The organism is Streptomyces desertarenae, assembly GCF_042681365.1.
GTDB lineage: Bacteria > Actinomycetota > Actinomycetes > Streptomycetales > Streptomycetaceae > Streptomyces > Streptomyces desertarenae.
On record NZ_JBHUFU010000001.1, the window covers coordinates 469,911 to 693,408 of the forward strand.

The window sequence follows — 223,498 nt, forward strand, 5'->3', positions numbered from 1 at the left end:
CCCTCCGGGGAGCCCGGCATCCCCCGCGCGCCGCTCCGCGCGCACCCACCGATCCGCCCCACCACCCGCGCCGGGGCGCCCGAAGGGATCCAGCGTTGACCGAGAAGACCGAACCCGCCCGCGGCACCGGCCCGCGCCGCCGGCACACCCGCTCCCGGCGACTGCGCCGCCTGGCACTGCCCCTGCTGCTCTCCGCCGGGATGTGCCTGGGCACCCTGACCCTGGCGGAGCCCGCCCGGGCCGGACAGGAGGCCGGACGGGGGGCCGGGTGGGGCGGGGCCACCGCCGCCGTCGTCGACTCCACCCGGCACGGCGGCCGCACCCTCGCCCTCACCTTCGACGACGGCCCCGACCCCACCGACACCCCGCGCCTGCTGGCGGTGCTGCGCAAGCACCGCGTCAAGGCGGTCTTCTGCCTGTGGGGCGAGCACGTGAGGCAGCACCCCGAACTGGTGCGCGCCATCGTCCGGGGCGGCCACACCCTGTGCAACCACACCATGCGCCACGACGACATGAGCACCTGGTCGCCCGAGGACGTCCGCGCCGACCTGGAGGCGACCAACGCCGAGATCCGCAAGGCCGCCCCCGGCGCGCCGGTCCGCTACTTCCGCGCCCCCTACGGCAGCTGGGGCGGCACCCCCGAGGTGGCGGCGGAACTGGGCATGCAACCGCTGGGCTGGCGGCTGGCCGTCGGCGACTGGGAGCCGCCGGGCACCGGCGAGCTGGTCCGCCGCGTCGTCGAGGGCGTCACGCCCGGCGCCGTCGTCCTGATGCACGACGGCGGCGGCGACCGCAGCCAGACCGTCGAGGCCGTCGACCGGATCGTCCCGCTGCTGCGCGCCGAGGGCTGGCGCTTCGACCGCCCCGCCCGCCGCGCCTGACCCGTCCCCGCACCACCGGCACCCCGGGAGAAACCGCATGACCGACGACCGCGCGCGGCGCGGATACCGCACCGGGAGCGCGACGAGCTGCGTCGTGGCCCTGGTCACCGGCGCCCTGCTCCTGCTCACCGCCCCGTCCACGCCCGCCGCGCCCGGAGCCGGGGGCGATCCGGCCGCGGCGCGGCACACCGCCGACCGGGGCGGACGGACCTGGGTGGGCACCTGGTCGACCACGCCCACGGCCGTACCGGCCTCGGACGGCACCGTCTTCGAGGACCAGACCGTCCGGCAGACCGTCCACACCAGCGTCGGCGGGGACCGGGTCCGCATCCGGCTCTCCAACGAGTTCGGCGACCGCCCCCTGGTCGTCGGCGAGGCCCGCATCGCCCGCCGGGCCGGCGGCGGCTCCACCACCCGCATCGACCCGCGCACCGACCGGCCCCTCACCTTCGGCGGGCGCGCCTCCACCACCGTCCCTGCCGGCGCCCCCGCCCTCAGCGACCCCGTCGACCTGGCGGTGCCCGCCGGCTCCGACCTGGTGGTCAGCATCCACCTGCCCGAGCGCACCCCCGGCTCGACGGTCCACGCCTTCGCCTTCCAGCACAACCACGCCGCCCCCGGCAACGTGACCGGCGCGGCGGACATCGAGCCCACCGCCACCTTCGACCGCTGGTACTTCCTGACCGGCGTGAGCGTGAGCGCCCGCCGCGGGGCCGGGGACTCGGCCGTCGTCGCGTTCGGCGACTCCATCACCGACGGCTCCGACACCGGCGTGAACGCCAACCACCGCTGGCCCGACTTCCTCGCCCAGCGGCTGCGCTCCGCCCGCGGCCCCCACGCCCGCGGCGTGCTCAACCAGGGCGTCAGCGGCAACCGGCTGCTGCACGACCCCAACCCGCCGGCCGGCTCCGGCGCCGAGGGCTACGCGGCCTACTTCGGGCAGAGCGCCCTGCGCCGCTTCGACCGCGACGTGGCCGCCCAGCCCGGCGCCGAGCACGTCGTCGTCCTGCTCGGCGTCAACGACCTCGGGCACCCGGGCACCACCGCCCCCGCCTCCGAGGAGGTCACCGCCGAGGACATCATCGGCGCCCACCGCCAGATCATCGCCCGCGCCCACGAGCGGGGGCTGAAGGCGTACGGCGGTACGATCCTGCCGTTCAAGGGCGACACCTTCGGCTTCTACAGCGCCGAGAACGAGGCCGCCCGCCAGGCCGTCAACCGCTGGATCCGCACCGGCGGCGAGTACGACGGGGTGATCGACTTCGACGCGGCCCTGCGCGACCCGTCCGACCCGCGGCGGCTCGACCCCCGCTACGACAGCGGCGACCACCTGCACCCCAACGACGCAGGGGCGGAGGCGATGGCCGCCGCCGTCCCCCTCCACCTGCTGCGCTGACCGGCCTGCGGCCCGCGGCCCGTGCGGCGGGTCCGTCCCCGCCCGGCGCCCCGCCGGGCGGGGACGCGGCGCTCCCCGCCGGGCGGGCCCGCCCCGCCGGGCGGGGACGCGGCGCTCCCCGCCGGGCGGGCCCGCCCCGCCGAGTTCGCCGGCCGCGGCGCGGGGAAGAAGCACTCCGTCCGAGCGTCGACGACAGACGGCGAGGAGAACCCGATGGGCATCACCTTCCGCAAGAGCATCCGGATCCTGCCCGGGGTCCGACTGAACATCAACCGCCGCTCCTGGTCGGTCACCCTGGGCGGCGGCGCGGGGCCGCGGCACACGTACAACTCCCGGGGGCGCCGCACCACCTCCATGGACCTGCCCGGCCCGTTCGGCTACCGCAGGACGACCGCCCGCCGGAGCCGCTGACCCCCGCCGCGCTCCGCGCCGGTCCGCCGACCCCGCCCGCCCGCGGCGGCCGGTCCCGCAGCGGAACCGCGGACTCACATCCCGGGCAGGGCCTCCTGCTCGACCTCCCACCCCCCGCGCACCGGCGCCGACCGCATCGCGAGCTTCTCGCGGCACTCGTCCCCGAGCCCCCACAGCCGCGCCCGCCGGCCGCGCAGGGGGCGTCCGCACATCCGGCACAGCACGCGCCGGCGCGCCTCCTGCCCGGACGGCCCAGGGCTGCCGGGGAGGGGGAGGGGGGAGGGTTCGGGCTCGGCGGTCACCCCACCGGTCTACCAGTCCCCGCGCCGCCGCGCGAGGGCGGTGCGCAACGGCCGCCGGCCGCGTCCTTCCGGGAGGCGGAGGGACGCGGCCGGCGGACCGCGGACGGCTCCGGCGAGCGGAGGTCCGCTCCGGCCCGGGGCGGCCTCAGAGGTCGAAGTACATCTCGAACTCGTGCGGGTGCGGGCGGAGCTGGATCGGGGCGATTTCGTTGGTGCGCTTGTAGTCGATCCAGGTCTCGATCAGGTCCGCAGTGAAGACGCCGCCCACCTGCAGGTACTCGTTGTCCTCCTCCAGGGCGTCCAGCACGGCGCCCAGGTCGGTCGGGACCTGCGGGACGCCCGCGTGCTCCTCCGGAGCCAGCTCGTAGAGGTCCTTGTCGATCGGCTCGGCCGGCTCGATCTTGTTCTTGACGCCGTCCAGACCGGCCAGCAGCAGGGCCGAGAAGGCCAGGTACGGGTTGGAGGACGGGTCCGGGGCGCGGAACTCCACGCGCTTGGCCTTCGGGTTCGAGCCGGTGATCGGGATGCGCATCGCGGCGGAGCGGTTGCGCTGCGAGTACACCAGGTTCACCGGGGCCTCGAAGCCCGGCACCAGGCGGTGGTAGGAGTTCACCGTCGGGTTGGTGAAGGCCAGCAGCGACGGGGCGTGCTTGAGGATGCCGCCGATGTAGTAGCGGGCGGTGTCCGACAGGCCGGCGTAGCCCTGCTCGTCGTAGAAGAGCGGCTCGCCGCCGGACCACAGCGACTGGTGGACGTGCATGCCCGAGCCGTTGTCGCCGAAGATCGGCTTCGGCATGAAGGTCGCGGTCTTGCCGTTGCGCCAGGCGACGTTCTTGATGATGTACTTGAACAGCATCAGGTCGTCGGCGGCGGCCAGCAGCGTGTTGAACCTGTAGTTGATCTCGGCCTGGCCGGCGGTGCCCACCTCGTGGTGCTGGCGCTCGACCTGGAGCCCGGCCTTGGCCAGCTCCAGGGACATCTCAGCGCGCAGGTCGGCGAAGTGGTCGACCGGCGGGGCCGGGAAGTAGCCGCCCTTGTAGCGCACCTTGTAGCCGCGGTTGTCCTCCAGGGCGCCGGTGTTCCAGGCGCCGGCCTCGGAGTCGATGTGGTAGAAGGACTCGTTGGCGCTGGTCTGGAAGCGGACGCTGTCGAAGACGTAGAACTCGGCCTCCGGACCGAAGTAGGCGGTGTCGGCGATGCCGGAGGAGGCGAGGTACGCCTCGGCCTTCTTCGCCACGTTCCGCGGGTCGCGGCTGTACTGCTCCCCGGTGATCGGGTCGTGGATGAAGAAGTTGATGTTGAGCGTGGCGTCCTTGCGGAACGGGTCGAGGCGTGCGGTGGACAGATCGGGGACGAGCGCCATGTCGGACTCGTGGATGGCCTGGAAGCCGCGGATCGACGAACCGTCGAACATCAGCTGCTCCGCCGGGTCGAAGACCTCGGCGGGGATGCTGAAGTGCTGCATGACGCCGGGCAGGTCGCAGAACCTGACGTCGACGAACTTGACGTCGTTGTCCGAGATGTACTTCTTTGCCTCGTCGGCGTTCTGGAACATCCAAGTCCTCCTAGTCCCGCCGCGAGGGGACGGGGTGGCAGCTCGAGTGGCAGTCCAGTGCGGTGTCCTGCTGCGCCCGACCCTAGGTTTGCGGGATTTCTCGGGCATGACCCGTTCGTTTCGGCGATGTTAACCGGGCGGACGGGTGGAGGGGCTCCCGCGACGCTCCCCGCGCGGCCGTGTGCGTTCCGTGTCCGGCCCGCTCGGGTACCCCCGATCCCCGCGCGTTACCGTTGAGGCGTGGACAACAGGCAAGCAATCGGATCGTGGCTCTCGGGCCCGCGTGCGGCGGCCGAGCAGATGGGCGTGGACTTCGGCTACCGGGGCGAGCGGCTGGGTCTGCCCCAGGACGGGCCGGGCTCGATCGCGCCGGTCGGACGGCGGGTCGCGGCGATCTCCGTCGACTGGGGCCTGTGCCTGCTGATCGCATACGGTCTGCTCACGGGCGGCGACTTCCGGGCCGCGGGCAACTGGGCGCTGCTGGTCCTCGCCGTGCTCTCCGTGCTCACCGTCGGCACGGTCGGCTCCACCCCGGGCAAGCGGCTGATGGGGCTGCGGGTGGTCTCGGCGGACGGCGGACGCCTCTCGCTGCCCCGCACGGTGCTGCGCACGGTCCTGCTGGTGCTCGCCGTCCCGGCGCTGGTCTGGGACCGCGACTCGCGCGGCCTGCACGACCGCCTCTCCGGCGCCGTCCAGGTGCGGATCTGAGCCGCCCGGCCCGGCGGACGGATGCGGCGGAGGCCCGGAGCAGCTGCTCCGGGCCTCCGCCGCATCCGTCCGCCGGGCTCCCGCGCGGGCCCTCGGCTCAGCGGGGCCCCCGGGGCATCCGCATGCCCCGGGGCATCGGGCCCTTGGGCAGCGGCAGGTTGTTCATCAGGTCGCCCATCGCCCGCAGCCGGTCGTTGACCTCGGTGACCTGGGGGCCCTGGAGGACCCGGGGGAGCTTGAGCAGCTTGGTGCGGAGCTTCTTCAGCTCCGTCTGGCCCTCGCCGGTGCCCACCACCACGTCGTGGACGGGGACCTCGCCGACGATGCGCGCCATGCGCTTCCTCTCGGAGGCGAGCAGGTTCCGCACCCGGTTGGGGTTGCCCTCGCCGACCAGGACGATGCCGGCCTTGCCGACCGCGCGGTGGACCACGTCCTGCTGGCGGTTGACCGCCACCGCCGGGGTGACCGTCCAGCCCCGGCCGATGTTGTCCAGCACCGCGGCCGCCGCGCCCGGCTGGCCCTCCATCTGGCTGAAGGCGGCCCGCTCGGCCCGCCGGCCGAAGACGATCGCCATCGCCAGGAAGGCCAGCAGGAAGCCGAGGATGCCCAGGTAGACCGGGTGACCGAGCCAGAAGCCGATCGCGAGGAGAACACCGAAGGTGACGACACCTACGCCCGCGATGACGAAGCCGATCCACCTGTCGACGCGCCGCGTCATCTTGTACGTCAGGGCGATCTGCTTGAGCCGCCCCGGATTCTCGGATGTTTCCTTCCTCGCCATACGGCGAAGTCTACGTCGTCCCCACCGGCCGCCTCGGGCGGGTCGCCGCGGCCTCCGGCGCCGCCGCGGCCTCACGGCGCGCCCGCGCCCGGCCGCGGTCGCGCAGGGCCGACGTCCGGGCGTTGCGGAGCGCGGTCAGCCGGCCGCCGGGCGGCAGCAGCCCTTCCAGGACCCGCAGCGCGGTGTGCACCGGGAGCCCCTTCCGCCGGACGCGCCCGTGGGGCGGCGGGACGCGCGCGGCCCGCGGCCCCGTCGGCGCCCCCCCGCCCCCGGTGCCGCCGGCAGGCGACCGGGCGGTCACAGGGGACGGAAGGAGCCCTGCGGACGGATCCGCCGCCCGGCGGTGCCGGGCGGCGGGCCCGCGTCAGGCGGCCGTGGCGCCCCGGCGCTCGATCGCCTGCCGGTACAGCCGGCCGGCGCGGTAGGAGGAGCGGACCAGCGGGCCGGACAGGACACCGGCGAAGCCGATCTCCTCCGCCTCCGCCTGCAGCTCCACGAACTCCTGCGGCTTCACCCAGCGCTCCACGGGGTGGTGCCGCGGGGAGGGCCGCAGGTACTGGGTGATGGTGATCAGCTCGCAGCCCGCCTCGTGCAGGTCGCGCAGGGCCTGGGAAACCTCCTCGCGGGTCTCGCCCATGCCCAGGATCAGGTTGGACTTGGTGACCAGCCCCTCCGCGCGGGCCCGGGTGATGACCTCCAGCGACCGCTCGTAGCGGAAGGCGGGGCGGATGCGCTTGAAGATCCGCGGCACCGTCTCCACGTTGTGCGCCAGCACCTCCGGGCGGGAGGAGAAGACCTCGGCGAGCTGCTCGGGGACGGCGTTGAAGTCCGGGATCAGCAGCTCGACGCCGGTGTCCGGCATCAGCGCGTGGATCTGGCGGACCGTCTCGGCGTACAGCCAGGCGCCGCCGTCGGGCAGGTCGTCGCGCGCGACACCGGTGACCGTGGCGTACCGCAGCTCCATCTGCCGCACGGACTCCGCCACGCGGCGCGGCTCGTCCCGGTCGAACGCGGCGGGCTTGCCGGTGTCGATCTGGCAGAAGTCGCAGCGCCGGGTGCACTGCTCGCCGCCGATGAGGAAGGTGGCCTCCCGGTCCTCCCAGCACTCGAAGATGTTGGGGCAGCCCGCCTCCTGGCACACCGTGTGCAGCCCCTCGCGCTTGACCAAGGACTGCAGTGCGTTGTACTCGGGGCCCATCTTCGCCCGGGTCTTGATCCACTCGGGCTTGCGCTCGATGGGGGTCTGGCTGTTCCGGACCTCCAGGCGCAGCAGCTTCCTACCGTCGGGTGCGACAGCGGACACGTCCGGCTCCCTGTGACTTCGATTCTTCGGCACGCACAAGCGTACGCCTCGGCTTGTTCGGGTCAGACGGCGCGGGGGAGGGGCGCCTCCTCCTCCAGCACCGCCCGCAGGTGCTTCTCCGCCACCGGCAGCACCTCGGCGACGGACACCCTCCTGCCCAGCTCCTGCGAGAGGGAGGTGACGCCCGCGTCCCGGATGCCGCACGGCACGATGCGGTCGAACCAGGTGTTGTCCGGGTCGCAGTTCAGGGAGAAGCCGTGCATGGTGACGTCCTTGGCGACGCGGACGCCGATCGCGCCGAGCTTGCGGTCCTCACCGCGCTGGCCGGCGTTGGAGGGCGCGTACTCCGGGCCCCGCAGCCGCGGGTCGTACTCCCCGTCCTCGTCCCCCGCCGGCGAGGAGGCGCCCGCCCCGGGGGCGAGGTCCAGCTCCAGCCCGCCCGGCCCGGGCCTGCGCGCCGGGTCGCCCAGCACCCACACCCCGCTGCGGCCCTCGACCCGGGTGGTCTCCAGGCCGAACTCGGCGCAGGTGCGGATCAGGGCCTCCTCCAGCCGCCGCACGTGGGCGATCACGTCCACCGGGCGGGGGAGCCTGAGGATCGGGTAGCCCACCAGCTGGCCGGGGCCGTGCCAGGTGATCTTGCCGCCGCGGTCCACGTCCACCACGGGGGTGCCGTCCAGGGGGCGCTCGCTGTCCTCGGTGCGGCGCCCGGCGGTGTAGACCGGCTGGTGCTCCAGGAGCAGGCAGGTGTCGGGGACCTCGTCGGCGAGGCGCGCCGCGTGGACCTCGCGCTGCCGCTGCCACGCCTCCCGATACTCCACGGCCTCCTCGCCGAAACCCAGGTGGACAAAGCGCAGCTCGCTCACGGCGGGATCCTCCTCGCGGTCCTCGGGCCGCGGTCCGGGCCTTCCCGGGACCTGGCGCGCCCCGGCTGCCACTGTACGGCGCCGCGGGGGAGCGCCGCCGGAAGGGTCCGGGGCGGCCGCCGGGCCCGCGGGGCGGCCTCCCCTCACACGTATGGATGAAAGCCGGCCGCATCCCCCCGACACGCCGCGCGGGACCGCTACATTCGCGCCGTTCCAGCAGGGCGCCCCGGCGTCTGTCGTACCCAAGCCGTGAGGCAGGAGACCGCAAAGCCGATGACGACGGAACGACCTGGGAAGTCTTCCCAGCGCACCCCCAACCGCCAGCTCGCCGCACTCATCGCCGAGGCCGGGTTCTCCAACGCCGGGCTCGCCCGGCGGGTCGACCAACTCGGGTTGGAGCACGGGCTGGACCTCCGGTACGACAAGACCTCGGTGACGCGCTGGCTGCGCGGCCAGCAGCCGCGCGGCACGACGCCGGCCCTGATCGCCGAGGTCTTCACCCGCCGCCTGGGCCGCAGGCTGACCGCGCAGGACCTGGGCCTGGACGCCTGCGCGCCGGTCTACGCGGGCCTGGAGTTCGCGGCCACGCCCAGCGAGGCGGTGGACATCGTCGGCGGGCTGTGGCGCAAGGACACCGGCAGCCACGCCGAGCTGCGCAAGATCGCCTTCACCCCGGCCGGACTGGTGGTGCCCAGCCGGGACTGGCTGATCGGCCGCCCCGACGAGCGCGTCGCGCGCGGCGAGCCCGCCCCCGAGCCCCCGCGCGTGCCCCCGCAGGGCCGCGCGCCCGGGCACACGCCCGCCGCCGTGCCGGCGCCCCGGGCGGCCCAGGCCGCCCGCGTCGAGCGGGTCGAGCGCGGGCCGGGCCAGCGGGTCACCGCCGGGGACGTGGCGGCGCTCCGCTCGGTCGGCGAGCTGTTCCGCAGCCTCGACCACGCCTACGGCGGCGGCCACGCCCGGCAGGCGCTGGTGCGCTACCTCGAGCACGAGGCCGAGCCGATGCTGCGCGGCGCCTACGGGGAGCAGACCGGCCGCCGCCTGTTCGGCGCCGTGGCCGACCTGACCCGCCTGGCGGGGTGGACGGCGTACGACATCGCCGCCCACGGCCTGGCGCAGCGCTACTTCGTGCAGGCGCTGCGGCTGTCGCAGGCCGCCGGGGACCGGGCGTACGGCAGCTACGTCCTGGTGACGATGAGCCGGCAGGCCGTCTACCTCGGGCACGGCCGGGAGGCGGTGCAGCTGGCGCGGGTCGCCCAGCAGGGCGTGGGCTCCTCGGTGCCGCCGGTCGTCCAGTCGCTGCTGCACGCGGTGGAGGCGCGCGGGCACGGGGTGCTGGGCGAGGTGCGGGCCTGCACGGCGTCGATGGCCCGGGCCGAGCGGGCGCTGGAGCAGGCGCGTCCGGGCGACGAGACGCCGCACTGGGCGCGGTTCTTCGACGAGGCGCAGCTCGCCGACGAGTTCGGCCACTGCCACCGGGACCTCCAGCAGTACCGGGCGGCGGCACAGCACGCCGAGCGCTCCCTCCAGCTCAGGGGCGCCGGCTACGTCCGCAGCAGGCTGTTCTGCAAGGTGGTGCTGGCCACGGCCCGGCTGGGCCTGGGCGACGTGGAGCAGGCGTGCGCGCTGGCCGCCGAGGCGGCGCAGCAGGCGTCGGAGATGCGGTCGGTGCGGGCCCACGAGTACGTCAAGGACTTCGAGCGCCGCCTGGAGCCGTACCGGGACGCCACTCCGGTGCGCACCTACCGCGAGCGCGTCGCCGCCCTGGTCTGACGCGCCGGCCGCCGGAGCCCCGGGCGAGCGGGGCCCCGGAGGCGGCCGCGCCGCCGTGCGGCGGCGCGGCCGCACGTCTCACGCCGCGGTGGGCAGCGCCGGGTGCCGCGGGCGCGTCCCGACGCCGAAGTCGCGGCGGAGCGCCTCCGCGGCGCGGCGGGCCGAGCGCAGGGCGCCCTGGACGTCGGGGGAGTCGCGGTGGTCGCCGCAGACGTACAGCCCGTACAGCACCCGGACGGGGCGCCGCGGATCGTGCGGGGCGGGGGCGGCGGGGACGGCCCGCGGATCGTGGTGGGCGACCAGCAGCCGCCAGCGGCCGGTCGGGACGCCGTAGAGGCGGGCCAGCTGGGTGCGGGCGGCCCGCTCCAGCACGGCCGGGGGTTCCGCCGCGGCGGGTCCGAGCACCACCGAGGTGACCAGCGCCCGGCCCGGGCGGGCCCGGGAGGGGTCCACGGCGCTGGCCACGGAGGTGTACGCGACCGGCCCGCTCCGCCCGGCGTCGAGGACCAGCACCGGTCCGGCGGGGGGAGCGGCGTCCTCCGCGGCGTGGTGGAGCACCGTCACGGGGTGGAAGTCCGGCACCCGCAGCCCCGGCAGCAGCTCCGCGGCGTCCCGCGCCCCGGTGGCGATGAGCACCGCGCGGCAGCGCAGGGTGCCCAGCTCGCGCGTGACGACCGCGTCGACCGCCACGGAGAGCACCCGCACCCCGGTGCGGACGGAGCCGGGCGGCAGGCCGGCGGCCAGCGCCCGGGGCAGGGCCGCCGCGCCGCCGGCGGGCAGGCAGAGCCCGCCGCGGGCGAAACCGCGCAGCGCCAGGTCGCCGACGCGGCTGGAGGTCGTCAGCTCCGGGTCGCACAGCAGCGCGCCGAGCAGGGGCCGCAGCACGCCCTCGACCGTGCGGGGCGGCAGGCCGCGGACGGCCGGGAACCGGGCGGCGGGCAGCTCGGGGCGGGACCGCAGCCTCTCGTCGGGGGTCGCGGCGAGCCGGGCGAGCTGGGCGCGCAGCCGGGCGAGGTCCAGGGTGCCGCCCAGTGTCGTGCCCAGGGTGCCGCCCACGGCGGTGCCGCCCGCCGGGCGCCGGGCGCCGGCCAGGGCGCCCACCGCGGCGTACGCGCTCTCGGCCCCCCTGAGGGGCCGGACGGTGCGGGGCGGTGCGATGCGCAGGGCCCGGTCGCCGCTGCGGACCAGCACCCCCGCGGAGAAGGGGCGCAGGACCAGCTGCTCCAGGCCGGGGCAGCGCGCCAGCTCGGGCCAGTCGGACGACAGCGGGCGGCCGCCGCGGTCCAGCCGGTAGCCGTCGACCTCGTCGGTGGCCATCCGGCCGCCGACGTCCTGCGCGGCCTCCAGGACGGTGACCCGCAGTCCGGCCGCGGTCAGATGGCGGGCGGCGGCCAGGCCCGCCAGGCCCGCGCCGATGACGACGACGTCGGTGGTGTCCCGGCCGGTGCCGGGGTTCGGACGGGGCGCGCTGCCGAGCATGTGCCCTCCCGTGGTCGGCGCTGCGGCGCGAGGGGAGATGTCCGCGGGACCGTGTTCGCCCTCCGAAGAGGCGTTCGATCGACTCGCGCTCCCAACGACCCTAGAGAACCGCTCGAGCGGGGCCAGTGGCGCACGGACGGGAGCACGGCCGCACGGCGCTCGCGCACGGGTGTACGGAGGTCGCACACCGCCTCGGGGCCGGCCGCGCACCGCCTCGGGGCCGGCCGCGCACCGCCTCGGGGCCGGCCGCGCACCGCCTCGGGGCCGGGTCAGCGCAGCGCCGCCCGCACGGCGTCCTCGATCCCGGGGAAGGCGAACACGAACCCGGACTCCAGCAGCCGCCGGGGCAGCACCCGCTGGCTGCCCAGCACGTCCCCGGCGAACTCCCCGAGCACCAGGCGCAGCGCCGCCGCGGGCACGGGCAGCACGGCCGGCCGGCGCAGCACCCGCCCCATCGCGGCGGCCACCTCCCGCTGGGTGACCGGCTCGGGCGCGGTGAGGTTGACGGGCCCGGACAGCCCGCCCGTCTCCAGCAGGTGCCGCAGGGCGGCGATGTGGTCGTGCAGCGCGATGTGGCTCCAGTACTGGCGGCCGCCGCCCAGCGGGCCGCCCAGTCCCGCCCTGAAGACCGGGAACAGGCGCCCCCAGGCGCCGCCGTGCCGGGACACCACCAGGCCGGTGCGGGCGTACACCGTCCTGATGCCCGCCTCCTCGGCGGGCGCCGCGGCGGCCTCCCACGCCCGGCAGACGTCGGCGAGGAAGCCGGTGCCGGGCGGCGCGTCCTCGTCCACGGCCCGGTCGCCGGTGTCGCCGTAGTACCCGACGCCGGTGCCGACCACCAGGGTGCGCGGCGGGGCGTCGAGCGAGGCGACGGCCTCGGCGACGGCGGCCGTGCCCAGCACCCGGCTGTCGCGGATCTCGCGCTTGTACGCCTCCGTCCAGCGGTGGTCGCCCACGCCCGCACCCGCCAGGTGCACCACGGCGTCGCTGCCGGCGAGCCCGGCGGTGTCCACGTACCGCCGCCCGGGGTCCCACTCCACCTCGTCCCCGGCACGGGCGGGGCGCCGGACCAGGCGCAGCACCTCGTGGCCGTCCGCGCGCAGGGAGGAGACGAGGGCCCGGCCGATGAGTCCCGAGGAGCCGGTGACGGCGATACGCATGGCCCCATCCTGCTGGACGGGGCGGCCGGGGGCCAGGCAGAGTGACCGGCATGTCCACGCCTGCGCGCCCCGTGCGCCCCTCACGCCCCGTCATACGCCCTGCCGCCGACGAGGACGGCGGAGCGCTGGGGGAGCTGGACCGGCGCACCTGGTCGCCCGTGCACGCGGTCACCCCCCGCCCGCAGCCGCCCTACGACCCGTTCTTCGACGCGGTCCACCGCCCCTGGCAGTTCCTCGTCGCCGAACTGGACGGGGAGCTCGTCGGCTACGTCAAGGTGGCGCGGCCCACCCCGCTGGCCTGCAACGCCCACGTCCGCCAGATCCAGGGGCTGGCGGTGGACGGCCGGGCGCGCGGCCGGGGCGTGGGGCGGGCGCTGCTGCGGGCGGCGATGGACGAGGCGCGGCGGCAGGGCGCCTCCCGGATCACCCTGCGCGTGCTGGGCCACAACGCGCCGGCGCGGGCGCTGTACGAGTCCGAGGGCTTCACCGTGGAGGGCGTGCTGCCCGGGGAGTTCCTGCTGGAGACCGGTTACACGGACGACGTGCTGATGGGGCGTCCGCTGGCCCCCGCCGCGGCCCCCGGGCGCTCCGGGCAGGCCCCCCTCACGGCTCCTCCGGCTCCCTGAACCGCTCCCACAGGCGCGGGTAGCGGGCCGCCAGGGCGCGGTCGTCCTCGAAGGGCGGCGGGGAGCCCTCCGGCTCCGGGGGCGGCTCGGGCACCCCGGGGTCGGGCATCTGGGCGCCGGTGAGCCGCTCGTACGCCTCGTACGGCACGCAGCCCAGGTCCGCGCCCTCGCCGTCGCTCTCCGGGTCGAAGTCGTCCAGCAGTTCGGCGAGCGACTCCGGGTCGTGGAGCGCGCCCTCGAAGACCGCCCGGCCCCGCCCGATCAGCCAGCAGCGGAAGGAGTCGAAGGCGTCGTCGCTCGCCCCGTCCAGCAGCACCCAGGCCGCGCCCCACAGGTCCCAGCGCCAGGCCCGGTTCACCCGGGTCTCGAAGTGGTGGGCGAAGTCCACGACCGTCTCCGGGTCGAGCGCGGACAACCGCTCGGCCAGCAGGTCGGCGTGGTCCTCCGGATCGCCGCCGGAGACCTCGCGGGTGGTGTCGACCAGCTCCCAGAACTCCGCCTCGTGCATCGTCACGGCTCCAGCATCCGCCCGGCGCGCCCGGCCTGCACGCGCAACGCCGGAGCGGAACACACCGGCGGGAAAACCCGACAGGAGGTGTCGGGTATCGGTGCCAGTGTGCGTGTGGGGGCCGGGCGGCCCGCCGACGAGGCGGGCGCGCCGGACGCCCCCGGCCGTGTACCGGCGGTGCGCGCCGGACACCCCGGAAGCCGCAGACCACGGAAGGAGCGGGCACATGGACAGGGAGCACCCGGGCGCGGAGGCGGCGCGGGCGGGGGAGCCGGCCGGCGCGCTCGGCGGAAAGGTCGCCCTGGTGGCCGGAGCCACCCGGGGCGTCGGCCGGGCGACCGCCGTGGAGCTGGGGCGGGCCGGCGCCACGGTGTACGTCACCGGCCGCACCACCCGCGAGCGCGTCAGCGAGGTGGGCCGCCCCACCGAGACCATCGAGGAGACCGCCGACCTGGTCACGGCGGCGGGGGGCACCGGCATCGCGGTCCCCGTCGACCACCTCGAACCGGAGCGGGTGCGCGCCCTGGTGGAGCGGATCGACCGCGACCACGGGCGGCTGGACGTCCTGGTCAACGACGTCTGGGGCGGCGACCACCTGCTCGACTTCGACACGAAGGTGTGGGAGGTCGGACTGGACAAGGGCCTGCGCATGCTGCGCCTGGGCGTCGAGACCCACCTGGTCACCAGCCACTTCGCCCTGCCTCTGCTGATCCGGCGGCCGGGCGGGCTGGTGGTGGAGGTCACCGACGGCACGGCGGAGTACAACGGCCCCCGCTACCGCGGCAACCTCTTCTTCGACCTCGCCAAGAACGCCCCGATCCGGATGGCCTTCGGCCTCGCCGAGGAGCTGAAGGAGTACGGCTGCGCGGCGGTCTGCGTCTCCCCGGGCTTCCTGCGCTCGGAGGAGATGCTCGACAGCCTCGGGGTGACGGAGGAGAACTGGCGCGACGCCGTCGCCAAGGAACCGCACTTCGCGATCGCCGAGTCGCCCGCCTACCTCGGCCGGGGCATCGCGGCGCTGGCGTGCGACCCCGGGGCGGCGCGCTGGAGCGGCCGGTCGCTCTCCAGCGGGCAGCTCGCCCGCGAGTACGGCCTCACCGACACCGACGGCTCGCGCCCGGACGGCTGGCGGTACTTCATCGAGGTCGTCCACGGCGGCCGGGAGGCGGACGTGGAGGAGTACCGCTAGCCGCCCTGGGCGGGCGCCCCGCGGCGGGGCGCCCGCCGGTAGAGCGCGGCCGTGCGCTCGGCCGCCCGCGCCATGCGCTCGCGCAGCGCGGGCGGCTCCAGCACCTCGCACTCCGGACCCAGGGCGAGCAGCTGCGTGTAGGCCACGTCCTGGGACTCCACGGGCAGGGTGACGGTGGTCCGCCCCCGCCCGTCGGTCTCCGCCCGCTCCAGCGCCTCCTCGGCCGCCGCCCGGTCCACGGCGTACCGCAGCGCCCGTACGCCCGCGCCGGTCAGCCGCACCACGACGGTCTCGCGCAGGATCGAGCGGGCGAAGGAGGCGGCGCGCTCCTCCCAGAAGGCGGGCAGGTCGAACCCCTCGTCCCGCGCGAACCGCTCGGCCAGCGGCTCGGCGGAGACCAGGCGGTCCACCCGGTAGACGCGGTGCCCCCCGCCCGGACCGCGGCCGCCTTCGGCGCCGCCGGCGGCCCGCGCGACCAGGTACCAGACGCCGGCCTTGAGGACCAGGCCGTACGGCTCCAGCGTCCGCTCCACCTCCTCACCGCCCCGGCGCCGGTAGCGCACCGCCAGGCGCCGGTCGTCCCACACCGCCCCGGCGACCGCCGGCAGCCCGCCGGGCGTCTCGGGCGGCTGCCACCAGGCGGGGGCGTCCAGGTGGAACCGCTGCGCCGCGCTGCGCGGGGCGTCGGCCAGTTCGGGGGTGAGCGCCGCGGCCACCTTCAGCCGGGCCGCCGACGCCGCGTCCGCCAGCCCCATGTCCCGCAGCGCGCCGGGCACCCCGGACAGGAACAGTGCCTCCGCCTCGTCGCGCCCGAGCCCCGTCAGCCGGGTGCGGTAGCCGCCCACCAGCCGGTAGCCGCCCGCCCGGCCCCGGTCCGCGTAGACGGGGATGCCCGCCTCCGACAGGGCCAGCGCGTCGCGGGCGACGGTCCGCTCGGAGACCTCCAGGTACTCCGCCAGCTCGGCGGCGGTCATCGACCGCCGGGTCTGGAGCAGCAGCACCATCTTGATCAACCGGGCAGCGCGCATGGGGACATCATCCCGCCGGCGGCGCCCCGGGCCACCGGCCGGGGCGCGCTCCAAGACACCGCCGGAGCGCGCGGCGTTCCCTGCGCTGTTAGCGTGCTGTCACCTCACAAGGCTCGAACGCCAAGGAAAGTCGCACATGGCTACTGAATCCAGCGGCGCACCGTCCCGCGCGCAATGGGGGTCCCGCACGGGCTTCCTGATGGCGGCGATCGGCTCGGCCGTCGGACTGGGCAACATCTGGCGCTTCCCGTCGGAGGCGTACAGGAACGGCGGTGGCGCGTTCATGCTGCCCTACCTGATCGCCCTGCTGACGGCAGGCATCCCGATGCTGATCCTCGAATACACCGTCGGCCGCCGCTACCGGAAATCACCGCCGGCCGCGTTCCGCCGCATGGCCCGCCCGGCGCAGGTGATCGGCTGGTGGCAGGTGGCGATCTCGTTCGTCATCGCCGTCTACTACGCCGTCATCCTCGCCTGGGCCGTCCGCTACATCGGCTTCTCCCTCACCGAGAGCTGGGGGGACGACGCGGACGCCTTCTTCTTCGGCGAGTTCCTGCGCACCGCCGAGCAACCGGGCTGGATCTCCTCCTACGTCGGCGGGGTCCTCTGGCCGCTGCTCGCGGTCTGGGCCGTGGTGCTGGCCATCCTGGCCCTGGGCGTGCGGCGCGGCATCGAACGGGCGAACAGGATCTTCATCCCGCTGCTGGTGGTCTTCTTCGCCGTCCTGGTGGTCCGGGCGCTCACCCTGGACGGTGCCGCCACCGGTCTGGACGCGCTCTTCTCGCCCGACTGGGAGGCCCTGACCAAGGGCAGCGTCTGGGTGGCGGCCTACGGGCAGATCTTCTTCTCCCTCTCGGTCGGCTTCGGCATCATGGTCACCTACGCCTCCTACCTGCGGCGCCGCGCCGACCTGACGGGCTCGGCGCTGGTCGCCGGCTTCGCCAACAGCTCCTTCGAGGTCCTGGCGGGCATCGGCGTCTTCGCCACGCTCGGCTTCCTCTCCGTCTCCAGCGGCACACCGGTGGACGAGACCGTCACCAGCGGCATCGGGCTGGCCTTCGTCGCCTTCCCGACGATCATCTCCACCATGCCGCTGGGCGCCCTGTTCGGGTTCCTGTTCTTCGCCTCCCTGGTGATCGCCGGCCTGACCTCGCTGATCAGCATCGTGGAGGTGGTGGTCGCCGCGGTGCAGGACCGGACCGGCATCGGGCGCCTCCCGGCCGTCCTGGGCGTCGGCGGTGTGCTGGCCGCGATCTCCGTGCTGCTCTTCCCGACCGACAGCGGGCTGTACCTGCTGGACGCCGCCGACCACTTCATCAACCAGTACGGCATCGTCCTGGCGGCCCTGGTCGCCGTGGTCACCGTCGCCTGGGTGCTGCGCCGCCTGCCGGTGCTCCAGAGGGACGCGGACGCCACCTCGGCCGTCCGGCTGGGCGTGTGGTGGCGCATCGCCCTGGGTGTGGTGACCCCCCTGGTGCTGACCTGGATGATGATCGACAGCCTGCGGGCGGAGTTCGGGGAGCGCTACGGCGGCTACCCGGGGGACTTCCTGTTCTGGTCCGGCTGGGCGGTCGCCCTGGGGGCGCTGGCCGCCGCGGTCCTGGCGTCCCTGATCCCCTGGCGCGGCGAGCCCGCGGGCAGGGAACCGGACGACACGGCGGACGCCGGGCCGGACGGGCCCGGCCGTACGGAAGGGGACCGGTGATGTCGACGGGAGCCGTCGTGATGATGGCCGTCACCATGGTGGTGGTGTGGGGCGGGCTGCTGGCCGCCGTCCTCAAGCTGCGCAGCCACCCCGACGAGCAGCAGGAGCCGGAGCCCGGCGCGGAGGGCGGGAAGCCCTGACGGTACCGCGCAGGCCCCGGACCGCCGCACCGGCGGTCCGGGGCCTGCGGCACGTCAGGCCAGGCCGTAGCGCTCGGCGGCCTCGCGCACCGTCTGCCGCTTGACCTCGCCGCGCCGGGCCAGCCGGTCCAGGGCCGCCACCGCGATCGACTCGGCGTCCACCCCGAAGTGGCGGCGGGCCGCCTCGCGGGTGTCGGAGAGCCCGAAGCCGTCGGTGCCCAGCGAGGACCAGTCCTGCTCCACCCAGGGGGAGATCTGGTCCGGGACCGCCCGCATCCAGTCGCTGACGGCGAGGACCGGACCGGGTGCGCCCTGCAGGACGCGGGTGACGTACGGGGTCCGGTCCTCGCCCTTGAGCTGCGCCGCGTCGCAGGACAGGGCATCGCGGCGCAGCTCGCTCCAGGAGGTGGCGGACCACACGTCGGCGGTCACGCCCCAGTCGTCGGCGAGGAGGCGCTGGGCGTCCAGCGCCCAGTGGATCGCCGTGCCCGAGGCCAGCAGCTGGATCCGGGGCGCGTCGGGGGCGGCGGGAGTGCCCTCGCGGAAGCGGTACAGGCCCCGCAGGATGCCCTCCTCGACGCCCTCGGGCATCGGCGGCTGGACCGTGGGCTCGTTGTAGACGGTCAGGTAGTAGAAGACGTCCTCCGGCTCCGGCCCGTACATCCGGCGCAGGCCGTCGCGCACGATCACCGCGATCTCGTAGGCGAACGCCGGGTCGTAGTTGAGCGAGGCCGGGTTGGTGGCCGCGATCAGGTGCGAGTGCCCGTCGGCGTGCTGCAGGCCCTCGCCGGTGAGCGTGGTGCGGCCGGCGGTGGCGCCGACGACGAAGCCGCGGCCGAGCTGGTCGGCGAGCTGCCACATCTGGTCGCCGGTGCGCTGCCAGCCGAACATCGAGTAGAAGATGTAGAACGGGATCATCGGCTCGCCGTGCGTGGCGTACGAGGTGGCGGCGGCGATGAAGTCGGCCATGGCGCCGGCCTCGGTGATCCCCTCGTTGAGGATCTGGCCGTCCCTGGCCTCCTTGTAGTACATCAGCTGGTCGCGGTCGACCGGCTCGTACGTCTGGCCCTTGGGCGAGTAGATGCCGGCCGAGGGGAACAGCGACTCCATGCCGAAGGTGCGGGCCTCGTCGGGGACGATCGGCACCCAGCGCCTGCCGGTCTCCCGGTCCCGCATCAGCTCCTTGACCAGGCGCACGAACGCCATGGTCGTGGCCATCTCCTGCTTGCCCGACCCCTTCTGCAGGGCCTGGAAGGCGCGCTCGGAGGGCTCGGGCAGCGCCGGGACGGGGTGCGTGCGGCGGGCCGGGGCGGGACCGCCGAGGGCGGCGCGGCGCTCGGCGAGGTAGCGGACCTCGGGGGAGTCGGGGCCCGGGTGGCCGTAGGGCACCGTGCCGCCGTCGAAGGCGCTGTCCGGGATCGGCAGGCCGAGCCGGTCGCGCATGTCCCTGAACTCGTCGACCGACAGCTTCTTCATCTGGTGGTTGGCGTTCTTGGACTCGAAGCCCCTGCCGAGGGTGTGGCCCTTGACCGTCTGCGCCAGGATCACGGTCGGCGCGCCCTCGTGCGCCAGGGCGGCCCGGTAGGCCGCGTAGACCTTGCGGGGCTCGTGGCCGCCGCGCGAGGTGCCGAAGCACTCGTCGATCTTCGCGTCGGTCAGCAGCCGCGCCATCTCCGCCAGCGCCGGGTCGGCGCCGAAGAAGTGCTCGCGGACGTAGGAGGCGTCACGGGCGGCATACGTCTGGAACTGCGCGTCCGGGACCTGTCGCAGCCGCCTGACCAGCGCCCCCGTGGTGTCCAGGGCGAACAGCTCGTCCCAGGCCGAGCCCCACAGCGTCTTGATCACGTTCCAGCCCGCGGCGCGGAACTGGGCCTCCAGCTCCTGCACGACCTTGAAGTTGGCGCGGACCGGTCCGTCGAGGCGCTGGAGGTTGCAGTTGACGACGAAGGTCAGGTTGTCCAGCTCCTCGCGCGCGGCGAGGGCGAGCGCTGCGGTCGACTCCGGCTCGTCCATCTCGCCGTCGCCGAGGAAGGCCCAGACGTGGGAGCCGGAGGTGTCCTTGATGCCGCGGCCGGCCAGGTAGCGGTTGAACCGGGCCTGGTAGATCGCGGAGAGCGGGCCCAGCCCCATGGAGACGGTCGGGAACTCCCACAGCCAGGGCAGCCGGCGCGGGTGCGGGTAGGAGGGCAGGCCGTTCCCGCCGGCCTCCTGGCGGAAGTTGTCCAGCTGGGCCTCGGTCAGCCGGCCCTCCAGGAAGGCGCGGGCGTAGATGCCGGGGGAGGCGTGGCCCTGGAGGTAGAGCTGGTCGCCGGAGCCGGGTGCCTCGGCGGACTCCTTGCCCCGGAAGAAGTGCTGGAAGCCGACCTCGTAGAGCCAGGCCGCCGAGGCGTAGGTGGCGATGTGGCCGCCCACGCCCAGCCGGCTGGCGCGGGTGACCATGGCGGCGGCGTTCCAGCGGTTCCAGGCGGTGATCCGCCGCTCCATCTCCTCGTCGCCGGGGAAGTCGGGTTCGGCGGCGGTGGGGATGGTGTTGACGTACTCCGTCTCCACCAGCGGGGGGAGGGCGAGGCCGGTGCGTCCGGCGTGCTCCAGGGTGCGCCGCATCAGGTAGGCGGCCCGGTGCGGACCGGCCTCACGGGTGACGGCGTCGAGGGAGGCGGCCCACTCGGCGGTCTCCTCGGGATCGCGGTCGACGAGCTGGTCCAGCTCGCTGGGGATGCGTTCGGCGTCAGGCATGGTGGCCGCCTTCCGGACAACAGGACGGAACGGGGGTGGGGGGTGTCGCACCCATGTCCGGACTGTACGCCCACGATCGATGATCGATCAAAGGGCGGGAGGAGAAAAACCGCCTCCGCGCCGAAATTGGCATTCAGTGCCCCTGATCAGGCACGCGGTGCACATCCGAGGACGTGCTCCTTGACCAGCTCGCCGATGCGCGGATCGCGCCTGCGGAACGCCTCGACGACCGCCTCGTGCTCCTCGGCGTACGACTGCTGGCGGGTGCCCAGCCAGCGGATGGCGAGCGTGGTCCACACGCCGATGCCCAGCGACTCCCAGGTGTGCAGCAGCACGCTGTTGCCGGCCGCCCGCACCAGCTCCCGGTGGAAGGCGACGGTGTGCCGCACCTGGGCCTCGCCGTCCCCGGCCCGGTCGGCCCCGTACAGCAGCGCCACGTGCTCCTCCAGCGCCGAGACGTCCCGCGCCAGCCGGTCGGCCGCCAGCTCGGCGGCGATCTGCTCCAGCCCGGCGCGCACCGGGTAGATCTCCTCCAGGTCGGCCGCGGTCAGGTTCCGCACCCGCACGCCCTTGTTCGGCGCCGACTCGATCAGCCGCAGCGCCTCCAGCTCGCGCAGCGCCTCCCGCACCGGCGTCTGGCTGACCTCCAGCTCCGTGGCGATCCGCCGCTCCACGATGCGCTCACCCGGCTTCCAGCGCCCCTGGACGATGCCCTCCACGATGTGCTCGCGGATCTGCTCGCGCAGGGAGTGGACGACGGGAGGGGTCATGGGTGCTCCTTGCGGGGACGGGGACGGGGGGCGGGCCACCGACGATACGGCGGCCGGTAACGGCGGCGCCCCCGCCCGGGGATCCGGGCGGGGGCGCCGACGGCTGTCGCGGGCCGGTCAGGGCCGGGTCACAGACCCAGCTCGCCCTCGAACTCGCCGGCCTCCAGACGGGCCTTGACGTCCGTCAGGTAACGGGCGGCGTCCGCGCCGTCGACCAGCTGGTGGTCGTAGGACAGGGTCAGGTAGACCATGTCCCGGATGGCGATGGTCTCGCCCAGCTCCGGGTGGTCGACCACGACCGGGCGGCGCACGGTGGCGCCGATGCCCAGCTCGGCCACCTGCGGGTAGTTCACGATGATCGTGTCGAACAGCGCACCGCGCGAACCGGTGTTGCTGATCGTGAACGTACCGCCGGACATGTCGTCCGGGCTGAGCTTGCCGGTGCGGACCTTGCCCGCCAGCTCCGCGGTCTTCTTGGCGATGCCGGCGAGGCTCAGGTCGCCCGCACCCTTGATGACCGGGACCATCAGGCCCTTCTCGGAGTCCACCGCGATGCCGATGTTCTCGACGTCGTGGTAGGTCACCGTGCCGTCGTCGTTGATCTTGGCGTTGATCGACGGGTGGGCCTTCAGCGCCTCGGCGGCGGCCTTGACGAAGAACGGCATCGGGGAGAGCTTGACGCCCTCGCGGGCCAGGAAGTCCTCCTTGGCCCGGGCCCGCAGCCGCATGATCCGCGTGACGTCCACCTCGACCACGGAGGACAGCTGCGCCTGGCTGTGCAGCGCCTTCATCATGTTCTCGGCGATGACCTTGCGGATGCGGGTCATCGGCACCGTCTGGCCGCGCAGCGGCGACGGCTTGGCCGGCGCCGCGGTGCGGCCGGCCGACGGTGCGGCGGCCGGGGCCGGGGCGGCGGCCTGCGCCTTGGCGGCCTCGGCGGCGGCCACGACGTCCTGCTTGCGGATGCGGCCGCCGACGCCGGTGCCCTTGACGGTGGACAGGTCGACGCCGTTCTCGGCGGCGAGCTTGCGCACCAGCGGGGTCACGTAGGCGCCCTCGCCGCCCGCCGGGGCGGCTGCGGGGGCCGGGGCGGGCTGCGCCTGCTGGGCCGGGGCCGGGGCGGGCTGCTGCGCGGGGGCGGGCTCGGGCTGGGCCTGCCGCTGCGGCTCGGGCTGCTGCGCGGGGGCCGGCTCGGGCTGTGCCGGGGCCTGCTGGGCCGGGGCGGGCTCGGGCTGCGGCTCGGGCTGGGCCTGCTGCTGCGGCTCGGGCTGCTGCGCCGGGGCCGGGGCGGGGGCCTCGGCCTGCGGGGCCGGGGCGGCACCGGCGGCACCGATCACGGCCAGCTTGGCGCCGACCTCGGCGGTCTCGTCCTCGCCCACCACGATCTCCAGCAGGGTGCCGGAGGCGGGGGCGGGGATCTCGGTGTCGACCTTGTCGGTGGAGACCTCCAGCAGGGGCTCGTCCGCCTCGACCTCGTCGCCCACCGACTTCAGCCAGCGGGTGACGGTGCCCTCGGTGACGGACTCGCCCAGCGCCGGGAGCACCACGTCGGTGCCCTGCGCGCCGCCGGACGGGGCCTGCTGCTGCGCGGGGGCCGGCTCGGGCTGCGCCGGGGCCTGCTGGGCCGGGGCGGGCTCGGGCTGCGGCTCGGGCTGGGCCTGCTGCTGCGGTTCGGGCTGCGCCGGGGCCTGCTGCGCCGGGGCGGCGGACTCGGCCGGGGCGCCGCTGCCGTCGTCGATCACGGCCAGCTCGGCACCGACCTCGACCGTCTCGTCCTCGGCCACCTTGATGGAGGACAGGACGCCGGAGGCGGGGGCGGGGATCTCGGTGTCGACCTTGTCGGTCGACACCTCCAGCAGGGGCTCGTCGGCCTCGACGCGCTCACCCTCGGCCTTCAGCCAGCGGGTGACGGTGCCCTCGGTGACGCTCTCGCCGAGCGCCGGCAGGGTTACGGAAACCGCCATGGTTTCGGTTGCTCCTAACGAAATGTGCGAGTGTCGTGGTGCGGTCGCGCCCGGAGAGGTCAGTCGTGGGAGTGCAGCGGCTTGCCGGCCAGCGCCAGGTGGGCCTCGCCGAGGGCCTCGTTCTGCGTCGGGTGCGCGTGGATGAGCTGCGCGACCTCGGCGGGGAGGGCCTCCCAGTTGTAGATCAGCTGGGCCTCGCCCACCTGCTCGCCGATCCGGTCGCCGACCATGTGGACGCCGACCACGGCCCCGTCGCGGACCTGGACCAGCTTGATCTCGCCCTGCGTCTTGAGGATCTTGCTCCTGCCGTTGCCGCCGAGGTTGTACTTCAGCGTCACGACCTTGTCCGCGCCGTACTTCTCCTTGGCCTGGGCCTCGGTGAGGCCCACGGAGGCGACCTCCGGGTGGCTGTACGTCACGCGCGGGACGCCGGCGTAGTCGATCGGCACCACGTTCAGGCCGGCCAGCCGCTCGGCCACCAGGATGCCCTCGGCGAAGCCGACGTGCGCGAGCTGGAGGGTCGGGATGAGGTCGCCGACGGCGGAGACGGTCGGCACGTTGGTGCGGCAGTACTCGTCCACCAGGACGTAGCCGCGGTCCATGGCGATCCCGGCCTCCTCGTAGCCCAGGCCCTGCGAGACCGGACCGCGGCCGATGGCGACGAGCAGCAGCTCGGCCTCGTACTCCTTGCCGTTGGCCAGGGAGACCTTGACACCGTCCTGGGTGTACTCGGCCTTCTCGAAGAAGGAGCCGAGGGAGAACGTGATGCCGCGGCGGCGGAAGGCCCGCTCCAGCAGCTTGGAGCTGTTCTCGTCCTCGGCCGGGACCAGGTGCGGCAGGCCCTCGACGATGGTGACGTCGGTGCCGAAGGACTTCCACGCGGAGGCGAACTCGCAGCCGATGACGCCGCCGCCCAGGATGACGACCGACTTCGGCACGCGGTCCAGGGTCAGCGCGTGGTTGGAGTTGATGATCCGGTTGCCGTCGATCTCCAGGCCGGGGATCGACTTGGGCACCGAGCCGGTGGCCAGCAGGATGTGCCGGCCCTCGTAGCGCTGCCCGTTCACGTCCACCGAGGTGGGGGAGGACAGGCGGCCCTCGCCCTCCACGTAGGTGATCTTGCGGGAGGCGATCAGCCCCTGCAGGCCCTTGTAGAGGCCGGAGATCACACCGTCCTTGTACTTGTGGACGGCCGGCATGTCGATGCCCTCGAACGTGGCCTTGACACCGAACTCGGCGCTCTCGCGCGCGGAGTCCGCGACCTCGCCGGCGTGCAGCAGGGCCTTCGTCGGAATGCAGCCGTAGTGCAGACAGGTACCGCCGACCTTGTCCTTCTCGATCAGGGCGACGTCCAGACCCAGCTGCGAAGCGCGCAGGGCAGCGGCATAACCGCCGCTACCGCCACCGAGGATCACTAGGTCGAAAACGGTGCTGGCGTCGTTCGCCACGTCACGTCCTCCATGCATGGGTGCGCCGGAGCCGGTCCGCCGGGGACCGGGCGGCTGTCTTTCGGCCGCTTCTTGCTCGGCCCTGTGGGTTGAGCGGGCCCTGTCCTGCCGAGACAACATCTTTGCACTTGTCGGCGGGCGGCGGGACGCGGGGCCGGTGTCCGGACCGCGCGCGCCTCCGCGAACAGGCAGGTTCTCCGTGGCCACGCGTGTCTACCGGCAAGTAGAGGCCAGAGGATCGCTCAGAGCGAACACCGGGCCGGGCGGGGCGGGCCCGCCGGCGCGAGGAGGGGGAGGGGGAGGGAGGAGGACGAGCGGGCCGCCGGGCCGCCGCGCCGCGGAGGCCGCGGTGGCTCCGGGTCCCGCCCGGGGCCCGGAGCCACCGCGGGCGCGGGTGCGCCCGGAAGCCTCAGACCACGTCCCCGGAGGCCGTGCGCTCGGCGAGGCGGACCAGGGTGCGCACCGCGGAGCCGGTGCCGCCCTTGGGCGTGTAGCCGAAGGGGCCGGACTCGTTGAAGGCCGGACCGGCGATGTCCAGGTGCGCCCAGGGGGTGCCCTCGGTGACGAACTCCTTCAGGAACAGGCCGGCGACCAGGCCGCCGCCCATCCGCTCGCCCATGTTGGCGATGTCGGCCACGGACGAGTCCATGCCCTTGCGCAGGTGCGCGGGGAGCGGCATCGGCCAGGACTGCTCGCCCGCCTCCCCGGCCAGCTCGTGCACGGTGGTGCGGAAGGCGTCGTCGTTCGCCATGACGCCGAAGGTGCGGCTGCCCAGCGCCACCATCATCGCGCCGGTCAGGGTGGCCACGTCCACCACCGCGTCCGGCTTCTCCTCGCACGCCCTGGTGAGGGCGTCGGCCATCACCAGGCGGCCCTCGGCGTCGGTGTTGAGCACCTCGACCGTCTTGCCGCTGTACATGGTGAGCACGTCGCCCGGCCGGGTCGCGCTGCCCGACGGCATGTTCTCCGCCAGGGCCAGCCAGCCGGTGACGTTCACCCGCAGGCCGAGCCGGGCGGCGGCGACCACGGCGGCGAAGACGGCGGCGGCGCCGCTCATGTCGCACTTCATGGTCTCGTTGTGGCCGGCCGGCTTGAGCGAGATGCCGCCCGAGTCGTAGGTGATGCCCTTGCCGACCAGGGCCAGGGTCTTCTTCGCCTTGGCGTGCGTGTACGCCAGGCGCACCAGGCGCGGCGGGTTGGCCGAGCCCTGGCCGACGCCCAGGATGCCGCCGAAGCCGCCCTTGGCGAGGGCCTTCTCGTCCAGCACCTCCACCGCCAGGCCGTACTCCTTGGCGGCGGCCTGGACGATGGCGGCGAAGGACTTCGGGAACAGGCCGTTGGAGGGAGTGTTGACCAGGTCGCGGGCCCGGTTGACCTCGGCGGCCACCACCTGGGCGCGCTCGGCCGCGGCCTTGTGGGCCTTGTCGCGCGGCCTGGCGCCGAGCACGACGACCTCGGCGAGCGGCGCGCTGCGGTCGTCGTCCGCGCGCCTGCCCCTGGCCCTGCCCTTCCCGGACTTCGCGTCCCGGGCCTTGTCCTCGGTGCCGCGGTAGGCGGTGAAGGCGTACGCGCCCAGCAGCGCGCCCTCGGCGACGGCCGCCACCGACGCCTCGTCGCCGACCGGCAGGGCGAAGCCGGCCTTCTTCCGGCCGGCCAGGGCGCGGGCCGCGGCACCGGCGGCGCGGCGCAGCGCCTCCGGGTCGTGGGAGCCGTCCTTCGCCGGGGCGTCGCCGAGCCCGACCGCCAGCACCAGGTCCGCTTTCACACCCTCCGGTGCCGGCAGCTTGGTGACCTCGCCCTCGCCGCCGGAGGCGCCGAGGGTCTCCAGGACGGCGGCCAGGGAGCCGCCGAACGCCTGGTCCACGGTCTCGCCGCCCGGGGCGACCACGGGACCGTCCGGTCCCTTGGCGACGCCGACGACAACGGCGTCCGCGCGCAGCGAGGCGGCGGACGAGGAACTGAGAGTGAGAGCAGACACGGTGGTGGGAATCCCTCTTCCGGTTGGCAAGCCGTGAGGATGTGCACGGCTTCGGGCACGGGCCGAGCCTACGTCGCGGCCCGGACGGCCCTGGTGGCGGCTCCGGGCGGCACGGGCGGGGCCCGCCGGGGCGGAGCAGGAGCGGTGGGGGCGCGGGGCGTCCGCCGGGCCGCCCCCCCCGGAATTCTCCGAGGGGCGCTAACCCAGCGCAAGCACCAGCAGGGATGTGGTGAGGGCGGTTTCGGCCAGCGCGCCGAAGACGTCGCCGCTCACCCCGCCCAGCCGGCGGCGGCAGCGGGCCAGCAGCCACTCCGCCGCGCACAGCGCCAGCACCGCCGCCGCGGCGTACCGCAGCGCGGCGAGGACCCCCCACGCCGCGCCCGCGCCCGCGGCCGCGAGCACCGTCACCGCACCCGCCGCGGCCGCAGCCCGGACCGGTACCGCGCCCGCGACCGCGGCTCCCAGCCCCTCGGGCCGGGCCGCCGGCACGCCCTCGCGGGCGGCGAGCGTCAGGGCCGTGCGCGCGACCACGGCGGACGCGGCCGCCGCCGCGGCGCCGTGCGCCCAGCCGGCGGCGTACAGCTCCGCGACGGCCGCGACCTGCCCCAGCAGGGCCAGGAGCAGCACGACCACCCCGAACGGCCCGATGTCCGAGCGCTTCATCACCTCCAGCGCCCCCTCGGCGGGCCGGCCGCTGCCCAGCCCGTCGGCGACATCCGCGAGCCCGTCCAGGTGCAGGCAGCGCGTGAGGGCGGCGGGCACCGCGACGGTGACGACGGCGGCGAGCAGCGGGGAGGCGCCCAGCAGCAGCGCCAGGGCCCCGAGCGCCGCCGCGCAGGCCCCGACCACCAGCCCGGCCAGGGGCGCGCACACCATGCCGCGCCGGGCGGCGGCCCGGTCCCAGCGGGGCACCCGCACCGGCAGCACGGTGAGCGTCCCGAAGGCGAAGCGCACGCCGTCCGCCACCCGGGCGGGCGGCGGATGCCCGGGGGGCCGGGGGCCGTGCGGCGGCTGCGCGGTGGTCTCCATGGCGCCGCAGGCTACCCGCCGCGGCGTGCGGGGCGCCCCGCGCCGCGGTTCCGGCCGGTGGTCAGGTGGCGTCGAGCGTCCCGGCGGCGTCCGCGCGGCCCGCCCCCGGGCCGTCCTCCCCGGCGGGCCCCTCCTCCCGCACCGGCAGCTCGGCCGCCAGGGCCGCGGCGGCCTGGACCAGGGGCAGGGCGAGCAGCGCGCCGGTGCCCTCGCCCGCGGTGACGCCGTGGTCCAGCAGCGGGTCGAGCGCCATCCGGTCCAGCGCCTTGGCCTGCGCGGGCTCTCCGCTGGCCTGACCGGCCAGCCACCAGTCCGGCGCCCGGAACGCCACCCGCTGGGCGACCAGCGCGCACGCGGCGGAGACCACGCCGTCGAGGACCACCGGGGTGCGGCGCACGGCCGACTGGAGCAGGAAGCCGGTGATGGCGGTCAGGTCCGCCCCGGCCACCGCGCCCAGCAGCCTCAGCTGGTCGCCCAGGACCGGGCGGGCCCGGCGCAGCCCGTCGCGGACGGCCGCGCACTTGCGCATCCAGGCCAGGTCGTCGATGCGTCCGCCGCCGCGCCCGGTGACCACCGAGGCGTCGGTGCCGCACAGGGCGGCGACCAGCACCCCCGCGGCGGTGGTGCCGCCGACGGAGAGGTCGCCCAGAACCACCAGGTCCGTGCCGGAGTCGGCCTCCTCGTCGGCGACGGCCATCCCCGCGCGGAAGGCGCGCTCGGCCTCCTCGGGGGTCAGGCTGTCCTCGACGTCCAGCCGGCCGCTGGAGCGCCGCACCCGGTGGCGGGTGATCTCCTCCGGCAGCCCGTCCGGGTCGCAGTCCAGCGACATGTCGACGATCCGCAGCGGGACGCCCAGGCGCCGCGCCAGCACCGCCGCCGGGCTGGTGCCCTCCAGCGCGGCCCGCACCAGGGCGTGCGCGCCGCCCGCGGGCCGGGCCGAGACGCCGAGGGAGGCCACCCCGTGGTCCCCGGCGAACAGCACGGCCTTCGGCCGCGAGACGGGCGCGACGGGGACGCGGCCCTGCGCCGCGGCCAGCCACTCGCCCAGCTCGTCCAGCCGTCCCAGGGCCCCGGCCGGCAGTCCGGTCCGGGCCCGCCGTTCCTCGGCGTCCCGGCGGACGCCGCTGTCGGGACGCTCGATGAGGTCGCCGAAGTCGTCGAGGTTCAGGCTGCCGTCGCTCATGCGGCCGACACTACCGCCACGGCCGTCCCGCCCGTCCCGTGCCCGCCGGCCGCCGGGAGGCGCCCGGCGGCCCGCGCCCGGTCAGCCGCGCAGGGGGAGCGCGGTGCCCGCCGTGACCAGCAGCACGTGCTCGCACTCGGCGGCCACCGCCGCGTTCAGCCGCCCCAGCTCGTCGCGGAAGCGTCGGCCGGAGGCGGTGGCGGGGACGACGCCCGAGCCCACCTCGTTGCTGACCGCGACCACCGTGCGGGTGGCGGCCCGGAAGGCCGCGGCCAGCTCGTCGACCCGCCGGGCCAGGGCGCGCCGGGCCGCGCCGGACCGCCAGCGCTCGTCGTCCCAGGCGCCGACGGAGTCCATCGCGTAGGTCAGCCACAGGGCCAGGCAGTCGATCAGCACCGGCGGGGCGTCCGCCTCGGTGAGCAGCGGCACCAGGTCGCAGGTCTCGGCCGTGCGCCAGCCGGCCGGACGGCGCTCGCGGTGGGCCGCCACCCGCGAAGCCCACTCCGCGTCGCCGTCCCGGGTGCCCCCGGTGGCCACGTACAGCACGCCGGGGAAGGCGGCCAGCCGCCGCTCGGCCTCGGCGGACTTCCCCGACCGCGCGCCGCCCAGGACCAGCGTGCGCCGGGGCAGGTCGGGGACCGCCCGGTAGTCGCCCACCAGCAGCGTGGTGCCGTCCGGCACGGTGCGGGCCCCGGCGGCGGTCAGCCGGCGGTGCAGCTCGGGGCCGGGCGGCACGTCGTGGTCCACGTGGACGGCCAGCACGTCCGTGGTCGGGCCGACCGCCCCGGCCGCCCGCAGCCGGGCGAGCGCGTCGGGGCGGCCCAGGACGTCCAGCGCCACCAGGGCGTACGGCGCCGCGGCCGCCCGCCCCGGCGCGGCCTCGCGCGCCGGGGCGGCGGCCAGGCCCGCCAGGGCCGCGCCCGGCGGCAGGTAGAGCAGCCGCTCGCCGTCCGGGCCGGTGACCTCGTACCCGGTGCCGGGCGCGTCCAGGGCCACCGCGCGCACCCGGTGCCCGCCGAGCAGCGCCAGCTCCCGCCCGTCGGGGACCCGCGCCGGGGCGGGCAGCCCCGCGGGGACCTCCTGGACGGGGCCGTCGTGCGGGTGCGACAGCAGCACCTGCCGCACCCCGTGCACGGTCCGCCCGGCGCGGGCGGCGGCCAGGGCGGGCCCCGGGGTCAGATCGAGCAGCAGGACGCCGTCCACGAGCAGCGCGGTCGCGGCCCGCGCGTCCGCGCCGACCGCGGTCGCGCAGGCGGCGCAGGTGCAGCCGGGGCGGGGAAGGCCGGCGGGGGCGCCGGTACCGAGCAGGGTGAGTTCCACGCCACGATCGTCTCGTGCCCGGAAACCCGCCGCGCGGGGGGCACTACCCTGCGGCCCGGCTGGACAGGATCATGGACGTGCGGGCCGGAGGCGGCGCGCAGCGACACAGGCACACACACCCAGGGACAGGGGAGACGCACATGGCGTGGACGTGGCGGTTCGAGAAGGCCGACGGCACGGAGGCGGAGCCGGCCGTCCAGCCGGAGGAGTTCCCCACCCAGGGGGACGCCGAGAGCTGGATCGGCGAGACCTGGCGGGAGCTGCTGGAGGGCGGCGTCGAGCAGGTGACGCTCCTGGAGGACGGCACGAAGGTGTACGGGCCGATGAGCCTGAGCGCGGCCCAGGAGGGCTGACGGCCCCGCCCGCGCGCCCGCACCGCCCGGACCCGCCCGCACCGCCGGGTCCGGGCGGTGCGGGCGCGCGGGGGCGGACCGCGGGAGGGCTCAGCGCTCGCCCAGGGTGATCCGGGCGGTGCGCTCCCCGCCGCCGCGCCGGTAGACGACCTCCAGCCCGTCGCCGGGCTCGTGCGCGGCCAGCACCTGCGCCAGGGCGGAGGTGTCGGGGGTCTCCTCCCCGCCGAACCGGACGATCACGTCGCCGCCGCGCAGCCCGGCGTCGTCCGCCGCACCGCCCTCCTCGGCCTCCACCACGGCGACGCCGGCGGGCCGGAAGTCGCCGCCGAGCACGGTGCGCACCGTCGCCTCGATCGCCGCCTCGTCGGAGTCGACCACCTCGCCGTGCTCGATCATCTGGTCGGCCAGGTCGCGGACGGTGTCGGAGGGGATGGCGAAGCCCAGGCCCGGTGCCGCTCCCCCGTCCCCGCCGGGGGAGCGGGCGGCCAGGGTCGGGATGCCGATCACCCGGCCGGAGAGGTCGACCAGCGCGCCCCCGCTGTTGCCCGGGTTGATGGGGGCCGAGGTCTGGATCAGGTCGCCGATGGCGGTTCCCGGCCCCTCGGCGAGGGAGCGCCCGGTGGCCGAGACGATCCCCTCGGTGACGCTGGAGGACAACCCCAGCGGGTTGCCCATGGCCAGCACGATCTGCCCGACCTCCACCTCGCCGGAGTCGCCGAACGCCGCCGGGCGCAGCGTGCCGGGCGGATCGGTGAGCCGCACGACGGCCAGGTCCTCGTCCGGGTGGCGGGCGACCAGCTCCGCCGCCTGGTCGCGGCGGCCGGTGGCGAGGGTGACGCGGAGCCGCTCGGCGTCGCCCACCACGTGGGCGTTGGTGACGATGTGGCCCTCCTCGTCGTAGACCACGCCCGATCCCAGCCCCTCGGCGGTGGTGATCTGGACGACGGACGGCAGCACTTGGTCGACGACCCGCTGGAAGGACTCCTGGAGGTCGCCGGCGGACTCGGGTACGGCGACGGTGCCGCCGGGCGAGGCCCGCTCCTCGGAGCCGCCGGGGGAGTCGGAGCCGGTGCAGCCGGCGAACAGGGCGGCCGCCGCGCACAGGGCGGCGGCCCTGGCGCGGCGCGAGCCGCGTCCGGGAGAACGGGTCATGGCGGTGCGGCCCCCTTCGCCGGCCGGTGGCGGTCGGGCGGGCGTCCACGCCGGGACGTCACGCCTTCGAGGCGTCCGCGTTCCCCTGCGGGGCCGCCAGAAACTGCGTCGCCGCCAGCTCGCCGTAGAGCGGATCGGCGGCGACCAGCTCCCCGTGGGTGCCCACCGCCCGCACCCGTCCGGCCTCCAGCACCACGATCCGGTCCGCGAGCGTCACCGTGGACAGCCGGTGGGCGACGACCAGCACCGTCGTCGTCCGGGCGGCCTCCGCCACCGTGTCGCGCAGCGCCAGCTCGTTGACCGCGTCCAGCTGCGAGGTCGCCTCGTCCAGGAGCAGCAGCCGGGGGCGGCGCAGCAGTGCCCGCGCTATCGCCACCCGCTGCCGCTCCCCGCCCGACAGCCTGCCGCCCCGGTGCCCGACGACCGTCTCCAGCCCGTCGGGCAGCCGCTCCACCAGGTCGGTCAGCCGGGTGCGCGCCAGCACCTCCCGCACCTCCTCCTCGGTGGCGTGCGGGGCGGCGAACAGCAGGTTCTCGCGCAGCGTCCCGGCCAGCACGGGCGCGTCCTGCTCCACGTAGCCGATCGCCGCCCGCAGTTCGTGCAGCGGCCAGTCGCGCACGTCGCGCCCGTCGACCAGCACCCGGCCGCCGCCCGCCTCGTGGAAGCGCTCCAGCAGCGCGAAGACCGTGGACTTGCCCGCGCCCGACGGGCCGACGAACGCGGTCATCCCGCCGCCCGGCACCGAGAAGGAGACCCCGCGGTGGACGTCCGGCGCGTCCGGCCGGTAGCGGAAGACGACGCGGTCGAAGGCGACCGAGGCGGGCGGGCCCTGGGCCCGGGGCGGTCCGTCGTGCCCGGGCTCGGTCGCCAACTGCGACACCTCGGCGATCCGGGCCACGGCCGCGGCCCCCACCTGGTACTGCGCGGCGGCCTCGACCAGCCGGGAGACCGGGTCGATCAGGTAGAACAGCAGGAGCAGGAAGGCGACCAGCGTCGAGACGGAGACCGCCCCCGAGGCCACCCGCGCCCCGCCGACGCCCAGCACGGCCAGGAACGACACCTGGACGGCCAGGCCGACCGAGGACGAGGCCACCGCGTTCCACCGGGCGGCCCGCACCCCGTGGACCCAGGCCGTCCGCGCGGCCTCCTCCACGGCGCGCGCCTCACGGGCCTCCGCGCCCGCCGCCTTGACCGTGCGGAACGCCCCGAAGGCGCGCTCCAGCACCGAGGACATCTCCCCGACCGACTCCTGCGCCCGCTTCGCCGCCTTCGAGATGCGCGGCAGCACCAGGCCCATCGAGGCGCCGATCAGCACGATCACCCCGAGCGTGACGCCCAGCAGCACCGGGTCCATCCGGGCCATCAGCACGACGGTCGCCACCAGCGTGAGCGAACCGGTGGCGAGCGAGACCACGGAGGTGGTGGTGACCTGCCGCAGCAGCGTGGTGTCCGAGGTGACCCGCGCCATCAGGTCGCCGGGGCTGGTGCGCTCCACCTCGGGCATCCGCAGCCGCAGCAGCCGGGCGACGAGCTGCCGGCGCGCGGCCAGCACCACGGATTCGGCGGTGCGGTTGAGGAGGTACGCGCCGACCGCCTCGACCACCGTGCCCAGCACCACCAGGGCGGTCAGGACCAGCAGCACCGAGGCGATCGACCCGCCGTCGCCCAGCCGCTCCACCAGCTCCTTGGCGGCCAGCGGCTGCGCCAGCCCGGTGACGGCGCCGACCAGGGTCAGCAGGGCACCCAGCGCGACCGGCGCGCGGTGCGGGCGCACATGGGCGTACAGCGCGCGCCAGGTCTCCCGGGCGGGGAGCCGGCCGGAGGCGGCGGGGCGTGCCGGGGGCGCGGGGTGTGCCTGGGTGGCGGACACGGTGACCTTCCTGATCGCACGGCCTGTTCACGGGAGCGGCGGCCGCCGCTCCCCGGGTGGCAGGACGCGCGGGACTCCGCCGGTGCCTGAGCCTTCCGGTCAGCCGCGCACGGCGCACAGGTGCAGCAGCGCGGCCACCGAGCGGTAGGGATCGGTGCGCCCGGCCCGCTCCTCGGCCGACAGCAGCCGCTCCCCCTGCCCGTCGGCGGGCAGGGGGGCGTCGTCACCGGTGAAGACCCCCACCCCGTACCACTGCCGCACCGGGGTGCTCATCCCCTCCAGGGCGGCCGACAGCGCCTCGCGGCGCAGGGGGCGCTCCCCGGGATCGGGGGCGAGCCGCTCCAGGACGCCCTCCCAGTCGCCGGCCAGTCCCGGCCGCAGGGCCGCGGCCCCGGTGTTGGGCACCACCAGCGACAGCAGCCCGTCGGGGGCCAGCACCCGGCCCAGTCCGGCGAGCAGCGGCCCGGGCTCGTCGCCGGGGGCGAGCACGCCGTGGCAGAGCACCACGTCGAAGGAGCCGGGCTGGAAGTGGGCGCCGGTGCTGCGGCTGTCCCCGGGGACGATCCGGGTGCGCTCCCGGATGCCCTCGGGCTCCAGTTCCAGGGCGCGCCGCACCGCGCCGACCAGCTCCGGGTCGGTCTCCAGACCCGTGACCTCGTGGCCGGCGCGCGCCAGCGGCAGGGCCTGCCGGCCGTCGCGCAGCGCCACGTCCAGGACGCGCAGCCGCCGGCCCACCGGGAAGCGCGCGGTGATCTGCTCCTCGACCTGCCGGGCGATCAGCGCCCGGTGCACGGTGGCACCGCCCCGCGGCACCGCACCGGGGGGCGCGGCGGGGGACGGGATGCCCGCTGGGGGCGCGGCGGCTGGTGTGCCGCCCGCGTCGTTCACGTCGTCGTGTCGTACGGCGGTGTCCATCGATGGCCGTCCGTCGGGATCCGATCCGTCGGGGAGTGGTCTGTCGCCGGGCCGCGGCGGTCCGTGGACCGCCGCCGGCCGGTTCAGCGCCGCGGGGTCCCGCCCCGGGCGACCTGCGGCTTGGGCAGACGCATGCGGCGCATCTGGAGCGTCCGCATCAGCGCGTACGCCACGGCGCCCCGCCGCTGCTCGTCGGGGAAGTTCTCGGCCAGGGCCCTCTTGAGCCTGAGGCCGGTGACGAAGGAGTCCACGACGATCATCACGATGACGCCCAGCCACAGCAGCAGCGAGGCGTTCTTGACCTGGACCGACGGCACCATGCTCAGGATCAGGATGACCACGGCCACCGGCAGGAAGAACTCCGCCACGTGCCACTTGGCGTCCACGAAGTCGCGCGCGTAGCGCCGCACCGGGCCGCGGTCGCGCATCGGGAGGTAGCGCTCGTCTCCGCCGGCCAGGGCCTCGCGCTGCTTGGCCAGCTCGGCCCGGCGGGCCTCGCGGGCGCGCCGGGCGGCCTCCTTGCGGTCGGCGGGAGGCTTGACCACGGCGCGCCGCAGGGCCTCGGCCTCACTGCGCCTGGGCGTGGGGCGCCCCTTGGGGGCCTGCGGGTCGCGGCGCTTGGCCGGCGTCACGGTCTCCTGGGGAGCCGTGCTCTGCTCATCACGGGAACGGCTTCGGAACACACTGCCAAGAGTACGGGGCGCCCAGGTGTGGCCCCCACCCCCACGGGGAACGATCCGGCAACGGCGGAATACGGTCCGTCTACTCCCTGGGCCGGAGGAAGCCGTTCGCCGATCGTCCTGGAGGAGGAGCGCATCCGGGGCCGGACAGTGCGGTAATGGAGACGGGGCCCGTAGTGTGGGACCTGTCGGTGTGTTGCGAGGCTCAGTCCGTCATGAAGGGGGCGCGCGAGGCCCATGAGCGGTGTCATGAAGCGTATGGGGATGATCTTCCGCGCGAAGGCCAACAAGGCCCTGGACCGGGCCGAGGACCCGCGCGAGACGCTGGACTACTCCTACCAGAAGCAGCTCGAGCTGCTGCAGAAGGTGCGGCGCGGGGTCGCCGACGTGGCCACCTCCCGCAAGCGCCTGGAACTCCAGCTCAACCAGCTCCAGTCGCAGTCGGCCAAGCTGGAGGACCAGGGCCGCAAGGCGCTGGCCCTGGGCCGCGAGGACCTGGCGCGCGAGGCGCTGACCCGCCGCTCCGCCCTCCAGCAGCAGGTGGCGGACCTCCAGCAGCAGCACGAGACCCTGCAGGGCGAGGAGGAGAAGCTGACCCTCGCCGCCCAGCGCCTCCAGGCCAAGGTGGACGCCTTCCGCACCAAGAAGGAGACGATCAAGGCCACCTACACCGCCGCCCAGGCGCAGACCCGCATCGGCGAGGCGTTCTCCGGCATCTCCGAGGAGATGGGCGACGTCGGCCTGGCCATCCAGCGCGCGGAGGACAAGACCGCGCAGATGCAGGCCCGGGCCGGTGCGATCGACGAGCTGCTGGCCTCCGGCGCGCTCGACGACCCCAGCGGGCTGGCCAAGGACGACATCGCGGCCGAGCTGGACCGCATCTCCGGCGGTTCGGACGTGGAGCTGGAGCTCCAGCGCATGAAGGCCGAGCTGACGGGCGGCACCGGCGGCGACCGGCAGGCCATCGAGGGCGGCCAGGGCCAGGGCCAGGCCCAGCAGGAGCAGCAGGCCCGGCAGCAGCCCGAGGACGCGCCCCGCTTCGACAAGCAGTAGGCCGGCGGCGGGTCCGCCGCCGGACCCGGTCCCGCACCCGCCGCGGCGGGCCCGCCCGGAACACCCGGAAACGGCGCGCGGGGGCATCAGCCCCGGCGCGGCGGGAACCCGTCCCGACGGCCGCGCGGGTACGGGAAGGAGAGCGACGTGATCGTACGGATCATGGGGGAGGGGCAGGTCAGGCTGGACGACAGCCACCTGCCCGGCCTCAGCAGGCTGGACGACGAGCTGCTGGAGGAGATGGAGCACGGCGACGGGGTCGGTTTCCGTCGCACGCTGGCCGCCCTGCTGGACGCCGTGCGCTCCCTGGGCACGCCCCTGCCCGACGACTCCCTGGAACCCTCGGAGCTGATCCTGCCCGCGCCCGGGGCCACCCTGGAGGAGGTCCGCGAGCTGCTGGACGGGGACGGCTTCTTCCCGGCCGACGCCGCGGGTGAGTCCCCCGGCACCACCGACACCCCCGCCTGACGGGGCCGGCCTCTCCCGGAGCGGGGGAGGCCGGCCCCGTCAGGGGAACGCCTCGGAGGGGACGTACGGCGAGGGCGGCCGCATCCCGCGCAGGCACAGCCAGCCCGCGCAGGCCGCCTCCAGCCCGGCGGCCAGCCCCACGTCCACGGCCCACTGCTGCCCGGCCGTCAGGTGGGGGACCAGCACCCGCCTCCCCTCGCCGAAGGCGCCCAGGGCGGCGGTCAGCAGCCGGACGGCCAGCCGCCGGGAGGTGGCGGCCAGCAGCTCGACCCGGTCCCCGCGCAGGTAGCAGTAGCCGCTGCCGGTGAAGCCGTCGGTCACCAGCAGCCGGCAGTGGCGCAGCAGTTCCTCGTGGTCCGGGCCGTGGGCGCCGCCGCGCAGCCGGCGGTCCACCGAGTCCATCAGGTCCCGGTCCCGCGGGCCGCCCTCGGCCACCGCGCCGTCCGGGGCCGCGAGACGCGCCAGGGAGACCGTTCCGGCCAGGCGCATCGCCGGGTGGAGTTCGAACCCGGCCCGGCGGCAGACGCGGGCCACCGCCGGGTGGGGCGGGCCGCAGGCGATGCCGCGCAGGCAGCCCCGGCCGTACGCCGCGGCCCGCCGCAGCAGCTCGGTCCCCACCCCGCGCCCCTGCGCCTCGGGCAGGACGGCCAGCAGGGACAGCGCCCAGGTGCCCTCGCGGCGGGTGGAGAGCACCGCCCCGACGGGGCGGCCCGCGGCGTCCTCGGCCAGCAGGCAGCCGTGCGGGTCGGTGCGGGCCAGGTGGCGGGTGTGGAGGGGGCGCTCCGCGGCCGGGGCGGGCAGCGGGACGCGGGGGCCGAAGGGCCCGCGGCCCGGCGGAGGAGGGCCGGCGGCGGCCCCCACGGCGCACGTGCCGGGGGCGGCGAGGCCGGCGTAGGCGGCCCTGGCGACGAACCGCACGGCCTCGGCGTCCTCGTCGCGGTCGCGTACCGGGCGCAGCAGCATGCCGACCATCCTGGCCGACCGCCCCGCCCCCGGCCACGGGATCGCGGAAGCCGGGAGGGCGGCGGCACCCCCGGTGCCGCCGCCCTCCCCGGTGCCGGCCTGTCAGGGCAGGGCGAGCATCCGCTCCAGGGCCAGCTTGGCGAACTTCTCGGTCTCCGGGTCCACCTGGATGCGGTTGACGACCCTGCCGTCGGCCAGGGACTCCAGCGCCCAGACCAGGTGGGGCAGGTCGATCCGGTTCATGGTGGAGCAGAAGCAGACCGTCCGGTCGAGGAAGACGACCTCCTTGCCCTCGGGGGCGAAGCGGTCGGCCAGGCGGCGCACCAGGTTCAGCTCGGTGCCGATCGCCCACTTCGAGCCGGCCGGGGCGGCTTCGAGGGTCTTGATGATGTACTCGGTGGAGCCCACGTGGTCGGCCGCCGCGACGACCTCGTGGCGGCACTCGGGGTGCACCAGCACGTTGATGCCGGGGACGCGCTCGCGCACGTCGTTCACCGAGTCCAGCGAGAAGCGGCCGTGGACCGAGCAGTGGCCCCGCCACAGGATCATCTTCGCCGCGCGCAGCTCCTCGGCGGTCAGCCCGCCGTTCGGCTTGTGCGGGTTGTAGACGACGCAGTCCTCCAGCGACATCCCCATGTCGCGCACCGCGGTGTTGCGGCCCAGGTGCTGGTCGGGGAGGAAGAGGACCTTCTCGCCCTGCGAGAAGGCCCACTCCAGCGCCCGCCTGGCGTTGGAGGAGGTGCAGATGGTACCGCCGTGCCGGCCGGTGAAGGCCTTGATGTCGGCGGAGGAGTTCATGTAGGAGACCGGGACCGTCGTCCCGGCGACGCCCGCCTCGGTCAGCACGTCCCAGCACTCGGCGACCTGCTCGGCGGTGGCCATGTCCGCCATCGAGCAGCCGGCGGCCAGGTCCGGCAGGACGACCTGCTGGCGGTCGGAGGTGAGGATGTCGGCGGACTCGGCCATGAAGTGCACGCCGCAGAAGACGATGTACTCCGCCTCCGGGCGGGCCGCGGCGTCCCGGGCCAGCTTGAAGGAGTCGCCGGTGACGTCGGCGAACCGGATGACCTCGTCGCGCTGGTAGTGGTGGCCCAGGACGAAGACCTTCTCGCCCAGCCGCTCCTTCGCCGCGCGGGCGCGCTCGACCAGGTCGGGGTCCGAGGGGGCGGGCAAGTCGCCGGGGCACTCCACACCGCGCTCGCTCCTGGCGTCGGCCTCGCGGCCGAGGAGGAGCAGGGCCAGCGGGGTCGGCTGGACGTCCAGGGCGTCCCCGGGGGTGACCGGGGCGGCGGGCGGGGCGGTGTTCACGGCACGCACCCTTTCGTGGGGCTCAGGCGGTCTTTTCGTCGGATTGACGTTATCTATCATAACCGTGCCGGGCCGGTTTGACGACGGCCATCATGTCAATGTGACGCATTCCTGGAGCGGTGCTCGAGAGTGACCGCGGGGCGCCCGGTGTGCGAGCATGAAAGCCGCAACACGACGTGCCCGGCCTGGAATGAAACCGGGAGGCCGCCTGTTGAGCAGGCGGCAGAGCAGTCCGTACAAACCCGGGAGAGAAGCAGATGTCCGTATCGGACGAGACCGCTGTGACGACTGACGGAATCATCCTGTCCGACGCCGCCGCCGCGAAGGTCAAGAGCCTGCTCGAGCAGGAGGGCCGCGACGACCTGGCCCTGCGCGTCGCCGTTCAGCCCGGCGGCTGCTCCGGCCTGCGGTACCAGCTCTTCTTCGACGAGCGCTCCCTCGACGGCGACGTCGTCAAGGAGTTCGACGGCGTCCGCGTCGTCACCGACCGCATGAGCGCCCCGTACCTCAACGGCGCCTCCATCGACTTCGTCGACACCATCGAGAAGCAGGGCTTCACCATCGACAACCCGAACGCCACGGGCTCCTGCGCCTGCGGCGACTCCTTCAGCTGAGCCGCCCCGCGCCGGCGCGGCGCGGCCATCGCAGCACGCCGAAGGCGGCGGCCCCGCTCCGGGGCCGCCGCCTTCGGCGTGCGTGCGGGGGGCCTCGGCGTGCGCACGGCCCGCCGGGTCACTCGGCGCCGGCGCCCGGCCCTCCGTCCCTCCCGGCTCCGCCGGCCCCCTCCGCCGGCCGCCCCTCGGGCAGCGGCTCGCCCTCCTCGTCGAGGAGCCTCCGGTCGCCGACGGGCCGGTCCAGCTCCACCTCGGCGGTCATCTCCTCGGCGATCATGACGCAGACCCCGCCCGGGTCCCGGGGCTTCCCGGTGATCCGCACCGTCACCGACTCCCCGCTCTCCTCGGCGGTCGCGGTGTGGTCGCCGCACACCCCGCCCCAGAAGTGGACGGTGAGCGTGCGGTCCCCCTCGCCGTACTCGTCCACGTGCGTCGCGGTCCGCACCGGCCGTCCCGCGGACGGGCCGCCGGGCTCGGCCGGGGAGGATGTGGAAGCGTCGCCGCCGTCGCCGTCGCCGCCGCCGGGGGAGGACGGGGCCAGGTACTCCGGCTCCACCGCCGGATGGGCCACCGTGCGCTGCCGGCCGTCCGGCCCGGCCACCTCGAACAGCCAGGACGGCACCAGCAGGTCGCGCCCCTGCGAGCGGTAGGCCGACAGCCCGAACTCCGCCCCCGTCACCTCCAGGGTCCCGCGCCCGCCGCCCGGGCCGCAGGGCTCGGGGCTCCCCGCCCCGCCGGGCACACCCGGGTCGCCGTCCGCCGGCGGGACGGCGTCCGGCCCGTCCGCGCCAGGCCGGTCGGGACCCGGCCGCCCCGGACCGGGCTTCCCCTCCCCGGGCTCCGCGCACAGGACCTGCGGCCCCGTCCGGCCGCTGCGCCCGTTGAGCGCGGCCAGGGCCCGTGCGGCGTCCACCACCGGGTACTCGGCCTCCCCGTCCGTCCGCTCCAGCCCGGCCAGCCGCCCGCTGCCGCCGGCCAGGGCGCCCCCGTGGCCGACGCCGACCTCGGTCGTCCGGCCGTGGACGGGCAGGCCGTCCTGCCGCGGGTCGACACGGACGATCCGCAGTCCGTCCCGCTCCGTGCCGGCGTCCACCGCGGCGTCCTCCAGGCCCAGCGCCTCGACCACCGGCTCGGCGGCCCTCCTCGCCTCCTCCTCGGAGACGCCGCCGGCCCTCAGCGGGACCGCCGCGGTGAACGTCCAGGCGCCCGTGGCCGAGTCCACCCGCAGCGACCTGCCCTGCCCGCGGCCGCCGCCGCCGGCCGTCCACGCGCCGCCCTCCTCGCGGACCGTGCCGGGCACCTCCAGGGCCTCCGCCAGCGCGGCGACGGCCCTCCGGTCGACGTCGGCGACGGAGCGGTAGGCCGGGGCCGTTTCGGGCCCCTCCGGCAGCGGGCCGGAGGCCTTGTAGAGGGGGCCGCCGTCCGGAGCGGGCCCGCCGGGCGCGATCCCGCGCTCGGCCGGGGCCGCCGCCGGCGCGCCGTAGCCGTCCAGGACCAGCGGCGCCGGCCGGCGTGCGGACCCGTCCCGGGCCGCGTCCGACGACCCGCCGCCGGCGGCGCCGCCCGCGGCCCAGTACGCGCCGCCTCCGCCGGCCAGCAGGACGGCCAGGGCCACCGAGGCCGCCGTCAGTCCGCGCCGCCGCGGCCGGGCGGGTTCCGGGGTGTGGTCGGCACTCACCGCATCGCTCCTTCGCTAGCGTGCACCGCGCGTACCGCGTACCGGGCGCACCTGGTGCTCGTCTTCCAGCCGTGCGCCGGTGTGACGCGGCCGGGCCCCGGGCGGTTCCCCGGCCGCCTCCCGGCCGGCCCCCCGCCCGGCCCCCCGGTCACGGCCCTGTTGCGGCGGCGGGAGGGAAGGGGAAGTAGCGTGGTGGCGCCCGTCCTCCCACCGTCCCGCAGGAGCAGCCCGCCATGCGCATCGCCGTCACCGGTTCCATCGCCACCGACCACCTGATGACCTTCCCCGGCCGCTTCGCCGACCAGCTCGTCGGCGACCGGCTTCACACGGTCTCGCTGTCGTTCCTGGTGGACACCCTCAACGTCCGGCGCGGCGGGGTCGGCGCGAACATCAGCTTCGGCATGGGCCAGCTCGGCGTGCGCCCGGTCCTCGTCGGCGCGGCGGGCGCCGACTTCGAGGAGTACCGCGCCTGGCTGGAGCGGCACGGCGTGGACACCGCCTCGGTGCGCATCTCCGAGGTGCTGCACACCGCGCGCTTCGTGTGCACCACGGACGCCGACCACAACCAGATCGGCTCCTTCTACACCGGCGCGATGAGCGAGGCCCGGCTGATCGAGCTCAAGGCCGTCGCCGACCGGGTGGGCGGTCTGGACCTGGTGCACATCGGGGCGGACGACCCCGAGGCGATGATGCGCCACACCGAGGAGTGCCGCACCCGCGGCATCCCCTTCGCCGCCGACTACTCCCAGCAGCTCGCCCGGATGGAGGGCGCGGAGATCCGGGGCCTGACCGAGGGCGCCGCCTACCTGTTCACCAACGAGTACGAGGCGGGCCTGGTGGAGTCCAAGACCGGTTGGAGCGCCGAGGAGATCCTCCAGAAGGTCGGCACCCGCGTCACCACGCTGGGCTCCCGGGGCGTGCGCATCGAGCGCGCCGGGCAGGAGGCGATCACCGTGCCCTGCCCGCCGGAGGAGGAGAAGGTCGACCCCACCGGCGTCGGCGACGCCTTCCGGGCCGGCTTCCTCTCCGGCCTGGCCTGGAAACTGGGCCTGGAGCGGGCCGCCCAGCTCGGCTGCATGCTCGCCACCCTGGTGATCGAGACGCTGGGCACCCAGGAGTACGAGCTGCGGCGCAGCCACTTCCTGGAGCGCTTCACCAAGACCTACGGCGAGGACGCGGCGGCCGAGGTCCGCGCCTGCCTGGCCTGAGCCGGGACCGGGCCGGCCCCCGGCGGACCGCCGGGGGCCGCGGTCAGGCCAGGCGGCGCACCCGGTACTCGTGGCCGTCCGCGCCCAGGTACTCGTGGCCGCGCATCGCGCACCAGGCCGGGATGTCCAGACGGGCCGCCTCGTCGTCGGCGAGCAGCACGACGGTGCCGCCCACCGGCACCCGGTCGATCACCTTCGCCAGCTCGATGACCGGGATCGGACACCGCCTGCCCAGGGAGTCGACGGTGAGCGAGGGCGCCCCGGTGCCCTTCGGGCCTCCGGAGTCCTCGGCGCCCCCGCCGTCCCGCGGCCCCGGCCCGGTCCGCGGCGGCACGGCGGGGGCGCCGAGCCGGTCGCGCACCTGCCGCACCGCGTCCGGCAGCACCGCCAGGAAGGACTCCACGTCCTCCGCGGTGGTGCCCGGCGGCAGCGAGACGCGGACGTTGCCCTCGGAGAGCACCCCCATGGCGCGCAGGACGTGGCTGGGCGCCAGGGTGTCGGAGGTGCACGAGGAGCCCGAGGAGACCGAGAAGCCCGCCCGGTCCAGGGCGTGGAGCAGCGCCTCGCCGTCGACGTACAGGCAGGAGAACGTCACCACGTGCGGCAGCCGCCGCACCGGGTCGCCCACCACCTCCGCGTCCGGCACCAGCTCGGGCACCCGCGCCCGGATGCGGTCCACCAGGGCGCGCAGCCGCGCCCCCTCCGCCTCCGCCGCCGCGCGCACCGCCCGCAGCGAGGCCGCCGCCGCCACGATCTCCGGGAGGCCGGCGAACCCCGGGGCGCGTCCCGACTCCCGCTCGTCCAGCGGGGGCGGCGGGGCGAACCGCGTCCCCTTGCGCACCGCCAGCAGCCCGACCCCGCCCGGACCGCCCCACTTGTGCGCGCTGGCGGCCAGCAGCGACCAGCCCCCGGCCACCGGGCCCCACGGCAGCGACTGGGCGGCGTCCACCAGCAGCGGCACCCCGGCGGCCGCGCAGAGCTCCGCCGCCTCGGCCACCGGCTGCTCGGTGCCCACCTCGTGGTTGGCCGCCTGCAGGCAGGCCAGCGCCGTGCCGTCGTCCCCGCCGTCCCCCCGCAGCGCCGCGCCGAAGTCCGCGGGCGCCACCCGGCCCGTGCGGTCCACGGGCACCGTCACCACCGTTCCGCCACCCGCCTCGTGGGCCCCGGCCGCGTGCAGCACGGCGGAGTGCTCCACGGCCGAGACCACCAGGCGCCGCCCGGCCCGCCGCCGCCCGGCCAGCGCCCCGGCGATCCCGGTGTGCAGCGCGCGGGTGCCCGAGGAGGTGAAGGACAGCTCGTCCGGGCGGCACCCGACGGCCTCGGCGGCCGCCTCGCGCGCCGCGTCCAGCAGCAGCCGGGCCCGCCGGCCCTCCCGGTGCAGCCGGGTGGGGTCGGCCCACCCCTCGTCGAGCGAGGCGAGCAGCGCCTGACGTGCGACGGGGTGCAGCGGGAGGGAGGAGGCGGCGTCGAAGTAGGGCATACCGGCACGCTAGCGCGCCCGGGACGGCCCCGGCGCGCAGGAGCCCGGCACGACCCCGGAAGCACCCGTTCCACCCCATCGGAGGGAGGCGCGGCGCGTTGGGCACCCTCCCCGCGCGACCCCGAATGGCGTCCAGTAGGGTTTGGTCCGCATAAACATCCAAACCCCTGCCCGCGCCAGGGCCGCGCCCGACCGACAAGGCCGAGCCGTGCCGAGCGGGCGAGACTCTCGGGAAGGCGCTACGTGAGTCCCAACGGCTCCGACCGCTCGTCGCGGCGCCCGATGCGGCGGAAGCTGCCGCAGGCGCTTGCCGCGGGCCTGGTCCTGGCAACCGCCACCGGTTGCACATACAAGGACTTCCCCCGCCTCGGTATGCCCACCCCGGTCACGGAGGAGGCGCCGCGGATCCTCTCCCTGTGGCAGGGCTCGTGGGCGGCCGCGCTCGCGGTGGGCGTCCTGGTGTGGGGCCTGATCCTGTGGTGCGCCATCGTCTACCGGCGCACCAGGACCAAGGTCCAGGTACCCCCGCAGACCCGGTACAACATGCCCATCGAGGCGCTGTACACGGTGGTTCCGCTCATCATCGTCTCGGTGCTCTTCTACTTCACCGCCCGGGACGAGTCGAAGCTCCTGGAGATCTCCGACCGGCCCGACCACGTCATCAACGTCGTCGGCTACCAGTGGAGCTGGGGCTTCAACTACCTGGAGGACGTGGACGGCGACGCCTCCACCTCCAACAAGGACGCCGACGAGCTGGAGGGCATCCCCGCCTCCATGATGGAGGCCGTTCCCGAGGGCGCCGAGGGCGTCCACGTGGTGGGGACGCCCGGCGAGCGGAACCCGCAGAACGGCAACCCGGGCCCGACGCTGTGGCTGCCGAAGGGCGAGAAGGTCCGCTTCATCCTGACCTCCAGGGACGTCATCCACTCCTTCTGGGTCCTGCCGTTCCTGTTCAAGCAGGACGTGATCCCCGGCCACACCAACCAGTTCGAGGTGACTCCCACCGAGGAGGGCACCTTCCGGGGCAAGTGCGCCGAGCTGTGCGGTGTGGACCACGCCCGGATGCTGTTCAACGTCAAGGTCGTCTCCCCCGAGCGCTACCAGCAGTACCTGGAGGAACTGGCGGAGAAGGGCCAGACCGGCTACATCCCGGCGGGCGGAGCCCGCCAAGAACGAGAAGGCCAGTAACCCGTGAGCATCCTCAACGAATCCCAGGGTGCCGCCGCAACCGACCAGCCGGCGGCAACTCCCGCCCCCCTGCGCCGGAAAGAGCGCGGCAGCCGAGTGATCCAGTGGCTGACCACCACCGACCACAAGACGATCGGCACGCTCTACCTGGTCACCTCGTTCGCCTTCTTCTGCATCGGCGGCGTCCTGGCGCTCTTCATGCGCGCCGAGCTGGCCCGTCCGGGCCTGCAGGTCATGTCGAACGAGCAGTTCAACCAGGCGTTCACCATGCATGGCACGATCATGCTGCTGATGTTCGCCACCCCGCTGTTCGCCGGCTTCGCGAACTGGATCATGCCGCTGCAGATCGGCGCGCCCGACGTGGCGTTCCCGCGGCTGAACATGTTCGCCTACTGGCTCTACCTCCTCGGCTCGACGATCGCGGTCGGCGGCTTCCTCACCCCGGGCGGCGCGGCCAGCTTCGGCTGGTTCGCCTACACGCCGCTCAGTGACGCCGTCCACAGCCCGGGCGTCGGCGGCGACATGTGGATCATGGGCCTGGCCCTCTCGGGCTTCGGCACCATCCTGGGCGCGGTCAACTTCATCACCACGATCATCTGCATGCGCGCCCCGGGCATGACGATGTTCCGCATGCCGATCTTCACCTGGAACGTCCTGCTGACCGGTGTCCTGGTCCTGCTGGCCTTCCCGGTGCTGGCCGCCGCGCTCTTCGCGCTGGAGTCCGACCGCAAGTTCGGGTCGCACATCTTCGACGCGTCCAACGGCGGCGCGCTGCTGTGGCAGCACCTGTTCTGGTTCTTCGGCCACCCCGAGGTGTACATCATCGCGCTGCCGTTCTTCGGCATCGTCTCCGAGGTCATCCCGGTCTTCAGCCGCAAGCCGCTCTTCGGCTACATCGGCCTGGTGGCCGCGACGATCGCGATCGCGGGCCTGTCGGTCACCGTCTGGGCGCACCACATGTACGTCACCGGCGGTGTGCTGCTGCCCTTCTTCTCCTTCATGACGTTCCTCATCGCGGTGCCCACCGGTGTGAAGTTCTTCAACTGGATCGGCACGATGTGGAAGGGCTCGCTCTCCTTCGAGACGCCGATGCTCTGGTCGATCGGCTTCCTGATCACCTTCACCTTCGGCGGCCTGACCGGCGTCATCCTGGCCTCGCCGCCGCTGGACTTCCACGTCTCCGACTCCTACTTCGTGGTGGCGCACTTCCACTACGTGGTCTTCGGCACCGTGGTCTTCGCGATGTTCGCCGGCTTCCACTTCTGGTGGCCGAAGTTCACCGGCAAGATGCTCGACGAGCGCCTCGGCAAGATCACCTTCTGGACGCTGTTCGTCGGCTTCCACGGCACCTTCCTGGTCCAGCACTGGCTGGGCGCCGAGGGCATGCCGCGCCGGTACGCCGACTACCTGGCGGCCGACGGCTACACCGCGCTGAACACGTTCTCCACGATCTGCTCGTTCCTGCTCGGCATGTCGATCCTGCCGTTCTTCTACAACGTCTGGAAGACGGCGAAGTACGCGCCGAAGATCGAGGTCGACGACCCGTGGGGCTACGGCCGCTCGCTGGAGTGGGCGACCTCCTGCCCGCCGCCGCGGCACAACTTCGTCTCGCTGCCCCGGATCCGGTCCGAATCCCCGGCGTTCGACCTGCACCACCCGGAGATCGCCGAACTCGACCAGCTCGAGAACACCCAGGGTCCCGAGGGCCCGGTTCTCTCCGGTGCCAAGGAGGCCGGCAAGTGAAGATCCAGGGACGCATGTTCATCTGGCTGTCGGTCTTCATCCTGGCCGTCGCCATCGTCTACGGCGTGTGGTCCAAGGAGCCGGTCGGCACCACGGCCCTGTTCATGTCCTTCGGCCTGTCGATCATGGTCGGCTACTACCTGGCCTTCACGGCCCGCCGGGTGGACACCGGGGCCCAGGACAACAAGGACGCGGACGTCGCCGACGACGCCGGCGAGCTGGGCTTCTTCAGCCCGCACAGCTGGCAGCCGCTCGTCCTGGCGGCGGGCGCCGCGTTCGCCTTCCTGGGCGTGGCCCTCGGCTGGTGGCTGACCCTCATCTCCGCGCCGCTGCTGCTCGTCGGCCTCTTCGGCTGGGTCTTCGAGTACTACCACGGGGAGAACCAGAACCAGTAGCACTACCCCACTACGCACGGGTCATCTCCGGACACACTCCGGAGATGACCCGTTCGTACGTATCCGGGTCGTCCGTTCCGAGCAGCGTTCCTACCGTGGCAGCATGAGTCGAGGATCACGCAGGACAGCAATGATCTGCTTCCTGGTACTCGTGCCGCTCGCGGTGGGACCCGCCGCCTGCGACAGCATCGACAGCCTCCAGGACGCCACCCCCCACGACGCCACCGCGCACGTGGCGCTCAGCCTCGGCGAGGGCGGCCGCGCGGCCGACCCCGACGAACCCCTCGAGATCACCGCCCGCGACGGGAGCCGCATCACGGGCGTCCGCGCGGTCGACGCCCGGGGCCGCCGGCTGGCCGGCGAGCTCTCCGCCGACGGGGCCCGCTGGCGCAGCGCCACCCCGCCCGCCGGCGCCACCCGCTACACCGTCGTCGTCAGCACCGAACGGGACGACGGCGCCCCCGGCCGGCGCACGGCCGAGTTCACCACCCGCCCGGCCGAGGGCGACAGGAAGCTCACCGTCGACCTGGGTCCGCAGAGCGGCACCTACGGCGTCGGGCAGCCCATCACGGCCGAGCTGGACCACGCGGTCAGGAGCAGGGCGCAGCGCGCGATCGTGGAGCGCGCCCTGAAGGTGGAGGCCACTCCCGCGGTCGAGGGCTCCTGGCGCTGGATGGACGACAGGACGCTGCACTACCGCCCGCGCACCTACTGGCCCGCGCACGCCACCGTCACGGTGCGCGGCGAGCTGGAGGGCCTGTGGATCCGGGACGGGCTGCGCGGCGCCGAGGTGGAACCGGTGCGCCTGCGCACCGGGGACCGCGTCGAGGCCGTCGTCGACATGGGGAAGACGCTGATGACGGTCAGGCGGGACGGCGAGGTCGTGCGGACCGTCCCGGTCACCACCGGAAAACCCGGCTTCCGCACCCGCGAGGGCGTCAAGGTCGTCCTCGGCAAGCAGGCCGCGGTGCGGATGACCGGCACCAGCATCGGCATCCCCGAGGGGAGCCCGGAATCCTACGACCTGCCCGTCCAGTGGGCGACGCAGCTCACCGACAGCGGCGAGTTCGTCCACGCGGCACCCTGGTCGGCCGAGTACCACGGCCGGGAGAACGTCAGCCACGGCTGCACGGGCATGAGCACCGACAACGCCCGCTGGTTCTTCGAGACCGTCCGCCCCGGCGACATCGTCCGGTACGTGGGCGGGGACGGGGAGAGGATGCCGGTCTTCGGCAACGGCCTGGGCGACTGGAACCTCCCCTGGGCCGAGTGGCGCAAGGGCAGCGCCCTGAACGGGACCGGTGCCTGAGGGGCCGCGCCCGGGCCGGCGGGCCCCCCGGAGATCACCCGGAGGAGTGACACCGCAGAAGCGGCGGACGGCCGCCGCGAGCACCCCTCGGTGCCCGCGGCGGCGCGGGGCGCCGCCACCGCTTCCGCGCGCCTGCGGGGCCGCCGGGCGGCCCCGCAGGGCCTCAGGCGGGCCTGCGGGCGACCGCGAAGATCCGGCGGAACGGGAACCAGGTGCCGTGCGGGCCCTTCGGGTAGGCCTCGCGCAGCAGCCCGCGGTACTCGTCGAGGAAGGCGTCGCGGGCGGCCCGGTCGCCGCCGAGGGCGGTGAGCACCGGGCGCAGGACGGTGCCCGCGGTCCACTCCAGCACCGGGTCCTCGCCGGCGAGGAGGTGGACGTAGGTGGTCTCCCAGACGTCCGTCTCGCAGCCGAGGTCCGCCAGGGCCGCGGCGTACTCGGCCGGCTCGGCCACCGGGGTGGGGACGGCGCCGGCACCCAGGCGGCCGCGCCAGCGCGGGGAGGTCCGCAGCCGGGCGAGCAGGGTGTGGCTGGGGGCGCCGCCGTTGCCGGGGACCTGGAAGGCGAGGACGCCGCCGGGGCGGAGGGCGCCGACCCACCGCGGGAAGCACTCCCGGTGCCCCTCCACCCACTGGAGGGCCGCGTTGGACACGATCAGGTCGTAGGGCCCTTCCGGCTCCCAGGCGGCGATGTCGGCGCGGGCGAAGTCCAGGCGGCCGCCGCCCGCGGTGGGGCCGGCGTGGGCGCGGGCCTCGGCGAGCATGGCCTCGGAGAGGTCGTAGCCGGTGATCTCCGCGTCCGGCCGGCGTTCGGCGAGCAGGAGGGAGGACCCGCCGGGCCCGCAGCCCAGGTCGGCGATGCGCGGCCGGGGCGAGAGGAGCGGGGGGATGCGGGCCAGCAGGTCGTGCAGCGGGCGCAGACGGGGGCCGGCGTGCCGGCGGTACTGCTCCGGGTCCCAGTCGGGGGCACCGGTGCCGGACGGAGTGGTCATGGCGGACACGGTCCCCCATTCTTTATCTTGATGTCAAGAGACTTCATATCGACAGAACCACTACACTGGTCGCATGCAGGACGAGGTCGACCGACTGGTGGCAGCATGGCGCCGCGAGCGCCCCGATCTCGATGTGGGGCCCCTGGAGGTGCTCAGCCGCGTCAGCAGGCTCGCCCGCCATCTCGACCGGGCGCGCCGCATCGCGTTCGCCGAGCACGGGCTGGAGCCCTGGGAGTTCGACGTGCTGACCGCGCTGCGCCGGGCCGGCACCCCCTACCAGCTCTCCCCCGGCCAGCTGCTCACCCAGACCCTGGTCACCTCCGGGACGATGACCAACCGGATCGACAGGCTGGCGAAGAAGGGGCTCGTGGAGCGGCTGCCCGACCCCAGCGACCGGCGGGGCGTCCTGGTGCGGCTGACGGAGTCCGGCCGCGACCACGCCGACCGGGCCCTGGCCGGACTGCTGGAGCAGGAGAGGGCGATCCTCGCCCGCCTCTCCCCGGACCGGCGCGACGAACTGGCGGGGCTGCTGCGGCAGCTCACCGCCCCCTTCGACAACCTCTCCGGGCGGCAGGGCTAGGCGGCGGCGCGGGAAGCGGCCCGCCCACTGGAATGTCATGAACCTGCCATGCCGGACGCGGCGTCCCGCTGCGGACGCTACGTCGTCACGTGCTCCAGGTCCGCCGGGCAGACCCCCGCCCGCCGGGCCAGCGCGACCGCGGCCAGGGTGGAGTGCACCCCCAGCTTGCCCAGCACGTTCTGCATGTGGGTGCGGACGGTGTGCGGGGACAGGTACAGCCGCTCGGCGACGGCCTTGCGGCCCAGCCCGGCCACCATGCAGCGCAGCACCTCGTGCTCGCGCGGGGTCAGCGACTCCACCAGCCGCTCGCTCTCGGTGCGGTGCCGGCGGGCCGCCGTCAGCTCGCGCAGCACCTCGGTCAGCAGGGCGGGCGGCAGGTGCGTCTCGTCCCGCAGCACGCCCCGGACCACCTGGAGCAGCCGGGAGAGCGAGCAGTCCTTGGCCACCCAGCCCGACGCCCCGGCCTGGAGCGCCGCGGCCGCGCGGGCGGGATCGTCGCGTTCGGCGAGCACGACCGTGCGGATGCCGGGGTGGGCGGCGTGGACCCGTGCCACCAGCGGCATCCCGCCGGGCGCCGCCGGCTCCTCCGCACCCGGCGCACGGGGAAACCCCGGCCGGCGCACCGCGTCCGGCACCTCCGGCCCCATGCCGCCCAGCTCGGCGTCGGCCAGCAGCACGTCGAACCGGCGCCCCTCGGCGGCGGCCCGCTCCAGGGCGCGCAGGGCCGCGGGGAGGCTCCCCGCGGCGGCCACGTCCACGTCCTGCTCCACCGCGAGCGCCGCGGCCAGCGACTCGGCGAATATGCGGTGGTCGTCCACCACGAGAACCCGGATACGTTGCACGCACACCCCCTGCCGCCGGTGGAGGAGCCGCCCGTGCCGGCGCGACGCCCGGTGCGGGGACCGGCGCGGCCGCACGGCCGCCGCCGTGCACCACCGGTGCCCGCGCCGGACGTCGTCATCCGGCCGTCTCGCCCCCTGATGCGCACCGGCCCCCACCGGTGCTGCTCATCAGCGTACGGCGGGGGTCCGGTGCGGGAAGGGGGTTGGGGAAAACTGACCGGCTCGGCGCCCCGTTCGGACACCACTGGCGTGGTATGTGCTCCACCCCGCGGTGCCGAATGATCGTTTCCGACGGGAAGCGATCAGCCCTCCAGACGGCGCGCCCCCGTCGAGGGGACCGCCTCGAACAACCGCGGCGGACGGTGGCCCGCGGCGGCGAACGCCTCGGCGACCGCCGCGCCGACCGCCTCCGCGCCGGCCGCCTCCACCAGGACGACCGCCGAGCCGCCGAAGCCGCCGCCGGTCATCCGGGCGCCCAGCGCGCCCGCGGCGTTCGCCGACTCCACCACCAGGTCCAGCTCGGGGCAGGAGACGGCGAAGTCGTCGCGCAGCGAGGCGTGCCCCTCGGTCAGCACCGGCCCGACATCGCGGGTGTCGCCCGCGTCGAGCAGGTCGATGACCCGCCGCACGCGCCGGTTCTCGGTGATCACGTGCCGGGCCAGGGGCCGCAGGGCCGGGTCGGACAGCCGGGCCAGCGCCCGGTCCAGCTCCTCGTGGGGCACGTCGCGCAGGGCGCGCACGCCCAGGGCGGCGGCCGCCGCCTCGCAGCCGGCCCGGCGGCGGGCGTACTCGCCGTCGCCCAGCGCGTGCTTGACCCGGGTGTCCACCACCAGCAGCCGCAGCCCCTCGGCGGCCAGGTCGAGCGGCACCTGGCGGTGGCTCAGGTCGCGGGTGTCCAGGTACAGGGCGTGCCCGGCGGTGCAGCAGGCCGAGGCCATCTGGTCCATGATCCCGCAGGGGACGCCGGCGAAGTCGTTCTCGGCGCGGCGGCACAGCAGGGCGATCCGCTCCGGGGACAGCCCCAGGCCGTACAGGCCGTCGAGCGCCACGGCCGTGGCGACCTCCAGGGCGGCCGAGGAGGAGAGCCCGGCGCCGGTGGGCACGTCGCTGCGGACGTAGAGGTCGGCCCCCGCGCCGTCGGCGGGCAGCAGCCCCTCCTCCCGCATCGCCCACACCACGCCGGCCGGATACGCGGCCCAGCCGGCGGACCCCTCGCCGCCGCCCGGCGCGAGCTTGGCGGTGTCCAGCCGCACCATGCCGTCCGGGACGTCGGCCGAGTACAGGTTCAGCGCCCCGTCGTCGCGGCGGGCCGCGGCCACCCGGGCGGTGTGCGGCAGGGCCAGCGGCATCACGAAGCCGTCGTTGTAGTCGGTGTGCTCGCCGATCAGGTTGACCCGGCCCGGCGCGGCCCACACCCCGGCGGGTTCGCCGCCGTGGACCGCGCGGAACCCGTCGGCCGCCTCCGCCGTCTGAGCGGCCTCCGCCGCCTCCGCCGGATCGCTCACGAACCGCCTCCGGACTCGCTCCGCGCCGCCCGCTCCCGGGCGAAGGCCCAGGCGTCGGCGACGATGTCCTTCAGTTCGGCGCGGGACGGCCGCCAGCCCAGCCGCCGCTTGGCCCGCTCCGCCGAGGCGACCAGGAACGCCGGGTCCCCGCCGCGGCGCGGGGCGGCCGTCTCGGGGATCGGGTGGCCGGTGACCTCGCGGACCGTCCGGATCACCTCGCGGACGGAGAAGCCGCTGCCGTTGCCGAGGTTGCACACCAGGTGCTCGCCCGCCTCGGCCGCCCCCAGGGCCAGCAGGTGGGCCTCGGCCAGGTCGGCGACGTGGATGTAGTCGCGCACGCAGGTGCCGTCGGGCGTGGGGTAGTCGTCGCCGTAGACGGAGATCGCCTCCCGCTGCCCGAGGGCCACCTGGAGCACCAGGGGGATGAGGTGCGACTCGGGGTCGTGCCGCTCGCCCAGGACGGTGCCGTTCGCGCTGCGGTAGGCGCCGGCCACGTTGAAGTAGCGCAGCGAGACGGCGGCCAGCCCGTGGGCCGCGCACTCGTTCGCGATCATGTGGTCCACCGCGAGCTTGGTGGCGCCGTAGGGGTTGGTCGGCGCGGTGAGCGCGTCCTCCGGGATGGGCACCTCCTCGGGCTCGCCGTAGGTGGCGGCGGTGGAGGAGAACACCAGGGTGCGCACGCCCGCCTCGCGCATGGCGTCCAGCAGCGCCATCGTGCCGCCGACGTTGTTGTTCCAGTACTTCTCGGGACGGGTGACGGACTCGCCGACCTGGGAGCTGGCGGCGAAGTGCAGCACGGCGTCGTACGAACCGTCCAGCCAGCGCGCGGCGTCCTGGATGCGCCCCTCGATGAACTCTGCGCCCTCGGGCACGCCCTCCCGGAAGCCGGTGGACAGGTCGTCCAGGACCGTCACCCGGTGCCCCGCCTCCAGCAGGTGCGCCGCCACGACGCTCCCGACATAACCGGCACCGCCGGTCACCAGATACGTGCCGCTCACTGACTTGCCACCTCTCGTAGTCTCTCCGCGGCGGCCTCCGGGGGCACGTCGTTGATGAACACGCCCATGCCGGACTCCGAACCCGCCAGGTACTTCAGCTTGCCGGACGTGCGGCGGATAGTGAAAATCTGCAGGTGGAGAGCGAAGTCCGACCGTTCCGGCCGGCCCTTGCCCCCCTCCGTCCCCGAGGGCGCCTGGTGCCAGCCGGAGATGTACGGCGTCGGCGGTTCGTCCGGTCCGAAGATCCTGTCGAAGCGCCGCAGCAGCTCCAGGTAGACCCCGGGGAACTCCGCGCGGGCGCCGGCGTCCAGCTCCGTCAGGTCCGGCACCCGCCGCCGGGGGTACAGGTGCACCTCGTAGGGCCAGCGCGCGGCGTGCGGCACGAAGGCGGTCCAGTGCCCGGTCTCCAGCACCACCCGCCGCCCGTCGGCGCGCTCGGCGGCGACGAGGTCGTCGAAGAGGTTGCCGCCCGTGCGCTCGCGGTGGCCGGCGGCCGCGCGCAGCATCCGCTCGGTGCGCGGGGTGGTGAAGGGGTAGGCGTAGATCTGGCCGTGGGGGTGGCCGAGGGTGACGCCGATCTCCCGGCCCCGGTTCTCGAAGCAGTACACCTGCCGCACCCCGGGCAGCGCCGACAGCTCGGCGGTGCGGTCGGTCCAGGCGTCCAGCACCAGTCCGGCCCGCTCCTCGGTGAGGTCCGCGAAGGAGGCGTCGTGGTCGGAGGTGAAGCAGACCACCTCGCAGCGGCCGGCGCCGGGGGCGCGCAGGAAGAGGCCGCCGGGGTCCTCGGCGTCCGCCGGCCCCGGCGGGCCCGCCAGGGAGGGGAAGCGGTTCTCGAAGACGGCCACCTGGTAGTCCTCGGCGGGGATCTCCGTCATCCGGCCGTTCCGGGACGGGCAGAGGGGGCATTCATCCTGTGGCGGGTGGTACGTACGGGCCTGGCGGTGCGCGGTGACGGCGACCCACTCGTCGAGCAGCGGGTCGTGGCGGATCTCCGACGCCGTGGCGACGGCGTCCAGGGGGCGCCGGTCGGCGGCGTCGCGCCCCGCGGCGTCACCGAGGTCGTAGTACACGAGTTCACGGCCGTCGGCGAGGCGGGTCGAGGTCTTCTGCACCTGAGGTCTCCCTATACTGCGACCCAAACATAATCGAACATAAAAAACCATGAGTGAACATTGACGTCAAGGGGTTCCCCCACACGGCCCCGTCACGCCATGGAGGCGACGTGCTCATGCCCCAACAACTGGCCCAGGATCTCCGGCTCCCCACGAACGCACTCGACTACGCGATCCTCGCCATCTACTTCCTGGTCGTCCTGGGGGTCGGGTTCGCGGCCCGGCGCAGCGTCAAGACCAGCCTCGACTTCTTCCTCTCCGGCCGCGCCCTGCCCGCCTGGGTGACCGGTCTCGCCTTCGTCGCGGCCAACCTCGGCGCCCTGGAGATCCTGGGCATGGCCGCCAACGGCGCGCAGTACGGCGCCTACACCGTGCACTGGTACTGGGTGGGCGCCATCCCCGCCATGGTCTTCCTCGGCCTGGTGATGATGCCCTTCTACTACGGGTCGCGGGTGCGCTCGGTGCCCGAGTTCCTGCTGCACCGCTTCGGCCCGTCCTCGCACCTGCTCAGCGGCGTCCTCTTCTCGGCCGCCTCGGTGCTGATCGCGGGGGTGAACCTCTACGCGCTGGCCATCGTCCTGGAGGCGCTGCTGGGCTGGCCGCAGTGGGTCTCCATCGTCGTCGCCGGCCTGTTCGTGCTGCTCTACATCACCCTGGGCGGCCTCTCCTCGGCCATCTACAACGAGGTCGTGCAGTTCTTCGTGATCCTGGCCGGCCTGATCCCGCTGACGGTCGTGGGCCTGTCGCGGGTCGGCGGCTGGAGCGGGCTGTACGACTCCCTCACCGGGTCCAGGGGGGAGAACTTCATGTCCGCCTGGGGCGGTACCGGCATCGGCTCCGACAACCCGCTGGGCGCCAACTGGCTCACCATCGTCCTCGGCCTCGGCTTCGCCCTGAGCTTCGGCTACTGGACGACCAACTTCGCCGAGGTGCAGCGCGCCCTGTCAGCCAAGAACCTCTCGGCCGCGCAGCGCACCCCGCTGATCGCCGCCTTCCCGAAGATCTTCATCCCGGCCATCGTCGTCATCCCCGGACTGATCGCGCTGGTGGTGGCGCCGGACATCGGCAGGGGGGACGGCCTGGAGTACAACGACGCCATCCCGCTGCTGATGCGCGACCTGCTGCCCAACGGTGTGCTGGGCATCGCGGTGACCGGCCTGCTGGCCGCCTTCATGGCGGGCATGGCGGCCAACGTCTCGGCCTTCAACACCGTGTTCACCAACGACATCTGGCGCCCCTACCTGGTCAAGGGCCGCCCGGACGGGTACTACGTCGCCACCGCGCGGGTCGTCACCGCGGTCGGCGTGCTGCTGGGCATGGGGACGGCGTTCATCGCGGCGACGTTCAGCAACATCATGAACTACCTCCAGACGCTGTTCTCCTTCTTCAACGTGCCGCTGTTCACCGTCTTCATCATCGGCATGTTCTGGAAGCGGATGACGCCCGCCGCCGGCTTCTGGGGGCTGCTGGCGGGCACGGTCGCGGCGATGATCAACTACTTCGGGTTCTACCGGGCCGGCCTGATCGACATCCCCTCCGACCAGGGCGCCAACTTCGTCTCCGCCATCATCGCCTTCGTCGTCGGCGCCGTGGTCGTCGTCATCGTCACCCTCGTCACCCGGCCGAAGCCCGTCGAGCAGCTGGCCGGGCTGGTGTACGGCACCCGGGCCCCCGGCCTGGCGGAGCCGGCGGCGGCGGGCGACGAGGCGTGGTACCGCAGGCCCGCGCTGCTGGGCTGGGGCGCGCTCGTGCTCGCCGCCCTGTGCTACATCCCGTTCTCCTTCTGAGCGCCCGCACCGCACAGCGAAGGATGTGATCCCCGTGACGAACGGCAAGAACGACCCGACCGGGCCGCGCGACCCGCACGGCTCCCACGAGGCCGAAGCGCCCGGATCCCCGGGCGGGGACTGGCGGGCGGAGGAGATCGAACTGGAGGGGCGCTCGGTCAGCGCCGCCCGGCTGTTCGACATCCGCCGCGTCATCGGCGTGCTCTTCGTGGTCTACGGCGTCCTGGTCACCCTCGCCGGGGTCTTCGTCTCCGACGAGGACCTGAGGAAGGCCCAGGACATCAACATCAACCTCTGGACCGGGCTGTCGATGCTCGCGCTCGGCCTGCTGTTCCTGCTCTGGCTGCGGCTGAGCCCCACCGTTCCGCCGCCGCCGCGGCGGGAGCCGGGGGACGGCCCCGGGGCGGAGGCGCCCGGCGGCCCGTGAGCCGCCCGGCCCGCTCCGGTCCCGCGCCGGCCCTCCGCGGCCGGCGCGGGGCGCGGGCGCGCGGAGGCACCCGGCGGCCGGTTCCTCAGCCCCTGCCCGCGCCCGCTCCTTCCTCCGGTCCCCCGGTCCCCGACCGGGCGGCCCGGTCCAGCAGCCCGGTGCGGGCCGCGAGCGCCGCGGCCTCCAGGCGCGAGACCACCCCGAGCTTCTTCAGCACCCGCTGCACGTGCGTACGGGCCGTGCTGGGGGCTATCCCCATGCCGGCCGCGATCCGCCGCGTGTCCTCCCCCTCCGCCACCCGCACCAGTACCTCCACCTCCCGCGGGGTGAGCAGCCGCAGCAGCCGGACGCCCTCGTCGTCCGGTTCCGCCTTCGGGTCGAGCAGTTCCGCGAACGCGCCCTGGAGCAGCGGCGGCGCCACCGCCGTCTCCCCGGCGCGCGCCCTGACCATGCCGCGCTCGACGCCCTCGATCCGCTCGTCGTGCCGCACGTAGCCCGACGCGCCCGCCGCGAACGCCGCCGCGATGCCGCGCGGACTGGGCACCGGGCCCAGCACCACCACCGCGACCTGCGGCCTCTCCCGCTTGATCCGTGCCACCGGGTCGAACACGCCCGGTTCGGCGGGCGCCGCCGTCCCCCACAGGCACACCTCGGGCGCCCTGCCGATCACCAGCTCCGCCGCCCCCGCGGCCGGCGCGGCGGCGGCGAGCACCCGGTGCCCGCGCAACCTCAGCGCCGAGGCGAGCGCCTCGGCGTGCAGGCGGTGGTCGTCGACCACCATGAGCCGCACGGTCATCCGCACCCCTGTCGTCCGTTCCGCCGCGGACCGGACTCCGTGCCACCCCGCCCCGGCCCGGCCCCGCCATGCCCCCGGAAGCTACACGCTCCCCCGGCACGGCGCCTCCCCTCCGGCAAGAACTCCGCCATCCCCCGGGAGCGGCGCCGGGGACGTGAACGGCCCCGCGCTCCCGGAAGGAGCGCGGGGCCGTGGACCGCGCCGGCGACGGCGGCTCCCGGAACCCCGGAACGGGCCGGAGCCCGGCGGAGGGGTGCCCGGGGTGCCGCGGGTGCGTCGGCTCCGGTCAGCCGTAGACCACGATCGCCTTGTTGCTCAGGCCGGCGCGGGCGTAGAACTTGTGGTTCACCAGGAAGAGCCGGTTGCCCTTCCAGTACGGGACCACGTCCGTGCCGGTGGCCATGTCGTACTCGTCCTTCAGGCCGTCCCTGGGCATCTTCATCCGCGGGGAGGGCTTGCCCGTCTTCGGGTCGAGGACGACGACCTGGCCCGGCTCCTCGTAGTCGGGCAGCTCGTACGCGATCAGCGAGCCGTTCTCCACGGTGATCGGGGCGATCTGGCCCCCGTCGCTGGGCTCCCCCAGCCACTTCGGCTTCCCGGTGGCGAGGTCGAAGGCGATGATCTCGTTGGTGCGGCCGTACTCCGCGTCGCCCTGGTGGGGCTGCGAGGTCATGTACAGGGTGTTGCCGTCCACCACCGTGCCGGGGCAGTTGGCGAGCGAGATGCCGCGGCACCCCAGGTTGTGCCGCTCCTTGGTGATGGAGATCTTGCGCTGGAGCTTGCCGTCCTTGGAGAGGACCATCAGGTCGGTGATGTCGATGCTGGACTCACCGCCCGCGTTGACGCCGAGCACCACCGGGTCGGTGGAGAGCACCTTGCGGATGTCGATCCCCTTGGGCGCCTCCCACTCCCAGGTCTTCCTGCCGCCCTCGCCCACTCCCTGGACCTTCTGCAGACCGCCGAACCCGCACTCGATCTTGGCCACGATCTGCGCGCCGCCCGCGTAGCCGCGGTCGTCGCAGTCGGAGTTCTCCTCCTGCTGCCACAGCTCCTTGCCGGTGGTCAGGTCGTAGCCGACCGCGTTGCCGATCCAGGAGACGGCGGCCGTGTTGCCGCTGACGGCCATCTCCGTGAAGTCGAACTCCGTGGCGCTGTCGCGCCTGGCGGGCAGCTCCTTCTTCCACAGCTCCTTGCCGCCGGCGAGGTCGATGCCCATGATGAACTCGCACCGCCGGCCGTACTGCACCACCGTCTTGTCGCCCGACATCTCGTAGGGCGCCGTGCAGCTCTTGGGGCGGGGCATCTCGATGGACCACGCCTCCTTGCCGGTCTCCACGTCGTAGGCCGTGGTGGAGGTCGTCGTCGTCTTGACGACGGTGTTGCCGACGAACCAGGTGCCGGGCACCTCGGTGAGGATGTCGTCCTTGTCGACCTCGGGGGCCCCGACCTCCCAGGCGAGCTCGGCGTCGATGACCTCCCCCGTGCCGCCGGTGCCGCCGGACCCGCCGTCGCCGGAACCGCCGTTCGCCGAGCCGCTGCTGGCGCCGCCGTCCTTGGCCTGGTCCCCCTCACCGCCCTGGCTCGTCAGGAGCCATATGCCGCCCCCGGCCACCAGCAGGACCGCGACGACCGCCGCGATGACGATCATCAGCTTGTTCCCGCCGCCGCTGCCGCCGGCGGGCATGGGCTGCGTCGGGTACTGGCCGTACGGCGGCTGGTTGTACGGCGGCTGCCCGTACGGGGAGGGCCGGCCCGGCTGCTGCGGGTAGCCGTAAGGGGGCGGCTGCCCATACGCGGGAGGCTGACCCGCCGGCCCCGGAGGCTGCTGCGGGTAGCCGTAGGTCGGCGGCTGCCCGTACGCGGGAGGCTGACCCGCCGGCGCCGGAGGCTGCTGCGGGTAGCCGTAGGGGGGCGGCGGGTCCTGCGGGGCGCCGAAACCGCCTGCCGGCGGCTGGCCGGGCGGGGGCGGGGTCTTGCTCAGCGAGGGCTGGGTCGGCTGCTCCGCCTGGCTCCGCCGCTCCTGCTGTGCGGCCCCGTCGGGCCGGTCCTGCTGCTCCGGCCCACCGGACGCCGGCGGTTCCTGCGGGGCGCCGCCGTCCGACGGCGGCTGACTGGGAGGCGGTGGCGGCTGCGACATGGTGGGTTTCCTCATTCACGCGCGGACCGGTTGCCCAGCCCCTCAAACCCCCGTAGGGCAGAGCGAATCGGACATGGTCCGCCACTTCTCGACTGTTCTCGGCCTGTGGCACCGACGGTGGGAACGGCACTCTTTCTATCACCGGACACCGACGGGGCGTCCCGCGGTTCCGGACCGGTTCGCCAGGTGAGACCGGCCCGCGATCCCGCCGTTACCGCCGCCCGTCCGCCGCCGTCCGCCCCCGCGGCCGCGGTCCCGGCCGCGCCGCCGTCAGCCCTCCTCGGCCAGTTCCAGCCAGCGCGTCTCCAACTCGTCGCGCTCACCGGCCAGTTCGCGCAGCTCGGCGTCGAGACCGGCGACCTTCTCGAAGTCGGTGGCGTGCTCGGCCATCTCGGCGTGCAGCGCCGCCTCCCGCTCGCCGATGCGCTCCAGCCTGCGCTCGATGCGCTGGAGTTCCTTCTGCGCCGCCCGCGAGAGCGCCGCGGGCTTGGCCGCCGTCCCGGCGGAGCCCGCCGGCGCGCCGGAGCCTCCCGCCCCGGCCGCCTCCGCCGCGGCCCGGGGCGCCGGCGCGGCGGGAGCGCCGGCCTGCCGCATCCGCTCGCGGCGCTCCAGGTACTCGTCGACGCCGCGCGGCAGCATCCGCAGCGTGCCGTCGCCCAGCAGCGCGTACACCCGGTCCGTGGTCCGCTCGACGAAGTAGCGGTCGTGGGAGATGACGACCAGCGAACCGGGCCAGCCGTCGAGCAGGTCCTCGAGCTGGGTCAGGGTCTCGATGTCCAGGTCGTTGGTCGGCTCGTCCATGAACAGCACGTTGGGCTCGTCCATCAGCAGCCGCAGCAGCTGGAGCCTGCGCCGCTCGCCGCCCGACAGGTCGCCGACGGGCGTCCACTGCTTCTCCTTGCCGAAGCCGAAGCGCTCGCACAGCTGGGAGGCGCTCATCTCGCGCCCCTTGCCCAGGTCCACGCGGGAGCGCACCTGCTCGACGGCCTCCAGTACCCGCCAGGCGGGGTCGAGTTCGGCGACCTCCTGGGAGAGGTACGCCAGCCGCACCGTCCTGCCGACCCCGATCCGCCCGCCCGCGGGCTGCCGCTCGCCGCCGCTGTACACCGCGTCCGCCATGGCCCGCAGCAGGGAGGTCTTGCCGGCGCCGTTGACGCCGACCAGTGCGATGCGGTCGCCGGGGCCGAGCTGCCAGGTGAGGTGCTTGAGCAGCACCTTGGGGCCGGCCTGGACCGTCACGTCCTCCAGGTCCAGGACGGTCTTGCCCAGCCGCGAGTTCGCGAACCTCATCAACTCGGCGGCGTCGCGCGGCGGCGGCACGTCGGCGATCAGCGCGTTGGCGGTCTCGACCCGGAAGCGCGGCTTGCTGGTGCGGGCGGGGGCGCCGCGCCGCAGCCAGGCCAGCTCCTTGCGGACCAGGTTCTGCCGCTTGGCCTCCTCGGTGGCGGCGATGCGCTCGCGCTCGGCGCGGGCGAAGACGTAGTCGCTGTAGCCGCCCTCGTACTCGTGCACCGTGCCGCGCTGCACGTCCCACATGCGGGTGCACACCTGGTCCAGGAACCAGCGGTCGTGGGTGACGCAGACCAGCGCCGAGCGGCGCGCCCCCAGGTGCTCCGCCAGCCAGGCGATGCCCTCGACGTCGAGGTGGTTGGTGGGCTCGTCCAGCACGATCAGGTCCTGCTCGGCGATGAGCAGCTTGGCCAGCGCGATGCGCCGGCGCTCGCCGCCGGAGAGCGGCCCGATGACGGTGTCCAGGCCCTGCGGGAAACCGGGCAGGTCCAGGCCGCCGAAGAGGCCGGTGAGGATGTCGCGGACGCGGGCGTCCCCGGCCCACTCGTGGTCGGCCATGTCGCCGACGACCTCGTGGCGGACGGTGGCGGACGGGTCGAGCGAGTCGTGCTGGGTGAGCACGCCCAGCCGCAGCCCGCCCGCGTGGGTGACCCGTCCGGTGTCGGCGGGCTCCAGCTTCGCCAGGATGCGCACCAGGGTGGTCTTGCCGTCGCCGTTGCGCCCGACGACGCCGATCCGGTCCCCTTCGCCGACGCCGAGGGAGATGCCGTCGAGCAGCGTACGCGTGCCGTACACCTTGCCGACGGCTTCCAGATTGACGAGGTTCGTGGCCATGGGGCTCCCGCTGCCCGGCGCGCGCCGGGCTGGTGTGGTCTCGGGTGGGCTGGTCGGTTCACCAGCCTAGTCGCCGCCCGGGGACCGGTACTCATGCCCGTCCCCGGCACGGGCCGGCCGCACGGCCGCCGCGGGCGCGCCCCGGAGCGGCCCCGCCTCCCCGCCCGCCTCCGGCAGGGCCGCCGGCGGGCGGGTGCGGGCCGGCCCGCGCCGGTTCAGTACGACGGCCCCTGCCGTTCCGGGGCCGAGCGGGGGGTCGGCCGGTTGAGGCCGAACAGCGAGCCGGCGGCGCCCGCCAGCTGCGCGGCGCACTCCGCCGAGGTCCCGTCCGGGACGCCCATGCGGCGCAGGGCCCCGGCGAAGACGTCCTCCAGCAGGGCCAGCCGCCAGCTCAGCTCGGCGGGACCGACCTGGCCGCCGGGGCGGCTCGACAGGACGGTCAGCACGTCCTGGGCGCTGGCCTGGAGGTCGGACAGGGTCTGCCAGCCGTTGGGCACGCGGGCCGGCGGCCGGCCCGGCCGCTCGGCGCCCGGTGCCCCCAGGGTGAGGGGGAGGTCGGCGGGGACGGACGAGTACCAGTCGACCAGGGCGCCGCCCAGGTCGGCCCGCAGCCCGTCGAGGAAGCCCAGGAGCACGGCGGCACCGGTGTAGGGGTCGACGGGTTCGACGCGGGGCGGGGCGTCGCCGGCCGGCGGCCTCGCGGGGCCGTCCGACCCCAGGAAGGAGCGGATGACGACCGAGACCTCCTCCTGCTGCGGAGCGCTCCGCCGGGTGGGCACCAGATGCGCCCGTACGGGCGCGATGCCTCGGGCTGCCTGTTCGGCTGCCGCCTGGCACGCGTAGTCAGTGGGCACGGGACGGTCCCCCCTCCTTCCGAAGCCGCGTGGTCCGGCGGCGTCGGCCTTACGTATCGGGGCCGTACCGTATCGTTCCGCGACGGCTTCGGGGAGATGTTCGTCACACGGAGTCCGCGCACGCGATCACCGCGGCCCCGTCCCGCCGGCGCGGCCGCGGCGCGGCGGGCCGGTGCCACGGCACGCGGGCGAGGTCCGGGAGCGGCCGCCGGTCCGTGCGGACGTCCTCCGCCCCGGCCGCGGCCACGAGCGCGCGCGGGCGCGGACCGGGGCGCTCGGACGGAGGACGCCTACGCCTCCTCGCGCACGTCCACGACGGTGGCGTCCGCGTGGACGATCAGATCGCGCGGCGCGAGGGGGAAGACGGTGTGCGGGGTGCCGGCCGCCGCCCAGACCGTGTCGTGGGCGAGCAGTCCGCGGTCGGCCAGCACGCGCAGCTTCGTGGCGTGGCCGAAGGGCGGCACGCCGCCGATGGCGTAGCCGGTGGCGGCCCGCACGGTCGCGGCGTCGGCGCGCCCGACCTTCCGCGCGCCCAGCTCCTCCCTCACGCGCTCCACGTCGACCCGCGAGGCCCCGTCCATCAGGACCATCAGGGGCTCGCCGTCCGCCTCGAAGACCAGCGACTTGACGATCTCCGCGGGCCGGCAGCCGATCGCCTCGGCCGCCTGCGCGGCGGTGCGGGTGGCCTCGGGGAAGGCGCGGACCCCGGTGCCGTCCAGGCCCCGCTCGGCGAGGGCGGCGGCGAAGCGGGGATGGGCCGCGGTGCCGTGCGCGGGAGCGGGGTTCGGGCCGGTGCCGGATGCGGCGTGCTGCGTCATGGGCGGACGCTAACCCAACGGGCACGGCCCGCGCGATGGGGTTTCGCGCGGGCCGTGCGGGTGTCCGGGGCGGGGGCGGGCGTCAGCCGATGGAGTTGAGCACCTGGCGGACGACCGGTCCGGCGTTGGTGCCGCCGTGGCCGGAGGCCGGGACGACCGCCGCGGCGGCCATGTCGTTGCGGTAGGCGGTGAACCAGGCGTTGGGCTTCTCCTGCCCGTCGACCTCCGCGGACCCCGTCTTGGCGCCGATGTCGCCGGTGGTGCCGGCCATCGCCGCGGCGGCCGAGCCGCTGGTGGCCGTCAGCCGCATCAGGGAGCGCAGCTCCTGGGAGACGGCCGGGGAGAGGGTGCGGGGCGCCCGGGCGAGTGTGCGGCCGTCCACCTGCGGCGAGACGATGTAGGGCTGGTGGAAGACCCCGCTCTTCACCGTCGCCGACACCGAGGCCATGATCAGCGGGTTGGCCCGCACCCCGCCCTGCCCGATGAGCGAGGCGGCCATCTGCGCGTCGGACTGCACGGGCACCGAGCCGTCGAAGGTGGCCGTGCCGACCTGCCAGTTGAGCCCGATGCCGAAGACGTCGCGGGCCTGCTTGGTCAGGTCGTCGTCGGCCAGTTCGCCGGCCTGGCTGATGAAGGCGGTGTTGCAGGAGGCGGCGAAGGACTGGGCGAAGGTGCCGCCCTTGATCTCGAACTTGTCGAGGTTCTGGAACCGCCAGCCGCCGTGCGTGAAGTACTTCGGGCACGGGTGCTGCTTGGCGCTGGAGGCCAGGCCCTTCTCGATGAGCATCGAGGAGGTGACGATCTTCATCGTGGAGCCGGGGGCGAGAGAGCCCTGGAAGGCGGTGTTGAAGCCCTTCGCCGGGGTGTTGGCGACCGCCAGGACCTCGCCCGTGCTGGCCTTCAGCGCGACGACCGACGCCTTGGGCTTGCCCGCGATGGCCTTGACGGCGGCCGCCTGCACCTGGGCGTCGATGGTGGTCCGCAGCTCGCCGGGGGTTCCCTCGCTCAGCTTCTTGAGCGTCTTGACCTCCTTGCCGGAGGCGTCGACGATCCGGGTCTCGACACCGGGCTCGCCGCCGGTCTTGTCGCCGTAGCGCTTGCGCAGGTCGGCCAGGATCGCGGCCAGCTCGGGGTGGGCCTCGGCGGTCAGCTCGGTGCCGTTGCGGTCCAGCGCCCTGATGGGCGGGGCGCCGGCCTCGCCCGTCTCCAGCCGCTGGCCCTCCCGCAGTTCGGGGTGGAGGACGGACGGCTCCCAGTCCACGACGGGCTCGCCGGTCGCGGTGTCACGCACGACTGTCAGCTCCGACCGGTAGCTCCACTCGCCCGGCTGCCCCTGCTCGTCGTGGTGCACCCGGGCGGTGACGGTGAAGGGGACGTCGGCGCCGGCGGGGGTGCCCTGCTCCAGGCGCACTCCGGTGACGCGGGCGTCCTCGCGGAAGCCGGTGAGCGCCCGGGCGGCGGCGGCGCTGTCGTCGGTGAGGCCGGCGGCCTCGTCGGCCCTTCCGGCCTGCCAGGCGGCGAGGAACTCCCGGGCGGTGGCCCGCACCTCCTCCGACGTGGGCGGACCCGTCTCGACCGCCGCGTCGGCCTTGCCGTCCGCGACCGTCATGTCCTGCCTGTCCGCACCTCCCGGCGAACCGCTGTCGCCGATGAGGGTGTACGCCCCGAACCCGGCGGCTCCGACCACGGCGGTGAAGACCGCTCCGATCACCGCCACCTTCCGACCGTCACGCATGAGTCTCCCGAGTCTCCGCCCCTGCCCCGGCCCGACGCCACCGGGGCTCGTGTCCAGAACCTTAGAGCACATGAGCGACACGAGTCAGATCCAGGTCTCCGCGCACGGACCGGCGCCCCTTTGCGGGACGTGCCCCGCAAAGGGGCGCCGGTCCGTGCCTTTCACCGTCCGCCGCGGGGATGATTAGTATTCTTTTCCGAAGATGAACGAAGGGAAAGGCGCATCGTTTTCGGCTCCACTCGGCCGGGACGCGACCGGTTCACCCTTTCGGCAGCGCAACCTCACGTGATCTCCTCTCGTTGCCACGGCGGCGCAGAAGATCGATCCTCCTATCGGCAATTGCCGTTCGGGCCCGTACCGCCCCCAGCGGTGCGGGCCCGCGGCACGTGCGGAGAAGAAAGAAAAGGGCGGCACGCGGTAAGGCTTACCGCTTACCCGGCGAGCGAGCCCTAGCATTGCCAATCAGCAAGCCTGCAAAGGGGCTTCGTACATTGGAGGTACACCTATGAGGCTGAAGCAGACTGCCGCTGTCTCGCTCTCTGCCGTCGTCCTGACGATCGGTGGCGCCGGCACCACCCATGCCAACGAGGCGCCCAAGTTCCAGAACGACACCCAGATCCTGTCCTGTCTCAATCTCCGGGTCGGCGCCATCACCCTGCTGGGAGCCGACAACGACAACATCGACTGCTCGAGGAACCACGAGAAGAAGACCAAGGTCGAGTCCGTCGAGCACAGGAAGAACGACGCCTCCGAGAAGGACCACGACTTCGACGAGGACTGAGTTCGGCGCCCCCACGGCCGCCCTCCGCTTCCGAAAGGCCGCCCACCGGTGAACCGGTGGGCGGCCTTTCGTCCTTCGGACACGCCCGTGGGACGCGGCAACCGAACGACACCTGCCTGGAGTAACGGCAACGCCGAAACCGGGCTGTTCACAGGTGGAGCGGCACCGGAAAGCGGCTTTTTGCGAGACACGCAGAAACGCAAAGGCATGCAATCGCGGATTCGCTCCGTTAATGTCACCGACGTGGGGGTCACTCCCGCCCTTCCGGTGAACCGGCCACATGGTGACTGTACTCCGGAAACCGATTCTCCGACCGCTCGGCGGCGGTCGGAGGGCATCGGACCTTTCCTTCTCTCGTCAAGGAGACAAGACCGCATGAAGCTGAAGAAGACGCTCGTCGTTTCGTTCGCTGCCGCCATGGCCCTTGCGGGTGGGGCCGGCAGCGCCTACGCCGGCGAGGGTGCCATCAACAACCACACCCAGGTCCTGAGCTGCGACGTGATCGAGATCATCAACCCCGTGATCCTGGCGGCCGACAACAACAACATCGACTGCTCGAGGAACTACAAGGAGCAGACCGAGATCAAGAAGGTGACCAAGGTCGAGAAGGAGGCCAAGTTCACCTTCTCCCCTGAGCTGGAGCAGGCGCAGGGCCAGGGCCAGGGCCAGGGCCAGGGCCAGGAGACCGAGCAGGGCCAGAAGCAGGCCGGCGAGCAGGACCAGAAGGCCGACCAGAAGGCCGACCAGGAGGCTGGCCAGAAGGCCAAGCTCCAGGACTGACGTCCTCTCCTCCCCCCTCTGAAGGAACAGTTCACAGCGCCGCCCGCCGGTTTCCCGGCGGGCGGCGCCGCGTGTGCGGGCGGCCGGCGGCCTCACAGCACGCGCCGGTCCGCGGTCCCCGGACCGGCGCCGTGGCGGATCCGGCCGAGAACCACGGCGGCGAGCCGGTCGAACGGTACGGGCCCGGTATGGCGGGAGTCGTAACTGACCCCGTGGTTGTCACCGAGGACGTAAACATGCCGGTCCGGCACGACGTCCGTCGAGGAAGGTGATCCGGGCATCCGGTCTCCGGGAAGGGCGGCAACGCGTTTGATCATGGCGGTGGGCAGGGGATCCCCGGATGTGGCGTCCTCCCTGTCCGCACCACCCGCCGGTCGCATCCGGATCGCGACGACCGCCCCTCTGCGCACGAGGCGTGCCGGTACCTTGAGCGCCAGCAGCCGGTCCCCGTCACGGTAGGTGGGGGCCATGCTGGAGCCGCTGACAGCGAGCAGGGCGCAGCGACGCCGGAGCAGGAACGCCACCGCACACCCCAAGGCCGCCGGCCCGGCGACGCTCCCCACCGCCACGTACACGGAACGCCTCCTCACCGGCCGCCTCACGAACTCGGGCCGGGCAGCGAAAGGGGGTGGGTCGCGTACGCCTCCTCGTCCACGGGGTCGTCCGCCCGTTCGCGGTAGCCACGGGACTGCAGCGTGAACAGCCGGTGGTAGGTCCCTTCGCGGCTCATGAGGGCGGCGTGGTCGCCCAGTTCGGTGATCCGCCCGTCCTGAAGGACCGCGATGGTGTCGGCGTCCTTGACCGCGCCGAGCCGGTGCGAGATCAGAACGCTGGTGCGGTCGGAGCGGCGGGCCCGCAGCCGGGTGTGGATCTCGTACTCGGCTGCCGGGTCCAGACCGGAGCTGGGCTCGTCCAGGATCAGCAGGTCCGCGTCGGCACGCAGGAACGAGCGGGCAAGGCCCATCCGCTGCCACTGCCCTCCGGACAACTGCACGCCGGCCGCGTGGTCGTCCTCGCCCCGGAAAGTGCGGCTCAGAAGGGTGGAGTACCCGTGGGGCAGCCGCGCGACGTCCTCGTGCACACCCGCCGACCGGGCCGCCTCCTCGCACCGGCCAGGCACATCGAGGGCGCTCAGGTCGCCGACGGCGATGTTCTCCCGGACCGTGAGCTCGTAGCGCATCGGATCCTGGAAGGTGGCGGCGATGCGTCGCCGCAGTTCCACCGGGTCCATGTCGTGCAGGTCGACGCCGTCCCAGAGGATGCGGCCGCGGGTGGGGTCGTAGAACCGGCACATCAGCTTGACCAGCGTCGACTTCCCCGAGCCGTTGACCCCCACGAGTGCCAGTGCCTTCCCGGCCTCGATGCGCAGGTCGACGCCGCGCAGCACCCAGGGCGTGCCCTCGTCGTAGCGGAACCACACGTCCCGCAGTTCGACGGCGTCCCGCAGGGGCGGGACCGCAGTGGCGCACCGGGGGGTGGGAAGGTCGGGGCCGAGCCTCACCACGGTGACGTAGTGGTCGAACATCATCAGGGAGTGGTGCACCTGCCCGGTCTCGCCGGCCAGTCCCGCGATACCGCTCTGCACGGCGGGAATGGCGGCCAGCACCAGGGAGACGCCGCCGACCGTCATGGTTCCCCGTGCGGCGGACCCGACCGCCCACAGCAGTGCGGCCCCCGCCAGGACGGAGGCGGCCACCTGCAAGGAGGCCTGCACGCGCAGTTCCCTGCGGTCCATCAGCTCCCGAAGGCCGTCCGCCTTGCGTCGCTCGGCCAGCAGACGTTCCCGGAAGAAGCCTCCGGCGGCGTAGAGCCGGATCTCCTTGGCGGCCTCCACACTCGACAGCAGCGTCGCGTAGAAGAGCTCCCGGCGCTCGGTGGGGCTGATCTCCCAGAAGGTGGCGGCGCGCCGACGACTGAGCATGATCTCCGCCCAGAGCACGGGGACACCGGACAGCGACACGACGACGGCGAGCAGAGGATGCAGGACCGCGAGGGAACCGACGAAACCCACGAGGAGGACGCAGCTGCGGACGATGCCCGCCACCGCCTGCGTCACCTGGAAGGGGGCGAGCCCGCCGGCGTGCTGCGCCATCCTGAGCCGGTCCAGGAACTCCGGGTCCTCGAAGCGGCCCAGCCCCACGAAGCCGTCGACGGCGGTGTGCAGCCGTTCTTGGACGAGAAGACTGGTCGCACGGGTCATCCTGGCCTGGAGGTAGCCGGTGAGCTGAGGGGCGCCGGCCATCACCGCGCCGGCGGTGGCCAGCGCGACGGCGGGGCCGAAGGTCTCGTGGACGCCACTGCCTGCCGCGAGTCCGTCCAGGATGTCCTTGACCAGCCACGTGACCACCACGGGCGCCGCGGCGGACACAACGGTCACCGCCAGGAATCCGGCCATCACGACGGGAGTGGCACGCAGGCCGAGCCCGAGAGCCGACATCACGGCGCGGTGGAGCGGCACCGCGCGGGGTGGCGCGGTGGTACCCGGGGCGGGGCTCATACCCGCCCGGCCGGAACGGCGGTGAGGACCGAGTCCCCGACCGCGGCCACGGCGGGTGGCTCCCCGTCCGGTGCCGAGACGGCGAACTGGGAAGGGAAGGCATTGACTGCGAACGCGCTCGCGCAGGGCCCCTCCGGTGTCTCCCGTACGACCCGCGCCACGGGGGAGAGCTGCTCGGCCATCGCCTGAGCCTCGTCCTCGTATCGCCGCTCGCCGCTCCCCGCCACCACGACGGCGATCACCTGGCGCCGCCCCTGGAGTGCGCCGGCCTGCTCGACGAAGCGGGGCAGCTTGTCCCGGCACGGCTTGCAGCCCGGGGCGAAGAACGACACCACGGCACCGTCGGTGAGATCACGTTCCGTCAGTGGCATGCCCTCGATGCACCGGGTGCTGAAGGGTGCCACGGTCGCGCCCACGGGGATGCCGCCCTCCTCGGTGAGGACCGGGGCGGCGGAGGACTGCTTCCGGAGCCGGCGGAGAACCGCGAGCGTCAGCATGAGGTCCAGCGCGCAGAGCGCGCCGACGACCACCAGGGCTATGGCCAGGTAGACCATGGTCGGCCTCTTCTCGGTAGAGGGATCAGGTGCTCGTACGGGCCGGGGCGGCGGGTGCGGCCCGCAGCAGCGTCACCAGTTCGTCTCCGACCACCAGGACGAGAGCGGCCGTCGCCCCGCACAGCCAGGCGGCGAACCGGGCCTGCCAGGAGAGATGCCCGCTCTCCCACACGCCGGGGGCGGCCGTCACCGCGACCGCGAGGAGTACGGCATTGCGTACGAGTTGGGGTGGGCCGACAGGGTCGGCCGAGGTGCCGAAACATCGGCAGGCCACCTGCTTCCCGGCACGCAGGGCGCGGACGACGGCGCAGGTGAACGAGACCAGCAGACCGATCATCGTCAGAAGACCGATCGTCGCCGGAAGTCGGCCACCGTACGCCGCGGGCCAGGCCAGGAGCAGGGCGCCTGCCGCTTCCGCGAGGACGACGCCCGCCGCGAGGACAGGCGCCCGGGCGGCGGACACCCGCCCCAGCGTCTCCACGGAGTACGTGAAGGCGTGGAACGACTCCGCGTTCCTGGTCTTTCCGAGGACGGCCGCCGCGAAGACCAGGACGAGCGCGATCCGGCTCACGGCCGAGACGAATTCCACTGGGTCTCCCGGGGAGAGGTCAGTGGCCCGGCCCAGGTGCAGGCCGGGCCACGAGACGGGTTGCACGGTGCCCGAAGGGGGGCGGCCCCACGGCGGTGACGGGTCACGGCGCCGAAGGGAGGACTACTGCCCTACGCCCCGCGGAGGGTCGCGGAGCCGGACGGGCCGGGCCGGTTCAGCAGCCGCAGCTCATGAACTCGCGCCTGTTGAAGTCACAGGACCAGACGCGCTGCGTGTAGTTGCCGAAGCTGCCGCAGGGGCTGTTGATGCACCGGTAGATCCAGTAGCCGGTGCACGCGCTCGCCGTCTCCTGCGGCACCAGGCGCTCCAGCATGCGGTCGGCCAACCCGCGTACGGTCTTCATGCGATGTCCCTTCCGTCGGTTCTTCTGTGGTCTGGCGATTGCGTCGGGGCGCCGGGCCGCACGCGGCGGTCCTCCCCGTGGTACGGGATGCGCCCCGCCGGTCGATCGGTCGGGTGTCCCTGTCCGGTCGGCCGGGGCGTTGCAGAGTCTTCGCCGAGCCTCGGCCGGTGGCAACGACCGGAGGGCGTTCGGAACGGTTCGGAACAGCGCGCGAGAAGGGTGCGCCGGTGCCGGGGAGGAGAGCCCCCCGCATCGATCGGACCGCTCCGGGGCCTGCCCTCGAACGGATCCTGCCCACGGCGGGAACGATGTGGGTGTGACCGCCGCTCCGCAGGGGGTGGCGGTCCCGTCGTACGGGTGGCGATGCCGCGGAAGCCCTTGAGCCGGTTGGAGCGGCGTTCGACGGTACCGCGGCGGTGGTGGATCCCACGGCCGAAGCCCGGTGGCCGGCCGCCCCGGCTGCGGCGGTGCTTTCGCCGGCCGGCCTTGTCGGCGGTGACGTGGCCGGGGCGGCGGGTCACGCCGGGAGACACCGGTGTGGACCTTGTGGACCGTCGTGCCGCGGACCTGCCGGCCCTCCACGCGTGGCCGGCCCGTGGCGGCCCGCGGGATCACCGGAGCGGACAGCCCCCCTCGTGGCCGGTGAGTTCACGATGGCGCGCCACCCCGCCGTGATCGGCCACCCGATGGCCTTCGAAGACGGACCCTAGATCCAGGTGTCCAGCCACATGCGGTTCTGCCAGGCGTCCTTGGGGATCTCCAGACCGGTGTAGATCGGGTGGAAGTACACGAAGTTCCACACGATCAGCAGGACCAGCACGCCCGCGCCGACGGCACCCACCGCCCGCCGCCGCTCCGAGCTCCCGGGCGGCCCGAGGAGCGCGCCGATCGCCAGCGCCAGCGCCAGGCACAGGAACGGCACGAAGACGACGGCGTAGAAGTAGAAGATCGTGCGCTCCTCGTAGAGGAACCACGGCAGCCAGCCCGCCGCCACCCCGCACAGGACCGCGCCCGCCCGCCAGTCGCGCCGCAGCCCCCAGCGGTAGAGGCAGTACAGCAGCGCGAAGCAGGCGGCCCACCACAGCAGCGGGGTGCCCAGCGCCAGCACCTCGCGGGCGCAGCCGGAGTCGGCGGTGCAGCCGCCCTCGCCGCGTTCGGAGGACTCGTAGAAGTACGACACCGGGCGGGCGGCCACCGGCCAGCTCCAGGGGTGGGACTGGTAGGTGTGCTCGGACGTCAGCCCGACGTGGAAGCGGTAGACCTCGGCCTCGTAGTGCCACAGGCTGCGCAGCGGCGCGGGGACCCAGGTCATGTCGATCTGCGGCAGGGGCAGCTTCAGACCGGTGAAGGGCACGGGCAGCGACTCCGGCGACAGCCCGCGCCGGCCCTCCGCCCAGGTGCGGAAGTAGCCCTCCCTCCCGGCGAACCAGCCGGTCCAGCTGACCAGGTAGGTGACGGCCGCCACCGGCACCAGCGACGCGAACGCCGGCCCGGCGTCGCGGCGCAGCATCGACGGGTAGGGGTACCGCGCCCCGGCGGTGCGGCGGGACGCGGCGTCCCACAGCACGGTGAGGATCCCGAAGGCGGCCAGGACGTACAGGCCGCTCCACTTGGTGGCGCACGCCAGGCCCAGGCAGACCCCGGCCGCCAGCCGCCAGGGGCGCAGGCCCAGGGTCAGCCGGTCGCCGACGCCCGGGTCGGGCCGCCCGTCCGGGGGGAGGGCCGCGGCCAGCCGGGCGCGCGCCCGGTCCCGGTCCACCAGCAGGCAGCCGAAGGCCGCCAGCACGAAGAACATCAGCACCAGGTCCAGCAGCGCCGTGCGGCTCATGACCAGGTGCAGCCCGTCCACGGCGAGCAGGAGGCCCGCCAGGCAGCCCAGGGCCGTGGAGCGGAACAGGCGCCGGCCGATGCGGCAGACCATCAGGACCGACAGGGTGCCCAGCACCGCCACCATGAAGCGCCAGCCGAAGGGCGTCAGGCCGAACATCGCCTCGCCCAGGGCGATGACCCACTTCCCCGCGGGCGGGTGCACCACGTACGAGGCCGCCTCGCTCAGCGGCGCCGCGGCGGGGTTCTCCAGGATGGCCTCGTTGGCCTTGTCCGGCCAGGTCCCCTCGTAGCCGAGCCGGTACAGGGACCAGGCGTCCTTGGCGTAGTACGTCTCGTCGAAGATCACCGCGTGCGGCGAGCCGAGGTTCCAGAAACGCAGGATCCCGGCGAACAGGGCGACCAGCACCGGCCCGGCCCACTCCGCCCAGCGCCCCAGCCGCCGCGCGTCGGCCCCGTCCAGCCCGAGCGAGCCCCACAGCCGGCCGCCGCCGGGCTCCGGGTGGGGCGGCACGAGCCGCTCCCGGGCGCCGGAGCGGGCGGGCGCCGCGTATCCGTAGCGCCGCAGCCGTACCCGCCACTGCGGGGGGCGCTCCCCGACGGGCTCCCCGTGCCGGGCCTGAGTCGCGGTGTCACTGGTCACGCGGGCCATCGTAGGGAACGCCCCTGCCCGGCGGCGCGGTGCGGCGGGCAGGCGGACGGGAGGCGGCCGCCGGGGGGCGGCGGAACTGGGAGGATGGCGGGGTGAGCGGAACACTCGTACTGGCAGGCACTCCCATCGGCGACGTCTCCGACGCACCGCCGCGGCTCGCGGCGGAGCTGGCGCGGGCCGACGTCGTCGCCGCCGAGGACACGCGGCGGCTGCGGCGGCTCACCCAGGCGCTGGGGGTGGAGGTCGCCGGCCGGGTGGTGTCGTACTTCGAGGGCAACGAGGCCGCGCGCACCCCGGAGCTGGCCGACGCGCTGGCCGGCGGCGCCCGGGTGCTGCTGGTGACGGACGCGGGGATGCCGTCGGTCTCCGACCCCGGCTACCGGCTGGTGGCCGCCGCCGTGGAGCGCGGGATCAGGGTGACCGCCGTGCCGGGGCCCTCCGCCGTGCTGACGGCGCTGGCCGTCTCGGGGCTGCCGGTGGACCGCTTCTGCTTCGAGGGGTTCCTGCCCCGCAAGGCGGGCGAGCGGCTGTCGCGGCTGCGCGAGTGCGCCGGGGAACGGCGCACCCTGGTGTACTTCGAGGCGCCGCACCGGCTGGCCGCCGCCCTGGCCGCCATGGCGGAGGTCTTCGGCGCCGGACGGCGGGCGGCGGTGTGCCGGGAGCTGACCAAGACCTACGAGGAGGTCCGCCGCGGCACGCTGGAGGAGCTGGCCGCCTGGGCCGGGGAGGGTGCGCGGGGCGAGATCACGGTCGTCGTCGAGGGCGCCCCGGCGGCCGGACCGGGGGACGTGGACGCCGCCGAGCTGGTCCGCCGCGTCGCGGTGCGCGAGGCGGCCGGGGAGCGCCGCAAGGAGGCGATCGCCGCGGTGGCGCGCGAGGCCGGGCTGCCCAAGCGGGAGGTGTTCGACGCCGTGGTGGCCGCCAAGAACACGCGGGATCCGCAGGAGGGCTGAGCGGTCCGGCCGGACCGCCCGGACCGGGGAACGGAAAAATCCGGAGCACACCCGTGCATTTCGGACAGGAATGGGGTCTCCTGGTAGGAGAGCGGGAGGAGGTCCCCATGTCCGGTCCCCTGGACCCCGCGGCCGAGCCGCCCCCCACCCCGCGGCACGGCCGCGAGGAGTACTCCTTCGCCTGCATGCACTGCGGGTACGGGTGGGAGCAGGCGTACGAGATCCGGCACCACACCGACCTGGACGGGCGTCCGTTCGTCACCTGGCACGACCCCGCCGGCGGCCGGCGCGTGCCCTCGCCGCTGACGCGGCCGGTCTGCCCGAACTGCGAGTCGCACGTGGTGCGGATCATGCGGCCCGGGTGGGTGTACGCGGCCGAGCACGCCCTGCCCCGCGAGTGAGGCGCAGGCGCGCGGCGGACGGCGGTGCGCGCCCGGCGCCCGTCGGAGCGCGCGGGAGCGCGTCCTAGGATCGCGGGCATGGAGAAGTCCGCGAAGCCCGCGCAGCCCGCACCGCCGCCGCCCGCACCGCTGGGCGTGCCGGTCGCCGACTCGCACACCCACCTCGACATGCAGGACTCCACCGTCGAGGAGGCGGTGGAGGCCGCCGCCGCCGTGGGCGTCACGACCCTGCTCCAGGTCGGCTGCGACCTGGAGCGCTCGCGCTGGTCGGCCGAGGCCGCCGCCGCGCACGACGCCGTGTGGGCCGCCGTCGCCCTGCACCCCAACGAGGCGCCGCGCCTGGAGGCCGAGGGGGGCCGCGGGGCGCTGGACGAGGCGCTGGACGGCATCGCCGCCCTGGCCGCCCGCCCGGAGGTGCTGGGCGTGGGCGAGACCGGCCTGGACCACTACCGCACCGGCGAGGAGGGCCGGGCCGCCCAGGAGTACTCCTTCCGCCGCCACATCGAGCTGGCCAAGCGGCTGGACAAGACGCTGGTGATCCACGACCGGGACGCCCACGGGGACGTGCTGCGCGTCCTGGAGGAGGAGGGCGCGCCCGAGCGGACCGTCTTCCACTGCTTCTCCGGCGACGCGGAGATGGCCGGAGTGTGCGCGGCGAAGGGCTGGTTCATGTCCTTCGCCGGGAACGTCACCTTCAAAAGCGCCCGGCCGCTGCGCGACGCCCTGGCCGCCGCCCCGCCCGAGCTGCTGCTGGTCGAGACGGACGCGCCCTTCCTGACCCCGGCGCCGTACCGGGGGAGGCCGAACGCCCCCTACCTGATCCCGTACACGCTGCGCGCGATGGCGGAGGTCAAGGGCATGTCCGAGGACGCGCTCGCGGAGCACGTGGCGGCCAACGGAGCCCGCGCCTTCGGCTGGTGAGGCGGGACGGCGCGGGCACCCCGGCATGCACCCGGAGTGACGGCGGGGGCGGCGAATGACCGCTTTTCACAACTGTGAGTAGTCATACGACTTGGGGGAGGCGCGCGTCCTCCGCTAGGGTCCCGGCCCGCCACCCGGACTTGGGAGTACGTCGTGAGCCATCCGCAGGGGATCCAGCAGTACGCGTACGCGTACCCCGCCGCGCCTCCGCATCCGCACCGGCCCTGGCCGTCCCCCGAGGACGGTCCGGGGCAGGGGGACGGGTACGAGCGGGACCCGTACGACACCTACCGGCCCTCGTACGAGCCCGGCCCTCCGTACGGGGAGCCGTACGGGGAGCCGTACGGGCTCTGGGAGGCCCGCGAGCCGTACGGGGCCTGGGAGGTCCGCGAGCCGGACCACGCCCGGGGGGCCCGCGAGGCGTACGGGTTCCACGAGCCGTACGGCGGCTACGGCCCCCCGCCCCCGGGCGGCGGGTCCGGCGACCCCCGCGGCGTCCGCACCGGGGTGCGGGAGGACGCCCCGGAGCCGGTGCCCGGACCGGCCGCCCCCTCCGAGCCGGACACCCCCGAGCCGACCGTCCTGATCCCCCGCCAGGCGACCGGCGGGCGGGCCGCCGCCCGCCGCGCCGCGCGGGAGCGGAAGGCCGCCCGGCGCCCCGGGGACCTGCGCCGGCTGGTGCCGCAGGCGGTGGTCGTCGCCTTCCTGGCCGGCGGCACCTCGGCCTTCGTCGCCGACGACAAGGCCGTCGAGCTGACGGTCGAGGGGGAGCCCCGCACCCTGCACACCTTCGCCGACGACGTCTCCGAGCTGCTGGCCGACGAGGGCGTGCGGCTCGGCGAGCACGACGCCGTCTCCCCCGCCCCCGGCGAGCCGCTCTCGCACGGCGACCGCGTCACCGTCCGCCACGCCCGCCCCCTGGTCCTCACCCTGGACGGCCGGCCGCGGCGGGTGTGGACCACCGCCCGCACCGTGGCCGAGGCCCTGCGCGGCATCGGGGTGCGTCCGGAGGGGGCGTACCTGTCGGTGCCCGGCGGCCGGGCCATCGGGCGCGGCGGGCTGACGCTGGCGGTGCGCACCGAACGGGCCGTGACCGTCCTGGCCGACGGGCGCGAGCGCACCGTCCGCACCAACGCCGCGACCGTCCGCGAGGCGCTGGAGGAGGCGGGCGTCGAGCTGCGTGGCGAGGACACCGTCTCCGTCCCCCTGGACTCCTTCCCCCGCGAGGGCCAGACCGTCTCCGTCCTGCGCGTCACCGACACCGAGCAGGTGCACGACGAACCCATCCCGTTCCCCACCGAGCGGCGCGCGGACCCGACCCTGACGCGGGGCACGGAGGTGGTGGCCCAGGAGGGATCGCCGGGGCTGCGGCGGACGACGTACCGGGTGCGCACCGTCAACGGGGTGCGGCAGGAGCCGCGGCACACCGGCACCGAGGTGGTGCGCGCGCCCACGCCGCGGATCGTGCGCGTGGGCACCAAGGCGCCGCCCTCCTCCGTGGCCGGCGCCGACCACCTGGACTGGGACGCCCTGGCCCGCTGCGAGTCCGGCGGGCGCCCGGACGCGGTGGACCCCTCCGGCACCCACGGCGGGCTGTACCAGTTCGACACCCCCACCTGGCGGAGCCTGGGCGGGAAGGGCCGCCCCCAGGACGCGCCGCCGGCCGAGCAGACCCACCGGGCCAAGAAGCTGTACGTGCAGAAGGGCGCGAGTCCGTGGCCGGTGTGCGGCCGTAAACTGCACCGGTGAGCTCAGCCCTCTCCCCCTCCCCCGACGCCGATCCCCTCCTCGGCCCCGCCGACGTCCGCGAGCTGGCCGCCGCCCTGGGGGTGCGCCCCACCAAGCAGCGCGGCCAGAACTTCGTCATCGACGCCAACACCGTCCGCCGGATCGTGCGGACCGCGCGGGTGTCGCCCGAGGACGCGGTGGTCGAGGTCGGGCCGGGCCTGGGGTCGCTGACGCTGGCGCTGCTCCAGGAGGCGGCGTGGGTGACGGCGGTGGAGATCGACGACGTCCTCGCGGCGGCGCTGCCCGCGACGGTCGCCGCCCGCCTGCCCGGCCGCGCCGACCGCTTCGCGCTCGTCCACCACGACGCGATGCGCGTCACCGACCTGCCGGGGCCGGAGCCCACCGCGCTGGTCGCCAACCTGCCCTACAACGTCGCCGTGCCCGTCCTGCTGCACATGCTGGCGACGTTCCCGAGCATCGAGCACGGCCTGGTGATGGTCCAGTCGGAGGTCGCCGACCGGCTCGCGGCCGAGCCCGGCTCGAAGGTGTACGGGGTGCCGTCGGTGAAGGCCGCCTGGTACGCGGAGGTGAGGCGGGCCGGGGCGATCGGGCGGAACGTGTTCTGGCCCGCGCCCAACGTGGACTCCGGGCTGGTCTCGCTGGTGCGGCGGGAGCCGCCGCGCACGAGCGCCTCCCGGCAGGAGGTCTTCGCCGTGGTGGACGCCGCCTTCGCCCAGCGCCGCAAGACGCTGCGGGCGGCGCTGGCGGGCTGGGCCGGTTCGGCCGCGGCGGCCGAGGAGGCGCTGCGGGCGGCGGGGATCGATCCCCGGGCCCGGGGCGAGTCGTTGACGATCGAGGACTTCGCGGCCGTCGCGGAGCGGAAGGGCACCACCGCATGAGCACCACTCCCGGCCGGAGCGCCGCCGCGCCGGCGCCGGTCACCGTACGCGTCCCCGCCAAGGTCAACGTGCAGCTCGCGGTGGGCGGGCTGCGGCCGGACGGCTTCCACGACCTGGCCAACGTCTTCCTCGCCGTCGACCTGTACGACGAGGTCACGGCCTTCCCCGCGGAGCCGGGCGAGGGGCCGTCCGTGACCTGTCTGGGCCCGGACGCCGACCGGGTGCCGCTGGACCGCACCAATCTGGCCGTGCGCGCCGCCGACGCGCTCGCCCTGCGGCACGGCCGCTCGCCGGACGTCCGGCTCCGCATCCGCAAGGAGATCCCCGTCGCGGGGGGCATGGCGGGCGGCAGCGCGGACGCGGCGGGCGCGCTGCTGGCGTGCGACCGGCTGTGGGGCACCCGCACCCCGCGCGAGGAGTTGCTGGCCATCTGCGCCGAGCTGGGCTCGGACGTGCCGTTCTCCCTGGTCGGCGGGGCGGCCCTGGGGCGGGGCCGGGGCGAGCTGCTGACGCCGCTCGACGTCGGCGGCTCCTTCCACTGGGTGTTCGCCGTCGCCGAGGGCGGGCTGTCCACCCCGGCCGTCTACCGCGAGTGCGACCGGCTGCGCGAGGAGCGCGGCCCCGGCGCGGGCGCCGACGCCGTCCCCGCGCCCGAGGCCTCGCCCGTCCTGCTGGCCGCGCTGCGCTGCGGGGACGCCAAACTGCTGGCCGCCAACCTCTCCAACGACCTCCAGCCCGCGGCGGTCTCGCTGCTGCCCGCGCTGGACGACACCCTGGCGGTGGGGACGCGGGCGGGCGCGCTGGCCGCGCTGGTCTCCGGCTCCGGGCCGACCTGCGCGTTCCTGGCCGAGGACGCCGCCTCGGCGACGGAGGTCGCCCGGGTGCTGCGCGCCGAGGGCGTCTGCCGGGCCGCCCGCACCGCCACGGGCCCGGCCCCGGGCGCGACGGTGCTGTCCCCGGCACAGTGAGCGGGGGCCGGGCGCGGACCGGGCCCGCACCGCACGCGCCCTGCCGCCCCGTCCCGGCCGCCGTCCCGGCCGCCGGCCCCGCGCTCAGTCCCCGGCCCCGCCGTCCAGGACGCGGCGCAGCCCCAGGTTGGAGACCAGCAGTCCGCCGTCCACGGGAAGGGTGGCCCCGGTGATCCAGGAGGCGTCGGAGGAGGCGAGGAAGGCGACGGCCGCGGCGACGTCCTCGGGGCGGCCCACCCGGCCCAGCGGGTACTCGCGGGCCGCGCGCTCCAGCACCCCGTCCCTGCCCTCCCACGCCGGCGTGGCGATGGTGCCCGGCGCGACCAGGTTGACCCGTACGCCCCGGGGCGCCGCGTGCCCGGCCAGGGTGCGGGTGAGGGAGGCCAGGCCCGCCTTGGCGGCACTGTAGGCGTGTCCCCCGAAGTCCTGCTCGCCGTTGACCGATCCGATGCTGACGATCGCCCCGCGCCGGTCCGGGGCGGCGGCCAGGTGGGGCAGGGCGGCGCGGGCGCAGCGGAACGCGCCGGTGAGGGTGAGGTCCAGGTCCCGCCGCCACTCCTCCTCCGCGAGGTCCTCGAAGAGCGGGGGGTCGGGATGGATCCCGTAGGCGTTGTTGACCAGGACGTCCAGACCGCCGAAGCACTCCACCGCCCGGCCGACGGCCGCCCGCACCGAGTCGCCGTCGCCCACGTCGCAGACGGCGTGCCGGGCCCGGCCGCCCGCCTCGACCACCTCGCGGGCCGTGCGCTCGGCCCGCTCGCCGTCCACGTCGGTGGCCAGCACCCGGGCGCCTTCGGCGGCCAGCCGCCGGCAGACCGCCGCACCGATGCCCTGTCCGGCGCCGGTGACCAGCGCCGCGTATCCCGTCAGACGTCCCTCGACTCGCCGCACCGGGCCAGCGTAGGACCCGGTCAGCGATCTGTCGCCACCTTGCGCAGGGCCCTGACGAGGGCCTGGGCCCGCGGGTCCGACGTGACCGAGCGCTGCAGGGAGTTGGTCACGTAGGCGAAGGCCAGCCCGCTCTCGGGGTCGGCGAAGGCCAGCGAGCCGCCCCGGCCGGGGTGGCCGAAGGAGCCGGGGCCGAGCATCGGGGAGGACGGGCCGTGGAGCATGTACCCCAGCCCGAAGCGGGTGGCGACCAGCAGGACGCGGTCGGGGCCCGCCGACTCCTCGGTGCGGGCCTGGGTGAGGGTGGCCGGGGCGTACAGCCGCCGGGTGCCGTCCGCCAGGTCGCCGATGAGCGCGGCGTAGAAGCGGGCCAGGGAGCGGGCGGTGGCCACGCCCGAGGAGGCGGCGAGCTCGGCGGCCCGGTAGGCGGGGGCGTTCTCGTCGGGGAGGGGGTCGATGGCGCCGAAGGCGCGGCGGGTGAGGGAGCCCGGGTCCTCCCACGCCGCGGCCACCTCGCGCTTGGGGCGGACCCTCAGGCCGGCGGAGGCGGGGGCGGGAGGCGCCTCCACCTCGGCGATCCGGCCGACCCGGTGGGCCTGGTCCCCGGGGAGCCCGATCCACAGGTCCAGGCCGAGCGGCGCGGCTATCTCGTCGGCGAACCAGCGGCCCAGCGTGCGGCCGGTGACCCGTCTGACCAGCTCGCCCAGCAGCCAGCTGTAGGTCTGGGCGTGGTAACCGTGCGCGGCGCCCGGTTCCCAGGCGGGTGCCTGGGCGGCGACGGCGGCCGGCCCGGAGGTCCCGTCCAGGGCCTGCTCCGGGGTGAGGGGGGTGTCCAGGGCGGGCAGCCCCGCGCGGTGGGTGAGCAGGTGGCGGACCGGCACGCGCTCCTTGCCCGCCGCCTTGAACTCGGGCCAGTAGGTGCCCACCGGGGCGTCCAGGTCCAGCCGTCCGCGCTGGTGGAGCAGGTGGAGGACGGCCGCGGCCGGGCCCTTGGTGACGGACCGGACGACCTGGGCGGTCCCCTCCGTCCAGGGGGTTCGGCCGTGGGGGTCGGCCAGACCGCCCCACAGGTCGACGACCTTGTGCCCGTCCCGGTAGACGGCCACGGCCGCGCCGCGGTCGCCGCGTTCGGTCAGGTTGGCGCGGAAGGCCTCGCGGACCGGCTCGTAGCCGTCCGCGACCGTGCCCTGGACGTCCGCCACTGTGGTTGTGCTCCCGCCGGTCGAGAAGGTGGTGTGTGCACCGTCCATGGTGCTATGCGGCGGAAGGCGCCCCGGACCGGGGGTCGGCTCGCGCGGCGGGCCGGAACGGGCGGCCGGGGGCGCGGGCGCGGGAGGCGGTTTCGTACGCCACCGGATTCACACGCTGCGACCGGGGAAGGTGGAGAAATACCCGACCTTCACGGAACTCTCACAGGACCCGCCCGGATTACCTGCGCCAGGGCGTCATGAAAACGCCCTGACGGGGTCGAAGGAAAGCAGGCCCCCCGGAAGGAGCACCCGATGCCCGCAGTCGTCGACCACAGCGTCCAGGCACGTCTGATCACCGTCCCGTCGGTCACCCGCGAGGTCACCGTCGGGCTGCGCTACGACCGGCACGATCCGTTCGCCGTGCAGCTCGTCTTCCCCTCCGAGGTCTCGCTCGACGGCCAGGAGGTCGCCTGGGTGTTCTCCCGCGAGCTGCTGGAGGACGGGATGCGCGCCAGGGTGGGACCGGGGGACGTGAGCGTCAGGCCGTCGGGAGCGGAGCGGACCGTCATCGAGCTGCGCGCCCCGGAGGGAGTGGCGGTGGTCGAGTTCGACACCGGCAGCCTGCTGCGCTTCCTGCACGGCACCTACCAGCTGGTGCCGCCCGGCACCGAGCCCCTGGAGCTGGACCTCGACCGCGGGCTGACGTCCCTGCTCGGCTGAGCCCTCCGGCCCGCAGGGACGGGCGCCCGGGCCTCCCGCCCGCCCCGTCTGCGCACGCTCCCGCTCCGCCCCGACCGGCCTCCTTTCCGCCCGCTCTTCTCCGCCCGCCCTCCCGCGCCCGCCTGCCGTCCGGTGCCGCGGCGACCGGCCGGGCACCGGACGGCAGGCGGGCCGGAAACCGCCGCCCCGCGAGGGCGGGCGGCACCGGCCCGGTGGACGGGCCGCTGCCCCGGCGCTCCGCGCCGGCCCCCGCTCAGGTGCGGCTCGGCTCCCGCTCCGCCTCCGTCCCCCGCTCCTTCCCGGGCCCGTGCGGCACGGAGGAGCCCGCCGCGGCGAGGTGCCCGCGGAGCCCCTCGCCCTCCACGTCCACGTTCGGCAGGATCCGGTCCAGTCGGCGGGGCAGCCACCAGGCCCGCTCGCCCAGCAGCGCCAGGACCGCCGGGACGACGGCCATGCGCACCACGAAGGCGTCGAAGAGGATCGCGACGGCCAGGCCGAAGCCCATCATCTTGATCATCGGGTCGGACGCCCCGATGAACCCGGCGAAGACGCTGATCATGATGACCGCCGCCGCGGTGACCACGCGGGCGCCCAGCTCGAAGCCGGTGACGATCGCCTGCCCGGGCCGCTCCCCCTGGACGTGCGCCTCGCGCATCCGGGTGACGAGGAAGACCTCGTAGTCCATGGCCAGGCCGAAGACGACGCCGATCATGAAGATCGGCATCATGCTCATGATCGGCCCGGTCTGCTCCACGCCGATCAGCCCGGCCAGCCAGCCCCACTGGAAGACCGCGACGACCGCGCCCAGCGCCGCCAGCACCGACAGCAGGAAGCCGAGCGCCGCCTTGAGCGGGACGAGCACCGAGCGGAAGACCGTCAGCAGCAGGACGAAGGCCAGTCCGACGACCAGCGCCAGGTAGGGCACCAGCGCCTCGTCCATCACCCGCGAGAAGTCGATGTTGATGGCGGTGGCGCCGGAGACGTGGACGGCCGCGCCGGTGCTCTCGCGCAGTCCGTCCGCCCGGTCGCGGATCTCCTCCACCAGCGCCTCGGTCCTGGCGCTGCTGGGCCGGGAGTCCGGTACGACCGTGATGGTGGCGGTGGAGCGGGCCTCGTTGAAGGCCGCCGGGGCGACCGTCACCACGCCGTCGAGCCCGGCGACGGCCTTGCCGACGGCCTGGGCGGCCGCCTCCGGGTCCCGGCTGTCGCGGGTGTCCAGGACGAGCAGGAGCGGGCCGTTGAAGCCGGGGCCGAAGCCCTCGGCCATCAGGTCGTAGGCGCGGCGCTGGGTGGTGCTGGTGGGCTGGTTGCCCTCGTCGGGGAGGCCGAGGTTCATGCTCGCCACCGGCAGGGCGGCCGCGCCCAGGCCCAGCACGGCCGTCAGCAGCACCGCCAGCGGACGGCGCAGCACCAGCCGGGCCCAGCGCACCCCCAGGCCGTTCCCGCCCCGGTCGGGGTGGGGCACGCCGGTGGCGGGGTTGGCCCTGCGGACGCGGCGGCCGAAGATCCTCTTGCCGACGAAGCCGAGCGCCGCCGGGACCAGGGTGAGGGCGACCAGGACGGCGATGACGACGGTGGCGGCCGCGGCCAGGCCCATCTTGGTGAGGATCGGGATGTTCACCACGGCCAGGCCGGCCAGGGCGATGACGACGGTCAGACCCGCGAAGACCACCGCCGAGCCGGCGGTGCCCACGGCGCGTCCGGCGGCCTCCTCGCGGTCGCGGCCCTCGACCAGTTCGGCGCGGTAGCGGGAGGCGATGAACAGCGCGTAGTCGATGCCGACCGCGAGGCCGATCATCATCGCCAGGGTGGAGGTGGTGGCCGACAGACCGAGCGTGGCGCCCAGGGCCGCGATCCCCATGATGCCGATCATGACGCCGACCAGCGCGGTGATCAGGGGGGACCCGGCCGCGACGAGGGAGCCGAAGGTGAGCACGAGCACCACGGCGGCGACGGCTATGCCGATGATCTCGCCGTGGCCCATGTCGGGCTCCACGAAGAGGGCGTCACCGCCGGCCTCGACGGTCAGGCCGGCGTCCCGGCCCCGTTCGAGGGCCTCCTCCAGGTCCTGGCGGGAGGCGTCGGTGAGGTCCGGCGCGGGCACCTCGTACTGGACGCTCGCGTAGGCGATGGTGCCCTCGGCGCTGACGGTCCCCGTCGTGAAGGGGTCGGTGACGGCGGCGGTCTGCGGACCGTCGAGGGCTCCGACGACCTCCTCCACGGCGGCCCGGTGGTCGGCCGCGGTGATCTTCCGGCCGTCCGGCGCGCGGAAGACGATGCGCGCCGTGGCGCCGTCGGCGTTGGCGGCGGGGAAGTGCTCCTCCATCAGGTCGAAGGCCCGCTGGGCCTCGGTGCCGGGGAGGGAGAAGTCGTCGTCGGGCGGATCGGACGCCTGGGACGCGGCCGCTCCGGCGAGCACCAGCAGCGCCGCCCAGACCAGGGCGACGAGGCGGCGGCGCCGGAAGGAGAACCGGCCGAGTCTGTACAGGAGTGTGGCCACGGGCGGGGCCCTTTCGGTCTCGGGACGGCGCCGCGCACGGTCGGCGTGCGCGCGGACACCGCGGGCGGGAGACGGACGCGGATTTTTCTGGGAGTCCGTGTCAGAAGACGCCGACTCGCACGAGCCGGGGTGAGCGGTCCCGGCCGGTGAGACCCAGATCACTCCGCGGTCCGGCATCCCGCAGGAGTTGCCCCGGACGGGTGCGCTGCCGACCATGGGAGGGGTGACCGCGACATCCGGATCCCCAGGCCCTTCCACCCCGGCGGCTCCGCCCGGCGCGGAGCCCGCCGGCGCCCCCGGCCCGGCCGGCTCCCCGGGCGCCTACCTGAGGTTCCCGCACCTGCACGGCGAGCTGATCTGCTTCACCGCCGAGGACGACCTGTGGATCGCCCCGCTCGCCCCCGGCGCGGACGACCCGCCGCGCGCCTGGCGGCTGACGGTGGACCGCACCCGGATCGGGCACCCCCGCTTCTCCCCCGACGGCCGCAGCATCGCGTACACGAGCTGGCGCAGCCTCGACCCGGAGGTGCACCTCACCTCCGTCGACGGCGGCCCGTCGCGGCAGCTGACGTACTGGGGCGCCGTCGACACCGAGGTGTGCGGCTGGACGCCCGACGGGGACGTGCTGGCCGTGGCCTCGCACGGCCAGCCGTTCTCCCACTTCGCCTGGGCCTACCGGCTGCCCACCGACGGCGACCCCGGCGAGCGGCTGCCCTGGGGGCCGGTGTCCCACATCGCCGTCGCCGACCTGGCGGGCGAGCGCCGCACCCTGCTGCTGACCGGCAAGCCGCCGCACGAGCCCGCCGCCTGGAAGCGCTACCGCGGCGGGGCGATGGGACGGCTGTGGCTGGAGGGCCGGCGGCTGGTGCCGGACCTGTACGGGCACCTGGACTGCCCCATGATCGTCGCCGGCCGGATCGCCTTCCTCTCCGACCACGAGGGCGTCGGCAACCTCTACTCCTGCCTGCCCGACGGCACCGGCCTGCGCCGCCACACCGACCACGCCGACTTCTACGCCCGCCACGCCTCCACCGACGGCGAGCGCGTGGTCTACCAGTGCGCCGGCGACCTGTGGCTGGTGGACGACTTCTCCCCGTACGCCCGGCCGCGCCGGCTGCCGGTGAAGCTGGGCGGACCGCGGGCCGGGCGCCGTCCCTACCAGGTGTCGGCCGCGGGCCACGTGAACTCCCTGGCCGTGGACACCACCGGGCGGGCCAGCGCGGTGGGCGTGCGCGGCAGCCTGTACTGGCTCACCCACCGCGACGGCCCGGCCCGGGTGATCGCCGACACCCCGGGGGTGCGGGTCCGGCTGCCGGAGATGCTGGGTTCCACCGGGCAGATCGCCTACGTCACCGACGCCGGGGGCGAGGACGCGGTGGAGATCGCCCACCTGCCGCGGGCCAGCGGCGCACGCGAGCCGCGGCGGTCGGCGTCCGGGCGGCTGGGCCGGGTGCACGAGCTGGTCGCCTCCCCGGACGGCGCCACCCTCGCCGTCGCCGCGCACGACGGGCGGCTGCTGCTGGTGCCCGCGGGGACCGGCGAGGAGGAGGACGGCGGTGACGGCGGCGGGGACGGCGAGGTCGTCGAGCTGGTCCGCTCCGAGGCCGGCCCCGTGCGCCACCTGGCCTTCTCCCCCGACTCCCAGTGGCTGGCCTGGGCCCAGCCCGGCACCGGCGGCATGCTGGGCCACATCCGGATCGCCCGCCTCTCCGACCGCACGATCCTGGACGTCACCGAGGGCCGCTTCGAGGACGAGCAGCCGGTCTTCACCCGGGACGGCCGCTACCTGGCCTTCCTCTCCTGGCGCGGTTTCGATCCGGTGTACGACGTGCACACCGGCGACCTGTCCTTCCCGCTGGGCTGCCGCCCCTACCTGGTGCCGCTCTCCTCGGCCACGCCCTCGCCGTTCGCGCTCTCCCCCGAGGGCCGGCCGGCGGCCGGCGGACTGGATCCGGACGCGCTCGGCGGACCGGCCGGGGAGGAGGGGACGGTTCTGGTCGAGGCCGAGGGGCTGGCCAGCCGGGTCACCCCCTTCCCCGTGGCGGCCTCGAAGTACTCCTCGCTCCAGCCGGTCGCCGGCGGCGGGCTGGTGTGGCTGCGCTGGCCGATCTCCGGGGCGCTGGGCGAGACCTTCGCCAACCCCGCCGACACCTCCGGCCGTCCCACCCTGGAGCACTTCGACCTGGTCAAGGCCAAGCGGACCGAACTGACCAGGGACATCGACTGGTTCGCCGTCAGCGGCGACGGCACCCGCCTGGTGGTCAACGACGACGGCGACCTGCGCGCCGTCCCGGCCGCCGAGGCCGCCGACGGCGACTCCACCACCTACCTGGACCTGCGCCGCATCCTGCACGACGTCGACCCCTGCGCCGAGTGGCGGCAGGCGTTCGGCGAGGCGGGCCGGATCATGCGGTCGTACTTCTGGGACCCGGGGATGTCCGGCGTCGACTGGGACGCGGTCCTCGGCCAGTACCGTCCGCTGGTCGAGCGCGTCGCCTCGCCGGACGAGTTCGCCGACCTCCTCCGCGAGACGATGGGCGAGCTGGGCACCTCCCACGCCTACGTCTCGGCCGCCCGCCGCAACGAGGGGCCGGCCCACTACCAGCGGCCCATCGGGCTGCTGGGCGCCGACCTCGCCCGCGACGGGCGGGGCCGCTGGCGGGTGGAGCGCATCCTGCCCGGCGAGTCCTCCGACTCCCGGGCCCGTTCCCCGCTGGCGGGCTCCGGCATCCGCGAGGGGGCGGTGCTCACCCACGTCGACGGGCGCCCGGTGGACCCGGTGACCGGGCCGTTCCCGCTGCTGGCCGCCGCCGGCGGCACCACCGTGGAACTGGCCTTCCTCACCACCGGGCCCGGTGAGCCGCCGGACGCCGAGCCGCTGCGCCCCCGGCGGGTGGCCGTCGTCCCCCTGATCGACGAGCGGCCGCTGCGCTACCAGGACTGGGTGAGCCGGCGGCGCGCGGTGGTGCGGGAGCTGAGCGGGGGCGCGTGCGGCTACCTGCACATCCCCGACATGGGCGGTTCGGGCTGGGCGCAGTTCAACCGCGACCTGCGCATGGAGGTCTCCCGGCCCGCGCTGATCGTGGACGTGCGCGGCAACGCGGGCGGCCACATCAGCGACCTGGTGGTGGAGGCGCTGACCCGGACGATCCTCGGCTGGGACCTGGTGCGCGACGCCCAGCCCGTCAGCTACGCCTCCAACGCCCCGCGCGGTCCGGTCGTGGCGCTGGCGGACGAGGCCACCGCCTCCGACGGCGACATGATCACCGCGGCGTTCCGGCTGCTGGGGATCGGCCCGGTCGTCGGCACCCGCACCTGGGGCGGGGTGGTCGGCATGACCGGGCGGCACCGGCTCGGCGACGGCACGGTGATCACCGTGCCGATGAACGCGGCGTGGTTCGACGAGTACAAGTGGTCGGTGGAGAACCACGGCGTGGAACCCGACATCGAGATCCTGCGGACGCCGACGGACTGGGCCGAGGACCGCTACCCGATGCTGGAGACGGCCGTGCGCACCGCCCTGGACCTGCTGGAGCGGCACCCGGCCGCCGAGCCGCCCGGTTACGACGACGTCCCCGACCGCAGCCGCCCGCCGCTGCCGCCGCGCCCGTGACCGTCCGTTCTGCACCACTTGTCATGGCATGCCGGATTGATGGGTACCCGGTGCCCCGACCGTACCGACGACATCCGGGAGTACGCATGGGCACGTCGGACAAGCAACCGGACGACTTCAGCGAGGCCAGGAACAGGCGCCAGACGGCGCAGGGCGGCCCCGGCGAGGGCGGCGACCGCTCCCGGCAGGGGGACGACCGCTCCCGGCGGGGGGACGACCGCGACCGCGGGACGGAGGACTGGAAGCTCCACCCCCACGGGGACAGCCCGGCGGAGTGGGACGAGGAGGACAGGCCGGACGCCTAGCCGGCCGTCCGGCAGCCGCGGCCGGGCCCCGGGAGGCACTCCCTCCCGGGGCCCGGCCGGTGGCTCCGGGGCGCCTCAGGCCGGCTCACCGGGCGGACCCCCCTCGCGGCGGGCCCGGTCGAGCGCCCGGGCGGCCTCGCGGACGCCGGCGACGGCGGGCCTGTCGCGGTTCTTCGCCGCCCAGGCCACCGCCGAGGTGGACGGGGGCAGGTCGGCGACGTCGACGTAGCGCACCCCCGGGCGGGGGAAGAGGTCCCGTGCGGCCGCGGGCAGGAAGCTCATGACCCCTCCCTGGGCGACGGCGTGGAGCAGCGCCTCCATGTCCGGCACGACGGGGCCGTAGCGGACGGGGGAGCCGTCGGGGCGCGGATCGACGGCCCAGAAGTCCCACCACACGCGCGGCGCCTCCGGCGGGACGTCCACGACGGGGTACCCGGAGAGCTGCGCCATCGTGAGCCGGGACCCGGCGGCGAGGGGGTCGCCGGCCGGCAGACAGGCCACCCTGGGCTCGACGGCGAGCCGGTGGAACTCGATCCCCTCGGGCACCGGCGGCCGCAGGAAGACCACGTCGGCCTCCTCCCGCGTCAGCGCGGCCACGTGGTCGGCGAAGTTGAGGCTCACGACGCGCACCGTCATGCCGGGGTGCCGCCGCCGCAGTTCGCCGAGCACGGCCTGCGTGTGCGGCATGGACGCCTCGGCCCCGATGGCGCCCGCCACCAGTTCCCCGGACAGCCGGCGCGTCTGCGCCGCGGCGACGCGCCGCAACCGGTCCGCGGCCTCGACGGCGGCCCGGACCTCCGGCAGCAGCGCCCGTCCGGCCGCGGTCAGCTCCACCGTGCGGCTCGTCCGCTCGAACAGCCGCAGCCCCAGCCTCCGCTCCAGGTCCCGGACCTGCTGGCTCAGCGCCGACTGGGTGACGAACAGCAGGCCGGCCGTACGGCCGAAGTGCAGCTCCTCGCTGAGCGCCAGGAACACCCGCAACTGGCGGATCGTCGGTTCCGCGGACGTCCCCGCGCCCGCGCGGCGGGTCCCGTCCCCGCGCTCACCTGCGACCATGACGACTCCTTATGGGTGCGCTGGGTTGTCTCACCATCACGCACCTGCCGCCGGGCACGCGGCTGTGCGATCGTCTCAACCACCCGCCGGTCCGGCCTGACCGGCATCGGGCGGGGAAGAGCCCGGCATGTGTCCGGGGCGGGGGAAACGGGGAGGACACGACATGGTTCGACTGCGTCTCCACAGTCCGGACGGGCACCTCGGGGCGTCAAGGGGCTTTCCGGTCCTTGTGGGGTCCGCACCGCGCCACCGCACCGGGGCGCCCCGGTACGGCGGCCGCACCGCCGCCGCCTCCGCACGGCCGCCCGGCGGCCGGTTCCCGGGCGCCGGCACGTGCTGACGCGCCGGCTGCGTGCCGGCCCGCCGCCGGGACCGGAGGGCGGCCGCGCACACCGGAGGGGACCGGTGACGGCCCCGAGCCGGGCGCGCGCCTCGCGCACCCCCGTGCGGAGCCTTCTGGCGGCCCTCCTCCTGGCGGGTGCCGGATGCACCGCACCGCCCGCGGCGGACTCCGCTCCCGAGCCCCGGGACGGCGCCGCGCGGCAGGACACGTCCGCCCCACGGGCCGCCGGGCGGATCCCGGCGGACGACCTCGGCCTCCTGCACGAGGCCGAGCAGGAACTCCAGCGCAGGTGCATGGCGGCCAAGGGCTTCCGCCTCTGGCCCGTGCCGGAGGAGCCGCTCCCCGAGGCGCGCGACTTCCCGTACGTGGTCGACGACCCGGCGTGGGCACAGCGGTACGGCTACGGCAGCTCCCTGGAGGAACGCGCCGGACACCTGCGCGCCGAGGACCCCAACCGGGTCTATCTGCGCGGTCTGCCGGAGGAGCGCAGACAGGCCGCGATCACGGCCCTGAACGGCTCGCGCTCCGACCCCGGGCAGCTGAGGGCCGTCCTCCCCGGTGGCGCGGTCGTGGGGCACAGCGCCACCGGCTGCCGGGCGGAGTCCTGGCGGGAGCTGTACAAGGACCTCTCCGGCTGGTTCGAGGCGAGGAACGTCGTCGCCAACCTCGGCGCCCCGCGGCACCGGCGGGTCACCGCCGAGCCCGAGTACGCCAGGTCGGTCGCGGCGTGGTCGGCCTGCATGGAGGCGGCGGGGTTCCCCTACGAGGACCCGGCCGACAGCAGGGCCGAGTTCCTCGGGGAGGACCGGCCGCGCGACGCGGCGCGGGAGAAGCGGGCCGCCGTCCGGGAGGCCCGGTGCGCGCTGAGCAGCGGACTGTCGTCCGTGGCCGCGCGCCTGGACCGCCACCACGATCGGGCGCTGCGCCGGGAGCACCGCACGGCGGTGGACCGGCTGGAGCGCCTGCGGGCCGCGGCGCTGCCGCGGGCCCGTGACGTCCTGGCCCGCTGACGGGCCCGGACACCCATGCGCCCACGAGGGCGGGCTCCGCATGCCCGTGCGAGGGGCGCGGGGCGTGAACGAGAACGACCGACAGCACGTCAACGACGATCACCGAGGTGAAGAAGCGTGGCCTTCAACCGAAGCAGGTCCCTGCTCGCCGTCGCGGCGGCCACCGCCGCGCTCGGGCTGGCACCCGCCATCGCGCACGCCGCTCCCGCCGCCCCCGAGGCCGCGCCCGCGGCCGCGGCCGACGGCAACTTCTACGCGTGGGAGCACGAGGGGATGCAGGGACGGCAGGTCTCCTGGTCCGGCAGCAGCACCGACTGGAGCGACCGCAGCATGCTCAACCTGGCGTCCTCCGTGGAGAACCGCGGCTACGCGGGCGCCTACGAGGACGTGCGGATGTACTGGGGCAAGAGCTACACCGGGGCCTCCTACTGCCTGCCCAACGGCGGCTACCTCGTGTACATGACCAGGGACCACTTCCCGCACAACGGCACCGGGGGCGGTCAGTCCCTGAACGACAACGTCGCCTCGCACCGGTGGGGCAACTACTGCTGAGGCCCCGGCCTGAGCCGGCCGGCGGGCGCGGTCGCCGCACGGCGACCCCCCCCGCCGCGCTGCCCGCCCTCCCCGCACCGGCCGGAGGACCGCCGTGCGCGGGGCCCGGACCGGACCGGGACGCCGGGCCCCTCAGCCCTCCGCGCGGGCCCTCTCGTCCGCCGCGCCGCCCGCGCCCACCAGCCCGGTGCGCACGCCGGCGAGCCGGGGCGCGAAGTGCCGCATCTCGCGCTGCCCGGCCACGCCGATGAGCGACGGCAGGCAGCCGCGGATCGACTGCATCCCGCGCAGCCACCCCTGCCCGTAGACGTGGAAGGAGCGGCGCTCGATGCCGGCGACGATCCGGTCCACGGCCGGGCCCAGCGGGTAGGTCCGGTTGGCCGGCCAGGGCAGCCGGCCGCGCAGCTCGCGCATCACCGCGTCCTGGTCGGCGCCGCGCACCATGTCGGTGTCGGTCCAGCTCAGGTAGCCCACGCCGACACGCACGCCCTGGTGGCCGACTTCCGCCCGCAGGCTGTGCGCGAAGGCCTCCACGCCCGCCTTGGAGGCGCAGTAGGCCGTCATCATCGGCGCCGGGGTGATCGAGGCGAGCGAGGCGATCTGGAGGAGGTAGCCGCGCGACTCGATCAGGGCGGGCAGGAAGGCACGGGCCGTGGTGGCGCTGCCGAGGAGGTTGACCTCGACGACCCGGCGCCAGGCGGCCTCGTCGGAGTCCGTGAAGGGGCCGCCCGTGGCCACCCCGGCGTTGGCCACGACGATGTCCACCGCGCCGAAGCGGTCCCGCACCTCGCGGGCGGTACGGGACATGGCCTCGCGGTCGGTGACGTCGGCGTGCCAGTGCGCGGAGTCCGTCGGCAGCCCCGAGGCGACCTTCTCCAGCTCGTCCGGCTCCAGGCCGACCAGCGCGATCCGCGCGCCGCGCGCCGCCAGCCTGCGGGCGAGCAACTCGCCCACGCCCCGGGCGGCGCCCGTCACCACCGCGACCCGGCCCGTGAGGCTCCTGCGTGCCATCTACGACATCTCCTTCTCGGCTGAGGGGGCGGGCGGGCGCGTGTCCCGCGCCAGGTGGTCGCGCACCAGCGCGGCCACCGCGCCGGCGACGGCGTCCGGCGCCTCCACCGGGGCCATGTGGCCCAGACCGGGCAGCTCGGTGAGCCCGGTGCAGTTCGGCAGGGCCTCCGCCAGCCGCCGGGCGTGCACCGGCGGGGTGAGCCGGTCCTTCTCGCCCGCGATGACGGCGGTGGGCACGTCCAGGCCGGCGAGGCCGGCCTCCAGGTCCAGCACCGCCAGGACCTCCCTGGCCCAGGAGGCGCGCACCCGGCGGGGGCAGGCGTGGACGATGCGGGCGCACGCCTCGATCTGCTCGCGGGTGGCGGCGGGCCCCATCGTGGCGTACCGCAGGATCCTCATGCCCAGGGGCGTCACCGGGCCCAGCGGCAGGCTGGAGCCCAGGACGGCCTTCTGGACGCGGTGGCGCAGCCCGCCGGCCCGCAGCGGCACCACCGTGGACTCGTGCAGCAGCCGGGAGCTGCCGGTGTTGCACAGCAGCGCGGCGGCGACGTGCTCGCGCACCTGGGGGCGCCCGGCGGCGGCCATGACCGTCATGCCGCCCATGGAGTGCCCGGCGACGACCGCCCGGGACCCGGCGGCCTCCAGGACGGCGCACAGGTCGTCGGCGAGCGCGGTGGTGGTGTGGCCGCCGGGTCCGGCGGCCGGGGAGCGGCCGTGGCCGCGCTGGTCGTAGGCGATGACGCGGTGCTCGTCCGCCAGGCGCCGGATCACCGGGCCCCAGAAGGCGGTCGAGCAGGTCCAGCCGTGCGCCAGGACGACGGTGGGCCCCTCCTCGCGGCCGTGCTCCTCGACGTGCAGCCGGGAGCCGTCGGCGGAGGTCACGGTCGTGGTGCGACGGGGCCGGGGCGGGGCGTAGGGGCCGGAGGTCACGTGGGTCATCACGCCGCCTCCGCCGCGGTCCGGCCCGCGCCGCCCGCCGCGCCCGCGGTGCGGGCGGGGGCCCGCAGCACCTCGTACTCGGCCAGGTCCACCCGCCGGGTCACCCTGCGGAACTCGCCGGTGGTGCCGGGCCACACGGTGGTGTTGCGGCCGCGGGCGTCCAGGTACCAGCTGTCGCAGCCGCCGGTGGTCCACACCGTGCGCTCCATGCGCCGCTGGATGCGGTCGTTCCAGGAGCGGACGGCCTCGGGGCGGGCGTCGAGGGCGGCCCGTCCGGCGCCGGCGGCGGTGAGGGCGCCGAGCTGCCGCAGGTAGTCGACCAGGTAGGTGAGCTGGGCCTCGATGACGAGGATCATCGAGCTGTTGCCGAGGCCGGTGTTGGGCCCGATGATCGTCATGAAGTTGGGGAAGCCCGCGGCAGTGGAGCCGCGCAGGGCCTCCATCCCGTCCTTCCACGACTCGGCCAGCGTGATCCCGCCGACGCCCCTGATCCGCCGGGCGATGGGCATGTCGGTGACGCGGAAGCCCGTCCCGAAGACGATCGCGTCCGCCTCGGCCTCGGTGCCGTCGGAGGCCACCAGGGTGCTGCCGCGGACCTCCGCCAGACCGGAGGCGACGACGTCCACGTTGGGCCGGACCAGCGCCGGGTAGTAGGTGTTGGACAGCAGGATGCGCTTGCAGCCGATGCGGTAGTCCGGGGTGAGCTTGGCGCGCAGCTCCGGGTCCTTGACGGCCCTGTGCAGGTGGTGCTTGGCGAGCTTCTCCACCAGGCCCATCCGGGCGGGGTGCCTGGTGAAGGCGCCGACCTGGAGCTCCCTGACCAGCCAGAGCAGCCGGCGGCGCAGGGCGCCGGTGGCGGGCACCGCGGCGTGCAGCCGGCGTTCGAGGGCGCCGATCTCCCGGTCCATGCGCGGCATCACCCACGGCGGGGTGCGCTGGAAGACGGTGAGCCTCCCGGCGACGGGCTGGATCGCCGGGACGATCTGGATGGCGGAGGCGCCGGTGCCGATCACGGCGACGCGCTTGCCGCGCAGGTCGTAGTCGTGGTCCCACTGCGCGGAGTGGAAGACCTTCCCCGGGAAGCCGTCCAGGCCGGGGACGCCGGGGATCTTCGGGTCGGAGAGCGGGCCGGTGGCGGAGACGAGCACGTCGGCGGTCAGGGTGCCGCCGGTGGTGTCGATCTCCCAGCGCAGCTCCTCCCCGTCCCAGCGGGCCTCCGTCACCTCCGCGTTGCAGCGGATGTGGGGGCGCAGGCCGAAGGTGTCGGCCACCCGCTCCAGGTAGGCGCGGATGTGCTCCTGGCCGGAGAAGGTCCGCGGCCAGTCGGGGTTGGGGGCGAAGGAGAAGGAGTACAGGTGGGAGGGGACGTCGCAGGCGCAGCCGGGGTAGCTGTTGTCCCGCCAGGTGCCGCCCACGGAGTCGCGGCGCTCCAGGACCACGAAGTCCGTGACGCCCGCGCGGCGCAGCCGCACGGCGGCGCCCAGGCCGCCGAATCCCGATCCGATCACCGCCACCCGCACGTGTTCGTGTCCGGCCATGCCGCCTCCCGACTCCTGCGATCCCGTGGACGAATCATGCCAGTGATCACTGGCATGATTGGAGGGTAGAGCAGGACCGTACCGGTGGGTAGGGGTCCGGTGGAGGAAAGTTACCGCCGGTTGCACCCCGAGAGCCGGATCACGGCCCGCGCACGCCGCATAGGCTTCCGCCGTGGCCGACCAAGCACCAGGGGACAGCACGACGCAGAGCGGCACCGACGGAGGTGGCTCCGCGCCGGGCGCGCCGGACGCGGGCGGACGGGCACCCGCCGAGTACCGCACCGCCGAACTCGCCCGGGCCGCGGGCATCACCGTGCGCACCCTGCGGTTCTACCGCGAGCGCAAGCTCCTCCCGCCGCCGCGCCGCGAGGGCCGCGTCGCCTGGTACAACGAGCACCACCTCGCCCGGCTGCGGACGATCTCCGAACTGCTGGCCCGCGGCCACACCCTCGGCGGCATCGCCGACCTGATCGACGCCTTCGAGAAGGGCCGGGACGCCGGCGACGCCGCCGAACTCCTCGGCCTGGGGAGCACCCTGGCCTCGCCCTGGTCGGAGGAGACCCCCGTCCGGCTCACCCCCGAGGACCTGGCCGCCCACTTCCCCGGCGAGGTCACCTCCGAGAACCTCGCCGCCGCCCTGGACCTGGGCTACCTGGCGGTCGACGGCGACGAGGTCGTCCACGTCAGCCGCCGCCTGCTGGACGCCTCCACCGCCCTGGTCCGCGAGGGCATCCCCCTGGCCGCGGTGCTGGACGCCGGGCGCGTGGTGCGCGAGCACGCCGACGCCGTCGCCGACCTGTTCACCTCCCTCGTCCGCACCCGGCTGTTCGCGGACGTCCCCACGCTCTCCCCCGCCGACCTCCGGCGGCTCGACGAGGTCATGGACCGGCTGCGTCCGCTGGCCAAGCAGGTCGTCGACGCCGAGCTGGCGCTGGCCATGGACCGCCGCCTCCGCGCGGAGGTGGAGGACTGGTCGCGGCCGGAGGACGCGGAGGCCGCCGGCGGCCCGCAGGACGCGGACGGTCCCGGGGGCAGCGCCTCCTGAGTTCCGCGGCCGGCTCGGCGCGCCCCGCCCGCGGCCCGCACCACCGGCCGGGCACGCATGACCGGCCGCGTCCGGGCAACCGGTTCATGGATGGCACACACACTCTCCGCGAGGCCGCGCGAGCTGGCCGCCTCCGCCGTGCGCGCCGTGCGCGCCGAGGCGTCCTGGAGCGCCCGCGCCGCACGCCGCGCCTGGGCGGGCCCCGGCCGGGAACGCGACATGGTCGTCCAGTCCGGCAAGGCGGCGCTGGCCGCCGTGATCGCCTGGCTCGCCGCGTCCTGGCTGCTGCCCGACGCCTTCGCCCTGATGGCCCCCTGGGTGGCCGTGGTGCTGGTGCAGGCCACGGTCTACCGCTCGGTGCGCCAGGGCCTCCACCAGACGCTGGCGATCACCGCGGGCACCGTGCTGGCGGCGTCCCTGGTCATCCCCTTCGGGCACCCCCTGCTGACGATGATCGTCGTCCTGCCCCTGACCACCCTGCTGAGCAACTGGCCGCGCCTGGGCGACCAGGGCATCTACGCCTCCACCGCCGCCCTGTTCACCCTGGTGCCGGGCGAGGCGACGCTGGACTCGGCCGTCTCCCGCATCCTGGCGGCGCTGCTGGGCACCGCGATCGGCGTCGGTGTCAACGCGCTCGTCCTGCCGCCGGTCTACCTGCGCAGCGCCCGCGAGGCGGTGGACGGCGTGGTCCGCGAGGCCCGCGAGATCGTGGCGGAGATCGCCGACGGCCTGGACGAGCCGTGGGAGTACGAGAGCGTGCGCGGCTGGTACGACCGGGCCGGCCGGCTGCCGCGGCTGGTCCGCGGCGTGCGGTCGGCGATCGGCTGGGGCCACGAGAGCCTGCGGCTCAACCCCGAGCGCCGGCGGCGCCCCGAGACGGCCCGGCAGGCGGCGGCGTACGACGAGACGCTGGTCACCCTGGAGCGGATCGCCGACCACCTCATCGGCCTGACCCGCACCCTGGCGGAGGCCGCCGACGACACCGACGAGACCCCGCGCCCCGACCACTCCGTCACCAACCCCTACGCCGGCTTCCTGGAGAAGGTCTCCGCCGCCCTGGACGCCTACGGGCGCTCCGTCACCGGCGACGATCCCGAGGCGGCGCGCGCCGAGCTGCACGCGGCGGTGGAGGAGGTCCGCGCCACCCGCGACCGGCTCCGCGCCGAGCTGCCCCGGCACGCCGCCTCCGTCCCCGAGGGGGTGGCGGTGCTCGGCGCGCTGCTGGCCGCGGCCCGCCGCATCACGCTCTCCCTGCTGCCCGAGGACGAGAGCGAGGACGGGGGCGAGGACGACGGCGAGGACGACGGCGGGAACGGCGGGGGCGGGACGGCCCGGACGGAGGCCGGGGGCGCCTGAGCCTCAGGGGAAGGGCCGCGCCCGTCCGCCCGCGGGCGTCCGTCCGCGCCGCGAACCGGCGTCTCCGGCGGTGACCGCCGGAGGACGCCGGCGCCCCGCCGCCCGCGCCACCGGCCGGCGGCCTCCGTCCTACACGTCGAACACGGCCGTCACGGGAGCGTGGTCGGACCAGCGCTCGGCGTGCGAGGCCGGGCGCTCCACGTACGCCTTCACCGCCCGCTCGGCCAGCGGCCCGGTGGCCACGTGGTAGTCGATGCGCCACCCCGCGTCGTTGTCGAAGGCCCGCCCCCGGTAGGACCACCACGAGTACGGGCCCTCCTGGCCGGGGTGGAGGCGGCGGACGACGTCGGCGTAACCGGCCTCGCCGAAGACGCGGTCGAGCCAGGCGCGCTCCTCGGGCAGGAAGCCGGAGCTCTTCCGGTTGGCCTTCCAGTTCTTCAGGTCCGCCTCCCGGTGGGCGATGTTCCAGTCGCCGCAGACCAGCACCTCCCGGCCGGCGGCCGCCGCCCGCTCGCGCAGGGAGACCAGGTAGGGCAGGAACGCCGCCATGAAGCGCTCCTTCTCCTCCTGCCGCTCGGTGCCGACCTCGCCCGAGGGGAGGTAGAGGCTGGCGACGGTCAGGCCGGGGAGGTCCACCTCCAGGTAGCGGCCGGAGTCGGTGAACTCCGTCACGCCGAACCCCACCTGGACGCGCTCCGGCTCGCGCCGGGTGAGCACCGCCACTCCCGCCCGCCCCCTGGCGGCCGCGGGGGCGTACAGGGCGTGCCAGCCCGCGGGTTCGCGCACCTCGCCGGGGATCTGGTCCGGCTCGGCGCGCACCTCCTGCAGGCACACCACGTCCGCACCCGTCCCGGCCAGCCACTGTGCGTAGCCCTTCCTGGCCGCGGCGCGCAGTCCGTTCACATTGACCGTCGAAATCGTCAGCACCCGGGCACCTTACGATGCAGGCATGCGCATCGTGCCCACCCCCTTCGACCACCCCGACGCCGTGAAGCTCAACGACCTGGTGCAGCAGGAGTACGCCGAGCGGTACGGGAGCGAGGGCGATGTCACCCCGCTGGAGCCGTCGATGTTCCGGCCGCCGAACGGCCTGTTCCTGGTGGTGTACGACGAACTGGAGCGGCCCGTCGCCACCGGCGGCTGGCGCGCGATGGACGAGAACGAGGAGAACTACCGCGACGGCGACGCCGAGTTGAAGCGGATGTTCGTGGTCCGCGAGGCCCGCGGGCAGGGCCTCGCACGCCGCGTCCTGGCCCTGCTGGAGGAGGACGCGCGCCGGGCCGGCCGCGTCCGGATGGTGCTGGAGACCGGCACCATGCAGCCGGAGGCGATAGCGCTGTACGAGTCGAGCGGCTACGCCCCGGCCGAGAAGTTCGGGGTCTACCGCCACGAGCCGAACAGCCGCTGCTACGCCAAGCCGCTGCGCTGAGCCCCGTCCGGCTCCCCCTCCCGTCCGGCCCGTCCGGCTCCCCGCGGCCTCGGCCCGCTTGACCTCAGGCCCGCTTGACCTCAGGTCCGCTTGAAGTCCTAGCGTCGGTTCCGCCGGGCCCGGGACCCCTGCCCGGCCACCGCGACGGGAGGAGCGCCATGACGGAGCACGACGACGGGACGGGCCGCCGGTGGGACGGCGGCCTGCTGGACCTGGACGCCTACCTGGCCCGGATCGGCCACACCGGGGACCTCTCGCCCACCCCGGAGACCCTGCGCGCCCTGCACCGCGCGCACGTCCTGGCCGTCCCCTTCGAGAACCTGGAGGTCCTCCTGGGCCGGCCGGTCCTCCTCGACCTCCCCGCCCTCCAGGACAAGATCGTGCGCGGGGCGCGCGGCGGCTACTGCTTCGAGCACGCCCGGCTCTTCGCCGCCGCCCTGGAGCGGCTGGGCTTCGGCGTCACCGGGCTGTCCTCCCGGGTCGGCATGGGCTCGGACCGGGTCCGGCCCGCCACGCACGCCGTGCTGCGGGTGGAGACCGCCGAGACGCCGGAGACCGGGCGGGTGTGGATCTGCGACGTCGGGTTCGGTGCCGGACCCCTGGAGCCGATCGGGTTCGCCGACGGCGCCGCCACCGCCGACAGCGGCTGGTCCTTCCGGCTGGAGCGGCGCGCCGCCCCCGGGGCGCCCCCCGGCGCCGGGGAGTGGACGCTGCGCGAGCGGCGCGCGGACGGCGGCGGCTGGCTCGACCTGCACACCTTCACCGCGAACCCGCAGTACGCCGTGGACTGGGTGGTGGGCAGCCACTACGTCTCCACCCACCCCCGCTCGCCCTTCGTCCGGCGCCCGGTCGTCCAGCGCACCGGCCCCGACGTCCGCCAGGCGCTGCACGGGACCACCTGGACGACCACCGTCCGCACGGACGGTTCCCGCCGGGAGCGGAAGCTGGAGCCGCACGAGGTGCCCAAGGTGCTGGAGGACGTCTTCGGCATCGCCCTGGACGCGGAGGACGCCGCGGCGCTCGCCGCGGTGCTGGAGCGCCTGCCGGCGGACGACGGGCCGGCCGAGGTGCCGGCCGGGTGAGGCGGGGGTGTGCCGCCGTCCCCGGCGGCACACCCCCACTCGCGGGGCCCTACCCCCGCGCGCCGTTCAGCACGATCCAGTCCTCGTTGTCGGACGGGTCGCCGTCCTGGCGGTCCCACCACTCCGGCAGGTGGACGCGGCCCCGGGCGCCCTCGACGGCCTCGTCGATCCGCAGCTCGAAGGCGAAGTCGCGCCGGTCCGACTCCAGCAGCGGGGTGAAGGCCATGCACAGGTAGTCGCCGGTCCGGGTGCCCTCGTCCGAGTACTGCGGGTGGCAGTCCTCGGGCACCTCGGTGAACGTCGCGCCCTCGGGGGCCTCCACGGTGAAGGTGACGGGTTCGCCGCCCGAGCGCAGCAGCGCGAGCCAGGCCGGGCCGTGGTTCTCCAGGGTGACGTCCACCGCCACCGTCTCGCCCGCGCCGCCGTGCGCGCTGTCACCGGTCAGGTCCAGGTCGTAGGTGTTGGCGGTCGGGAGGTCGAGTTCGGCGTACCGGACGTAGTCGGCCGGGTCGGCGTCCCGCACCGCGCGCAGCGCCAGCTTCCCGCCCTTGCCGCGGCGGTACTCGCCGCTCGCGCGCAACCGGTCGGCCTCGCCGGCCCCCAGGGTGGTGAATCCGTAGGAGAAGGCGTCCTGGAGGGCGAAGTCCGCGGTCCTCACCTTGACCGGTGTGGCCACCCGGTACGCCGTGCCCGCCTCGAACGTCCCCTCGAAGGTGCACAGGGCGGTGTGGCGCTCCCAGGGGCTGCCCTCGTTCTCCACCGCGTACTCGCAGTTGCGGAACTCCTGGGGGAAGGAGAGCCCGCGTGTGCCGCTGAACCGCAGGACGGCGCCGTCCGCGGGCAGGCCCCCGACGTTGTAGAAGCCCAGCGGGGCGCGGAAGGTGTCGCCGGCGGCGAAGCCCTCGGGCTCGGTGAGCCGGCGCATCCGGAACTCCGGACCGCCGACGCGCACGTCGACGCTGTGGCCGGTGAACTCCAGTCCCTCGCCCCGGCCGGTGACGGTGATGGTGCCGGTGGCCCCGGCCTCGCTCCCGGCGGCGGGGGTGAGCCCGATGCCCCAGTCCCGGTTGTAGCTCTCCCCCGCGTAGAGCTCCCACTCGGTGCAGACGGCCACCAGCCCCTCGGCGTCGCAGGGCAGTTCCACGTCGGCGACGCCCTCGAGGCCGGTGGCGTCGATGGTGACCGTGTACTCGCCGTGGTGCAGGGGCCAGATGATGCCGTCCCCGTCGGGTTCGGGGTCCTCGCCGGGGCCCCTGAGCCCGATGCGGAGCTGCGGCTCGCCCTCGGCGGGGTCCGCGTCGAGCGGCAGGTCGTAGGTGTCCGGTCCGGTGATGGCGACCGGGATCGGCGCGGCGTCCGCCGGTTCCCCGTCCGCCGCTCCGGCCGGGCCGGCGGTGCCGACCGCCAGCAGGGCGGCCGTCAGGCCGCCGGCGGTCCACAGCCGCAGTCCGCGGTACGAGTGGTTGCGCACTCCTGGTTCCCCCTCGGTGGTCGATGTGGTGCGGGCGCCACGCGCGTGGCCCCGTCTCCATGACCGCCGCCTCTCCCGCGCGGTTGTACGCGCCGCGGTCACGACTTGGTTTCCCCCGTGCGCGGTCCGCGGGCCGCACCGCCCTCCCGCCGGGTGCCGCCGGTAGTCCGGTGTCCCCGCCGGCGCCTGCGCCGGCGCGCAACAGCGGCTGTACGCGTGATCACGTGACTAGGCTGGCCGGATGGCGGGGAACGAGGGTTTCGGCGCGCTGTTGGAGCGGTTCGCGGATCACCGGCGGTCGGGGATCGGTGCCCTGGCCCGGCTCGCCGGCGTCTCCGGGGCCGAACTGCCGAGCCTGCTCCGCGGCGGGGCACCGAGCCCTTCCCTGCTCCGACGGCTTGCACCCGCCCTCGGGTTGCACGCGGCGGACCTCTTCGCGATCGCGGGTGTGGCCGTGCCCGACGACCTGGCCCCTGTGGACACGAGGGCCGGACGGCACGTGCCCGACCTCGTCCGCCACACCGTTGCCCTGCCGCCGCAGAAGCGTGCCGCCTTGCGCCGGTTCGCGGCGTCCCTGCCGCGGGAGGAGCGCACGCGACCTGTTCCCGTACCGCCGGTGCACGAGCGGTACCCTGCGGGACCCGGTGCCCTGCTGATGCGCATGGCCCGGAACCGGAACCTCGACTGGTCCGCCACTGCCAGGACGTTCCTGGTGCTCACCGGCCGGTACTGGTCGGCTGCCACCTACGGCGGAATAGGCCGCGGTCGCACGCGGCCGACCCCCGGGCTGTTGGTCGACTTCTCCGCCGTGCTCGGCGTGCCCGCCGGTGACCTGGCGGTGTTGACCGGCGTCGCGCTGCCCGGCGCGCCCCCGGACCCCGGACCGTCCGCTGCCGGCGTGGCCGAGCTCATCTGGGACGTGCGGTGTCTCACCGCACATCAGCTCCAGCAGGTCATCGCCAGGGCGGAGGCCATGCGGCAGTAGTCGGGGCGGGAGTCGGGCGGAGGCGGTGCCAGGCCCGTTGCGGCCGGACGACCGCCGACGGCCTCGGATTCCGCACCGGAGTCGTCCGAGCCTGCGTTCGGCCGCGTGAGCGACCCGGCCGAGGTTCCGTGGCGGCGAGGTTGCCGATGTCGTGCTCGACCGGGGACCGGACGCCCTCGGCCGGATCGAGGCCGGGCGCGCGCGGGCAGCTGCACGGCGGTGAGCCGGCAGCGCCTTCGCCGGGCCCCCGAGCACCTCGTCCGGCGCGTCCGGCGGGGACGCCGCATCCGGTACCGCAGCGGCCTCATCGACGGCCGCTTCACCGGGGCCGGCCCGGCCATCAGACCCGGACGCCCCGGGCGGTCACGGGTTCGCCGCCGGTAATCCGGTGTCCCCGCCGGCGCCGTGGCGGCTAGCGTCCCGGGGATGACCGACAACGACGCCGGGGCCGCCGCCGGCCCGCCGCCCCGTCTCGGCCGGCTCCCCTTCCACGGGCCGCTCTCCGACGCCCGGGCCGACCGCATGGTGCGGCGCCTGGCCCGCACCGCTCCCGCCACCGTCCTCGACATCGGGTGCGGCTGGGGGGAGTTGACGCTCCGGATCCTGGCGGCCGTGCCGGGGGCCGCCGCCGTCGGCCTGGACCTGGACGCCGGCGACCTGGCGCGCGGCCGCCGTGCGGCCGGGGAGCGAGGCCTGGCCGGGAGGGTGGAGTTCGTCCGGGAGTCCGCCACGGGGACCACTCGCGGCCCCGCCGACCTCGTCCTGTGCCTCGGGGCCGGGCACGCCCTCACCACCGCCGAACCGCCCGGCCACGTCCCCGCCGCTCTGCGGGAGCTGCGCCGGCTGGTCCGCCCCGGCGGGCGCGTGCTGTTCGGGGAGGGCTTCTGGGAGCGCGCGCCCACCGCGGAGGAACTGGCCCGCATGTGGTCCGGGGCCTCCGCCGCCGACCACCCGTGCCTGGCGGAACTGCTGGACGCCGCGGTGGACGCCGGGTTCCGGCCGGAGTGGACCGAGACGGCGAACCGGGACGAGTGGGAGGAGTTCGAGTCCGGCTACCAGGCGGACGCCGAGGAGTGGCTGGCCGCCCACCCCGGCCATCCCCTCGCCGCCGGGACCCGCGAGCGCCTCGACCGGCACCGCGCCGCGTGGATGGCCTACCGGGGGGTGCTGGGGATGGCCTACCTCACGCTGGTCCCCGCCGGCTGACCGTCCGCCGCCCGTCGCGGGCTTCCCGGATCCGTGCCCTCCCCGCGGGGGCGGCGCCGCCGGACGGCGAAAGCCCTTCCCGGATCTCCCGGGAAGGGCTTCGTTGCGGTGTGGACCTGAGGGGGTTTGAACCCTGACCCCCTCGATGCGAACCGCCGGCTGTGAGGCCACTGCGGTCCGGGGTGCCGCTCATGCGGGTACCGAGGACCACTGACGGTCGGCTGGGGTGCGGTGGTTGCCGTACTCCGCCGCTGCACGGCAGCCACTGCCGCCTGCAGGACCGGTGGTCGGCGTGACCGAGCAGCGTGGCGGGTGCTGCCGCACTGCCGATGAGCATCCGTACTCATGCCTGAGGGCGCCCTCCGGTCCATCGTGGGGACCACCAACCCGGACGGACCCGAAGGAACCCCCGATGCCGAGTGCCTCCCGCCCGCGCCGTATCCCGCGCCTGCGCCGACTTCCTGCGCTTGCCGTGGACAACTGGCTCGCCCGGGGCTACCTGGCCTCGTTCGCCGCCTCCGTCCTGGTTGTGCTCCTCTTCCCGGACAGCGGCTTCGCCCCGGGGCCCCTGATGCTCACGGCACCCCTCTCCTTCCTGAGCGTGATCCTCCCCTTCGGCCCTGGCACCGAGGGCAGCGGGGCGGTCGAGGTGTTCACCGTCGGCTTCCGGACCGTATGGCTCCTGCTGTGCGCCCTCGTGAACGCCGCCGTGCTGGGCGCCCTCGTCGCGAGATTTGCGACCACCGCACCGGCCGGCGCGCGTGAGCCCCTCCCGCGTATCGCGGCTCCCTCCGAGCGGGGGAGAACGGACAGGGCACGTTCTGCGCGTCACCGCCTGCAAGGAGTTCGAGCCCTCCTGGCGCCCGCGGTGGACAACTGGCTCGCGCGCGGGTACCTCGCTGTGGTCGCGGCGGCGCTGGGGTTCTTCCTGTACGCCGTGTACCTATCACCGGGCCCGGGGTTCGCCGGGATCTGGCCGCTCATGGCCACGGCGCCGCTCGGCTTCCTCGCCTCCCTGGTGGCGGCACCCGCGGAGCACTCCTCGCTCGCCTGGCTGAGCCCGTTGATCTTCTCCGCCGGGGCGGTCCTGTCCGGTCTGGTCAACGCTGTGCTGCTCGGCCTGCTCGCACGCGGACTGCGGGCGCGGGAAGCGCATCAGGCCGCCTGGGGGACGCCGGACACCAGTCGGCGTCCGCACCTGAACGGCCCCTGACCAGTACAGATGATCGGGGGCCGTCGTCGTGCTCGCTGCCTGCCGGTGACCGCCGCTCCCGCTCGATGGGGCACGGAAGGGGCACGGGTCTCATCTGGCTCGGAGTCAGAAGCCGAAGAAGTGACGCGTGCCCTCGCCGACCTGGAGGCCTTCCGGCGACCAACGCTGTGATCTGCGGCTTGCCTGCCGACGGTTGCCAGCGTCGGCCGCCTTCGGTTGCCCTCGGACGGCCCAGCAGTCAGTACCGGAAGCGCGCGGAATCCCCGTCGATGCGCAACAGGAAATCCGTGATGGGCTCGCTTCCGTCCTCTGGAACCAGCTCAAGTCCCAACGCGTGGATGGCCTCATCGGCCTCCACGGCAGCATCGGTGTCCTGTCGCTCCCAAGCAGCGTGTGAAGCCTCGAAAAGAGGCCTGAGGGCGGGCCAACCGCTCGAAGCCTCGAATCGACAGTCATGCCAGAACATGTCGACTCCTTCGAGGGAGAGCCTGCCGACCTCTTCCTCACCACGGCGCAGTCGCCACACGCGGTCGCTCACCTCCTCTCCTTTCGGCCGGAGAGCCGCACCGTATCGCGTGGCCGGTGCGGGGAGGCTTCGGGCGGGAGCTGCCTCGGGGCGAGAGATCGGGGCCCGTACGCTGACCTGCGCGTCGGGCCGGCTCCTGGCCTGCCCGCAGTAGCCCGATGCGGGCCCCGATCGCCGAGGCTCGCCCCAAGGCGGCTGCCCGAAGCCGTGAAGCCGACCGGGCCCGGCCACCGCGGGTTTCTCCTCGTCGGCCTGGTCGCTCAGCCGCGCGGTGGGCGGACGCCGGGCCGGAGCGGGGCGAAGACAGGAGCGTCGGCCCGGCGGGGAGCCGGGCCGCGCGCGGCGAGCGGCAGCGAGCCGCCTTGACGGAAGGTGGCTGCTGCACTCCGCTGCTGTACGGCACGGAAAAGCCCCTCCTGGGTGATCCCGGGAGGGGCTTCGAGCTGTGTGGACCTGAGGGGATTTGAACCCCTGACCCCCTCGATGCGAACGAGGTGCGCTACCGGACTGCGCTACAGGCCCCTGCAACGGGTGAAACCTTAGCATCCCCACCGCCGTGCGCAGAAATCCGTTCCCGCGCAGGTGACGGCGGACGGGCCCGTCACTCGTTGGCGGCGCGGGGGCGGTCCTCGTCGGCGTACTGGTCGAACAGCGGGGTCTGCCGGCGCGGGGCGGACACCGCCGGAGCCTGCCGGTCGGACGGCGCGGAGACGGGGGACGCCGCGGGCAGGGGGACGCCCGGGGACGACGGCGTGGAGGCCGTGGTGGAGCGGGCCGAGCTCCAGGCGTCCGGGGCGCCCAGGTCCACGCCGCCCGCGGAGCGCGGGGCGACCGGGGCGTTGACGTAGGTGGGCAGCGGTACGGGGGTGGGCTCCCAGCCGCTCTCGGCGGAGGCCGGGGAGCGCTCGCGCCGCTGGGCGTCGACCCACTCGGCGTGGTCGGTCTGCTCCACCAGGGCCCGCCGTTCGGCGGCCTCCGGTCCGGGGTCCGAGCCGGGTCCGGGGTCGGGCTCCGGCTCGGCGGGCGGGGCCGCGGGGGAGGCGGCCGGGGCCCCCTGTGCGGCGGGGGGGACGGAAGCCGCGGAGGCGGCGGGTGCGGGCTTCGGGGAGGCGGGGGCGGGCGGGTTGCCCCGGCTCTCGCGCAGCCTGCGGGCGGCGGCTTCGGCGCGGCGCTGGTCCATGACGAACTCGAAGCGGCGCCGCTCCTGGGCCCGCATGTGGGCGATGTAGGCGCTCAGCAGCCCGGCCGGGATCGCCGGAGCCCACAGGAAGGCCACGCCGCCGACCGCCGCGACGATCGCGCCGAGCGTGAAGGCCAGGAAGAGGACCATGGTGGTGCGGCGGCGCCGGGCGAGCAGCTTGGCCCGGCGTTTGCTGCCGGTGCGCTCCGCGCGGTCGCCGCGCCCCGTCCGGGCGCCCGTCGCATGGTCGGTGCGGGTGGGCGGCACCGGGCGGCGGATCTCGGTGAGGGCCTCGGCGCGGGCCATCGTCGCCGGGCCGGGCACGGTGTGCCGCTCGGTCACGGGGGCGGCGAGGGCCCGGACGTCGACGCCGTCCGGGGCCGCGGTGCTCCCGTCCCCCCGGGCGTCCTCCCCGGACCCGTCGAGTCCGCCCGACTCCCTCAGGCTCCTGGCGTACCGGCGTTCCATCGCCGCCCGGCCGGACAGCAGCCGGATGGCCGTACCGAATCGCTCCGTCGGACGAGCCTCGTTGAGTTCGTCCTGCCGGCGGAGCCACATCGGCACCAGGTAGGCGGCCCAGGCCCCGACGATGACTGCGTAGATGAGGCCGCTGCTGCTCACGCCTCTCACCGTAGAGGGGTTCGGCGAGGGCCATACGCCAATTGGCGCGGTGTGTCGCACGATCCGGCTGTTATCTCAACCGTTTTTTGCGATGCCGTCGGCTTGTGGCCGCGAATATGCCCGAGCGCCCGGCGGAAGGTGTCCGATCACTGGCTATTATCGAACATTTATTTTATTTCCGCGATGTTCCCGGAGTTCCGTGGTCGGCCCGGCCGTGCCAGCGGTTCAGCATTCCCTCGGGCACCTCCTCCGCCGTCAGCGCGTAGACCAGGTGGTCGCGCCAGGCGCCGTCGATGTGGAGGTAGCGCGGCCGCAGCCCCTCCTCGCGGAATCCGAGTTTCTCCACCACCCGGCGGCTGGGCCCGTTCTCGGGCCGGATGCAGACCTCGATCCGGTGCAGCCCGACGGCGCGGAAGCAGTGGTCGACGGCGAGCGCGACGGCCGTCGGCATCACACCGCGCCCGGCCACCTCGCGGTCGACCCAGTAGCCGATGTGCCCCGAGCACATCGAGCCCCAGGTGATCCCCGCGACGGTGAGCTGACCGACCAGCCGCCCCTCGTACTCGACCACGAACGGCAGCATCCGCCCCGCCTGCGCCTCGGACCGCAGATGGCGGACCATCTGCCGGTACGTCGGGCGCCGCGGCGGCAGGTGACCGGGCGGGGCGGGCGGAACGGTGGCCTCCCACGGGCGCAGCCAGTCGCGGTTGCGCTGGTTGACCTCGCGCCAGGCCCGGTGGTCGCGCAGCCTTATGGGACGGAGGGTCACGTCGCCGTCCGTCAGCTCGACCGGCCAGGGAGCGGTCAACGTTCCGCGTCCTTCCCGGCCGCGGCGGCGGGGGCCGCGCCGTCCGGAGCGTCCTGGCGGGGGTGGTCGCCGCCGCGGATCTGGTCCACGGCGTGCGCCAGCAGCCCGTCCAGCACGGCGAGCCCGTCGCGCACCCCTCCGGTGGAGCCGGGGAGGTTGACGATCAGCGTGGTGCCGGCCACGCCCGCGGTGCCGCGCGAGAGGGCGGCGGTGGGGACCTTGGCGAGTCCGGCGGCGCGGATCGCCTCGGGGATGCCGGGGATCTCGTAGTCCAGGACGTCCCGGGTCATCTCGGGAGTGCGGTCGGTGGGCGAGATGCCGGTGCCGCCGGTGGTGAGCACCACGTCGTAGCCGGCAGCGACGGCCTCGCGCAGGGCCTGCCGCACCGGTTCGCCGTCGGGGACGACGCGGGGGCCGTCGGCGGCGAAGCCCATCCGCTCCAGCCCCCGGACCAGCAGCGGGCCGGTGGTGTCGGTGTAGACGCCCGCGGAGGCGCGGTTGGAGACGGTGACGGCCAGGGCCCGGCCCCGTCCGCCGGCGCCGGGTGACTGCCGGGCGGTCATCGGGTGCGGCTCCAGTCCCCGGAGGCTCCCCCGGTCTTCTCCTCCACCCGCACGTCGGTGATGACGGCGGCCTTGTCGACGGCCTTGACCATGTCGACGACCGTCAGCGCCGCCACCGACACCGCCGTCAGCGCCTCCATCTCCACCCCGGTGCGGTCCGTGGTGCGCACCGTCGCGGTGATCTCCACCGCGTCGTCGGCGACGGACAGGTCGACCTTCACCCCGGACAGGGCCAGCGGGTGGCACAGGGGGACGAGGTCGGGGGTGCGCTTGGCGCCCATGATCCCGGCGATGCGGGCGGTGGCGAGCGCGTCGCCCTTGGGCACGCCCTCGCCCCGCAGCAGCTCCACCACGCGCGGCGCGACGAGCACGCGGCCGGTGGCGCGCGCGGTGCGGGTGGTGGTCTCCTTGGCCGAGACGTCGACCATCCGGGCGGCCCCCGCCTCGTCGATGTGGGTGAGGCCCCCGGCCGGGCCGCCGGTGCCTGCCTGTCGCGCGCTGCTCATCGCTCTCCCGCGTCGGTCCGTGTGGACGTCAACGGTACCCGCAGGCCCGCGGGCCCGGCCGTCTCAGTCCAGCAGCACGGTCTCCAGTTCGTCGCCCCGGGCGACCTCGGTGGTCCGCTCGGGTACGACGATCAGCGCGTCGGCCTGCGCCAGGGAGCCCAGCAGGTGGGACCCGGGGCCGCCCACCGGCCGCACCGTGCCGGTCTCCTCGCCGTCGGCCGGGGGCTCGTACCGGCCGCGCAGGAACTGCCGCTTGCCCTCGGGGGAGGTGAGCGGCCCGGAGCCGTCCGGCTCCACGCGGGCGCGGACGGTGCGCCGGCCGACGGGGTCCAGTCCCATCAGGGCGCGCAGGGCCGGGCGGACGAACAACTCGAAGGAGACGTAGGAGCTGACCGGGTTGCCCGGCAGGGCGAAGAGCGGGACGCCGTCGGGCCCGACCAGGCCGAAGCCCTGCGGCTTGCCGGGCTGCATGGCCAGGCGGCGGAAGTCCACGCCCCGGGCGGGCGGTGCCGGCCTGCGCGCCCGGGACCCCTGCGGCTCCGGCCCGTCCGGTGCCTCGTCCGCGCCGTGGTCGCCGGGCTCCTGCTCCTCGGGGAGGACGCCGCCCAGGACGGTGCCCTCCAGGTCGGTCAGCGCCTCCTTGACCACGTCGTACGCCCCGACGCTGACGCCGCCGCTGGTGACGATCGCGTCGGCGCGCACGAGCTGGTCCTCGATCACCGTGCGCAGGGCGGCGGCGTCGTCGCCTACCGCGTCGACGCGGTAGGCGATGGCCCCCGCGGCCCGTGCGGCGGCGGTGAGGGTGTAGCTGTTGGAGTCGTGGATCTGCCCGGGGCCCAGCGGGGCGCCGGGGCGGACGAGTTCGCTGCCGGTGGAGAGCACCACCACGCGCGGGCGCGGCCGCACCCTGACGGTGGCGCAGCCCACCGCGGCCAGCAGGCCGATCTGCGCCGGTCCCAGGACCGTCCCGGCCTCCAGGGCGACGGCGCCGGCGCGCAGGTCGCCGCCCTTGCCGCGGACGTACCGCCCGGCCTCGACGGGCCGGTGGACGCGGACCTGGCCGCCCGCACCGGACGGGTCGGCGCTGTGGGCGGCCATGGTCTCGGCGGGACCGCCGCCGGTGCCGCCGTCGGTCCACTCCACGGGCACGACGGCCTCGGCGCCGGGCGGCAGCGGGGCCCCGGTCATCACCCGGGCGGCCTGGCCGGGCCCGATCCCGGGGAGGCTGCCGCTGCCCGCGGCGACGTCCCCGACGACCTCCAGCACCGCCGGCCCGTCCTCGCTCGCCCCGGCCACGTCGTCCACGCGGACGGCGTACCCGTCCATGGAGCTGTTGTCGAAGGGCGGCAGGGAGACGGGCGCCAGCACGTCCTCGACCAGCACGCACCCCTGGGCGTCGAGCAGGTGCAGCTCGATGGGCTCCAGAGGGCGCACCGACCGCAGGACGTCGGCCAGGTGGTCGTCGACGGACCAGGTTCCGCCCACGTCGCCTACAGCTCCTTCGCGGCGAAGTCGCGCAGCCAGTCGCGGAAGTCGGGGCCCAGGTCCTCGCGCTCGCAGGCCAGGCGCACGATGGCGCGCAGGTAGTCGGCCCGGTCGCCGGTGTCGTAGCGGCGGCCCTTGAAGACCACGCCGTGCACCGGGCCGCCGATGGAGGGGTCCGCGGCGAGCGTCTGGAGGGCGTCGGTGAGCTGGATCTCGCCGCCGCGCCCGGGGTCGGTCTTGCGCAGCACCTCGAAGACGGCCGGGTCCAGGACGTAGCGGCCGATGACGGCCAGGTTGCTGGGGGCGTCCTCGCGGGAGGGCTTCTCCACCAGGCCGGAGACGCGCACGATGCCGTCGTCGCCGGTGGGCTCGGCGACCGCGCAGCCGTAGAGGTGGATGGTGGCCGGATCCACCTCCAGCAGCGCCACGACGCTGCCGCCGTAGGTGGCCTGCACCTCGATCATGCGGGCCAGCAGCGGGTCGCGCGGGTCGATCAGGTCGTCGCCCAGCAGGACGGCGAAGGGCTGGTCGCCCACGTGCGGGGCGGCGCACAGGACCGCGTGGCCCAGGCCCTTGGGGTCGCCCTGGCGCACGTAGTGGATGGTGGCGAGGTCGGTGGACTCCTGGACGCGGGTGAGCTTGTCCTCGTCGCCCTTGCTCCGCAGCACCTCCTCCAGCTCGTAGTTGCGGTCGAAGTGGTCCTCCAGCGGCCGCTTGTTGCGGCCCGTCACCATGAGGACGTCGGGGAGTCCGGCGGCGACGGCCTCCTCGACCACATACTGGATCGCGGGCTTGTCGACGACGGGCAGCATCTCCTTGGGAGTGGCCTTCGTCGCCGGGAGGAAGCGGGTTCCGAGCCCTGCGGCCGGGATGACGGCCTTGGTGATCCGGGTATGTGAAGTAGTCATGTCAGCACCATAGCCGTAGGTCTGATACGTCACGCGCAGATCCGGTGGGTCTGCTGCGGTTTGCGGGCGATTGTCCCCGCCTGCGGAAGCATAATGCCGGGGCGACGGAATGATAATCCGCCCGCCGCGGCGGGAGCGCGCGGCCATCGGGCCCGGAGAGGACGGACACGGCATGACGGAGGCGGACACCGGCTCGGGGGCGGATGCCGAGGCGGACGCGGCGCACGAGGGCGGCGCGCACGGGAGCGGCGCGCACCCGGCCGCCGTCGCGCGGAAGCGCGCCCTGCGGCGCGCCCTCCTGGCCGCGCGCGCCCGGCTGGTGGAGGACGACGTGCGGCGGACCGCCGGCGCGCTCGTCCGGCACGCCCTGGACCTGCCCGAACTGGCCGGGGCCCGCACCGTCGCCGCGTACGTCTCGGTGGGGCGCGAGCCGGACACCCGTGCGCTCCTGGAGGAACTGCGCGAGCGTGGCGCACGGGTGCTGCTGCCGGTGCTGCTGCCCGACGACGACCTGGACTGGGCCGCGTACGAGGGCGCCGAGTCGCTGTCGCCCGCCCGCCGGGGGCTGCTGGAGCCCGCCGGGCGGCGGCTCGGGCCGGACGCGGTGGCCGGCGCCGACGCCGTGCTGCTGCCGGGGCTGGCCGTGGACCGGCGCGGGATGCGCCTGGGGCGCGGCGGCGGCAGCTACGACCGGGTGCTGGCCCGGGTCGAGGACTCCGGCTCCCGCCCGGCGCTGGTGGTGCTGCTGCACGCCGGCGAACTGCTCGACGAGGTGCCGGCCGAGCCCCACGACCGTCCGGTGCACGCCGCGGTGACCCCCGAGGGGGTGCACCGCTTCCCCGCTCCCCGGGGCTGAGGCCCGGCGGACGGACGGCCGGGGGCCGGGGCGCCGTCCGCCCCGGCCCCCGGCCGTCCGTGTGTGCCGCCGCCCCCGCTACGGGGTGAGGGCCATGGTGTCCTCGGTGGAGTCCTGGACGGCCTTCTCGCCGAACGGCCAGTCCAGCATCCTCCCCTCGGCCCACAGGTCCGTCTGGTCGGTGTAGTGGGAGTGGTAGGCGTGGCCGGAGGCGCCGGTGAGGTTGATCCAGCGCGACTTGTCCAGGTCGGCCAGGTTGACCACCATCCGCATCGACGGCACCCAGATCACGTCGTAGCCGCCCGCGGCGTTCCAGCCGGTGGCGTTGACGGTCGCCTCGCCGCCGCCCAGGTCCCACGGCCCGCGGTTGAGCAGGTGCTGGACGAAGCCGGGGCCCGCGGTGCCCAGCGTCTGGTTCCTCAGCATCAGCCGGTGCAGGCGGCCCCAGCTCCAGGTCTCGATGTCCTTGCCGAGCTTGGTGGTCAGCTCCCACCGGGCGTCCTGCATGGCGCGCGCCAGCAGCGCGTCGCGGTTCCCCTCGCCCTCCTCGAAGCGGCTGCCGAGCACCCACCAGCCGCTCTCGGGCTTCTCCAGCAGCGCGCGCACGACCTCGAACCAGCGGTCGCCGCCGTCGGGCTGCGCGGACTCCGCGGCGCGCTGGCCGCACTCGCGCACGGTGCGGGGGCGGCCGTCCAGGTCCTCCAGCGGGCCGGAGTCGTCGGCCGGGCGGACCCGCAGGCACTCGCCCTCCAGGCGGACCTCCCTGGGGAGCTTGTGGCCGAAGGCGAGCTTGAGGAGGTTGCGCCACACGCCGTTGAAGTAGGCGGCGGGCGCGGAGTCGGCGTCCTGGCTGTAGTCCCAGCCCTCCAGCAGCTTCTGCGCCTCGCGGACGTAGGGGTCCTCGACGTCGATCTTCAGCAGGCGGGGCACCAGGAGCTTGGCGATCTCGCTGCTGTTGTCCAGCTGCATGGAGGCCATGTCCTCCGTGGAGATCTTGCCGCCGTCCTTGATCTTGGCCCGGATCAGGTCGTCGATCCGCTGGCTGCGCGCGCCGTAGCCCCAGTCCTCGGTGAGCAGGTAGGGGTACTTCCCGGCGTCCACGACGGCCTGGTTGGCGGTGACGATGTAGCCGCGCTCGGGGTTGTACTCCCAGGGCAGCGCCTCCTGCGGGATCCAGCCGGTCCACTCGTAGGCGGGGTTCCAGCCGGGCGCCGGGTAGCGGCCGTCGTGGCCCTCGGCGCGGACGGGGATGCGGCCGGGCGCCTGGTAGCCGATGTTGCCCTGGGTGTCGGCGTAGATCAGGTTCTGGGAGGGGACGGCGAAGTCCGCGGCGGCGGCGCGGAACTCGGTGAAGTTCTTCGCGGCGTTGAGGGCGAAGACCGCGTCCATGGTGTTGGAGGGCTCCAGCGCCGTCCAGCGCAGCGAGACGGCGTAGCCCTTGCCGCGGTCGGGGGCGCCGTCGCCCACGGGGGCGTGGTCGCCGACGGTGCCCAGCTCGGTGCTGCGGTCGGAGACGATCGGACCGTGGCGGGTGGAGCGGACGGTGATCTTCCGGTCTTCGCCGCCGGCGACCTTGATGACCTCCTCGCGCGTCTCGTACGGGACGCGCTCGCCGTCGTAGACGTACGTGCCGTCCTCGATCTTCTCCAGGTACAGGTCCGTGACGTCGGCGCCGAGGTTGGTGAAGCCCCAGGAGATGTCCTGGTTGTGGCCGATCACCACACCGGGCATCCCGGAGAAGGTGAAGCCCGCGACGTCGAAGGGGCACGCCTCGCTGACCGAGGTGCAGTGCAGGCCCATCTGGTACCAGATCGAGGGCAGTTGCGGCGCCAGGTGCGGGTCGTTGGCGAGCAGCGGCTTGCCGGTGGTCGTGTACCGGCCGGAGACGACCCAGGAGTTGGAGCCGATGCCGTCGCCGTTGGGGCCGAGCAGGGCGGGAACGGAGGAGAGGGTCTCGGAGAGCGCGGCGAGCTGGGTCCGCACCCCGTCGACGCCCTGGACGCTCTGCTGGGCGCCCTGGCCGGCGACCCCCTGGCCGGTGCCCGCGCCCTGCTGGGCACCGCCGGGCGTGGTGGTGCCGGGCGTGGTGGCCGGGCCCGTTCCGGGGCCCTGGCCGGCGGCCGGGGTGGCCTCCGGGTCGTAGGCGCCGTCCGCGGCGCTCACCGCGCCCTCCTGGACGATCGGCTTGTTCCGGTCGTACGGGTAACCGGGGTAGAGCTCCTCGATCTGCTTCTCCGTCAGACGGCTGGAGAGCAGCGCGCGGTCGATCTCGTCCTGCATGTTGCCGCGCAGGTCCCAGGCCATGGCCTTGAGCCAGGCCACGGAGTCCACCGGCGACCACTTCTGCGGCGTGTAGTCGTTGGTGAGGCCCAGGGCGGCGTACTCCAGGGAGAGTTCCGCGCCGCTGCGGTCGGCCAGGTAGGCGTTGACGCCCTCCGAGTACGCCAGGAGGTACTTCTTCGTCGTGTCCGACAGCTTGCTGTCGTACTCCTCCTGCGCCACCTTCCGCCAGCCCATGGTGCGCAGGAAGGCGTCGGTCTCCACCTGGCTCTCGCCGAACATCTCCGACAGGCGCCCGGCGGTCAGGTGCCGGCGGACGTCCATCTCCCAGAAGCGGTCCTGGGCGTGGACGTAGCCCTGGGCGCGGAAGAGGTCCTCGGCGCTGTCGGCGTAGAGCTGGGGTATGCCGTGTCCGTCGCGCTTGACCGTCACCGGCGCCGACAGGCCGTCCAGCTGGAGTGAGCCGGTGGTCTGCGGGAAGGAGGCACGGACGGTGTCCACGCTCCAGTAGGTGCCGTAACCGACACCCGCCACGAGCAGCAGCACGACTGCGATCACGAGAAGGCGGGCGCGTCGCGTTTTCTTCTTGGCGGGCATCGCTGTCCTTCGAGGGCAGGGTGGGACCAGAGGTGCTGGAGCAACCTTAGGCCGAGCGGCGGCCCGGGCCGACAGGGAGTCCTGCCAACGGGAGTGCGACCTTCAAGCACTGGTAAATTGTTAGACATTGAAATGACTTTTGCGCGGCCGGGGCCCGGCCGCCGCCTCCGCGTCCGCTCCGACCGCACCATTTGCACCAGTCCTTACTGTTTGACGTTCCTTGCCCCGCCAGTGCCGCTCGCACCGTTTCACCCCCGCCCGTCCCCGCACCGGCCCGTACGGCCCGTACGGCCCGTCCCGGCCTGCCGCCCGTACGGCCCGCGCCGGCCCGCCGCCCGCACGGAAGGATCCGCCCCCTGACTGTCGACCGCCTCAACGAACTGATGCTGGTCTCCGCGCTCGTGCTGCTCGTGGCCGTCGCGGCCGTCCGGCTGTCGTCCCGCACCGGTCTCCCCAGCCTCCTGATCTACCTGGGCATCGGCCTGGCCATCGGACAGGACGGCCTGGGGGTCGAGTTCGACAACGCCGAGCTGACCCAGGTGCTGGGCTACGCGGCGCTGGTGGTGATCCTGGCCGAGGGCGGTCTGAGCACCAAGTGGCGCGAGATCCGGCCGGTCATGCCCTCCGCGGCCGTGCTCGCGACCGTGGGCGTCGGCATCAGCGTGGGCGTCACCGCGGCCGCGGCGCACTACCTGGTGGGGATGGAGTGGCAGCTCGCCCTGATCATGGGCTCGGTGGTCTCGTCGACGGACGCCGCGGCGGTCTTCTCCGTCCTGCGCAAGATGCCGCTGCCGAGGCGGCTGGCCGGGCGCGTGGAGGCGGAGTCGGGCTTCAACGACCCCCCGGTGGTCATCCTCGTCGTCGCGTTCTCGGCGACCGGGCAGCTGGACCCCTGGCACCTGATGCTCGGCGACATCCTGATGCAGCTGGCGATCGGCGTCGCGGCCGGGGTCGCCGTCGGGAAGCTCGGCGCGTGGGGGCTGCGGCGCGTGGCGCTGCCCGCCTCCGGCCTGTACCCGATCGCGGTGATGGCGCTGTGCGTCCTGGCCTACTCGGGCGGCGCGCTGGCGCAGGGCAGCGGCTTCCTGGCGACCTACATCTGCGGGATCGTGCTGGGCAACGCCAAGCTGCCGCACCGGCCGGCCACCCGGGGCTTCGCGGACGGCATGGCGTGGATCGCGCAGATCGGGCTGTTCGTGCTGCTCGGCCTGCTGGCCACCCCCTCGAAGCTGCTGGACGACTTCGGGACCGCGCTGGTCATCGGGCTGGTGCTGACCCTGGTGGCCCGGCCGGCGTCGGTGGTGCTGTCCACGCTGCCCTTCCGGCTGCCCTGGCGGGAGCAGGCGCTGATGTCGTGGGCGGGCCTGCGGGGGGCGGTGCCGATCATCCTGGCCACCATCCCGCTGGCCAATCCCGGCCGGGACAGCGAGCGGATCTTCAACATCGTCTTCGTCCTGGTCGTCGTCCTCACCCTGGTCCAGGCGCCGACGCTGCCCTGGGTGGCCCGGAAACTGGGGCTGGGCGCGGGCTCGGACACGACGGAGCTGGAGATCGAGTCGGCCCCGCTGGAGCGGCTGCGCGGCCACCTGATCTCCGTTGCCATCCCCGGGGGCTCGCGGATGCACGGCGTGGAGGTGGCCGAGCTCCGGCTGCCCAGGGGAGCCGCGGTCACCCTCGTGGTGCGGGACGGCAGCAGCTTCGTGCCGACGCCCACGACCGCCCTGCGGCACGGCGACGAACTGCTGGTGGTGGCCACCGACGCGGTGCGGGACGCGGTGGAGCGGCGGCTGATGGCCGTGGGGCGCGGCGGCAAGCTGGCGGGCTGGCTGGGCACGGCCGGCAGCTCGGCGCTGCGCAGGCGCTGAGGAGCGCCGCGCACCGCGCACCACGGGCCGTCCGCCGGCTCCGGAACGGCTCCGGAACGGCTCCGGAACGGCTCCAGGTCCGGCGGGCGGCGTCCTTGGGATGGGCCGGGAGGCGCTCGGGACACGCCGGAGGCGCACCGGGGCGCCCGGGCGCCGCCGGCGCGATCGGCTACCCTGAGGCCGTACGTTTGTCCGACTTTCTGGATCCCCGGAGTCTCGACTCCGCCTGATGCAGGGCCGGCGCGGCCGCCTGGCTGACCACACGCCGCGGTTTCGCGCGAGAGGACGGCCCTCGGCGCGCCCGCCGCCCCCCGGCGGACCTCCCGGTGTACGGGACCACGGCGCGCTACCAGGCGGCAGAAAGGTACGGCCGTGGCCACCACGGTCACTCCCGACCCGACCGCCCCGGTCCGGAAGCCCGGCTACCGGGAACTGCTGCGCACCCCCGGTGCCTGGACGTTCCTGCTCCCCGGCTTCCTGGCCCGCCAGCCCTTCGCGATGCTCACGCTGAGCATCGTGCTGCTGGTGGAGCACACCACCGGTTCGTTCGGCATGGCGGGCACCGTCTCCGCCGCCACCGGCGTCTCGATGGCCCTGTTCGCGCCGCGCAGCGGCAGGCTCGCCGACCGCTTCGGCCAGCGTGCCGTCCTGCTGCCCGGTGTGCTGCTGCACGCCGCGGCCGTCGGCGGGCTGGCCGCCCTGGCCCTGGCGGAGGCACCCCTGTGGGCCCTGCTGCTGGCGGCGGTGCCGGCCGGCGCGTCGGTGCCGCAGATCGGCCCGATGGTGCGGGCCCGCTGGGCGCACCTGCTGCGGGACGACGCGGCCGGACCGTCCGGCTCCCCCGGCGGAGCGCGGCTGCTTCCCACGGCGGCCGCGTTCGAGTCCGTCACCGACGAGTTCACCTTCGTCATCGGCCCGGTGCTGGCCACCGCGCTGTGCACCACCGTGCACCCGGCCGCCGGCCTGGCGGCCGAGGCCGCCCTGACCGTCACCGGCGGACTGGTCTTCGCCGCCCAGCGCCGCACCGCGCCGCCCGCACACCGCCGCGGCCGAAGGCACGGCGGCCGGCGGGCCTCGGCGCTGTCGGTGCCGGGGGTGCGGGTGCTGGTCGTGGCCTTCCTGGGCATCGGCGCGGTCTTCGGCGGGATGCAGGTGTCCCTGGCCGCCTTCACCGAGCACATCGGTCAGCCCGGCATCAACGGCCTGCTGTACGGGATCTTCGCCGGCGGCAACATGCTCTCCGGCATCGTCTACGGCGTCCTCACCTGGCGCTCGGCGCCGCACCGCCGGCTGCTGGCGGCGTACGCGCTGCTGACGCTGACCACCGCGCCGCTGTGGGCGGTCGACTCCGTGCCGCTGCTGGCGGTCCTGGGCCTGCTGGCCGGCCTCGGCATCGCGCCGAGCCTGATCACCGGGTTCACGCTGGTGGAGCGGCTGGCCCCGAAGGCCGTCCGCACCGAGGCGTTCACCTGGCTGACCGGTGCGGTGGCGCTGGGGCAGGCGGGCGCGGCGACGGCGGCCGGGCGGCTGACGGACGCCTTCGGGACGAGCGCCGGCTTCACCGTGCCGCTGGCCGTCACGGCCCTGGCGCTCGTCACCGTCACGGTGCTGCGCGGATGGCTGGAGCCGGGCGTAGAAGGCCCCCGGAAGGGGGACGGCGAGGGGGCCGGAGGGCGTGGCGAGGGTCACCGTGGGGCGGCCCCGGTGGACTAAGCCGCCGGAATACTGCACCATGGTGCGTCGTTAGCACTCCACAGGGAAGAGTGCCAGGAGGAGCAAGTGCCGACCTATCAGTACCAGTGCACCGAGTGCGGCGAGGGCCTGGAAGCGGTTCAGAAGTTCACGGACGACGCGCTCACCGAGTGCCCCAGCTGCAAGGGCCGCCTGAAGAAGGTGTTCTCGGCGGTCGGCATCGTCTTCAAGGGATCCGGTTTCTACCGGAACGACAGCCGCAGCTCCTCGTCCGGCAGCCCCGGGTCGAGCTCGTCGTCCTCGTCCTCCTCTTCCTCGGCGTCGTCGTCCTCGTCGTCCGAGAAGAAGAGCGGCGACTCGTCGTCCACGGCGAGCCCCTCGGCCGCCTGACCGGCGCCGCCCCGGACCGGCCTCCGGCCGGCACCCCGTAGCCACGCGGTCCGGACCCGCCCCGGCGCCCCGCGCCCCGGCGGGTCCGCCGCCCGGGCACCCGGCCCCTCGGGCGCGGGCCCCGGCGGGGGCTAGGGTGACGCCCATGAGCGCACAGGCGGAAAGCCCCTCCCCCAGGGCCCCCCGGGCCGAGGTGGGCGTCATCGGCGGGTCCGGGTTCTACTCGTTCCTGGACGACGTGGCCGAGATCGCGGTGGAGACGCCCTACGGCGACCCCAGCGACTCCCTCTTCCTCGGCGAGGTCGCCGGGCGGCGGGTCGCCTTCCTGCCCCGGCACGGGCGCGGCCACCACCTGCCCCCGCACCGGATCAACTACCGCGCCAACCTGTGGGCCCTGCGCTCGCTCGGCGTGCGCCAGGTGCTCGGGCCGTGCGCGGTGGGCGGCCTGCGGCCCGAGTACGGGCCGGGCACGCTGGTGGTGCCGGACCAGCTGGTGGACCGCACCAAGGGGCGTGTCCAGACCTACTACGACGGCGAGGCGCTGCCCGACGGCTCGGTGCCGAACGTGGTCCACGTGTCCTTCGCCGACCCCTACTGCGAGGCGGGGCGCGCGGCCACCGTCGCGGCGGCGCGCGGCCACGGCTGGGAGCCGGTCGACGGCGGCACCCTGGTGGTCGTGGAGGGACCGCGCTTCTCGACCCGCGCGGAGTCGCGCTGGCACGCGGCGCAGGGCTGGTCGGTGGTCGGCATGACCGGCCACCCCGAGGCCGTGCTCGCCCGGGAACTCGGCCTCTGCTACACCTCGATGGCCCTGGTCACCGACTTGGACGCCGGTGCCGAGACGGGTGAGGGGGTCTCGCACGAGGAGGTGCTGGAGGTCTTCTCCCAGAACGTCGGGCGGCTGCGCCAGGTGCTCTTCGACGCGGTGGCCGGGCTGCCGAAGGAGCGGGACTGCGCCTGTGCGCGGGCTCTGGACGGGCTGGATCCGGGGATCGGCCTTCCGTAGCCCCGCGCCCGCCGCCGGAGTCGCCGCCGGAGTCGCCGCCGGAGTCGGGCCGGCGCCGCAGCCGGCGCGGTCGCGGTCTCCGCGGCCGGTGGAGCCGGGGCCGAAGACGGCGGCGGGGCGTGTGTGACCCGTGCGGGTGGCCGAGTTGTCCACAGTCCGTGGACGGTCCACAGGCTCCTGCGGGCCGACCCGGGAGCGGACATCGTGGGGGCGTTCCCTCCACGAGCACGAGTCCTCCGCGAGGCGGTGACCGCGATGTCCTCTGCCCTGGGCCCGTCGGCCCCCCACCCCGATCCCCCCGGTCTCCCCCGGCTCCCCGAAACCCACGGACTTCCCGGCCCCTCCGGTGCCCACGGTCCGCCCGGCGCTCCGGCGGCCCACCCGCCGCCCTCCCCTCCACCGGCCTCCTGCCCGGTGCCGGAGTTCGAGCCGGTGCGTGCCGGGCGCGGTCCCCTGCGCCTGCCCGGGAGGGCGGGCCGCCCGGCGCGGGCGGCGGCCGTCGCGCTGTCGGCGGTCGCCCTGGCGGGAGCCCTGTTCTGGGAGCCGGGCGGGGGCGAGGCGGCCCCGGCGGCCCATCCGGTCTCCGGCGGGAGGGCCGGCCCGCCGCCGCCCGCCGCCCCCCGTCCGCCCGGCCCGTCGCCAAAGGGCGGCGGACGGCACGGGGACGGCGCGACGGTCGGGGCTCCGGTACGGCTTCCGGACGCCGCCGTGGTGCGGCTGCTGCGCCCCGGCGACCGGGTGGACGTCCTGGCCGCTCCCCCCGATCTGCCCTCCCTCCGCCGCTCCTCCGGCGTCCCGCCGGCGTCCGCGCGGATCGTCGCCCGCGGCGTGCGGGTGGCGGCCGTGCCCGGTGCCCCGCCCGGCCCCGGCGCCGCGTACGAGGGACCGAACCGGCCGGACGGCGCGTACGGCGAGGCGGGGGCGCTGGTGGTGCTCTCGGTCTCCAGGTCGACGGCCGCCCGCATCGCGGGCGCCGCGGCGCACTCCCGGCTGGTGGTGACGCTGTGCTGACCGCGGCGGGCGGCGCGGACACCCGCTCCCCGCACCCGCCGCGTCCGGGCCGCCGGCCCCGCCGGCGCCTCCCCGGCTGGACAGCCCGCATGCCGTTCGTGCAGCGTGTGCTCCGTTCCACCGACGGCAGTCGGGGCGAGTGTTGCGCAGAGAGGCAGTCCGTTGAGCGAGAAGCAGGGCGTCCTGGCCGGGTTCAAGGCATTCCTGATGCGGGGCAACGTGGTCGAACTGGCCGTTGCCGTCGTCGTCGGGGCGGCCTTCACCAAGATCGTGAACTCGGTGGTGGAGGGCGTCATCAACCCGGTGGTCGGCTCCATCGGCCCCAAGGACCTGGAGCGCTACCAGTCCTGCCTCCAGAGCCCCTGCGAGGTCGACGCCGCGGGCCAGGTCGTCAGCGGCATCACGATCAAGTGGGGCTCGGTGCTGAGCGCCTCGCTGACCTTCCTGATCACCGCGGCGGTCGTGTACTTCCTCATGATCGTCCCGATGAACAGGCTCAAGCAGCGGATGGACGCCCGGGAAGCGGCCGAGGCCGCGGACGCCGCCGCCAACCCGGTCGAGAGGACCGAGGTGCAGCTGCTCACCGAGATCCGCGACGCGCTGCTGGCCCAGCGCGACGGCGGAGCCGCGCACGCGGCCGTCCTGGCCTCCCAGCGCAACGCCGCCGAGGGCGGAGCCCGGCCGGCCGAGGGCCCCTCGCAGCCCTAGCCCCGCCCGGGCCCCGGCCGCCGCCCGCTTCCCGCACCGCGGCGGCCCGGAGCGGGTGGGCGGGGAGGCGTGGTCCCCGCGCGTCCCGTGCCGCTCCCGGCGTCCCGGGCCCCGGGTCCCTCAGATGTGGTGCGGGGGCTTCTCGTCCAGGAAGCGGGCCAGGTCGGAGGCGGCCGGATCGCCGCCCGGCCACGCTCCCGAACCCTCGCCCCAGCCCCGGTCGGTGTCGTCGGCGGAGGGGCGGCTCAGCGGATCGGTGAAGTCCAGCGCGGAGGCCGGATCGCGGTGGTCCGGTCCGGGGACGGCAGAGTTGCTCATCCCCCCAGGGTACGGCCGCGCCACTGCGCCGCCGCGGGATCATGGCACCCATGGACGCCTCGGAAGCGACGAACGCCACGGCCCCCCTCGACGCGCTGACGGACGTGCCGGGCCTGCGGGTCGGCCACGCCCAGCGCACCGGCGGCGGGTGGCTGACGGGAACGACCGTGGTGCTCGCCCCCGAGGGCGGTGCCACCGCGGCCGTCGACGTGCGGGGCGGCGGCCCCGGCACCCGGGAGACCGACGCCCTGGATCCGCGCAACCTCGTCCAGCGGGTGGACGCGGTGGTGCTGACCGGGGGCAGCGCCTTCGGCCTGGACGCCGCCTGCGGGGTGGCGGCCTGGCTGGAGGAGCACGGCCGGGGCTTCCCCGTGGGCCCCGAACCGCACCAGGTGGTGCCGGTGGTCCCGGCCGCCTGCCTCTTCGACCTCGGCCGCGGCGGCTCCTGGTCCGCCCGTCCGGACGCGGCGCTGGGCCGGGAGGCCGTCGAGGCCGCGGTGCGCACTCCTGCGGGGGCGCCGGTCCCGCCGGGCTGTGTCGGCGCCGGCACGGGGGCTGTGGCGGGCGGCCTCAAGGGCGGGGTGGGCACGGCCGGCACGAGACTGCCGTCGGGGACGGTCGTGGGTGCGCTGGCCGTGGTCAACGCGGTGGGCTCGGTGCTCGACCCGGCGACGGGCGCGCTCTACGGCGAGCTGTCCGGCGGACGTCCGGCCCTCCCCCCGGAAGCCGTGCACGCCGAGGCCCGCCGGCGGCTGGCCGAGGCCCGGCGGGAGACGGAGCGCCGCTCGGCCGCCGCCGTGCGCGCACCGCTCAACACCACCCTGGCCGTGGTCGCCACCGATGCGGCGCTGAGCCGCGCCCAGGCGCAGAAGCTGGCGGGCACCTCCCACGACGGACTGGCCCGCGCCATCCGCCCGGTGCACCTGCTCAACGACGGCGACACCGTCTTCGCCCTGTCCACCGGGGCCCGCCGGCCGGGGGCGGAGGAGGTCAACGACGTGCTCGCCGCCGGGGCCGACACCCTGATGCGGGCGGTGGTGAAAGCGGTGCGGGCCGCGGAGTCGGTGGACGGCCCCGGCGGGGTCTTCCCCGCCTACCGGGACCTCTACAACCCATGACGGACGCCCGCCTCGGACGCGGCCCGTCACGGGACGCGTCAGGGCCCCGGCGCGAGGGGGATCGCGCCGGGGCCCTGGTCCCGGGACGGTCTGCGGGGGCGGGGCCCTGCGGCACGGGGACGGCGCGCGCCGCCGTGCCGCGTCCGCTCACGCCGCCGCGTCGAAGCCCGTGTCATGGGCCATCTTCTTCAGTTCCAGCAGGGCGTGCTTCTCGATCTGCCGGATGCGTTCCCGCGTCAGGCCGTGCTGCTTCCCGACCTCCGTCAGCGTGCGCTCGCGGCCGTCCTCGATGCCGTAGCGCGCCCGGATGATGGAGGCGGTGCGGTCGTCGAGCCGTCCGATCATGTCCTCCAGCTCCTCACGGCGGAGCATCACGAGGACCGAGTCCTCGGGGGAGGTGGCGGAGGTGTCCTCCAGCAGGTCGCCGAACTGCGTCTCGCCCTCGTCGTCGACGGACATGTTGAGGCTGACCGGGTCACGCGCCCAGTCCAGCACGTCCGCGACGCGCTCGGCGGTCGAGCCCAGCTCCCGGGCGATCTCGGCGGGCTCCGGGTCGCGGCCGTGCTCGCGGTTGAACTCCCGCTGCACACGGCGGATCCGGCCCAGCTCCTCCACCAGGTGGACGGGGAGGCGGATGGTGCGCGACTGGTCGGCGATCGACCGCGTGATGGCCTGGCGGATCCACCACGTCGCGTACGTGGAGAACTTGAAGCCCTTGCGGTAGTCGAACTTCTCCACCGCGCGCACCAGGCCGGCGTTGCCCTCCTGGATCAGGTCCAGCAGGGGCAGGCCGCTGCGGGGGTAGCGTCGCGCGACGGCGACGACCAGGCGCAGGTTGGAGCGGATGAAGACGTCCTTGGCCCGCTCGCCCTCGGCGACGACCGCCTCCAGCTCCTCGCGTGTCGCGGTGGCGCTGGGGGAGTCCTCCGAAGGGCTCTCGGCCTCGCCGTCCAGGATCTGCCGGGCGTACACGCCCGCCTCGATGGCGAGCGAGAGCTCGACCTCCTTCGCCGCGTCCAGCAGCGGGGTCCGGGCGATCTCGTCGAGGTACATGCCGACCAGGTCCCGGTCCGCTACGTCCCCGGCCGACGAGGTACGTACAGGGCGTGCCTCGTCAGCGCCGTTGGAAGTGGCCTGACGACGGGCGACGGCACGGGTTGCCATGCGTACTCCCTTACGAGTGGTCTACATCTGGTCGGTGGCGGTCCAGCCACCCGGCGTCTCTCCCCGCTCGGGTGCCCGTTCCGATGGAAACAACGACTCCAATCGGGACAGAATTCCCAAGCCGCGCGTCATCTTTTGCGATCTTGCGGTATTCTGCGCCGCCACACAGAGGGGGTCCTCCATGACGGAACGCGGAGAAGTGCAGGTCAGCGCGGGTGGAGAGGAAGACCTCCCGGATCTCACGGCCCTCTACAACCACTACGTCCGTGAGACGCCGATCACATTCGACACCGAGCCCCACACCGTCGAGACCCGGCGCCCCTGGCTGCTCTCCCACCCCGGGCACGGCCCGCACCGCCTCCTGGTCGCCCGGGAGGACCGGGGCGCCGGGCGGTCCCGCGCCCTGGGCTACGCGACCAGCAGCCCGTTCCGCCCCAAGCCCGCCTACTCCACCTCCGTGGAGGTCAGCGTCTACCTCGCCCCCGACGCCTGCGGCCGGGGCATCGGCACCCTGCTGTACGAGCGGCTCTTCGCGGTCCTCGCCACCGAGGACGTCCACCGCGCCTACGCGGGCATCGCCCAGCCCAACCCCGCCTCCGTCCGCCTCCACACCCGCCTCGGCTTCCGCCACGTCGGCACCTACGGGGAGGTCGGCCGGAAGTTCGGCCGCTACTGGGACGTCGCCTGGTACGAGAGGCCGCTGGGCCCCTGACGCCCGGTGCGGGCACCGGAGCCGCTCCCCGCACCGGGCCGCCGCCGGGCCGCCGGTCAACCCTGCCGGAAGGCCTCCACCGTCGCCGCCCGGCCGGGCAGCTCGGACCTCGCCGGCGCACGGAGCCCGTCGAGGAAAATCTGCAGGTGGCGTCCGAGGAAGCGGTCGAACTGCGCGCACTCCGTGCCCGGCAGCGGCCGCGTGAGCTGGCCGAGCGCCAGCAGCAGGTCGCCGATGTCGGCGTCGGCGCGCAGCCGCCCGGCCCGCCGGGCCCGGTCGAACAACTCGCCGACCAGGTGCTCGAGCCGCTGCCTGGCCGCCAGGAGCCGGGGCTCCCGGTCGTCGAAGTCCTCCGAGAGGAACGGGCACAGGGCACCCACCCGCTCCTCCACCGCGGCGGCGGTGAAACGGCTCAGCGCCTCGAACGGATCACACCCCTGCGCCGCCTCGTCGAGGGCGTCCCGGGCGCGGTCCGCGATCCGCTCCGCGACGGCGAGCACGACATCGCGCGCGAGCACGGAGCGGTCGGGGAAGTGGCGGTAGAGGGTGGCGTTGCCGACGCCCGCGCGGCGGGCGATCTCGTCCAGCGGCACCTCGGTGCCGTGCAGGGCGAGCGCCTCGCGGGCCGCCTCGACGATCCGCTCCCGGTTGCGAGCGGCGTCGGCGCGCAGATGCGGTGCGGCGGAGACCCCCGTACTCCGCCCACCGCCCTTCGCGCCGGCCACGCCGCCCCCTCCCGCACATCCGGGGAATCACTCCCCGCTTCTTCCGACATCCTCCCGAACAGCGGGCCCCACCCGAAGATTCCACCGGCCGATGTGTCCCACATCACACTCCTGCGGCACTCCCTCCCGTCCCACCGTGCGGCGATCACCGCGGGCGGCCAGAATGCCCCTGTCGGCGGAAGACCGGCCACCGCCCCTCCCCATCCACCGCCAATGGCCGGACCACTGGCAGTCGTCCCCACCCCTGGCCGCGGAACCGGCTCGCTGGAACGATGTGGCCGCCACGGCTCCGGCACCCCCGCGCCGTTCCCCGCCCGCCCTGCCCCACCAGGGCCGCGGACCCCGCCGAACCTGTGAGGAGAGTCCCGATGCAGCAGCCCACCGGCCCCAGCCGCAGACGCGCCATCGCCACCGGCCTGCTCGGCGCCACCGCGGCGCTGACCGCCTCCGCGTCCCTCGCCGCCCCGGCACACGCGCACGGCGGCGCCGTGGCCCGGGCCCGGGCCATGGCGCGCCGCATGTCCCTGGAGGAGAAGGTCGGGCAGCTCTTCGTCATCGAGGTCTACGGCCAGTCCGCCGACACCGCCGCCGCGGGCAACCGCGCCCTGTACGGCGTCGACACCCCGGCCGAGGTCATCGCCAAGTACCGGCCGGGCGGGGTGATCTACTTCGACGCCCGGCGCGGCCCCGACAACGTCCGCGACCCCCGCCAGATCGCCCGCCTCTCCAACGGCCTCCAGCACGCCGCACGCTCCGCCGGCGCCCGCGTCCCGCTGCTGATCTCCATCGACCAGGAGGGCGGCAGCGTCGTCTACCGGATCACCGAGCCCGCCACCGCACTGCCCGGGAGCATGGCGCTGGCGGCGGGCCGGTCCGAGGCCGGCGCCCGGCGCTCGGCCGAGATCATCGGCCGGGAGCTGGCGGCGCTGGGCATCACCCAGAACTACGCCCCCGTCGCCGACGTCAACGTCAATCCCGAGAACCCGGTCATCGGCGTCCGCTCCTTCGGGTCCGACCCCGCCCTGGTCTCCTCGCTCGTCGCCGCCTCCGTGGACGGCCACCACCGCGGCGGGGTCGCCTCCGCGGCCAAGCACTTCCCCGGCCACGGCGACACCGACACCGACAGCCACACCGGCCTCCCGCAGATCAACCACACCCGCGAGGAGCTGGAGCGCGTCGACCTGCCCCCCTTCCGGGCCGCCATCGCGCGCGGGGTGGACACGATCATGACCGCCCACATCGTCGTCCCGGCCCTGGACCCGTCGGGCGTGCCGGCCACCATGTCGCACCCGATCATCACCGGCCTGCTCCGCGAGGAGCTGGGCTTCGACGGGCTGATCGTCACCGACGCCCTCGACATGCAGGGCGCCTCGGGGCAGTTCCCCGACGACGTCGCCCCCGTCCGGGCGCTCAAGGCCGGCTGCGACCAGCTCGTCCTGGCCCCGAAGCCGGACATCGCCTTCAACGCCGTCCTGGAGGCGGTGCGCGGCGGCGAGATCACCGTCTCCCGCCTGGACGCCTCGGTCGAGCGGATCCTGGCGCACAAGATCCGCCGCGGCCTGGTGCGGGACCCGTACGTGAGCGAGGAGCGCGCCGTCCGCGTCGTCGGCAGCCGGGAGCACCGGGACGCGGCCCAGGCCGTCACCGACCGCACCGTCACCCTGGTGCGGAACGAGGGCGGGCTGCTGCCCCTCTCCCCTGCCGCCCGCTCGGTCCTGGTCACCGGCTGGGGCGTGAACACCGTCCGGACCCTCGCCGCAGCCGTCGCCGAGCGGCCCGGCCAGCGCGCCACCGCCCTGGAGACGGGCGCGGTCCCCTCCGCCGCCCGCATCACCGAGGCGGCCGGCGCGGCGGCCGGACACGATCTGGTCGTCATCGCCGTCAACGCCGCCGCGGCGGGCTCCGACAAGGGCGCGGCCCAGGCCCGCCTGGTGCGCGCCCTGATGGACTCCGGCACCCCCGTCGTCGCGGTCGCCGTCCGCAACCCGTACGACATCCGCCGCTTCCCCGACGTCCCGGCCTACCTGGCCACCTACTCCTACGGCACCCCCTCGCTCCAGGCCGCCGTCCGGACCCTCTACGGCGACCTGGCCCCCGCCGGGAAGCTCCCGGTCGCCATCCCCGCCCTGGACTCCTCCACGACCCTCCACCCCTTCGGCCACGGCCTGGCCTACTGAGACCCGCCGCGGACCGCCGATCCGCCCCCGTCCCGACACGCGCTCGGCACGTCCCGCGCTCATCCGCTAACCTGTCCTGCGGCACGCCTTCGTAGCTCAGGGGATAGAGCACCGCTCTCCTAAAGCGGGTGTCGCAGGTTCGAATCCTGCCGGGGGCACAGCAAGAAGGGCCAGCTCAGGAGGGTTTCCTCCCAGGCTGGCCCTTCGTCGTGTCCGGAGTCGTGCCACACGCGTGCCACTACGTGGAGTCCACGGCCGACACATCGGGTCCGCCTCTTGATTTCGTTCGTTCTGTCTGTCCTGTCCGGTGTGGCCCTGGTACTGCGGGGAGGACGATCGCGCCGCGCCGTCGTCGCAGCAGGCCCTAAGCTGCCGGGTCATGGATGCGGGACTTGCTGCGCTGCTCGGCGCGGCCGTGGGGGCGCTGGGCACCGGTGGTGCCGCTCTGGCGACCGGGTTATTGGGCCGTGGACAAGCTCGGACACAGCTCCGCGCCGAGCACGTGCGGTTGCTGCGGGAGCCGCGGCGGTCTGCATATGTCGCGTTCGCCCAATGCTTCCAGGAGGTGCACGCCCTCCACTCGGAGGCAGTGAAGTCCGCGTCCGAGGTGATGGAGGCCGAGGAACCGGACCGAAGCAGGCTGCTGGATGCCGCCGATGAAGCTTACGCGCGGGCCGGTGAACGGCTGCACGGAGAACTTCAGCTACGGCAGTCGGCAGTGACGGTGGAAGGGCCACCTGCCCTTACGGCGGCCGCGTTCGAGGCGGAAGGCGCACTGCTGGTTTCGCGGGCCGAGGTGTACCGCTGGGTTCGAGTTCTGCGGCAAGGAACCGCCACGGAGGAACACGAACGTGCGGCAGAAGATGCGTTGTTGGCCGTGCACCATCACATCGTGTCGTTTCTCAACGCGGCGTCGGCCGTGCTGGCGGACGATGGTCTCGGCCCTGACAGAAGGAAGCAACGTCGTGACTGAGCAATCCGAAACCGTGGGGGACTCGTCGCATCCCCCGCTGTCCCGGCTGGACGTCGACATTCTTCGCCTGGTGGCGCAGGGGTTGTCTTTCTGTGAGATCGGGCAATTGGCCTGCGTCTCACAGAGCCTCGTCAGCCGACAAGTCCTGAGGCTCATGACACTCCTCGGCGCCCGCGACCGTGCGGATCTGGTGGCGAAGGCCGAGGAGAACGGGTTGATCTAGTGCCTTACTAATCAAGGCGGCTCGCTCCGCTCCCCGCGCACGGCCCGGCCCCCGGCCGGGTGCGCTCCAGTCTCCACCCCGCTCCAGCCCGGCCGGCGCCCGTGCCGCGCTCAGAGCAAGCCAGCCGCCTGATGTCAGAGAAGAGGTACGTCGCGGCTGGGGCGGTCGGCTCCACGGCTTTACGGAGCCACTTTGGCGCGAGCCTCGAAGATCATGGTCCCAACGTCGTACTTTAACGAGCAAATCTACAGACTGCCCGACGCGCCGGAAGCTTACGGAGTCATGATCACTCGCACCAAAGCAGTGCCACCCCAAATTCACTCCGCCGACCTCGTCACAGGATCCGTTGACTGTGTGCCGAGATCTCAATGGTCTGAGGCTGTCCCGCGACGGCACCGCGACGTTTGATCTGTTGCGAGGAAACCCACACGATGTCCGGATGGCCAGTGGCAGCCAGCTGACGCAATGCGTCCTCTTGTTCTTGATTCGGTACAAGCTCATAGACGTCCGCCACCAGAATTTCCAGCGATCCAGCCCACGGACTGTAGCGAATCCGATCCACCTCTCGCTTGAGATAATTATGCATAATATGCGGAAATTTATCTAGCGGCAGAATGCCAGTGGCAAGCAACTCTTCTTGGAACTCTCTCCACGGGGAATCCTCGCGACCTTGTCGAGATTCGAACCACCGGAAAAACTGAAATATTTTCTTCCCTGGAACTCGTACACGTAGATCGCCGTAGCTCACGGAATCAAGAGGGATGGATCAAGAGCTGTCAGGGGCACGAACCTCCGGCAGGCCGCACAGTCCAGTGATCGAACTTCTGGAGCGGGTGTCGCAGGTTCGAATCCTGCCGGGGGCACCGGCGCGAAGGCCGCCTGGGAACGTTCCTGGGTGGCCTTCGGCGTCCACGGCTGACATCAACGGGTGCGTTCACTGACGACCGGGCCCCCTCCCGCCCAGCGGTCGGATATCCCGGCATGTGTCATGTGCGAGATCGCCGGATGGGTGTGCGGGGCGAGACGGTCCGCCTGTTGCCACCGGACGTGCGGTCGGCACGAACGAACCGGAAGTACCTGTTGGCCGTGGGGAGGAACATCAGCACCACGGCGGAGAGTACGGCAGCCACATGCACCACCCGACTGGCTCCGAAGACGAGATCCACCGCTCCGGCCTCTCTCAACACCGCGCCAGGAGTGCGCCCCTCGGCCAAGGCATGGATCGGAGCAATCACCATCGACGCCGTACCCACCACACCCAGACCGAGTGTCAGCCCGATACGGGCCCAGCCGTAGCCGCGGCGCATCCGGAGCGCCACCAGGAGTGCAGCGGTGAAGACGGGCAGCCTCACCGCGAGACCTGTGGCGATCTCGGCCGCGGAATCCGGGCCCTCGGCCGCCGGCCTGCCCACCGCCAGCACCGTCTCGAAAGCTCCGGCGGCAACAGCCGCCACCCATAACGCGAACGCGGCACGCACCGGCGCGGGCGGTATCCGGGCGTCAGGCACCACGTCCGTCCCGGCCGAAGCGCGAGCGCGGCTGGTGGAGGGCTCTTCTCGTTGCGCAGAGCGCGACATCATGGCCTCGATTCGTGAGTGGCGGTCCGGTGCGATCAGCAGCACCCCTGATACTTCACGCACGGCACGGCCGTGGCCCGCCCGCTGCCCTGTGGATTCCTCCGGGGGCCAGCCCTACTCCGCCGCTGAAGCGAGTCGCAGAAGGCCGTGGGCACCCGGCCCGGGTTCGATTCCGATCACCAGCAGAAGTCGGGAGGACCTCACGGCCTTCACCGCTGGACTCCGCCGAGACCCAGCGCGGAGCCCCTAGCCGATCACGGTCCGGGGCCTCCGGCCTCGGCGAGGACGGTCACTGACGACCGGAACGCCTCCTGGGCAGCCGGTCCGTGTGGCTCATGGCCTCGCGCCGCGTGTCCCGCACGACATGCGTGTACATGTCCATGGTGATGCTGATCCGGAAGTGGCCCAAGATCTCCGTCATGACGCAGGGTGCGGCCCCGGCCGCCGTCAGGAGCGTCTCCCGTGCCGTGCCGGGCGCGTGCAGCCGGATCGCCCGGAGGCCGGCCGTGGCTTCGTCTCACCCCTTTCGGTGCGGAGTGACTCGGCGAGCGAGGTCTCCGTCGGCCCCCGTGCCACCGTCATGCCGTGACAGGCGGGCAGGGGGCTGTCAGGGCAGAGCTGTTGCAGGCGCTTCGCACCGCGAAGACCTCCGAACCCGAAGGTGGCTGCTACGCCCCCGCTCTATGGTTGGGCCACCCGGTTTGGTGTGCTGCGATCGGCAGGTCGCGGTGGTCGCGCCGGGAGAGGCTTTCGTGTCCGTCGCGGTTGCCGTCGTCGTGGCGGGACCGGTGGGCCGGCCGTGGTCAATGGCCTGGTTTGCAGCGGGTCGGAGCGGCAATCGGGATGCGCCCGCCATCGTGACCGACTGATGTCGGTTGAAGCTCGGACGGCTCACACGATGGCTACGCTCCGTGGCCACCCCGCCTCTGGAGCTCGTCATCGACAGCGCGGAGCCTCGCCCGCCACTCCCGACCGGCCTTGGGGTTGCGGCCCATGCCACGCGCCACGGCATCCTCAACCCGTCGAGCGGCGAAGGCCCGGCGCTCCCGCAGTTGCTCGACGGAGAGGCCGGCCAGATCGGTGTACCAGTTGTCGTAGGGCTTCCAACGGCTCACGGGCCCAGAATGCCGATCGCCTCGATCCGGCCGCACACCCTTTTCCCTCACCCACGACGGCCTGTCGCCCGACCGCACCACGAACGCACCGGATCGAGTGGGAACCAGCGGGACTCGCGGGAACGCAGGCGCCGCCCGCGCCGCCGCATGGCCGTTCACCCGGGTCAGCGTCCAAACCGGCCACCCGTGTCCGCACTTCCCACGCTGAGGTCACATGTCGGCGGCCAGCAGTAGCCTGCGGGGATCAGCCGTGGCACGCCTGGAGGCCTCGTGGAAGCTACCGCTCTCGTCAGTCCCGACCGGTTGTGGTCGGCGCAGGAAGTCCTGGCGCGTCCGAGTCCCGTCCCGGCGGCGGCAGGGGTCTACGGGTGGCACTTCGAGCAATCGCCCCGTGCCGCCTGAGGGAGCTGCGGGCCCAAGCACGCCGGCGAGCTCGGGAGTCGCCCGTCGGCTCGCAGGCCGATGAGTGAACCGCGGGCCGTTCTCCGGTGCGTCCGAGGCCGCTCGACAACGGCCGGCGACGACCGTTCAATCACCCGTGAGTGCCGCTCCGACCGGCGAAACGCAAGCCACCTGGATTCCCGGCGGGCCCCGGGCGAGGAGCAAGCCCGCACCCGCAGGCCCCCTGTCCGCAGTTCTTCCGCCGGCAGGGGACCTGCCGCTGTGCCAGGGCTCCCAGGGCGCGCCGTCCCGTCACGTGTTGCCTCCGCGCTCGGCATGCCCCTGGCTGGTGGGCACGGATGCGACCGGGCGGATCGCGGTGAAGTCCTGGAACGCGTCGCGGGTGGCGGAGAGCAACAGCAGCCACTCGTCGCAGCCCTGCCACGGGTACAGGTCGCCGCCGCCTCCGCGCACCACCCGCGGTCCGTCCCCGGTGCGGGGACGTGCGTCCACCGGCGCGTCCGTGAAATGCGGGATCCACACGTCGGCGCAGATCTCGTTCGCCGACCCCATCGCCGCCAGCCCGAAGGCGTTCTCCGCCGCGGCGGTGCGCTCCTCGTCGGCGAAGTCGTCGAGCACCTGGTCCTCGTCCGGCCTGCCGTCCCCGCGGAAGGTCAGGGTGGTCGTGCCCGCCCGGGCCGCGTACTCCCACTCCGCCTCGCTGGGCAGCCGGAACGGCAACGTCCCCAGCAGGTCGTCCAAGTCGCCCTCGAGCCGGGCCGTACTCGAAGCCGAGTCGGCGAAGCCGTCCTCGTACTCGGGCAGCCAGTGCCGTACTTGCGCCACCGTGAGCGGATGCCGGGCGATCAGGAACGGCTCGACCCGCACTTCCCGTACCGGCCGGGCCCGGACGGCGCCGGCGAAGAACGCCTGGAGACCGTCATCGGCGCCGTCGGCCCGCTCGATGGCACGAACCGCGTCCAGTTCCGCGTCGGACAGGCCCATCCGAAACGTCCCACCGGGAACGGCCCGGAAGACCACTCCGGAGGGGGTGTGCCGCCAAGCCGGTCGTCCGGCCACGATCTCCTGAGCCCACATGGTGCCGGACGCTAGCAGCCGGGCATCCCGGAAGGGGGCCTTGGGCGTGCTCCCACGGACCCCGGGGGTTCCCCTCTGCGGTCCGCGGGGTCGCTCCATGTCCCGGCGGAGCGGCCGACGAGCAGGTCCGTCATGGCTTCACGGCGAACAAGCGTCCGGATTCTGGCTGGCGCGGCGGACCCCGGCGGCGTGTCCGCCCTGGCGGCTCCGGTCTCGGCGGCCGGCTCCCGCAGCGAGCGGGCACGAGGCGGGGCCGTCCTCCCCGTCGAGCCGGCGGCCGACCTCACAACGGGGGAAGTGGCCGGGGAGCTCCTGGGAAAGATCGGCTCGTCCCGGGCCCGCTACGGCGTGACCGCCCGTCGGGTCGCCCACCGCACCACTGACAGCGCGGGCGCCCGGACGTACCGGTGGAGGTCTTCCACGGCCGGGTCGGCACGGACGTCGACATCGACCACGCGGCGTACCGTGCCGACCGGTTGGCGAGGAACGGCGCCGCACGCCGGCCGACCGGCGTCAGCGACCACGGCCGCAGCGGATCGATGCGGCAGGCCCTGCCCCGGATCATCGGGTTCTTCGACGGGTCCTCACTGCCGTAGGGGCTTCACCGGTTGGGAGTACGCGGCGCCGCCCAAGGATTCGGTGGAGTGCACGAGCCGGGGCCGGCGAGCCGGCCTCCGGGGATGCCGCTGACGTCTTCGCCGAAGAGCCTGCGCAGCAGGCCGGAAATCCGTCGAGCCCGGCCCTGTGGTCGCTCTACCCTTCCCCCATGGCCCATGGAAAGACCTCGTACGTCTGCCTGCCCTGCCGGGCCTCGTACAAGCAGCCCTACCCCGGCTACCACGACCACGACCGGGTCTGTCCACGCTGCGCCGAACCACTGATCCACGTCGGTTCCGCCTTCGCGGCACCCAAGAGGCGGGACACCGCCGCCTGGCGCACCCTTTCCGTGCTGCTGCACGCCGGCGTGCGCTTCCACAAGAGCTGCTGCGGCGGTCCCGGCTACCGCCCACGCACCCTCGGCGAGGTACGCGAGCGGCTGGCCTACGCCCGGGCCGCCGGAGAACCATTCGCTCAGGCGCTGGTCCGCCGCAACCTGCCCCGGCAGTCCGCAGGCAGGGGAGTTCCGCGGCACCGCCGCAGCGCCCCCTGCTGACAGCACGTACAGCAGGCCGTCTCACTTGGCGTGTTCGGCGGTCTTCCGGGGGACCGGTGAGCGGCCGGTGCCGGGGGAGCCGACACGGCCGCGGGGCGGCGGCCGGCACCGGTGCGGAGTCCGGAGCAGGGCGGGTCGAACGCCGGGACTGCCGCCGCGGCGACGCCGTCGCGGATGTCGGCCGGTACGCCGACGGAGTCCGTAGGATTCCCGCATGGTGATTGCGACGGTTCGCGAGTGGCACGAAGAGGAGGGGTGGGGCGTGCTCGACTCGCCGGAGACACCCGGCGGCTGCTGGGGCCACTACTCCCACATCCAGATGGAAGGCTTCCGCACGCTGTCGCCGGGGCAGCGGGTGGACCTCCGGTGGGAGGCCCCCGGCTTCCAGCAGGACGGGTACGACTACCGGGCGGTGAGCATCGTGCCCCGGCCGGTCTGACGTCCACACCCGGCACCGGCGACGGCAGACGGCAGCGGCCACGAGCGGTCCGCGACGGCGTCGCCTCCCAGGCGTCCGAAGCTCGTGGAGCCGCGTCGGCCGGGTCCCTGAAGCGGGTGTCGCGGGGTCGGATCCTGCCGGCACCGGTGAGCGACGCCGGCCCCCGGCGGCCCGGCGCACCCTCCGCCGCGCGCGGTCCCGCACGGCGGGGACGGGCTGCCGCGCCAGGTCGGTGATGTCCCTGACGTCCGGCCGCGCCCTCGTCCCCGGGAGCACCCCGGCGTCCGGCCCGCCGTCCTGCCCCGGACGGCTTCGGTCGCGTGCTCGACGGCCCTCCCCCGGGCTCCCCCACGGGCCCCGGCCCCCGCGCGGGCCCGTCCGGCACACGGTCGGGCGGACGGCCTCCGGGGTGGCCCGGGCCATTGCGGAAGGCAAACGCCCGGTGTGCGCGACAGCAACGGCCGATGGAAGGGGGAACCGGGGGCCGGGAGCGCGCCCACCGCGGGGCGGAGGGGTGTTTTCCGGTCGAGCTGCGGCGGCCGGACCATCGCCCGGGGCAGAGGAACACCAGTTCATGTGCGGTGTGGGGATCGGCGGACGGCCGGGTGTCCGTATGGTGGACACGTTCCCGCGGGGCGCTCGAACCCACCGCCAACTGCACGGATGTCACTACACGCCAACCTTTCACCGCAAAGGGTGACCTGAAGCGTTCCTTCGGATGTGCGTTCCTCGTTTGCCTTGGCAAGACTGCCGTCCGGTATCTGCCACCTCAAGCCAAGGAGTGTTCGGAATGCGGTACGCCATCAAGGGTCTGGGACTGAGCGCAGCGCTGTCCGCCGTCCTCCTGGCGGGAGCGGCGGGGGCGGCGGCCACCGCGTCCGCCGCCCCCGCGGCGCCCGAGGGGGCCGGTGGGCTGTACGCGCCCTCGGCGCTGGTGCTCACCGTCGGCAAGGGCGAGGACCCGGCGACGGCCACCGTGGAGCGGGCCGTCGTGCTGAACTGCTCCCCCGCCCCCGGCGGCGACCACCCGGCGCCCGAGCAGGCGTGCGCGGAACTGCGTTCCGTGGACGGCGAGTTCGCCTCCCTGATCGAGGACGGCGGCGACCGGTTCTGCCCGATGGTCTGGGACCCGGTCACCGTCACCGCCGACGGGGTCTGGGACGGCCGCAGGATCTCCTACTCCCACACCTTCCCCAACTCCTGCGTGCTGGCGGGCGCCACCGACCGGGTCTTCGTCTTCTGAGGCACCCCAGCGGCAGGACCCCCTCCGGCCCCCGGACACCCCACCGTGTCCGGGGGCCTCGCCGTCGGAGGCCGGGAGCGGCGGGAGCGGCGGGCCGGCGCGGTCCCCGCACCCGAGGGGTGCGCGGGGAACCGCGCGTCAGCCCGCGACGAGCGCCCGCAGGTCGTGGAGCGAGTCGAGGTGCCAGTCGGCGGGCGCGGCCTCGGAGGTGCCGGCCCACAGGTGGCCCCAGGGCCCGCGCCGCAGGTGTGCCACCCGCAGGCCGCACGCCTTGGCCGGGGCCACGTCGTTGACGGGGTGGTCGCCGACGTAGACGGTGCGGTGCGGGGGCGCCTGCGCCAGTTCGAGGACGCGGGCGAAGAAGTGCGGCGACGGCTTGGCCACGCCCCACTCGTCGGAGGTGGCCAGGGCGTCCACCGGCAGGTCGAGGGCGCGCAGCAGCTCCCCGGCGCGGGCCGTCTGGTTCCCGGCGACGACGACGCGGACCCCGGCCTCGCGCAGGGCGGTCAGGGCCGGGCGGACGTCGGGGTAGAGGTCGGTCTCGTCCAGGTGCTCGCCGCGCCCGGCGGCCTCCCGGGCGGCGTACTCGGCCCCGACGTCGATGCCGGGCCGCAGCAGCCGCAGGGCGTCCGCGCTGTCGCGGCCCTGCCCGACGACGGCTCCGACCAGGGCGGCCAGGGTGTGGCGGGGCACCCCCAGCCAGTCCGCCCAGCCGCCCCAGTAGCGGTCGTCGCGAACGAGGGTCTCGCCGATGTCGAGCGCCACGGCGGTGACGGTCGCGGCGGCTGCGGTGGTCTGCGGGGTTCCGGCCATCGGGGCCAGACTACGGCGGAAGTCCCGCCCGGGGCGGGAGGACGGGCGGGGCGGGGGCGCCCGCGGTGGCCCGCCGGCGCGGGTCGGCCCGGTGCGGCCGGAGTCCACCGAGCCGTAACGCCTACCGGGAGCCGTCCCCCTGGCCGTCCGCCGCCCCGCCGTCCGCCGCGCGGAGCGCGCGCAGGCCCCGCAGGACGCGGAGCACGCGGCCGGGCGCCATCAGCCGGGCGGGCGGTTCGACCATGTGGGCCACTGCCAGGAACGTCCTGCCCAGGGCCGCGTCGACGGACGCCGCCGCCCGGTACCGGGTGAGGTAGGCGTCGAGCAGCCTGTCGGCCGGCCCGCGCCTCTCCGCCGCCTCGGGGAAGCGCAGGTCGCCGCCGGTGGCCAGCAGCCAGGGGGTGTCGACCGCCCTCGCCGCCGCGCGGAAGAAGCGCCGCGGGAGGTCGCCGGCGCCCTCGGCCAGGAACCGCCGCAGGACGAGCGCCTGCTGGGCGGCGGCCGTCATGCCCTGCCCGTAGGCCGGGTTGAAGGAGCACAGGGCGTCGCCGGTGACGAGGAAGCCGCCGAGGTGGCGGTCGAGCCTCTCGTAGTGGTGGCGCGTGCCGGCGGGGTAGCGCATCCTCACCGGCTCGTCCAGCGGTTCGGCCGTCCGCAGCACCTCGGCCGCCTCGGGGCCGGGCAGCCTCTCCGCGTAGGCCAGCATGCCCGCGGGGTCGGTGGGCGGCTCCTCCCCGAACTGGCCGTGGAGGACGACCGCGAACCGGTCGCCGTCGACGCTCAGCACGGCTCCTCCGCGCGGCGCCCCGGGGTGGGCCTGGTAGGCGACGCCCCGGAGGCCGCCGAGGTGGTGGGGCTCCCGCCGGAAGTGGCGGGTCACGTAGACGACGTCGGCGCGCACCCGCGTCGTCTCCGGCCGGGGGCAGCCGGCCTCCGCCAGCCAGTGCGGAGCCCGTGAGCCCCGGCCCGAGGCGTCGACCACCAGGTCGGCGGGGAGCACCTCTTCGGCCGCCGCGCCGGCAGCGCGGAGCGGCCGCACCCGGACGCCCGTGACCCGCCGGCCGTCCGGCGGGACGACCGGGCCGAGCACCTCGGTCCCCTCCGCGAACCGCACGCCGGGCAGGGCCGCGACGCGGGCGCGCACCAGGTGCTCGACCAAGGGGCGGCCGGCGCCGTACGAGACCAGCCCCGACGGCGCCCGGCGGACGAGGTGGCCGTCGAGGTACCACAGGGCCTCGCCCTGGGTGTCGGCGGGCACGGCCCCGGCCGCGGTCAACTCGTCGAGGAAGCCGGGGAACAGCTCCTCCAGGGCCCGCGCGCCGCGCACCAGCAGCACGTGGAGCTGGCGGCCCTGCGGTACGCCGCGCCGGGGGGCCGGGACGGCCGGGAGCGCGTCGCGCTCGATCACGGTCACCCGCTCGTAGGCGTCACCGAGCGCGCGGGCCGCCGTCAGGCCCGCCATCCCGGCGCCGATCACCACGGCGTGGGAGGAGGCCGCGGGCGGGGCGGCCGCGGTGGCCCTGTCCGTCGGGGGCATGGGAGCTCCGTTCCGCGCGGTCCGGCGCGGCGCCACCCGGCCCGGACGGTGCCGCGTCTGCGGCGAGCGTAACCACACGGGGGCCCCGGAACGCGCCGGGCCCGGAGGGATCCGGTGCGTTCCGGGGGCGCACGGGCGGCACACGGGTGGCGCGCGGCCGGGTCAGCCGCCGGCGAGCTGCCAGGCGCCGAGGGCGAGCCCGCCCACCGCCGCCAGGGCCGTGATGCTCGCCAGCGGCCACCGCGACCGCTCCAGCGCGTCCAGTCGCGCCTCGTGGTCGGCGAGCTGCTTGTCGGTCTGGTCGCTGCGCTGGACCAGCAGTGCCAGTGCCCCGTCCACCCGGGCGAAGCCGGCCTCGACCGTGCCGCGCAGCCGCTCCAGCTCCACGGCGACGACGGTGGGGCTGTTCGGGTCGCCGTCCGTCATGCGCGGTCCCGCCCGCCGGCCGCCGGGGCGCCGCCGGGTGCGGTGCTCAGCCAGCCCGGCAGCAGCGCCTGGACCCCGGGCACGGCCATCAGCCGTGCGAGCCCGCCGGCGGCGGCCAGCGCCGCCGCGACCCAGGGCAGCGTCCGCGGGATCCCGGCCGCGTCGACGGCGGCGGGGAGGACGACGGCCAGTGCCGCGGCGGTCTGCACGACGGTGCGCAGGGCGCGCTTGGCCTCTTCCGACATGGTGGTTCTTCCTTCCGTGCGAGTCGGGGTCCGGGCCGCGCGGCCCGGACCCCGGTTTCCGGTCTGCGGACTCCGGGTTCCGGTTTCCGCCGGCGCGGGGCGGGCTCAGGAGGTGCGGGGGACCCGCAGCGCCCGCCACGACACCTCTCCCGGCCAGCCGTCGGCGTCGGCGCCGGTGAAGCCGAGCCTGCGCTGCCACCCGGCGTACGAGCGGCGGTCCGCGTCCGTCCACTGCGGCCCCGGGCCGACCGCGTACTGCGAGCAGCCCTCGGCCACCAGGCGGCGCCCCATCGCGGTGACGATCGGCGAGCAGGGCTCCGCGCGGAACCACGCGGTCCCCGGGAACGGCTGGAGGGCGGACCGGTCCCCGGAGGAACCGCCCGCCCCGGAGCCGGCGGCGGGCGAGCCGAGCAGGCCGGCGACGCGCGAGCGCATCCGGTCCATGGAGAAGCCGCGCGGGTCGATCTTGGTGCGGGTCCACTCCTTGTGGGCGATGACGGAGCGCTCGCTCCAGCCGTGGGCGCGGCAGACCGCGGCCGCGGCCCGGGCGATGGCGTCCAGCTGCTCCTCGGGCCACGGGTCCCGCCCGTCGCCGAGGTTGACCGCCTCGAAACCGTAGAAGCGGGCGTTGCCGTCGGTGTCGTCCCTCAGCGGGCGCGGGGCGGCGGTCTCGGCGACGACCGAGCGCAGGACGCGGCCGTCGCCCAGACCGGCGTGGTTGGCGCGTCCGCCGCCCACCAGGTGGACGGTGCCGGCCTTGTCGACGACGCCGTGGCACAGCGGTCCGGGCAGGCCGGGGTGGCCGTCGTAGCACAGGTCCACGGAGGCTTCGGTGCCGCGGGTGACGGTGTGGTGGACCATCACCCCGTTCACCGGGCCCCAGGCGCCCTTGTGGTTGCGGTGGTGCCGCCGCCAGTCGCGGTGCTCGACGACGTGCAGGCCCTCGGCGCGCAGGGCGTCGAGCAGCCGTCCGGGGGTCAGGGGCACGGCCATGGGAGGTCCTCCTCGTGTGCGGGGACCCCGCGCCGGGCGGCGCGGGGTCCGGTTCGGTTCCCGGCCCGGCTCCGTGTGCCGGGCCGGGTTCCGCGGGGGCCGGAGCGGGTCAGGACAGGGCCGCCCAGATCGCGTTGGAGTCGGCCACCACGTTGGAGGGGCTGAACGAGGCGGGCAGCGAGGTCTGCCCGGTGGCCGACAGCCGGCCGTGCCGGACGAAGGCGCCGGGCATCCGGGCGCTGCCGGCCGGGGCGTTGCCGATGCTGGCGCCGCGGGCGAAGCCGGGTCCGCTGGTCCTGTCGGTCGGACCGTTGACCAGCAGGGCGATCCAGTAGCTGCCGGGTTTCGCGGCGTAGGAGGCGTTGAGCGGGATGACGATCGTGCGGCCCTCGTTGGCCGGGATCACCTGGTTGAGCGGCGCGGTGACGCCCACCCGCTGTCCCGCGCTGGTGTACAGGCCCGCGTAGGAGCTGGCGCTGAGCGTGCCGCCGACGTATCCGGCGGTGTAGAACACCACGTTGGAGACGGTGTGCGGCGCGTGCAGCGGGATGCCGATGAGGTACAGCCAGCCGTTGATGCAGTACTGGGCCGTGGTGGCGGCGCTGGTGGCCGGGTCGAAGGACCAGCCGGCGAAGCCCATGGCGGCCGGCGACCAGGTGCCGGCCGCCGACACCGCGTCGACGTAGGAGCGGCGGGCGAGCTGGTCGCCGGTGGCCGGGTCGGCGGAGGTCGAGGGCGGGACGGTGAACGTCTTGGCGCCCGTGACCGTCTGGCCGCCGGACAGCAGCACGGCCTGGCCCGCCGGTACGGCCGAGACGTCGCCCGCGCCCAGCTCCACCGCGCCGGTGCGGCCGTTGACGGAGAGCACGGGTGCGCCGTCGGCGGCCAGGTAGCGGTCGTCGGCCGTCGCCTGGTCCAGGGCGCCGACGTCGGCGGCCGTCAGCACCACCTCGCCGGTGCGCCCGTTGACGGAGGCGACCGCGCCCCCGGTGCCGGCCGGGAGCTGCGCGGCGGGCACCAGGCCCTGGGCGTCCAGGGAGGCGACGCCGCCCGGTGCGCCCACCGAGGCGGCCGGCACGGCGGCCACGTCGGCGGCGTCCAGGACGATGTCGGCGTCGGTGCGGCCGTTGACCGACCGCACGGCGCCCGGCTCGCCGGGCGGGCCCTGCGGACCGGGTTCGCCGGGCGGGCCCTGCGGGCCGGGGACGGCGACGTAGTCGGGGGTCGCGGGGTTGACCGGGGCGATGTCGGCCAGGTCCACCTGCGGCCGGTCCGCGGGCAGCACGATCTGGTAGGTGCGCTTCCGGGACAGCCCGGAGAGCTGTTCGGTGACGGTGTAGGTCCACTCGGCGGGGTTCCAGCCCGCCCCGTCGGTGGCCGGCAGGACGACGCCGATCCGGCCCTCGGCGTCGAGGGCGGCCACGGTCGGGCCGCCCAGGATGACGTCGGTGGCGGCGTGGGTGAGCAGGGCGGGCGGCCGGAACTCGACGGTGCCGGTCATCGGCCGCCCGTCGGGGGTCAGGTACCGCGCGGTGACGGTGACGGTGGGTATGGAATCGGGCAGCATGCGGATGCCTCCTTGCCTGTGGTGCGGAGATGCGCGGGGCGCGCGGACGGGGCGCGTGGTGCGCGGGAGCGCGTGGAAGGGTGGCGGCGCGTCAGGACTGGACGCCGTACAGGGCCAGCGGGCGGCAGCGCACGGTGCCGCCCTCCGCCGCCTTGGCCTGCACCTCGAAGGTGACCGTCGCGCCGTACTCGGCGTCCAGCACCTCGGTGAACTCCAGGCCCTCCGGCCCGCCCACCGGGCCCACCGGCACGCCGTCGCACAGCAGCCGCACCTCGGCGCCCGCGTCCCCCTCCACCGCGACACGGCAGTGCAGCCTGGGGTGCTGGACGATGCCGGGGCCGCGGAAGAGCGTCTCCCACAGGGTGGAGCCGGTGGCCTCCCAGCGGCTCACCGCCACCGGTGCGGGCAGCGGGTAGGGCACGTAGGGGCGGGCCAGGCCGCGGCGTCTGGCGTCGTCGGCGACGACCACGTTGCCCCTGCGGTCGAGGATCTGCACCGGCTGGTCGGGCAGCGTGTCCGGGCTGTCGGTCCGCACCGTCAGCGCCAGCGAGCCGTCGTCGCGGCGCACCACGAGGCCCTGCTGGGGCTCGCCGCCGGGGCGGTCCGGCTGGACGCGGCCCAGGTACAGCAGGTCCTCGCCGCCGGGGGTGCGCACCCGCAGCCGGCCGCCGTCGCCGATGACCACGTCGCCGCCGCTGATCCGGTTCATCGGCGGGTTGGTGTTGGCGCTGCCCATCAGATCGCGCACCTGCCGTTCCAGGGCGCGCAGCCGGTCCAGCAGATCGGTCGGGATGATCGCCACGGGGTCAGGCTCCTTCCAGGTAGAGGGTCGCCGTCTCGGGCTTGGTGCGCTGCGGCGGCGTGACGGCCAGCCCGACGATCCGGTACCTGCCGTCGGCCCCCTCCGGGTGCCACAGGTCCCGGATGCGCAGCCGCAGCCGGGCGCCCAGCAGGGCCGGGGAGATCCGCCCGTCCATCAGCACGGTGACCTCCGGGATGGTCTCGGGGCGGCGGTGCCGGGCCAGTTCGGCCCGGGCGAGCGAGTCCAGCACGGCCTCGTCGCGCACGGAGGTGTGGTCGGAGCTGCTCTCCAGCCGCGGCCAGCCGCCCGCGATGTCGGCGGCGTCCACCCGCCGCGCCGTCAGCGGCACCGACTCCTGCGCCTGGTCGGAGTTGGCCGACTCGCCCCGGGCCACCCACACGTTCGCCTGCACGGTGGCGTCCGAGGGCAGGCTGTAGGCCAGCACCGCGCCGGGGTGGTCCAGCACGATGTCGCTGTGCCCGGCGGAGATCCGGGGGTGGCCGAGCTGGAGCCGCTTGACGCGGCGGCCCCGAGCGTCGCGGTGGCAGTGCACGCGCCACTCGAAGCCGCCGTCGAGCCGGGCCAGTTTGTCGATCAGCTCCCGGACGCGCGCCAGGTCGGTGTAGGCGTAGGCGAAGTCGCGCCGCACCCCGGACGCCTCCGTGCCGTAGGTCAGGCCGATGTCGCCGCCCGGCTGCGCCTGGACGTGGTCGACCAGCGCGCGGACGACGTCGAACTGGTCGGTGGCCGTGCCCACCACGTCGCCGGAGAGGATCCGGTGGTCGAGGTAGGAGTCGAAGGTGGCGGCCTGGAACTCGGCCTTCATCCGGCCCTGCTCGTCCGACTGCGGGGTGCAGGTCCACAGCACTCCGCCCCACCAGATGTCCCCGTCGCGCTCCAGCCAGACCGCGGTGCGGCCGGGCCGGAGCGCCTCGCGGGCCCGGCGGGCGAGCGCCTCGTCCGGCAGCGGGACGGCGGCGCTGAGCGAGCCGGGCTTGCCGATGTAGTCGTCGAACTTGGCCTCGGTCAGCGGCAGGACGTCCACCACCCGGTCGGTGCGCAGGTCGCAGAAGACGGCGCGGTAGACGGGGGTCCGCCCGTTCACTCGGCCGGCTCCGCGGACTCGTAGGTGATCGTCCCGGCGATGTGCGAGCCGGCCTGCCAGGTCCACGGGGTGACCGCGTCCACCAGGCCGCTGTGCGCGGGGACGGTGCCGTCGAGGTCGCCGGAGGACACCTCCAGCTCCAGGTGGCCGGCCGTGGTGAGGCGCACCCGGGCGATGCGCCGCGAGCGGGTGCCGTGCTGGAGCCCGGCGAAGCCGACCGCCTGGCTGGATCCGGCCGCCCGGACGGGCAGGGAGAACCGCCAGTTGTCGTCCGTCCCCCCGGCCCCGAACGCGGTGGTGGAGCCGAAGGAGAAGGCGAAGGAGGCGTGCACCAGGGTGCCGGTGTGGACGTAGCGGCACTCGACCGTGGCGTTGCCGAACGAGGGCTTCGTCTGGCCGGTGCTGGTGGTCCACTGCGGGGTCCACTCCCGCCACCTGGGGGTGGGCGGGTAGGGCTGCCAGGCGGTGCCGTCCCAGCGCTGCAGGCCGCCGGCCCCGACGTCCCGGTACTGGCCGGGGTAGCTGCCGGGGATGTCCCGGGGCCAGTCCTCCGGCACGATGCCGCCGACCGCGACGGTGGGGCGGCGCAGGTCGCTGACGGCCGAGTTCCAGTCGATCCCGCCGTTGCCCTCCGAGGCGCCCGCGGGCACCAGGACCGAGGCGAGGGCGAGCGCGGCGCGGGGAGTGGCCGGGACCTCCGGGGTGGCGGCCGGGACGCCCTGGACGACCTCCAGGGCCGCCTCGGTGCGGCCGGAGCCGGTGTCCTGGGCCTCGTCGTACACCCGCAGCACGACCAGGTCGATCCGCGGGTTGCCGGGGTCGCCGTCGGCGAAGGTGACGGGGGTGTACTCGGTGAGGGCGACGGGGTAGGCGCCGGCGGGCTCGTCGCCCTGGATCACGGCGCGGCCGGAGGCGACCGTGGCGGTCATCCCGGCGCTCTGGCCGTAGACGTAGAGCCCGGACAGCACCCACGCGCCGTCCGGGGAGCCGGGGATCACCCCGTCGCGCGTGGTGAGCTGTCCGGCGGGGGCCATGGTGCCGGTCGGGGCCAGGCGGGTGTCGGCGCGGGACTGGCCGGCGCCGTCCTCGGTGCGGTTGAGCAGCCATGCGGTGCGCACGGGCATGGGGTCCTCCTGTGGTCGTGACGGGTGGCCGCGGCGGGTGGCCGCGGTGGATGGGACGGGTGCGGGGTGCCGGGTCCGGTCACCCGCGCGGGGCGCCGGGTCCGGTCACCAGTGGGCGTCGCGCCAGCGCACGGTGACCGAGGCGCCGGGGTCGGGCGTGGTGTCCTCGGAGCGGAAGGCCAGCGGAGTCTCGCCGGGCTCCAGCAGGAACAGCTGCTCGGGCGCCGAGCGGGCGGTGGCGGTGTACAGGCGGGAGGCGGTCCCGTTGAGGACGACCGTTCCGGCCTGGGTGTCCACGGTCAGCACCTCGCCGGCGGCGAGCGTGATGCCGTAGCTCAGCCGCAGCCCGTCCGTCAGGCGGGTCAGCGCCGGGCGGTGCACCGGCCCCCGGAACTCGACGACCGGGTGCGCGGCCGTCTCGCCGGAGTTGAGGGCGGTCGCGGCGCCGGTGGAGCCGGCCGCGCCCCAGTCCAGCGGCCAGGCCAGGCCGGCGTCCGGGGAGTCGGGAGCCGCCCACTCCAGGCCGCTCTCCGGCTGCGGCAGCCGGATCACGGCCTGCCGCTCCTCGGTGCCGAAGCGGCGCGGGTCGGTGGCCACCCACTGCAGCTCGGCCTTGGCCGCGCCCTGGGTGACGTAGCCGCGGTCCTGGGGGACGACGCGGCGGCTGACGCGGGCGCGGCAGGCCAGCGTCTCGCCGTGCAGCCGCACCGCCAGCCACCGCTCGCCGCCGTCGGGGGCGGTGGCGGCGCGGAAGCCGCGCATCGTGCCGCGGGCCCGGTCGACGGTCTCCGGCAGCAGCCAGACGGTCGCCGAGACGGTGCGCGGCTTGGCCCAGCGGGCGCCGGGCCAGGCACCGTGCCGGTCGGGGAGGGAGACGTCCCCGGTCTCCAGGTCCGGCAGGTCGTCCCAGCCGGTGATGCCCTTGGCGTCGATCTGGTAGGGCGTGCCGGGGCCGAAGACGAAACCGGCCCACTGGATCTGCCCGTCGCGGGTGATCAGTGAGCCGGGGGGTGTCTCCTGGCCGCTGTGGAGTTGTCCTGTGTCGATCACGGTCGGTGTCCTCGCTTCCTGTTCACGGTGCCGCTCCCGTCGCCGCCGCCGCCACCGCCGTCCGCGCCGCCGCCTCCGCCGCGGCGCCGGGGCGTGCGGTGCGGGCCAGGAAGAGCAGGTCCTCGGCGACGCCCAGCGGCCCGCGTCCGGCGGGTTCGGTGTAGTGCTCGATCCGTCCGCTCCCCGCCCGTACGGAGGCGGCGTGGCGGGCGGTGCGGTCCATCAGCCGGCGCAGCACGGGCAGCGGCAGCACGGCCTCCGCCTCGCCCGCCTCGGCGACGACGGCGGGCACTCCCCCGCGCCGGGGCAGGACGACGCCGCCCGCGGCCAGCTGCGGGATCTTGGGGATGTTCACGCCGAACTTCCTGCCGAGGATGTTCACGCTGAGGCTGTTGAGGCCGTCGACGACCCAGTTGGCGAAGGCGATCAGGCCGTTGATCGGCGCCTTGAAGACGTGCAGCACCAGTTGCATGCCCGATTCCAGGAACCCGGCGATCCCGCCGAGCACCCGGCGCACGGCGCCGGTGACGCGGTCGAACATCAGGCGCGGTCTCGTGGTGATCCAGTTCAGCGCCGTGCGGACGGCTCCCCTGATCCGGCCCGTGGTCCGGCCGGCGAGCGAGCGCAGCGCGCTGCCCACCGAGGAGACGGTCCGCCGGAGGGTGCCCATCGGGTCACGCGCCATGCTCGCGAGCCACTTCACCGCCGCGGTGACGACCGTGAGGTAGCCCCGGACGTAGCCGACGGCGGCCTTCACCACCGTCCGGACGACGGGCTCGACCACCTTGGCGACGGTCCGCACGCCCTGCATCAGGCCCGTGGTGACCTGCTGGACGATCCGCTGCCCGGCGTCGGACTGCGCGGCGGCGTCCACCAGGGAGAGCACCAGGGGGGCGACCAGGGTGAGCGCCAGTCCCCAGGGGTTGGCCTTCATCACGGTGTTGACCAGCTTCATCACCCCGGCGCCGAGCCGCAGCCCGATACCGAACACGCCGCCGAGGCGGCCGGTGACGACGGCGCTCTTGGAGATGCCGGCGGACAGCGTCGCCGCCTGGTCCGCGCCGCTGCGGAGCTGTTTCAGCTCCCGGTTGGCGGCGGCCAGTCTCGGCCGGGCGGCGGCCAGTTGCGGGTGGGCGGCGCCGGCCCGGCGCGCGAACCCCACCAGGCCCTGCCCGGCGGTGCCGGCCGCGGGGACCGTGCGGCGCAGCTCGTCGGCGGTGCGCTGGGCGGAGCCGCGGACGGCCGCCGCCGCCCGCGCCGCGGCCCCGACCGCCCGGGCGTTGGCCGCCAGGCCGGCGCGCGCCTGGCCCAGCGCTCCGCCGAAGCCGGCGAACGCGGGCCGGGCGAGCACGAGTCGGTTCACCGGCATGCCCGTCCACCTCCTTCCGTCCTCGGGGGCGGGGTGCGTCCGGCCCTCATCCGCGGGCCTTGGCGAGCAGCATCAGGGCGTCGGCGGTCCGCTGCGGGTCGCCGGTCTCGGCGGCGTAGTAGTGCTCGATGTGCAGCCCGCCCGCGCCGGCCAGGGCGGCGCCACCGCCGTACGGGCCGGCCGCGCTCCGCTGCGCCCAGGCGGCCGTCCGCCCCAGCAGCGACTCCAGCTTGGACAGCGGCAGGACGGCCTCCGCCTCGCCCGCCTCGGCGAGGATCGCGGGCACGCCGCCGGACCGGGGGGTGACCACGCCGCCCTCGGCGAGCCGGGGGATGGCCGGCAGGCTGACGCCGAAGGTCTTGCCGCCGACCATCGGCACCCAGCCGGGGATCGACACCTTGATGCCGTTGATCCGCCGGATCGCGCCGTTGATGATGTCGATGACGCCGTTGATCGGTCCCCTGACGCCGTTCCTGACCCTGTTGAAGGCCCGCGAGGCGATGCCGGAGAGCCCTCCCCAGATCTGGCTCATCCTGTCCCGGACGGCGCGGAACGCGGCGGGGATCGTGTTCCTGATCCAGTTGACGACGGGCTGGACGACCCTCTTGATGCCGTTCATCACGGCGCTGATGGTGTTGCGGACGGCCCGGACGGCCGTGGTGATGACGGACCGCCAGATCGCGAAGTAGGTCCTGACGACCTTCACGATGGCCGTGACGACCGTCGTCACGGCCGTCCTGATGCCGTTGAAGACGGATTTGAAGACCTTCCCCAGGCTGCTCAGCAGCGGGCCGATGATCTTCATGGCCTTCTTCAGGACCTCGCCGACCACGGTGAAGACCCTCTTGACCACCTGCTGCATGGCCTTCGACTGGGTGGCCATCGCAACGATCTTCTCGATGACCGGCGCCAGCAGCGACAGCAGCATTCCGAAGATGTTGCCCTTCATCTCCTGGTTGAGCTGCTTGAAGCCACCGGAGGCCTTCTTCACCCCCTGCTGCATCTGCGTCATCTGCGGGCCGCTCTTGACCGCCTCGCGGCCCAGCTTGGAAACGGAGAGGGCGGCCTGGTCGGCCGCCCTCTTCATGGTCGTCAGCTCCTTGTTGGTGCTTCTCGCGCCGGCGGTGATCCGCGTGACGCTCCGGTCCGCGGCGGCCGCCTGCCGGCCCAGGCCCGTCGCGGCCCGTCCGGCCGTGTCCGAGGCCGCCTTGAACTGCCGCAACGTGCCCGAGGCCCGTTGCAGCGCACTGCTCAGTGACATGGGTCTCCTTCATCGATCGAACTGCTGGAGGTCCTTTCCGGCCTCGGTGCGGCCGCGTCCGGCACCGCCCGCTTCCAGGGGGCGGGCCTTCCGGATCCCCACGCCGGCCCACGGGCCGCCCGGTTCCGCCTCCGCTCCTACGCGAGCGCCGCCACGAGTGCGTCTATCCGCGCGTTGAGCTGGTTCACATGCTCCGAAGTGCCGGTGATGGTCGAACCGAAGGTCGCCGTCCGGCCACCGGGCACATCGGCGACCCGGGCCCGCGCGCCCTCCAGGGCCCTCAGACGCGCACGCGTCCTGACGCCCTCCGTGGAGAGGTCGACCGCCTTCCTCTCCAGCTCCCGGGCCTTCCCCTCCAAACCGGTGACCCGGTTCCCCAACTCGGTGACTTTTCTCTCCTGCTCCCGCTGCTGCTCCTCCGCTTTCTGCTGCTGCGTCTTCAGGTTCGGGCTGAAGCCGAAGCGCGCCGCAACCCTGTTGAAGCCCCCGAAGAACAGCCTGTTCACCCGGTCCGTGATGTCGATGGCCAAGTCGTACTTGATGAGCGTGAGCGCCAGGGCCAGCCCCATGATCTCGGGCGTTTTTATGGAGCCGTACTGCGGCTCCAGACTGTCGACCTTCGCCTTCAGGTTCTCGATTTTGGGGAGAAAGCTCCTCTCGGCTTCTTTCTTCGCCTTCTCTCCCGCGATCTTCTCGACCGCGTCCTTGAATTCCTTCGTCTTTGTCAGACCCGATACTTCAGCCTTGTCCGCCTTCTTGTCGACCTTGCTCTTCAGCTGTCCGAACTCTTCCTCTGATACAGTCACAAAGACCTCCGGATAGCATCCTTCTCACACCACGACATTCGAGGTAAAATGCTCATCAAGCGCATACTGGGCAGCGATGACGCAGGAGACGCCGACGCGAGGAGGCGGGCGAACGAATTCCCCGGCCTGGCGGTGCGGCAGGCGCTGTCCGCTCTGTGCGCCTTAGGTCTGGCCTGGGGGACCGTGGTCACGGTCGAACTGATCGACCGGACGCTGTACGGGAACTGCGGCCCGCGATGGAACGTGCCCTGCGAACAGGGGCGCGGCGAATTGGCCTGGGGGATCGCGGCCTTTCTCCTCGCCTTTCTGCTGCACGGCAGGATCGCGAAGGTCCACGCCTGGAGCGGCCCGGACCTCCACACACTGATCGTCTTCTGCCTGTTCCCCGCAGGGGCCGTCCCGGTCTTCGCCGACCACATGATGAACGCCGGCCACGGCTGGCCGTGGCGCGTCGCCACGGGAGTGCTGGCCGTCGCCTGCCTGGCGATGGCCTGCCTGACGGCCGGAGGGGCGTTCGCCAAGCCCCGCACCTTCTTCCACGTCCACTTCTGGAGCCTTGAACAGGACTGGACGGAGGGGGACAGGGAGGAGCGGTTCGTCGTGCCCTCCTCGTCGCGCGAGCGCTTCCACTGCGCCGTCTTCCTCACGGGGGCCGTCGCCGGGACGGTCCTCGGAGTGTCGTTGGGAGTCCTCTACGTCATCCGCGCGGCAGGGGGGTTCGCCCTGTTCGCGTGACGGGCGGCCACCTCACCGGTCCGGGTGGGCCGGGAGGGGACCGGGGGCCGTTTCGGAGGCCCGGGTGCTCCGGCGGGCCGCCCGGTCGGCGGACGCGGAATGCTCCTCACCAAAAGGCCGTCATTCCGGAGCCGGGGCCCATGACGGCCCCCCTGAGCAATCCCATTTCTTCTTCCGGTACCGCGGCCAGCCGACCAAGGGTTTTCCGAAACGACTGCGGAGCAGCCGCAAACGGCTTTTCCGAGGCACTGTCGGCCGCTGATAGGCTTGTGGAATGCTGCTGTTACTGGGGGGAGTCACCGCCCTGCTCGCCGTGTACTTCCTGCAGCGCGGGGTCAGGCGTGCCGCGTTTCTGGCCGGAGAGCGACACGCGGTGAAGGCGGGCGAGAAGACCGACGGCGTCTGCACCGGTTACCAGTGGACCGTCAACGCGCCGTGGTGGGTGTGGTCCGGTACACCGATTCCGAGGGGCGCGTCCGCGAGGCGCTGACCGGGCCGGGCACCCGCCCTCCGCTGAGGGTGGGGGAGACCGCCTCCGTGGCGTACAGCCGGGACCCCGCGCACGCGGGAGTCGTGAACGGCGAGTTCCGGCCGGTCGTCGTGGACGTGTTGGACGTCTCCAGGTTCTTCGTGGGCGCCGGGGCCGCGGCCGGGCTCTCGTACATCTTCCTCTGGACCTCCGTCTCCGGGGCCTAGCGGCCGGGGCCGCTCCCTCACACCGCCCGCTCGCCTCCGGCCGCCGCCTCCATCGCGTCCTGCCAGCCGCTGGCGTAGGCGCGGGCGTCGCGGGCGTCCAGCTCCGCGCGGACCGCCAGGAGCAGCCGCTCGGCGGTGGGTCCGTCGAGGCGCCGGAATATCCCGCCCAGCAGGCGCTGGAGTTCCCCGGCGGCCTCCGTCCGGGTCGTGTTCTGGTCGGCCTCGTAGCTCTCTGTCGCCACCCGTCTCACCCTCTCCGGCTCCGGGAGCCATGTGACCTGCTTGGAAGTGTGCGCGGGGGTACGGGCGCGCGACAGGAGTGGGGGAGTCGCGTACCCAGCGTCATCATACGGCCGCACGGAGCAAAAAATCGAACACAGATTCGGCTTGGTACGGACCGCAACCGTCCCCGTCCGCGTGGCGGCGGACGGGGACGGCCCCGGCGGCCGCTTCCGTCAGCCGAAGAAACGGGCCAGCTCCCGCGCGGAGGGCCCGGAGACGGAAGCCCGGTCCGGCGGACCGCCGGGCGTGTCGCCCGACTCCCCTGCCTCCGGCCCCCGTTCGGCCGGATCCGGTCCGTCCGTGCGCGATCCGTCCGTGCGCTGCCCGGGCCGGGGGACCGGCTCGGGGTACTCCGGCGGCTCGTCGTCCTCGTCGCGGTGGAGCACGGCCGTCATCCAGTTCGCCGCCGCCAGGTGGTCCACGGCGGCGGCCAGCAGGTACTCGGCCACGCCCCACTCCGCCGCCTCGCCCTCCCCCGCGCGGTTGACCGCGCTGTCGCGCGGCAGGTGGCGGATCAGGACGGCCAGCCGGCGGGAGGAGAGCCCGCCGCGGTACCAGTCCAGGAGGTCGACCCCGTAGTGCCGGAGCAGGTCGGCTTCCAGTGCCTCGGCGTGTTCGTCGACGAACGCGTCGAGGCTCAGCCTTCCCCCAGGCCGAGCCCGGTGGCCTTCCCGTACTCCTCCAGGATCGCGGCGACGTCCTGCATGGAGACGTCGTGCCGGTCGAAGCGCTCGAACTGCTCCTCGCCCAGCAGCAGCCGCAGCAGGCCGTCGATGTCGTTGTCGTCCAGCTCGCGCAGGGCGCCGGCGGTGCGGCGGCTCAGCTCGCCGGGCATCTCGAAGGTGTCGCCGTCGATGGTGAAGGTCCAGGCGCGGCCCAGGGCCTCCAGGCGCTGGGCGCGCGCGGCGTTGACGTCGAACGCGGTCATGGTGGTCGAGCTCCTTTGTCGGGGTGGACGGAGACGGGGAGGGGCGCCGGGCCCGCGGGCCCGGCGCCGGTGCAATGCGGTGCGCGCTGCGGGGGCGCGGACGGCGTCCGCGCCCCCGCGGACGGGCCGGATCAGGCGGGGGCGGTGCCGGCGAAGTCGGAGTCCTTCACCAGCCAGGTGGCCAGCGGCCTGGTGGAGTCGACCGCCATCGCGGTGAAGGTGACGCCGAGCTTCAGCGAGCCCTTGCGGTTCATCTCCACCTCGTCGGTGTCGGTGACCTGGCCGCGCGGCAGGATGAAGCGGTACACGACGTCCTCGCCGTCGGTGAACTCCAGGCCCAGCGCCCGCTCGTCCGGGATCGGGTCGGAGAGCACGTCGTACTGGTAGACCCCCGAGCCGGTCGAGGTCTCGCGGACCTCGCCGCCGCCGAAGTACAGCGGCAGGGTGTCCGGGTTGAACTGGAGCATGCTGAACTTCACCGTCATGTCCCGGTCCTCGTAGATGAAGCGGGCCGGGCCGACGGACTGCCAGGTGTCGATCTGGGTGGTCTTCTCGCTCCGGCCGAACTTCACCCCGTCGGAGCTGGTGTAGCCGACGTCGACCCAGCCGGCGCCCCACGCGGAGGCGGTGTCGGCCGGGGCGTCGGTGCCGACCGGGGCGACGAGGATGCGGCCGTTGCCGGCCACGCGGATCTGGTTGGGGTTCATGCCTGCCATGGGTGGCAACTCCTTGGTTCGGGGCGCGCGGGCCGTCCCGCGCGCATGCGAAAGGCCCCGCCGGGGCGGGGCCTCGGTACGGCCCCGGGCGGGGCCGCGGGACCGGGCGGCGCGGCGGCCGTCAGGCCGTGGCCGGGGTGAGCGACAGCCGCACCGTGGTCAGGTAGCGGTTGGCGTCGAGCCGGTTGTAGTCGGGCAGCCAGCGGACGCCGTCCGCCTCGACCACGTCGGTGACCGTGGCCGTTCCGTGGGTCGTGCCGCGCAGTTGCAGCAGGGCGGCGCGCATGCCCAGCGAGTCGGTGTGGGCCGTGGTCTTGTCCGGTCCGTAGACCTCCAGCTCCACCAGCGGGTTGTCGAGGTGGAGATCGTCGACCCACGCCCCGCCGACCCGGGAGACCAGCACCACGCGCTGGGTCCCGTCGAAGCCGGCCGGCGGGACGTTGTCCACCGTCACCCCGACGAGCTCCGGCCGGTCGCTGAGGAAGTCGACGATCAGGCGCTCGACGTCCGGGAACGTGAGCAGTGGATCGACCACACGCCTCCTCCTTCCTTGAGAGGGCGGGCGGGCCGCGGGGCCCGCCCATGGAGAACGGCGGGCCGCACCCGGGAGTGGGCACAGCTCCGCCGCTGCGTCCAAGTGTGAACCAAATCGTGCGCGCGCGCAACTAGCGAGGTGGGAGAGGCCTCCGGGAGAGCCGGGAGGGGCCGGCGCGGTGGTCGGCTTCCCCTCTCCGTCCGGCTCCCCCACCCGCTCCCTCAGCCGGCGTCGTCCGGCTTCCTCCTGCGGGGCGGCCGCCCCGGAGTGCGCCGGGGCAGGCGCGGGATGGTGGGGGCCCGCGAGCGGCGGGGCTTGAGGTCGAACACCGGCTCGCGCCGCTCCGCCCCGGCGGCGTCCCGAGCCTCCGGCCGCCGCCCGCCTCCGGGGCCCTCCCCTCCGGATCCGTCGGCCGGCTCCGCGGCATCCGGTGTCCGGGGGGCGGGGACGCCGGGGGGACCTGCGCGTCCGGCGCGGTGCAGGGGGAAGGTGAGGATGTCGGCCGGCCCCGTGTCTGGCGGGGGCCGGAACCTCTCGGCAGGGGAGCGGCCGGCCTCCTCGGCGGCCCGGCGCAGCGCCTCCTCGGCGTCCTGCCAGCCGCTCGCGTAGGCCCGGAACTCCCGGCGCTCCACCTCGGCGCGCGGCAGGACCACCAGATCCGCGGGGGAGTACCGGTCGGCGAGCGCGTCCAGGGAGGCCAGCAGTTCGGCCAGGGTCCGCTCGTACTCCTCCGGTTCCATCCGGTCCCGATCGGGCACAGCACTCCCCGCGTCGACGGCACCTGCACTTCCGGGGTCGGCAAACCCCGGGAGTGACCGGGTGAGGGGGTGCTCGGGGGCGTCCCCGAACGCGCCGGTCAGCCGCCCAATCCTATGCCACCTGCTCGAACACCGTTGCGGGACGGGGGGGTTGGGCTCCGCCCCGCCCACGGACCGCGGCCGCGGGAGCGGCGAGGGGGCGGGCTCGGGAGCGTGCGGCGGCGCGGTCAGGCCCGGCGGCGCGCGGGCGCCTCCGCGGGGCCGTTCTCCGGCAGGAACTGGCCCGCCACCCTGACGAACATCTCCCGCTGCTCGGCCGGGATGCCCAGCAGCTCGGCGGCGCGCTCCAGCGTGAGCGGCTCGTCCGCCCCGCCGCCGGCAGCCCCCGCGGGGGCGGGCGACAGCGGCAGTTCGTCCGCGGTGAGCTGGCCGGAGCGGACGAGCATCTCCCGCACCGGGACCCGCAGGACCCGGGCGAGCCGGCGCATGGTCTCCAAATCGGGCATGCTGTGCCGCTGCAGCAGCCGGGTGATCGCCGCACGGTGCACGCCCGCGGCGTCGGCGAGCCGCGACTTGCCGCCGCCCCGCGGGCTGTCGATGTCGTAGCCCCGCTCCCGGATCAGCCCTTCGATCCAGGTCGCGAAGCCCTCAAGATCCTGCGCAGCCGCCATGACTCGCCCCCTTCGTGGCCCCTCAGCATAACGTGCTTTCGCGCGCGGCATTACGTGCTATCGAGCGCGAAATGGACGGCTTCGAGACGCTCTCGCGAAAACTTGTTGCGCGCTGGCACGCAACATACGATCATGGGGCTCGCCTCGAACACCCGAGCAGATCCGAGGGAGTTGTCCATGGCGTCTGTCATCCGTGCGTCAGCGAACGCCGACCGCCTCCTGCGGCCCGGTCCGGCCGGGCCGGGGGTGGCGGCATGAGCCTCCGCGCCGAGACGGCCCGCTGGCTGGGCGCGCTGCGCAGCCGGTTCCCCGAGCTCCTCGACGAGCTGGCCCCCGGCGGCCGCAGCCCCGCCGTGCCCGCCGCCACCCCCGGCCCCGTCAACCGCAGCCGCACCACCGCCCCGTTACGCCTGCACGTCTCCGACGCGATCCGCGACATCACCGACGGCGTGGTGGAGCTGGAGGAGGCCGTCCACGCCCGGCTCGGCCTGCCCCGTCCGCGGCACGCCCGGGTCCCGCAGCGGATCGGCCGCCTGCTGGACCTGCTCGACCGCATCGGCGAGCACCCCGTCCTCGCCGAGCACGTCCGGGACGAGGCCCGCAGGATGGCCCGCCGCTGCGCGCGGGTGCTGGGGGAGAGCGAGCCGATGACGGTCGTCGAGGGGCGCTGCCCCTGGTGCGACTCCGTCTCCCTGCGGGCCTTCCCCGAACGCCGGACCGTGCTGTGCATCAACCCCGGCTGCCGCTGCGACGACCCCGAGTGCGACTGCCGCACCGACCCCGCCCACCGGCACGCCTGGCCGCTGCACGAGCGGCACGGCTCCCCGGACGGTGACGCCTGATGCTCGTCACCGGCGCCATGGCCGCGCGGGAGGCGGCGGTCTCCCCGGCCACCATCCGCAAGTGGGTCCAGCTCGGCCGCCTCACCCCGGCCGGACGGCAGGGACGGGCCCTGCTCTACCGCCTGGAGGACGTCTTCGCCGCCGAACGCTCCGCCCGCCGGGGCGGCGCGGCGGGCGGCAGGGACGGGAGCGACGGCGGCGGTGGCGGCGGCACCGCCTCCGGGTGACCGGCCGCGGCGCCGCCCTCCCCCTTTCCGCGCCATCCTGCCGCGACGAACGGGTGAGCCGTGGTTAGCGGACGGTGAACGGAGGTACCCGCAGGGCGACCCATGAGGGGAGCGCAACGACGATGACCACGACACGGCGGTTGGACGGGCACAAACGGGCGGACGAGCACTCCGTCGGCGAGCTGGTGGCACGGGCCACCACGCAGATGTCGCAGCTCCTCCGGGAGGAGCTGCAGCTCGCCAGGATGGAGATGGCGGAGAAGGGCAGGCGGGCCGGGCTGGGCGGCGGGCTGCTGGGCGGCGCCGCGGTGGTCGCGCTGTTCGCGGCGGGGGCCGGTGTGGCGGCCGCGATCGCCGGTCTGGCCGTGGTGTGGCCGGTGTGGCTGTCCGCCCTGGTCGTCATGGTGGTGCTGCTCCTCGTCGCCGGCCTGATGGCCCTCCTGGGCCGGCAGGAGGTCCGCAGGGCGGCCCCGGCCAAGCCCGAGAGGGCCCTGCGCGGCATGCAGGAGGACCTCCACGAGATCAGGGGGAGGGTACGCCGGTGAACGCGCACCGCGCCGCACCGCCCGACACGGGACTGCCCGAGACACCGGGCATCCCCCCCGACCCGGAGACCCCCGCGGAGCTGCGCGAGCGGATCGAGCACACCCGCCGGGAGCTGGGCGACACCCTGGAGGAGCTGGCCGCCAGGACGGACGTCAGGGCCCTGGCGCACCGGAGGGCCTCGGAGGCGGCGCGGGCGGGCCGGCGCAACGCGCGGCCGCTGGCCGCCGTCGGCGGTGCCGTCGTCGCCGTGGCCGTCGCGGTGCTGGTGATCCGGCAGCGGCGGCACGGGGGCGGGAGGGTGCAGGCGCGGCCGTGGCAGCGGCTCGCGGTGCGCGACCCGCGGCCCCCGGCCTCACTCCGGCGTCTCGTCGCGCGCCGGCTCCGCTGAACCGCCGGCGCGGGAGGCGTCCGTGCCGCCGGACGCGCCCGCCGCCCTGCGGCGCTCCGCCTCCCGCCGCCTGACCTTCCGCCGCAGGGAGCGCGGCCACTTGGTGGTGTCGCGCGGCTCCACGTACGGCTCCTCCCCCTTGGGCAGGCCCTGGGCGTAGGCGCGCCGCCGGGCCAGCTCCGCGTCCAGCTCCAGGCCCAGGAGGATGGCCAGGTTCGACAGCCACAGCCAGACGAGGAAGACGACGACGCCGGCGAGGGTGCCGTAGGTCTTGTTGTAGGAGCCGAAGTTGGCGGTGTAGAGCGCGAAGCCGGCGGAGGCGATCACCCACAGCAGGACCGCCAGCACGCTGCCGGGCGCCATGCGCAGCCCCCGCAGCCGGGCGTTGGGCGCCGACCAGTACAGGATGCTGATCATCGACGTCACCAGCAGCACCAGCACCGGCCACTTGGCGATCGACCACACCAGCAGCGCCTGGTCGCCCAGCCCGACGGCCGTCCCCATCTGCTCGGCCAGCCCGCCGGTGAACACCACGATCACCGCGCTCAGCGCGAGGAGCACCATCAGCACCAGCGTGACGCCGATGCGCAGCGGCGTGAGCTTCCACACCGGGCGCCCCTCGGGGACGTCGTAGACGTGGTTGGCGGTGCGGATGAACGCCGCGACGTAGCCGGAGGCGGCCCACACCGCGGCCAGCAGGCTGACGACCGCCAGGAAGCCGCCGCCGCCGCGCTGGATCTCGTCCACGGCGTCGCGCAGGATCTCGCGGGCCGGTCCGGGGGCCAGCTGCTCCAGGTTGTCCAGGATGCTCTTGGTCGCCTTCTCGCCGACCACGCCGAGCAGCGACACGAGCAGCAGCAGCGCCGGGAAGATCGACAGCACGCCGTAGTACGTGAGGGCCGCCGCCCGGTCCGCGATCTCGTCGTCGAGGAACTCCTTGACCGTGCCGCGCAGTACGGCCCACCACGTCTTCACCATGCCCGTACTGATTGCCCGGGCGGGCCCGGTCATGTGCGTACGTCCGGTGGCCGGTCCCCCGCCCCCGTCGGCGGACGCGCCGGACGCGCCCCGCCGTGCGGCGCGTCCGGCACACGGGTCACAGGACGCGGGTGAGCCGCGTCCCCACTCCCGGCTCGGCCAGCTCCTCCCGGACGGCCACCGGGACCTTCACCTGGCCCGGCCCGCTGCCGACGGTCAGGGTGCCGACGGTCTCACCCGCCTCCGCGGTGCCCGGCACGCCCTTGCCGCCGTCGGTGAGCGCCAGCTCCACCTCCAGCCCGGACCAGCCGACGGCCGTGACGTCCTCGGTGGCGACCAGCGCCGTCCGGCCGCCGAGCCCGTCGTCCACGTACCCGACCACGTCGCCCTTCCGGACGATCTGCTCCGCCCGCAGGAGCTTCTGCACGGAGACCAGCAGCTCCCGGCTCTCGCCGACGACCGTGTCGATGATCGAGGGCCGGTGCTGGCCGAGGACGGCCCCGATGATCAGCTGCCTGGTGCCGCCGATCTCCTTCTCCCCCGCGAACAGCAGGTTGCCGCCGGCCGCGGTGGTGGTGCCGGGCTTGATGCCGATGGCGTTGTCGTAGGGGACCAGACCGTTCCAGTTGCGGTGGTTGCGGCCGTTGCGGTCGTCGTAGGAGGGCTTCTTGACGATCTCCCGGAAGGCCTCGAAGTCCATCACCTTCTTGCCCAGCTTCACCTGGTCGACGGCGGTGCTGACGGTGTCCTGCCGCAGTCCGCTGGCGTCGGTGTAGGTGGTGTCGGTCATCCCGAGCTCCTTGGCGGCGGCGTTCATCTTCTTGACGAACTCCTCCTCCGAGCCGCCGGTGTCCCAACGGGCGAGCAGCCGCGCCACGTTGTTCGCGGACGCGATCATCACGGCGTGGAGCGCCTCGCTGAGGGTGATCTCCTCACCCGCCTCGACCGGCACGGTCGACTCGTTCGGCAGGGACGCCTCCTTCTCGGCCCGCTGGTCGACGGGTATCCGCGGCCCCTCCTCGCCCGCCTTCAGCGGGTGCTCGCGCAGGATGACGTAGGCGGTCATCACCTTCGCCACGCTCGCGATCGGCACCGGCTTCTGCTCCCCGTAGGTGCCCAGGGAGCCGAGCCCCTCGACCTCCACGGCCGCCTGGCCCTCGCTCGGCCAGGCCGGCTCGGGCTTCTCGCCGCCGAAGGAGTACGCGGCCGGAGCGGTGAGCTTCAGTTCGGGCTCGGGCAGCGGGCGCAGGAGCTGGACCACCGCGAGGACGATCGCCAGCAGGACGACCAGCGGCGACCAGATCTTGATGCGGCGCAGCGCGGTCCGCAGCGGGGTCGGGGGCGGCGCGGGCTTGTTCGTCAGCTCGGCCAGCAGCTCCAGGGGCCGGTGCGGCGGCAGCGGCTGCTGCTTCGTCCGCTCGGCCTCGGGCAGGTCGGGCACCGCCGGCGCCTCGGCCGGCGCGGTGGTCGCGGCGGGCGCGGCCGCCGCGGCGGGCGGCGGTGCGGAGGAGGTGGGCGCGGGCGGCCGGGGGTCGTCGGGGGACCGCAGCGGCACGAAGCGGCTCGTGCGCTCGGCGTCGCCCTCCTCGCGACCGGTCCCCGCCCCGCCGGGGCGCACCCGGAGCATGGCGGTGGTCTGGTCGACCGGCTTGGCCGCCACCGGGCCGGCGGCGGTCCCCGCCTCGTCCCGGCTCTCCTCCGGGGCCTCGTCGCGGTCCTCGTCCCGGCTGTCCTCCGGGGCCTCCTCGCGGTCCTCGTCGCGGCTGCCCTCCGGGGCCTCCTCGCGGTCCTCGTCGCGGGCCTTCCCGGACGCGGTACCGCCGGTCCCCTCCGCCTTCCCGCCGCCGTCCCCACCGGAGCCGCCGACCGCGGGCCCGGTGCCCTCGCCGGCCTCCGCGGGCCCGTCCTTCCGGGACTCCGGACCGTCGGCCTCCGCCTCCGGGCCGCCGACCCCACCGGAGCCGCCGGCCGCGGGCGCCCGGAGGACCGTCGTCGACCGGTCCGCCGGCCCGTCGCCGGAACCGGGCTCCCCGTCCGTCCCGGTGCCCGCCGCGCGGTCGCCGTCCGCGGCTCCCTCCGCGGCCGCTCCCTCCGCGTCCGGGTCCGCACCGGCGTCCGGGTCCGCGTCGCCACCGGCATCCGGGTCCGCACTCGCGGCGGCGTCCGCGTCCGCGTCGTCGTCGGGCTCCCCGGCCGCCGTCGGCCCGCCGGTTCCCTCGCCGTCCGTCCCGCGCTCCCCGGCGTCCGGGTCCGTCCCGGGCTCCTCCGCCTCCCGGGGCGCTTCGCACAGCGCCGCGCGAGGGTCACGGGAGCGCTCGGGAACCGTCCCGGCCCCCTCCGTCGTCTCCCCCAACGGAATCTGCCGGACCGACCTGTCGGGGGACTTGCCCGCCACCTATGCCTCCTGCTTGCTCTTGCCGTTCGTCATATCAGTAAACAGTGCTCCGGAAGCCGGCCCTCCCTCGGCTCTCCGGCTCCCCGCGGGGCCGCTAAGGGGCCGCTAAATTGCCAGACGGTAACGACATACCTACTGGTTCCATGACAAAGCGCACAGGTGCTCTCGACAGACCTCTGTGAGAGGGGTCACCCTGTCATGCATCCACGCGGGGAGGCATGGATGGGCAGGAGCCGCAGAACAATTCCGGAGGAGCTTCTGCTGCTGGCCCTGGACCCGGCCACGGGTACCACGGCGCAGCCGCAGTCGCTCGACCTCGGCCTGGCCGGGGCCCAGCTCGTCGAGCTGGCTCTCGCAGGACGGATAGCCCCTGACGGGGACCGAATAGCCGTGGTGCTGCCGCGGCCGACCGGAGATCCGACACTGGACTCCGCGCTGGAACTGCTGCGCAGGCGCGGCAGCCCGGTGCGAGCGGTCCACTGGATCGGCGGGCCCAGACTGGGCCTGCGTCAAACCTATCTCACACACCTGGAGCGCTGCGGCATGGTCCACGCCGTATCCAGCCAGATGTGCGGGGTGCTGCCGACGACTCGCTACCAGGCGACGGACACGGCGGTGAGCCGGGAGATCAGGGCCCGGCTGGACAGTGCGATCCGCACCGGCGTCCCGCCGGACCCGCGGACCGCGGCGCTTGCCGCGCTGGCCCACGCGGTCGGTCTCGGCAAGCACCTCTATCCCGGCAACGAGGGACGGTCATCCCGGTCCCGGCTGCGGGATCTGATCAGGCACGACCCGATGGGCGGCCTCGTCGCGCACGCCGTGATGGACGTGCAGAACGGCGTCGCGGCCCAGCAGCCGCGGCGCGCCGCACCGAGCCGGGGCGGCGGCGGCCGGACGGCCGCGCCACCGTCGCTCGCCGGGCAGGCGCGGCGGGGCGGCATGGCCCGCGCGGGCGCCCGCTGACCCCACACACCCGCCACCGGCATCCCGGTGGTCGGCGAGCCACAGCCGGACACAGGGACCGGTCGCCCGGCCGCGGGCCGGTCCACCGGGCCGGGCCGCGGGGTGGCGGCCCGCACGCCGAGGCCGGCGTGCGGGCCGCCACCCCGCGCTTGCGCGCGCACACCCTCTGTGGCCGTTTCCCGGCGGAGCGGCCGCCGTTGGTGGCAACCTGCTGGGGGAACGGTCCTGTCCGGCACAAGCGGAGGTGTGCGCACCGTGGCATCCAACGTCAATCCCACCGTCAGGCGGCGCCGGCTGGGGCAGGAACTGCGCCGGCTCCGCGAGCAGAAGGGGATGACGGCCGAAGAGGTGGCCGAGCGGCTGCTGGTCTCCCAGTCCAAGATCAGCCGACTGGAGAACGGCCGACGCAGCATCAGCCAGCGCGACGTCCGCGACCTGTGCGGGGTGTACGAGGTCGAGGACCGGCGGATAGTCGAGTCCCTGATGCAGATGGCCAAGGAGTCCAGACAGCAGGGCTGGTGGCACGCCTTCGGCGACATCCCCTACAGCGTCTACATCGGGCTGGAGACGGACGCGGCGTCCCTGCGGGTGTACGAGCCGCAGGTCATGCCCGGGCTGCTGCAGACCCCGGCGTACGCGGAGGCCGTCGTCGCCGGTGCGCTGCCCGAGGCGTCCGCGGCGGACGTGGAGAAGCGCGTGCAGGTGCGGCTGCGGCGCCAGGACCGCATCCACGACACCAGGAACCCGCTGCGCCTGTGGGCGGTGATCGACGAGGCGGCGCTGCGCCGCACGGTCGGCGGACGGCAGATCATGCGGGAGCAGCTGGAGCGGCTGCTGGAGCTGTCCCGCCTGCCGCACGTGACGGTGCAGGTGATGCCCTTCGCCATGGGCGCGCACCCCGGGCTCAACGGCCAGTACGCGATCCTGGAGTTCCCCGACGCGGCGGACTCGACCGTGGTCTACCTGGAGGGCGTCACCAGCGACCTCTACCTGGAGAAGGCCGGCGACGTCCACAGCTACAGCGTGATGTACGAGCATCTGCGGGCGCAGGCCCTCAACGTCGACCAGTCGCGGGAGTTCATCGAGGGCATCGCCAAGGAGTACACACGCGGCTGACGCAGCCGGCTCCGGGCCCGCGCGGCCGGAGTGCGGCCGGGGGTGCGGGCGTCCGCGCGGCGCCGGCGGTGCCGATGGCGCCGCAAAGTACACCCCGCGACGGTTCGGTGGGAAGACCCGCTTGGAATATGCCATCCGGTCGAGTGAACGACGGCTTCCAAATCCTCGATCGGCGGGTACCGTCTGCCGCACGCCGGGCCCACCCGGCACTCTTCACCACTCGGGAGAAAACGGAGCAGACATGGCCATTCGACAGGGCATGACCGATCGTTGGACCAAGTCCAGCCACTCCGCCGGGAACGGGGCGTGCGTCGAGGTGCGCTCCCCCGAGCCGCGCGAGGTCGCCGTACGCGACTCCAAGGTTCCGCAGGGGCCGTCGCTGGCCTTCGAGCCGGGGTCGTGGACCGCGTTCGTGGGAGCCCTCGGCCGGAAGGCGCTCGACCGCGGCTGATCCTTCCCGCAGCCGGTCCCGTACCGAACGCCCGCGCCGCTGCCGACCGCTCAGGCGCGGCGCGCGCCCGCCGTGCCGCCGCACCGGGTCACGGGGTGCGCGGGAAGCCCGGCACGACCGACCGAAGCCCTCTCGTCTGGTTCGCCGTCCCGGCCGAGGGGGCTCGGCGCGTTCCGGGAGCGCACCGTCCGGGGGCACGGCGCTCCCGGAAGGGCGGGCCGTGCTCCCCGGAGGGCCCGTCAGGTCCGCGGGTAGCGGGTGAGCCAGCCCGGCGAGCCGGCCGGGGTGGCGGGGGTGTGGAGGGCCGGCCCCTGGGTCATCTCCATGGCGAAGTCGTCCGCCAGCTCCAGGATCGTGGCCCGCCCCTCCAGCTCGGCGACCCAGTTCGGCGGCAGGGCCGTCTCCCCGTGCAGGACGCCCAGCAGGTTGCCGCAGACCGAACCGGTCGAGTCCGAGTCCCCGCCGTGGTTCACGGCCAGCAGCAGCCCGTGCCGCACGTCCTCGGCGACCAGCGCGCAGTACACGCCCATCGCCAGCGCCTCCTCCGCCGTCCAGCCCTCCCCCAGCGACTCCACGCGCTCCGCGGTCGGCAGGCCCTGGCGCACGGCGCCGAGGGCCTGCTTGAGCGCGTCGGTGGTCTCCTCGTGCCCGGGGTGGGCGGCCAGGTGGACCAGGGCGCGCTGCACGGCGCCGTCCAGGCTCTCGCCGCGCGCGACGGCGTGGACGATGACGGCGAAGGCGCCGGCCGCCAGGTAGCCGGTGGGGTGGCCGTGCGTCTGGACGGCGCACTCGACGGCGAGCTGGAAGACCAGTTGCGGCTCCCAGCCGACGAGCAGCCCGAAGGGCGCCGAGCGCATGACGGTGCCGCAGCCCTTGGAATCGGGGTTCTTCGGCGCCTCCAGCGTGCCCATCCGGTCGTCGGCGAGGCCGGTCAGGCAGGCGCGGCCGGGGGCGCGCTGGGAGTACAGCCACTCCTGGCGGGCCAGCCAGCCGTCCTCCGTCCTGCGCTCGTCCGGCCCCCAGTCCCGCTGGGTGGCGGCCCAGCGGCGGTAGGCGGCGTGCACGTCGGTCGGGGGGTGCCAGGCGCCGGTGTCGCGCCGCACGTGGGCGCGGATGAGCCCGTCGACGGTGAACAGGGTCATCTGGGTGTCGTCGGTGACGGCACCGCGCCGTCCGTAGGCGGGGACGTAGTCGGCCACCCCCTGCGGGCCGTGGGCCTCGCGGATGGCGTCGAGCGAGTCGAACTCGACGCCCGCGCCGAGCGCGTCGCCGATGGCTCCGCCCAGGAGGCAGCCGCGCACGCGGCTGCGGAAGTCCTGCTGCTCTGCGCGGCCCCAGATGCCGCCGCCAGCCGTCACGGTCACTGCGCCGTCCCTCCCGTCGTCCGGCCGTCTGCCCGTCCTGCCCGTGCGCTCCGTGCTCTTCCGGTGCCGCCGGCCGCCCCGTCCGCCGGGGCGGCCCGCGCCGGTCCGCACTGTAATCGACCCCCCGGCGGTCGGGAGGGAACGGAAGCAGGCCGGGACCGGGAGATCCCGGGGAGACCGCCCGGGGCGCCGGCGGGGCGGGCCCGCGCGGTACGGCCCCTCAGTCCCCCAGCACCGGCAGCAGTTCCGGAAGGTGCCCGTCGGAGGCCAGGGCGGCGCGCACGCGCTCCTCGGGGACCTCGCCGTAGACCGTCGTACGGGGCCGGGACGGGCGCCCGGCGGCCTCGGCGATGGCGACCAGGTCCCGCACGGAGCGGTAGGAGCCGTAGGAGGAGCCCGCCATCCGGGAGATCGTCTCCTCCATCAGCGTGCCGCCCAGGTCGTTCGCGCCCGAGCGCAGCATCTCCGCCGCGCCCTCGGTGCCCAGCTTCACCCAGCTCGTCTGGATGTTGGTGATGTGCGGGTGGAGCAGGAGGCGGGCCATGGCCGTCACGGCCCGGTTGTCGCGCGCCGTCGGCCCGGGGCGGGCGATGCCCGCGAGGTAGACCGGGGCGTTGGTGTGGACGAACGGCAGCGTGACGAACTCCGTGAAGCCGCCGGTCTCCTGCTGGATGCGGGCCAGCAGCCGCAGGTGGCCCAGCCAGTGGCGCGGCTGGTCCACGTGCCCGTACATCATCGTCGACGACGACGGCAGGCCCAGTTCGTGCGCGGTGGTGACCACCTCGACCCAGGCGGCCGCCGGCAGCTTGCCCTTGGTGAGGATCCAGCGCACCTCGTCGTCCAGGATCTCGGCCGCCGTGCCCGGGATGGAGTCCAGCCCGGCCTCCTTGGCCGCGGTCAGCCAGTCGCGGACCGACATGCCGGTGCGGGCCGCGCCGTTGGCGACCTCCATCGGCGAGAAGGCGTGGACGTGGATCCCCGGCACGCGCTCCTTGACCGCCCGCACGATGTCGAAGTACGCGGTGCCGGGCAGGTCCGGGTGGATGCCGCCCTGCATGCACACCTCGACCGCGCCGACCTCCCACGCCTGCGCCGCGCGGTCGGCGACCTGGTCGAGGGAGAGGGTGTAGGCGTCGGCGTCGGTGCGGCGCTGGGCGAAGGCGCAGAAGCGGCAGCCGGTGTAGCAGACGTTGGTGAAGTTGATGTTGCGCGTGACGATGTAGGTCACGTCGTCGCCGACGGTGTCGCGGCGCACGTCGTCCGCGACCCGGCAGAGCGCGTCCAGGGCCGGGCCGTCGGCGTGGAGGAGCGCCAGGGCCTGCTCGTCGGTGAGGCGGGTGGGGTCGTCGGCGGCGGTGGCCAGCGCCGCGCGCACGTCGGCGTCGATGCGCTCGGGTGCCATGCCGGGCGCGGCCTGCTCGCGGAGCGCCCCCCAGTCGCCGTACACCTCGTCGAAGTCGGTGCGGCGGTCGGCGGTGCGGCCGGTGGTGTCGATGGTGCGGTGCAGGTCGGTACGGCCGCCGGCGGTGAACCCCTCGTCGGGCTCCTGCCAGGGCCGCCCGGTGACGACCGCGTCCTCGCGGGCCAGGCCCGTGGCCGGGTCGGCCAGGGCGGTCACGTGGGGCAGCAGCCGGGGGTCGAGCCAGGGCTCGCCGCGGCGGACGAACTCCGGGTAGACGGTGAGGCGTTCGCGCAGGGAGAAGCCCGCGGCCCGGGTGCGCTCGGCGAGCTCGTCGATGTGCGGCCAGGGGCGCTCGGGGTTGACGTGGTCGGGGGTGAGCGGGGAGACCCCGCCCCAGTCGTCGATGCCGGCGCCGATCATCAGCGCGTACTCGGAGTCCACCAGGTTGGGCGGGGCCTGGATGCGGGCGGAGGGGCCGAGCACGTGGCGGGCGACGGCGACGGCGGCGGCCAGCTCCTCCAGCTCGGCGTCGGGCATGCCGCGCATGGCCGTGCCGGGCTTGGCGCGGAAGTTCTGCACGATGACTTCCTGGACGCCGTGGTACGCCCGCTGGACGCGGCGGATCGCGAACAGCGACTCCGCCCGCTCCTCGGGGGTCTCGCCGATGCCGATGAGGATGCCGGTGGTGAAGGGGACGGAGGAGCGCCCCGCGTCCTCCAGCACCCGCAGCCGGACGGCCGGCTCCTTGTCGGGCGAGCCGTGGTGGGGGCCGCCGGGCTCGGACCACAGGCGGGTGGCGGTGGTCTCCAGCATCATGCCCATCGACGGGGCGACGGGCTTGAGCCGCTGGAAGTCCGACCACGTCAGCACGCCGGGATTGAGGTGGGGCAGCAGGCCCGTCTCCTCCAGCACCCGGACCGCCATGGCCCGGACGTAGGCGAGGGTGTCGTCGTAGCCGTGCGCGTCCAGCCACGCGCGGGCCTCGGGCCAGCGGTCCTCGGGCCGGTCGCCGAGGGTGAACAGCGCCTCCTTGCAGCCCGCCGCGGCGCCCCGGCGGGCGATGTCGAGCACCTCGTCCGGGGAGAGGTACATCCCGTGGCCCTCCCGGCGCAGCTTGCCGGGCACGGTGACGAAGGTGCAGTAGTGGCAGCGGTCCCGGCACAGCCGGGTCAGCGGGATGAAGACCTTGCGCGAGTAGGTGATCACTCCGGGGCGGCCCGCGGCCTCCAGTCCGGCGTCGCGCACCCGGGCGGCCGACGCCGTCAGGTCGGCGAGGTCCTCCCCGCGCGCCTGGAGCAGCACGGCCGCCTCGGCGGTGTCCAGCGCGACCCCGTCCCGGGCCCGTTTGAGGGCACGTCGCATGGCGTTGGCGGTGGGGGCTGCCGGCGCGCTCGAAGTCATGTCCCGAGCATACGAGCGCCGCCCGGCGGCACTCCGGAGCGCCCGTGCGGGCATTCTCACACTCCGCAGGTCCCAGGGCCCCTGCGGGGAGGGTTCGGGAGGGGGCCGGGCGGTGGCCGGACCGCCCGGGGATCTCAACGGGCGGTGCTGTGGCCGGGCCCGGGGATCCTCCGTGCGGTACCTCGGGGCGGTGCGGGCGCACCGATCGCTCGGGTGGCCGTGGCGTCTCCGTCTTCCCCGCCGTGCGGGGCGCGGTCAGCGTTTGACGCGGCTGCGGACGGCGAGGACGGCCAGGCCGAGGAGGACGGGCTCGGCCAGCCGGGAGGCCATCTCGGTGTAGGTGCCGACGGGGGTGAGGTTCTGGCCGGAGGAGCGGAAGACCACCGAGGTGACGACCACGCGCAGGGCCTTGTCGGTCCGCTCGGCGGTGACACGCTCCCCCAGCGGACCGTCGGGGGGACGCGGATCGGGGGTGCCGGCGGTCAGGGTGATGTTCTTCCCGGCGGTGACCTGGCGGCCGGTGATGGTCGGTTCGGGGTCGTCGGCGGGCAGGCCCCACAGCAGCAGCACCGTGAAGGTGACGGCCATCGCCGCCCCCAGCCAGACCAGGGCCCGGAAGGCACGCAGTCCGTAGCCGGAGACGGCCCAGTAGGCGGTCAGCAGCGCCCGCTCGGCCCGGGGCCGGGTGGCGTCGTGGCGGCGCATCTCGCACTCGCCGTAGTAGAAGTCGGCGGCGTCCGGCTCGTTCTTGCCGTCCTCCAGCGACTTGCGCAGCTGCCGGTACAGCGCCGCCACCGCGGCCGGCCGCAGCTCGGGGGCGTCGGGCGGTGGGGGCGTCCAGCCCCGGGCGGTGGCCCGGTCGGGGCGGCGGGCGGTGTGGGTCCGCCAGTGGTGCTCCTCGGTCAGGGTGTTGCGCGGGCTCCACCGCCAGGGAAAGCGCCGGCTCCAGCCGGGGGGTGCGGGGGCGAAGGTGCACCAGCCGTCGACCTTCAGCCGGTCGAGGTGGACGGCGCCGGCGAACCGGCACCTGCTCAGGTCGATGTCGTGCAGGGCCAGGTGCGCGGCGTCCACCCCGCCCAGCGAGGTCAGGCGCACGCCGGGGTCCTGGCCGGACAACTCCGTCTCCGGCAGCAGGTCGTCCGGGCCGGGGGCGGGGAAGGGGGTGGGGCGGGCGGCGACCAGCACCGGGTACTCGAAGACCGCGTCGCGCAGGTCCAGCTCGGCGTGGCGCAGGTGCAGCGTGGCGGTCGACGCCCACCGGGTGCGCGCACAGCTCACCCGACGGGCGGCGATCTCCGCCACCACCGGCTGCTGGAACACCGCACCGTCCAGTACCACCCGGTCGCCGCACACCAGCGGCCCCAGGCGCGGCGTTCCCTCGAACCGCGCCCCGTCGAACCGGGCGTGGTCGGAGAAGGCCGCCCCCTCGAACCAGGCGCCACCGGAGAAGGACACCCCGCCGAACCGGGCGTCACCGAAGAAGGACGCCCCGACGAACCAGGTGTGGTCGGAGAAGGCCACCCCCTCGAACCAGGCGCCGCCGGAGAACGACGCCCCGTCGAACCGGGCGGCGCCGATGCGGGGCCGGCCGGTGGTGGAGTCGTGCAGGGCGGCGAGCAGCCGGTCCAGCAGCTCCGGGGGGAAGGAGGTGCCCCGGTGGTCGATGTCGGCGCCGGGGGCCAGGGCGGCGAGGTGGGCGGCGCGATCGGCCTCGTCCAGGTGGGCCAGGCAGGCGGGGTACTCACCGACGTGGACGCCGCGGCAGCCGATCGGATCGGCCCCGGTGGCGCCGTGGCCGCAGTGCGGCCAGGCGGGCGGACTCGGGGACGGCGCAGGGCTCGGGTGCGTCATGTCCGAAGGACGGTCGCCCCGGCCGGACGGTTGCGCGGACCGCTGCCCCGGAAGGGGCACCGCTGGACTCTCCGGCGCGGCGCTGCGGGCGCACCGGGACGGACCGTGCGCCGCCGAGACCCTCCCCGCGGTCCGGCAGCGGTGGTGCGCGGCGTCCCGTCACGCGGTGTCGGCCGGGTTATCCACAGCCCTTTCCCCATCGGTCACGTCGGCGTGGAAGAGTGGCGCGCACCACAGCAGGGGGTGCCGGAGCGCCATCGGGGCACGGCAGGTCGGGAGGCGGGAGATCGGCATGGACCGGCGCGACGTACTGAGGCTGTCCGCCGCCGCGGGGGCGGCGGGCGTGCTCACGCTCCGGCCCGTGGTCTTCGCACGGGCGGAGGACGGCGGGCGGGGCGGGGAGGAGCCGCGGGGCGAGCAGAGCAGGACCGTCCGCGGCCACCTGCCCACGGGAGCGCCGGACTTCGTGTACCTGCCGGTCGAAGTGCCGCGCGGGGTCCGGGAGATCGCCGTCTCCTACACCTACGACAGGCCCGCCGTGCCCGCCGGCACCCCGGGCAACGCCCTGGACATCGGGATCTTCGACGAGCGCGGCACGGCACCGGGCGGGCGCGGCTTCCGGGGCTGGTCGGGCGGCTTCCGCAGCGAGTTCGCCATCAGCGCGTGGGAGGCCACCCCCGGGTACCTCCCCGGTCCGGTGCGGCCCGGCACCTGGCACGTGGTCCTGGGCCCGTACACCGTCGCCCCGCAGGGGATGGAGTACGAGGTCACCGTCACCCTGCGGTACGGCGAGCCCGGCCGCACGCCCCGGCCCGCCTATCCGCCGGAGCGGGCCGCGGGGCGGGGGCGCGCCTGGTACCGGGGCGACTGCCACCTGCACACCGTGCACTCGGACGGGCGGCGCACCCCGGCCGAGGTCGCCGCGGCGGCGCGGGAGGCCGGGCTGGACTTCATCGCCACCACCGAGCACAACACCACCTCCGGGCACGCCGCCTGGGAGGGGTTGTGGGGGGACGACCTGCTGATCCTGTGCGGCGAGGAGGTCACCACGCGCAACGGCCACTTCCTGGCGCTCGGCACCGATCCGGGCACCTTCGTCGACTGGCGCTACCGGGCGCGCGACGACGCCTACGAGCGGTACGTGCGGACGGTCCACCGGGCGGGCGGCCTGGTGGTGCCGGCCCACCCCAGCTGCCCCTTCGTCGGATGCCAGTGGAAGTTCGGCTACGCCGGCGCGGACGCGGTGGAGGTGTGGAACGGCCCGTGGACGGCCGACGACGAACTGGCGCTGGCCGCCTGGGACAACCTGCTGGTCGCGTCCTGCGCCGGCGGGCGCGCGGGCCGGGGCGGGGACGGCGGCCGCGGCTGGATCCCGGCGATGGGCAACAGCGACGCCCACCGCGAGCCGCAGGCGGTGGGCGCGCCCCAGACGGTCGTCCACGCCGCGGACCTGTCGCGTCCGGCCGTGCTGGAGGCGATACGCGCCGGCCGGAGCTGGCTGGCGGAGTCCTCGGCCGTCGGGCTGGCCCTGTCGGCCACCGGGCCGCGCGGCGAGCACGCCGGCATCGGTGAGCGGCTGCGCGTCGCGCCGGACGCGGAGGTGGCGGTGCGGCTGGAGGTGTCGGGGGTGCCGGGCGGTACGGTGCGGCTGATGACCGATCAGGGCGAGATGCACGCCGCGCGGCTGCCCTCCTCCGGTGCGGGCACGGCCGTCTGGCGCACCACCGCGTCGCTGGCGGCGTACGTCCGCGCCGAGGTCCGCCACCCCCGGCCGGAGGGCGCGCCGGCGGAGCTGCCGGGTGCCATGGCGGCGATGACGAACCCGCTGTGGCTGGAGGCCCGCTGAGGGGCGCACTCCCCGACAGGCGCAGAAGTGCCGCTTTCTGACGACACGTCGGGCATCGACGCATCCGACGGCGTGCCGGCCACCGGTTCTGTCGCGGGTTTGCGATGAGTGTGGGGAGAGGACGGGGCACGGCTGACGCGGCGACCCTCGGCAAGGCAAACTGTGCGCTGCGGGTCGTCACACTTCGCAGGGGGCACCATGGACGGCGAGGGGCACACCGAGCGCGAACGACTGCGGCAGCCGGACAACCGCCACCGGCTGTGGTTCGCCGTGCTCGGTCCGGTGCGTGCCTGGCGCGACGGCGAGGCGGTCAACGTCGGCTCGCCCCAGCAGCGGGCCCTGCTGGCCGCCCTGCTGCTGCGCGGCGGCCGGACCGCCACCGCCCAGGAGCTGGTGGACGCGCTGTGGGGCGAGGAGCCCCCGCAGCGGGCCCTGGCCGCGCTGCGCACCTACGCCTCCCGGCTGCGCAAGATCCTCGGCGCGGAGGCCCTGATCAGCGAGTCCGGCGGCTACGCGGTCCGGCTGGGCCCCGACACCGGGCTGGACGTGGACGCCGCCGCCGCCCGCGCCGCCGAGGCGGAGAAGGCCGCCGCCGCCGGCGACCGCCACCGGGCGCGGGAGCTGTACGCCGAGGCGCTGGCCCGGTGGGACGGCGAGACGCTCGCCCATGTGCCCGGCCCCTACGCCGGCACCCAGCGGACCCGGCTGGAGGAGTGGCGGCTGTCCCTGCTGGAGCACCGCCTCGACCTCGACCTGCAACTGGGCTCCCACGCCGAGGCGGTCAGCGAGCTGACGGCCCTGACCGCGGCGCACCCGCTGCGCGAGAGACTGCGCGAGCTGCTGATGCTGGCGCTGTACCGCAGCGGCCGGCAGGCCGAGGCGCTGGCCGTCTACGCCGACACCCGGCGGCTGCTCGCCGAGGAGCTGGGCGTGGACCCCCGCCCGGAGCTGGCCGAACTCCAGCAGCGCATCCTCCAGGCCGACGAGGAACTGGCCGCTCCCGCCGAGGAGTCGGCGCGGCGGGCCACCGCCACCTTCGTGCGTCCCGCCCAGCTCCCGGCCACCGTGCCCGACTTCACCGGCCGGTCCTCCTTCGTGGCCGAGCTGGGCGACCAGCTGGCCACGGCCGAGAGCAGGATCATGGCCGTCTCGGCGGTCGCGGGCATCGGCGGGGTGGGCAAGACCACCCTGGCCGTCCACGTCGCCCACGCCGCCCGCGACCACTTCCCCGACGGCCAGCTCTACGTCGACCTCCAGGGGGCGGGCCCCTCCCCGGCCGAACCCGAGGCCGTGCTCGGCGCGTTCCTGCGGGCGCTGGGCACCCCGGACCAGTCCGTCCCCGACGGGGTGGAGGAGCGGGCGGCGCTCTACCGCTCGCTGCTGGCCGGCCGCCGCATCCTGACCCTGCTGGACAACGCCCGCGACGCCGCCCAGGTGCGTCCGCTGCTGCCGGGCACCGAGGGCTGCGCCGCGCTGATCACCAGCCGGATGCGGATGGTGGACCTGGCCGGAGCCCACCTGGTGGACCTGGACGTCATGAGCCCGGAGGAGGCCATGACGCTGTTCACGAAGATCGTCGGCGCGGAGCGGGTGGGCGCGGAGCGGGAGGCCGCCATGGACGTGGTCGCCGCCTGCGGGTTCCTGCCGCTGGCCATCCGCATCGCCGCCTCCCGGCTGGCCGCCCGCCGCACCTGGACGGTCTCGGTCCTGGCCCGCAAGCTCGCCGACGAGCGCCGCCGCCTGGACGAGCTCCAGGCCGGGGACCAGGCGGTCAAGGCCACCTTCGAGCTGGGCTACAGCCAACTGGAGCCCGAGCAGGCCCGCGCCTTCCGCCTGCTGGGCCTGGCCGACGGCCCCGACATCTCCGCCCACGCCGCCGCCGCCCTGCTGGACCGCGCCCCGGAGGAGACCGAGGACCTGCTGGAGTCCCTGGTCGACGCCTCCCTGCTGGAATCGGCGGCCCCGGGCCGCTACCGCTACCACGACCTGGTGCGGCTCTACGCGCGCACCTGCGCCGAACGCGACGAGCACCCGCCGTCCGAGAGGGACGCGGCCGTGTCGCGGCTGCTGGACTTCTACCTGGCCACCGCGGCCGGCGTGTTCGCCCTGGAGCGCCCCGGCGACCGGACCGCCGTCCACCTGGCGCCCACCGACCGCCCCGGTCTCGTCTTCGACGGCCACACCGCCGCGCTGGACTGGCTCTTCGCCGAGGCCGACTGCCTGCTGGCCTGCGTGGAGCAGTCGGCGGACGGCGACACCCTCCGCAGGGCAGCGGACCTGCTGGTCGCCGCCAAGGACCTGGCCGACTCCGGCACCCACTCGCTGCGCTACGAGCGGGCCGCCGCCTCCGTCTGCCGGGCGGCGCAGGGGGCCGGGGACGCCTGGGCCGAGGGCCGGGCCCGGATCATGCTCACCCACGCGCACACGGTGGCCGGCCGTTTCGGGCCGGCCGACGACAACGCGCGCCGCGCCATGGAGCTCGCCCAGGCCACCGGGGACCCGGTCGCCGGCTGCTACGCCCCCAACGACCGCGGCATCATCGCCATCTACCAGAACCGCCACAGGGACGGCGAGGTGTACCTCAACCAGGCGATCGAGGCGTTCAGAGCGGACGGCAACCGCACCGGCGAGGCCAGCGCGCTGTGCAACCTCTCCCGCATCCACCTGGCCCTGGGGCGGACCGACAGCGCGATCCGGCTCGCCGAGCAGGGTGTGGCCATCTACACCGACATGCGGCTCACCATGCGGCTGGCCAACGGCCGCTACGCCCTCGGTGTCGCCCTGACGAGCGCCGGACGGACGCGCGACGCGCTGGAGCAGTTCGACGGGGCCCTCGGTCTCTTCCGCGCCAGCCGCCAGCCGCTGTGGGAGGGTGTGACCCACCTGCGGATGGCCGAGGCCCATCTGGCGGCGCACCGCCCCGCGCAGGCCGCCACCCACGCCGAGCAGGCCCTCGCCCTGCGCGGCATCGGCGGCGAGTGGCGGCGCGGGACCGTGCTGATGGTCCTGGGCCGCGCCCTGGACGCGCTGGGTCAGACGGACCGCGCCCGGGCCTGCTGGCAGGACGCCCTGGGCATCTTCGACTCCCTGGGCTCCCCCGAGGCCGAAGAGGCCCGCGAGGTGCTCTCCCCCTCCGTCGCCGCGTGACGCCGGGCCCGGGCGGGCCGAAACGGCGGGAGCAGACGGGCCGAAACGGCGGAAGCGGGCGTTCATCGATTGTTTATCGCCCTGGGCGATGCTTGTGCCATCGACCCGTCGCGTCGGGGGGCAGGCGGGTCGAGGGCCCACACCCTGCACCGAACGGGATGAGCGGCCCGAAGTCCGTCCGGCGGCCCACGGGGGAGCCGCCGGACGGCCCCCGGGAGTCAGTTCGTCACCAGACCAAGGAGTTGGCCCCATGAGCGAGACCACCGACAAGCCCATCACCGGGGGTCCCCAGCGCGACAACCACGTGTCCAGCCCCGGCAGCGGCGGTGCGACCACGCAGGACAACCACGTCTCGGGTGGTGCCGTCGGCACCGAGGACAACCACGTCTCCGGTGACGAGGTGAAGTAAGGCCATTCGCACGGGGGAGGTCGGGACCGGTCCCGGCGGCAAAGAGGGGGAGCCGCCGCGGCCGGTCCCCGGCATGTACGGCGGGCGGTTACCGGAGAACCTCATGCGGAAGAACACAGCTGTAGGCCCCGGAGGTATCTTCGCCCTCGCGAACCACCAATCCCCCTGACTCATCGAGGAGTTGCCATGACCCGCGTGAAGAAGTTCCTGACCGTGCTGACGGTCGCGATAGCGGTGGCGGGCTTCAGCGCGGTGCCGGCGTCGGCGGACAACCACGTCGCGAGCCCCGGCCCGTCCCAGCCCGCCGGTCTCTGACACCGGCCCGGCGGGAGAGCGCCGGGACACCCGCCGGGGGCGGGACCGCCGCGGCGGTCCCGCCCCCGGTCGCTCGGCTCCGCGGTTCAGCCGACGGTGACGCGGCAGTCGTCCGCGGCGTCCGCCATGCTCGGGTCCCGCGGCTTCACCTCGACGCGCTCGGTCTGGCCCGCCCGGATGCCGACGCGCCGGGAGACGGTGTCGACGACGTCCCCGAAGTCGTCCACCAGGTCCACGCGGACGGTGTAGGTGCCGGAGCTCCCGCCGGAGAGCTCGACCACGGTCCCCTTCCGCGTGGTGGCGCACGAGACGACCTCGGCGTCCGGCTCGCGGTCGCGGGAGGGGCCGGAACTGCTGCCCGACGACCCGCCGGCGGTGCCGGTGTGGCTCCTGTGGAGGTTCGAGCCGCTGGACGACGTGTCCCTGCCGCAGCCTCCACCGCTGCCGCCGCGGCTCTTGCCGCCCCCTCCCTTGCCGCTCCCGCCGCGGGCCTGGGCGAAACCGGACAGAGCCAGCGTCACGACGACGACGGTCGCGACCAGCTTCAGACGGCGCTTCACGCGGTACTGAACGATCGGCTCTCCCCCGGGGCACGTGGTGCGTGGCGGCGCGTCCGGCGCACGCCTCCGCGGCTTCCACCGGGGTTCACGCGCTGTTCCGCCCCCCGGGTTCCCTCCGGCGGGAACCCGGAGCGGAGGGACCGCCGGAACCCGGACCGCGCGGTCCCGCGGACACCGGGGCGCGGAGCCTCAGGAGCGCGCCTGCCCCGTCCCCTTGGCCGCGTCCAGGGCGTAGACGCAGCGGTCCCGGCTGCACGCGAAGACCACGCCGTCGGCCGCCACCGGGGAACCGGTGATCTCCCCCTCCGTGGCGAGCTTCCACCGCAGCCGGCCGCCGACGGCGTCCAGCGTGTACAGGCAGTGGTCCGCCGAGCCGAAGTGGACCCGGCCGTCGGCCGCCACCGGGGAGCCTGTGATCTCGCCGCCGGTGGCGAAGCGCCAGCGCGGGGTGCCGCTGACGGCGTCCAGGGTGTAGAGGGCGCTGCCGCTGCCCAGGTGCACCAGCCCGTCGGCCACCACCACCGGCTCGGCGCTCTGGCGCGCCTCGGTGGCGATCCGCCAGCGGTCGTGGCCGTTGGCCGCGTCCAGCGCGTACACCGTGCCGAGGTAGTCCGCCAGGTAGACGCCGCCGCCCGCGATCGCCGCGCCCGGCACGAACGCCGGCGGGCACAGGAACGCGGCGGGCGCGTCGAAGCGCCACCGCTCCGCACCGGTGGCCGCGTCCAGGGCGAAGACGCGCGATCCCGCGCTCACGTACACCGCGCCGTCGTCGGCCGGGAGCAGCCGCACCGCGACCCCGCCGGTGACCGAGGAGTCGCCGACCGGGTACGACCACTGCTCGGTGCCCGTGCGCGCCTCCAGCGCGTACAGGCGCCCGTCGCCCCACACGTAGACCGAGCCGCCCCGGACCACCGGGCCCGCCTCGGCGGTCTCGAAGTCGGTCTGCGCGCCGGACAGCTCCCACAGCCGCTCGCCGGTGGCCGCCTCCCACGCCTGGACGCCGCCGCCTCGGGTGGCCGTGACGACCGTGCCGCGGTCGGCGCGCAGCGCGTACACCCAGCCGTCCGCCGCCGTCCGCCAGTGCTCGGAGCCGTCACGGGCGCTCAGCGCGTACAGGCTCGGGCCGTCGGAGGCGTGGACGCGCCCGCCCGCGACGGCCATCGACCAGGCCACCTCGCGGGTCTTGAACTGGCGGCGGCCGGTGGCCACGTCCAGCGCGTGGACCTCGAAGGAGGTGACGTACAGCAGACCGTCGGCGACCACCGGCGTGCCCCACACGTCGTTCGACATCCGGAAGCGCCACGGACGCCAGCGCGGCGGCGCGGCGGTCTCGCCGGGGGACGGGGCGTGGGGCACCGCCGCGCCGAGGGCGGCGGTGCTCCCGCCGCTCCCGCCGGTGCCGCCCGAGCCGTCGCTCCGGTCGCTCGGGGCGCGCAGCACCCACGACGTCGGGGCGCCGACCTCCGGCTCGCGCCCCAGGGCGCGGCGCGGACCGGGGCCGATGGGCACCTGGGCGCCGGGCAGCCGCACGGGCCCGTCGTTCGGCGCGTGCGGCGGAGGGGCCGGGGGCGACGGGGGCGGCGGCGGGATCGGCGCGCTGCGGGGCGGGGCGGCCACGGACGCGGCGGACGCTCCCCCGCCGCGCGGGTCGGCGGCCGGGGCGCGCCAGTCGGCACCGTGTGCCGCCGCGGCGGGGGCGGGAGCCGGCGGGACCGGTGCGGAGGCGTGCTGCGGCATCCGGTGCCGGGGCCCGGGGGACGGGTCGGGCCGCGATCCGTGCCCGGCCCCCGCGCCCGCCGGCCCCACCGGACGCGACCGGCCGCCCCGGTGCCGCTCGATCAGCGCCACCGCGCCGGCCGGGAGCCACGCCGAGGCGGTGCCGCTGTCGTCCCCGCCGGAGGAGAACAGGTGCGGGGCGAGCTGCGCCTGGAGGTCGGCCGGGGTGGGCCGCTGGTCGGGCTCGGTCCGCATGCAGGACTCGATCAGGGGTCTCAGCTCGTCGGGCAGCCCCTCCAGGTCCGGGCTGTCGCGCAGCAGCATGAAGACGGTCTCGACCGGGTTGGCGCCGTGGAAGGGCGGGTGCCCGGTGGCGGCGAAGACCAGGGTGGAGCCGAGGGAGAAGACGTCGCTGGCGCCCGTCACGCTGCGCGAGTCCCGCGCCTGTTCGGGCGACATGTAGGAGGGGGTGCCGACGGCGACGTTGGTCATCGTCAGCCGGGTGTTGGACACCCCGGAGGCGATGCCGAAGTCGATCACCCGCGGGCCGTCCTCGACCACCAGCACGTTGGAGGGCTTCAGGTCGCGGTGGACCAGGCCCGCGCCGTGGATGGACTGGAGCGCCTCGGCGACCCCGGCGGCCAGCCAGCGCACCGCCTGCGCCGGGAGCGGACCGCACTCGTTGACTATCTCCTCCAGGGACGGCGCGGGGACGTACGCGGTGGCCAGCCACGGCACGGCGGCGCGCGGGTCGGCGTCCACCACGGCGGCCGTGTAGAAGCCGCTGACCGCGCGGGCGGCTTCTACCTCGCGGGTGAAGCGGACGCGGAACAGCTGGTCCTCGGCGAGCTCGGAGCGCACCGTCTTGATCGCCACGCGCCGCCCCGAGGCCGAGCGGGCGAGGTAGACCAGCCCCATGCCCCCGGCGCCGAGTCGGCCGAGCACCTCGAACGGGCCGATCCGCCGCGGATCGTGCTGCGTCAGCTGCTCCACCACTTGCCTGCCACCTCCCCGTAGGGGTCGACGATCACGTCGCCCCGTGCAGCTTCCCACCGCCGTACCGGTCCCGCGGTCCGACTGCGATTCTTCCTGGCGGAGCCCGCGGTTGCGAACCCGGGGGCGGTGAGTCGCCCCATTCCCCTCCGGGGGCGGCCCGTGCACCGCCCCGTGCGCCCGGCGCGCACCGCCCGCCCTCAGGCGGCCGCGGGGGCCTCCAGCACCCCGAAGCGCGCGCCCTGGTCGTCGACGAGGACGGCGTGGCGGCCGTAGGACGCGTCGTCGGGGCCCTCGACCGCGCGTCCGCCCCGGCGCGCCGCGGCGCGGACGGCGGCGTCGCAGTCGGCGACCGCGAAGTAGACGAGGAAGTGGGCGGGCATCTCCACCGGATACGTGTCGTCGATCATCGTACGGGCCCCGACGGCGTGCTCGTCGTCCCCCGGAGCGCCGGGCAGGGTCCAGACCATGATGTCGTCGGCCTCCCGCCCGGGGGCGGCCGGATGCATGCCGTACCCGAAGACCCGCGCGTAGAAGGCGTCCACCGGGGCCTTCTCCCGGGTGCACACCTCGGTCCACACGTACGCGCCGGGCCGGCCCGTCACCTCGAAACCGGTCAGCAGGTCCGGCTGCCACAGCCCGAAGGCGGCGCCGCCGGGGTCGACGGCCGTCGCCGTCGTCCCCGCCCTGCCGACCGGTACGGGTTCGGTGACGAGCTGTCCGCCCGCCGCGCGGACGCGCGCGGCGGCGGCACCGGCGTCGGGGGTGGCGAAGTGGACGGTCCAGGCCGTCGGCAGCCTGCCGTCCGGTTTCCGCGAGAGCGCGGCGGCCCGGGCGCCGTCCAGGAGGGCGATGGTGTAGAACCCCCGTTCGGGCGGTGCCGGAGCACCGAAGGTCCAGCCGAACAGCCCACCGTAGAAGCGCCTGCCCGCCTCCAGGTCGGGGAGCATCGCGTCCGTCCAGCAGGGCGAGCCCTCGGCGAAGGCGCCTCCGGCAGCGGCCATCTCCGGTTCCTTTCGTACGGTTGTGTTCAGATACGGGAACGCTATCCACTGATGTCCCCTCGTGCAGGGGGACACCCCATTTGGGGTCGGTCGAATCGCGGGCCGATCAGCCCTCGGTAAGCTGACGACATGACAGGACAAGTACGAACTGTTGACGGTCGGGTGGCCGGACGACGCGGCCAGGCGACGCGGCAGAAGCTGCTCGACTGCCTGGGCGAGATGCTCGGCTCCTCGCCCTACCGCGACGTCAGGGTGATCGACGTCGCGCGGCGCGCGGGGACCTCTCCCGCCACCTTCTACCAGTACTTCCCCGACGTGGAGGGCGCCGTCCTGGAGCTGGCCGACACCATGGCCAAGGAGAGCTCCTCCCTCTCCGGGCTCGCCGCCGGCCGCCCCTGGGCCGGCAAGGCCGGCTGGCAGACGGCGGAGGAGCTGGTCGACGGCTTCCTCTCCTTCTGGCAGCGCAACGACGCGATCCTGCGCGTGGTGGATCTGGGTGCCGCCGAGGGGGATAAACGTTTCTCCAAGATCCGAACGAAGGTCCTCAGCAACCTCACCGGGCCGCTCGCCGACTCCGTCAAGGAGCTCCAGTCCAAGGGCAAGGCCGATCCGGGCGTCAGTCCGCCGGCCGTCGCCGGAGCGCTGGTGTCGATGCTCGCCGCGGTGGCCGGGCAGCAGAAGAGCCTCCAGAGCTGGGGCGCCAAGCGGTCCGAGCTCAAGCCGAGCCTCGCCTTCCTCCTCTACCTGGGCGTCACGGGCCGCAAGCCCACCCGCTAGCGGTCCGTCGGCACCGCGCCGCGGACCCCGGCCCCCGCACACGGGCCGCGGCCCGCGCTCCCCGGCCGCCGCCCCGCGCCCCTGTCCTGTCCCCCCGCGCCCCCGTCCCGACGTCCTGCTGTCCCCCGCCGCCCGGCCCCGGACGACCGGCTCCTGTCACCGGCCGTCCGGGGCCGCCGCGTCACGGCCGAAGGGCGCGGCGGGAGGGGGTTCAGAAGCGGCTGTACAGCAGCCTGTTGGGCGAGCCCGTGCCCGGTCCGGCCACCCGGCCCGCGCTGGCGGCGTCCAGCAGCGCCTTCGTCACCGCCGCGGGAGTGGCGGCCGGGTGCTCCGACAGGTACAGCGCCGCAGCCCCCGTCACGTGCGGCGCCGCCATCGACGTACCGCTCATCGTCTTCGTCGCCGTCGTGGAGCCGATGCCCAGAGAGAGGACGGACGCGCCCGGCGCGAACAGGTCCACGCAGCTGCCGTGGTTGGACCAGCTCGCCCTCGCGTCCTCCCGCGTCGTCGCGGCGACGGTGATCACCGACGGCTCGCGGGCCGGAGACTGGTCGCACGCCGGGGCTGCCTTGTTGCCCGCCGAGACCGAGACGGTGATCCCGGCCTGCACCATCTTCCGCACCGCCGCGTCCTTGGCGTCGCCGGCGGAGCCGCCGATGCTGACGTTGGCGACGGCGGGCCTGACGGCGTTCCTCGCGACCCAGTCGTAGCCGGCCAGCACGCCCTCGGTGGTGCCGGAGTTCTCGCAGTCGAGCACCTTCACCGCGACCAGCTCCACGCCCTTGGCCACGCCGTGCGTCGCGCTGCCCACGGTGCCCGCCACGTGCGTGCCGTGGCCGTGGCAGTCGGAGGCCGTCCTGGTGCCGTCCACGAAGTTGTACCCGTAGGAGGCGCGGCCCTCGAAGTCCTCGTGCGCGATGTTGATGCCGGAGTCGACGATGTACGCGGTGACGTTCGACGCCTCGGTGCCGTAGGCGTAGGCCGCGTCCAGCGGCAGGTCGCGCTGGTCGATGCGGTCCAGGCCCCAGGCCGGGGCGACCTGCACGTCCCGGGCGCCCAGGCCGGCCGGGAGGTCGTCGCCGCGCTCGGTGCGGTTGGCCTCCACGTAGGCGACGTCGGGGTGCGCCGCCAGGCGCCGCGCCTGCTTCTCGGTGGCCTCGACCGAGAAGCCCTTCAGGGCGGCGGAGTAGGTGCGCCGCGTCTCGCCGCCGAGGGAGCCGGTCAGCTCCTCGGCCTTCTCCCGTACGCCGGCGGGGGCCCGGAGCGTCCGGGCCGCGCTCCCGGACTCCTTCAGCACCACGATGTACTCGCCGTCCACCGCGTCCGGCGCGTCCGCCCCGCGGACGGCGCCCAGGGGGGCCTCGGGGCCCGGGGACGCGGCCCCGGCCGTGGCGGCGGCGGTCCCGGCGAGGACGAGCGCGGCCAGGGCGGCGCCGACGGCTATGCGGGATCTTCTTCTGTCTCTGTGCACCGTGTGAGTCTCTCTCGGCTGGGGGGTTGGTTCGGACGGGTGTCCGCGGTCGCGGCCGGGGAGGTACCGGGCGCGGGACGCCGGGGTGCCGCGGCGCGGCGGCGCGCGGAGGGCGTCTGCGGGCAGGGGGCGCCCCCCGCCGTGCCGGCCGGCACCTCACAGCCGGCCCCTCCGCCGCGCCCGGCGGACCGGCCGGACGCGGCGCTCGGCGGGGCCCGGCCGGGCGCCTCCCGGTGCGCCCGGGTGCGCCGCCGGGGTGCCGGGGCACGGTTCCCGTGCCGCCGTCCCCCCGCCGTCCCGCCTCATGGTGCGGCACCCTAGTGCCGCCGTCCCGGCGGTGTCACCGGTCGTACCGGCACCGGGGCGGGGCGCCGGCGGGAACGCGGCGGGCGGGCCCGGGCGGGAGAAAGCCGGGCATAGACTCATCGCCATGCACATGTCCGACGACAGCAGACCCGTGCACATCATCGGTGCGGGACCGGGCGGACTGGCCACCGCGGCGGCGCTCCGGGCCCGCGGGATCCGGTCCGTCGTCCTGGAGAGGTCCGACGCGGTCGGAGCCTCCTGGCGCGGCCACTACGACCGGCTGAGGCTGCACACCACGCGCCGCCGGTCCGCCCTGCCCGGCCTGGCGATACCCCGCTCCTGCGGGCGCTGGGTGCGCCGGGACGACCTGGTGCGCTACCTGGAGGAGTACGTCCGCCACCACCGGCTGGAGGTGGCCACGGGCGTGGAGGTCGGCCGGATCGACCGCAACGACGACGGGAGCTGGCTGCTGCGCGCCAACGGCGGCCGGGAGCTGAGCTCGCCGGTGGTCGTGGTGGCCACCGGCCACAACCACACCCCGCGCGTCCCCGACTGGCCGGGCCGGGACTCCTTCGCGGGCGAGCTGCTGCACGCCCGCTCCTACCGCAACCCCGAACCGTACGCGGGCCGGGACGTGCTCGTCGTCGGCACCGGCAACACCGGCACCGAGATCGCCCTCGACCTGGCCGAGGGCGGTGCCGCGCGGGTGCGCCTGGCCGTGCGCACCCCGCCGCACATCGTGCGGCGCTCCACGCTGGGCTGGCCCGCCCAGGCCACCGCCGTCGCGGTGCGGCGGCTGCCGGTGCGCCTGGTGGACGGCATGGCGCGCGGCCTGGCGAAGGTGTCCGTGCCGGACCTGTCGCGCCACGGCCTGCCCCGTCCGCGGACCGGCCTGTACACGCGCGTGCGGCAGGGCGCGATCCCCGTGCAGGACACCGGTTTCGTGAAGGCGGTGCGCAGGGGGCTGATCGAGCCGGTCGCCGTCGTGGACTCCTTCGACGGCGACGAGGTCCGGCTGGCGGACGGCACCGCGATCACCCCGGACGCCGTCATAGCCGCCACCGGCTACCGGCGCGGGCTGGAGGAGATGGTGGGCCACCTCGGCGTGCTGGACGAGCGGGGGCTGCCGCGCGCCCGGGGCCGCCGCACCCTGCCGACCGCCGCGGGCCTGTACTTCACCGGCTACACCAACCCCATCAGCGGCATGCTGCGCGAACTGGCCATCGACGCGCGGAGGATAGCCCGCGCCGTCGCCCGCACGACGACGGACTGAGGGCCGGCCCCGCCCCCGGAGCCGGCCGCCGTCCCCCGCCGGGTCACCCGGCCGCGGCCGGCTCCCGGCGCCCGCGGATCACCAGCGCCATCAGGGCGGCCGCCGCGCACAGGGCGCCCGAGGCGACCCACACCAGGTCGTAGGAGCCGAAGGCGTCGCGCGCCACCCCGCCGAGGAAGGCGACGAGGCCGGCGCCCACCTGGTGGGAGGCGAGCACCCAGCCGAAGACGATCGCGCCGTCCTCGCCGTAGTGCTCGCGGCACAGGGCGATGGTGGGCGGGACGGTGGCCACCCAGTCCAGTCCGTAGAAGACGATGAACAGGAGCATCGGCGGGCGGACCTCCGGGGCGAGCAGCACCGGCAGGCACAGCAGCGAGGCACCGCGCAGCGCGTAGTAGACGGCCAGCAGGCGGCGGGAGTCGAAGCGGTCGGTGAGCCAGCCGGAGAAGACCGTGCCCACGATGTCGAAGACGCCGATGACGGCGAGCAGCGAGGCGGCCACGGTGACCGGCATCTCGTGGTCGTGGGCGGCGGGCACGAAGTGCGTCTTGATCAGGCCGTTGGTGGAGGCTCCGCAGATGGCGAAGGTGCCGGCGAGCAGCCAGAAGGGGCCGGTGCGCGCGGCGTCGAGCAGGACGCGCACGGCGCGGGCGGCGGCACCGGGCACGGGGGCGGGCTTGGGCACGAACTCCGTCGCCCCGTAGGGCGGGAGCCCGGCGTCGGCGGGGTGGTCGCGCAGCAGCAGCCACACCAGCGGCACCACGGCCAGCGCCGCCAGGGCGACGGTCACGGCGGCGGGGCGCCAGTCGTCGTGGCGGTCGATGGTCCACGACAGCAGCGGCAGGAAGACCAGTTGCCCGGAGGCGCCGGCGGCGGTGAGCAGCCCGGTGACCAGACCGCGCCGGGCGGCGAACCAGCGGTTGGCCACGGTGGCGGAGAACGCCAGGGCCATCGAGCCGCTGCCCAGCCCGACGGCCACGCCCCAGGAGAGGACGAACTGCCAGGGCTCGGTCATCAGCACCGCCGAGCCGGCCCCGGCGGCGATGAGGGTGAGCGCGCAGGCCACGACGCGGCGGATGCCGAAGCGGTCCATCAGGGCGGCGGCGAAGGGCGCGGTCAGACCGTAGAGGGCGAGGTTGACGGAGATGGCGAAGCCGATCGTGCCGCGCGACCAGCCGAACTCGGCCTGCAGCGGCTCGATCAGCAGGCCGGGCAGGGAGGCGAAGGCGGCCGCGCCGACGATCGTCAGGAACGCGACGGCGGCGGCGTACCAGGCGGGATGGACGCGCGGGACACGGCGGTGCGGCGCCTGCGGGGCGGTGCCGGCGGCCTCCGCGCCGCCGGGGGACAGGGTGCGGGGCGTCTGGGTCACGCCCCCACCCTCGCCGTCCGCTCCCGGTGGAACGAGTGGCCGGACGGACATGATGTGCAAGGATCGGGCCATGGGTCCCGCCGTATTCCGGCATCCGGAACGCCACCGGGTCGCCGTCCTGGTCCGCGACGGCCTGCTCCCGCTCGAACTGGGCATACCGCACCGCATCATGGGCAAGGCGCGCTCGGCCGCCGGCGAGCCCCTGTACGAGGTCCTCACCTGCGCCGCCGAGCCCGGCGAGGTGCGCACCGACGCCGACTTCACCGTCCGCGTCGAGCACGGGCCCGAGGCGCTGGCCGAGGCCGACACCGTGATCGTCCCGGCCGCCCACGAGCGGGACGAGTCGTACACGGGGGGCCGGCTGCCCCCCGCCCTGGCCGACGCGTTCGCCCGCATCCGGCCCGGCACCCGCACCGCGTCGATCTGCACCGGAGCCTTCGTGCTGGCGGCGGCCGGGCTGCTGGACGGCCGCCGGGCGACGACGCACTGGTCGGCGTGCGAGCGCCTGAAGCGCCTGTACCCGGCCGTCGCGGTCGATCCGGACGTGCTGTACGTGGACGAGGGCGACGTGCTGACCTCGGCCGGGGTCGCCTCCGGCATCGACCTGTGCCTGCACATGGTGCGCACCGACCACGGCGCGGCGGTGGCCAACGACGTGGCACGCCGCACGGTGGTGCCGCCCCACCGCGACGGCGGCCAGGCGCAGTTCGTGCGGCGGCCCGTGCCGGAACCGCAGCTCCACACCACCTCCGCCGCCCGCGAGTGGGCGCTGCGGAACCTGGAGCACCCCGTCTCGCTGCGGGAGATGGCCGAGCGCGAGTCGATGAGCGTGCGGACCTTCACCCGGCGCTTCCGCGAGGAGGTCGGCACCAGCCCGCAGCGGTGGCTGGTGCGGCAGCGGGTCGAGCGCGCCCGGCACCTGCTGGAGAGCAGCGACCTGCCGGTGGACCGGGTGGCGCGGGAGGCCGGCTTCGGGACGGCGGCCTCGCTGCGGCAGCACTTCCACTCGGCCCTGGGCGTCTCGCCGGGCACGTACCGCCGCACCTTCCGCACGACGGCGGACCGCTGAGGGCGCACCGCCGGGGACGGGCCGTCGAAGGGCGGCGGACGGGACCGCCCGCGGGCGGGACGGGCGGCGGTGCGTCCGTGCGCACCCCGGGCGCGGCACGGCGGACCGCCGCCCGGCTCCGGCGCTCGGACCCTCCCGTCCCCGCCGGGGCGGGGGGCGCCGGACCGCGGCCCGTACTCGACGAGGCACCGGAGCGCCTCGCCGTCCCCTCGCGACGGGACCGCCGCCCAAGCCTGGTCGGGCCGGAACGGCCCGTCAACACCCGCCCGGTGGACGGGACGTGGGCGGCGCGGGGGTCGCAGGCGGCGGGCGGGGACCGGGCGGCACCCCTCAGGTACGGGCCGGCTGGACGGCCGGGCGGTCGTACGGCCGCTCCCGGAGGGCCTCCTGCGGGCCCGCCAGAAGCGTTTCGGCGGACGCGCGCCCGCCGTTCCCGGCCCCGACGGCGCCCGTTCCGGCACCCGCCGCGGTGCCGCGCCCCCGGTCCAGCTCGCACCAGACGCGCTTGCCGGACCCTTCGTACCGCCAGCCCCAGCGGTCGGCGAGCCCGCCGACCAGTTCCAGGCCGCGGCCGTGGGTGTCGTCACGGCCGGTCCTGCACCTGCGCGGCGGACTGCTGCCGGCGTCGGCCACCTCGATCCGCACCGTACCGCCGCCCGCCACCAGGCACCCGGACAGGGCCATGTGCAGCACGGCGGGGCGCCCGGTGTGGACGACGGCGTTGGTGACGAGTTCGGAGACGAGCAGGACCAGGGTCTCCGCGAGGGAGTCGTCCGGCTCCACGCCGAGGCCGGCGAGCCGGGAGAGGGCCCACCTGCGGGCTCTGCCCACCTCCTTGGGATCGGTTCCGACCTCCAGCTGAACCTGAAGCATCTGCACCTTTCACACCATCCATGGCCGGGGCACATGGCCGCGCGCCGACGCGAGACCACCGTCCTTTCCCCCGGTCAGGACAGACTGGTGGACCGGCCGTCGCCACAACAAGCGCTTGAGGCATATTCCGGCGCAAAGGATGATGTCCTCCGCATACTGTGCGACGCCCCGGGCGGGAAGTCGAACACCCCGGCCCGGTCGCGGAGATGGCCGCGTCTCAGGCGCTGAGGGGGCTCGCGGCGTCGTCCGTGGCGGCGGCGACGTCCGGATAGCAGTCGAAGAGCCGCCGGACGCCGAGTGCGGCGAGGACGCGGTTGACGTGGGAGCCCTCCACCGCGCCCCGGGCGGGGAGGATCAGGCGCAGCCGGCCGGCGCACGAGCGCATCAGCCGGCGCGAGGCGATGAGGACCCCGACACCGCTGGAGTCGCAGAAGAGGACCTGCGACAGGTCGAGCACGAGGCTCCGGCGGCCGTCGGCGACGGCGTCGTGCACGTGCTGGCGGACGACGGGCGCGGTGACGAGATCCAGCTCGCCCGACACCCGCAGGACGGCCCACTCCCCGCGGTCCTCCCCGATCACCTTCAACGACACGTGTCCGTAGTCCCTTCATCCGCCGACACCGACCGGAACGGTTCGTTCCCCATCCTTTCCTCCGTCGGCCGCCCCTGCCGACCCCTGTCACAACACCTGCGAACCACGACCCTATGTCGAATCAGGTCTCCACCTCTGCCCACTTCCGGTCACACCCGCATAACACAGTCCCGGATCCGGACAGGAACGGACCGGATCGACCAACACCGCACTGCGGAACGTCACATGACCGGCACCGCGGGCGCCCTCCGCCGGAACGCATCGGTGTAAAGGCGGGAATCCTGTCAGTCACTGCCATTACATTCGAGGGGAGGCAGGAGGCTGGGGGGTGGGAATGACGAACGGAACATCCGGCGCGACGCCCGGCACGACGCAGCCCGGACCGGAGCCCGCCGCCGGTACCGGGCCCGACCGCGAGCACGAGACGCTGCGGCGGCTGGCACGCGGCGAGGAGGCCGCCCTGGCGGAGCTCTACGACGTCCACGCCCCGATGGTCTACGGGCTGGCCCTGCGCCTCCTGGACGGCGACGAGGAGGCCGCCGGGGACGTCCTGACCGGTGTCTTCGCCGACGTCTGGGACGATCCCCGGGCGTACGCACCGGAGCGCGGGCCGCTCCGCTCCCTCCTGGCCGACCTCACCCACCGGCGGGCCATGCGCAGCCTGGGGCGCCCGGAGCGCGGCGTCCGCGAGCCGGGCGGAGGGCCCGGCGACCGCGCGGAGGAGCGCGCCCGCGCCGCCTCGGCGGCCGCCCGCGCCGACCGCGTGGTCACCGCCATGCCCGGCCCGCTGCGCACCGCGCTGGAGCTGGCCTACGAGCGGCACCGGGACTACCGGGAGGCCGCGGCCGAGCTGGGGGTGAGCGAGGACGAGACGCGGCGCCGGCTGCGCCTGGGGCTCCAGCTCCTGTCCACCGCCGCGGCCGCGGGGCGTCCGGGGCCGGGGGCGGCCGGACCGGGCGGCGGCGCGGAGGAGCCCGGCGGCGGCGCGGAGGCCGGCTCGGGCAGGGCGTCGTGAGCGGCTCCGGGGGCGGACCGGGCTCGCCGGGCGGGCCGGCGGGGGACGCCGGAGGCGGCGCGCCGCCCCTGCCGTCGCCGCGCGCCGCGGCCGACGGCCTGCCGCGGGAACCGGGGACGGCCGGCGGGGACGCGGGCGGCCGGGCCGCCGGATACGACCACGCCGCCCTGAGGTCCCTGCTGGGCGTGTGGGCCATGGCCGTCTGCTCGGCCGAGGAGACCGCCGCCGTCGAGGCCCACCTGCCCGGGTGCCCGGAGTGCGCCGAGGAGGCGGAACGGCTGCGCGCGGCGGTGGGCCTGATGCGGCGCGAGGAGACCCTGGACCCCGGACCGGGGCTGCGCTCGCGGGTGGTGGACGCGTGCCTGCGCCGCCGGCCGGCCGACGTGCCGCTGCCGCCGTGGGCGGCCCCGTACGACGCCGAGACCGCCCGGCTCGACGCCCTCCTGCGCGACATGGGCGAGTCCGAGTGGAACACCCCGGTGCCGCTGCGCTGGGCGACCGGCGAGCGCACGCTGACGCTGTGCGGGGTGCTCGCCCACCTCGGCTCGGTGGACGGCCTGGTGGCCACCGTGCTCGGGCTGCCGGACCCGCTGGGCCCCGGCGCCCCGCGCACCGTCGGCGACCGCACCGAGACGGCCATCGAGCGCTGCCGGCTGCACGGGCCGCCGTTCGTGCGGAACAAGTGGCGCACCCAGAGCCGGAACATCGTGCGCGCCGCGGCCCTCGGCGCACCGGGCACGGCGGAACTGACGGTGGACTTCACCGACTTCCGGCGCGCGGTGCCCGACGCGCTGACCGGACGGGCGTTCGCCTGCTGGATCCACGCCGAGGACATCGCGGCCGCGGTCGACTACCCCTACGCCCCGCCCGCGCCCGAGCACCTCGCCCCCATGGTCGGCCTCGTCGCCCGGCGGCTGCCCACCGCCCTGGCGAACCGCAGGCGCGCCGGGACGGCCGCCCCGCCGCGCCGTCTGACGGCGGCGGGATCGCCGGGCCGCACCCTCCACCTGGAGGTCGAGGGGCGGGGCGGCGGCGACTGGTACGTGCCGCTGGACTCCCCCGCCGCCCTCGCCGGGCCCGAGCACGCGGTGGCCCGTCTGGCGCTGGAGGACACGGAGTTCTGCCGGCTGGCGGCCGGCCACGTCTCCCCGGAGGAGGCGGCCGCGGGCCGGGAGGGGGACGAGGAGGCGGTGCGCGACGTCCTGTGGGCCCTGTTCTCCCTCTCCCGGCTCTGAGGCCCCGGGCCTCGGAGCCGGGGGCCCCGGCGTCCCGCGGTCCGGGGCGCGGCCGGGGGGCCGGGCCGGCGGACGGTCAGGCGAAGACCACCGTGCGGTGCCCGTTGAGCAGGACGCGGTGCTCGCTGTGCCACTTCACCGCGCGGGCCAGCACCATGCACTCCACGTCGCGGCCGACGGCCACGAGCTGCTCGGGCGTGACCTCGTGCCCGACCCGCTCCACCTCCTGCTCGATGATCGGGCCCTCGTCCAGCTCCGCCGTGACGTAGTGGGCCGTGGCGCCGATCAGCTTCACGCCGCGCGCGTGGGCCTGGTGGTACGGCTTGGCGCCCTTGAAGCTCGGCAGGAACGAGTGGTGGATGTTGATGATCCGGCCCGACAGCTCCTTGCACAGGTCGTCCGAGATCACCTGCATGTAGCGGGCCAGGACCACCAGTTCCACCCCCTCGGCGCGCACCAGCTCCAGCAGCCGCGCCTCGGCCTCGGGCTTGTTCTCCCTGGTGACCGGGATGTGGTGGAAGGGGACGCCGTAGGAGGAGACCAGCTCCTCGAAGTCGGTGTGGTTGGAGACCACGGCCGCGACCTCGATCGGCAGCGCGCCGATGCGGGTGCGGAACAGCAGGTCGTTCAGGCAGTGCCCGAACTTGCTGACCATCAGCACCACGCGCATCTTCTCGTCGGCGCGGTGGATCTGCCAGTCCATGCCGAAGGAGTCGCCCACCGCGGCGAAGCTGGCCCGCAGCTTCTCCACCGTCACCGGCGCCTCGGCGCTGAAGTGCACCCGCATGAAGAACAGGCCGGTGTCGTGGTCGCCGAACTGCCGGCTGTCCTCGATGTTGCAGCCGGTCATGAAGAGGTAACTGGAGACGGCATGCACGATGCCCTGTTTGTCCGGACACGACAGCGTCAGGACGTACTGCTGGGTCTGCTCCGGTGCTTCCGGCGCGGCGGTGGAGTGCGGCTGGCTCATGCGCACAAGCGTGGCACACCCCGCACGGTGCCCGGACGCGGTGTCCCGCCCGCACCCGGACCGCCGGCCGCGCCGCCGACCCGTCGGGGCGGCACGGCTAGGCCGTCCTCAGCGCCGCCGCCAGCACGTCGAGCGAACCGGGCGGCAGGTCGGGGTCGTCGCCGTCGTTGGAGGCCAGCAGGACGTGGGCGTCGCGTGCCGCGCGGACGGCCTCCGGCCAGCCCTGGTGCTCCAGGTAGGCCGCGACCGGGGCGTCGGCACCGACCTGGTGCATGATGCGCAGCACGCGCAGCACCGCCACGTCGACGAGCGCGGCCTCCTGGGCGTCGCGGAAGATCGTGCCTATGTACTTGTCGGCGGACCAGTTGTCCAGCCAGGTGTCCTCGACCAGCCGGTAGACGGCGTCCGTGACGTCGCCGTAGCCCGGGCGCCCCGACAGCCAGCACTCCTGCTGGAAGACGGGGTCGGAGAGCATGTGCAGCGCGGAGCGCACGTTGGTGCGCCAGCGCCACCAGGGCATGTCGGTGCGCGGCATGCCGTCCATGGTGCTCGAACGACCGCCGCGGCGGGAAGTCCTCTCCGGTGCCTGCACGGTCGTCGATCGTACGGCCCGCCCCGGAGCGATCTTCAGGCACCCCGGTGTTCACCCGGTCGTCGCCCGTCATTGGTCTTTCATCACTCGACAGTTACAACCGGCACGGAATCGTTCCCGAGCATGACCGCACGGCGTCGCAAACGTTCCGCCTGGACCCTGACCGCCTTCGCCGCCACCACGGGGGTCTGCGCGTCGCTGCTCAGCGGCTGCGGCATGCTGCCCGGCGACGCGAGGGCCGACGACGGGTCCGTCACCGTGATGACATGGGCCCCCCAGGGGACCCGGGCCACCAACATGCCGGGCATGCCCGCCATGGCAGAGGCATACGCACGCTGGGTGAACGCCACCGGCGGCATCAACGGCCACACGCTCCGCGTTCTCACCTGCAACGACCACAACGACTCGGTGGGCGCCGCCCGGTGCGCCAACCGGGCCCGCGAGGAGGGGGCGGTGGCGGTCGTCGGCTCCTACAGCCAGCACGGCCGCACCTTCATGCCGGCCCTGGAGTCGGCCGGCATCCCCTACATCGGCGGTTACGGCGTCACCGACGAGGAGTTCACCAGCCCCTTCTCCTACCCGGTCAACGGGGGCCAGACGGCTCTGCTCGCCGGGAACGGCCGCCAGCTCGCCGACCGCTGCGAGCGGGTCTCCCTGGTCCGCCCCGACACCGTCGCGGGCGACCGGCTGCCCGACCTGCTCAACGCCGGCCTGGCCGGGAACGGCCACGGGCCGGCCACCGACGTCCGCGCTCCGGAGGACGCCTCCTCCTACACCGACCAGGCCCGCCGGGCACTGGCCGGAGTCCCCTCCGGCGGTTCCGGCGGGGCGGAGGACGGCTCCGGCGGAGCAGACGCCGACAAGGTCTGCGTCACCGCCGTGCTCGGCGGCCGCACGGACACCTTCTTCGACTCCTTCCGGCGGCTGGAGGGCGGCACCGAGGCGCGGATCGCCTCGGTGCTCGGCAGCGTCCGGCAGTCCCTCGTGGACGCCACGGGCGGACCGGACAGCCGCTGGGAGGGCGCGTACGCCACCGGCTGGTACCCCGCCTCCTCGGACACGCGCTGGGGCCCGATGAGGGAGGTCATCCGCGAGCACGCCTTCGGCGACAACCGGATCGACCCGGACGACCCCGGCGTCCAGACCACCTGGGTCGCCTACACCGTGCTGCGGGCCGCGCTGGAGAACACCGGGGGGGCCGTCACCGCCCGGTCCGTGCAGCGCGCCCTGGAGACCATGCCGCCGGTGGACACCGGCGGGCTGACCCCGAAGCTGAGCTGGCGCTACGAGGACCTGCTCGCGGTGCGCGACCATCCGCGGCTGGTCAACTCGATGGTCACCTTCCAGCAGGTCAGGAAGGGCCGGCTGACCCAGGTCCGCGAGGGGTTCGTGGACGTGCGCGACACGCTGGAGGCCTCACCGGACGGCCGCTGAGCCTGCCGGGCCGCACTCCTGCCCGCGGCCGGACAGGCCCCGCCCCGGCCCGAGAAGGGGCCGGGGCCCGTCCGGGAGGACGACTAGAGCTGGCTGTACTGCCGCTCGGGCAGACCGTACCGGCGGGCGGTCGGATTCCACAGTCCGGCCGCCTCCTTCTTGGCCGCCGTGGCCGTGCCGCTGGCCCTGTTGCCCGCCGCCGTGCTGCCGGTGGCCTTCGCCCGGCCCTTGCGGCAGCCCTTCTCGCCCGCGGCCTGGTCGGCCCACGCGGCGTAGTGGTTGTCCGCCGAGGCCGACGCCTTCCACGCCCTGGTGAGGGCGTCGGCCAGCTTCCGGTGGTCGGGCAGCCGGTCGATCTCCAGCCCGCTCAGCCTGGTGACCAGACCGGTGCGCTGGCGGGCGGCGTCGCGCAGGTCCGCGGCGGCCTTGCCCAGGTTCCTGCACCGCTTGATGTCCTCGACCGACCGGATGACCGCGCTGCGGCTGTCGTTGCTGTCCGCGAGGAGCTCGTCCAGCGCCTTCGCCTGGGCCTCGGCCGGGTCCGCGGTGGGCGACGGCGACGGGGGCGGCGCCTGCGCGCCCTCCCCGGCGGGCGCCGACGCCTTCGCCTGCGGCTTCGGGGCGGGGTCGCCGCCCCCGCTCATCGCCGCGCCGGCGGCCAGCCCGACGACGGTGCAGCCCACGATGACGATCCCGGCGACCGCGAGGCGCGGTATGCCGCGCCGCCCGCCGGGGTCGCGGCCGGAGGACGGGTGGCCGTACGGCTCGGGACCGCCGGGGCCGCCGGGGCCGCGTCCACCGCCGTACGCCGGGGGCGGCGGGCCCGGCACCCCGACGGGGGGGAGCTGCTGGGTGGCGTCGGCGGGCCGGGGGCCCGGCTGTGCGCCGCCGGTCCGGAACAGTCCCTCGAACTCCGCGTGCGGGGCGCGGCCGTCCGGCGCGCCGTGCCGGACGCCGTACGGCGGCGGGGGGGCCGCGCCCGGAGCGGCGGGGGCGGGCCCGGCGGGCTTCGCGGCCGCGCCCTCGGGCGGCAGCGGCCTGCGCAGCACCGTGGTGCTCTCGGTGTCCCGCTCCGGCGGCGGGCCGGCGGAGCGGGACACCGGCCTCACGAGCCGGGTCGCGTCGTCACCGCCGCCCGGCGCGGGGGCGGCTCCCGGCCGGGCGGCGGAGGGCGCCGGTGCCGCCGGGCCGGCCGGCGGCACCGGCGGCAGGACCTGCGTCTCGTCGGCGGCGCCGGGCACCGCGCCCGGGGCCGGCGCCGGGGTGTGCGGCGGCTGCGGGTACGACGGCGGCTGCGACTGCTGCGGGTACGACGGCGGCTGGGGCTGCTGCAGGTACCCCTGCGGGGCCGGCGGCCGGGGATGCGCCTGCGGGGCGGGCGGAGCCGCGGGGGCGGGCTGCCCCGGCTGCCCCTGCGGGCCCCACGGCTGTCCCCAGGGCTGCCCCGCCGGCGGGGCGTCGCCGCGTCCGGGAACCCACGACTCGCCGTTCGACGGCAGGACCACACCCTCGCGCGCCTCGTCGTCCTCTCGGCCGTGCGTCGTCACCGGGACTCCTCGTTCGCCTGGCTTACGGAAACGTCGGCTCACGCTACCGGTTCGCGCACACGGTCGACCACGCCCCCCGGAAGGCTCCGCGCCCTTCCCGCCCGCAGCCGGGGCGAGACCTCCCGGAGGCCCGCCCTCCCCCCTCCGCTCCCCCTCCCGGCCCCGGCCGCCGCCCTCAGGCCGCCGCCTCCAGCCGCTCCGAGAAATCCCGCACCACCGGCTCCTCCCGGTAGGGCTCCAGGCGGCCGCGGAAGTCGTCCAGGTACTCCGCGCCGCGCTCCGAGCGCAGCCCGGCCAGCAGTTCGGCCGCCTGGGCACCGGTGTGGCAGGCGTGCTCCAGCTCCCGCTGCTGCAGCCGGGCCGTGGCGAGCAGCAGCAGGCCGATCGCGCGCCGCCGCGCCCGCCGCTCGGGAAGGCCCGCCAGGGCCTCCTCGGCACGGCGCTGGGCCGGGGTGGGCTGGTTCAGGTCCCGGTGGCAGTGGGCGAGCTCGTCGGCCAGGTAGGCGGTGTCGAAGTGGGCGATCCACTCCGGGTCGTCGCCCGCGTCCGCCGCCGACTCGGCCCGGTCGAACGCCGCCAGGGCCCGCCCGGCGGCGAGCTGGCAGGTGCGGGCGTCGCCCAGCAGGGCGTGGCCGCGCGCCTCGGCCGCGTGGAACAGCGCCTGCACCCGCGGGGTCACCCTCCCCCGCGTCCCCTCCTGGGCGGCGCGGGCGAGCTGGGCTATCTCGCGCGGCGTGCCGAGCGAGGCGGCCAGGTGGCTCATGCCCGCGGCCAGCACGTAACCGCCGTACGCCCGGTCGTCGGCGGCGTGGGCCAGCCGCAGCGCCTGGATGTAGTACCGCTGCGCCAGGCCCGGTTGCCCGGTGTCCACGGCCATGTAGCCGGCGAGCTCGTTGAGCCGGGCGACCGCGCCGAACAGCTCGCGTCCGACGGCCTCCGTGTAGGAGCCCGTCAGCAGCCCGGAGACCACGCTGTTGAGGTAGTGGACGACGACCGGCCGGACGTGGCCGCTGCCGTAGCGGTGGTCCAGGTCGGCCAAGGCGGCGGTGGTCTCCCGCACGGCCTCGACGTCCGAGGCCCCCACGCGCGGTCCGGAGGTGCGCGCCACCTGGGGGTCGGGGGCGGTGATGAGCCAGTCGCGGCTGGGCTCCACCAGCGCCGAGAAGGCGGCCGACTGGGCGGTGAGCAGGTCGCGGCGGCCCACGTCGCTGCGCCACAGCTCGCAGGCCTGCTCCACGGCTCCCGCCGCGGAGGGGGCGAACCGCAGGCCGACACCGGCGGCCATGTTCCGGCCGCCGGCCATGCCTATCTCCTCCACCGTGACCGTGCGGCCCAGCTTGCGGCCCAGGGCCTCGGCGATCACGGCCGGCGCCCTGCCGCGCGGCTGCTGCCCGCGCAGCCAGCGGGCGACGGAGGTCTTGTCGTACCTGAGGTCGAGCCCGTGCTCGGCGCCGCACATGTTGACGCGGCGGGCCAGGCCGGCGTTGGAGCAGCCCGCCTCCTGGATGAGCGCCTGCAGCCGCTCGTTGGGCTGCCGTGCGACCAACGGCCGTGCGGCCATGCGGTCCCCCTCCCTGGTGCACGTCCCCGTGCACGTCGTCCGTCCTGCCGGCTGCGGTACCGGACGCATACGCCAAGAACTCCGGCACCGCGCCGCACAGGGAACTACCCACCCGGACCGGTCTCCCCCTGCACGCGCCCCCGCCAGTGCACCCGTGCGCCCTGCGTGCCGGGGCGGCGCCCCCACGTGAACCGATCCCCAGGCCGTAACCCTTCGTCACGGGATAAGTTGTGATCGTCGTGGAGGAGGCCATGAACATCACAACATCGACAGCATCTGTCACGACTGATGCAGACATCCCCGGTCAGAACGGGGTCGGAACGATGCCCGCGGCGGGACCGACGAGCCTGATGGTCGAGCACGCGGTGCGCTACGCGGGGGAGCGGCACTGGGAGGTCTTCCCCGGAAGCTGGCTGGAGACGGAAGGGGGGGTGCCGCGCTGCTCCTGCGGTGCGTCCGACTGCCCGGCGCCCGGCGCACACCCCGTGCGCCCGGACTGGACGGCGCAGGCGACCGGCAGCGCCACGGCCGTGCGCCGCATGTGGGCCGAGACCCCGCACGCGTCGGTACTGCTGCCCACCGGCCGGACCTTCGACGCCGTCGAGGTGGCGGAGACCACGGGGTGCCTGGCGCTGGCCCGGATGGAGCGCCTGGGGGTGCAGCTCGGGCCGGTGACCGGCACGCCGGACGGACGGATGTTCTTCTTCGTCCTGCCGGGCGGCGCCGCCAAGGTGCCCGACCTGGTCCGGAAGCTGGGCTGGTCGCCGAGCGCCCTCGATCTGGCGGCGCGGGGCGACGGGGACTGGGTGGCCGCCCCGCCCAGCCGGCTGGGGACGCGCGGCTCGGTGCTGTGGGTGCGGGAGCCGACGGCCGCCAACCGCTGGCTCCCGGACGCCGAGGAGATCATCCAGCCGCTGGCGTACGCCTGCGGGCGCGACGCCGCCGCGGCGCGCGGGCGCTGAGGGGCGGCCGAGGAGCGCCGGAAGCGGGAGCACCGCGGGGCGCGGGCGGCCGGCCGCCGGGAGGCGGGCGGCCGCCCGGCCGCCTCCGTCCGGTCCGGGGCGCCGCGCCCCGGACCGGACAGCTCAGGCGGGCAGCGCCCCGTGGAGGAAGGGTTCGACGACCTCCCGCCACTGCTCGGGCCGGTCGTAGTGGACGAGGTGGCCCGCGCCGTCCACCTCGGCGTAGACGCCCTGCGGCAGCACGCGGACCATCTCCTGCGCCTCGGCCCGCCCCAGCTCGCCGTCGAGGCCCCGGACGACCAGCGCGGGGCACCGGACCTGCGCCAGGTCGTCCCAGTAGGCCTCGTGCACCCAGGACTGGCGGATCATCAGCATCTGCCGGCGGGAGAACACCGGGCGCCAGCCGTCCATGCGCTCGGCCATCACCTCGGCGAAGAAGTCGCCGCGCGCCGGGTTCGGACGCTCCAGGGCGGGGTCCTCCTCGCCGAACCACCGGCGGACGTCCGCGAGGGTGGCGAAGGGCACCGGCCAGGTGGCGAGCCACTGCTCCCACTCGCGCTGGGAGCGCTTTCCCAGCGCCGACGCGCGCATGTCGCAGATCACCACCGCACGGACCAGGTCGGGGCGCTTGGCCGCGAGCTGCCAGGCCGTCAGCGCGCCCATGGCGTGGCCCACGACCGCCACCGGGGCGAGGCCGAGCTGCTCGATGACGGCCTCGGCGTCCGCGACGAACGCCTCCCGCCCGAACGGGCCGTCGGTGGGCTTGTCGCTGCGCCCGTGGCCCCGCTGGTCCAGGCAGACGGCGCGGTACCGGCCGGAGAGCCAGCGGGCGGTGGTCGCCCAGTGGGAGCCGCGGCCCATCAGACCGTGCAGCAGCAGGACGCCCGGTGCCCGGCCGTCCTCCCCTCCCGGCTGCACACCCTTGGGCGGATCGGCGAACTCCCAGGCCGCGAGCCGCAGACCGTCCGCTCCCCTGACATTGATGCGTCGAACCATGCGTCCTGGCACCCCCATTCCTCCCGTCCCCTCCTCCGCCTGCCGTGCCGTCCGGCGTGGCGACCGCCGCGCCGCCCCCCACGCTCCGGCACCGTCCGCCCCCTCGCCTTCCGGCGTCACGCTATCGAACTTTTATTCGAACAAGCTCTTCTGACGTGCAACACCCCTCTTTTGAGTGACACTCAGCGAGTGTCGTCCCGGGAGGCCGAGGGGAGACAGCTACCGGGAGGCGGGCCGCTCGGGGACAGGGGTCCGCGGGGAGCGACCCCGGGAGTTCGGGGCTCGAGGTCGCACCGGGGGGCGGCGGGGAGGGACACGGGGAGGCGGGGTCCCGGCCGCCGACGACGGCGCCGGGACCCCGGTGGTCCGACAGGCCCATGGACGGCTCCCCTTCCGTCTCCCCATGTGCGTCACGGAAAGCGTGTCACGACACGGCCCCCGGCGCCCCCCTTTGTACACAACTCCGCCGCCGGGCCCGGACGGGACCGGCCGTGCGCCGGTCACCCGGCGGACGGCCGCGGCGGCCCGCTCAGCGCCGGGCGACGAAGACGTGCGCGGCGACCTCGGGGGTCAGCTCGGCGGCCTCGCCGCTGCTGCCGACCTGCACGCCGCCCCCCACACCCGGTGTCACGCTGACCACCGCGCCCGGCTGCACCCCGGCCCGCCGCAGCGTGTACATGAGCTGGGCGTCCGTCTGGATCGGCTCGCCGATCCGGCGCACCACGACCGTCTTGCCGTCGGAGCCGGTGTCCAGGTCCGACAGGCTGACCATGTCGTCACTCAGGAACGGGCCGGCCTCCGAGGGCTCGCCCAGCTCCTCCAGACCCGGGATCGGGTTGCCGTACGGGGACTCGGTGGGGTGCCGCAGCAACTCCAGCACGCGGCGCTCGACCGCCTCGCTCATCACGTGCTCCCAGCGGCACGCCTCCGCGTGCACCTGCTCCCACTCCAGGCCGATCACGTCCACCAGCAGGCACTCGGCCAGACGGTGCTTGCGCATCACGCGCGTGGCCAGCCGGCGGCCCTCCTCGGTCAGCTCCAGGTGCCGGTCCCCGGCGACCTTGAGCAGGCCGTCGCGCTCCATGCGCGCGACCGTCTGGCTCACCGTCGGACCGCTCTGGTCGAGCCGCTCGGCGATCCGGGCACGCATGGGGACCACGCCCTCCTCCTCCAGCTCCAGGATCGTGCGGAGATACATCTCCGTGGTGTCGATGAGTCCGGACATGCGTGCCCCTCGTCGGTTCGTGCGGTGGCCCTGGAAACCAATTCTGACGCATGGGGGCGACAACCGTTCCCGATCGGCCGGACGCCGTCCGCGCGGTCGTGCCGTATTGACGGGGCACTGGTCCAGACCTCATCGTGATCGCTGCGCCGCGGGGCGGGCCCGGGGCGCGTGCCGGGCCGGGGTGCGCGACGCACCGCGCCCCACGGCACCACGACGACGGGAGGCCGCAGGGACATGGACGGGAACGGACTGGCCGAGCGGTTCATCGACGCGGCCGTCGGGCTGCTGGAGCGGGTGCGGAAGGAGGAGTGCGGCAGCATCGCGGCGGCCGGGGAGCTGATCGCCGACGCCTACGCGGCGGGCGGCCGGATCTTCGCCTTCGGCGCCGGCCACTCCTCCCTCCCCGCCCAGGACGTGGTCTACCGGGCCGGCGGCCTGGCCGTGATGAACCTCCTGCCCGTGCCCGGCACGGTCGGCGTCGACGTGGTGCCCGCCACCCTGGGCAGCGCGCTGGAGCGGGTGACGGGCCTGGCCTCGGCGGCCCTGGAGACCTCGCCGGCGCGGGCCGGGGACGTCCTGGTGGTGGTCTCCCTGTCGGGCCGCAACGCGCTGCCCGTGGAGATGGCGGCCCGCGCCCGGGAGCTCGGCCTGAAGGTGATCGGCGTGACGTCGGTGGCGTACGCCGGCTCCACCACGCCGCGCAACCCCTCGGGCACCTTCCTGAAGGACCACTGCGACGTCGTCGTCGACAGCAAGATCGCCGTCGGGGACGCGGAGCTGACCGCGGAGGGCGTCGACGCCCCCTTCGCCCCCGCATCCACGGTGGTGACCAGCGCGATCATGCAGGCGGTCGTCGCCGGCGCGGCGGGCTCGCTGGCCGCCCGCGGCATCACCCCGCCCATGCTGCGCTCGGGGAACGTCGACGGCGGCCACGAGTGGAACGAGCGGGTGCTGACCGAGCACGCGGACCGCGTCTTCTACCGCCGCTGAGGTCCGCCCGGGGCGGCGTCACGGCGCCAGGGCGCGGGCCAGGTCGACGGCGGCGGCGACGCGGTCCGCCACCCCCTCCGCGTAGACGGCGTCCGCGCGGTCGAAGGCGCGGCGGCTCGGCCCCCGCAGGAACGTGAGCACGCCCAGGGAGCGGCCCCTGCTGCGCAGCACCACGCACAGGCCGTGCACCGTGCCGTCCGGCCACCGGCGGGCCCTGGCCCAGCCCTCCGCCGCGGCGCCGCCCGCACTCGTGCGGACCGGCCCGCAGCGGTCGTACGCGTGCAGCGCCGGGTGGTCGCGCGGGTAGCACACGGGGACGCCCGCCGGCGCCGTGCCCCGCACCGGCGCCTCGGCGGTGCGGACCAGCCGGACCGCGGAGCCGCCCTCCCCGCCGGCCGCCAGGTCCAGCAGGGCGTGGTCGGCGAAGCCCGCCAGGGAGTAGTCCAGGTGGACGGAGACGGCCTCCATCGGGTCCTCGCACTCGGCCGCGGCCCGCGTGGCGCGGTGCAGCTGGTTGCCGCGGAACCGGGAGCGCGCCGCCTCCTGCTCGGCCCGCCGGGCGTCGGTGACGTCCAGGAAGAACCACGCCACGCCCAGCGGTACGGGCGTCGCCTCCGACATCGGCGAGACCAGCCGCAGGAACCCGCTGCGCCAGCAGCGCCGGGCGTCCCCCGCTCCGCCGTCCCCCGCCGCGCGCAGCGTCACCCACAGCTCGGCCGGGTCGGGCGGCGGGCCCTCGGCCAGCACGTGCTGGAGGGCGCTCTCCAGCTCCTCGGCGCCCTCCCCCACCAGCTCGCCCAGCGGCCGCCCGAGCACCTCGGCGCGCCCGGTGCGCAGCGCACGGGCGGCGTGCCCGTTGACGACGGCCGGGCGCAGATCCGCGTCGACGAGCACCACGCCCCAGGTGGCGCCGTCGAACAGCGCCTCGCTCAGGGCGATCGACCGCTCCAGGTCGATCTGGGTGCGCACCTCGCTGAACGCGCAGTACACACCGGTCGGCCGGCCGTCGGCACCGCGCATGCCGGAGGACTGGACCCGCACCAGCACCCGCCCGCCGTCCTTGCGCAGCAGCGCGAACTCGTGGACCCGGCGGCCGGGGGCGTCCATCGCGCCGAGCAGCCGGGCCTCGACGTGCTCGGCGTCGGCGGTGCGGACCGCCCACCCCGCCAGGCCCCGGCGGCCGACGGCCTCCTCCTTCGTCCAGCCCAGGATGCGCTCGGCCTCGCGGTTCCAGTGGGTCACGACGCCGTCGGCGTCGAAGGCGCACAGCGCCGCGTCCATCCCGTCCAGCAGCGCGGTGAGCAGCAGGTCGCCCCCGGAGCAGGCCGGACCTCCCCGCAGGCCGTCTCCGCCTCCGGCGCCGTGCTCGGAGTGGGTCTCGGACTGAGCGGTCACCTGGCACCCCCGGCTGGACCTGGACGCTGCGCGCAACTGCACCCCCGATCATTAGAACGCGGACGTGACCCGGCCCACACGCGATTGCGGAAAATCGTTGTACCCCTGAAATTCGCTTGCCCGTGCCCCAGGTGCCACGTAGCGTCGTGGGTACACGAGAAGGGAGGTGGTTCGGCAGATGAGTTGTTACCGGACGCGTGAGGTGGCTGCGGCCTAGCAGGCCGACGTCACGTCGTGATGCCGGCAGCGCCGGCCAATCCCAAGCAGTCACCCGACCCGCGGGCTGTCGGTACGTCCGACCGACCTCCTGCCGCGCCACGGCGCGGCGGGGGCCAGGCCCGCGGGTCGTCTGCGTTCCCGGCGCGGGCGCCGGGAACGGGACGGGGGCGGCTCCTCAGGGCGCCAGGCGCTCCACCGTCCAGCCCGCGTCCTCCCCGGGGCCGCCCCCGGCGCGGACGTAGCGCAGCCGGTCGTGGAGGCGGTTCTCCCGGCCCTGCCAGAACTCCACCGTCTCCGGCACCACCCGGTAGCCGCCCCAGTGCGGCGGCACGGGGACCCGCTCGGTCTCCGGGTAGCGGGCCGCCAGCTCCCGGTAGGCCCGGTCCAGCTCCTCCCGGGAGCCCACCGGCGCGGACTGCTCGCTGGCCCACGCCCCGAGCTGCGAGCCGTGCGGGCGGGTGCGGAAGTAGGCGGCCGTCTCGTCCCGGCCGGTGTGCCCGGCCCGTCCCGAGACGATGACCTGGCGGGCGACCGCGTGCCAGGGGAAGAGCAGCGACACGTACGGGTTGGCCCCGATCTCGCGCGCCTTGCGGGAGCGGTGGTTGGTGAAGAAGACGAAGCCGCTCTCGTCGAACTGCTTGAGCAGCACCGTGCGGGAGCTGGGCCGCCCCCGTCCGTCCGCCGTGGAGAGGACCATCGCGTTCGGCTCGTGCAGGCCGGCGGCCACGGCCTCCTCGAACCAGCGCAGGAACTGCCCGTACGGGGTCGGTGCGAGTTCCTCCTCCACCAGTCCCTCGGCGCGGTAGTGGGCCCGCATCGCGGCGGGGTCCAGGTGCGGTCGGTGGGCACGGGCTTCGCGGGCTGCGTCGTCGGCATGGGGCACGCGTTCATACTGCAACATCGCCGGCGCGCGGCCCCACGGGGTGGCGGACGAGTCTGCCCGTTCGCCGCGCCGCGTACACCTGGCCGCGGGGAAACCGCGAGTGTGCCGCATCTCACCCTTCCCCGCATCTGCCGAACCGGACAGAATCGCTGGCTGGACGACTGTGGCCCCTGGACACCGCGGGCCATCGCGTCCGGCCGGTCGCTGCCCGGCCACCGCCGGCAGCCCACCAGCAGCAGGACGACCGGGTACCGGCCCGGACCGCCGGCTCCGGCGGCGGGGCCGCGCCGGTGCACACCCGGACGGGGCCGACCGGCCCCCGGGGGGGCATCCGCCGCCCGCCCGCCCGCCGAACCACATACGAGGAGCCGCCTGATGTCCGACTTCGTACCCGGGCTCGAGGGAGTCGTCGCGTTCGAGACGGAGATCGCCGAGCCGGACAAGGAGGGCGGCGCCCTCCGCTACCGGGGCGTGGACATCGAGGACCTGGTGGGCCACGTCTCCTTCGGCAACGTGTGGGGCCTGCTGGTGGACGGCAGCTTCAATCCGGGCCTGCCCCCCGCCGAGCCCTTCCCGATCCCGGTGCACTCCGGTGACATCCGGGTGGACGTGCAGTCCGCGCTGGCGATGCTCGCGCCGGTGTGGGGCCTGAAACCGCTGCTGGACATCGACGAGAAGCAGGCCCGCGAGGACCTGTCCCGCGCCGCGGTGATGGCGCTGTCCTACGTCGCCCAGTCGGCGCGCGGGCAGGGCCTGCCGATGGTGCCGCAGAAGGAGATCGACAAGGCCGAGACCATCGTGGAGCGCTTCATGCGCCGCTGGCGGGGCGAGCCCGACCCCAAGCACGTCGCGGCCGTGGACGCCTACTGGACGTCGGCCGCCGAGCACGGCATGAACGCCTCCACCTTCACCGCCCGCGTCATCGCCTCCACCGGCGCGGACGTGGCGGCGGCGCTCTCGGGTGCGGTCGGCGCGATGTCCGGCCCGCTGCACGGCGGCGCGCCCTCCCGGGTGCTGGGCATGATCGAGGAGATCGAGCGGACCGGCGACGCCGGGGCGTACGTGAGGAACGCCCTGGACCGCGGCGAGCGCCTGATGGGCTTCGGCCACCGCGTCTACCGCGCCGAGGACCCGCGCGCCCGCGTGCTGCGCCGCACCGCCAAGGAGCTGGGTGCGCCGCGCTTCGAGGTGGCCGAGGCGCTGGAGAAGGCGGCGCTGGAGGAGCTGCACAACCGCCGCCCGGACCGCGTCCTGGCCACCAACGTGGAGTTCTGGGCCGCGATCGTGCTGGACTTCGCCGAGGTCCCGGCGCACATGTTCACCTCGATGTTCACCTGTGCCCGCACCGCCGGCTGGTCGGCGCACATCCTGGAGCAGAAGCGCACCGGGCGTCTGGTGCGCCCCTCGGCGCGCTACGTCGGCCCCGGGCCGCGCAGCCCGCGCGAGATCGAGGGCTACGACGACATCGCCCGCTGAGTTCCGGCCCGGACCCGGGTCCGTACGGACGTCCCGGCCCCGGCGCGACGGCCGCCCCGTCGCGCCGGGGCCGGCGCACGCCGTGCACGGGCGCGGGCGCGGGCGTCGTGATCAACCGGTACCTCACCGCGCCGCCCGCCGGCTGAGCGCCCCGTGCCCGCGGCCCGCGGCGGGGGATCCCGCCGCCGGCCGCGGGCGCCCGTCCCGTGCCGCGGGGTGGGCCGGCGGTCAGGCGGCCGGGGTGGCGGCGGCGCGCATGTCCAGGAAGTTGGCCCGGTAGGCGTCGTGGGCCGCGGCACCCTCCAGGCGCAGCATGGCCTCGTCGTTCTCCCGCAGGGAGGAGTGGTCCAGGTTGTGCGAGCCGGTGAAGGTCCACTTGGTGTCGGGGCGCCCGGCGTAGTTGCCCTCGACCGTGAGGTACTTCGAGTGCACGAGGTATCCGTCGGAGGTGCTGAGACGGTAGAGCTTCAGCCTCGGGTGCCCCTGCATGATTCCGACGTCGTTGCTTTCGGCGTAGACCACCTCCACCCAGCAGTCCTGGTCCGCCAGCGCCCGGAGCTTCCGCGCCACCGCGTCCCGGTGCAGGGCGAAGGCGCTGACGCGGACCACCGTCTTGTGCGACGCCGAGCCCACCGCGGTGTTGCCCGTGCAGGTCACGTTGTCGAGGACGTCCACCACCACGTCGCCGGCGGCCTGCGGGAAGAAGTAGTACTTCTCCGTCCCCACCTTGCCCTGGCGGAAGTAGTCGCCGTCCTTGACCATGGCGGCCAGGTCGTTGAAGTACGACACGTACGCCGTGTACAGGTCGGTGTTGCCGACGACGGTGTAGGCGTTGTTCCAGTACTTCTCCACGTTGAGGGAGGTCTGGTTGGCGGAGGTCTGGATCACCACGTCCTCCGCCTCCCCCGCGCTCCCGATCCGGGAGAAGGTGAAGAACTTGTTGTGGTTGATCGGGTTCACGTCCGCGGGGGCGTCGGCGATGCAGGCCCGTCCGGCGGTGCACACCCGCACCCACGAGCCGCCCGAGGTGTCGCTGCCGAGCGCGGTGCGCACGCTCCGCGCGGCGGGCCGGTCCGCGTACGTGGAGTCCAGCACCACCCTGACCCGGACCCCCCGGTTGTGCGCCGCGATCAGCGCGTCCGCGTAGTCCTGGTCGTTCAGCGCGTACAGGGCGGCGCGGACGGTCCGTCCGCTCTGCGTGGCGTTGATCGCGCCGATGATGTGGTCCTTGACGGCGTTCTTCTCCGCCGCGGTGCCCCGCGGGTCGTTGAAGACCGCTCCGGTGGTGACGGGGGCGGCGGCCTCTCCGGCCGCGGTCGCTGTGCCGGCCGGCGCCAGCAGGGCGCCGAGCAGCAGGGCCGTCGTGACGATGCGTCTGATCATGGGAGCCGTCCTTCCCGGGTCCGGTGGTCCGACCGCAGGGGTCAGAAGTCCGCCATCACGTTCTGGATCCAGGTGAGGCTGGTGGGCGTGCTCGCGAACCGGAAGCCGGAGTCGTCGGGGCACCCCGCGTTGCCCCCGGAGACGACCCCCACCTGGTAGCGCTGTCCGTCCACGAGCTTGAACAGCGGCCCGCCCGAGTCCCCGTGGCAGGTGCGCCCGTTGAGCCCCGACGTGCGGATGGCCCGGCCGCCGTACACGTCGTCGGCGTCGATGCTCTCGACCCGCATGGTGGCGCGCTTCAGCACGGTGCTGGGAGCGCAGGTCGCGCAGGTCCGGCCCCAGCCGAACACATAGGTGGTGGCACCGACCTTGGGGTTGGCGGTGGCGAGGCGGACCGGCTCGGCGTTCGCGGAGCGGTCGAGCTTCAGCATCGCGATGTCGTGCTCGGTCCTGACCCTGGAGTCGGAGACCGCCACGACGCCTCCGCCGCTGGTGCGGTTCAGGCTCTTGACCCGGACCGTGAGCTGGGAGTCGGGGATCCTCTCACCTTCGGGGTACAGGCAGTGCCTGGCGGTCAGCACCCACCGGTTGTCGACGATCGACCCGGAGCACAGGAAGTTCCCGTTGCGGTGGAGAGCCGCCATGCCCCTGGACGAGTCGGCGGTCTCACCGCCGATGATGCCCTCGGGGCCGCCCTTCCCCGCCGCCTCGGTCTTCCCGGCGACGGGCGCGCCGGCGGTCGGCGCGGAGTCCGCGGCGGCCGGGCCGGCGGCCCCCAGTCCCAGGGAGACCACGGAGATGAGAGAAAGGACGATTTTCCCGAGCGTCTTCGAACGCACCTGTTTCCACCTCACAGAGAAAGGAGTCCCCGGGACCGTACCTTCGAGCGCGCGCCCGAACAATCGGTTTCACGCCACACCGAACACGCCGACGGCGCTTTGCCGAAACCGCAGAAAACCCGCCATGAGTCGATATACAGCGCCATCGAGAGGCCTGCAAGCAGGGGCTTCACCCCTTTTGGAAAGAAGTAAGGAAACCGGAGAACTCGCCACCCCTCTCTCGGCCGGGTTTTTCGGAATACTCGGATCCGGAAATCGGGAATCGCGAGCCGGCGGTTCCGGAAAGCGGCCCGCCGGGCCGGTGGCACCGGGGCGCCCCGCCGCGGAACGCGGACGGCCGTACCCCGCCGGGAGCGGCGGGGTACGGCCGGTGGACGCGGAACCGCCCGGTGGGGCGTCAGCCGCGCACGGGGACCTCGGCGTACGAGGGGTCGTCGGCGGGCGAGGAGAAGACGAGCCTCGCGCCGGACGGGTTGTGCTCGGTGTAGAGCGGGTCGACGGTGTCGACCACCATGGCGAGCCGGTGTCCGGCCGGGACGTCGTACGCCGCCGAGTACAGCTCCAGGTCCACGCCGAACGCCTCGCCCGGCGTCCTGTCGTGGAAGGTGAACGGCGCATGGGTGATCAGCTTGCCCACACCCAGCGGCCCCACGTCGTAGAGGTGGGCGACGAAGGTGCCGCTGGACCTGTTGCCGGTCACCGTCGTGTGCAGCTTCACGGTGCCGCGGATCCGCCGCTCGGCCGTGTACCGCTCCGACTGCCAGACGGCGGCGTGCCAGTCGGGCAGCAGCGGTACGGACACCGTCGGCGGCAGACCGGTGAGCCGGTCGAAGATGCTGGAGAGGAAGACCGTTCCGCCGCTCGCGCCCGAGTCGGTGTTCGCCAGGACCCGGTCGGTGCCGTCCAGTTCGATCCGCTCGGCGCCCGAGGGCACCGCCTTCCAGCTCGGGTAGCCCTCACGGGCGCCGCCGCGGGCGGTGAGCTGGACGGGCTGCTCGGCGTCGATGCCGTTGTCCTCGCCCCTGAGGTGGTGGTCGAGCCAGCGCTCGGCGTTGTTCCACACGTCGTTGGGCAGCCCCAGCAGGCCGGGCATCTCGGGGGTGGCGTGGTCGCCGGGGCGGAACTCCAGGCGCCTGGGCACGGTCAGCTTCTCGTAGAAGTCGGCGTACTGGTTGGGCGGGAAGATCGAGTCGCCCCAGGCGTTGCCCAGCATGATCGCGGCGCCGCCCGCGTTGATGCGGTCGACGTAGGTGGCCGCGGAGCGCTTCCTGCCCCAGGCGATCATGTCGGCCTCCTTCTCCAGGTCGGAGGAGAGGAAGCCGGTGACGACCTCCTGGAACTCCTCGCCGGGGCGGCCGGTGAGGTAGCCGGTGCCGGTGAGGAAGGCGGCCGCCTGCCTGTGCTGGGTGCGGCCGCTGTAGATGGAGCCGACGAGGTCCGCCCAGCCGCTCATCGCGACCACGGCCCTGATCCGCTCGTCGAACGCGGAGGCCAGCAGGCTGATGCCGGCGCCGTAGGAGATGCCGGCCATGCCGACGCGCTCGGGGTCGGCGGGGGTGTTGGCCAGCGCCCAGTCGATGACCCTCGAGGCGTCGGCGACGTCGGGCGGACCGGCGACCTCGATCTCGCCGCCGGACTGCCAGAAGCCGCGCGAGTTGTAGCTGAGCACGACGTAGCCGGAGTCGGCGAGCTTCCGCGCCTGGGCGAGGTACTCCGCCTGCGGCATGGACCAGCTGGTGGGGAGGACGGCGAGGGGGTGACGGCGCTCGCCGTCCCGGTCCCCGGGGATGACGACGTTGGCGGCGAGCGGCGTGCCGCCGTCGCCGGGTATCTCGACGAAGCGGACGGACGGTGCGGCGGTCCCGGCGTGGGCGGGCGCCGCCGGACCGGTGACGGTCCCGGCCAGCACCGCGGCCGAGGCGGCGGCGACGGCGACGGCGGCGGACGTGCGCAGGCGCCTGTGGGGGTGTCGCATGGGCCCTCTCCTGGTTCGGTCTCCGGCGTGGGGAGCCGGTGGCTGGGTGGGGGGACGACCTGAGACTAGGTGCGACCCTTACCGCTGGTAACCCCCTGGTGAGTCACGCATCCGCAACGTTCCCCGCCCCTGTCCGGCCCCCTCGGCCCCTAGGGCGCAGGCGCTCCCGGGGCCGCGGTGCCGCCCCTTCGAGGGGGGCACACGGCCGTTCCGCGGTGGCGGGGGCCGCGGGGGACGCCGGCCGGCGAACCGCCGGGGGCCGGCGCGCGGGTGCGTGCCCCGGCCCGCCCCTACTCCTGCCGCTCCGGGCGCTCCTGCCGCTCCAGTGCCTGGGCCAGCACCTCCGCCAGGTGGCGGGCGCGGTACCCGCCGAGCTGGGCGAGCTGGGTGCGGCAGGAGTAGCCGTCGGCCAGCAGCACCGTGCCGGGGGCGGCGGCGCGCACCGACGGCAGCAGCTTCTCCTCGGCGCAGGCGGCGGAGACCTCGAAGTGCCCCTTCTCGAAGCCGAAGTTGCCCGCCAGCCCGCAGCACCCGTCGCTGAGCGCGCCCGTCAGCCCGGCCCTCTCCATCAGCCGCCGCTCCGCCGCGTCGCCCAGGACGGCGTGCTGGTGGCAGTGGGTCTGGCCGGCCACCGGGCGGCCGACGCGCGGCGGGGTCCAGTCGGGTGCGTACTCCTCCAGCGCCTGGGCGAAGGTGCGCACGGCGGCCGCCAGCCGCCTCGCGCGCGGGTCGTCCGGCAGCAGCTCGGGGACGTCGGTGCGCAGGGCCGCCGCGCACGGCGGCTCCAGCACGACCACCGGAAGTCCCGCCTCCAGGACCGGCTCCAGCCGGTCCAGGGTGCGGCGCAGCACCCGGCGGGCGCCGTCGAGCCGGCCGGTGGAGACCCACGTCAGGCCGCAGCAGACCCGGCCCGCGCCCGGTGGCGGGACGACCTCCAGTCCGGCCGCCTCCAGCACGCGCACGGCCGCGGTGCCCGCCTCGGGCGAGAGGTGGTTGGTGAAGGTGTCGGGCCACAGCACCACCCGCCGCCCGCCGCCTCCGGGGGAGGTCCGCCGGTGCCGCCGCCACAGCCGCAGGAACGGGGCGCGCGGCAGCGGCGGGATCTCCCGCTCCGGCGCGATGCCGCCCAGCCGCTTGCCCAGGGACGCCAGCGGGGTGCGGGCCAGGAAGTTGAGCAGCGGTGCGGTGCGGGTGGCGGAGACCGCGCGCAGCCACCGCGGCAGCGACCCCATCGAGTAGTGCGCCGCGGGGCGGCGGCGGCCCGCGTAGTGGTGGTGGAGGAACTCGGCCTTGTAGGTGGCCATGTCCACCCCGACCGGGCAGTCCCGGCGGCAGCCCTTGCAGGCCAGGCAGAGGTCCAGGGCCTCGCGGACCTCCTCCGAGCGCCAGCCGCCGGTGACCACCTCGCCCGCCAGCATCTCGTGCAGCAGCCGCGCCCGGCCGCGGGTGGAGTGCATCTCCTCGCCCGTCACCCGGTACGAGGGGCACATCACGCCCGGGGAGTCCGCCGGGTTGCGGCACTTGGCCACGCCCACGCACCGCCGCACCGCCGCCGAGAAGTCCCCTCCGTCGTCCCCGTAGCCGAAGACGACGGGGAGGGGCTCGCGCGGCAGCGGCGCGAAGCGCAGGTTCTCGTCCAGGCGGTGGGGGCGCACCAGCATGCCGGGGTTGAGGCCGCCGGCGGGGTCCCACAGGTCCTTGAAGCGGCCGAACAGCTCCACCGTCTCCGGCCCGTACATGCGCGGCAGCAGCTCGGCGCGCGCCTGTCCGTCGCCGTGCTCGCCCGAGAGCGAGCCGCCGTGGGCCGCCACCAGGTCGGCCAGGTCGGTGGAGAAGCGGCGGAAGCGGGCGATGCCCGCCTCGCTGACCAGGTCGAAGTCGATGCGCACGTGGATGCAGCCGTCGCCGAAGTGGCCGTAGGGCACCCCGCGCAGCCCGTGCTCGGCCAGCAGGGCGCGGAAGTCCCGCAGGTACGCGCCCAGCCGCGCGGGCGGGACCGCGCAGTCCTCCCAGCCCGGCCACGCCTCGCTGCCGTCGGGCATGCGGGTGGCGGTGCCGGAGGCGTCCTCGCGCACCCGCCACAGGGCACGCTGCCCGGCCGGGTCGGCGACCAGGACGTGGCCGGCGGCGGTGCCGGCCGCGGCCCGGCACAGCCGCTCGGCGTGGGCGCGCGCCTCGGCCGCGTCCGCGCCGCCGGCCTCGACGAACAGCCAGGCGCCGCCCCGGGGCAGCATCGTCCGCTCGGCCTCGGGGACGAGGTCGCCCGCCATGCCCTCCACGGTCAGCGGGCCGTACGGGAGGAGCGCGGCCGCCGCCTCGGCCGCCGCGCTCTCGTCCCCGTACCCGAGCACCGCCAGCACCCGCGCGCCCGGCCGCTCGACCAGCCGCACCGTCGCGGCCGTGACCACCCCGAGGGTGCCCTCGCTGCCGGTGAAGGCCCGCGCCCAGTCCTCCCCGTTCTCCGGCAGCAGCGCGTCCAGGGCGTACCCGGAGATGCGGCGCGGCACCTCGGGGAAGCCGGTGCGCAGCCGGGCCAACTCGCCGCGCACGAGTGCCCGCACTCCGGCGCGCAGCCGCTCGGGCACGCCGTCCCCGCCAGGAGTGAGCCGGACGCGCTCCCCTCCGTAGGTCAGCACCTCCAGGGCGAGGACGTTGTCGGCGGTGGTGCCCCAGGCCACCGAGTGGGAGCCGCAGGAGTTGTTGCCGATCATCCCGCCGAGCGTGCAGCGGCTGTGGGTGGACGGGTCGGGGCCGAACGTCAGGCCGTGGGCGCCGGCCGCCCGGCACAGGTCGTCCAGGACGGCACCCGGCCGGACGACGGCCGTGCGGGTGGCGGGGTCGACCGACTCGACCGCGGTCATGTGGCGGGTGAAGTCCAGCACCACCCCCGTCCCCGTGGCCTGCCCCGCGATCGAGGTGCCCCCGCCGCGGGGCACCACCGGCACGCCCCGCTCCCGGCACACCGCCAGCGCCGCCGCCACGTCGTCGGCGTCGCGCGGCGCCACCACGGCCAGCGGCACCCGCCGGTAGTTGGAGGCGTCCATCGTCACCAGCGCGCGGCTCGCGGCGTCCCCGAGGACCTCGCCGCGCACGGCGGCCCGCAGCGCCCGCACCAGCTCGGGGCCGTCCGCCGCCTCCGCCGTCCCCGTCCCCTGCTCCACCCTGTCGCTCATGGTTCCAGCCTGCCCGCCGAAACGGCGTGTCTCGCGGGGTGGACGCCGGCCGGAGGGGACGGCCCGGACGCACTACCCTTCCGTCCGTGGCCGATCTCCAGATTCCCGCAGACATCAAGCCCGCCGACGGACGCTTCGGTTCGGGCCCGTCCAAGGTGCGCCCCGAGGCGCTGAGCGCCCTGGCCGCCACCGGCACGTCCCTGATGGGCACCTCGCACCGCCAGGCCCCGGTGAAGGACCTGGTCGGCCGGGTGCGCGAAGGAGTGAAGGAGCTGTTCCGCCTCCCCGAGGGCTACGAGGTGGTCCTCGGCAACGGCGGCTCCACGGCTTTCTGGGACATCGCGACCCACGGTCTGATCGAGTCGAAGTCCCAGCACCTGTCCTTCGGCGAGTTCTCCTCGAAGTTCGCCAAGGCCGCCAAGCTGGCACCGTGGCTGGCCGAGCCGTCCGTGGTCTCCTCCGACCCCGGCACCCACCCGCTGCCGCGCGCCGAGGCGGGCGTCGACGTCTACGCCCTCACCCACAACGAGACCTCCACCGGCGTCGCCATGCCGATCGAGCGGCCGGCGGGAGCCGACGAGGGCGCCCTGGTCCTGGTGGACGCCACCTCCGGCGCGGGCGGCCTGCCGGTGGACGTCGCCGAGACGGACGTCTACTACTTCGCCCCCCAGAAGTCCTTCGCGGCCGACGGCGGCCTGTGGATCGGCGTGTTCTCCCCGGCCGCGCTGGAGCGCGCCGAGCGGATCGCGGCGGGCGGCCGGCACATCCCGGCCTTCTTCGACCTGCCGACCGCCATCGACAACTCCCGCAAGAACCAGACCTACAACACCCCGGCCGTCGCCACCCTCTTCCTGCTGGCCGACCAGCTGGAGTGGATCAACGGCCGGGGCGGCCTGGAGTGGGCGGTCTCCCGCACCGCCGACTCCTCCTCGCGCCTGTACGGCTGGGCGGAGAAGTCGGAGTTCGCCACCCCGTTCGTGACCGATCCCGCCCAGCGCTCGCAGGTCGTCGGCACGATCGACTTCGCCGAGGGCGTGGACGCCTCGGCGATCGCCAAGGTGCTGCGCGCGAACGGCGTCGTGGACACCGAGCCGTACCGCAAGCTGGGCCGCAACCAGCTGCGCGTCGCGATGTTCCCGGCCGTCGAGCCGGCCGACGTCGAGGCGCTGACGGCGTGCGTGGACTACGTCGCCGAGCGGCTCTGAGCCCGGCCGCGCACGGCGCGGCACCCGGACGGAACCGGTGGCCCGGGCACCCCGCGGGGTGCCCGGGCCACCGGCGTTCCCGGCCGCTCCCGCCCGCCGCCGGGCGGGGACGGCCGGCGGCGGGCGCCCAAGGCGTCAGCCCGACAGCCGCTGGAAGCGCCGCACCGCCAGGGGCAGGAAGACGGCCGTGATCGCCAGCGGCCAGAGGACCGCCATCGGGGCGGCGTTCTGCTCGATCCAGCTCCCGCCGGCGGACACCGGGGAGCCGAAGAGGCCGCGGACGGCGTCGGCGGTGGAGGAGACCGGGTTCCACATCGCGACGGCGCCCAGCCAGTCCGGCATCATCGACGGCGGGGTGAAGACGCTGGAGACCATCCCGAAGGGGAAGGCGAGCGCGAACAGGTTGCCCGCCGCCTCCTGGTTGGGGACGAGCAGCCCGATGAACACCCCCACCCAGATCAGCGCGAAGCGCAGCAGGAGCAGCAGCGCGAACGCCCCCAGGGCGGCCGGCGCCCCGCCCTGGGGGCGCCAGCCGACCGCCAGGGCGATCACGGCCAGCACCAGCAGGTCCAGTGCGGCGTGCAGCACGTCGGAGACCCCCCGCCCGGTGACCACCGCCGAGGGGGCCATCGGCATGGAGCGGAACCGGTCGGTGACGCCGCGCTCCTTGTCGACCGCGACGGCCATCGCGGTGTTCATGAAGCCGAAGGCCATCGTCATGGTGAACATGCCGGGCAGCGCGTAGGTCTTGTAGTCCGCGGTGCCCACGTCCATGGCGCTGCCGAAGACGTAGACGAACAGCAGCACCGAGACGATCGGGAAGCCGAGCTGCCAGGCGACGATGGACGGCTGCCGGACCAGGTGCAGCAGATCGCGGCGGACGATCGTCCAGCAGTCGGCGAGGGCCCAGTACAGGCGGCGCCCGGGGCCGTCCGGGACCGCGGGGGCGGCCGGGTGCGCGGGGCGGGCGCGGTCCGCGGGTGCGGGGGTCGGTGCGGTGCTCATGCGGCGGCCCCCTCCTTCGCCGTCTCCCTCTCCCCCTCCGCGCGGCCCGCGCGGTCCCCGTCCCCGGACTCCGCCCGCCGGCCCGTGAGCCGGAGGAAGACCTCGTCCAGGGTGGGGCGGCGCAGGCCGATGTCCTCCACCCCGACGCCCCGGTCCTGGAGGGTGCGGGCCACCTCGGTGAGCGCGGCCACCCGGTCGGTGACCGGCGCGTGGAGGCGGCGCTCCTCGGGGTCGGCGTACGGCTCGGCCCCCTCGTCCGCGACCCGGGCGAGCACCTCCGCGGCGGCGGGGACGTCGGCCGCGTCGCGCACCACCACCTCGACGCGGTCGCCCCCGACGGCGCCCTTGAGCGCGGCGGGGGTGTCGTCGGCGATGCGCACGCCGTGGTCGATGACGGTGACGCGGTCGGCCAGCCGGTCGGCCTCCTCCAGGTACTGCGTGGTGAGCAGCACCGTGGTGCCGGCGGCCGCCATGGAGCGCACCGCGTCCCAGACCTCGTTGCGGCTGCGCGGGTCCAGACCGGTGGTGGGCTCGTCCAGGAAGAGCACCTCGGGCGCGAGGATCATGCCCGCCGCCAGGTCGAGGCGGCGCCGCATGCCGCCGCTGTAGGTGCGCAGCGGCCTGTCGGCCGCCTCGGCCAGCCCGAAGCGCTCCAGCAGCTCCCCGGCCCGCTGCCGCGCGCGCCGCGTGCCCAGGTGGAACAGCCGGCCGAACATCTCCAGGTTCTGGCGGCCGGTGAGGATCTCGTCGACCGCCGCGTACTGCCCCGCCAGCCCGATCCTGCGGCGCACGCGGCCGGGCTCGCGCGCCACGTCGTGCCCCGCCACGGCGGCGCGGCCGCCGTCGGGGCGGACGAGCGTGGCCAGGATGCGGACGGCGGTGGTCTTGCCGGCCCCGTTGGGGCCGAGGACGCCGTGCACCGTGCCGCGCCGGACGGCGAGGTCCAGGCCGTCCAGGGCGCGCTTGCCGCCGTACCTCTTCACCAGCCCCTCGGCCAGCACGGCGTGGTCCGCGTGCCGGGCGGGCCCGGCGGCGCCGGATGGTGTCGTCATGTGTCGCCTCCCTTAATCGAGTACAACGTACTCGGTTTCGGGTACAGCGTACTCAGTTTTTCTCCGCACCCGTAGGATGGAGGGCACCATGACGACCGAGAACAGCGACGGCGGCTACCTCAGGCGCAGCCTCGACCTCCTGTGGGGGTCGGGGGAGCGCCCCTCACGCGGTCCCAAACCGGGCCTGACCCTGGACCGCATCGTCGACGCGGGCGTGCGCATCGCCGACGCCGAGGGGATCGACGCGCTCTCCATGCGGCGCGTCGCCGCCGAGCTGGGCGTCGGCGCGATGTCGCTCTACCGCTACGTGCCCGGCAAGGCGGAGCTGCTGGAGCTGATGATCGACCGGGCCTACCGGATGATGCCCGGCCCCGACGCCCCCCGGGACGCCGGCTGGCGGACGGTGCTGCGGTACGTGGCCCGCGGCAACTGGCGGATGTACCTGGCGCACCCCTGGCTGCTCCAGGCCAACCTGGCGCGCCCGGTCCTCGGCCCCGGCGGCATGGCCGGCTTCGACTACGCCCTGTCGGGGCTGACCGGACTCGGCATCACCGACCAGGAGCGGATGGGTTTCATCGTCGCCCTCGACGGCTACGTGGCCGGCTGCGCCCGCACCCACGTCTACGCGGCCCAGGCCGCCCGGCGGACCGGCATCAGCGACGAGGAGTTCTGGACCGCGCACGTGCCGGTGCTGGAGAAGGCGATGCTCAGCGGCGCCTACCCGCACGTGGCCGCCCTCGCCGAGAACACCTTCGCCGTCCCCGGCGAGAAGCTCTTCCTGTTCGGGCTGGAGCGGCTGCTGGACGGCCTGGAGGCGTTCGTCGGGGCCGGGCCCGCCCGGGACTCCGGGCTGGACGGCGGGGACGCCGGCTGCGGCTGACGCGCCGCCACCTCGGACGGGCGTCCGGGCCCGCACCGGTCAGCGCGCGCCGCCCCCGTACACCACCAGCGCCCAGGCCAGACAGGCGAGCGCGGCGGTGCACGCCGCGGCGCGGACGGTGTTCCAGCGGTTCCAGGACGACTCGAAGCGCTCCCGGGCGGCCGCGTCCCCGTCCTCACCGCCGCCCCCGTCCGCGTCCAGCCGCCCGTTGAGCGGGACGTTGCCGGCCGCGGTGACGGCGAACACCACCAGGTACAGCGCCAGTCCGGCGGCGGCGGGCGGCAGGGCCGAGCGGTCCTCGCCCGTCCACAGCAGGACGACCGCGAGCCCCAGCACGACGGGCGTGCCCAGGAAGCACGACAGGAACCAGCCGTTGAGGATCGCCCGGTTGATCTGCCGCATCGCGGCGGTGAACGTGCGGTCGTCCCCCCGTCCGAGTCCGGGCATGACCGCGTAGGCGAAACCGGCGAACAGCCCGGCCATCAGCCCCGTGGTCACCGTGCCGGTCAGCAGCGTGAGCGCCGTGAGCCCTTCCATGCGGTCCCCCTCGCGGACGGGAGCGGGCGCCCGCCCCCACGCCGTGTTCGAAGCGTGGCCACCGTACCGCCGGGCCTCCGCCTCCGCCTCCGCCTCCGGGAGCGTCCGGGAAGCCCCCCCCCCCCCCGCGCCCGGTCCTCAGTGCGCCGCGCCGCCCCGGCGCCGGCGCAGGACGAGGAAGACGGCGATCCCGGCGACGAGGACGGCCCCGAGGCCGACGGTGCCGCCGTCCTCCTGCCCGTCCCCCTCCCCGGCGCCGTCCCGCCCGTCCGCCTTCCCGTCACCGCTTCCGCCGTCACCGCTTCCGCCGCCACCGCCGCCGGTCCCGTCCCGCCGCTCCTCCCGCCGCGCGCTCTCGGGCAGGTACTCGTCCCGGAGCGGCACCGGCTGCACGGCGCTGCGCTCGCCCTCGGTGCCGTACAGCAGCGTCCGCCCGTCCGGGGAGAAGGCCACCGACTCCCCCTGCCGCTGCACCGGCACCGTCAGCGGCCCCAGGGCGCGCGGCCGGCCGTCCTCCCAGGCGTACAGGGTGCCGCCGAAGTAGCCGCGCACCGCAAGGCGGGTGCCGTCCGGGGAGAACGCGGCGTCGGTCGCCCACAGGCCGATGTCCGCGACGCGCGTGAAGGTGTTGGTGCCGGACGGGGAGAGCTCCTCGGGCCCGGCGTACAGCCCCGACCCCTCCTTCTCCTTGCTGACGATGTACACCCGCCCGGTGACGGGGTGGACGGCCAGCGACTCGGCGTCGCGCGGGCCGTCGGCGTAGCGCACGGTGTAGCGGGTGGCCTCCACCGACCGGTCGCCCAGTTCCTCCGGCTCGGCGAAGCGGTGGATCCACACCTCGGGCCACTGCCCGCCGAGGTTGTCGCCGATGTCGCCGACGTAGACGCCGTCGGGCCCGACGGAGACGGCCTCCACGTCGCGCGGGACGACGCCGGTGAGGGTGACGGTGGCGGCCGTCCGGCCGGTGCGGCCGTCGATCGCGTAGACGTACGGCCCGTCGTCGCTGTCGTTGTGCGTCCAGTAGACGCCCGGGTGGACGCGGCCGGCGGCCAGACCGCTGGACTCGGTGATCCGCTCGTCCTCGATGGTGAAGCCGTCGGCGGGAGCGGCCGCTCCCGCCGCCCCGGACGCGCCTGCCGCCCAGAGCGCCCCCGACAGGACCACCGTCGCCGCGCCCAGGGCGCACACCAGCCTCCGCATGGCCCCAAGCCTGCCATCCCGCCCCGGCCGGGGAGGCGGGGGCGGGTGACCGGCGTCATGTCGCGGGCCGGCGACGCCGTCCGCGAGGATGTGCGGATGCGCGTTCTCTTCGTCGGCGACTCCATGACCATCGGCGGCGCGGGTGAGCACACCTGGCGCCACCGCATGTGGCGGCACCTGGAGCGCACCTGCGGACCGCACGGCGAGGCGTTCGAGATCGTCGGCCCGCGCGACGCGCTGTACGACAAGGCGGCCGACGCGCCCGTCTCCCGCGCCTACGCCGACCCCGCCTTCCCCGCGGCCGCCCGCCGCCACCTCGCGGGCTGGGGCGAGGGCTGGCTGCACATGGCGCCGGTGATAGCCGGCGCGGTGCGCGAGCACCGCGCCGACACCCTGCTGGTCTTCCTCGGCCTGATCGACCTGGGCTTCTACACGGGCTCCGAGGAGACCGCGGCCACCGTGCGCCGCTTCGTGGCCGAGGCCCGCTCGGCCCGGCCGCACGTGCGCGCGGTGGTGCTGCCGGTGATCCCCAACGTGCGGGCGCGGCACGACGCGCTCTTCGCCGCCGAGTGCGAGCGCTTCAACGAGCTGCTGGCCAAGGCGGTGGCCGAGCTGTCCACGCCGGCCTCCCCGCTGCTGCTGGCCTCGCCTCCGGAGGACTGGGACCCGGACCGCGACACCTACGACGGCACCCACCCCACCGCCTCCGGCGAGCACCGCATCGCCGCGGCCTTCGCCGGCGCGCTCCACCAGGCGTGGGGGGTCGGCGGCCCGTACCGGATGCCGGCGTGACCTCCGGCCGCTCCCGCCGCTGATCACCGTGGCGTAACGGATCACCGCCGCCCCGCAACCCTGCGGCACCCTCAGGGATCTCACCTGTCCGAACGGACGTCCGGCGCCGCCCGGCGTGCCGTTCCCCCGAACCGCCCCTCCCGGAGGTACCGCATGCCCCCACCCCGCCGCATCGCCGCGACCGGCGTCCTGCTCGCCGCCCTCACCGGCGGACTGCTCACCGCCGCCGCCCCGGCGGCGGCCGCCGCGCCCCGCCCCACCGACGTCCAGGCCGACTTCAACGGCGACGGCCACAACGACCTCGCCGTCGGCGCCCCCCTCGCCGACGTCGGCACCCAGCGGAGAGCCGGGGCCGTCGTCGTCCTGTACGGCTCGCCGGACGGCCCGTCCGACGGCCGCCGCTCGGTCGTCCACCAGGCCTCGCCGGGGGTCGAGGGGGCCGCGGAGAGCGGTGACTCCTTCGGCGCGGCGCTGGCCTCCGCCGACCTCGACGGCGACGGCTACACCGACCTCGTCGCCGGCTCGCCCGGGGAGGCCGTCGGGGACCTGGCGATGCGGGGCGGTGCCACCGTCCTGTGGGGCGGCCCGGACGGGCTCGGCGGCGGCGCGGCGCTCCCGCTGCCCTCGCACCTGGAGGAGTGGAACACGATGGGCCGGGGGGTGGCCGCCGGCGACTTCGACGGTGACGGCCACGTCGACGTGACCATCACCGGCCGAGCCCACACCCGCACCTACTTCGGGCCGATCGACCGGACGGGCGGCACGCCCCGCCAGGGCGCCGAGCGCACGGGTTCCACCCACACCGCCATCGCCGGCGACCTCAGCGGCGACGGCTCCGCCGAGCGCCTCTACCCCTTCTTCGTCGACGGGGACTCCAGGGGGCAGATCAGCTACCTCCGCTGGACCGGGGGTCCCTGGTACGACGAGACCGAACTGACCGCCGCCGACGGCGACGCGGGCGCGATCGGCGACATCGACGGCGACGGCTACGGCGACCTGGTCCTCGGCGACACGCCCGACCCGCGCGCCGACCTGCCCGGCGGCCACCTCGGCGGGCGGATCACCGTCTGGTACGGCGGGCCCGAGGGCCCCGACCCCGCGCAGCGGCCCACCACCGTCCACCAGGACACCCCCGGCGTGCCCGGCGCCGCCGAGGCCGGCGACGCCTTCGGCGGCGCCGTGTCGGTGGGCGACGTCGACGGGGACGGCTACGCGGACGTGGCCGTGGGCGCCTGGGGCGAGGACCTGGGCGCGCACCGGGACGCCGGGGCGGTGACCGTGCTGTTCGGCTCCGCGGACGGGCTGACCACCGCCGGCTCGGTCTTCGTCGGCCAGGACACCCCGGGCGTGCCCGGCGCCGCCGAGGCGGGGGACCGGTTCGGCCACTCCGTCCGGCTCTCCGACGTCACCGGCGACGGCCTGGCGGACCTGTCGGCGGGCGCCCCGGACGAGAACGGCTACGGCGCCGTCTGGGTGCTGCGCGGCACCTCCTCCGGCCTCGCCACCGACGGCGTGTACGACATCGGTGCCCGGGAAGCCGGGCTCACCACCTCGGGCCAGGGCTGGTTCGGCACCGTCCTGGCCACCGCCGCGGAGCGGCCCCGCACCCCGGGCGACGACTTCGACGGCGACGGGTACCGGGACGTCGTGGTCGGCGCGCCGGGCGCCCCGGTCGGCGGCCACGCGGCAGCGGGCGCCGTCACGGTGCTCTACGGCGGCCCCTCGGGCCCGTCCGCCGGCCGCCGCCAGACCATCACCCAGTCCTCCCCCGGCATTCCGGGCGCCCCCGAGCCGCACGACCGCTTCGGCGCCTCCGTGGCCTCCGCCGACCTGGACGGGGACGGCTTCGCCGACCTGGTCGTGGGCGCACCCCACGAGGACGTCGACGGCGCCGGGGACAAGGGCATGGTCACCGTGGTGTGGGGCGGGCCGCGCGGGCTGTCCGGCGGGGTCTCGCCCGTGCTCTCCCCCGCCGTCTTCGGCTACGGCGGCGACGGGGCGGACTGCCGCCTGGGGACCGACCTGACGGCCACCGGCGGCCCCTCGTACGGCCGCCCCGAACTGCTGGTGGCGGGCGGCTGCTCCGCGGCGAGCCTGCACGGCCCCTTCACCCGCGACGGGAAGCCCGCGGGCAGCCACCGCGAGGACGGCACCCCGCCGGCCGAGGCGGCCGTCTCGGGCGACCTGGACGGCGACCGGCGGGCCGACCACGTCCTGCTCACCGCCAAGGTCCCCGGCGAGGGCCAGGTCTACCTCAACCCGGGCGACGCCCCCGGCCTCCCCGAGCCGGTCCCCGCGGACGCCTCCGCCGCGGCCCTGGGCGACGTCAACGGCGACGGCCGCACCGACCTGGTGGCCGGCGCCCCGAACGACCCGGACGAGACCTTCCCCGACGGCCGCACCGGTGGGCGGATCCTGATCTGGACGGGCGGCCCCTCGGGCATCGACCCCTCGGCCGCCCCGATCGTCCTGCACCAGGACAGCCCGGACGTCCCCGGGGACGCGGCGGCCGGGAACCGGTTCGGCGCCGCGGTCGCGGTGGGCGACATCGACGGCAACGGCATCGACGACATCGTGGTCGGCGCCCCCGGCGAGAACGTGAACGGCGCTCCGGGCGCGGGCACGGTCACCGTCGTCCCCGGCCGCCGCACCGGCCCCGACGGCACCGGTTCGTACGCGATCTCCCAGAGCACCCCGGGGGTGCCGGGCGGTTCGGAGGCGGGCGACTCCTTCGGCGCCACGGTCCGGCTCGCCCACACGGACGGGAAGTACTGGGCCGACCTCGTGGCGGGCGCGCCGGGTGAGAACGGCACCGAGGGCGCCGTCTGGTTCTTCACGGGCCTGCAGAGCGGTCTGCGCACCTGGGAGGCACCGATGATCACCGGTGGCGCGGTCGGCGTTCCCGCCGGCCACGACATCGGCTGGGGGGCGGAGCTGGCCCCGTAGGGGCCGCCGCGCCGAAGTCCCGCGACCCGCACGGCGGATCCTCCCGCCGTGCGGGTCGCTCTTGCCTTGAGCGCACTCCAGCGCGTTGGCTGGTGCCCATGAAGTACACGCAGCTCGGACGCACCGGTCTCACGGTCAGCCGCCTGGTCCTCGGCACGATGAACTTCGGTCCGCAGACCGAGGAGGCCGAGAGCCACGCCATCATGGACGCCGCGCTGGAGGCGGGCGTCAACTTCTTCGACACCGCCAACGTCTACGGCTGGGGCGAGAACAAGGGCCGCACCGAGGAGATCATCGGCAACTGGTTCGCCCGGGGCGGCGGGCGCCGCGACAAGACCGTGCTCGCCACCAAGGTCTACGGCAACATGGCGGCCACGGACGACGGTGTCTGGCCCAACCACGACAAGCTGTCGGCGGTGAACATCCGCCGGGCCGTGGACGCCAGCCTCAAGCGGCTGCAGACCGACCACATCGACCTGTACCAGTTCCACCACGTCGACCGGAACACGCCGTGGGACGAGATCTGGCAGGCCATGGACGTCCTGGTCCAGCAGGGCAAGATCCTGTACGTCGGGTCGTCCAACTTCGCCGGCTGGCACATCGCCCAGGCCAACGAGGCCGCGGCCCGCAGGGGGCGGCTCGGCCTGGTCAGCGAGCAGTGCAAGTACAGCCTGGTGGAGCGCCGCGCCGAGATGGAGGTCATCCCGGCCGCGCAGGGCTACGGCCTGGGCGTCATCCCCTGGTCGCCGCTGGGCGGCGGCCTGCTGGGCGGTGTGCTCCGCAAGGAGCGGGAGAACCCCGGCCGCCGCTCGTCGGAGGCCCTGGCGAACAACCCGGGGCTGCGCGAGAAGGTGCAGGCGTACGAGGACCTGCTGGACAAGCACGGCCTGGAGCCCGGCGAGGTCGCCCTGGCCTGGCACCTCACCCGGCCGGGCGTCACGGGCCCGATCATCGGCCCGCGCACGGGCGAGCAGCTCGACTCGGCGCTGCGCGCGCTGGAGCTGGAGCTGAGCGAGGAGCTGCTGGCGTCGCTGGACGAGATCTTCCCCGGCCCGGGTCCGTCGCCGGAGGCGTTCGCCTGGTGACGTCCGCCCGGTGACGCGCGGCGCGGAAGCGCGCCGGACGGGTGCGGGGCCGGTCCGCCCGGGACGGGGCGGGGCGGCCCCGCGGCCGTCTCGTCCGGCCGCGCGCCGCCGGGCGTCACCGGGGCCCGCGGCCGCCGCTCAGCCGAGCAGGGCCGCCACGATCACCACGGCGAGCATCAGCACCAGGGCTCCGCTGACGATGCGGGTACGGGTCTTCGGGTCCACGCCCCAACGGTAGCCCGCACCCCGCCCCGCCCCTCCGGCGGGCCGCCGGAGCCGTCAGGCGCCCAGCGCCCAGGTCTCCAGCGTCTCGTAGCGGGGGTGCTCCCCGGGGGTTCCCGAGACGGGCAGCCGGCTGCGGACCAGGGCCACCTCGCCGGCCCGCCACGCGCTGCCGGAGAAGGCGGCCAGGGCCTCGGCGAAGGGGCGCAGGTCGGGCCGGCGCGCGCCGGGGGCGGGGCCGCCGCGGGCGCGGGCGACGGTCAGGTGGGGCCGGTAGGGGCGGTCCTCGACGGGCACCCCGGCGCGCCGCGCCCCGGCCGACACCGACCCGGCCAGGGCCCGCAGGGCCGGGCGGCCGTCGGCCACCCCGGCCCACAGCACCCGGTCGCCGAAGCGCCCGCCCCCGGCCAGCCTGGCCTGGAAGGGGTGGTGGCGGCGGGCGGCGCGGCCGAAGCGCTCGCACAGCTCCGGCAGGAGGGCCTCGTCCACCTCACCGAGGAAGGCCAGGGTGAAGTGCCAGCCCTCGGCGGGGGTCCAGCGCAGCCGGTCGGAGCCGGGCAGCGCCCGCAGCCCGTCCACCGCCGCCGCCAGCTCCGCGACGGCGGGCGGGGACGGCAGGACGGCGGTGAAGAGTCTCATGGGGGCAGTCTCGCGGGCGGGGCGCCCTCATGCGAGGACTTCCCCCCGGTGGCTGCGGTCCTCGCCCGGCGCGGTGGCCGGCGCGGGGTGCGGGGCCGCTGCGGGCGCCGCGGCCGGGACGGCGGGGTTCCGCTCCGGGGTGCGGGGCCGGGCCGGCGCCGCGGACCGGCTCCGGTCGCGGTCGGCGCCGGGGGCCGGGGCCTGCTCCGGGCCGTGTCCGGGCGGGGGGCCGGCGGCTATGCTCCCCCGCTCCCCGCCGCGCGCCGCGACGGGGACGAGCGCCAGGCGGCGGCGGCCGCCACGGCGCTGGACGCCCAGCCGCAGCCCGCCGATCCGGGCCAGCACCAGTCCGGTGGCGACGGCGGCCAGGGCGGAGACCGCGCCGCCCGCCAGGAAGCCGATCCGGGCGCCGTGGGCGTCGGTGATCCAGCCCATCAGCGGCCCGCCGATCGGGGTGCCGCCCATGAACACCATCATGTACAGGCTCATCACCCGGCCGCGCATCGCCGGGTCGGAGGAGAGCTGGACGGTGGAGTTGGCCGTGACGTTGAAGGTCAGGCCCACCGCGCCGATGGGCGCCATCAGCAGGGCGAAGAGCCAGAACGACGGGGAGACGGCCGCCACCATCTCCAGCACGCCGAAGGCCAGCGCCGCGGCGACCATCACGCGCATCCGGCTCACGCCGCGCCGGGCGGCGAGCAGCGCGCCGGCGACCGAGCCGACGGCCATCAGGGTGTTGAGCAGGCCGTAGGTGCCCGCGCCCTCGTCGAAGACCGTGGCGGTGTAGGCGGTGAGCCAGATCGGGAAGTTGTAGGCGAAGGTGCCGACGAAGCCGACGAGCGTGATCGGCCAGATCAGGTCGGGCCGGCTCGCCACGTACCGCAGGCCCTCGCGGAGCTGCCCCTTGGCGCGCGGGGCGCGCTCGACGGTGTGCAGTTCGGCCGTGCGCATCATCAGCAGGCCGGTGATCGGCGCGACGAAGGACAGCCCGTTGAGCAGGAACGCCCAGCCGCTGCCCACGGCGGTGATCAGCACGCCGGCGACGGCCGGGCCGATCAGCCGGGCGGACTGGAAGTTGGCTCCGTTGAGGGAGACGGCGTTGGCGAGCTGCTCGGGGCCGACCATCTCCGAGACGAAGGTCTGCCGCGCGGGGTTGTCGACGACCGTCGCCAGGCCCAGGACGAACGCGAGCGCGTAGACGTGCCAGACCTGCACGTGGCCGCCGAGGGTGAGCGCGGCCAGCGCCAGGCCGGTGACTCCCATCGCGGTCTGGGTGATCAGCAGCAGCCTGCGCTTGGGGTAGCGGTCGGCGATGACACCGCCGTAGAGCCCCAGGAACAGCATGGGCAGGAACTGCAGCGCGGTGGTGACGCCGACGGCCGTCGCGGAGCCGGTGAGGCTGAGGACCAGCCAGTCCTGGGCGATGCGCTGCATCCAGGTGCCGGTGTTGGAGACGAGCTGCCCCATGGCGAACAGCCGGTAGTTGCGGATGCGCAGGGAGCTGAACGTCGAGGGCTTGGCGGGCCCGGCCTCCGGCGCGGCGGCCGGGGTGTTCGTGTTGTTTCCGTCAGGTGCGGGTGCGGAGTGTGCTCCGTGTCCCGAACTCAAGTGGTGTTCGCCTCCTCGTGGTGCGACTCCTCCTACAGTTGCGCGAGCTTCTCCAGGACGGGGGCCGCGGCGCGCAGCCGCGCCCACTCGTCCTCGTCGAGCCGGCCCGCGAGCTCGGCCAGCCAGGCGTTCCGCTTGGTGCGGCTGGCGGCGAGCATCTCCTCGGCCGTCTCGGTCTGGGTGACCACCTTCTGGCGGCGGTCCTCCGGGTGAGGCTCCAGCCGGACGAGGCCCTTGGCCTCCAGCATCGCCACGATGCGGGTCATCGAGGGCGGCTGCACATGCTCCTTG

202 protein-coding genes, 2 tRNA genes and 1 pseudogene (1 of these 205 running past the window's edge) are annotated in these 223,498 nt (G+C 75.0%); 86 read left to right on the plus strand and 119 right to left on the minus strand.

What is annotated here, in order from left to right:
• The first annotated feature begins 95 nt into the window (after window positions 1–95).
• The 3 genes from ACFSJS_RS02040 to ACFSJS_RS02050 all read left to right on the plus strand — a co-directional run bounded on the left by ACFSJS_RS02040 (window position 96) and on the right by ACFSJS_RS02050 (window position 2,688).
• On the plus strand, window positions 96–881 hold the full coding sequence (locus ACFSJS_RS02040; RefSeq protein WP_380895986.1) for a polysaccharide deacetylase family protein: 786 nt from the start codon (window positions 96–98) through the stop codon (window positions 879–881).
• Between the two features lie 37 nt (window positions 882–918).
• Window positions 919–2,277: an SGNH/GDSL hydrolase family protein gene (locus ACFSJS_RS02045; protein ID WP_380895988.1), complete on the plus strand. Its 1,359-nt coding sequence runs from the start codon at window positions 919–921 to the stop codon at window positions 2,275–2,277.
• 213 nt (window positions 2,278–2,490) lie between these two features.
• Window positions 2,491–2,688, plus strand: a complete 198-nt coding sequence (locus tag ACFSJS_RS02050) for a DUF4236 domain-containing protein (RefSeq protein ID WP_380895989.1) — start codon at window positions 2,491–2,493, stop codon at window positions 2,686–2,688.
• Between the two features lie 74 nt (window positions 2,689–2,762).
• Here the strand turns inward: ACFSJS_RS02050 and ACFSJS_RS02055 are convergent, their stop codons facing one another.
• Window positions 2,763–2,990 (minus strand): DUF6011 domain-containing protein, encoded by a 228-nt coding sequence (locus ACFSJS_RS02055; protein WP_380895991.1) that lies wholly within the window; start codon window positions 2,988–2,990, stop codon window positions 2,763–2,765.
• A gap of 145 nt (window positions 2,991–3,135) precedes the next feature.
• Complete coding sequence (glnA, locus tag ACFSJS_RS02060; RefSeq protein WP_380895993.1) at window positions 3,136–4,545, minus strand: type I glutamate--ammonia ligase; 1,410 nt, start codon at window positions 4,543–4,545, stop codon at window positions 3,136–3,138.
• A 240-nt stretch (window positions 4,546–4,785) separates the two neighbouring features.
• Here glnA and ACFSJS_RS02065 point away from each other — a divergent pair, with 240 nt between their 5' ends.
• Window positions 4,786–5,253, plus strand: a complete 468-nt coding sequence (locus tag ACFSJS_RS02065) for an RDD family protein (RefSeq protein ID WP_380895994.1) — start codon at window positions 4,786–4,788, stop codon at window positions 5,251–5,253.
• Between the two features lie 97 nt (window positions 5,254–5,350).
• On the opposite strand, the gene ACFSJS_RS02070 is transcribed toward ACFSJS_RS02065, so the two are convergent.
• The 4 genes from ACFSJS_RS02070 to lipB form a co-directional block, all read right to left on the minus strand.
• Window positions 5,351–6,034: a DUF4191 domain-containing protein gene (locus ACFSJS_RS02070; RefSeq protein WP_380895996.1), complete on the minus strand. Its 684-nt coding sequence runs from the start codon at window positions 6,032–6,034 to the stop codon at window positions 5,351–5,353.
• A gap of 10 nt (window positions 6,035–6,044) precedes the next feature.
• Window positions 6,045–6,224 carry a hypothetical protein gene (locus ACFSJS_RS02075; RefSeq protein ID WP_380895998.1) on the minus strand — a complete coding sequence of 60 codons (180 nt, stop codon included), beginning with the start codon at window positions 6,222–6,224 and terminating at the stop codon, window positions 6,045–6,047.
• A gap of 174 nt (window positions 6,225–6,398) precedes the next feature.
• Entirely contained in the window at window positions 6,399–7,337 is a 939-nt protein-coding gene (gene lipA, locus ACFSJS_RS02080) for a lipoyl synthase (RefSeq protein WP_380896000.1), read from the minus strand.
• 62 nt (window positions 7,338–7,399) lie between these two features.
• Window positions 7,400–8,203 (minus strand): lipoyl(octanoyl) transferase LipB, encoded by an 804-nt coding sequence (gene lipB, locus ACFSJS_RS02085; protein ID WP_380896002.1) that lies wholly within the window; start codon window positions 8,201–8,203, stop codon window positions 7,400–7,402.
• Between the two features lie 273 nt (window positions 8,204–8,476).
• Here lipB and ACFSJS_RS02090 point away from each other — a divergent pair, with 273 nt between their 5' ends.
• On the plus strand, window positions 8,477–9,973 hold the full coding sequence (locus ACFSJS_RS02090) for a regulator (RefSeq protein ID WP_380896004.1): 1,497 nt from the start codon (window positions 8,477–8,479) through the stop codon (window positions 9,971–9,973).
• Between the two features lie 78 nt (window positions 9,974–10,051).
• On the opposite strand, the gene ACFSJS_RS02095 is transcribed toward ACFSJS_RS02090, so the two are convergent.
• Window positions 10,052–11,452, minus strand: coding sequence for an FAD-dependent oxidoreductase (locus tag ACFSJS_RS02095; protein WP_380896006.1), 1,401 nt, complete (start codon window positions 11,450–11,452; stop codon window positions 10,052–10,054).
• Between the two features lie 269 nt (window positions 11,453–11,721).
• The gene (locus ACFSJS_RS02100) at window positions 11,722–12,612 is read right to left on the minus strand and encodes a TIGR01777 family oxidoreductase (RefSeq protein ID WP_380896008.1); all 891 of its coding nucleotides are present in this window, start codon (window positions 12,610–12,612) and stop codon (window positions 11,722–11,724) included.
• Between the two features lie 50 nt (window positions 12,613–12,662).
• Between ACFSJS_RS02100 and ACFSJS_RS02105 the strand changes: the two genes are divergently transcribed.
• Entirely contained in the window at window positions 12,663–13,238 is a 576-nt protein-coding gene (locus ACFSJS_RS02105; RefSeq protein ID WP_380896010.1) for a GNAT family N-acetyltransferase, read from the plus strand.
• On the opposite strand, the gene ACFSJS_RS02110 is transcribed toward ACFSJS_RS02105, so the two are convergent.
• Window positions 13,216–13,746, minus strand: a complete 531-nt coding sequence (locus ACFSJS_RS02110) for a DUF4240 domain-containing protein (protein ID WP_380896765.1) — start codon at window positions 13,744–13,746, stop codon at window positions 13,216–13,218. The two genes, ACFSJS_RS02105 and ACFSJS_RS02110, sit on opposite strands and share 23 nt — an antisense overlap.
• 226 nt (window positions 13,747–13,972) lie before the next feature.
• Here ACFSJS_RS02110 and ACFSJS_RS02115 point away from each other — a divergent pair, with 226 nt between their 5' ends.
• On the plus strand, window positions 13,973–14,935 hold the full coding sequence (locus ACFSJS_RS02115) for an SDR family oxidoreductase (protein ID WP_380896012.1): 963 nt from the start codon (window positions 13,973–13,975) through the stop codon (window positions 14,933–14,935).
• On the opposite strand, the gene ACFSJS_RS02120 is transcribed toward ACFSJS_RS02115, so the two are convergent.
• A complete protein-coding gene (locus ACFSJS_RS02120) occupies window positions 14,932–15,963 on the minus strand; it encodes a helix-turn-helix transcriptional regulator (RefSeq protein WP_380896013.1) in 1,032 nt (343 codons plus the stop codon). The genes ACFSJS_RS02115 and ACFSJS_RS02120 overlap by 4 nt on opposite strands.
• Window positions 15,964–16,099: 136 nt before the next feature.
• Between ACFSJS_RS02120 and ACFSJS_RS02125 the strand changes: the two genes are divergently transcribed.
• Entirely contained in the window at window positions 16,100–17,668 is a 1,569-nt protein-coding gene (locus tag ACFSJS_RS02125) for a sodium-dependent transporter (protein WP_380896015.1), read from the plus strand.
• Window positions 17,668–17,808 carry a methionine/alanine import family NSS transporter small subunit gene (locus ACFSJS_RS02130; RefSeq protein WP_380896017.1) on the plus strand — a complete coding sequence of 47 codons (141 nt, stop codon included), beginning with the start codon at window positions 17,668–17,670 and terminating at the stop codon, window positions 17,806–17,808. Before ACFSJS_RS02125 ends, ACFSJS_RS02130 begins: the two co-directional genes overlap by 1 nt.
• 54 nt (window positions 17,809–17,862) lie before the next feature.
• Here the strand turns inward: ACFSJS_RS02130 and aceE are convergent, their stop codons facing one another.
• The 8 genes from aceE to ACFSJS_RS02170 form a co-directional block, all read right to left on the minus strand.
• Window positions 17,863–20,544 (minus strand): pyruvate dehydrogenase (acetyl-transferring), homodimeric type, encoded by a 2,682-nt coding sequence (gene aceE / locus ACFSJS_RS02135; protein ID WP_380896019.1) that lies wholly within the window; start codon window positions 20,542–20,544, stop codon window positions 17,863–17,865.
• A 146-nt stretch (window positions 20,545–20,690) separates the two neighbouring features.
• Window positions 20,691–21,314 (minus strand): GntR family transcriptional regulator, encoded by a 624-nt coding sequence (locus ACFSJS_RS02140; RefSeq protein WP_380896021.1) that lies wholly within the window; start codon window positions 21,312–21,314, stop codon window positions 20,691–20,693.
• A gap of 128 nt (window positions 21,315–21,442) precedes the next feature.
• Window positions 21,443–23,278: a 2-oxoglutarate dehydrogenase, E2 component, dihydrolipoamide succinyltransferase gene (gene sucB, locus ACFSJS_RS02145; RefSeq protein ID WP_380896023.1), complete on the minus strand. Its 1,836-nt coding sequence runs from the start codon at window positions 23,276–23,278 to the stop codon at window positions 21,443–21,445.
• Window positions 23,279–23,337: 59 nt separating this feature from the next.
• The gene (gene lpdA / locus ACFSJS_RS02150) at window positions 23,338–24,726 is read right to left on the minus strand and encodes a dihydrolipoyl dehydrogenase (RefSeq protein ID WP_380896025.1); all 1,389 of its coding nucleotides are present in this window, start codon (window positions 24,724–24,726) and stop codon (window positions 23,338–23,340) included.
• 409 nt (window positions 24,727–25,135) lie between these two features.
• Window positions 25,136–26,704: a leucyl aminopeptidase gene (locus ACFSJS_RS02155; protein WP_380896027.1), complete on the minus strand. Its 1,569-nt coding sequence runs from the start codon at window positions 26,702–26,704 to the stop codon at window positions 25,136–25,138.
• Between the two features lie 198 nt (window positions 26,705–26,902).
• Entirely contained in the window at window positions 26,903–27,733 is an 831-nt protein-coding gene (locus tag ACFSJS_RS02160; protein ID WP_380896029.1) for an adenosylcobinamide-GDP ribazoletransferase, read from the minus strand.
• A gap of 61 nt (window positions 27,734–27,794) precedes the next feature.
• Window positions 27,795–28,916: a nicotinate-nucleotide--dimethylbenzimidazole phosphoribosyltransferase gene (locus ACFSJS_RS02165; protein ID WP_380896031.1), complete on the minus strand. Its 1,122-nt coding sequence runs from the start codon at window positions 28,914–28,916 to the stop codon at window positions 27,795–27,797.
• 81 nt (window positions 28,917–28,997) lie between these two features.
• Window positions 28,998–30,236, minus strand: a complete 1,239-nt coding sequence (locus ACFSJS_RS02170; RefSeq protein WP_380896033.1) for a bifunctional adenosylcobinamide kinase/adenosylcobinamide-phosphate guanylyltransferase — start codon at window positions 30,234–30,236, stop codon at window positions 28,998–29,000.
• Between the two features lie 140 nt (window positions 30,237–30,376).
• Here ACFSJS_RS02170 and ACFSJS_RS02175 point away from each other — a divergent pair, with 140 nt between their 5' ends.
• On the plus strand, window positions 30,377–30,589 hold the full coding sequence (locus ACFSJS_RS02175) for a hypothetical protein (protein ID WP_380896035.1): 213 nt from the start codon (window positions 30,377–30,379) through the stop codon (window positions 30,587–30,589).
• A 90-nt stretch (window positions 30,590–30,679) separates the two neighbouring features.
• Here ACFSJS_RS02175 and ACFSJS_RS02180 read toward each other — a convergent pair whose 3' ends face one another.
• The 4 genes from ACFSJS_RS02180 to ACFSJS_RS02195 all read right to left on the minus strand — a co-directional run bounded on the left by ACFSJS_RS02180 (window position 30,680) and on the right by ACFSJS_RS02195 (window position 35,209).
• A complete protein-coding gene (locus ACFSJS_RS02180; protein ID WP_380896037.1) occupies window positions 30,680–31,741 on the minus strand; it encodes a S1C family serine protease in 1,062 nt (353 codons plus the stop codon).
• A 58-nt stretch (window positions 31,742–31,799) separates the two neighbouring features.
• A complete protein-coding gene (locus ACFSJS_RS02185; protein WP_380896039.1) occupies window positions 31,800–33,611 on the minus strand; it encodes an ABC transporter ATP-binding protein in 1,812 nt (603 codons plus the stop codon).
• 99 nt (window positions 33,612–33,710) lie between these two features.
• Entirely contained in the window at window positions 33,711–34,526 is an 816-nt protein-coding gene (locus ACFSJS_RS02190; RefSeq protein ID WP_380896041.1) for a class I SAM-dependent methyltransferase, read from the minus strand.
• 83 nt (window positions 34,527–34,609) lie between these two features.
• The gene (locus tag ACFSJS_RS02195; protein WP_380896043.1) at window positions 34,610–35,209 is read right to left on the minus strand and encodes a DUF3043 domain-containing protein; all 600 of its coding nucleotides are present in this window, start codon (window positions 35,207–35,209) and stop codon (window positions 34,610–34,612) included.
• 255 nt (window positions 35,210–35,464) lie between these two features.
• Between ACFSJS_RS02195 and ACFSJS_RS02200 the strand changes: the two genes are divergently transcribed.
• Together ACFSJS_RS02200 and pspAA are read left to right on the plus strand one after the other, a co-directional pair.
• The gene (locus ACFSJS_RS02200) at window positions 35,465–36,259 is read left to right on the plus strand and encodes a PspA/IM30 family protein (RefSeq protein WP_380896767.1); all 795 of its coding nucleotides are present in this window, start codon (window positions 35,465–35,467) and stop codon (window positions 36,257–36,259) included.
• A 147-nt stretch (window positions 36,260–36,406) separates the two neighbouring features.
• Window positions 36,407–36,727, plus strand: coding sequence for a PspA-associated protein PspAA (pspAA, locus tag ACFSJS_RS02205; protein WP_380896044.1), 321 nt, complete (start codon window positions 36,407–36,409; stop codon window positions 36,725–36,727).
• A gap of 39 nt (window positions 36,728–36,766) precedes the next feature.
• Here pspAA and ACFSJS_RS02210 read toward each other — a convergent pair whose 3' ends face one another.
• Entirely contained in the window at window positions 36,767–37,690 is a 924-nt protein-coding gene (locus tag ACFSJS_RS02210) for a GNAT family N-acetyltransferase (protein ID WP_380896046.1), read from the minus strand.
• 102 nt (window positions 37,691–37,792) lie between these two features.
• The gene (gene nadA / locus ACFSJS_RS02215; protein WP_380896047.1) at window positions 37,793–39,007 is read right to left on the minus strand and encodes a quinolinate synthase NadA; all 1,215 of its coding nucleotides are present in this window, start codon (window positions 39,005–39,007) and stop codon (window positions 37,793–37,795) included.
• Between the two features lie 248 nt (window positions 39,008–39,255).
• On the opposite strand from nadA, the gene erpA reads away from it, so the two are divergent.
• Entirely contained in the window at window positions 39,256–39,612 is a 357-nt protein-coding gene (erpA, locus tag ACFSJS_RS02220; protein ID WP_380896049.1) for an iron-sulfur cluster insertion protein ErpA, read from the plus strand.
• A 118-nt stretch (window positions 39,613–39,730) separates the two neighbouring features.
• On the opposite strand, the gene ACFSJS_RS02225 is transcribed toward erpA, so the two are convergent.
• Window positions 39,731–41,290, minus strand: a complete 1,560-nt coding sequence (locus tag ACFSJS_RS02225) for a hypothetical protein (protein WP_380896051.1) — start codon at window positions 41,288–41,290, stop codon at window positions 39,731–39,733.
• Window positions 41,291–41,523: 233 nt separating this feature from the next.
• Here ACFSJS_RS02225 and ACFSJS_RS02230 point away from each other — a divergent pair, with 233 nt between their 5' ends.
• Window positions 41,524–42,498, plus strand: coding sequence for a carbohydrate kinase family protein (locus tag ACFSJS_RS02230; protein ID WP_380896053.1), 975 nt, complete (start codon window positions 41,524–41,526; stop codon window positions 42,496–42,498).
• Window positions 42,499–42,541: 43 nt separating this feature from the next.
• Here the strand turns inward: ACFSJS_RS02230 and ACFSJS_RS02235 are convergent, their stop codons facing one another.
• The gene (locus ACFSJS_RS02235; RefSeq protein WP_380896054.1) at window positions 42,542–43,978 is read right to left on the minus strand and encodes a cysteine desulfurase/sulfurtransferase TusA family protein; all 1,437 of its coding nucleotides are present in this window, start codon (window positions 43,976–43,978) and stop codon (window positions 42,542–42,544) included.
• A 243-nt stretch (window positions 43,979–44,221) separates the two neighbouring features.
• Between ACFSJS_RS02235 and ctaC the strand changes: the two genes are divergently transcribed.
• From ctaC to ACFSJS_RS02255, 4 genes are all read left to right on the plus strand, one after another.
• Window positions 44,222–45,166: an aa3-type cytochrome oxidase subunit II gene (ctaC, locus tag ACFSJS_RS02240; RefSeq protein WP_380896056.1), complete on the plus strand. Its 945-nt coding sequence runs from the start codon at window positions 44,222–44,224 to the stop codon at window positions 45,164–45,166.
• A gap of 3 nt (window positions 45,167–45,169) precedes the next feature.
• Complete coding sequence (ctaD, locus tag ACFSJS_RS02245; RefSeq protein ID WP_380896058.1) at window positions 45,170–46,909, plus strand: aa3-type cytochrome oxidase subunit I; 1,740 nt, start codon at window positions 45,170–45,172, stop codon at window positions 46,907–46,909.
• Complete coding sequence (locus ACFSJS_RS02250; protein WP_380896060.1) at window positions 46,906–47,304, plus strand: cytochrome c oxidase subunit 4; 399 nt, start codon at window positions 46,906–46,908, stop codon at window positions 47,302–47,304. The genes ctaD and ACFSJS_RS02250 overlap by 4 nt, the downstream gene beginning before the upstream one ends.
• Before the next feature lie 103 nt (window positions 47,305–47,407).
• Window positions 47,408–48,613 carry a L,D-transpeptidase gene (locus ACFSJS_RS02255; protein WP_380896062.1) on the plus strand — a complete coding sequence of 402 codons (1,206 nt, stop codon included), beginning with the start codon at window positions 47,408–47,410 and terminating at the stop codon, window positions 48,611–48,613.
• 163 nt (window positions 48,614–48,776) lie between these two features.
• Here the strand turns inward: ACFSJS_RS02255 and ACFSJS_RS02260 are convergent, their stop codons facing one another.
• Window positions 48,777–49,601: a methyltransferase domain-containing protein gene (locus ACFSJS_RS02260; protein WP_380896064.1), complete on the minus strand. Its 825-nt coding sequence runs from the start codon at window positions 49,599–49,601 to the stop codon at window positions 48,777–48,779.
• A 73-nt stretch (window positions 49,602–49,674) separates the two neighbouring features.
• Between ACFSJS_RS02260 and ACFSJS_RS02265 the strand changes: the two genes are divergently transcribed.
• Window positions 49,675–50,181, plus strand: a complete 507-nt coding sequence (locus tag ACFSJS_RS02265) for a MarR family winged helix-turn-helix transcriptional regulator (protein WP_380896066.1) — start codon at window positions 49,675–49,677, stop codon at window positions 50,179–50,181.
• A 77-nt stretch (window positions 50,182–50,258) separates the two neighbouring features.
• Here the strand turns inward: ACFSJS_RS02265 and ACFSJS_RS02270 are convergent, their stop codons facing one another.
• From ACFSJS_RS02270 to galT, 4 genes are all read right to left on the minus strand, one after another.
• Window positions 50,259–51,023 carry a response regulator transcription factor gene (locus tag ACFSJS_RS02270; RefSeq protein WP_380896068.1) on the minus strand — a complete coding sequence of 255 codons (765 nt, stop codon included), beginning with the start codon at window positions 51,021–51,023 and terminating at the stop codon, window positions 50,259–50,261.
• 302 nt (window positions 51,024–51,325) lie between these two features.
• Complete coding sequence (galK, locus tag ACFSJS_RS02275; RefSeq protein WP_380896070.1) at window positions 51,326–52,528, minus strand: galactokinase; 1,203 nt, start codon at window positions 52,526–52,528, stop codon at window positions 51,326–51,328.
• A complete protein-coding gene (galE, locus tag ACFSJS_RS02280) occupies window positions 52,525–53,526 on the minus strand; it encodes a UDP-glucose 4-epimerase GalE (protein ID WP_380896072.1) in 1,002 nt (333 codons plus the stop codon). The genes galK and galE overlap by 4 nt, the downstream gene beginning before the upstream one ends.
• The gene (galT, locus tag ACFSJS_RS02285) at window positions 53,523–54,638 is read right to left on the minus strand and encodes a galactose-1-phosphate uridylyltransferase (protein ID WP_380896074.1); all 1,116 of its coding nucleotides are present in this window, start codon (window positions 54,636–54,638) and stop codon (window positions 53,523–53,525) included. The genes galE and galT overlap by 4 nt, the downstream gene beginning before the upstream one ends.
• Before the next feature lie 116 nt (window positions 54,639–54,754).
• Between galT and ACFSJS_RS02290 the strand changes: the two genes are divergently transcribed.
• Complete coding sequence (locus ACFSJS_RS02290) at window positions 54,755–56,425, plus strand: sodium:solute symporter family protein (RefSeq protein ID WP_380896769.1); 1,671 nt, start codon at window positions 54,755–54,757, stop codon at window positions 56,423–56,425.
• A 34-nt stretch (window positions 56,426–56,459) separates the two neighbouring features.
• Window positions 56,460–56,852, plus strand: a complete 393-nt coding sequence (locus ACFSJS_RS02295; protein WP_380896076.1) for a hypothetical protein — start codon at window positions 56,460–56,462, stop codon at window positions 56,850–56,852.
• Window positions 56,853–56,937: 85 nt separating this feature from the next.
• Here the strand turns inward: ACFSJS_RS02295 and ACFSJS_RS02300 are convergent, their stop codons facing one another.
• The 6 genes from ACFSJS_RS02300 to ACFSJS_RS02325 all read right to left on the minus strand — a co-directional run bounded on the left by ACFSJS_RS02300 (window position 56,938) and on the right by ACFSJS_RS02325 (window position 65,316).
• Window positions 56,938–57,648, minus strand: a complete 711-nt coding sequence (locus ACFSJS_RS02300) for a response regulator transcription factor (RefSeq protein WP_380896078.1) — start codon at window positions 57,646–57,648, stop codon at window positions 56,938–56,940.
• 286 nt (window positions 57,649–57,934) lie between these two features.
• Window positions 57,935–59,785, minus strand: a complete 1,851-nt coding sequence (locus ACFSJS_RS02305; protein ID WP_380896080.1) for an outer membrane protein assembly factor BamB family protein — start codon at window positions 59,783–59,785, stop codon at window positions 57,935–57,937.
• A 270-nt stretch (window positions 59,786–60,055) separates the two neighbouring features.
• Window positions 60,056–61,909: an ABC-F family ATP-binding cassette domain-containing protein gene (locus tag ACFSJS_RS02310; RefSeq protein WP_380896082.1), complete on the minus strand. Its 1,854-nt coding sequence runs from the start codon at window positions 61,907–61,909 to the stop codon at window positions 60,056–60,058.
• Window positions 61,910–62,124: 215 nt separating this feature from the next.
• Entirely contained in the window at window positions 62,125–62,763 is a 639-nt protein-coding gene (locus ACFSJS_RS02315; RefSeq protein WP_380896084.1) for a hypothetical protein, read from the minus strand.
• A 290-nt stretch (window positions 62,764–63,053) separates the two neighbouring features.
• Window positions 63,054–63,581, minus strand: a complete 528-nt coding sequence (locus tag ACFSJS_RS02320) for a YbaK/EbsC family protein (RefSeq protein WP_380896086.1) — start codon at window positions 63,579–63,581, stop codon at window positions 63,054–63,056.
• 82 nt (window positions 63,582–63,663) lie between these two features.
• A complete protein-coding gene (locus ACFSJS_RS02325; protein ID WP_380896088.1) occupies window positions 63,664–65,316 on the minus strand; it encodes a penicillin-binding transpeptidase domain-containing protein in 1,653 nt (550 codons plus the stop codon).
• 505 nt (window positions 65,317–65,821) lie between these two features.
• Here ACFSJS_RS02325 and ACFSJS_RS02330 point away from each other — a divergent pair.
• Both ACFSJS_RS02330 and ACFSJS_RS02335 read left to right on the plus strand, forming a co-directional pair.
• Entirely contained in the window at window positions 65,822–66,097 is a 276-nt protein-coding gene (locus tag ACFSJS_RS02330; protein WP_380896090.1) for a hypothetical protein, read from the plus strand.
• Between the two features lie 375 nt (window positions 66,098–66,472).
• Window positions 66,473–66,877, plus strand: a complete 405-nt coding sequence (locus ACFSJS_RS02335; RefSeq protein ID WP_380896091.1) for a hypothetical protein — start codon at window positions 66,473–66,475, stop codon at window positions 66,875–66,877.
• Window positions 66,878–66,969: 92 nt separating this feature from the next.
• Here the strand turns inward: ACFSJS_RS02335 and ACFSJS_RS02340 are convergent, their stop codons facing one another.
• The 6 genes from ACFSJS_RS02340 to ACFSJS_RS02365 all read right to left on the minus strand — a co-directional run bounded on the left by ACFSJS_RS02340 (window position 66,970) and on the right by ACFSJS_RS02365 (window position 73,360).
• On the minus strand, window positions 66,970–67,479 hold the full coding sequence (locus tag ACFSJS_RS02340) for a S26 family signal peptidase (protein WP_380896093.1): 510 nt from the start codon (window positions 67,477–67,479) through the stop codon (window positions 66,970–66,972).
• On the minus strand, window positions 67,476–69,314 hold the full coding sequence (locus ACFSJS_RS02345) for an ABC transporter ATP-binding protein (protein ID WP_380896095.1): 1,839 nt from the start codon (window positions 69,312–69,314) through the stop codon (window positions 67,476–67,478). The genes ACFSJS_RS02340 and ACFSJS_RS02345 overlap by 4 nt, the downstream gene beginning before the upstream one ends.
• Before the next feature lie 56 nt (window positions 69,315–69,370).
• Window positions 69,371–69,928, minus strand: coding sequence for a thioredoxin domain-containing protein (locus ACFSJS_RS02350; protein ID WP_380896097.1), 558 nt, complete (start codon window positions 69,926–69,928; stop codon window positions 69,371–69,373).
• Between the two features lie 25 nt (window positions 69,929–69,953).
• A complete protein-coding gene (locus ACFSJS_RS02355; protein ID WP_380896099.1) occupies window positions 69,954–70,517 on the minus strand; it encodes a MauE/DoxX family redox-associated membrane protein in 564 nt (187 codons plus the stop codon).
• 175 nt (window positions 70,518–70,692) lie between these two features.
• Complete coding sequence (locus ACFSJS_RS02360) at window positions 70,693–70,881, minus strand: hypothetical protein (protein WP_380896101.1); 189 nt, start codon at window positions 70,879–70,881, stop codon at window positions 70,693–70,695.
• Window positions 70,882–71,587: 706 nt separating this feature from the next.
• On the minus strand, window positions 71,588–73,360 hold the full coding sequence (locus tag ACFSJS_RS02365; protein ID WP_380896102.1) for a dolichyl-phosphate-mannose--protein mannosyltransferase: 1,773 nt from the start codon (window positions 73,358–73,360) through the stop codon (window positions 71,588–71,590).
• 92 nt (window positions 73,361–73,452) lie between these two features.
• Between ACFSJS_RS02365 and rsmI the strand changes: the two genes are divergently transcribed.
• The 6 genes from rsmI to ACFSJS_RS02395 all read left to right on the plus strand — a co-directional run bounded on the left by rsmI (window position 73,453) and on the right by ACFSJS_RS02395 (window position 79,230).
• On the plus strand, window positions 73,453–74,313 hold the full coding sequence (rsmI, locus tag ACFSJS_RS02370; RefSeq protein ID WP_380896104.1) for a 16S rRNA (cytidine(1402)-2'-O)-methyltransferase: 861 nt from the start codon (window positions 73,453–73,455) through the stop codon (window positions 74,311–74,313).
• Window positions 74,314–74,420: 107 nt separating this feature from the next.
• Window positions 74,421–74,714: a hypothetical protein gene (locus ACFSJS_RS02375; protein WP_380896106.1), complete on the plus strand. Its 294-nt coding sequence runs from the start codon at window positions 74,421–74,423 to the stop codon at window positions 74,712–74,714.
• 78 nt (window positions 74,715–74,792) lie between these two features.
• Window positions 74,793–75,635 (plus strand): TatD family hydrolase, encoded by an 843-nt coding sequence (locus ACFSJS_RS02380; RefSeq protein ID WP_380896108.1) that lies wholly within the window; start codon window positions 74,793–74,795, stop codon window positions 75,633–75,635.
• Window positions 75,636–75,788: 153 nt separating this feature from the next.
• The gene (locus ACFSJS_RS02385) at window positions 75,789–77,384 is read left to right on the plus strand and encodes a ubiquitin-like domain-containing protein (RefSeq protein ID WP_380896110.1); all 1,596 of its coding nucleotides are present in this window, start codon (window positions 75,789–75,791) and stop codon (window positions 77,382–77,384) included.
• Window positions 77,381–78,262, plus strand: coding sequence for a 16S rRNA (adenine(1518)-N(6)/adenine(1519)-N(6))-dimethyltransferase RsmA (gene rsmA / locus ACFSJS_RS02390; protein ID WP_380896111.1), 882 nt, complete (start codon window positions 77,381–77,383; stop codon window positions 78,260–78,262). Before ACFSJS_RS02385 ends, rsmA begins: the two co-directional genes overlap by 4 nt.
• Window positions 78,259–79,230 (plus strand): 4-(cytidine 5'-diphospho)-2-C-methyl-D-erythritol kinase, encoded by a 972-nt coding sequence (locus tag ACFSJS_RS02395; RefSeq protein ID WP_380896113.1) that lies wholly within the window; start codon window positions 78,259–78,261, stop codon window positions 79,228–79,230. Before rsmA ends, ACFSJS_RS02395 begins: the two co-directional genes overlap by 4 nt.
• Window positions 79,231–79,314: 84 nt before the next feature.
• Here ACFSJS_RS02395 and ACFSJS_RS02400 read toward each other — a convergent pair whose 3' ends face one another.
• Window positions 79,315–80,121 (minus strand): SDR family NAD(P)-dependent oxidoreductase, encoded by an 807-nt coding sequence (locus ACFSJS_RS02400; protein ID WP_380896115.1) that lies wholly within the window; start codon window positions 80,119–80,121, stop codon window positions 79,315–79,317.
• A gap of 20 nt (window positions 80,122–80,141) precedes the next feature.
• Entirely contained in the window at window positions 80,142–81,320 is a 1,179-nt protein-coding gene (locus ACFSJS_RS02405) for a serine hydrolase domain-containing protein (protein ID WP_380896771.1), read from the minus strand.
• A 300-nt stretch (window positions 81,321–81,620) separates the two neighbouring features.
• On the opposite strand from ACFSJS_RS02405, the gene ACFSJS_RS02410 reads away from it, so the two are divergent.
• Window positions 81,621–82,028: an SsgA family sporulation/cell division regulator gene (locus tag ACFSJS_RS02410; RefSeq protein ID WP_380896116.1), complete on the plus strand. Its 408-nt coding sequence runs from the start codon at window positions 81,621–81,623 to the stop codon at window positions 82,026–82,028.
• 253 nt (window positions 82,029–82,281) lie between these two features.
• Here ACFSJS_RS02410 and ACFSJS_RS02415 read toward each other — a convergent pair whose 3' ends face one another.
• A complete protein-coding gene (locus ACFSJS_RS02415; protein WP_380896118.1) occupies window positions 82,282–84,528 on the minus strand; it encodes an MMPL family transporter in 2,247 nt (748 codons plus the stop codon).
• A 325-nt stretch (window positions 84,529–84,853) separates the two neighbouring features.
• On the opposite strand from ACFSJS_RS02415, the gene ACFSJS_RS02420 reads away from it, so the two are divergent.
• Together ACFSJS_RS02420 and ACFSJS_RS02425 are read left to right on the plus strand one after the other, a co-directional pair.
• On the plus strand, window positions 84,854–88,141 hold the full coding sequence (locus ACFSJS_RS02420; protein WP_380896773.1) for a S41 family peptidase: 3,288 nt from the start codon (window positions 84,854–84,856) through the stop codon (window positions 88,139–88,141).
• A gap of 86 nt (window positions 88,142–88,227) precedes the next feature.
• Window positions 88,228–88,446, plus strand: coding sequence for a hypothetical protein (locus ACFSJS_RS02425; protein ID WP_380896120.1), 219 nt, complete (start codon window positions 88,228–88,230; stop codon window positions 88,444–88,446).
• A 75-nt stretch (window positions 88,447–88,521) separates the two neighbouring features.
• Here the strand turns inward: ACFSJS_RS02425 and ACFSJS_RS02430 are convergent, their stop codons facing one another.
• On the minus strand, window positions 88,522–89,502 hold the full coding sequence (locus ACFSJS_RS02430) for a LysR family transcriptional regulator (protein ID WP_380896122.1): 981 nt from the start codon (window positions 89,500–89,502) through the stop codon (window positions 88,522–88,524).
• A 405-nt stretch (window positions 89,503–89,907) separates the two neighbouring features.
• On the opposite strand from ACFSJS_RS02430, the gene ACFSJS_RS02435 reads away from it, so the two are divergent.
• Window positions 89,908–90,855, plus strand: a complete 948-nt coding sequence (locus tag ACFSJS_RS02435) for a hypothetical protein (RefSeq protein ID WP_380896124.1) — start codon at window positions 89,908–89,910, stop codon at window positions 90,853–90,855.
• A gap of 117 nt (window positions 90,856–90,972) precedes the next feature.
• The gene (locus ACFSJS_RS02440) at window positions 90,973–91,407 is read left to right on the plus strand and encodes a peptidase inhibitor family I36 protein (protein WP_380896126.1); all 435 of its coding nucleotides are present in this window, start codon (window positions 90,973–90,975) and stop codon (window positions 91,405–91,407) included.
• Window positions 91,408–91,539: 132 nt separating this feature from the next.
• Here ACFSJS_RS02440 and ACFSJS_RS02445 read toward each other — a convergent pair whose 3' ends face one another.
• Genes ACFSJS_RS02445 through ACFSJS_RS02455 form a run of 3 tightly spaced genes read right to left on the minus strand, consistent with a single transcriptional unit; the run spans window position 91,540 to window position 94,895 of the window.
• Window positions 91,540–92,418, minus strand: a complete 879-nt coding sequence (locus ACFSJS_RS02445) for an SDR family oxidoreductase (RefSeq protein ID WP_380896128.1) — start codon at window positions 92,416–92,418, stop codon at window positions 91,540–91,542.
• Window positions 92,419–93,357: an alpha/beta fold hydrolase gene (locus ACFSJS_RS02450; RefSeq protein WP_380896130.1), complete on the minus strand. Its 939-nt coding sequence runs from the start codon at window positions 93,355–93,357 to the stop codon at window positions 92,419–92,421.
• Window positions 93,357–94,895, minus strand: a complete 1,539-nt coding sequence (locus ACFSJS_RS02455; RefSeq protein ID WP_380896131.1) for a flavin-containing monooxygenase — start codon at window positions 94,893–94,895, stop codon at window positions 93,357–93,359. The genes ACFSJS_RS02450 and ACFSJS_RS02455 overlap by 1 nt, the downstream gene beginning before the upstream one ends.
• A 172-nt stretch (window positions 94,896–95,067) precedes the next feature.
• Here ACFSJS_RS02455 and ACFSJS_RS02460 point away from each other — a divergent pair, with 172 nt between their 5' ends.
• Both ACFSJS_RS02460 and ACFSJS_RS02465 read left to right on the plus strand, forming a co-directional pair.
• Window positions 95,068–95,940, plus strand: coding sequence for a MerR family transcriptional regulator (locus ACFSJS_RS02460; protein ID WP_380896133.1), 873 nt, complete (start codon window positions 95,068–95,070; stop codon window positions 95,938–95,940).
• Window positions 95,941–96,030: 90 nt separating this feature from the next.
• Entirely contained in the window at window positions 96,031–97,296 is a 1,266-nt protein-coding gene (locus tag ACFSJS_RS02465) for an FUSC family protein (RefSeq protein WP_380896135.1), read from the plus strand.
• Window positions 97,297–97,425: 129 nt separating this feature from the next.
• On the opposite strand, the gene ACFSJS_RS02470 is transcribed toward ACFSJS_RS02465, so the two are convergent.
• Window positions 97,426–98,223 carry an exodeoxyribonuclease III gene (locus ACFSJS_RS02470; RefSeq protein WP_380896137.1) on the minus strand — a complete coding sequence of 266 codons (798 nt, stop codon included), beginning with the start codon at window positions 98,221–98,223 and terminating at the stop codon, window positions 97,426–97,428.
• Window positions 98,224–98,245: 22 nt separating this feature from the next.
• On the opposite strand from ACFSJS_RS02470, the gene ACFSJS_RS02475 reads away from it, so the two are divergent.
• On the plus strand, window positions 98,246–98,725 hold the full coding sequence (locus ACFSJS_RS02475; RefSeq protein ID WP_380896139.1) for a GNAT family N-acetyltransferase: 480 nt from the start codon (window positions 98,246–98,248) through the stop codon (window positions 98,723–98,725).
• 158 nt (window positions 98,726–98,883) lie between these two features.
• On the plus strand, window positions 98,884–99,807 hold the full coding sequence (locus tag ACFSJS_RS02480; protein WP_380896141.1) for an arylamine N-acetyltransferase family protein: 924 nt from the start codon (window positions 98,884–98,886) through the stop codon (window positions 99,805–99,807).
• Between the two features lie 49 nt (window positions 99,808–99,856).
• Here ACFSJS_RS02480 and ACFSJS_RS02485 read toward each other — a convergent pair whose 3' ends face one another.
• On the minus strand, window positions 99,857–101,278 hold the full coding sequence (locus ACFSJS_RS02485; RefSeq protein ID WP_380896143.1) for a COG1361 family protein: 1,422 nt from the start codon (window positions 101,276–101,278) through the stop codon (window positions 99,857–99,859).
• Window positions 101,279–101,519: 241 nt separating this feature from the next.
• On the opposite strand from ACFSJS_RS02485, the gene ACFSJS_RS02490 reads away from it, so the two are divergent.
• The 3 genes from ACFSJS_RS02490 (at window position 101,520) to ACFSJS_RS02500 (ending at window position 104,682) form a co-directional block, all read left to right on the plus strand.
• Complete coding sequence (locus ACFSJS_RS02490; RefSeq protein WP_380896145.1) at window positions 101,520–102,263, plus strand: hypothetical protein; 744 nt, start codon at window positions 101,520–101,522, stop codon at window positions 102,261–102,263.
• 426 nt (window positions 102,264–102,689) lie between these two features.
• Complete coding sequence (locus ACFSJS_RS02495; RefSeq protein ID WP_380896147.1) at window positions 102,690–103,469, plus strand: SAM-dependent methyltransferase; 780 nt, start codon at window positions 102,690–102,692, stop codon at window positions 103,467–103,469.
• Window positions 103,470–103,881: 412 nt separating this feature from the next.
• Window positions 103,882–104,682, plus strand: a complete 801-nt coding sequence (locus ACFSJS_RS02500; protein ID WP_380896149.1) for an SCO4225 family membrane protein — start codon at window positions 103,882–103,884, stop codon at window positions 104,680–104,682.
• Between the two features lie 238 nt (window positions 104,683–104,920).
• Here the strand turns inward: ACFSJS_RS02500 and ACFSJS_RS02505 are convergent, their stop codons facing one another.
• The 8 genes from ACFSJS_RS02505 to galU all read right to left on the minus strand — a co-directional run bounded on the left by ACFSJS_RS02505 (window position 104,921) and on the right by galU (window position 111,279).
• Complete coding sequence (locus tag ACFSJS_RS02505; protein WP_380896151.1) at window positions 104,921–105,220, minus strand: hypothetical protein; 300 nt, start codon at window positions 105,218–105,220, stop codon at window positions 104,921–104,923.
• 436 nt (window positions 105,221–105,656) lie between these two features.
• Window positions 105,657–105,730 (minus strand) — tRNA-Ala (locus tag ACFSJS_RS02510).
• Window positions 105,731–105,809: 79 nt separating this feature from the next.
• Window positions 105,810–107,009, minus strand: a complete 1,200-nt coding sequence (gene sepX / locus ACFSJS_RS02515; RefSeq protein WP_380896153.1) for a divisome protein SepX/GlpR — start codon at window positions 107,007–107,009, stop codon at window positions 105,810–105,812.
• Between the two features lie 172 nt (window positions 107,010–107,181).
• A complete protein-coding gene (locus ACFSJS_RS02520; RefSeq protein WP_380896155.1) occupies window positions 107,182–107,817 on the minus strand; it encodes a GNAT family N-acetyltransferase in 636 nt (211 codons plus the stop codon).
• The gene (locus ACFSJS_RS02525; protein WP_380896157.1) at window positions 107,814–108,380 is read right to left on the minus strand and encodes a MogA/MoaB family molybdenum cofactor biosynthesis protein; all 567 of its coding nucleotides are present in this window, start codon (window positions 108,378–108,380) and stop codon (window positions 107,814–107,816) included. Before ACFSJS_RS02525 ends, ACFSJS_RS02520 begins: the two co-directional genes overlap by 4 nt.
• Entirely contained in the window at window positions 108,377–108,886 is a 510-nt protein-coding gene (gene moaC / locus ACFSJS_RS02530) for a cyclic pyranopterin monophosphate synthase MoaC (RefSeq protein ID WP_380896159.1), read from the minus strand. Before moaC ends, ACFSJS_RS02525 begins: the two co-directional genes overlap by 4 nt.
• Window positions 108,887–108,949: 63 nt before the next feature.
• On the minus strand, window positions 108,950–110,371 hold the full coding sequence (locus tag ACFSJS_RS02535; protein WP_380896160.1) for a molybdopterin molybdotransferase MoeA: 1,422 nt from the start codon (window positions 110,369–110,371) through the stop codon (window positions 108,950–108,952).
• Between the two features lie 5 nt (window positions 110,372–110,376).
• Window positions 110,377–111,279 carry a UTP--glucose-1-phosphate uridylyltransferase GalU gene (galU, locus tag ACFSJS_RS02540; protein WP_380896162.1) on the minus strand — a complete coding sequence of 301 codons (903 nt, stop codon included), beginning with the start codon at window positions 111,277–111,279 and terminating at the stop codon, window positions 110,377–110,379.
• Between the two features lie 172 nt (window positions 111,280–111,451).
• On the opposite strand from galU, the gene ACFSJS_RS02545 reads away from it, so the two are divergent.
• A complete protein-coding gene (locus tag ACFSJS_RS02545) occupies window positions 111,452–112,135 on the plus strand; it encodes a 5-formyltetrahydrofolate cyclo-ligase (protein ID WP_380896164.1) in 684 nt (227 codons plus the stop codon).
• Between the two features lie 78 nt (window positions 112,136–112,213).
• On the opposite strand, the gene ACFSJS_RS02550 is transcribed toward ACFSJS_RS02545, so the two are convergent.
• The gene (locus ACFSJS_RS02550) at window positions 112,214–115,012 is read right to left on the minus strand and encodes a penicillin acylase family protein (protein ID WP_380896166.1); all 2,799 of its coding nucleotides are present in this window, start codon (window positions 115,010–115,012) and stop codon (window positions 112,214–112,216) included.
• Window positions 115,013–115,395: 383 nt separating this feature from the next.
• Here ACFSJS_RS02550 and ACFSJS_RS02555 point away from each other — a divergent pair, with 383 nt between their 5' ends.
• The 6 genes from ACFSJS_RS02555 to mscL all read left to right on the plus strand — a co-directional run bounded on the left by ACFSJS_RS02555 (window position 115,396) and on the right by mscL (window position 121,684).
• Entirely contained in the window at window positions 115,396–116,877 is a 1,482-nt protein-coding gene (locus tag ACFSJS_RS02555; protein WP_380896168.1) for a potassium/proton antiporter, read from the plus strand.
• Between the two features lie 372 nt (window positions 116,878–117,249).
• Entirely contained in the window at window positions 117,250–118,590 is a 1,341-nt protein-coding gene (locus ACFSJS_RS02560; protein WP_380896169.1) for an MFS transporter, read from the plus strand.
• Window positions 118,591–118,656: 66 nt separating this feature from the next.
• Window positions 118,657–118,959: an FmdB family zinc ribbon protein gene (locus tag ACFSJS_RS02565; RefSeq protein ID WP_380896171.1), complete on the plus strand. Its 303-nt coding sequence runs from the start codon at window positions 118,657–118,659 to the stop codon at window positions 118,957–118,959.
• A gap of 145 nt (window positions 118,960–119,104) precedes the next feature.
• On the plus strand, window positions 119,105–119,965 hold the full coding sequence (locus tag ACFSJS_RS02570) for an S-methyl-5'-thioadenosine phosphorylase (RefSeq protein ID WP_380896173.1): 861 nt from the start codon (window positions 119,105–119,107) through the stop codon (window positions 119,963–119,965).
• 414 nt (window positions 119,966–120,379) lie between these two features.
• A complete protein-coding gene (locus ACFSJS_RS02575; RefSeq protein WP_380896174.1) occupies window positions 120,380–120,976 on the plus strand; it encodes an RcpC/CpaB family pilus assembly protein in 597 nt (198 codons plus the stop codon).
• A 162-nt stretch (window positions 120,977–121,138) separates the two neighbouring features.
• Window positions 121,139–121,684, plus strand: a complete 546-nt coding sequence (gene mscL / locus ACFSJS_RS02580) for a large conductance mechanosensitive channel protein MscL (RefSeq protein ID WP_380896176.1) — start codon at window positions 121,139–121,141, stop codon at window positions 121,682–121,684.
• Window positions 121,685–121,804: 120 nt separating this feature from the next.
• Here the strand turns inward: mscL and ACFSJS_RS02585 are convergent, their stop codons facing one another.
• The gene (locus tag ACFSJS_RS02585) at window positions 121,805–122,002 is read right to left on the minus strand and encodes a hypothetical protein (RefSeq protein WP_380896177.1); all 198 of its coding nucleotides are present in this window, start codon (window positions 122,000–122,002) and stop codon (window positions 121,805–121,807) included.
• Window positions 122,003–122,052: 50 nt separating this feature from the next.
• Between ACFSJS_RS02585 and ACFSJS_RS02590 the strand changes: the two genes are divergently transcribed.
• Window positions 122,053–123,120 carry a P1 family peptidase gene (locus ACFSJS_RS02590; RefSeq protein ID WP_380896179.1) on the plus strand — a complete coding sequence of 356 codons (1,068 nt, stop codon included), beginning with the start codon at window positions 122,053–122,055 and terminating at the stop codon, window positions 123,118–123,120.
• Window positions 123,121–123,267: 147 nt separating this feature from the next.
• On the opposite strand, the gene ACFSJS_RS02595 is transcribed toward ACFSJS_RS02590, so the two are convergent.
• Entirely contained in the window at window positions 123,268–124,284 is a 1,017-nt protein-coding gene (locus ACFSJS_RS02595; RefSeq protein ID WP_380896181.1) for a sigma-70 family RNA polymerase sigma factor, read from the minus strand.
• Window positions 124,285–124,465: 181 nt separating this feature from the next.
• Between ACFSJS_RS02595 and ACFSJS_RS02600 the strand changes: the two genes are divergently transcribed.
• Window positions 124,466–124,996 (plus strand): GNAT family N-acetyltransferase, encoded by a 531-nt coding sequence (locus ACFSJS_RS02600; protein ID WP_380896183.1) that lies wholly within the window; start codon window positions 124,466–124,468, stop codon window positions 124,994–124,996.
• Window positions 124,997–125,052: 56 nt separating this feature from the next.
• Here ACFSJS_RS02600 and ACFSJS_RS02605 read toward each other — a convergent pair whose 3' ends face one another.
• Window positions 125,053–125,721: a TetR/AcrR family transcriptional regulator gene (locus ACFSJS_RS02605; RefSeq protein WP_380896185.1), complete on the minus strand. Its 669-nt coding sequence runs from the start codon at window positions 125,719–125,721 to the stop codon at window positions 125,053–125,055.
• Window positions 125,722–126,089: 368 nt separating this feature from the next.
• Between ACFSJS_RS02605 and ACFSJS_RS02610 the strand changes: the two genes are divergently transcribed.
• The 4 genes from ACFSJS_RS02610 (at window position 126,090) to ACFSJS_RS02625 (ending at window position 129,094) form a co-directional block, all read left to right on the plus strand.
• Window positions 126,090–127,898, plus strand: a complete 1,809-nt coding sequence (locus tag ACFSJS_RS02610; protein WP_380896186.1) for a glycoside hydrolase family 3 protein — start codon at window positions 126,090–126,092, stop codon at window positions 127,896–127,898.
• Between the two features lie 85 nt (window positions 127,899–127,983).
• Window positions 127,984–128,056 (plus strand) — tRNA-Arg (locus tag ACFSJS_RS02615).
• 221 nt (window positions 128,057–128,277) lie between these two features.
• Window positions 128,278–128,871, plus strand: coding sequence for a hypothetical protein (locus tag ACFSJS_RS02620; protein ID WP_380896188.1), 594 nt, complete (start codon window positions 128,278–128,280; stop codon window positions 128,869–128,871).
• Entirely contained in the window at window positions 128,864–129,094 is a 231-nt protein-coding gene (locus ACFSJS_RS02625) for a response regulator transcription factor (RefSeq protein WP_380896190.1), read from the plus strand. Before ACFSJS_RS02620 ends, ACFSJS_RS02625 begins: the two co-directional genes overlap by 8 nt.
• Window positions 129,095–129,428: 334 nt before the next feature.
• Here ACFSJS_RS02625 and ACFSJS_RS02630 read toward each other — a convergent pair whose 3' ends face one another.
• The 4 genes and pseudogenes from ACFSJS_RS02630 to ACFSJS_RS02645 form a co-directional block, all read right to left on the minus strand.
• Window positions 129,429–129,857 carry an SMODS-associated NUDIX domain-containing protein gene (locus ACFSJS_RS02630; protein ID WP_380896775.1) on the minus strand — a complete coding sequence of 143 codons (429 nt, stop codon included), beginning with the start codon at window positions 129,855–129,857 and terminating at the stop codon, window positions 129,429–129,431.
• 223 nt (window positions 129,858–130,080) lie between these two features.
• The gene (locus tag ACFSJS_RS02635) at window positions 130,081–130,716 is read right to left on the minus strand and encodes a hypothetical protein (RefSeq protein ID WP_380896192.1); all 636 of its coding nucleotides are present in this window, start codon (window positions 130,714–130,716) and stop codon (window positions 130,081–130,083) included.
• A 244-nt stretch (window positions 130,717–130,960) separates the two neighbouring features.
• Window positions 130,961–131,179 (minus strand): annotated as a pseudogene (locus ACFSJS_RS28025) (site-specific integrase); the annotation flags it as partial.
• Between the two features lie 1,300 nt (window positions 131,180–132,479).
• Entirely contained in the window at window positions 132,480–133,172 is a 693-nt protein-coding gene (locus ACFSJS_RS02645; RefSeq protein WP_380896196.1) for a formylglycine-generating enzyme family protein, read from the minus strand.
• Window positions 133,173–133,672: 500 nt separating this feature from the next.
• Between ACFSJS_RS02645 and ACFSJS_RS02650 the strand changes: the two genes are divergently transcribed.
• The 4 genes from ACFSJS_RS02650 (at window position 133,673) to ACFSJS_RS02665 (ending at window position 136,100) form a co-directional block, all read left to right on the plus strand.
• On the plus strand, window positions 133,673–133,861 hold the full coding sequence (locus tag ACFSJS_RS02650; RefSeq protein ID WP_380896198.1) for a hypothetical protein: 189 nt from the start codon (window positions 133,673–133,675) through the stop codon (window positions 133,859–133,861).
• 170 nt (window positions 133,862–134,031) lie between these two features.
• Window positions 134,032–134,418 (plus strand): deoxyxylulose-5-phosphate synthase, encoded by a 387-nt coding sequence (locus ACFSJS_RS02655; protein WP_380896200.1) that lies wholly within the window; start codon window positions 134,032–134,034, stop codon window positions 134,416–134,418.
• Window positions 134,419–134,632: 214 nt separating this feature from the next.
• Entirely contained in the window at window positions 134,633–134,857 is a 225-nt protein-coding gene (locus tag ACFSJS_RS02660; RefSeq protein WP_380896202.1) for a cold-shock protein, read from the plus strand.
• Window positions 134,858–135,647: 790 nt separating this feature from the next.
• On the plus strand, window positions 135,648–136,100 hold the full coding sequence (locus ACFSJS_RS02665; protein ID WP_380896204.1) for a subtilase-type protease inhibitor: 453 nt from the start codon (window positions 135,648–135,650) through the stop codon (window positions 136,098–136,100).
• Between the two features lie 138 nt (window positions 136,101–136,238).
• Here ACFSJS_RS02665 and ACFSJS_RS02670 read toward each other — a convergent pair whose 3' ends face one another.
• The 13 genes from ACFSJS_RS02670 to ACFSJS_RS02730 form a co-directional block, all read right to left on the minus strand.
• Window positions 136,239–136,913 carry an HAD family hydrolase gene (locus ACFSJS_RS02670; protein ID WP_380896206.1) on the minus strand — a complete coding sequence of 225 codons (675 nt, stop codon included), beginning with the start codon at window positions 136,911–136,913 and terminating at the stop codon, window positions 136,239–136,241.
• A gap of 121 nt (window positions 136,914–137,034) precedes the next feature.
• The gene (locus tag ACFSJS_RS02675; protein WP_380896208.1) at window positions 137,035–138,450 is read right to left on the minus strand and encodes an FAD-dependent monooxygenase; all 1,416 of its coding nucleotides are present in this window, start codon (window positions 138,448–138,450) and stop codon (window positions 137,035–137,037) included.
• Window positions 138,451–138,612: 162 nt separating this feature from the next.
• The gene (locus tag ACFSJS_RS02680; RefSeq protein ID WP_380896210.1) at window positions 138,613–138,876 is read right to left on the minus strand and encodes a hypothetical protein; all 264 of its coding nucleotides are present in this window, start codon (window positions 138,874–138,876) and stop codon (window positions 138,613–138,615) included.
• Entirely contained in the window at window positions 138,873–139,121 is a 249-nt protein-coding gene (locus ACFSJS_RS02685) for a hypothetical protein (protein WP_380896212.1), read from the minus strand. Before ACFSJS_RS02685 ends, ACFSJS_RS02680 begins: the two co-directional genes overlap by 4 nt.
• A gap of 105 nt (window positions 139,122–139,226) precedes the next feature.
• A complete protein-coding gene (locus tag ACFSJS_RS02690; RefSeq protein ID WP_380896213.1) occupies window positions 139,227–140,114 on the minus strand; it encodes a peptidoglycan-binding protein in 888 nt (295 codons plus the stop codon).
• Window positions 140,115–140,223: 109 nt separating this feature from the next.
• On the minus strand, window positions 140,224–141,681 hold the full coding sequence (locus ACFSJS_RS02695; RefSeq protein ID WP_380896214.1) for a phage tail protein: 1,458 nt from the start codon (window positions 141,679–141,681) through the stop codon (window positions 140,224–140,226).
• A gap of 91 nt (window positions 141,682–141,772) precedes the next feature.
• Window positions 141,773–142,483 carry a hypothetical protein gene (locus ACFSJS_RS02700; RefSeq protein ID WP_380896216.1) on the minus strand — a complete coding sequence of 237 codons (711 nt, stop codon included), beginning with the start codon at window positions 142,481–142,483 and terminating at the stop codon, window positions 141,773–141,775.
• 4 nt (window positions 142,484–142,487) lie between these two features.
• Window positions 142,488–143,588, minus strand: coding sequence for a hypothetical protein (locus ACFSJS_RS02705; protein WP_380896218.1), 1,101 nt, complete (start codon window positions 143,586–143,588; stop codon window positions 142,488–142,490).
• Window positions 143,585–144,712, minus strand: a complete 1,128-nt coding sequence (locus ACFSJS_RS02710; RefSeq protein WP_380896220.1) for a hypothetical protein — start codon at window positions 144,710–144,712, stop codon at window positions 143,585–143,587. Before ACFSJS_RS02710 ends, ACFSJS_RS02705 begins: the two co-directional genes overlap by 4 nt.
• A gap of 105 nt (window positions 144,713–144,817) precedes the next feature.
• Window positions 144,818–145,759, minus strand: coding sequence for a phage distal tail protein (locus tag ACFSJS_RS02715; protein WP_380896777.1), 942 nt, complete (start codon window positions 145,757–145,759; stop codon window positions 144,818–144,820).
• A gap of 25 nt (window positions 145,760–145,784) precedes the next feature.
• The gene (locus tag ACFSJS_RS02720) at window positions 145,785–147,131 is read right to left on the minus strand and encodes a hypothetical protein (RefSeq protein WP_380896221.1); all 1,347 of its coding nucleotides are present in this window, start codon (window positions 147,129–147,131) and stop codon (window positions 145,785–145,787) included.
• A 46-nt stretch (window positions 147,132–147,177) separates the two neighbouring features.
• Window positions 147,178–148,392 carry a phage tail family protein gene (locus ACFSJS_RS02725; protein ID WP_380896223.1) on the minus strand — a complete coding sequence of 405 codons (1,215 nt, stop codon included), beginning with the start codon at window positions 148,390–148,392 and terminating at the stop codon, window positions 147,178–147,180.
• A 137-nt stretch (window positions 148,393–148,529) separates the two neighbouring features.
• Window positions 148,530–149,198, minus strand: coding sequence for a hypothetical protein (locus ACFSJS_RS02730; RefSeq protein WP_380896225.1), 669 nt, complete (start codon window positions 149,196–149,198; stop codon window positions 148,530–148,532).
• Window positions 149,199–149,246: 48 nt separating this feature from the next.
• Between ACFSJS_RS02730 and ACFSJS_RS02735 the strand changes: the two genes are divergently transcribed.
• The 3 genes from ACFSJS_RS02735 to ACFSJS_RS02745 all read left to right on the plus strand — a co-directional run bounded on the left by ACFSJS_RS02735 (window position 149,247) and on the right by ACFSJS_RS02745 (window position 150,629).
• Complete coding sequence (locus ACFSJS_RS02735; protein ID WP_380896227.1) at window positions 149,247–149,933, plus strand: hypothetical protein; 687 nt, start codon at window positions 149,247–149,249, stop codon at window positions 149,931–149,933.
• A 274-nt stretch (window positions 149,934–150,207) separates the two neighbouring features.
• On the plus strand, window positions 150,208–150,423 hold the full coding sequence (locus ACFSJS_RS02740) for a hypothetical protein (RefSeq protein WP_380896229.1): 216 nt from the start codon (window positions 150,208–150,210) through the stop codon (window positions 150,421–150,423).
• Window positions 150,424–150,470: 47 nt separating this feature from the next.
• The gene (locus ACFSJS_RS02745; protein WP_380896231.1) at window positions 150,471–150,629 is read left to right on the plus strand and encodes a hypothetical protein; all 159 of its coding nucleotides are present in this window, start codon (window positions 150,471–150,473) and stop codon (window positions 150,627–150,629) included.
• A 17-nt stretch (window positions 150,630–150,646) separates the two neighbouring features.
• Here the strand turns inward: ACFSJS_RS02745 and ACFSJS_RS02750 are convergent, their stop codons facing one another.
• The 7 genes from ACFSJS_RS02750 to ACFSJS_RS02780 form a co-directional block, all read right to left on the minus strand.
• Window positions 150,647–150,871 (minus strand): hypothetical protein, encoded by a 225-nt coding sequence (locus ACFSJS_RS02750; RefSeq protein ID WP_380896233.1) that lies wholly within the window; start codon window positions 150,869–150,871, stop codon window positions 150,647–150,649.
• Between the two features lie 213 nt (window positions 150,872–151,084).
• The gene (locus ACFSJS_RS02755) at window positions 151,085–151,360 is read right to left on the minus strand and encodes a hypothetical protein (RefSeq protein WP_380896235.1); all 276 of its coding nucleotides are present in this window, start codon (window positions 151,358–151,360) and stop codon (window positions 151,085–151,087) included.
• A gap of 188 nt (window positions 151,361–151,548) precedes the next feature.
• Window positions 151,549–151,839, minus strand: a complete 291-nt coding sequence (locus tag ACFSJS_RS02760; protein WP_380896237.1) for a hypothetical protein — start codon at window positions 151,837–151,839, stop codon at window positions 151,549–151,551.
• A gap of 131 nt (window positions 151,840–151,970) precedes the next feature.
• Window positions 151,971–152,555: a phage tail tube protein gene (locus tag ACFSJS_RS02765; RefSeq protein WP_380896239.1), complete on the minus strand. Its 585-nt coding sequence runs from the start codon at window positions 152,553–152,555 to the stop codon at window positions 151,971–151,973.
• A gap of 121 nt (window positions 152,556–152,676) precedes the next feature.
• Window positions 152,677–153,090, minus strand: a complete 414-nt coding sequence (locus tag ACFSJS_RS02770; RefSeq protein ID WP_380896241.1) for a hypothetical protein — start codon at window positions 153,088–153,090, stop codon at window positions 152,677–152,679.
• Between the two features lie 221 nt (window positions 153,091–153,311).
• Window positions 153,312–153,848, minus strand: a complete 537-nt coding sequence (locus ACFSJS_RS02775) for a hypothetical protein (protein ID WP_380896243.1) — start codon at window positions 153,846–153,848, stop codon at window positions 153,312–153,314.
• A gap of 227 nt (window positions 153,849–154,075) precedes the next feature.
• Entirely contained in the window at window positions 154,076–154,519 is a 444-nt protein-coding gene (locus ACFSJS_RS02780; RefSeq protein WP_380896244.1) for a helix-turn-helix domain-containing protein, read from the minus strand.
• A gap of 254 nt (window positions 154,520–154,773) precedes the next feature.
• Between ACFSJS_RS02780 and ACFSJS_RS02785 the strand changes: the two genes are divergently transcribed.
• The 4 genes from ACFSJS_RS02785 (at window position 154,774) to ACFSJS_RS02800 (ending at window position 156,522) form a co-directional block, all read left to right on the plus strand.
• A complete protein-coding gene (locus ACFSJS_RS02785; protein ID WP_380896246.1) occupies window positions 154,774–155,361 on the plus strand; it encodes a hypothetical protein in 588 nt (195 codons plus the stop codon).
• Window positions 155,361–155,588 carry a hypothetical protein gene (locus ACFSJS_RS02790; RefSeq protein ID WP_380896248.1) on the plus strand — a complete coding sequence of 76 codons (228 nt, stop codon included), beginning with the start codon at window positions 155,361–155,363 and terminating at the stop codon, window positions 155,586–155,588. Before ACFSJS_RS02785 ends, ACFSJS_RS02790 begins: the two co-directional genes overlap by 1 nt.
• Before the next feature lie 122 nt (window positions 155,589–155,710).
• Complete coding sequence (locus tag ACFSJS_RS02795; protein ID WP_380896250.1) at window positions 155,711–156,133, plus strand: phage holin family protein; 423 nt, start codon at window positions 155,711–155,713, stop codon at window positions 156,131–156,133.
• Window positions 156,130–156,522 (plus strand): DUF3618 domain-containing protein, encoded by a 393-nt coding sequence (locus tag ACFSJS_RS02800; RefSeq protein ID WP_380896252.1) that lies wholly within the window; start codon window positions 156,130–156,132, stop codon window positions 156,520–156,522. Before ACFSJS_RS02795 ends, ACFSJS_RS02800 begins: the two co-directional genes overlap by 4 nt.
• On the opposite strand, the gene ACFSJS_RS02805 is transcribed toward ACFSJS_RS02800, so the two are convergent.
• On the minus strand, window positions 156,487–157,500 hold the full coding sequence (locus ACFSJS_RS02805; protein WP_380896254.1) for a YihY/virulence factor BrkB family protein: 1,014 nt from the start codon (window positions 157,498–157,500) through the stop codon (window positions 156,487–156,489). The two genes, ACFSJS_RS02800 and ACFSJS_RS02805, sit on opposite strands and share 36 nt — an antisense overlap.
• Window positions 157,501–157,618: 118 nt before the next feature.
• The gene (locus tag ACFSJS_RS02810) at window positions 157,619–159,895 is read right to left on the minus strand and encodes a D-alanyl-D-alanine carboxypeptidase (RefSeq protein ID WP_380896256.1); all 2,277 of its coding nucleotides are present in this window, start codon (window positions 159,893–159,895) and stop codon (window positions 157,619–157,621) included.
• A gap of 222 nt (window positions 159,896–160,117) precedes the next feature.
• Between ACFSJS_RS02810 and ACFSJS_RS02815 the strand changes: the two genes are divergently transcribed.
• From ACFSJS_RS02815 to ACFSJS_RS02825, 3 genes are all read left to right on the plus strand, one after another.
• Complete coding sequence (locus ACFSJS_RS02815; RefSeq protein WP_380896258.1) at window positions 160,118–160,858, plus strand: GOLPH3/VPS74 family protein; 741 nt, start codon at window positions 160,118–160,120, stop codon at window positions 160,856–160,858.
• Between the two features lie 255 nt (window positions 160,859–161,113).
• Complete coding sequence (locus ACFSJS_RS02820; RefSeq protein ID WP_380896260.1) at window positions 161,114–161,974, plus strand: helix-turn-helix domain-containing protein; 861 nt, start codon at window positions 161,114–161,116, stop codon at window positions 161,972–161,974.
• A 241-nt stretch (window positions 161,975–162,215) separates the two neighbouring features.
• Window positions 162,216–162,425, plus strand: coding sequence for a DUF397 domain-containing protein (locus tag ACFSJS_RS02825; RefSeq protein ID WP_380896262.1), 210 nt, complete (start codon window positions 162,216–162,218; stop codon window positions 162,423–162,425).
• 239 nt (window positions 162,426–162,664) lie between these two features.
• Here the strand turns inward: ACFSJS_RS02825 and ACFSJS_RS02830 are convergent, their stop codons facing one another.
• The 3 genes from ACFSJS_RS02830 to ACFSJS_RS02840 all read right to left on the minus strand — a co-directional run bounded on the left by ACFSJS_RS02830 (window position 162,665) and on the right by ACFSJS_RS02840 (window position 168,443).
• A complete protein-coding gene (locus ACFSJS_RS02830) occupies window positions 162,665–163,789 on the minus strand; it encodes an ADP-ribosylglycohydrolase family protein (protein WP_380896264.1) in 1,125 nt (374 codons plus the stop codon).
• Between the two features lie 220 nt (window positions 163,790–164,009).
• A complete protein-coding gene (locus ACFSJS_RS02835) occupies window positions 164,010–166,592 on the minus strand; it encodes a bifunctional FO biosynthesis protein CofGH (protein ID WP_380896266.1) in 2,583 nt (860 codons plus the stop codon).
• A 255-nt stretch (window positions 166,593–166,847) separates the two neighbouring features.
• Entirely contained in the window at window positions 166,848–168,443 is a 1,596-nt protein-coding gene (locus tag ACFSJS_RS02840) for a pentapeptide repeat-containing protein (RefSeq protein ID WP_380896268.1), read from the minus strand.
• A 292-nt stretch (window positions 168,444–168,735) separates the two neighbouring features.
• Here ACFSJS_RS02840 and ACFSJS_RS02845 point away from each other — a divergent pair, with 292 nt between their 5' ends.
• The 4 genes from ACFSJS_RS02845 (at window position 168,736) to ACFSJS_RS02860 (ending at window position 174,160) form a co-directional block, all read left to right on the plus strand.
• The gene (locus ACFSJS_RS02845; protein ID WP_380896270.1) at window positions 168,736–170,289 is read left to right on the plus strand and encodes a CehA/McbA family metallohydrolase; all 1,554 of its coding nucleotides are present in this window, start codon (window positions 168,736–168,738) and stop codon (window positions 170,287–170,289) included.
• Window positions 170,290–170,487: 198 nt separating this feature from the next.
• Entirely contained in the window at window positions 170,488–173,436 is a 2,949-nt protein-coding gene (gene afsR, locus ACFSJS_RS02850) for an SARP-family global regulator AfsR (protein ID WP_380896272.1), read from the plus strand.
• Between the two features lie 250 nt (window positions 173,437–173,686).
• Entirely contained in the window at window positions 173,687–173,845 is a 159-nt protein-coding gene (locus tag ACFSJS_RS02855) for a sigma-like protein (protein ID WP_380896274.1), read from the plus strand.
• Window positions 173,846–174,031: 186 nt separating this feature from the next.
• Window positions 174,032–174,160: a hypothetical protein gene (locus ACFSJS_RS02860; RefSeq protein WP_380896276.1), complete on the plus strand. Its 129-nt coding sequence runs from the start codon at window positions 174,032–174,034 to the stop codon at window positions 174,158–174,160.
• An 86-nt stretch (window positions 174,161–174,246) separates the two neighbouring features.
• Here ACFSJS_RS02860 and ACFSJS_RS02865 read toward each other — a convergent pair whose 3' ends face one another.
• From ACFSJS_RS02865 to ACFSJS_RS02875, 3 genes are all read right to left on the minus strand, one after another.
• Complete coding sequence (locus ACFSJS_RS02865; protein WP_380896278.1) at window positions 174,247–174,720, minus strand: hypothetical protein; 474 nt, start codon at window positions 174,718–174,720, stop codon at window positions 174,247–174,249.
• A 189-nt stretch (window positions 174,721–174,909) separates the two neighbouring features.
• Window positions 174,910–177,432, minus strand: a complete 2,523-nt coding sequence (gene afsK / locus ACFSJS_RS02870; RefSeq protein ID WP_380896280.1) for a protein serine/threonine kinase AfsK — start codon at window positions 177,430–177,432, stop codon at window positions 174,910–174,912.
• A gap of 197 nt (window positions 177,433–177,629) precedes the next feature.
• Window positions 177,630–178,433, minus strand: coding sequence for a VOC family protein (locus tag ACFSJS_RS02875; RefSeq protein ID WP_380896282.1), 804 nt, complete (start codon window positions 178,431–178,433; stop codon window positions 177,630–177,632).
• A 129-nt stretch (window positions 178,434–178,562) separates the two neighbouring features.
• Here ACFSJS_RS02875 and ACFSJS_RS02880 point away from each other — a divergent pair, with 129 nt between their 5' ends.
• The gene (locus ACFSJS_RS02880) at window positions 178,563–179,210 is read left to right on the plus strand and encodes a TetR family transcriptional regulator (protein WP_380896284.1); all 648 of its coding nucleotides are present in this window, start codon (window positions 178,563–178,565) and stop codon (window positions 179,208–179,210) included.
• 211 nt (window positions 179,211–179,421) lie between these two features.
• On the opposite strand, the gene ACFSJS_RS02885 is transcribed toward ACFSJS_RS02880, so the two are convergent.
• Window positions 179,422–180,681: a S8 family peptidase gene (locus ACFSJS_RS02885; RefSeq protein WP_380896286.1), complete on the minus strand. Its 1,260-nt coding sequence runs from the start codon at window positions 180,679–180,681 to the stop codon at window positions 179,422–179,424.
• 436 nt (window positions 180,682–181,117) lie between these two features.
• Between ACFSJS_RS02885 and ACFSJS_RS02890 the strand changes: the two genes are divergently transcribed.
• Entirely contained in the window at window positions 181,118–182,260 is a 1,143-nt protein-coding gene (locus ACFSJS_RS02890) for a flavin-containing monooxygenase (RefSeq protein WP_380896779.1), read from the plus strand.
• 43 nt (window positions 182,261–182,303) lie between these two features.
• Here ACFSJS_RS02890 and ACFSJS_RS02895 read toward each other — a convergent pair whose 3' ends face one another.
• The gene (locus tag ACFSJS_RS02895) at window positions 182,304–183,632 is read right to left on the minus strand and encodes an MFS transporter (RefSeq protein ID WP_380896288.1); all 1,329 of its coding nucleotides are present in this window, start codon (window positions 183,630–183,632) and stop codon (window positions 182,304–182,306) included.
• A 70-nt stretch (window positions 183,633–183,702) separates the two neighbouring features.
• On the opposite strand from ACFSJS_RS02895, the gene ACFSJS_RS02900 reads away from it, so the two are divergent.
• Window positions 183,703–184,701 carry a GlxA family transcriptional regulator gene (locus tag ACFSJS_RS02900; protein WP_380896290.1) on the plus strand — a complete coding sequence of 333 codons (999 nt, stop codon included), beginning with the start codon at window positions 183,703–183,705 and terminating at the stop codon, window positions 184,699–184,701.
• Window positions 184,702–185,031: 330 nt separating this feature from the next.
• Here the strand turns inward: ACFSJS_RS02900 and ACFSJS_RS02905 are convergent, their stop codons facing one another.
• Both ACFSJS_RS02905 and ACFSJS_RS02910 read right to left on the minus strand, forming a co-directional pair.
• Window positions 185,032–185,574 carry an ATP-binding protein gene (locus tag ACFSJS_RS02905; RefSeq protein ID WP_380896292.1) on the minus strand — a complete coding sequence of 181 codons (543 nt, stop codon included), beginning with the start codon at window positions 185,572–185,574 and terminating at the stop codon, window positions 185,032–185,034.
• A 217-nt stretch (window positions 185,575–185,791) separates the two neighbouring features.
• Window positions 185,792–186,166 carry an STAS domain-containing protein gene (locus ACFSJS_RS02910; protein ID WP_380896294.1) on the minus strand — a complete coding sequence of 125 codons (375 nt, stop codon included), beginning with the start codon at window positions 186,164–186,166 and terminating at the stop codon, window positions 185,792–185,794.
• 334 nt (window positions 186,167–186,500) lie between these two features.
• Between ACFSJS_RS02910 and ACFSJS_RS02915 the strand changes: the two genes are divergently transcribed.
• On the plus strand, window positions 186,501–187,181 hold the full coding sequence (locus ACFSJS_RS02915; RefSeq protein ID WP_380896296.1) for an RNA polymerase sigma factor: 681 nt from the start codon (window positions 186,501–186,503) through the stop codon (window positions 187,179–187,181).
• Window positions 187,178–188,416, plus strand: coding sequence for a maleylpyruvate isomerase N-terminal domain-containing protein (locus ACFSJS_RS02920; RefSeq protein ID WP_380896297.1), 1,239 nt, complete (start codon window positions 187,178–187,180; stop codon window positions 188,414–188,416). Before ACFSJS_RS02915 ends, ACFSJS_RS02920 begins: the two co-directional genes overlap by 4 nt.
• A 76-nt stretch (window positions 188,417–188,492) precedes the next feature.
• Here ACFSJS_RS02920 and purU read toward each other — a convergent pair whose 3' ends face one another.
• Together purU and ACFSJS_RS02930 are read right to left on the minus strand one after the other, a co-directional pair.
• Complete coding sequence (gene purU, locus ACFSJS_RS02925) at window positions 188,493–189,386, minus strand: formyltetrahydrofolate deformylase (protein WP_380896299.1); 894 nt, start codon at window positions 189,384–189,386, stop codon at window positions 188,493–188,495.
• A gap of 97 nt (window positions 189,387–189,483) precedes the next feature.
• The gene (locus ACFSJS_RS02930; RefSeq protein ID WP_417823098.1) at window positions 189,484–189,921 is read right to left on the minus strand and encodes an SCO4402 family protein; all 438 of its coding nucleotides are present in this window, start codon (window positions 189,919–189,921) and stop codon (window positions 189,484–189,486) included.
• Between the two features lie 180 nt (window positions 189,922–190,101).
• Between ACFSJS_RS02930 and ACFSJS_RS02935 the strand changes: the two genes are divergently transcribed.
• Window positions 190,102–191,412, plus strand: a complete 1,311-nt coding sequence (locus tag ACFSJS_RS02935) for an ABC transporter substrate-binding protein (protein ID WP_380896301.1) — start codon at window positions 190,102–190,104, stop codon at window positions 191,410–191,412.
• A gap of 83 nt (window positions 191,413–191,495) precedes the next feature.
• On the opposite strand, the gene ACFSJS_RS02940 is transcribed toward ACFSJS_RS02935, so the two are convergent.
• Window positions 191,496–192,959, minus strand: coding sequence for a hypothetical protein (locus tag ACFSJS_RS02940; RefSeq protein ID WP_380896303.1), 1,464 nt, complete (start codon window positions 192,957–192,959; stop codon window positions 191,496–191,498).
• Between the two features lie 175 nt (window positions 192,960–193,134).
• On the minus strand, window positions 193,135–194,520 hold the full coding sequence (locus tag ACFSJS_RS02945) for a transcriptional regulator (RefSeq protein WP_380896305.1): 1,386 nt from the start codon (window positions 194,518–194,520) through the stop codon (window positions 193,135–193,137).
• Between the two features lie 251 nt (window positions 194,521–194,771).
• On the opposite strand from ACFSJS_RS02945, the gene ACFSJS_RS02950 reads away from it, so the two are divergent.
• Window positions 194,772–195,482 (plus strand): bifunctional DNA primase/polymerase, encoded by a 711-nt coding sequence (locus ACFSJS_RS02950; protein ID WP_380896307.1) that lies wholly within the window; start codon window positions 194,772–194,774, stop codon window positions 195,480–195,482.
• 123 nt (window positions 195,483–195,605) lie between these two features.
• Here ACFSJS_RS02950 and ACFSJS_RS02955 read toward each other — a convergent pair whose 3' ends face one another.
• Both ACFSJS_RS02955 and ACFSJS_RS02960 read right to left on the minus strand, forming a co-directional pair.
• A complete protein-coding gene (locus ACFSJS_RS02955; protein WP_380896309.1) occupies window positions 195,606–196,478 on the minus strand; it encodes an alpha/beta fold hydrolase in 873 nt (290 codons plus the stop codon).
• Window positions 196,479–197,007: 529 nt separating this feature from the next.
• The gene (locus ACFSJS_RS02960) at window positions 197,008–197,703 is read right to left on the minus strand and encodes a metal-dependent transcriptional regulator (RefSeq protein ID WP_380896311.1); all 696 of its coding nucleotides are present in this window, start codon (window positions 197,701–197,703) and stop codon (window positions 197,008–197,010) included.
• Between the two features lie 234 nt (window positions 197,704–197,937).
• On the opposite strand from ACFSJS_RS02960, the gene ACFSJS_RS02965 reads away from it, so the two are divergent.
• On the plus strand, window positions 197,938–198,693 hold the full coding sequence (locus ACFSJS_RS02965; RefSeq protein ID WP_380896313.1) for an SIS domain-containing protein: 756 nt from the start codon (window positions 197,938–197,940) through the stop codon (window positions 198,691–198,693).
• A gap of 18 nt (window positions 198,694–198,711) precedes the next feature.
• Here ACFSJS_RS02965 and ACFSJS_RS02970 read toward each other — a convergent pair whose 3' ends face one another.
• Window positions 198,712–200,088 carry a PAS domain-containing protein gene (locus ACFSJS_RS02970; RefSeq protein WP_380896315.1) on the minus strand — a complete coding sequence of 459 codons (1,377 nt, stop codon included), beginning with the start codon at window positions 200,086–200,088 and terminating at the stop codon, window positions 198,712–198,714.
• Window positions 200,089–200,482: 394 nt separating this feature from the next.
• Window positions 200,483–201,208: a pyridoxamine 5'-phosphate oxidase gene (gene pdxH / locus ACFSJS_RS02975; RefSeq protein ID WP_380896316.1), complete on the minus strand. Its 726-nt coding sequence runs from the start codon at window positions 201,206–201,208 to the stop codon at window positions 200,483–200,485.
• A 357-nt stretch (window positions 201,209–201,565) separates the two neighbouring features.
• On the opposite strand from pdxH, the gene ACFSJS_RS02980 reads away from it, so the two are divergent.
• Window positions 201,566–202,666 carry a citrate synthase 2 gene (locus tag ACFSJS_RS02980; protein ID WP_380896318.1) on the plus strand — a complete coding sequence of 367 codons (1,101 nt, stop codon included), beginning with the start codon at window positions 201,566–201,568 and terminating at the stop codon, window positions 202,664–202,666.
• Between the two features lie 228 nt (window positions 202,667–202,894).
• Here the strand turns inward: ACFSJS_RS02980 and ACFSJS_RS02985 are convergent, their stop codons facing one another.
• The 4 genes from ACFSJS_RS02985 to ACFSJS_RS03000 form a co-directional block, all read right to left on the minus strand.
• Window positions 202,895–204,049, minus strand: a complete 1,155-nt coding sequence (locus tag ACFSJS_RS02985; protein WP_380896320.1) for a phospholipase D-like domain-containing protein — start codon at window positions 204,047–204,049, stop codon at window positions 202,895–202,897.
• A gap of 41 nt (window positions 204,050–204,090) precedes the next feature.
• Window positions 204,091–204,888 (minus strand): S1 family peptidase, encoded by a 798-nt coding sequence (locus tag ACFSJS_RS02990; protein ID WP_380896322.1) that lies wholly within the window; start codon window positions 204,886–204,888, stop codon window positions 204,091–204,093.
• A 397-nt stretch (window positions 204,889–205,285) separates the two neighbouring features.
• A complete protein-coding gene (locus tag ACFSJS_RS02995) occupies window positions 205,286–206,863 on the minus strand; it encodes an alpha/beta fold hydrolase (protein WP_380896324.1) in 1,578 nt (525 codons plus the stop codon).
• A gap of 290 nt (window positions 206,864–207,153) precedes the next feature.
• Complete coding sequence (locus ACFSJS_RS03000) at window positions 207,154–210,036, minus strand: FAD-binding and (Fe-S)-binding domain-containing protein (RefSeq protein WP_380896326.1); 2,883 nt, start codon at window positions 210,034–210,036, stop codon at window positions 207,154–207,156.
• An 86-nt stretch (window positions 210,037–210,122) separates the two neighbouring features.
• Here ACFSJS_RS03000 and serC point away from each other — a divergent pair, with 86 nt between their 5' ends.
• Window positions 210,123–211,241, plus strand: coding sequence for a phosphoserine transaminase (gene serC, locus ACFSJS_RS03005; protein WP_380896327.1), 1,119 nt, complete (start codon window positions 210,123–210,125; stop codon window positions 211,239–211,241).
• Between the two features lie 135 nt (window positions 211,242–211,376).
• Here serC and ACFSJS_RS03010 read toward each other — a convergent pair whose 3' ends face one another.
• Window positions 211,377–212,246 carry an ABC transporter permease gene (locus tag ACFSJS_RS03010; RefSeq protein WP_380896329.1) on the minus strand — a complete coding sequence of 290 codons (870 nt, stop codon included), beginning with the start codon at window positions 212,244–212,246 and terminating at the stop codon, window positions 211,377–211,379.
• Window positions 212,243–213,298, minus strand: a complete 1,056-nt coding sequence (locus tag ACFSJS_RS03015) for an ATP-binding cassette domain-containing protein (protein WP_380896331.1) — start codon at window positions 213,296–213,298, stop codon at window positions 212,243–212,245. The genes ACFSJS_RS03010 and ACFSJS_RS03015 overlap by 4 nt, the downstream gene beginning before the upstream one ends.
• A gap of 88 nt (window positions 213,299–213,386) precedes the next feature.
• Between ACFSJS_RS03015 and ACFSJS_RS03020 the strand changes: the two genes are divergently transcribed.
• Window positions 213,387–214,178: a TetR/AcrR family transcriptional regulator gene (locus ACFSJS_RS03020; protein ID WP_380896333.1), complete on the plus strand. Its 792-nt coding sequence runs from the start codon at window positions 213,387–213,389 to the stop codon at window positions 214,176–214,178.
• 39 nt (window positions 214,179–214,217) lie between these two features.
• On the opposite strand, the gene ACFSJS_RS03025 is transcribed toward ACFSJS_RS03020, so the two are convergent.
• Complete coding sequence (locus ACFSJS_RS03025) at window positions 214,218–214,715, minus strand: anthrone oxygenase family protein (protein WP_380896335.1); 498 nt, start codon at window positions 214,713–214,715, stop codon at window positions 214,218–214,220.
• Between the two features lie 138 nt (window positions 214,716–214,853).
• The gene (locus tag ACFSJS_RS03030) at window positions 214,854–215,915 is read right to left on the minus strand and encodes a hypothetical protein (RefSeq protein ID WP_380896336.1); all 1,062 of its coding nucleotides are present in this window, start codon (window positions 215,913–215,915) and stop codon (window positions 214,854–214,856) included.
• A gap of 96 nt (window positions 215,916–216,011) precedes the next feature.
• Between ACFSJS_RS03030 and ACFSJS_RS03035 the strand changes: the two genes are divergently transcribed.
• The 3 genes from ACFSJS_RS03035 to ACFSJS_RS03045 all read left to right on the plus strand — a co-directional run bounded on the left by ACFSJS_RS03035 (window position 216,012) and on the right by ACFSJS_RS03045 (window position 220,738).
• On the plus strand, window positions 216,012–216,707 hold the full coding sequence (locus ACFSJS_RS03035) for a GDSL-type esterase/lipase family protein (protein ID WP_380896783.1): 696 nt from the start codon (window positions 216,012–216,014) through the stop codon (window positions 216,705–216,707).
• Window positions 216,708–216,860: 153 nt separating this feature from the next.
• Window positions 216,861–219,653: an FG-GAP-like repeat-containing protein gene (locus ACFSJS_RS03040; RefSeq protein ID WP_380896338.1), complete on the plus strand. Its 2,793-nt coding sequence runs from the start codon at window positions 216,861–216,863 to the stop codon at window positions 219,651–219,653.
• A 98-nt stretch (window positions 219,654–219,751) separates the two neighbouring features.
• The gene (locus ACFSJS_RS03045; protein WP_380896340.1) at window positions 219,752–220,738 is read left to right on the plus strand and encodes an aldo/keto reductase; all 987 of its coding nucleotides are present in this window, start codon (window positions 219,752–219,754) and stop codon (window positions 220,736–220,738) included.
• 279 nt (window positions 220,739–221,017) lie between these two features.
• Here the strand turns inward: ACFSJS_RS03045 and thpR are convergent, their stop codons facing one another.
• The 3 genes in view from thpR to ACFSJS_RS03060 are tightly spaced (at most 32 nt apart) and all read right to left on the minus strand, a layout consistent with a single transcriptional unit that may run on beyond the window.
• Window positions 221,018–221,599: an RNA 2',3'-cyclic phosphodiesterase gene (gene thpR / locus ACFSJS_RS03050; RefSeq protein WP_380896342.1), complete on the minus strand. Its 582-nt coding sequence runs from the start codon at window positions 221,597–221,599 to the stop codon at window positions 221,018–221,020.
• Window positions 221,600–221,626: 27 nt separating this feature from the next.
• On the minus strand, window positions 221,627–223,207 hold the full coding sequence (locus ACFSJS_RS03055; protein ID WP_380896344.1) for an MFS transporter: 1,581 nt from the start codon (window positions 223,205–223,207) through the stop codon (window positions 221,627–221,629).
• Window positions 223,208–223,239: 32 nt separating this feature from the next.
• A protein-coding gene (locus tag ACFSJS_RS03060; RefSeq protein WP_380896346.1) for a MarR family winged helix-turn-helix transcriptional regulator crosses the window boundary here: on the minus strand, window positions 223,240–223,498 show its 3' portion. The gene runs 179 nt beyond the window's last position; 259 of the gene's 438 nt are visible here — the last part of the coding sequence; the start codon falls outside the window, past its right edge; it ends in the stop codon at window positions 223,240–223,242.

What these genes read in the sequence shown, in the direction of transcription:
- ACFSJS_RS02045 (WP_380895988.1), top strand. Translation starts at nt 919, where the DNA reads ATGACCGACGACCGCGCGCGGCGCGGATACCGCACCGGGAGCGCGACG.
- ACFSJS_RS02050 (WP_380895989.1), top strand. Translation starts at nt 2,491, where the DNA reads ATGGGCATCACCTTCCGCAAGAGCATCCGGATCCTGCCCGGGGTCCGA.
- glnA (WP_380895993.1), bottom strand. Translation starts at nt 4,545, where the DNA reads ATGTTCCAGAACGCCGACGAGGCAAAGAAGTACATCTCGGACAACGAC.
- ACFSJS_RS02070 (WP_380895996.1), bottom strand. Translation starts at nt 6,034, where the DNA reads ATGGCGAGGAAGGAAACATCCGAGAATCCGGGGCGGCTCAAGCAGATC.
- ACFSJS_RS02090 (WP_380896004.1), top strand. Translation starts at nt 8,477, where the DNA reads ATGACGACGGAACGACCTGGGAAGTCTTCCCAGCGCACCCCCAACCGC.
- ACFSJS_RS02095 (WP_380896006.1), bottom strand. Translation starts at nt 11,452, where the DNA reads ATGCTCGGCAGCGCGCCCCGTCCGAACCCCGGCACCGGCCGGGACACC.
- ACFSJS_RS02100 (WP_380896008.1), bottom strand. Translation starts at nt 12,612, where the DNA reads ATGCGTATCGCCGTCACCGGCTCCTCGGGACTCATCGGCCGGGCCCTC.
- ACFSJS_RS02105 (WP_380896010.1), top strand. Translation starts at nt 12,663, where the DNA reads ATGTCCACGCCTGCGCGCCCCGTGCGCCCCTCACGCCCCGTCATACGC.
- ACFSJS_RS02110 (WP_380896765.1), bottom strand. Translation starts at nt 13,746, where the DNA reads ATGCACGAGGCGGAGTTCTGGGAGCTGGTCGACACCACCCGCGAGGTC.
- ACFSJS_RS02115 (WP_380896012.1), top strand. Translation starts at nt 13,973, where the DNA reads ATGGACAGGGAGCACCCGGGCGCGGAGGCGGCGCGGGCGGGGGAGCCG.
- ACFSJS_RS02120 (WP_380896013.1), bottom strand. Translation starts at nt 15,963, where the DNA reads ATGCGCGCTGCCCGGTTGATCAAGATGGTGCTGCTGCTCCAGACCCGG.
- ACFSJS_RS02125 (WP_380896015.1), top strand. Translation starts at nt 16,100, where the DNA reads ATGGCTACTGAATCCAGCGGCGCACCGTCCCGCGCGCAATGGGGGTCC.
- ACFSJS_RS02130 (WP_380896017.1), top strand. Translation starts at nt 17,668, where the DNA reads ATGTCGACGGGAGCCGTCGTGATGATGGCCGTCACCATGGTGGTGGTG.
- aceE (WP_380896019.1), bottom strand. Translation starts at nt 20,544, where the DNA reads ATGCCTGACGCCGAACGCATCCCCAGCGAGCTGGACCAGCTCGTCGAC.
- ACFSJS_RS02140 (WP_380896021.1), bottom strand. Translation starts at nt 21,314, where the DNA reads ATGACCCCTCCCGTCGTCCACTCCCTGCGCGAGCAGATCCGCGAGCAC.
- sucB (WP_380896023.1), bottom strand. Translation starts at nt 23,278, where the DNA reads ATGGCGGTTTCCGTAACCCTGCCGGCGCTCGGCGAGAGCGTCACCGAG.
- ACFSJS_RS02160 (WP_380896029.1), bottom strand. Translation starts at nt 27,733, where the DNA reads ATGGAGACCACCGCGCAGCCGCCGCACGGCCCCCGGCCCCCCGGGCAT.
- ACFSJS_RS02165 (WP_380896031.1), bottom strand. Translation starts at nt 28,916, where the DNA reads ATGAGCGACGGCAGCCTGAACCTCGACGACTTCGGCGACCTCATCGAG.
- ACFSJS_RS02175 (WP_380896035.1), top strand. Translation starts at nt 30,377, where the DNA reads ATGGCGTGGACGTGGCGGTTCGAGAAGGCCGACGGCACGGAGGCGGAG.
- ACFSJS_RS02180 (WP_380896037.1), bottom strand. Translation starts at nt 31,741, where the DNA reads ATGACCCGTTCTCCCGGACGCGGCTCGCGCCGCGCCAGGGCCGCCGCC.
- ACFSJS_RS02190 (WP_380896041.1), bottom strand. Translation starts at nt 34,526, where the DNA reads ATGGACACCGCCGTACGACACGACGACGTGAACGACGCGGGCGGCACA.
- ACFSJS_RS02200 (WP_380896767.1), top strand. Translation starts at nt 35,465, where the DNA reads ATGGGGATGATCTTCCGCGCGAAGGCCAACAAGGCCCTGGACCGGGCC.
- ACFSJS_RS02210 (WP_380896046.1), bottom strand. Translation starts at nt 37,690, where the DNA reads ATGCTGCTGCGCCCGGTACGCGACCGCGACGAGGACGCCGAGGCCGTG.
- erpA (WP_380896049.1), top strand. Translation starts at nt 39,256, where the DNA reads ATGTCCGTATCGGACGAGACCGCTGTGACGACTGACGGAATCATCCTG.
- ACFSJS_RS02230 (WP_380896053.1), top strand. Translation starts at nt 41,524, where the DNA reads ATGCGCATCGCCGTCACCGGTTCCATCGCCACCGACCACCTGATGACC.
- ACFSJS_RS02235 (WP_380896054.1), bottom strand. Translation starts at nt 43,978, where the DNA reads ATGCCCTACTTCGACGCCGCCTCCTCCCTCCCGCTGCACCCCGTCGCA.
- ACFSJS_RS02255 (WP_380896062.1), top strand. Translation starts at nt 47,408, where the DNA reads ATGAGTCGAGGATCACGCAGGACAGCAATGATCTGCTTCCTGGTACTC.
- ACFSJS_RS02260 (WP_380896064.1), bottom strand. Translation starts at nt 49,601, where the DNA reads ATGACCACTCCGTCCGGCACCGGTGCCCCCGACTGGGACCCGGAGCAG.
- ACFSJS_RS02265 (WP_380896066.1), top strand. Translation starts at nt 49,675, where the DNA reads ATGCAGGACGAGGTCGACCGACTGGTGGCAGCATGGCGCCGCGAGCGC.
- ACFSJS_RS02290 (WP_380896769.1), top strand. Translation starts at nt 54,755, where the DNA reads ATGCCCCAACAACTGGCCCAGGATCTCCGGCTCCCCACGAACGCACTC.
- ACFSJS_RS02300 (WP_380896078.1), bottom strand. Translation starts at nt 57,648, where the DNA reads ATGACCGTGCGGCTCATGGTGGTCGACGACCACCGCCTGCACGCCGAG.
- ACFSJS_RS02305 (WP_380896080.1), bottom strand. Translation starts at nt 59,785, where the DNA reads ATGTCGCAGCCGCCACCGCCTCCCAGTCAGCCGCCGTCGGACGGCGGC.
- ACFSJS_RS02310 (WP_380896082.1), bottom strand. Translation starts at nt 61,909, where the DNA reads ATGGCCACGAACCTCGTCAATCTGGAAGCCGTCGGCAAGGTGTACGGC.
- ACFSJS_RS02320 (WP_380896086.1), bottom strand. Translation starts at nt 63,581, where the DNA reads ATGACGCAGCACGCCGCATCCGGCACCGGCCCGAACCCCGCTCCCGCG.
- ACFSJS_RS02325 (WP_380896088.1), bottom strand. Translation starts at nt 65,316, where the DNA reads ATGCGTGACGGTCGGAAGGTGGCGGTGATCGGAGCGGTCTTCACCGCC.
- ACFSJS_RS02330 (WP_380896090.1), top strand. Translation starts at nt 65,822, where the DNA reads ATGAGGCTGAAGCAGACTGCCGCTGTCTCGCTCTCTGCCGTCGTCCTG.
- ACFSJS_RS02335 (WP_380896091.1), top strand. Translation starts at nt 66,473, where the DNA reads ATGAAGCTGAAGAAGACGCTCGTCGTTTCGTTCGCTGCCGCCATGGCC.
- ACFSJS_RS02345 (WP_380896095.1), bottom strand. Translation starts at nt 69,314, where the DNA reads ATGTCGGCTCTCGGGCTCGGCCTGCGTGCCACTCCCGTCGTGATGGCC.
- ACFSJS_RS02350 (WP_380896097.1), bottom strand. Translation starts at nt 69,928, where the DNA reads ATGGTCTACCTGGCCATAGCCCTGGTGGTCGTCGGCGCGCTCTGCGCG.
- ACFSJS_RS02360 (WP_380896101.1), bottom strand. Translation starts at nt 70,881, where the DNA reads ATGAAGACCGTACGCGGGTTGGCCGACCGCATGCTGGAGCGCCTGGTG.
- ACFSJS_RS02365 (WP_380896102.1), bottom strand. Translation starts at nt 73,360, where the DNA reads ATGGCCCGCGTGACCAGTGACACCGCGACTCAGGCCCGGCACGGGGAG.
- ACFSJS_RS02375 (WP_380896106.1), top strand. Translation starts at nt 74,421, where the DNA reads ATGTCCGGTCCCCTGGACCCCGCGGCCGAGCCGCCCCCCACCCCGCGG.
- ACFSJS_RS02380 (WP_380896108.1), top strand. Translation starts at nt 74,793, where the DNA reads ATGGAGAAGTCCGCGAAGCCCGCGCAGCCCGCACCGCCGCCGCCCGCA.
- ACFSJS_RS02395 (WP_380896113.1), top strand. Translation starts at nt 78,259, where the DNA reads ATGAGCACCACTCCCGGCCGGAGCGCCGCCGCGCCGGCGCCGGTCACC.
- ACFSJS_RS02410 (WP_380896116.1), top strand. Translation starts at nt 81,621, where the DNA reads ATGCCCGCAGTCGTCGACCACAGCGTCCAGGCACGTCTGATCACCGTC.
- ACFSJS_RS02425 (WP_380896120.1), top strand. Translation starts at nt 88,228, where the DNA reads ATGGGCACGTCGGACAAGCAACCGGACGACTTCAGCGAGGCCAGGAAC.
- ACFSJS_RS02430 (WP_380896122.1), bottom strand. Translation starts at nt 89,502, where the DNA reads ATGGTCGCAGGTGAGCGCGGGGACGGGACCCGCCGCGCGGGCGCGGGG.
- ACFSJS_RS02445 (WP_380896128.1), bottom strand. Translation starts at nt 92,418, where the DNA reads ATGGCACGCAGGAGCCTCACGGGCCGGGTCGCGGTGGTGACGGGCGCC.
- ACFSJS_RS02450 (WP_380896130.1), bottom strand. Translation starts at nt 93,357, where the DNA reads ATGACCCACGTGACCTCCGGCCCCTACGCCCCGCCCCGGCCCCGTCGC.
- ACFSJS_RS02455 (WP_380896131.1), bottom strand. Translation starts at nt 94,895, where the DNA reads ATGGCCGGACACGAACACGTGCGGGTGGCGGTGATCGGATCGGGATTC.
- ACFSJS_RS02465 (WP_380896135.1), top strand. Translation starts at nt 96,031, where the DNA reads ATGGCACACACACTCTCCGCGAGGCCGCGCGAGCTGGCCGCCTCCGCC.
- ACFSJS_RS02475 (WP_380896139.1), top strand. Translation starts at nt 98,246, where the DNA reads ATGCGCATCGTGCCCACCCCCTTCGACCACCCCGACGCCGTGAAGCTC.
- ACFSJS_RS02480 (WP_380896141.1), top strand. Translation starts at nt 98,884, where the DNA reads ATGACGGAGCACGACGACGGGACGGGCCGCCGGTGGGACGGCGGCCTG.
- ACFSJS_RS02490 (WP_380896145.1), top strand. Translation starts at nt 101,520, where the DNA reads ATGGCGGGGAACGAGGGTTTCGGCGCGCTGTTGGAGCGGTTCGCGGAT.
- ACFSJS_RS02495 (WP_380896147.1), top strand. Translation starts at nt 102,690, where the DNA reads ATGACCGACAACGACGCCGGGGCCGCCGCCGGCCCGCCGCCCCGTCTC.
- ACFSJS_RS02500 (WP_380896149.1), top strand. Translation starts at nt 103,882, where the DNA reads ATGCCGAGTGCCTCCCGCCCGCGCCGTATCCCGCGCCTGCGCCGACTT.
- ACFSJS_RS02525 (WP_380896157.1), bottom strand. Translation starts at nt 108,380, where the DNA reads ATGACCGCCCGGCAGTCACCCGGCGCCGGCGGACGGGGCCGGGCCCTG.
- moaC (WP_380896159.1), bottom strand. Translation starts at nt 108,886, where the DNA reads ATGAGCAGCGCGCGACAGGCAGGCACCGGCGGCCCGGCCGGGGGCCTC.
- galU (WP_380896162.1), bottom strand. Translation starts at nt 111,279, where the DNA reads ATGACTACTTCACATACCCGGATCACCAAGGCCGTCATCCCGGCCGCA.
- ACFSJS_RS02545 (WP_380896164.1), top strand. Translation starts at nt 111,452, where the DNA reads ATGACGGAGGCGGACACCGGCTCGGGGGCGGATGCCGAGGCGGACGCG.
- ACFSJS_RS02550 (WP_380896166.1), bottom strand. Translation starts at nt 115,012, where the DNA reads ATGCCCGCCAAGAAGAAAACGCGACGCGCCCGCCTTCTCGTGATCGCA.
- ACFSJS_RS02555 (WP_380896168.1), top strand. Translation starts at nt 115,396, where the DNA reads ATGCTGGTCTCCGCGCTCGTGCTGCTCGTGGCCGTCGCGGCCGTCCGG.
- ACFSJS_RS02570 (WP_380896173.1), top strand. Translation starts at nt 119,105, where the DNA reads ATGAGCGCACAGGCGGAAAGCCCCTCCCCCAGGGCCCCCCGGGCCGAG.
- ACFSJS_RS02585 (WP_380896177.1), bottom strand. Translation starts at nt 122,002, where the DNA reads ATGAGCAACTCTGCCGTCCCCGGACCGGACCACCGCGATCCGGCCTCC.
- ACFSJS_RS02590 (WP_380896179.1), top strand. Translation starts at nt 122,053, where the DNA reads ATGGACGCCTCGGAAGCGACGAACGCCACGGCCCCCCTCGACGCGCTG.
- ACFSJS_RS02595 (WP_380896181.1), bottom strand. Translation starts at nt 124,284, where the DNA reads ATGGCAACCCGTGCCGTCGCCCGTCGTCAGGCCACTTCCAACGGCGCT.
- ACFSJS_RS02600 (WP_380896183.1), top strand. Translation starts at nt 124,466, where the DNA reads ATGACGGAACGCGGAGAAGTGCAGGTCAGCGCGGGTGGAGAGGAAGAC.
- ACFSJS_RS02610 (WP_380896186.1), top strand. Translation starts at nt 126,090, where the DNA reads ATGCAGCAGCCCACCGGCCCCAGCCGCAGACGCGCCATCGCCACCGGC.
- ACFSJS_RS02620 (WP_380896188.1), top strand. Translation starts at nt 128,278, where the DNA reads ATGGATGCGGGACTTGCTGCGCTGCTCGGCGCGGCCGTGGGGGCGCTG.
- ACFSJS_RS02645 (WP_380896196.1), bottom strand. Translation starts at nt 133,172, where the DNA reads ATGGGCCTGTCCGACGCGGAACTGGACGCGGTTCGTGCCATCGAGCGG.
- ACFSJS_RS02655 (WP_380896200.1), top strand. Translation starts at nt 134,032, where the DNA reads ATGGCCCATGGAAAGACCTCGTACGTCTGCCTGCCCTGCCGGGCCTCG.
- ACFSJS_RS02660 (WP_380896202.1), top strand. Translation starts at nt 134,633, where the DNA reads ATGGTGATTGCGACGGTTCGCGAGTGGCACGAAGAGGAGGGGTGGGGC.
- ACFSJS_RS02665 (WP_380896204.1), top strand. Translation starts at nt 135,648, where the DNA reads ATGCGGTACGCCATCAAGGGTCTGGGACTGAGCGCAGCGCTGTCCGCC.
- ACFSJS_RS02670 (WP_380896206.1), bottom strand. Translation starts at nt 136,913, where the DNA reads ATGGCCGGAACCCCGCAGACCACCGCAGCCGCCGCGACCGTCACCGCC.
- ACFSJS_RS02675 (WP_380896208.1), bottom strand. Translation starts at nt 138,450, where the DNA reads ATGCCCCCGACGGACAGGGCCACCGCGGCCGCCCCGCCCGCGGCCTCC.
- ACFSJS_RS02680 (WP_380896210.1), bottom strand. Translation starts at nt 138,876, where the DNA reads ATGACGGACGGCGACCCGAACAGCCCCACCGTCGTCGCCGTGGAGCTG.
- ACFSJS_RS02685 (WP_380896212.1), bottom strand. Translation starts at nt 139,121, where the DNA reads ATGTCGGAAGAGGCCAAGCGCGCCCTGCGCACCGTCGTGCAGACCGCC.
- ACFSJS_RS02690 (WP_380896213.1), bottom strand. Translation starts at nt 140,114, where the DNA reads ATGGCCGTGCCCCTGACCCCCGGACGGCTGCTCGACGCCCTGCGCGCC.
- ACFSJS_RS02695 (WP_380896214.1), bottom strand. Translation starts at nt 141,681, where the DNA reads ATGCTGCCCGATTCCATACCCACCGTCACCGTCACCGCGCGGTACCTG.
- ACFSJS_RS02710 (WP_380896220.1), bottom strand. Translation starts at nt 144,712, where the DNA reads ATGCCCGTGCGCACCGCATGGCTGCTCAACCGCACCGAGGACGGCGCC.
- ACFSJS_RS02720 (WP_380896221.1), bottom strand. Translation starts at nt 147,131, where the DNA reads ATGCCGGTGAACCGACTCGTGCTCGCCCGGCCCGCGTTCGCCGGCTTC.
- ACFSJS_RS02725 (WP_380896223.1), bottom strand. Translation starts at nt 148,392, where the DNA reads ATGTCACTGAGCAGTGCGCTGCAACGGGCCTCGGGCACGTTGCGGCAG.
- ACFSJS_RS02735 (WP_380896227.1), top strand. Translation starts at nt 149,247, where the DNA reads ATGCTCATCAAGCGCATACTGGGCAGCGATGACGCAGGAGACGCCGAC.
- ACFSJS_RS02740 (WP_380896229.1), top strand. Translation starts at nt 150,208, where the DNA reads ATGCTGCTGTTACTGGGGGGAGTCACCGCCCTGCTCGCCGTGTACTTC.
- ACFSJS_RS02760 (WP_380896237.1), bottom strand. Translation starts at nt 151,839, where the DNA reads ATGACCGCGTTCGACGTCAACGCCGCGCGCGCCCAGCGCCTGGAGGCC.
- ACFSJS_RS02765 (WP_380896239.1), bottom strand. Translation starts at nt 152,555, where the DNA reads ATGGCAGGCATGAACCCCAACCAGATCCGCGTGGCCGGCAACGGCCGC.
- ACFSJS_RS02780 (WP_380896244.1), bottom strand. Translation starts at nt 154,519, where the DNA reads ATGGCGGCTGCGCAGGATCTTGAGGGCTTCGCGACCTGGATCGAAGGG.
- ACFSJS_RS02785 (WP_380896246.1), top strand. Translation starts at nt 154,774, where the DNA reads ATGAGCCTCCGCGCCGAGACGGCCCGCTGGCTGGGCGCGCTGCGCAGC.
- ACFSJS_RS02790 (WP_380896248.1), top strand. Translation starts at nt 155,361, where the DNA reads ATGCTCGTCACCGGCGCCATGGCCGCGCGGGAGGCGGCGGTCTCCCCG.
- ACFSJS_RS02795 (WP_380896250.1), top strand. Translation starts at nt 155,711, where the DNA reads ATGACCACGACACGGCGGTTGGACGGGCACAAACGGGCGGACGAGCAC.
- ACFSJS_RS02805 (WP_380896254.1), bottom strand. Translation starts at nt 157,500, where the DNA reads ATGGTGAAGACGTGGTGGGCCGTACTGCGCGGCACGGTCAAGGAGTTC.
- ACFSJS_RS02815 (WP_380896258.1), top strand. Translation starts at nt 160,118, where the DNA reads ATGGGCAGGAGCCGCAGAACAATTCCGGAGGAGCTTCTGCTGCTGGCC.
- ACFSJS_RS02825 (WP_380896262.1), top strand. Translation starts at nt 162,216, where the DNA reads ATGGCCATTCGACAGGGCATGACCGATCGTTGGACCAAGTCCAGCCAC.
- ACFSJS_RS02835 (WP_380896266.1), bottom strand. Translation starts at nt 166,592, where the DNA reads ATGACTTCGAGCGCGCCGGCAGCCCCCACCGCCAACGCCATGCGACGT.
- ACFSJS_RS02840 (WP_380896268.1), bottom strand. Translation starts at nt 168,443, where the DNA reads ATGACGCACCCGAGCCCTGCGCCGTCCCCGAGTCCGCCCGCCTGGCCG.
- ACFSJS_RS02845 (WP_380896270.1), top strand. Translation starts at nt 168,736, where the DNA reads ATGGACCGGCGCGACGTACTGAGGCTGTCCGCCGCCGCGGGGGCGGCG.
- afsR (WP_380896272.1), top strand. Translation starts at nt 170,488, where the DNA reads ATGGACGGCGAGGGGCACACCGAGCGCGAACGACTGCGGCAGCCGGAC.
- ACFSJS_RS02855 (WP_380896274.1), top strand. Translation starts at nt 173,687, where the DNA reads ATGAGCGAGACCACCGACAAGCCCATCACCGGGGGTCCCCAGCGCGAC.
- ACFSJS_RS02860 (WP_380896276.1), top strand. Translation starts at nt 174,032, where the DNA reads ATGACCCGCGTGAAGAAGTTCCTGACCGTGCTGACGGTCGCGATAGCG.
- ACFSJS_RS02875 (WP_380896282.1), bottom strand. Translation starts at nt 178,433, where the DNA reads ATGGCCGCTGCCGGAGGCGCCTTCGCCGAGGGCTCGCCCTGCTGGACG.
- ACFSJS_RS02880 (WP_380896284.1), top strand. Translation starts at nt 178,563, where the DNA reads ATGACAGGACAAGTACGAACTGTTGACGGTCGGGTGGCCGGACGACGC.
- ACFSJS_RS02890 (WP_380896779.1), top strand. Translation starts at nt 181,118, where the DNA reads ATGTCCGACGACAGCAGACCCGTGCACATCATCGGTGCGGGACCGGGC.
- ACFSJS_RS02900 (WP_380896290.1), top strand. Translation starts at nt 183,703, where the DNA reads ATGGGTCCCGCCGTATTCCGGCATCCGGAACGCCACCGGGTCGCCGTC.
- ACFSJS_RS02905 (WP_380896292.1), bottom strand. Translation starts at nt 185,574, where the DNA reads ATGCTTCAGGTTCAGCTGGAGGTCGGAACCGATCCCAAGGAGGTGGGC.
- ACFSJS_RS02915 (WP_380896296.1), top strand. Translation starts at nt 186,501, where the DNA reads ATGACGAACGGAACATCCGGCGCGACGCCCGGCACGACGCAGCCCGGA.
- purU (WP_380896299.1), bottom strand. Translation starts at nt 189,386, where the DNA reads ATGAGCCAGCCGCACTCCACCGCCGCGCCGGAAGCACCGGAGCAGACC.
- ACFSJS_RS02930 (WP_417823098.1), bottom strand. Translation starts at nt 189,921, where the DNA reads ATGCCGCGCACCGACATGCCCTGGTGGCGCTGGCGCACCAACGTGCGC.
- ACFSJS_RS02935 (WP_380896301.1), top strand. Translation starts at nt 190,102, where the DNA reads ATGACCGCACGGCGTCGCAAACGTTCCGCCTGGACCCTGACCGCCTTC.
- ACFSJS_RS02945 (WP_380896305.1), bottom strand. Translation starts at nt 194,520, where the DNA reads ATGGCCGCACGGCCGTTGGTCGCACGGCAGCCCAACGAGCGGCTGCAG.
- ACFSJS_RS02950 (WP_380896307.1), top strand. Translation starts at nt 194,772, where the DNA reads ATGAACATCACAACATCGACAGCATCTGTCACGACTGATGCAGACATC.
- ACFSJS_RS02955 (WP_380896309.1), bottom strand. Translation starts at nt 196,478, where the DNA reads ATGGTTCGACGCATCAATGTCAGGGGAGCGGACGGTCTGCGGCTCGCG.
- ACFSJS_RS02960 (WP_380896311.1), bottom strand. Translation starts at nt 197,703, where the DNA reads ATGTCCGGACTCATCGACACCACGGAGATGTATCTCCGCACGATCCTG.
- ACFSJS_RS02965 (WP_380896313.1), top strand. Translation starts at nt 197,938, where the DNA reads ATGGACGGGAACGGACTGGCCGAGCGGTTCATCGACGCGGCCGTCGGG.
- pdxH (WP_380896316.1), bottom strand. Translation starts at nt 201,208, where the DNA reads ATGTTGCAGTATGAACGCGTGCCCCATGCCGACGACGCAGCCCGCGAA.
- ACFSJS_RS02980 (WP_380896318.1), top strand. Translation starts at nt 201,566, where the DNA reads ATGTCCGACTTCGTACCCGGGCTCGAGGGAGTCGTCGCGTTCGAGACG.
- ACFSJS_RS02985 (WP_380896320.1), bottom strand. Translation starts at nt 204,049, where the DNA reads ATGATCAGACGCATCGTCACGACGGCCCTGCTGCTCGGCGCCCTGCTG.
- ACFSJS_RS02995 (WP_380896324.1), bottom strand. Translation starts at nt 206,863, where the DNA reads ATGCGACACCCCCACAGGCGCCTGCGCACGTCCGCCGCCGTCGCCGTC.
- ACFSJS_RS03000 (WP_380896326.1), bottom strand. Translation starts at nt 210,036, where the DNA reads ATGAGCGACAGGGTGGAGCAGGGGACGGGGACGGCGGAGGCGGCGGAC.
- ACFSJS_RS03010 (WP_380896329.1), bottom strand. Translation starts at nt 212,246, where the DNA reads ATGAGCACCGCACCGACCCCCGCACCCGCGGACCGCGCCCGCCCCGCG.
- ACFSJS_RS03015 (WP_380896331.1), bottom strand. Translation starts at nt 213,298, where the DNA reads ATGACGACACCATCCGGCGCCGCCGGGCCCGCCCGGCACGCGGACCAC.
- ACFSJS_RS03020 (WP_380896333.1), top strand. Translation starts at nt 213,387, where the DNA reads ATGACGACCGAGAACAGCGACGGCGGCTACCTCAGGCGCAGCCTCGAC.
- ACFSJS_RS03025 (WP_380896335.1), bottom strand. Translation starts at nt 214,715, where the DNA reads ATGGAAGGGCTCACGGCGCTCACGCTGCTGACCGGCACGGTGACCACG.
- ACFSJS_RS03030 (WP_380896336.1), bottom strand. Translation starts at nt 215,915, where the DNA reads ATGCGGAGGCTGGTGTGCGCCCTGGGCGCGGCGACGGTGGTCCTGTCG.
- ACFSJS_RS03035 (WP_380896783.1), top strand. Translation starts at nt 216,012, where the DNA reads ATGCGCGTTCTCTTCGTCGGCGACTCCATGACCATCGGCGGCGCGGGT.
- ACFSJS_RS03040 (WP_380896338.1), top strand. Translation starts at nt 216,861, where the DNA reads ATGCCCCCACCCCGCCGCATCGCCGCGACCGGCGTCCTGCTCGCCGCC.
- ACFSJS_RS03045 (WP_380896340.1), top strand. Translation starts at nt 219,752, where the DNA reads ATGAAGTACACGCAGCTCGGACGCACCGGTCTCACGGTCAGCCGCCTG.
- thpR (WP_380896342.1), bottom strand. Translation starts at nt 221,599, where the DNA reads ATGAGACTCTTCACCGCCGTCCTGCCGTCCCCGCCCGCCGTCGCGGAG.